This is a genomic window from Pseudobutyrivibrio sp. UC1225 (assembly GCF_900115215.1).
In the GTDB taxonomy this organism is placed as follows: Bacteria; Bacillota; Clostridia; order Lachnospirales; family Lachnospiraceae; genus Pseudobutyrivibrio.
In genome coordinates, this window is record NZ_FOVQ01000002.1 from 1 (window position 1) to 230,686 (window position 230,686).

196 protein-coding genes, 8 tRNA genes and 1 riboswitch (1 of these 205 cut by a window edge) are annotated in these 230,686 nt (G+C 40.0%); of the genes, 173 read left to right on the top strand and 31 right to left on the bottom strand.

The window, feature by feature from the left end; translation table 11 throughout:
- The 3 genes from BMZ41_RS02945 to BMZ41_RS02955 all read left to right on the top strand — a co-directional run.
- The coding region (locus BMZ41_RS02945) for a group II intron maturase-specific domain-containing protein (RefSeq protein ID WP_304442048.1) at positions 1 to 218 on the top strand (218 nt) is incomplete at its 5' end.
- A gap of 224 nt (positions 219 to 442) precedes the next feature.
- On the top strand, positions 443 to 2,035 hold the full coding sequence (locus BMZ41_RS02950; protein WP_090526819.1) for an RsiV family protein: 1,593 nt from the start codon (positions 443 to 445) through the stop codon (positions 2,033 to 2,035).
- Positions 2,036 to 2,150: 115 nt separating this feature from the next.
- Entirely contained in the window at positions 2,151 to 3,128 is a 978-nt protein-coding gene (locus BMZ41_RS02955) for a diaminopimelate dehydrogenase (protein WP_090526821.1), read from the top strand.
- 29 nt (positions 3,129 to 3,157) lie between these two features.
- Here the strand turns inward: BMZ41_RS02955 and nagA are convergent, their stop codons facing one another.
- Together nagA and nagB are read right to left on the bottom strand one after the other, a co-directional pair.
- Entirely contained in the window at positions 3,158 to 4,264 is a 1,107-nt protein-coding gene (gene nagA / locus BMZ41_RS02960; protein ID WP_090526822.1) for an N-acetylglucosamine-6-phosphate deacetylase, read from the bottom strand.
- Complete coding sequence (gene nagB / locus BMZ41_RS02965) at positions 4,261 to 5,025, bottom strand: glucosamine-6-phosphate deaminase (protein ID WP_090526824.1); 765 nt, start codon at positions 5,023 to 5,025, stop codon at positions 4,261 to 4,263. Before nagB ends, nagA begins: the two co-directional genes overlap by 4 nt.
- Before the next feature lie 165 nt (positions 5,026 to 5,190).
- On the opposite strand from nagB, the gene nagE reads away from it, so the two are divergent.
- Positions 5,191 to 6,630 (top strand): N-acetylglucosamine-specific PTS transporter subunit IIBC, encoded by a 1,440-nt coding sequence (gene nagE, locus BMZ41_RS02970; RefSeq protein WP_176754541.1) that lies wholly within the window; start codon positions 5,191 to 5,193, stop codon positions 6,628 to 6,630.
- Positions 6,631 to 6,670: 40 nt separating this feature from the next.
- Here the strand turns inward: nagE and BMZ41_RS02975 are convergent, their stop codons facing one another.
- The 3 genes from BMZ41_RS02975 to pflB all read right to left on the bottom strand — a co-directional run bounded on the left by BMZ41_RS02975 (position 6,671) and on the right by pflB (position 10,470).
- The gene (locus BMZ41_RS02975) at positions 6,671 to 7,126 is read right to left on the bottom strand and encodes a DUF2798 domain-containing protein (RefSeq protein WP_090169739.1); all 456 of its coding nucleotides are present in this window, start codon (positions 7,124 to 7,126) and stop codon (positions 6,671 to 6,673) included.
- A gap of 142 nt (positions 7,127 to 7,268) precedes the next feature.
- The gene (gene pflA, locus BMZ41_RS02980; RefSeq protein ID WP_090526826.1) at positions 7,269 to 8,003 is read right to left on the bottom strand and encodes a pyruvate formate-lyase-activating protein; all 735 of its coding nucleotides are present in this window, start codon (positions 8,001 to 8,003) and stop codon (positions 7,269 to 7,271) included.
- 208 nt (positions 8,004 to 8,211) lie between these two features.
- The gene (gene pflB / locus BMZ41_RS02985; protein WP_090526828.1) at positions 8,212 to 10,470 is read right to left on the bottom strand and encodes a formate C-acetyltransferase; all 2,259 of its coding nucleotides are present in this window, start codon (positions 10,468 to 10,470) and stop codon (positions 8,212 to 8,214) included.
- A 521-nt stretch (positions 10,471 to 10,991) separates the two neighbouring features.
- On the opposite strand from pflB, the gene BMZ41_RS02990 reads away from it, so the two are divergent.
- The 19 genes from BMZ41_RS02990 to BMZ41_RS03080 all read left to right on the top strand — a co-directional run bounded on the left by BMZ41_RS02990 (position 10,992) and on the right by BMZ41_RS03080 (position 32,098).
- Entirely contained in the window at positions 10,992 to 12,842 is a 1,851-nt protein-coding gene (locus tag BMZ41_RS02990) for a GGDEF domain-containing protein (protein ID WP_090526830.1), read from the top strand.
- A gap of 4 nt (positions 12,843 to 12,846) precedes the next feature.
- Entirely contained in the window at positions 12,847 to 13,728 is an 882-nt protein-coding gene (locus BMZ41_RS02995; protein WP_176754542.1) for an exonuclease domain-containing protein, read from the top strand.
- A gap of 124 nt (positions 13,729 to 13,852) precedes the next feature.
- Complete coding sequence (locus tag BMZ41_RS03000; RefSeq protein WP_090526833.1) at positions 13,853 to 14,425, top strand: flavin reductase family protein; 573 nt, start codon at positions 13,853 to 13,855, stop codon at positions 14,423 to 14,425.
- Positions 14,425 to 15,729, top strand: a complete 1,305-nt coding sequence (locus tag BMZ41_RS03005) for a M18 family aminopeptidase (protein WP_090169763.1) — start codon at positions 14,425 to 14,427, stop codon at positions 15,727 to 15,729. Before BMZ41_RS03000 ends, BMZ41_RS03005 begins: the two co-directional genes overlap by 1 nt.
- 62 nt (positions 15,730 to 15,791) lie before the next feature.
- A complete protein-coding gene (hisA, locus tag BMZ41_RS03010) occupies positions 15,792 to 16,580 on the top strand; it encodes a phosphoribosylformimino-5-aminoimidazole carboxamide ribotide isomerase (RefSeq protein ID WP_090526835.1) in 789 nt (262 codons plus the stop codon).
- Positions 16,581 to 16,611: 31 nt separating this feature from the next.
- On the top strand, positions 16,612 to 17,826 hold the full coding sequence (locus tag BMZ41_RS03015) for an LL-diaminopimelate aminotransferase (RefSeq protein WP_090526836.1): 1,215 nt from the start codon (positions 16,612 to 16,614) through the stop codon (positions 17,824 to 17,826).
- A gap of 239 nt (positions 17,827 to 18,065) precedes the next feature.
- Positions 18,066 to 19,220, top strand: a complete 1,155-nt coding sequence (locus BMZ41_RS03020; protein WP_090526838.1) for an acyltransferase family protein — start codon at positions 18,066 to 18,068, stop codon at positions 19,218 to 19,220.
- A gap of 39 nt (positions 19,221 to 19,259) precedes the next feature.
- On the top strand, positions 19,260 to 20,660 hold the full coding sequence (locus BMZ41_RS03025; RefSeq protein ID WP_242942013.1) for a class I adenylate-forming enzyme family protein: 1,401 nt from the start codon (positions 19,260 to 19,262) through the stop codon (positions 20,658 to 20,660).
- A 24-nt stretch (positions 20,661 to 20,684) separates the two neighbouring features.
- Positions 20,685 to 20,921: an acyl carrier protein gene (locus BMZ41_RS03030; RefSeq protein WP_090526842.1), complete on the top strand. Its 237-nt coding sequence runs from the start codon at positions 20,685 to 20,687 to the stop codon at positions 20,919 to 20,921.
- Positions 20,922 to 20,953: 32 nt separating this feature from the next.
- Positions 20,954 to 22,108, top strand: coding sequence for a glycosyltransferase (locus BMZ41_RS03035; protein WP_090526844.1), 1,155 nt, complete (start codon positions 20,954 to 20,956; stop codon positions 22,106 to 22,108).
- Positions 22,101 to 22,943 (top strand): ABC transporter permease, encoded by an 843-nt coding sequence (locus BMZ41_RS03040; protein ID WP_090526846.1) that lies wholly within the window; start codon positions 22,101 to 22,103, stop codon positions 22,941 to 22,943. Before BMZ41_RS03035 ends, BMZ41_RS03040 begins: the two co-directional genes overlap by 8 nt.
- Before the next feature lie 53 nt (positions 22,944 to 22,996).
- Complete coding sequence (locus BMZ41_RS03045) at positions 22,997 to 23,932, top strand: glycosyltransferase family 2 protein (RefSeq protein WP_090526848.1); 936 nt, start codon at positions 22,997 to 22,999, stop codon at positions 23,930 to 23,932.
- Positions 23,913 to 25,148 carry an ABC transporter ATP-binding protein gene (locus tag BMZ41_RS03050; RefSeq protein ID WP_090526850.1) on the top strand — a complete coding sequence of 412 codons (1,236 nt, stop codon included), beginning with the start codon at positions 23,913 to 23,915 and terminating at the stop codon, positions 25,146 to 25,148. Before BMZ41_RS03045 ends, BMZ41_RS03050 begins: the two co-directional genes overlap by 20 nt.
- 108 nt (positions 25,149 to 25,256) lie before the next feature.
- On the top strand, positions 25,257 to 26,258 hold the full coding sequence (locus BMZ41_RS03055) for an acyltransferase family protein (RefSeq protein WP_090526852.1): 1,002 nt from the start codon (positions 25,257 to 25,259) through the stop codon (positions 26,256 to 26,258).
- A gap of 12 nt (positions 26,259 to 26,270) precedes the next feature.
- Positions 26,271 to 27,338 (top strand): GntR family transcriptional regulator, encoded by a 1,068-nt coding sequence (locus BMZ41_RS03060; protein WP_090526854.1) that lies wholly within the window; start codon positions 26,271 to 26,273, stop codon positions 27,336 to 27,338.
- Positions 27,339 to 27,489: 151 nt separating this feature from the next.
- Positions 27,490 to 28,989, top strand: a complete 1,500-nt coding sequence (gene araA / locus BMZ41_RS03065) for an L-arabinose isomerase (protein WP_090169772.1) — start codon at positions 27,490 to 27,492, stop codon at positions 28,987 to 28,989.
- Between the two features lie 132 nt (positions 28,990 to 29,121).
- Complete coding sequence (gene fsa, locus BMZ41_RS03070) at positions 29,122 to 29,778, top strand: fructose-6-phosphate aldolase (RefSeq protein WP_090526857.1); 657 nt, start codon at positions 29,122 to 29,124, stop codon at positions 29,776 to 29,778.
- A gap of 24 nt (positions 29,779 to 29,802) precedes the next feature.
- The gene (locus BMZ41_RS03075) at positions 29,803 to 31,398 is read left to right on the top strand and encodes a xylulokinase (RefSeq protein WP_090526859.1); all 1,596 of its coding nucleotides are present in this window, start codon (positions 29,803 to 29,805) and stop codon (positions 31,396 to 31,398) included.
- Positions 31,399 to 31,402: 4 nt separating this feature from the next.
- Positions 31,403 to 32,098: an L-ribulose-5-phosphate 4-epimerase gene (locus tag BMZ41_RS03080; RefSeq protein WP_090526861.1), complete on the top strand. Its 696-nt coding sequence runs from the start codon at positions 31,403 to 31,405 to the stop codon at positions 32,096 to 32,098.
- Between the two features lie 222 nt (positions 32,099 to 32,320).
- Here BMZ41_RS03080 and BMZ41_RS03085 read toward each other — a convergent pair whose 3' ends face one another.
- Both BMZ41_RS03085 and BMZ41_RS03090 read right to left on the bottom strand, forming a co-directional pair.
- Positions 32,321 to 33,037, bottom strand: a complete 717-nt coding sequence (locus BMZ41_RS03085) for an N-acetylmuramoyl-L-alanine amidase family protein (RefSeq protein ID WP_177184142.1) — start codon at positions 33,035 to 33,037, stop codon at positions 32,321 to 32,323.
- 118 nt (positions 33,038 to 33,155) lie between these two features.
- A complete protein-coding gene (locus BMZ41_RS03090) occupies positions 33,156 to 34,310 on the bottom strand; it encodes a D-alanyl-D-alanine carboxypeptidase family protein (RefSeq protein WP_090526864.1) in 1,155 nt (384 codons plus the stop codon).
- 193 nt (positions 34,311 to 34,503) lie between these two features.
- On the opposite strand from BMZ41_RS03090, the gene BMZ41_RS03095 reads away from it, so the two are divergent.
- The 21 genes from BMZ41_RS03095 to BMZ41_RS03190 all read left to right on the top strand — a co-directional run bounded on the left by BMZ41_RS03095 (position 34,504) and on the right by BMZ41_RS03190 (position 54,644).
- Entirely contained in the window at positions 34,504 to 35,046 is a 543-nt protein-coding gene (locus BMZ41_RS03095; RefSeq protein ID WP_090526866.1) for a glutathione peroxidase, read from the top strand.
- Positions 35,047 to 35,120: 74 nt separating this feature from the next.
- A complete protein-coding gene (locus BMZ41_RS03100) occupies positions 35,121 to 37,229 on the top strand; it encodes an amylo-alpha-1,6-glucosidase (RefSeq protein WP_090169784.1) in 2,109 nt (702 codons plus the stop codon).
- A 93-nt stretch (positions 37,230 to 37,322) separates the two neighbouring features.
- Positions 37,323 to 37,589: a kinase to dihydroxyacetone kinase gene (locus tag BMZ41_RS03105; RefSeq protein WP_072918264.1), complete on the top strand. Its 267-nt coding sequence runs from the start codon at positions 37,323 to 37,325 to the stop codon at positions 37,587 to 37,589.
- Complete coding sequence (locus tag BMZ41_RS03110) at positions 37,589 to 38,884, top strand: amidohydrolase family protein (protein WP_090526867.1); 1,296 nt, start codon at positions 37,589 to 37,591, stop codon at positions 38,882 to 38,884. Before BMZ41_RS03105 ends, BMZ41_RS03110 begins: the two co-directional genes overlap by 1 nt.
- 212 nt (positions 38,885 to 39,096) lie before the next feature.
- Positions 39,097 to 39,783: a F0F1 ATP synthase subunit A gene (locus BMZ41_RS03115; protein ID WP_090169788.1), complete on the top strand. Its 687-nt coding sequence runs from the start codon at positions 39,097 to 39,099 to the stop codon at positions 39,781 to 39,783.
- Positions 39,784 to 39,803: 20 nt separating this feature from the next.
- Positions 39,804 to 40,028, top strand: a complete 225-nt coding sequence (gene atpE, locus BMZ41_RS03120) for an ATP synthase F0 subunit C (RefSeq protein ID WP_090169789.1) — start codon at positions 39,804 to 39,806, stop codon at positions 40,026 to 40,028.
- A 130-nt stretch (positions 40,029 to 40,158) separates the two neighbouring features.
- Positions 40,159 to 40,641, top strand: a complete 483-nt coding sequence (gene atpF / locus BMZ41_RS03125) for a F0F1 ATP synthase subunit B (RefSeq protein ID WP_072918269.1) — start codon at positions 40,159 to 40,161, stop codon at positions 40,639 to 40,641.
- 2 nt (positions 40,642 to 40,643) lie between these two features.
- On the top strand, positions 40,644 to 42,653 hold the full coding sequence (gene atpA / locus BMZ41_RS03130; RefSeq protein WP_242942003.1) for a F0F1 ATP synthase subunit alpha: 2,010 nt from the start codon (positions 40,644 to 40,646) through the stop codon (positions 42,651 to 42,653).
- Between the two features lie 3 nt (positions 42,654 to 42,656).
- Complete coding sequence (atpG, locus tag BMZ41_RS03135; protein ID WP_090526869.1) at positions 42,657 to 43,667, top strand: ATP synthase F1 subunit gamma; 1,011 nt, start codon at positions 42,657 to 42,659, stop codon at positions 43,665 to 43,667.
- A gap of 57 nt (positions 43,668 to 43,724) precedes the next feature.
- Positions 43,725 to 45,122, top strand: a complete 1,398-nt coding sequence (gene atpD, locus BMZ41_RS03140; protein WP_028248520.1) for a F0F1 ATP synthase subunit beta — start codon at positions 43,725 to 43,727, stop codon at positions 45,120 to 45,122.
- Positions 45,123 to 45,125: 3 nt separating this feature from the next.
- Positions 45,126 to 45,551 (top strand): ATP synthase F1 subunit epsilon, encoded by a 426-nt coding sequence (atpC, locus tag BMZ41_RS03145; protein WP_090169793.1) that lies wholly within the window; start codon positions 45,126 to 45,128, stop codon positions 45,549 to 45,551.
- A gap of 82 nt (positions 45,552 to 45,633) precedes the next feature.
- Positions 45,634 to 46,578, top strand: a complete 945-nt coding sequence (locus BMZ41_RS03150) for an alpha/beta fold hydrolase (protein WP_090169796.1) — start codon at positions 45,634 to 45,636, stop codon at positions 46,576 to 46,578.
- 223 nt (positions 46,579 to 46,801) lie between these two features.
- Positions 46,802 to 47,638 carry a DUF6709 family protein gene (locus BMZ41_RS03155; RefSeq protein ID WP_242870696.1) on the top strand — a complete coding sequence of 279 codons (837 nt, stop codon included), beginning with the start codon at positions 46,802 to 46,804 and terminating at the stop codon, positions 47,636 to 47,638.
- A 3-nt stretch (positions 47,639 to 47,641) separates the two neighbouring features.
- Positions 47,642 to 48,385 carry a class I SAM-dependent DNA methyltransferase gene (locus BMZ41_RS03160; RefSeq protein ID WP_090169800.1) on the top strand — a complete coding sequence of 248 codons (744 nt, stop codon included), beginning with the start codon at positions 47,642 to 47,644 and terminating at the stop codon, positions 48,383 to 48,385.
- Positions 48,385 to 49,254, top strand: coding sequence for an Hsp33 family molecular chaperone HslO (gene hslO / locus BMZ41_RS03165; protein WP_090169803.1), 870 nt, complete (start codon positions 48,385 to 48,387; stop codon positions 49,252 to 49,254). The genes BMZ41_RS03160 and hslO overlap by 1 nt, the downstream gene beginning before the upstream one ends.
- A 107-nt stretch (positions 49,255 to 49,361) precedes the next feature.
- Positions 49,362 to 51,077 (top strand): L,D-transpeptidase family protein, encoded by a 1,716-nt coding sequence (locus BMZ41_RS03170; RefSeq protein ID WP_090526871.1) that lies wholly within the window; start codon positions 49,362 to 49,364, stop codon positions 51,075 to 51,077.
- Positions 51,061 to 52,116 (top strand): histidinol-phosphate transaminase, encoded by a 1,056-nt coding sequence (gene hisC / locus BMZ41_RS03175; RefSeq protein ID WP_090527351.1) that lies wholly within the window; start codon positions 51,061 to 51,063, stop codon positions 52,114 to 52,116. Before BMZ41_RS03170 ends, hisC begins: the two co-directional genes overlap by 17 nt.
- A complete protein-coding gene (locus BMZ41_RS03180) occupies positions 52,116 to 52,607 on the top strand; it encodes a COG2426 family protein (RefSeq protein ID WP_330386165.1) in 492 nt (163 codons plus the stop codon). The genes hisC and BMZ41_RS03180 overlap by 1 nt, the downstream gene beginning before the upstream one ends.
- Position 52,608: 1 nt before the next feature.
- Complete coding sequence (locus tag BMZ41_RS15540) at positions 52,609 to 52,785, top strand: hypothetical protein (protein ID WP_159430896.1); 177 nt, start codon at positions 52,609 to 52,611, stop codon at positions 52,783 to 52,785.
- The gene (locus BMZ41_RS03185) at positions 52,773 to 52,964 is read left to right on the top strand and encodes a DUF6472 family protein (protein ID WP_072918289.1); all 192 of its coding nucleotides are present in this window, start codon (positions 52,773 to 52,775) and stop codon (positions 52,962 to 52,964) included. Before BMZ41_RS15540 ends, BMZ41_RS03185 begins: the two co-directional genes overlap by 13 nt.
- Positions 52,965 to 53,009: 45 nt before the next feature.
- Positions 53,010 to 54,644 carry a GH25 family lysozyme gene (locus tag BMZ41_RS03190; protein ID WP_177184143.1) on the top strand — a complete coding sequence of 545 codons (1,635 nt, stop codon included), beginning with the start codon at positions 53,010 to 53,012 and terminating at the stop codon, positions 54,642 to 54,644.
- Between the two features lie 42 nt (positions 54,645 to 54,686).
- On the opposite strand, the gene BMZ41_RS03195 is transcribed toward BMZ41_RS03190, so the two are convergent.
- Positions 54,687 to 55,124, bottom strand: coding sequence for an aspartate carbamoyltransferase regulatory subunit (locus tag BMZ41_RS03195; RefSeq protein ID WP_090169811.1), 438 nt, complete (start codon positions 55,122 to 55,124; stop codon positions 54,687 to 54,689).
- 13 nt (positions 55,125 to 55,137) lie between these two features.
- A complete protein-coding gene (gene pyrB / locus BMZ41_RS03200; protein WP_028248508.1) occupies positions 55,138 to 56,052 on the bottom strand; it encodes an aspartate carbamoyltransferase in 915 nt (304 codons plus the stop codon).
- A gap of 95 nt (positions 56,053 to 56,147) precedes the next feature.
- On the opposite strand from pyrB, the gene priA reads away from it, so the two are divergent.
- From priA to BMZ41_RS03305, 21 genes are all read left to right on the top strand, one after another.
- Positions 56,148 to 58,379 carry a replication restart helicase PriA gene (priA, locus tag BMZ41_RS03205; protein WP_090527354.1) on the top strand — a complete coding sequence of 744 codons (2,232 nt, stop codon included), beginning with the start codon at positions 56,148 to 56,150 and terminating at the stop codon, positions 58,377 to 58,379.
- A 25-nt stretch (positions 58,380 to 58,404) separates the two neighbouring features.
- Complete coding sequence (gene def / locus BMZ41_RS03210) at positions 58,405 to 58,899, top strand: peptide deformylase (protein ID WP_090526875.1); 495 nt, start codon at positions 58,405 to 58,407, stop codon at positions 58,897 to 58,899.
- 3 nt (positions 58,900 to 58,902) lie between these two features.
- Entirely contained in the window at positions 58,903 to 59,838 is a 936-nt protein-coding gene (gene fmt, locus BMZ41_RS03215; RefSeq protein WP_090526877.1) for a methionyl-tRNA formyltransferase, read from the top strand.
- On the top strand, positions 59,825 to 61,096 hold the full coding sequence (gene rsmB, locus BMZ41_RS03220) for a 16S rRNA (cytosine(967)-C(5))-methyltransferase RsmB (RefSeq protein WP_090526880.1): 1,272 nt from the start codon (positions 59,825 to 59,827) through the stop codon (positions 61,094 to 61,096). Before fmt ends, rsmB begins: the two co-directional genes overlap by 14 nt.
- The gene (gene rlmN / locus BMZ41_RS03225; RefSeq protein WP_090169819.1) at positions 61,075 to 62,139 is read left to right on the top strand and encodes a dual-specificity RNA methyltransferase RlmN; all 1,065 of its coding nucleotides are present in this window, start codon (positions 61,075 to 61,077) and stop codon (positions 62,137 to 62,139) included. Before rsmB ends, rlmN begins: the two co-directional genes overlap by 22 nt.
- On the top strand, positions 62,139 to 62,858 hold the full coding sequence (locus tag BMZ41_RS03230; protein WP_090169822.1) for a Stp1/IreP family PP2C-type Ser/Thr phosphatase: 720 nt from the start codon (positions 62,139 to 62,141) through the stop codon (positions 62,856 to 62,858). Before rlmN ends, BMZ41_RS03230 begins: the two co-directional genes overlap by 1 nt.
- Before the next feature lie 22 nt (positions 62,859 to 62,880).
- Positions 62,881 to 64,746: a Stk1 family PASTA domain-containing Ser/Thr kinase gene (gene pknB / locus BMZ41_RS03235; RefSeq protein WP_090169825.1), complete on the top strand. Its 1,866-nt coding sequence runs from the start codon at positions 62,881 to 62,883 to the stop codon at positions 64,744 to 64,746.
- Between the two features lie 3 nt (positions 64,747 to 64,749).
- Positions 64,750 to 65,634, top strand: a complete 885-nt coding sequence (gene rsgA, locus BMZ41_RS03240; protein ID WP_090526882.1) for a ribosome small subunit-dependent GTPase A — start codon at positions 64,750 to 64,752, stop codon at positions 65,632 to 65,634.
- Positions 65,635 to 65,643: 9 nt separating this feature from the next.
- Positions 65,644 to 66,297 carry a ribulose-phosphate 3-epimerase gene (gene rpe, locus BMZ41_RS03245; RefSeq protein WP_090169829.1) on the top strand — a complete coding sequence of 218 codons (654 nt, stop codon included), beginning with the start codon at positions 65,644 to 65,646 and terminating at the stop codon, positions 66,295 to 66,297.
- Positions 66,294 to 66,956 (top strand): thiamine diphosphokinase, encoded by a 663-nt coding sequence (locus BMZ41_RS03250; RefSeq protein ID WP_176754545.1) that lies wholly within the window; start codon positions 66,294 to 66,296, stop codon positions 66,954 to 66,956. The genes rpe and BMZ41_RS03250 overlap by 4 nt, the downstream gene beginning before the upstream one ends.
- A gap of 20 nt (positions 66,957 to 66,976) precedes the next feature.
- Positions 66,977 to 67,708 (top strand): GDSL-type esterase/lipase family protein, encoded by a 732-nt coding sequence (locus BMZ41_RS03255; protein ID WP_090526884.1) that lies wholly within the window; start codon positions 66,977 to 66,979, stop codon positions 67,706 to 67,708.
- Positions 67,709 to 67,809: 101 nt separating this feature from the next.
- Positions 67,810 to 68,028: a cation transporter gene (locus BMZ41_RS03260; RefSeq protein ID WP_090169835.1), complete on the top strand. Its 219-nt coding sequence runs from the start codon at positions 67,810 to 67,812 to the stop codon at positions 68,026 to 68,028.
- 15 nt (positions 68,029 to 68,043) lie between these two features.
- A complete protein-coding gene (locus BMZ41_RS03265) occupies positions 68,044 to 69,909 on the top strand; it encodes a heavy metal translocating P-type ATPase (RefSeq protein ID WP_090526886.1) in 1,866 nt (621 codons plus the stop codon).
- 44 nt (positions 69,910 to 69,953) lie between these two features.
- Positions 69,954 to 70,310: an ArsR/SmtB family transcription factor gene (locus BMZ41_RS03270; RefSeq protein ID WP_028248495.1), complete on the top strand. Its 357-nt coding sequence runs from the start codon at positions 69,954 to 69,956 to the stop codon at positions 70,308 to 70,310.
- A gap of 265 nt (positions 70,311 to 70,575) precedes the next feature.
- Positions 70,576 to 70,650: transfer RNA gene (locus tag BMZ41_RS03275), tRNA-Pro, on the top strand.
- Positions 70,651 to 70,669: 19 nt separating this feature from the next.
- Positions 70,670 to 70,740: transfer RNA gene (locus tag BMZ41_RS03280), tRNA-Gly, on the top strand.
- A 26-nt stretch (positions 70,741 to 70,766) separates the two neighbouring features.
- Positions 70,767 to 70,840: transfer RNA gene (locus tag BMZ41_RS03285), tRNA-Arg, on the top strand.
- 26 nt (positions 70,841 to 70,866) lie between these two features.
- Positions 70,867 to 70,940 (top strand) — tRNA-His (locus BMZ41_RS03290).
- A 27-nt stretch (positions 70,941 to 70,967) separates the two neighbouring features.
- A tRNA-Gln gene (locus BMZ41_RS03295) sits at positions 70,968 to 71,039 on the top strand.
- A 53-nt stretch (positions 71,040 to 71,092) separates the two neighbouring features.
- A tRNA-Lys gene (locus BMZ41_RS03300) sits at positions 71,093 to 71,165 on the top strand.
- 172 nt (positions 71,166 to 71,337) lie between these two features.
- The gene (locus BMZ41_RS03305) at positions 71,338 to 72,201 is read left to right on the top strand and encodes a BRO family protein (RefSeq protein WP_090169841.1); all 864 of its coding nucleotides are present in this window, start codon (positions 71,338 to 71,340) and stop codon (positions 72,199 to 72,201) included.
- Positions 72,202 to 72,313: 112 nt separating this feature from the next.
- On the opposite strand, the gene BMZ41_RS03310 is transcribed toward BMZ41_RS03305, so the two are convergent.
- Complete coding sequence (locus tag BMZ41_RS03310; RefSeq protein ID WP_176754546.1) at positions 72,314 to 73,021, bottom strand: CPBP family intramembrane glutamic endopeptidase; 708 nt, start codon at positions 73,019 to 73,021, stop codon at positions 72,314 to 72,316.
- A gap of 208 nt (positions 73,022 to 73,229) precedes the next feature.
- Here BMZ41_RS03310 and BMZ41_RS03315 point away from each other — a divergent pair, with 208 nt between their 5' ends.
- The 7 genes from BMZ41_RS03315 to BMZ41_RS03345 all read left to right on the top strand — a co-directional run bounded on the left by BMZ41_RS03315 (position 73,230) and on the right by BMZ41_RS03345 (position 80,207).
- The gene (locus BMZ41_RS03315; RefSeq protein WP_090169845.1) at positions 73,230 to 75,896 is read left to right on the top strand and encodes an HD domain-containing protein; all 2,667 of its coding nucleotides are present in this window, start codon (positions 73,230 to 73,232) and stop codon (positions 75,894 to 75,896) included.
- A gap of 515 nt (positions 75,897 to 76,411) precedes the next feature.
- Positions 76,412 to 77,449 carry a virulence RhuM family protein gene (locus BMZ41_RS03320; RefSeq protein WP_090169848.1) on the top strand — a complete coding sequence of 346 codons (1,038 nt, stop codon included), beginning with the start codon at positions 76,412 to 76,414 and terminating at the stop codon, positions 77,447 to 77,449.
- A 12-nt stretch (positions 77,450 to 77,461) separates the two neighbouring features.
- Complete coding sequence (locus tag BMZ41_RS03325; protein WP_090169850.1) at positions 77,462 to 78,094, top strand: GyrI-like domain-containing protein; 633 nt, start codon at positions 77,462 to 77,464, stop codon at positions 78,092 to 78,094.
- Between the two features lie 173 nt (positions 78,095 to 78,267).
- On the top strand, positions 78,268 to 78,450 hold the full coding sequence (locus tag BMZ41_RS16085; RefSeq protein WP_242830186.1) for a DUF3791 domain-containing protein: 183 nt from the start codon (positions 78,268 to 78,270) through the stop codon (positions 78,448 to 78,450).
- Complete coding sequence (locus tag BMZ41_RS03335; RefSeq protein WP_090526888.1) at positions 78,447 to 78,929, top strand: DUF3990 domain-containing protein; 483 nt, start codon at positions 78,447 to 78,449, stop codon at positions 78,927 to 78,929. The genes BMZ41_RS16085 and BMZ41_RS03335 overlap by 4 nt, the downstream gene beginning before the upstream one ends.
- Positions 78,929 to 79,156 carry a hypothetical protein gene (locus tag BMZ41_RS03340; RefSeq protein WP_090171320.1) on the top strand — a complete coding sequence of 76 codons (228 nt, stop codon included), beginning with the start codon at positions 78,929 to 78,931 and terminating at the stop codon, positions 79,154 to 79,156. Before BMZ41_RS03335 ends, BMZ41_RS03340 begins: the two co-directional genes overlap by 1 nt.
- A 175-nt stretch (positions 79,157 to 79,331) precedes the next feature.
- Positions 79,332 to 80,207, top strand: coding sequence for a helix-turn-helix domain-containing protein (locus tag BMZ41_RS03345; protein ID WP_090526889.1), 876 nt, complete (start codon positions 79,332 to 79,334; stop codon positions 80,205 to 80,207).
- A 51-nt stretch (positions 80,208 to 80,258) separates the two neighbouring features.
- Here BMZ41_RS03345 and BMZ41_RS03350 read toward each other — a convergent pair whose 3' ends face one another.
- On the bottom strand, positions 80,259 to 80,969 hold the full coding sequence (locus BMZ41_RS03350; protein ID WP_090526891.1) for a CPBP family intramembrane glutamic endopeptidase: 711 nt from the start codon (positions 80,967 to 80,969) through the stop codon (positions 80,259 to 80,261).
- Between the two features lie 279 nt (positions 80,970 to 81,248).
- On the opposite strand from BMZ41_RS03350, the gene BMZ41_RS03355 reads away from it, so the two are divergent.
- Positions 81,249 to 81,749 carry a shikimate kinase gene (locus BMZ41_RS03355; RefSeq protein ID WP_090526893.1) on the top strand — a complete coding sequence of 167 codons (501 nt, stop codon included), beginning with the start codon at positions 81,249 to 81,251 and terminating at the stop codon, positions 81,747 to 81,749.
- On the opposite strand, the gene BMZ41_RS03360 is transcribed toward BMZ41_RS03355, so the two are convergent.
- Entirely contained in the window at positions 81,746 to 82,450 is a 705-nt protein-coding gene (locus tag BMZ41_RS03360; protein ID WP_242870725.1) for a hypothetical protein, read from the bottom strand. The two genes, BMZ41_RS03355 and BMZ41_RS03360, sit on opposite strands and share 4 nt — an antisense overlap.
- Before the next feature lie 187 nt (positions 82,451 to 82,637).
- On the opposite strand from BMZ41_RS03360, the gene BMZ41_RS03365 reads away from it, so the two are divergent.
- The 4 genes from BMZ41_RS03365 (at position 82,638) to BMZ41_RS03380 (ending at position 86,258) form a co-directional block, all read left to right on the top strand.
- Entirely contained in the window at positions 82,638 to 83,846 is a 1,209-nt protein-coding gene (locus BMZ41_RS03365; RefSeq protein ID WP_090526895.1) for an Ig-like domain-containing protein, read from the top strand.
- 136 nt (positions 83,847 to 83,982) lie between these two features.
- Positions 83,983 to 84,678: a zinc metallopeptidase gene (locus tag BMZ41_RS03370; RefSeq protein WP_090171305.1), complete on the top strand. Its 696-nt coding sequence runs from the start codon at positions 83,983 to 83,985 to the stop codon at positions 84,676 to 84,678.
- On the top strand, positions 84,678 to 85,430 hold the full coding sequence (locus tag BMZ41_RS03375) for a GNAT family N-acetyltransferase (protein WP_090171302.1): 753 nt from the start codon (positions 84,678 to 84,680) through the stop codon (positions 85,428 to 85,430). Before BMZ41_RS03370 ends, BMZ41_RS03375 begins: the two co-directional genes overlap by 1 nt.
- Entirely contained in the window at positions 85,431 to 86,258 is an 828-nt protein-coding gene (locus tag BMZ41_RS03380; RefSeq protein ID WP_090171299.1) for an AraC family transcriptional regulator, read from the top strand.
- A 93-nt stretch (positions 86,259 to 86,351) separates the two neighbouring features.
- Here BMZ41_RS03380 and BMZ41_RS03385 read toward each other — a convergent pair.
- Positions 86,352 to 86,424, bottom strand: a tRNA-Lys gene (locus tag BMZ41_RS03385).
- Positions 86,425 to 86,568: 144 nt separating this feature from the next.
- Positions 86,569 to 86,683, top strand: a riboswitch (FMN riboswitch).
- 122 nt (positions 86,684 to 86,805) lie between these two features.
- Between BMZ41_RS03385 and ribD the strand changes: the two genes are divergently transcribed.
- The 13 genes from ribD (at position 86,806) to BMZ41_RS03450 (ending at position 101,910) form a co-directional block, all read left to right on the top strand.
- Positions 86,806 to 87,894, top strand: a complete 1,089-nt coding sequence (ribD, locus tag BMZ41_RS03390; protein WP_090526897.1) for a bifunctional diaminohydroxyphosphoribosylaminopyrimidine deaminase/5-amino-6-(5-phosphoribosylamino)uracil reductase RibD — start codon at positions 86,806 to 86,808, stop codon at positions 87,892 to 87,894.
- The gene (gene ribE, locus BMZ41_RS03395) at positions 87,894 to 88,526 is read left to right on the top strand and encodes a riboflavin synthase (RefSeq protein ID WP_090171293.1); all 633 of its coding nucleotides are present in this window, start codon (positions 87,894 to 87,896) and stop codon (positions 88,524 to 88,526) included. Before ribD ends, ribE begins: the two co-directional genes overlap by 1 nt.
- Positions 88,487 to 89,692 (top strand): bifunctional 3,4-dihydroxy-2-butanone-4-phosphate synthase/GTP cyclohydrolase II, encoded by a 1,206-nt coding sequence (locus BMZ41_RS03400; RefSeq protein WP_090526899.1) that lies wholly within the window; start codon positions 88,487 to 88,489, stop codon positions 89,690 to 89,692. The genes ribE and BMZ41_RS03400 overlap by 40 nt, the downstream gene beginning before the upstream one ends.
- A 22-nt stretch (positions 89,693 to 89,714) precedes the next feature.
- Positions 89,715 to 90,179 (top strand): 6,7-dimethyl-8-ribityllumazine synthase, encoded by a 465-nt coding sequence (gene ribH, locus BMZ41_RS03405; protein ID WP_090171286.1) that lies wholly within the window; start codon positions 89,715 to 89,717, stop codon positions 90,177 to 90,179.
- 168 nt (positions 90,180 to 90,347) lie between these two features.
- A complete protein-coding gene (locus BMZ41_RS03410) occupies positions 90,348 to 91,832 on the top strand; it encodes an L-fucose/L-arabinose isomerase family protein (RefSeq protein ID WP_090526901.1) in 1,485 nt (494 codons plus the stop codon).
- Between the two features lie 119 nt (positions 91,833 to 91,951).
- Positions 91,952 to 93,409, top strand: coding sequence for a xylulokinase (gene xylB, locus BMZ41_RS03415; RefSeq protein WP_090526903.1), 1,458 nt, complete (start codon positions 91,952 to 91,954; stop codon positions 93,407 to 93,409).
- A 491-nt stretch (positions 93,410 to 93,900) separates the two neighbouring features.
- A complete protein-coding gene (locus BMZ41_RS03420) occupies positions 93,901 to 95,118 on the top strand; it encodes an ROK family transcriptional regulator (protein ID WP_090526905.1) in 1,218 nt (405 codons plus the stop codon).
- Positions 95,119 to 95,156: 38 nt separating this feature from the next.
- The gene (locus BMZ41_RS03425; protein WP_090171271.1) at positions 95,157 to 96,695 is read left to right on the top strand and encodes an ATP-binding cassette domain-containing protein; all 1,539 of its coding nucleotides are present in this window, start codon (positions 95,157 to 95,159) and stop codon (positions 96,693 to 96,695) included.
- A 72-nt stretch (positions 96,696 to 96,767) separates the two neighbouring features.
- A complete protein-coding gene (locus BMZ41_RS03430; protein ID WP_090171268.1) occupies positions 96,768 to 97,994 on the top strand; it encodes a sugar ABC transporter permease in 1,227 nt (408 codons plus the stop codon).
- 93 nt (positions 97,995 to 98,087) lie between these two features.
- The gene (locus BMZ41_RS03435; protein ID WP_090526906.1) at positions 98,088 to 99,230 is read left to right on the top strand and encodes a substrate-binding domain-containing protein; all 1,143 of its coding nucleotides are present in this window, start codon (positions 98,088 to 98,090) and stop codon (positions 99,228 to 99,230) included.
- Between the two features lie 112 nt (positions 99,231 to 99,342).
- Positions 99,343 to 100,143: a Cof-type HAD-IIB family hydrolase gene (locus BMZ41_RS03440; protein WP_090526908.1), complete on the top strand. Its 801-nt coding sequence runs from the start codon at positions 99,343 to 99,345 to the stop codon at positions 100,141 to 100,143.
- A gap of 32 nt (positions 100,144 to 100,175) precedes the next feature.
- A complete protein-coding gene (locus tag BMZ41_RS03445) occupies positions 100,176 to 101,408 on the top strand; it encodes an AGE family epimerase/isomerase (protein WP_090526910.1) in 1,233 nt (410 codons plus the stop codon).
- A gap of 31 nt (positions 101,409 to 101,439) precedes the next feature.
- Positions 101,440 to 101,910: an NUDIX hydrolase gene (locus BMZ41_RS03450; RefSeq protein ID WP_090160881.1), complete on the top strand. Its 471-nt coding sequence runs from the start codon at positions 101,440 to 101,442 to the stop codon at positions 101,908 to 101,910.
- A gap of 80 nt (positions 101,911 to 101,990) precedes the next feature.
- On the opposite strand, the gene BMZ41_RS03455 is transcribed toward BMZ41_RS03450, so the two are convergent.
- Positions 101,991 to 102,062: transfer RNA gene (locus BMZ41_RS03455), tRNA-Glu, on the bottom strand.
- A gap of 286 nt (positions 102,063 to 102,348) precedes the next feature.
- Here BMZ41_RS03455 and BMZ41_RS03460 point away from each other — a divergent pair.
- From BMZ41_RS03460 to pyk, 5 genes are all read left to right on the top strand, one after another.
- A complete protein-coding gene (locus BMZ41_RS03460; protein ID WP_090170918.1) occupies positions 102,349 to 103,488 on the top strand; it encodes a glucose-1-phosphate adenylyltransferase in 1,140 nt (379 codons plus the stop codon).
- Between the two features lie 3 nt (positions 103,489 to 103,491).
- Positions 103,492 to 104,610, top strand: a complete 1,119-nt coding sequence (gene glgD / locus BMZ41_RS03465; protein WP_090170915.1) for a glucose-1-phosphate adenylyltransferase subunit GlgD — start codon at positions 103,492 to 103,494, stop codon at positions 104,608 to 104,610.
- Positions 104,611 to 104,836: 226 nt separating this feature from the next.
- Positions 104,837 to 111,721 carry a family 43 glycosylhydrolase gene (locus tag BMZ41_RS03470; RefSeq protein ID WP_143071316.1) on the top strand — a complete coding sequence of 2,295 codons (6,885 nt, stop codon included), beginning with the start codon at positions 104,837 to 104,839 and terminating at the stop codon, positions 111,719 to 111,721.
- 17 nt (positions 111,722 to 111,738) lie between these two features.
- Complete coding sequence (locus BMZ41_RS03475) at positions 111,739 to 114,432, top strand: LamG-like jellyroll fold domain-containing protein (RefSeq protein ID WP_177184144.1); 2,694 nt, start codon at positions 111,739 to 111,741, stop codon at positions 114,430 to 114,432.
- A gap of 157 nt (positions 114,433 to 114,589) precedes the next feature.
- Positions 114,590 to 116,005 (top strand): pyruvate kinase, encoded by a 1,416-nt coding sequence (pyk, locus tag BMZ41_RS03480; protein WP_090170907.1) that lies wholly within the window; start codon positions 114,590 to 114,592, stop codon positions 116,003 to 116,005.
- A gap of 253 nt (positions 116,006 to 116,258) precedes the next feature.
- On the opposite strand, the gene BMZ41_RS03485 is transcribed toward pyk, so the two are convergent.
- From BMZ41_RS03485 to BMZ41_RS03495, 3 genes are all read right to left on the bottom strand, one after another.
- Entirely contained in the window at positions 116,259 to 117,386 is a 1,128-nt protein-coding gene (locus tag BMZ41_RS03485) for a cellulose binding domain-containing protein (protein ID WP_177184145.1), read from the bottom strand.
- A gap of 208 nt (positions 117,387 to 117,594) precedes the next feature.
- The gene (locus tag BMZ41_RS03490; RefSeq protein WP_090526918.1) at positions 117,595 to 118,968 is read right to left on the bottom strand and encodes a cellulose binding domain-containing protein; all 1,374 of its coding nucleotides are present in this window, start codon (positions 118,966 to 118,968) and stop codon (positions 117,595 to 117,597) included.
- Between the two features lie 285 nt (positions 118,969 to 119,253).
- Positions 119,254 to 121,002 carry a sensor domain-containing diguanylate cyclase gene (locus BMZ41_RS03495; RefSeq protein ID WP_090526920.1) on the bottom strand — a complete coding sequence of 583 codons (1,749 nt, stop codon included), beginning with the start codon at positions 121,000 to 121,002 and terminating at the stop codon, positions 119,254 to 119,256.
- 438 nt (positions 121,003 to 121,440) lie between these two features.
- Between BMZ41_RS03495 and BMZ41_RS03500 the strand changes: the two genes are divergently transcribed.
- Positions 121,441 to 121,722 (top strand): helix-turn-helix domain-containing protein, encoded by a 282-nt coding sequence (locus BMZ41_RS03500; protein WP_090526921.1) that lies wholly within the window; start codon positions 121,441 to 121,443, stop codon positions 121,720 to 121,722.
- Between the two features lie 57 nt (positions 121,723 to 121,779).
- On the opposite strand, the gene BMZ41_RS03505 is transcribed toward BMZ41_RS03500, so the two are convergent.
- Positions 121,780 to 121,983: a helix-turn-helix domain-containing protein gene (locus tag BMZ41_RS03505; RefSeq protein ID WP_090526923.1), complete on the bottom strand. Its 204-nt coding sequence runs from the start codon at positions 121,981 to 121,983 to the stop codon at positions 121,780 to 121,782.
- Between the two features lie 314 nt (positions 121,984 to 122,297).
- Between BMZ41_RS03505 and BMZ41_RS03510 the strand changes: the two genes are divergently transcribed.
- Together BMZ41_RS03510 and BMZ41_RS03515 are read left to right on the top strand one after the other, a co-directional pair.
- Positions 122,298 to 124,160: an Ig-like domain-containing protein gene (locus tag BMZ41_RS03510; protein ID WP_177184146.1), complete on the top strand. Its 1,863-nt coding sequence runs from the start codon at positions 122,298 to 122,300 to the stop codon at positions 124,158 to 124,160.
- 117 nt (positions 124,161 to 124,277) lie between these two features.
- Positions 124,278 to 124,469: a YlcI/YnfO family protein gene (locus BMZ41_RS03515; protein WP_090526926.1), complete on the top strand. Its 192-nt coding sequence runs from the start codon at positions 124,278 to 124,280 to the stop codon at positions 124,467 to 124,469.
- 247 nt (positions 124,470 to 124,716) lie between these two features.
- Here BMZ41_RS03515 and BMZ41_RS03520 read toward each other — a convergent pair whose 3' ends face one another.
- Positions 124,717 to 125,154: a DUF2442 domain-containing protein gene (locus BMZ41_RS03520; protein WP_090526927.1), complete on the bottom strand. Its 438-nt coding sequence runs from the start codon at positions 125,152 to 125,154 to the stop codon at positions 124,717 to 124,719.
- A gap of 14 nt (positions 125,155 to 125,168) precedes the next feature.
- Positions 125,169 to 125,420, bottom strand: a complete 252-nt coding sequence (locus BMZ41_RS03525) for a DUF4160 domain-containing protein (RefSeq protein WP_028248461.1) — start codon at positions 125,418 to 125,420, stop codon at positions 125,169 to 125,171.
- A 224-nt stretch (positions 125,421 to 125,644) separates the two neighbouring features.
- Here BMZ41_RS03525 and BMZ41_RS03530 point away from each other — a divergent pair, with 224 nt between their 5' ends.
- The 5 genes from BMZ41_RS03530 to hisS all read left to right on the top strand — a co-directional run bounded on the left by BMZ41_RS03530 (position 125,645) and on the right by hisS (position 133,078).
- Complete coding sequence (locus tag BMZ41_RS03530; protein WP_090170894.1) at positions 125,645 to 127,285, top strand: ABC-F family ATP-binding cassette domain-containing protein; 1,641 nt, start codon at positions 125,645 to 125,647, stop codon at positions 127,283 to 127,285.
- A gap of 160 nt (positions 127,286 to 127,445) precedes the next feature.
- On the top strand, positions 127,446 to 129,746 hold the full coding sequence (locus tag BMZ41_RS03535; protein WP_090526929.1) for a RelA/SpoT family protein: 2,301 nt from the start codon (positions 127,446 to 127,448) through the stop codon (positions 129,744 to 129,746).
- A gap of 9 nt (positions 129,747 to 129,755) precedes the next feature.
- Positions 129,756 to 130,376: an MBL fold metallo-hydrolase gene (locus BMZ41_RS03540; protein WP_090526931.1), complete on the top strand. Its 621-nt coding sequence runs from the start codon at positions 129,756 to 129,758 to the stop codon at positions 130,374 to 130,376.
- 12 nt (positions 130,377 to 130,388) lie between these two features.
- Positions 130,389 to 131,828: a coproporphyrinogen dehydrogenase HemZ gene (hemZ, locus tag BMZ41_RS03545; protein WP_090526933.1), complete on the top strand. Its 1,440-nt coding sequence runs from the start codon at positions 130,389 to 130,391 to the stop codon at positions 131,826 to 131,828.
- Positions 131,819 to 133,078 (top strand): histidine--tRNA ligase, encoded by a 1,260-nt coding sequence (gene hisS, locus BMZ41_RS03550; protein ID WP_090526935.1) that lies wholly within the window; start codon positions 131,819 to 131,821, stop codon positions 133,076 to 133,078. Before hemZ ends, hisS begins: the two co-directional genes overlap by 10 nt.
- Before the next feature lie 34 nt (positions 133,079 to 133,112).
- Here the strand turns inward: hisS and BMZ41_RS03555 are convergent, their stop codons facing one another.
- Positions 133,113 to 133,637: a flavin reductase gene (locus BMZ41_RS03555; protein WP_090169112.1), complete on the bottom strand. Its 525-nt coding sequence runs from the start codon at positions 133,635 to 133,637 to the stop codon at positions 133,113 to 133,115.
- Positions 133,638 to 133,654: 17 nt separating this feature from the next.
- On the bottom strand, positions 133,655 to 135,580 hold the full coding sequence (locus tag BMZ41_RS03560) for an EAL domain-containing protein (RefSeq protein ID WP_090526937.1): 1,926 nt from the start codon (positions 135,578 to 135,580) through the stop codon (positions 133,655 to 133,657).
- A gap of 190 nt (positions 135,581 to 135,770) precedes the next feature.
- On the opposite strand from BMZ41_RS03560, the gene BMZ41_RS03565 reads away from it, so the two are divergent.
- From BMZ41_RS03565 to BMZ41_RS03605, 9 genes are all read left to right on the top strand, one after another.
- Positions 135,771 to 136,835: a branched-chain amino acid aminotransferase gene (locus tag BMZ41_RS03565; RefSeq protein ID WP_090526939.1), complete on the top strand. Its 1,065-nt coding sequence runs from the start codon at positions 135,771 to 135,773 to the stop codon at positions 136,833 to 136,835.
- A complete protein-coding gene (locus BMZ41_RS03570; RefSeq protein ID WP_090526941.1) occupies positions 136,814 to 139,447 on the top strand; it encodes a bifunctional diguanylate cyclase/phosphodiesterase in 2,634 nt (877 codons plus the stop codon). Before BMZ41_RS03565 ends, BMZ41_RS03570 begins: the two co-directional genes overlap by 22 nt.
- Positions 139,448 to 139,507: 60 nt before the next feature.
- Positions 139,508 to 140,773, top strand: a complete 1,266-nt coding sequence (glyA, locus tag BMZ41_RS03575) for a serine hydroxymethyltransferase (protein ID WP_090526943.1) — start codon at positions 139,508 to 139,510, stop codon at positions 140,771 to 140,773.
- A gap of 166 nt (positions 140,774 to 140,939) precedes the next feature.
- A complete protein-coding gene (locus BMZ41_RS03580) occupies positions 140,940 to 143,261 on the top strand; it encodes a collagen binding domain-containing protein (RefSeq protein WP_090526945.1) in 2,322 nt (773 codons plus the stop codon).
- On the top strand, positions 143,251 to 143,847 hold the full coding sequence (locus BMZ41_RS03585; RefSeq protein ID WP_143071317.1) for a class D sortase: 597 nt from the start codon (positions 143,251 to 143,253) through the stop codon (positions 143,845 to 143,847). Before BMZ41_RS03580 ends, BMZ41_RS03585 begins: the two co-directional genes overlap by 11 nt.
- 252 nt (positions 143,848 to 144,099) lie before the next feature.
- A complete protein-coding gene (gene hypB / locus BMZ41_RS03590; RefSeq protein WP_090169100.1) occupies positions 144,100 to 144,774 on the top strand; it encodes a hydrogenase nickel incorporation protein HypB in 675 nt (224 codons plus the stop codon).
- Positions 144,775 to 144,843: 69 nt separating this feature from the next.
- Positions 144,844 to 147,627, top strand: coding sequence for an FAD-dependent oxidoreductase (locus BMZ41_RS03595; RefSeq protein ID WP_442960244.1), 2,784 nt, complete (start codon positions 144,844 to 144,846; stop codon positions 147,625 to 147,627).
- Positions 147,628 to 147,783: 156 nt separating this feature from the next.
- Positions 147,784 to 148,782, top strand: coding sequence for an alpha/beta hydrolase (locus tag BMZ41_RS03600; protein ID WP_090526949.1), 999 nt, complete (start codon positions 147,784 to 147,786; stop codon positions 148,780 to 148,782).
- Between the two features lie 114 nt (positions 148,783 to 148,896).
- Positions 148,897 to 149,652: a helix-turn-helix domain-containing protein gene (locus tag BMZ41_RS03605; RefSeq protein WP_090169095.1), complete on the top strand. Its 756-nt coding sequence runs from the start codon at positions 148,897 to 148,899 to the stop codon at positions 149,650 to 149,652.
- A gap of 406 nt (positions 149,653 to 150,058) precedes the next feature.
- On the opposite strand, the gene BMZ41_RS03610 is transcribed toward BMZ41_RS03605, so the two are convergent.
- The 5 genes from BMZ41_RS03610 to BMZ41_RS03630 form a co-directional block, all read right to left on the bottom strand.
- Positions 150,059 to 150,661 carry a cytidylate kinase-like family protein gene (locus tag BMZ41_RS03610; RefSeq protein WP_090169094.1) on the bottom strand — a complete coding sequence of 201 codons (603 nt, stop codon included), beginning with the start codon at positions 150,659 to 150,661 and terminating at the stop codon, positions 150,059 to 150,061.
- Between the two features lie 33 nt (positions 150,662 to 150,694).
- Positions 150,695 to 151,351 (bottom strand): arginase family protein, encoded by a 657-nt coding sequence (locus BMZ41_RS03615; protein ID WP_090526951.1) that lies wholly within the window; start codon positions 151,349 to 151,351, stop codon positions 150,695 to 150,697.
- A 3-nt stretch (positions 151,352 to 151,354) separates the two neighbouring features.
- A complete protein-coding gene (locus BMZ41_RS03620; RefSeq protein ID WP_090526953.1) occupies positions 151,355 to 152,863 on the bottom strand; it encodes a TrkH family potassium uptake protein in 1,509 nt (502 codons plus the stop codon).
- A 7-nt stretch (positions 152,864 to 152,870) separates the two neighbouring features.
- Positions 152,871 to 154,259 (bottom strand): Trk system potassium transporter TrkA, encoded by a 1,389-nt coding sequence (gene trkA, locus BMZ41_RS03625; RefSeq protein WP_090169088.1) that lies wholly within the window; start codon positions 154,257 to 154,259, stop codon positions 152,871 to 152,873.
- Positions 154,260 to 154,342: 83 nt separating this feature from the next.
- Positions 154,343 to 154,843: a hypothetical protein gene (locus BMZ41_RS03630; RefSeq protein WP_090169086.1), complete on the bottom strand. Its 501-nt coding sequence runs from the start codon at positions 154,841 to 154,843 to the stop codon at positions 154,343 to 154,345.
- Positions 154,844 to 154,995: 152 nt separating this feature from the next.
- Here BMZ41_RS03630 and guaA point away from each other — a divergent pair, with 152 nt between their 5' ends.
- Positions 154,996 to 156,543, top strand: a complete 1,548-nt coding sequence (gene guaA / locus BMZ41_RS03635) for a glutamine-hydrolyzing GMP synthase (RefSeq protein WP_090526956.1) — start codon at positions 154,996 to 154,998, stop codon at positions 156,541 to 156,543.
- A gap of 86 nt (positions 156,544 to 156,629) precedes the next feature.
- Here the strand turns inward: guaA and BMZ41_RS03640 are convergent, their stop codons facing one another.
- Positions 156,630 to 157,616: a helix-turn-helix domain-containing protein gene (locus tag BMZ41_RS03640; RefSeq protein WP_090526958.1), complete on the bottom strand. Its 987-nt coding sequence runs from the start codon at positions 157,614 to 157,616 to the stop codon at positions 156,630 to 156,632.
- 210 nt (positions 157,617 to 157,826) lie between these two features.
- Here BMZ41_RS03640 and BMZ41_RS03645 point away from each other — a divergent pair, with 210 nt between their 5' ends.
- From BMZ41_RS03645 to BMZ41_RS03705, 14 genes are all read left to right on the top strand, one after another.
- Complete coding sequence (locus BMZ41_RS03645) at positions 157,827 to 158,027, top strand: hypothetical protein (protein ID WP_074716965.1); 201 nt, start codon at positions 157,827 to 157,829, stop codon at positions 158,025 to 158,027.
- 136 nt (positions 158,028 to 158,163) lie between these two features.
- On the top strand, positions 158,164 to 158,895 hold the full coding sequence (locus BMZ41_RS03650; RefSeq protein WP_090526960.1) for a hypothetical protein: 732 nt from the start codon (positions 158,164 to 158,166) through the stop codon (positions 158,893 to 158,895).
- The gene (locus BMZ41_RS03655; protein ID WP_090526962.1) at positions 158,896 to 159,606 is read left to right on the top strand and encodes a DnaA ATPase domain-containing protein; all 711 of its coding nucleotides are present in this window, start codon (positions 158,896 to 158,898) and stop codon (positions 159,604 to 159,606) included.
- Positions 159,606 to 160,712, top strand: a complete 1,107-nt coding sequence (locus tag BMZ41_RS03660) for a site-specific integrase (RefSeq protein ID WP_090526964.1) — start codon at positions 159,606 to 159,608, stop codon at positions 160,710 to 160,712. Before BMZ41_RS03655 ends, BMZ41_RS03660 begins: the two co-directional genes overlap by 1 nt.
- The gene (locus tag BMZ41_RS03665) at positions 160,705 to 161,070 is read left to right on the top strand and encodes a plasmid mobilization protein (RefSeq protein WP_090526966.1); all 366 of its coding nucleotides are present in this window, start codon (positions 160,705 to 160,707) and stop codon (positions 161,068 to 161,070) included. The genes BMZ41_RS03660 and BMZ41_RS03665 overlap by 8 nt, the downstream gene beginning before the upstream one ends.
- A 3-nt stretch (positions 161,071 to 161,073) precedes the next feature.
- Positions 161,074 to 161,367, top strand: a complete 294-nt coding sequence (gene traD, locus BMZ41_RS03670; protein ID WP_090526968.1) for a conjugal transfer protein TraD — start codon at positions 161,074 to 161,076, stop codon at positions 161,365 to 161,367.
- Between the two features lie 303 nt (positions 161,368 to 161,670).
- Positions 161,671 to 163,194 carry a MobQ family relaxase gene (gene mobQ / locus BMZ41_RS03675; RefSeq protein WP_090526970.1) on the top strand — a complete coding sequence of 508 codons (1,524 nt, stop codon included), beginning with the start codon at positions 161,671 to 161,673 and terminating at the stop codon, positions 163,192 to 163,194.
- A complete protein-coding gene (locus BMZ41_RS03680; RefSeq protein WP_143071318.1) occupies positions 163,097 to 164,038 on the top strand; it encodes a DUF6040 family protein in 942 nt (313 codons plus the stop codon). Before mobQ ends, BMZ41_RS03680 begins: the two co-directional genes overlap by 98 nt.
- A 186-nt stretch (positions 164,039 to 164,224) precedes the next feature.
- Positions 164,225 to 164,380 (top strand): hypothetical protein, encoded by a 156-nt coding sequence (locus BMZ41_RS15545; protein ID WP_177184148.1) that lies wholly within the window; start codon positions 164,225 to 164,227, stop codon positions 164,378 to 164,380.
- 304 nt (positions 164,381 to 164,684) lie between these two features.
- Positions 164,685 to 165,044, top strand: coding sequence for a hypothetical protein (locus BMZ41_RS03685; protein ID WP_090526974.1), 360 nt, complete (start codon positions 164,685 to 164,687; stop codon positions 165,042 to 165,044).
- Positions 165,045 to 165,661: 617 nt separating this feature from the next.
- Positions 165,662 to 167,296: a methyl-accepting chemotaxis protein gene (locus BMZ41_RS03690; RefSeq protein WP_090526977.1), complete on the top strand. Its 1,635-nt coding sequence runs from the start codon at positions 165,662 to 165,664 to the stop codon at positions 167,294 to 167,296.
- A 244-nt stretch (positions 167,297 to 167,540) separates the two neighbouring features.
- Entirely contained in the window at positions 167,541 to 169,220 is a 1,680-nt protein-coding gene (locus BMZ41_RS03695) for a hypothetical protein (RefSeq protein ID WP_090526979.1), read from the top strand.
- 78 nt (positions 169,221 to 169,298) lie between these two features.
- Complete coding sequence (locus BMZ41_RS03700; protein ID WP_177184149.1) at positions 169,299 to 170,216, top strand: class B sortase; 918 nt, start codon at positions 169,299 to 169,301, stop codon at positions 170,214 to 170,216.
- A gap of 265 nt (positions 170,217 to 170,481) precedes the next feature.
- Positions 170,482 to 171,030, top strand: coding sequence for a type III toxin-antitoxin system ToxN/AbiQ family toxin (locus tag BMZ41_RS03705; RefSeq protein WP_090526983.1), 549 nt, complete (start codon positions 170,482 to 170,484; stop codon positions 171,028 to 171,030).
- Positions 171,031 to 171,369: 339 nt separating this feature from the next.
- Here the strand turns inward: BMZ41_RS03705 and BMZ41_RS03710 are convergent, their stop codons facing one another.
- Positions 171,370 to 172,020 (bottom strand): helix-turn-helix domain-containing protein, encoded by a 651-nt coding sequence (locus BMZ41_RS03710; RefSeq protein WP_090526985.1) that lies wholly within the window; start codon positions 172,018 to 172,020, stop codon positions 171,370 to 171,372.
- 164 nt (positions 172,021 to 172,184) lie between these two features.
- On the opposite strand from BMZ41_RS03710, the gene BMZ41_RS03715 reads away from it, so the two are divergent.
- The 20 genes from BMZ41_RS03715 to BMZ41_RS03815 all read left to right on the top strand — a co-directional run bounded on the left by BMZ41_RS03715 (position 172,185) and on the right by BMZ41_RS03815 (position 191,490).
- Positions 172,185 to 172,382, top strand: coding sequence for a MarR family transcriptional regulator (locus BMZ41_RS03715; RefSeq protein WP_090008876.1), 198 nt, complete (start codon positions 172,185 to 172,187; stop codon positions 172,380 to 172,382).
- Positions 172,383 to 173,591 carry a site-specific integrase gene (locus BMZ41_RS03720; protein ID WP_090526988.1) on the top strand — a complete coding sequence of 403 codons (1,209 nt, stop codon included), beginning with the start codon at positions 172,383 to 172,385 and terminating at the stop codon, positions 173,589 to 173,591. It begins immediately after the preceding gene.
- Entirely contained in the window at positions 173,503 to 173,973 is a 471-nt protein-coding gene (locus BMZ41_RS15790; protein ID WP_442960243.1) for a plasmid mobilization protein, read from the top strand. The genes BMZ41_RS03720 and BMZ41_RS15790 overlap by 89 nt, the downstream gene beginning before the upstream one ends.
- Entirely contained in the window at positions 173,970 to 175,124 is a 1,155-nt protein-coding gene (locus tag BMZ41_RS03730) for an AAA family ATPase (protein WP_242942005.1), read from the top strand. Before BMZ41_RS15790 ends, BMZ41_RS03730 begins: the two co-directional genes overlap by 4 nt.
- A 109-nt stretch (positions 175,125 to 175,233) precedes the next feature.
- On the top strand, positions 175,234 to 175,476 hold the full coding sequence (locus BMZ41_RS03735) for a complexin-2 (protein WP_090526990.1): 243 nt from the start codon (positions 175,234 to 175,236) through the stop codon (positions 175,474 to 175,476).
- Positions 175,477 to 175,684: 208 nt separating this feature from the next.
- A complete protein-coding gene (locus BMZ41_RS03740; RefSeq protein WP_090526992.1) occupies positions 175,685 to 176,761 on the top strand; it encodes a plasmid recombination protein in 1,077 nt (358 codons plus the stop codon).
- Positions 176,762 to 176,865: 104 nt separating this feature from the next.
- Positions 176,866 to 178,002, top strand: a complete 1,137-nt coding sequence (locus BMZ41_RS03745; RefSeq protein ID WP_090526994.1) for a PDDEXK nuclease domain-containing protein — start codon at positions 176,866 to 176,868, stop codon at positions 178,000 to 178,002.
- Between the two features lie 189 nt (positions 178,003 to 178,191).
- The gene (locus BMZ41_RS03750) at positions 178,192 to 178,824 is read left to right on the top strand and encodes a GyrI-like domain-containing protein (protein ID WP_090526996.1); all 633 of its coding nucleotides are present in this window, start codon (positions 178,192 to 178,194) and stop codon (positions 178,822 to 178,824) included.
- A 27-nt stretch (positions 178,825 to 178,851) separates the two neighbouring features.
- Positions 178,852 to 179,478: an SAP domain-containing protein gene (locus BMZ41_RS03755; protein WP_090526998.1), complete on the top strand. Its 627-nt coding sequence runs from the start codon at positions 178,852 to 178,854 to the stop codon at positions 179,476 to 179,478.
- 512 nt (positions 179,479 to 179,990) lie between these two features.
- On the top strand, positions 179,991 to 180,491 hold the full coding sequence (locus BMZ41_RS03760) for a hypothetical protein (protein WP_090527000.1): 501 nt from the start codon (positions 179,991 to 179,993) through the stop codon (positions 180,489 to 180,491).
- 131 nt (positions 180,492 to 180,622) lie between these two features.
- The gene (locus BMZ41_RS03765) at positions 180,623 to 181,558 is read left to right on the top strand and encodes an Abi family protein (protein ID WP_090527003.1); all 936 of its coding nucleotides are present in this window, start codon (positions 180,623 to 180,625) and stop codon (positions 181,556 to 181,558) included.
- Positions 181,559 to 181,827: 269 nt separating this feature from the next.
- Complete coding sequence (locus BMZ41_RS03770; RefSeq protein WP_090527007.1) at positions 181,828 to 182,310, top strand: GNAT family N-acetyltransferase; 483 nt, start codon at positions 181,828 to 181,830, stop codon at positions 182,308 to 182,310.
- Positions 182,311 to 182,425: 115 nt separating this feature from the next.
- Entirely contained in the window at positions 182,426 to 183,208 is a 783-nt protein-coding gene (locus BMZ41_RS03775; RefSeq protein ID WP_090302700.1) for a class I SAM-dependent methyltransferase, read from the top strand.
- The gene (locus BMZ41_RS03780) at positions 183,196 to 183,669 is read left to right on the top strand and encodes a dihydrofolate reductase (protein WP_090527009.1); all 474 of its coding nucleotides are present in this window, start codon (positions 183,196 to 183,198) and stop codon (positions 183,667 to 183,669) included. Before BMZ41_RS03775 ends, BMZ41_RS03780 begins: the two co-directional genes overlap by 13 nt.
- Positions 183,670 to 183,692: 23 nt before the next feature.
- Positions 183,693 to 184,019, top strand: coding sequence for a MazG nucleotide pyrophosphohydrolase domain-containing protein (locus tag BMZ41_RS03785; protein WP_090527011.1), 327 nt, complete (start codon positions 183,693 to 183,695; stop codon positions 184,017 to 184,019).
- A gap of 433 nt (positions 184,020 to 184,452) precedes the next feature.
- Positions 184,453 to 185,559 (top strand): GNAT family N-acetyltransferase, encoded by a 1,107-nt coding sequence (locus BMZ41_RS15795; RefSeq protein ID WP_242942006.1) that lies wholly within the window; start codon positions 184,453 to 184,455, stop codon positions 185,557 to 185,559.
- Between the two features lie 554 nt (positions 185,560 to 186,113).
- A complete protein-coding gene (locus BMZ41_RS03800) occupies positions 186,114 to 186,911 on the top strand; it encodes a PDDEXK family nuclease (RefSeq protein WP_143071319.1) in 798 nt (265 codons plus the stop codon).
- 91 nt (positions 186,912 to 187,002) lie between these two features.
- Complete coding sequence (locus BMZ41_RS03805; protein WP_090527014.1) at positions 187,003 to 187,485, top strand: GNAT family N-acetyltransferase; 483 nt, start codon at positions 187,003 to 187,005, stop codon at positions 187,483 to 187,485.
- 248 nt (positions 187,486 to 187,733) lie between these two features.
- The gene (locus BMZ41_RS03810; RefSeq protein WP_090527016.1) at positions 187,734 to 190,121 is read left to right on the top strand and encodes a response regulator; all 2,388 of its coding nucleotides are present in this window, start codon (positions 187,734 to 187,736) and stop codon (positions 190,119 to 190,121) included.
- Positions 190,114 to 191,490 (top strand): ABC transporter substrate-binding protein, encoded by a 1,377-nt coding sequence (locus tag BMZ41_RS03815; RefSeq protein ID WP_090169077.1) that lies wholly within the window; start codon positions 190,114 to 190,116, stop codon positions 191,488 to 191,490. The genes BMZ41_RS03810 and BMZ41_RS03815 overlap by 8 nt, the downstream gene beginning before the upstream one ends.
- 6 nt (positions 191,491 to 191,496) lie before the next feature.
- Here the strand turns inward: BMZ41_RS03815 and BMZ41_RS03820 are convergent, their stop codons facing one another.
- Entirely contained in the window at positions 191,497 to 192,078 is a 582-nt protein-coding gene (locus tag BMZ41_RS03820; RefSeq protein WP_090169075.1) for an Hpt domain-containing protein, read from the bottom strand.
- A 123-nt stretch (positions 192,079 to 192,201) separates the two neighbouring features.
- On the opposite strand from BMZ41_RS03820, the gene BMZ41_RS03825 reads away from it, so the two are divergent.
- The 22 genes from BMZ41_RS03825 (at position 192,202) to BMZ41_RS03930 (ending at position 222,416) form a co-directional block, all read left to right on the top strand.
- Positions 192,202 to 193,236 carry an HD domain-containing phosphohydrolase gene (locus BMZ41_RS03825; RefSeq protein WP_090527018.1) on the top strand — a complete coding sequence of 345 codons (1,035 nt, stop codon included), beginning with the start codon at positions 192,202 to 192,204 and terminating at the stop codon, positions 193,234 to 193,236.
- Position 193,237: 1 nt separating this feature from the next.
- On the top strand, positions 193,238 to 194,113 hold the full coding sequence (locus BMZ41_RS03830) for an aldose 1-epimerase family protein (protein ID WP_090527020.1): 876 nt from the start codon (positions 193,238 to 193,240) through the stop codon (positions 194,111 to 194,113).
- 82 nt (positions 194,114 to 194,195) lie between these two features.
- Positions 194,196 to 195,332 carry a GGDEF domain-containing protein gene (locus BMZ41_RS03835; RefSeq protein WP_090527022.1) on the top strand — a complete coding sequence of 379 codons (1,137 nt, stop codon included), beginning with the start codon at positions 194,196 to 194,198 and terminating at the stop codon, positions 195,330 to 195,332.
- Positions 195,333 to 195,424: 92 nt separating this feature from the next.
- Complete coding sequence (locus BMZ41_RS03840) at positions 195,425 to 195,769, top strand: helix-turn-helix domain-containing protein (protein WP_090169068.1); 345 nt, start codon at positions 195,425 to 195,427, stop codon at positions 195,767 to 195,769.
- A 94-nt stretch (positions 195,770 to 195,863) separates the two neighbouring features.
- Entirely contained in the window at positions 195,864 to 196,793 is a 930-nt protein-coding gene (locus BMZ41_RS03845; protein WP_090169066.1) for an alpha/beta hydrolase, read from the top strand.
- 129 nt (positions 196,794 to 196,922) lie between these two features.
- Entirely contained in the window at positions 196,923 to 197,609 is a 687-nt protein-coding gene (locus tag BMZ41_RS03850; protein WP_242942007.1) for a GntR family transcriptional regulator, read from the top strand.
- Positions 197,610 to 197,748: 139 nt separating this feature from the next.
- Positions 197,749 to 198,708: an ABC transporter permease gene (locus tag BMZ41_RS03855; protein WP_090527024.1), complete on the top strand. Its 960-nt coding sequence runs from the start codon at positions 197,749 to 197,751 to the stop codon at positions 198,706 to 198,708.
- A gap of 12 nt (positions 198,709 to 198,720) precedes the next feature.
- The gene (locus tag BMZ41_RS03860; RefSeq protein ID WP_090169063.1) at positions 198,721 to 199,686 is read left to right on the top strand and encodes a carbohydrate ABC transporter permease; all 966 of its coding nucleotides are present in this window, start codon (positions 198,721 to 198,723) and stop codon (positions 199,684 to 199,686) included.
- Positions 199,687 to 199,758: 72 nt separating this feature from the next.
- On the top strand, positions 199,759 to 201,432 hold the full coding sequence (locus BMZ41_RS03865; protein ID WP_090527026.1) for a type 2 periplasmic-binding domain-containing protein: 1,674 nt from the start codon (positions 199,759 to 199,761) through the stop codon (positions 201,430 to 201,432).
- Between the two features lie 112 nt (positions 201,433 to 201,544).
- Positions 201,545 to 202,195: a YesL family protein gene (locus BMZ41_RS03870; RefSeq protein WP_090169059.1), complete on the top strand. Its 651-nt coding sequence runs from the start codon at positions 201,545 to 201,547 to the stop codon at positions 202,193 to 202,195.
- Positions 202,167 to 204,308: a glycoside hydrolase family 3 protein gene (locus tag BMZ41_RS03875; RefSeq protein ID WP_090527028.1), complete on the top strand. Its 2,142-nt coding sequence runs from the start codon at positions 202,167 to 202,169 to the stop codon at positions 204,306 to 204,308. The genes BMZ41_RS03870 and BMZ41_RS03875 overlap by 29 nt, the downstream gene beginning before the upstream one ends.
- 12 nt (positions 204,309 to 204,320) lie before the next feature.
- Positions 204,321 to 206,024 (top strand): SGNH/GDSL hydrolase family protein, encoded by a 1,704-nt coding sequence (locus tag BMZ41_RS03880; RefSeq protein ID WP_242942008.1) that lies wholly within the window; start codon positions 204,321 to 204,323, stop codon positions 206,022 to 206,024.
- 30 nt (positions 206,025 to 206,054) lie between these two features.
- Positions 206,055 to 207,605 (top strand): glycoside hydrolase family 43 protein, encoded by a 1,551-nt coding sequence (locus tag BMZ41_RS03885; RefSeq protein WP_090527030.1) that lies wholly within the window; start codon positions 206,055 to 206,057, stop codon positions 207,603 to 207,605.
- A gap of 80 nt (positions 207,606 to 207,685) precedes the next feature.
- Positions 207,686 to 209,230 carry a sensor histidine kinase gene (locus BMZ41_RS03890; protein ID WP_242870671.1) on the top strand — a complete coding sequence of 515 codons (1,545 nt, stop codon included), beginning with the start codon at positions 207,686 to 207,688 and terminating at the stop codon, positions 209,228 to 209,230.
- Positions 209,231 to 209,232: 2 nt separating this feature from the next.
- Positions 209,233 to 210,813, top strand: a complete 1,581-nt coding sequence (locus BMZ41_RS03895) for a response regulator transcription factor (RefSeq protein ID WP_090169051.1) — start codon at positions 209,233 to 209,235, stop codon at positions 210,811 to 210,813.
- A gap of 143 nt (positions 210,814 to 210,956) precedes the next feature.
- A complete protein-coding gene (locus BMZ41_RS03900; protein WP_090169048.1) occupies positions 210,957 to 212,630 on the top strand; it encodes an extracellular solute-binding protein in 1,674 nt (557 codons plus the stop codon).
- Positions 212,631 to 212,723: 93 nt separating this feature from the next.
- On the top strand, positions 212,724 to 213,641 hold the full coding sequence (locus tag BMZ41_RS03905) for an ABC transporter permease (protein ID WP_090527032.1): 918 nt from the start codon (positions 212,724 to 212,726) through the stop codon (positions 213,639 to 213,641).
- 66 nt (positions 213,642 to 213,707) lie between these two features.
- Positions 213,708 to 214,610: a carbohydrate ABC transporter permease gene (locus BMZ41_RS03910; protein ID WP_090169122.1), complete on the top strand. Its 903-nt coding sequence runs from the start codon at positions 213,708 to 213,710 to the stop codon at positions 214,608 to 214,610.
- Between the two features lie 21 nt (positions 214,611 to 214,631).
- Entirely contained in the window at positions 214,632 to 215,756 is a 1,125-nt protein-coding gene (locus BMZ41_RS03915; protein ID WP_090527034.1) for a family 8 glycosyl hydrolase, read from the top strand.
- 103 nt (positions 215,757 to 215,859) lie between these two features.
- Positions 215,860 to 217,554, top strand: a complete 1,695-nt coding sequence (locus tag BMZ41_RS03920; RefSeq protein ID WP_090527036.1) for a phospho-sugar mutase — start codon at positions 215,860 to 215,862, stop codon at positions 217,552 to 217,554.
- 105 nt (positions 217,555 to 217,659) lie between these two features.
- Positions 217,660 to 220,473 (top strand): glycoside hydrolase family 3 protein, encoded by a 2,814-nt coding sequence (locus tag BMZ41_RS03925; protein ID WP_090527038.1) that lies wholly within the window; start codon positions 217,660 to 217,662, stop codon positions 220,471 to 220,473.
- 176 nt (positions 220,474 to 220,649) lie between these two features.
- Positions 220,650 to 222,416, top strand: a complete 1,767-nt coding sequence (locus BMZ41_RS03930) for a methyl-accepting chemotaxis protein (protein ID WP_090527041.1) — start codon at positions 220,650 to 220,652, stop codon at positions 222,414 to 222,416.
- Between the two features lie 649 nt (positions 222,417 to 223,065).
- On the opposite strand, the gene guaB is transcribed toward BMZ41_RS03930, so the two are convergent.
- Positions 223,066 to 224,523 (bottom strand): IMP dehydrogenase, encoded by a 1,458-nt coding sequence (guaB, locus tag BMZ41_RS03935; RefSeq protein WP_090169038.1) that lies wholly within the window; start codon positions 224,521 to 224,523, stop codon positions 223,066 to 223,068.
- 357 nt (positions 224,524 to 224,880) lie between these two features.
- On the opposite strand from guaB, the gene nifJ reads away from it, so the two are divergent.
- The 4 genes from nifJ to BMZ41_RS03955 form a co-directional block, all read left to right on the top strand.
- Positions 224,881 to 228,414, top strand: coding sequence for a pyruvate:ferredoxin (flavodoxin) oxidoreductase (gene nifJ, locus BMZ41_RS03940; protein WP_090527043.1), 3,534 nt, complete (start codon positions 224,881 to 224,883; stop codon positions 228,412 to 228,414).
- Between the two features lie 131 nt (positions 228,415 to 228,545).
- Positions 228,546 to 228,998, top strand: coding sequence for a transcriptional regulator NrdR (gene nrdR / locus BMZ41_RS03945; RefSeq protein ID WP_090169035.1), 453 nt, complete (start codon positions 228,546 to 228,548; stop codon positions 228,996 to 228,998).
- A 100-nt stretch (positions 228,999 to 229,098) separates the two neighbouring features.
- Positions 229,099 to 229,407: a hypothetical protein gene (locus tag BMZ41_RS03950; RefSeq protein WP_090527045.1), complete on the top strand. Its 309-nt coding sequence runs from the start codon at positions 229,099 to 229,101 to the stop codon at positions 229,405 to 229,407.
- A gap of 242 nt (positions 229,408 to 229,649) precedes the next feature.
- Positions 229,650 to 230,686 carry the beginning of a family 43 glycosylhydrolase gene (locus BMZ41_RS03955; RefSeq protein ID WP_090527047.1) on the top strand. It continues 6,313 nt past the right edge of the window, so 1,037 of the gene's 7,350 nt are visible here — the first part of the coding sequence; it begins with the start codon at positions 229,650 to 229,652; the stop codon falls past the right edge of the window.

Below are 230,686 nucleotides of genomic sequence, written 5' to 3' on the forward strand. Positions count from 1 at the left end.
CTATGCTAAGAGGCTGGATTAATTATTTTGGGAAATTCAATCCATCAGCCATGAAATATACACTTCAATGTATAGAACGTAGGCTAGTAAAATGGGCAATGTGTAAATATAAGAACCTTCGTGGTCATAGAAGACGGGCAGAAAAATGGCTCACGTCTGTAAGAAAACGAGAGCCGAGATTGTTTGCACACTGGAGCAAAATGTATTCGTATTGTTAGATGATAAGAGCCGTATGAAGGGAGACCTTCACGTACGGTTCTGTGAGAAGTTTGAGGTGAAAATCCTCCTACTTACTCGACTGAGAGGTCGGGAGATTAATTAAATCTCCCTCCTACTCGATTATTTTGGTAAACATAGTACAGTATAAAAAATGGATTGTCTATAAATTTAATGCACTCTCCTTCCAAATTGAGTAATATATATATTTGGAAGGAGTTTTTTTATGAAAAGAACGAAATTATTTTTATCATTATTGTGTGTGGCCCTTGTGGCTACAGGATGTAAGGGCTCAGTGGAGAGTCCAGCAGTAGAAGATAATTCTACAAAAGAGGATAGCCAAACTACAGAAGTAGCGACTCAGGAGAATTCTAATTATCGTCCAGAAATATATAGTGGTAAAGAATATATTTTTGAAGAGGCATATGAGGATGGTGTATATTCAGATGCATACGTAACAGGCCACTATGATATGTACAAATTATCACCAGAAACAAGGGAAGCATATCCTGCCCTGAACACAGCTATTGAGGATAGCATGAACGCTCGTAAAAAGAAATATGACGAGACTCACGCTGAATATTTGGATTCCAGCAAACAGCTACGTGAAAGCGGTGAGGTAAGTACCTTCGTTTTAGAGTCAGATCTTTTCCTTAGAAGAGCTGATGAAAAAGTAATAAGCTTTGTGGATCAGGATACTGAGTATGCAGCAGGTGCTCATGGAGCTACCCGATATGAAAGCTATAACTTTGATGTGCAGTCAGGAAAAGAAATCTTACTTGCAGATATTGTGACTGATAAGGAAGCATTTCAAAGTAAGTTAGCCCAGGCTCTCACTGAAAAATATGGTGAGGATACCTTTAATGACTTAGAGGGTAATCTGGCAGATTTAAGTTTAGATAATTACGAGTGGGCCTTTGATTATAATGGAATTACTTTCTATTTAAATGAATTTGCCTCATATTCAGCAGGAGTAATTACTGCTAATTTGCCATACGATAGCTCATTCCTTACACAGGATTTTGCGATTAATTCAAATGAAGGCTATATCTCACAGATTCCACTCTATTATCCTGATACTACTCATATTGATATAGTAGATTCTCTGGATGAGGGTATATCAATTTCACCTAATTACGATCCAAATAATCTGGATTTGTTCTGGATTCAGTCATTGAATATTAGTAAGGATGGACAGACATTCACTACAGATGATTTATATGTATGGGATGTTGAAGCATATATTATTCATATGCCAGATGGCACAGAAAGTCTTATGCTTATGACCACAGGTGATAATGATTATAGTTGTAGCTATGTATATTCATTAGATGGTCAGATTAAGTTATTATCTAATGACAATTTTTCTCATGGTATGGTTTGTGAGGGAGATGATTACGGCCAAATTGTTCCAATTGATCCAGAGAAGGTTGCATTTGTTAGTCGTTTTGATTTACTTGCTACATTTGGTGGAACCAGAAACTATTCTTTTGAGAGCAATGGAACATTTACATCAGTGGATAAGTATTACAAAACAAGCCGTACTCATCAGCAGGATTTAGTATCTAAGACGGAGCTTACTGTCCCAGTTGTAGATGAAGCAGGAGAAGAAACCGGCGAGGAAGTAACACTTCCAGCTGGCACACATTACAGTATTATCCGTACAAATGGAGATGATGAGGTGGACTGCACTATAGAGGATGGCCGCATCATTCGTTTCCATCTAGAGGATTCAAACGGAGAGGGATTTATTGATGATATAGAAATCAATGGTGTAAATGCATACGATTTGTTTGAAATGCTTTGGTATGCAGGATAGAAAAACAGCCTTGTAGCAGAAATGACTGCTATAAGGCTTTTTTAATATGTTCTTTTATTTCTGCTATTAGTTGCTATAATGGGTTATAGCTATAAACAAATCATGGAGGATTAAGATGATTAAAGTTGGAATATTAGGTTACGGAAACCTTGGACGTGGAGTAGAAGCAGCAGTTTCATTAAGCGAAGATATGGAGCTTGTTGCCATTTATACAAGAAGAGACCCAAAGACAGTTACAGTAAAATCAAACGCGCCAGTTAAGAGTACAGATGATTTGGATACAGGAAAAGAGGATATTGATGTTTTAGTTATTTGTGGCGGTAGTGCTACAGACCTTCCAGAGATGACACCAAAGTACGCGAAGCTTTACAATGTAATCGATTCTTTCGATACACACGCAAGAATTCCAGAACATTTTGCAAATGTTGATGCAGCTTCAAAGGAAGCTGGAAAGATTGGACTTATCTCTTGTGGATGGGATCCAGGAATGTTCTCGTTAAATCGCTTATATGCAGCCTCAATTCTTCCAAAGGGACATGCTTATACATTCTGGGGCAAGGGCGTTAGCCAGGGACACTCAGATGCTATCCGTCGCATTGAAGGTGTTGTTGATGCCAGACAGTACACAGTTCCAGTACCAGCTGCGTTAGAGAGAGTTAGAAGCGGAGAAAACCCAGAACTTACTACCAGAGAAAAGCATACGAGAGAGTGCTTCGTAGTTGTTGAAGAGGGCGCTGACAAGGCTCGCATAGAAAAAGAAATCAAGGAAATGCCTAACTATTTCTCAGATTACGATACAACAGTAAACTTTATTTCTGCTGAAGAACTTAAGGAAAACCATAGTGGACTTCCACATGGAGGAAGCGTAATCTACACAGGTGAGACAGGTTTTGATGGCAATAAGCATGTTATCGAGTATCGATTAGATTTGGATTCAAATCCAGAATTTACAGGTGCTACACTTACTGCTTATGCAAGAGCCGTTGTTCGTCTCAATTCTGAAGGTGTTACTGGTGCCAAAACAGTATTTGATATTGCACCAGCATATTTATCACCAATCAGCCCAGAAGAGCTCAGAGCTCATTTCTTATAAATACGAGGGGATAGTAGGTGTAATAGATATTAGACTATCTTCTCAAGCTTAAATTCATCATTTAAAATCAAAACATCAGCTCTGGCACCAGGCTCAAGGCTTCCGATTTCAGGATAAAGACCGATGCTTTTGGCAGGAGTTGATGTGGCAGATTTAATTGCATCATAAACAGGGATTCCAAACTCAATGGCTTTTCTCATGCAATCAAAAAGATTGGTTGCTGAGCCAGCCAGAGTGCCATCTTCGAGGGTGGCATGGAATCCTTTTTTTATTACGTGCTGTTTGCCAAGCTCGTAGTCGCCATCAGGCATTCCGGTGGCTTCCATGGAGTCACTAATAAGAGCTACTCGGTCCGCACCAAAGAGCTTGAAGATAGTGCGTATCATAGTAGGATGGTTGTGAATTCCATCGCAAATCAATTCAACAAAGACATCAGTATTTTCGATAGCAGCACCAAAAACACCAGGTTCCCTGTGGGTGAATTCTGTCATTCCATTACAAAGGTGGGTGACGTGATTTGCACCAGCAGTAAATGCCGAACAAGCCTGCTCATAGGTGGCGGCTGTATGGCCAAGCGAGATGTTTACACTGCCTTTACATTTATTAATAAAATCAATTGCACCGTCCTCTTCAGGAGCAAGAGTGACAAGCTTTATAAGGTTGTCTGAGGCAGCCTGGCATTCATTGAAAAATGAGGCGTCAGGTCTAAAAATATACTTTCCATTTTGAGCAGCCTTTTTCTTTTCAGATATAAAAGGCCCCTCCATATTTATTCCTACTATATTAGCCAACTCAGGGCTTGGTGAAATCTCAGTAGCAGTTTTAAAAATATCTATCAACATATCCTTGGCTAGTGTCATGGATGTAGGGCAGTAGCTGGTAATTCCGCATGACTTTTCATATTTTAAAATCTCACGAATACCCTCAGAGTCTGCATCGCAGAAATCATGGCCCACAGCACCGTGAGAGTGAATATCAACAAGTCCAGGAATAACGTATTTACGATTTGCATCAATTACTTTGCCATCTGAACCAGCTACGTTAATATCGTCAGTAATTCGTCCATCAGCTATAAGCAAATCTTTTATATGAAAGCTCCCATCCGAGCAAAATACATTTCCGTTTTTTATAATCATAGGATATGACCTCCAGAGGTAATCTTGTGTTTCTTCAATATTAAGGCAAGGGCAGCTTCATCTGCAACCACGGTTACATTATTGTGAAGCTGAAGAATAGAACCTGGGCAGGATGGAGTGATAGGACCGTAGAAGGAATCATACATAGCCTGAGACTTGGCCTCTCCAGAGGCAATTAATAGGATACTCTTTGCCTGCATTATATTTTTGATTCCCATCGTATATGCGAATTTTGGGACTTCGTCTATGGAATCAAAAAATCTGGAATTGGCCTGTATCGTATTTTCGGTAAGAGCTACACAGTGAGTACTCTTATCAAAGTTGTTGCCAGGCTCATTAAAACCTATATGACCATTTCCACCAATGCCTAGAAGCTGCAAGTCGATTCCGCCAAGTTGTTGAAGAACAGTGTCATATCTTGCACATTCTATTGCCGCATCAAATTCCAGTCCATTTGGAATATTAATATTCTCAGGAGGTATGTTTACATAGTCAAAGAGATTTGTATGCATATAATAGGCATAGCTTTGAGGATCGTCGGCAGAAAGGCCTTTATATTCATCCAGATTTACACTTCGTATTTCCGAAAAATCCAAATCCCCTTTTTTGTACCAGTCAATAAGCTGCTTATAAGTGCCAATAGGAGATTCGCCTGTTGCAAGACCAATAACTGCGTCAGGCTTCATTATTATTTGTGCTGAAATAATGTTGGCAGCTTTTCGACTAAGTTCATTGTAATCTTTTGCTTTGTAAATACGCATATTTACACCTCCTATATCTTATATTATAGGAGCAAGTTGTGAATAAATCTATCGTAATAAAGTGTATGTCAAAAAATACATATAAATTAAATTGAGAGAATATTCTAATAATAAAGATGAAATGATATAATTGGCATATCATTTAACGAAGGGAGATTGAGTATTATGATGAAGTATTTACAAAAAATTGGTAAATCCTTGATGCTTCCAGTAGCTGTCCTGCCGGCTGCAGGTATTCTTTATGGAATTGGTTACTGGATTGATCCAACGGGCTGGGGCGCAAATAGTGTTATCGCAGCATTCTTAATTAAGGCTGCATCAGCTATTATCGATCAGATTCCTATTCTATTTGCTGTTGGTGTATCTATCGGTATGGCGACAGATCATGATGGAACCAGCGCATTATCAGGTCTTGTTTCCTTCCTGATGATTACCACACTTCTTGGAACAAGCGCTGTTGCTATGTACACAAAGGTTGATCCATCTGAAGTTCCAGCAGCTTTCGGAAAAATCAGTAATGCGTTCATCGGTATTCTTTCAGGTCTTATTGGTTCAACCTGTTACAACCGTTTTAGGAATACCCAGCTGCCGGATTGGCTGGCGTTCTTTAGCGGTAAACGATGTGTTGCTATTGTTACGGCTTTGGCATCTATAGTGGCATCCTTTGTACTTTACTTTGTATGGCCAATTATTTATGGCGCTCTTGTTGCCTTTGGTACATCTATTCTTGGTCTTGGACCAATAGGTGCAGGTATCTATGTAATGCTCAACAGAGCATTACTTCCACTTGGATTACATCATGCTTTAAATGCTGTATTCTGGTTTGATACAGCAAACATCAACGATCTTGGCTTATTCTGGTCAGGTGCTGATGGAGCAGTTAAGGGTGTTACTGGTCAGTATATGACAGGATTCTTCCCTGTAATGATGTTTGGTCTTCCAGCAGGAGCCCTTGCTATGTATCACACAGCAAAGGATTCTAAGAAGAAGGTAGTTTATTCCCTTATGATGGCTGGAGCAATCTCTTCAATCTTCACAGGAATTACAGAGCCAATTGAATTCTCATTCATGTTCATGGCACCTGGTCTCTACCTGGTACATGCAATCTTAGCTGGTATTTCTGCAGCAGTATGTGCAGCTCTTCCATTTAGAGTTGGCTTCAACTTCTCTGCAGGGTTTGTAGATTGGCTTTTGAGCTTCAAGGCTCCTATGGCATTAAATCCATGGCTGTTGTTCCCAATTGGTGCAGCATTTGCAGTTGTTTACTATGTAATATTTAGATTCGTAATTACGAAGTTTGATCTAAAGACACCAGGTCGTGAGGACGATGAAGAAGATGAAGTAAATATTGAAATCGGAGATTCAAATTTTGCAGCAATGGCAGCTACAATCCTTGAGGGATTAGGTGGCAAAGAAAATATCAAAGAACTTGATTATTGCGCTACACGAGTACGTGTTGAAATCGCTGACTACACTCAGGTAGATGAGAAGAAGATTAAGAGTTCAGGTGTACCTGGCATCGTACGACCATCCAAGAATACAGTGCAGGTTGTTGTAGGACCAAAGGTACAGTTTGTATTTGATGAAATTAAAAAATTAATGTAGTTTATAAAAATGAGGATTCGCAAATGCGAATCCTCGTCTTTTATTTATCTCTAAATATAGTTCTAAAAATTAATCTTACAAATGGTCCACAGTAGAAGAGCTGATATAAAAGAGCCATTGGGAAGTTCATTGCCCATGTCTGAATCCATGTTCCAAAAGAGTGTGTATCCTTGAAAAGGAACATAGCGATGAGGCTCATTGTAGGGCACATAATACAGCAGATGCAGATTGAAATAGCATAAGTGATGAAATGTGGATTGTCCTTAGCTGGATCAATAACTGAAAAAGCAAGTCCTTTTGCAATCTTTCCAACGATGAAAAACTCTAATACAAATGCGATAGGCACCATAATTGGAAGTTCTCTAAGAGCCATAACGAAAGTAGCGTTTGTAACACCACCTGTTGCAAGGGCTACATTGTAAACTACCATTCCATAGACCATAACTGTGGCCATAATAATTGTAAATACTACATCCTGAAATTTGTTTTTAGGCATAAAAAATCCTCCTTCTGATAATGAATAACATAATAAAAATGTGTTGTTCGTTATCATCCGGAGGATGTGTCGTTTCCAATAAAACCATTTTGTATTGCTGAGAGATTGTATCACAGAAAATATATTTTTGTAACCCCAAAAATTATTTTGCGCCTAAAATCTCTTTAGCATTTGCAATACGCTCAGCACTTGGAGATTCAATACCGTCTAATCGATAAGGAATTCCAAGCTCCTGATATTTAGGGACACCTAAGGTGTGATATGGAAGTACTTCGACCTTTTCTACAGTCTTCAGAGTATCAATAAACTCTCTGGTGCGACGTAAGTAGTCATCGTTATCGCTACCACCTGGCACAAGCACATGTCTTATCCAGATAGGAATGTTCATCTCTGAAATCTCCTGAGCCATCTGAAGGATGTTGGCATTATCAACACCTGTAAGCTCCTTGTGAGCTACAGGGTCAATATTTTTAATATCTAGTAAAACTGTATCAGTAAGGCTCATAAGCTCCTTCCACTTAGAATAAAAAGGTTCATCATGAGTGAAAGGCTGGCCAGCTGTATCGATACATGTATTGATTCCCTGAGCTTTAGCCTTGCGAAATAAATCAAGCATAAAATCTATCTGGAGAAGAGGCTCGCCACCACTTACAGTAATACCGCCGTCATTCTTCCAATAAGGCTTAAAACGCAAAGCCTTTTTCAATAGCTCATCTGCAGTGAATTCCTGCCCCTGACCCTCAGCCCATGTCTCAGGATTATGACAAAAAGCACATCTCATCCTACATCCATTCAAGAAAATCAGGTATCGTACCCCAGGACCATCCACTGCGCCAAATGATTCCAATTTATTAACGTATCCAATAACGTTGCTCAATTCAGTACCTCCAGTATTTTTAGTACTTGCTACTAAGATATTTAGAAAAAGTAAGCCTTAAGCAATAATATATGTTAGCAACTATAAGACCTTGATGAGCCGTCGTTACTTAGGTGGTGCTTTAGCAGCACCTTATGTAACGTAACGAGCGAATAAGAGCGAAAGCGTGTCTATAGTGCTGACATATATTATGCGAAAGGCGTAGGTTTTAAAGTGCCTCGTGGCAAGTACGAGAGATTACGTCGAGCTGCTGCTCCTTTGTTAAGTCGATGAACTTAACGGCATATCCAGATACACGGATAGTGAAGTTAGCATACTCTGGCTTCTCTGGATGCTCCATAGCATCGATGAGCTTCTCCTTGCCAAATACGTTGACGTTAAGGTGATGTGCACCCTGATCGAAGTAACCGTCAAGTACATTTACAAGGTTGTTTACACGCTCTTCCTCAGTGTGACCAAGGGCACCTGGGTTGATTGTCTGTGTATTAGAAATTCCATCAAGTGCCTCTTCGTATGGAAGCTTAGCAACAGAGTTGAGGGAAGCGATAAGTCCGTTAACCTCAGCACCGTAAGATGGGTTAGCACCTGGTGAAAGTGGCTCGCCAGCTGGACGTCCATCTGGAAGAGCACCTGTAGCCTTACCATAAACTACGTTTGAAGTAATTGTAAGTATTGATGTTGTAGGCTCTGAATCTCTGTATGTATGGATGTGACGAAGCTTGCCCATGAATGTACGAAGAAGCCAGATAGCGATTTCGTCTGCTCTGTCATCATCGTTACCGTAACGTGGGAAATCTCCCTCTATCTCAAAGTCCTTTGTAACGCCGTTCTCATCACGAACAGCCTTAACCTTTGCATACTTGATAGCTGAAAGTGAGTCTACACAGTGTGAGAATCCAGCGATACCTGTAGCAAATGAACGACGTACATGTGTATCGATGAGGGCCATCTGGCAAGCCTCATAGTAGTACTTGTCGTGCATGTAGTGAATCATGTTAAGTGTACCTACATAGAGGTGTGCAAGCCAATCCATCATCTGGTCGAACTTCTGCATAACATCATCATAATCAAGGTACTCTGAAGTGATAGCCTTGTACTCTGGACCTACCTGGTCGCCAGACTTCTCATCAACACCACCGTTGATAGCGTAGAGAAGACACTTAGCAAGGTTTGCACGAGCACCGAAGAACTGAAGCTCCTTACCTGTCTCTGTTGCAGATACGCAGCAGCAGATTGAGTAATCATCGCCCCATGTAACACGCATTACATCATCATTCTCGTACTGGATTGAAGATGTAGTAACAGAAATCTTTGAAGCGTACTTCTTGAAGGACTCAGGAAGACGGCTTGAATACATAACAGTAAGGTTTGGCTCTGGTGAAGGTCCCATGTTTTCAAGTGTGTGAAGGAATCTGTAGCAAGTCTTTGTAACCTGATGACGTCCATCAAGACCGATACCACCAACCTCGAGAGTAGCCCAAACTGGGTCACCTGAGAAGAGCTGGTTGTAAGACTCGATACGAGCAAACTTAACCATACGGCACTTCATTGTGAAGTGGTCGATGATTTCCTGAGCCTCTGACTCAGTGATGATTCCCTTTGCAAGGTCACGTGAGAAGTAGATATCAAGGAAAGTAGAAACACGACCTACTGACATAGCAGCGCCGTTCTGTGTCTTGATTGCTGCAAGGTAACCGAAGTATAACCACTGAACAGCTTCCTTAGCTGTGCCAGCTGGCTTAGAAATATCGATGCCATAAATAGCAGCCATTTCCTTCATGCCCTTAAGAGCATTAATCTGATCTGTGATTTCCTCACGAAGCTGGAAATCGTAACGACGCATACCCTGACGAGCAGTTGCATCGAAATCAGCCTTCTTCTTCTCGATAAGGTAATCAATACCATAAAGAGCAACACGTCTGTAATCGCCTACGATACGACCACGTCCGTATGTATCAGGTAGACCTGTAAGAATTTTATTGTGACGGGCTTTCTTCATCTCTGGTGTGTAGATGTCGAATACCCCCTGATTATGTGTCTTGTGATATTTAGTAAAAATTTCGTGAAGCTTCTCGCTTGGCTCATAACCATACATTCTGCAAGACTGCTCAGCCATAGTGATACCACCAAATGGCATGAAAGCTCTCTTAAGAGGCTTGTCTGTCTGAAGACCAACAATCTGCTCGAGCTCCTTTGTCTCCTCTGAAATGTAACCTGCGCCATGAGAAGTAAGTGAAGATACAATATCTGTATCCATGTCGAGAACGCCACCCTTTGCACGTTCAGCTGCCTGAAGTTCCTGAAGCTTTCCCCAGAGAGTGTTAGTAGCCTCTGTTGGGTCTGCTAAGAAAGATTCATCTCCATCATATGGAGTGTAGTTGTTCTGGATGAAATCACGTACATCAACGTTGTCTTTCCAAACGCGACCTACGAATCCATCCCACTGTGAGAAATCGTGATTTGCCATGATTATTCTTCCTTTCTACTACAAAAACATTAAATGCTTCACGCTAGTTGGGGTTGTGTCTACGCATATCATTGGACAGTTAGATGCGTCTAACACGCTAGCTGAGAAATACTATAACATATGTCTGATAAAAAAATAACAATGTACCTCAATTAATACATTGCAGATATAATTTTTGTTCAATTAACCAAAAATAAAGAAATTTTTTGACCCCAGAGATGGAAACTTATTGATAATTAAGTTACTATTCACAGTAGCTCTACCCATATTCATAATGGAAGTCTTTCAGACTTCTTTCTCAGTGCTAAAGCACTTAACATTATTCATATGGTAGAGCCACTGATTCCAGTTTATAAAATATTAAAAATTATTCTTTACCAAATGAATTTGGACAGAATATATTTTTAATATTTTATAACTGTGAATAGTAACTTTTTTAAAAATAAATAACGAAAAATTCATAAAAATAGAGTACAATAGATGCAGTCGTATGGGGTGAATTTTGTATTGGGAGAAATACTATGATTAACGGCAAGAAATTAGTGGTTCTATGCGCTTATCGTGTCTACGATGCACAGGTATTCAGTTTTATTGCAGAACTCAACAGACTACTTAATGAAAAGGATTGTTGTCTGTTTGTTTATGCATTGAATTCTGAAATAGGAAACAGCGGTGACAATCAGGCAGAGACGGCTGTTTTTGATTTGATTCCTTATGATAAGGCGGATGCTGTTGTCATCATGGATGAAAAGATAAAATGCCGTGAGCTGGTTCAGGACATCCTTGCAAAGGCAGAAATCCATGAGGTTCCATCTGTAGTCATTGATGGACATTATGATGGAGTGTCCTTTGTTAACTATGATTATGAGAAGGGCTTTGAGGCGGTAGTGCGTCATGTTATAGAAGAACATCATGTTACCAGACCTCATTTTATGGCAGGTAAACGCACAAGCGAGTTTTCAAATGCCAGAATAGAAGTCTTTAAAAAGGTAATTGCAGAGAATGGAATTGCCTTTGAGGATAGCATGCTGAGCTATGGTGATTTCTGGTCTATGCCAGCCAGACTCGCTGCGCAGGACATAGTCAGATCTGGAAATCTGCCAGAAGCTGTAATATGTGCCAATGACATTATGGCAATAAATGTCTGCGATGTTTTTCAGGAGGTAGGTCTCAAGATTCCTCAGGACATTATTGTTACTGGCTTTGATGGCATCGAGGAGGCTTTTTGGTCAGTTCCGGGAATCACTACTGCAGCCTGCAACAGCAAGGAACTTGCAGCAGCCATTATGGACGTGGTTCGCCAGCTGTTTGATGGCAAAAGAAATATTGAAAAGTGGATTGAACCATCCTTTATTGCAAACGAATCCTGCGGATGTCCTAGATGCAAGCTGGATTTGTTGTCAGTGGTGGATGGTTTGAACAATAGATTTTATCATCATCAGGATGATATCCATATTATGCAAAATATTGCATCCCGAACAATGGGAGGTCAGTCGATAGAGGAGTGCATTCATTATTTGAAGAATCCTATGACAGCCCACACCTGTTGTGTTATTGAGGAGTCCTGCTTCGATTTGGAAAACAATTTCTTCATGGAAGAAAAAGCCAGTGGAAAGAAATGCGTTTTCTTAGATTCATATTCTGAGGAGGACAGGATTGTGCTTTATAATCCAGAGACAATCATTCCTCATTTAGATGGTATTTTGGAAAAAGGATATCCTTTAGTTTTTAATGCACTTGAATACATGGGAAAATCTCCAGGATTTATTTGCTATACCTATCCTCGATTTGATATTATTGACTACGCGAAAATGCCAGCCATTACCAATAGCATTGGCATGGGAATTGGCGGGTACGTTTCAATGAAATATCAGAGGTATCTCCGCGATAAGATTAGGAGAATGTATCAGAATGATGCCCTTACAGGCCTATATAATAGAATGGCTTTCAAGGGACATTTCGAGGAACTGAAAGAAGATCCAATAAATAATGGTCAGCCACTTACTGTTATCATGGCTGATTTGAATGGACTAAAAAATATCAACGACACCTGTGGTCACAGTGCGGGCGATCATGCTATTGCCACCGTTGCTAAGGCACTTACTGAAGCCTGTCCACCTAGCGCTATCAGCGTTAGATTTGGCGGTGATGAGATGTTTAGTTTCGTTATTGGTGATTGTGATACAGATGAGATTATTTCTGATATAGAAGAGGAATTAAATGATGAAAGCGAGAGGTTGGATTATACAATTTCTGCCAGCCTCGGAATATATGAAACAGTCTTCCATGAAGAAATAGATTTGGAAGAAGTTATTGGCCATGCAGATGAACAGATGTACAGCGCAAAACGCAGGGTCAAAGAAGGGCGGTAATTTAGTGAGCACAAACACAGAAAAACAAACCACAAAGAAAAAGGGGCCAAGTCAGACAGCACCTATGGGCTTCAAGGGAAAGAATCAGGCGTTTCTTGATGCTGAATACTTAAGTGCCAGATTTAAAAAGACCTCGATAGAGGATGTTATCTCTGTGGGAGTGGTCATTACTAATCCAGAGCACGAGGAGTTGGACAGATTTTATTCTACGGTTCAGCTTACAAGAGGTCACAAGCTCCCACCTCTTATTACGGAGCTTACAGGTCTTACAAATGAAGAGCTTGAATTTGCACCTAGCTACGAAGAAGTTATGACAGAGCTTATTAATCTCGTTAAGAAATGGCAGGTTGGTAAGATTTGTGTCTGGGGTGGCGATAAGAATAATTTCCAGAGGGATTTTGAATCTCGTAATCTGGAGAAGCCACTTAAGAGAAGCGTTGCAAAATTCATCAGCACCTTTGAGAATATTCAAAAGGATGTGAGTCTTGATATCACAGGCGGATTGGATGCAAATCTATCTCTGGCAGATATGAAGACCATCTGCGGACTTGGCGGTCACGTAGCACACAACGCCTTGAATGATGCAGAGGATATGCTTGAGTGTATCAGAATTATCGAGAAGGATGAGATGAAATACGATGGTGTTGAGGCTGCTGAATATAAGAGGTTCAGAGGTGAATACGTTAAAAACAGAAGCTTCGATGATCCAGAGGTGGATGAAGATTACATTATTGATTCACCACTTGGATTACAGTTCTTAGAGGAGCTTAAGGGCAGAGGCTTTGCAGATGACCCTAAGACAAAGGCATTCATGGATGACCTTGGTTTCATTCTTGGTAAAGGAAATGTCTATATGGGTACTTTCTCTGAGATGATGAACGAATAAAGATTACGACCGTTTTTCGGTTTAGAGGTTAAAATGTAGAAATCCGCGCCTGCATTTTAACCTCTTTTTTTTACAGGGAAATTAAGGTATATTGGTATAGATTTAGAGCGTTTAGGAGGTGCTTATGGCAAAGCAAAAATGGAAACCTGGAAATATGGTTTACCCACTTCCTGCGGTTATGGTTACCTGCCGTGGAAAAGATGGAAAGGATAATATTTTAACGGTTGCTTGGACAGGTACAGTTTGCACTAATCCACCTATGGCATATATTTCAGTTAGACCTAGCAGACATTCTTATCCAATGATTATGGAGACAGGAGAGTTTGCTATTAATCTCACTACAGAGGAGTTGTCCTTTGCTACAGATTACTGTGGTGTTACTTCTGGAAGAGATGTAGATAAATTTAAAAAGTGCGGTCTTCACAAGGTTGAGGCTGATGAGATAAATGTTCCTCTGATAGAGGAGTCTCCAGTTAACATTGAGTGCAGAGTTCGCGAGGTCCATGAGTATGGCAGTCACACCATGTTCGTTGCTGATGTTCTTTGTGTTCATGCCGACGAAAAATACATGAACGAGACAGGTAAATTTGAACTGGAAAATGCAGGGCTTTTGGCATATAGCCATGGCACTTATTATGGATTGACAAAGCCACAGGGCACCTTTGGATATTCAGTAAAGAAAGAAGGAAAAAAATAATGAATAAGACAGTTAAGGGTTTATTTGATTTTATAGAGAAGAGTCCTTCTCAGTTTCACGTTGTAGATAATCAGCGCAAGGTTTTCTTAGAGGCAGGTTTTGAGGAACTGACAGAGGCCAGCAGCTGGAATTTAAAGCTTGGTGGAAATTATTTCGTTACAAGAAATGGGTCCTCTATTCTTGCTTTCAGAATGCCTAAGAAAGAATACAAGAGCTTCATGATTATGGCATCTCACACTGATTCACCAACCTTTAGAATCAAGGAAATGCCGGAGATGAAGGAAGGCCACTATGTAAAGCTTAACACTGAGCGTTACGGCGGCATGCTTATGGCACCTTGGTTTGACAGACCTCTTTCAATTGCAGGTCGTGCCATTGTCAGAACAAAGACAGGTATTCAGACAAAGCTTGTTAATTTAGACAGAGATTTATGTATGCTTCCATCCCTTGCTATTCACATGAATCGTGAGGCAAATGAGGGATACAAATACAATGCCCAGAAGGATTTACTTCCACTTATTTCCATGGATGAAAAGTTCAACCTTAAGGAGATGGTGGCAGAGTCTCTTGGCGTAAAGGCTGACGATATCGTTGGTTCTGATTTATTCTTATATAACAGAGATGCAGGTCGTGTATGGGGCGCTAAGGATGAGTTCATTTCTATCGGACGTCTCGATGATTTACAGTGCTCATACAGTTCAATGATGGGTATCGTAAATGCGAAGAATAGTGATTCGGCTGTAGAGCTTCACGTTACCTTTGATAACGAGGAAGTAGGAAGTGGTACAAAGCAGGGTGCCGATTCTACCTTCCTTTATGATACATTGGTTCGTATAAACGAAGCGATGAATGGAAATAATTCAAAGCTTCTTGAGACAATTGCAAATTCATTTATGGTATCTGCTGACAACGCACATGCCCTTCATCCAAACTATGCTGAGAAGAGCGATCCTACTAATAAAGTGTACATGAATGAGGGTGTTGTTATTAAGTTCAATGCCAATCAGAAGTACATGACAGATGGATTGGCTTTTGGAATATTTACAGAAATTTGCAAGAAGGCTAAGGTGCCTTTCCAGACCTTTGTTAATCGTTCTGATGTGGCAGGTGGTTCAACACTTGGAAACATCTCAAATGCACACGTGTCTATTAACGGCGTGGATATAGGTTTGGCTCAGCTTGCTATGCATTCTCCATTCGAGACAGCAGGTGTGAAAGATACCGAATATTTATTAAAAATTGCTACCAAATTTTATGAAACTGTCATTGAAAGTACAGCTGTAGACAGTTATACTTTGAAGTGATTTTTACTTTAGCGTGATAAAGAACGCAATAAATTAAATTTCACTGGGAGGATTTTGGGAGTATGGAATTTAGACCATGCATTGATATTCATGATGGTAAGGTCAAGCAGATTGTTGGTTCCACAATTGCGGATTTGTGGAAGGAGAATGGACACCCTGAGGAGAACTTCGTAGCTGATAAAGATGCAGTTTATTATGCTAATCTTTACAAGCGAGATGGACTTAGGGGAGGACACATTATTAATCTCAACAAAAAGGGTACTAAAGAATACGAGACATCAAAGGAAGCGGCACTGAAAGCCCTGAGAGCTTATCCTAATGGATTACAATACGGCGGTGGTGTAGATGATAAAAATGCCTTGGATTTTATTGAGGCAGGAGCCAGCCACGTTATTGTAACATCATTTGTATTTAATGGTGGTCGCGTCGATTATGATGCATTAAAACATCTGTCAAAGAAGGTAGGTCGAGAGCATCTTGTTCTTGATTTATCCTGCACAAGAGTAGACGACAAATTCTACATTGTTACTGATAGATGGCAGAAGAGAACAGACGAAATTATCACTTATAATTTCCTCGATAAACTTGCTTTCTACTGCGATGAATTTTTAGTTCATGCAGCTGATGTGGAGGGCAGGCAAAATGGTATAGACAGAGATTTAGTTGGTTTGTTGTCATCCTATAAAAAGGTGCCAGTTACATATGCTGGAGGTGTTTCTGATTATGGTGACATCGAACTTATCAGCTATCTTTCTGATAACAATATGGATTTCACTGTAGGTTCTGCTTTGGACTTGTTTGGTGGACATCTATCATATGACAGAATAGTTAAGAGAATTGTAAGCCGATAGTTTTTTTGATCGGTCACTTAAGGAGGTAAACATGTTCAAGGTAAACACTAATTTTCAGAAGCTTCCAGGCAGCTATTTATTTTCAACAATTGCAAAAAAGGTAGCGGCATACAGTGAGGCTAATCCAAACGCAGATATCATCAGACTTGGTATTGGTGATGTTACACAGCCAATTGCACCAGCAATGATTAAGGCTCTTCACGATTCAGTTGATGAGATGGGAAGCGCTTCTACTTTTCATGGTTACGCTCCAGATTTAGGATATCCATTCCTTCGTGAGACAATTGCAAAGAATGATTATCAGGCAAGAGGTTGTGATATTTCTGCAGACGAAATCTTCGTTTCAGATGGTGCGAAGTCTGATTCAGCAGATATTCAGGAGCTTTTTGCAGCAGATGTTAAGATTGCAGTTTGTGATCCTGTATATCCAGTATATGTTGATTCAAATGTTATGGCAGGTCGTCTTGGTACTTATGATGAAAAGCTTGGCAAGTGGTCAGATCTTATCTACATGCCTACAACAGCAGAGAACAAATTCGTTCCAGAGTTTCCAAAAGAGACTCCAGATGTAATTTATCTTTGTCTTCCAAACAACCCAACAGGAACAACTCTTACAAAGAGCCAGCTTCAGCTTTGGGTTGATTATGCAAATAAGAACGGAAGCCTTATTATCTTTGATGCAGCTTATGAGGCATACATTTCAGAGGCTGATGTTCCTCACTCAATCTACGAGTGCGCAGGTGCAAAGACATGTGCAATCGAGATTCACTCTTTCTCAAAGAACGCAGGCTTCACAGGCGTTCGTCTTGGCTACACAGTAGTACCTAAGGACCTTGTATTTGACGGTGCTTCACTTAATGCTATGTGGGCTCGTCGCCACGGTACAAAGTTCAACGGTGCTCCTTACATCATTCAGCGTGCTGGTGAGGCTGTTTACTCAGCAGAGGGACAGGCTCAGATTAAAGAGCAGGTTGGCTACTACATGAACAATGCAAAGACAATCTACACAGGTCTTAAGGACGCAGGCTTTGAGGTTTACGGTGGTGTGAACGCACCTTATATCTGGCTCAAGACTCCAGATAACATGACATCTTGGGACTTCTTCGATTACCTTCTTGATAAGGTTCAGATCGTTGGTACACCAGGTGCAGGCTTTGGTCCTTCAGGTGAAGGCTACTTCAGATTGACAGCATTTGGTTCTGCAGAGAATACTGCAAGAGCTATTGAGAGAATTAAGACACTTTAATAATAAGTAAAGATATTTTAAGGCATCCTTTCCAGGGTGCCTTTTTTGTGCAACGCAGAATATATATGTGTCTAATAAATGTTATCAGAATGACAATTTGAATAAAAGAAGGTCGTTTATGTAATAAATTGTGTTGATTATCCCAATTTTGTAGTTTGAGTACACATGATATAATTGCGTATCATTTTTAATAAAATGGTGAAAGAATGCGACAATTTAAGGGTTAGCGAGGCATATTCATGAGTATATATAAAAGTGTGAATCGTCCAATTGCAACGTCAATTGGAATGTTTGATTTGTTAAAGGGAATAGCAATGGTATGGATTGTATTTTGGCATAATATACCTAATTTTTCAGAGTTATATATTACTAAGATTTCCCATTATAGTGATGAGGGAGCATTAGTATATGTACCTTATTTTTATGAAGCATCTATGATTATTAGGTTATGTTTTACAATCTTAGTCCTATTATTAGTTTCACTGATGCCAACATTATTTATATTGTCAGGTTATAGCATCCGAAAGAGAACTATTTCGAAAGGCTGTTCTTCGCAATATAAGGAATTACTGAAGCCGTATTTAATAACAGTATTTGTGACTGTGAGTTTAAATATAATATTCCATTATTGTTTTTTTAGGTATTTACCTGGTGCTGTACAAGAAAGCGTAAAAGTCTTTGGGGGAATGATATTGGGATATTCCCAGAATGTTCAGATAGGCGAATTCACTTTCTTTGCTAATGGACCTATGTGGTTTGTTCTATCTTTGTTTTGGGCATTGGTGATTTTTAATGTTTTATTAAATAAGGTGGATGAAACCAAAATTAAATATTACGCTTTTGGATTATCGATTTTGGGGTGGTTGTTAAGTTATACAGTCTATACACCATTTTGTATATCACAAGGATTAGTTGGTGTTCTGTATGTTTATTTAGGATATTATGTCAGAAAATCAAAGATACTTGCATCAGTGCATAGCAAGGAAACAATTATCAAATATATATTATGGGTAATTATTCCCAATATAATACTCATTTCGCTTGGGCTTATAACAGAAATGGCTGATAATGTATATTCCTTGGGGCCTATTTCTTATATCGAAAGTGGGTTAATGGGAATAGGATTTATTTATGTATACATGCGAATGAACCAGTCGTTTGATGGAAAAGTTTCAAATGCACTGAGATATTTTGGAAGGTATTCGTTGTATTTCTTGATAATTCATACCGTGGAAATGATAGCTATTCCATGGTATGTGATTACAGATAAGTTTACAGGACATCAGCTTATCGGTTGTTTCATTGTCTTTGTTATTCGAATGATTATCATTACGCTTGCTTTGGCTGGAGTAATCAAAATATTAACAGCCTATAGAAAGTTAAAGAGTAGATAGAAAAGAGAGGAAGTTATATAGATGTTGCAATATTTGAAAATGATGGAAAACCATTCAGATGCATTTGTAGCAATGATGTTAGATGGTAAGGATCGGGATAGGTATACATATACAGAGTATCTAAGAGATATGAGAAAATGTGCTTATCAGCTGGAGGAACAGCTTGGAGGTATTGAAGGAAAACATATTTGCCTTTTAGCTAACACAGATTATAGATACATGGTTCTTCTTGGGGCGATTCTTTTTTCTCGTGCAGTTGCTATTCCACTTAATTACAACGAAACTGTTGATAATTTGATGTTTGCCATAAATAAGGCTGATGCTGATGCAATAATTTGTTCAGAATATCCACAGACAGAGTCATTTAAAGATTTGGCTGTGATAAGCGAAGAAAACTTATTTGATAATATTTCAAAATCACTTGATGAAAAAGCTTTGCGTGATTTTACAGATGAGGAAGCACAGCAATTGGCTATGATTATGTTCACTTCAGGGACAACTAGTCTTTCAAAAGGAGTGGCTATATCAGTTCAGAGTTTGTTTGGAAACATAAGAAGAATATTTCCGTTGGTGTTTATAAATGAATCTGAGGATACCTTGAATTCTAAGGCATATACCAATTTTCCCATGTATCACTTAGGTGGTATTTTGGCTTGGCTCAGCTGGACATCCTTAGGTGGTACAATTTGTATGAGTAAGGATCCTAAGCATGTGCTTACAGACCTTTCAAACATAACAATAGATTTTGGAGCTGTGACTCCTGCGATGTTAAAAGTATGGGTTAACTGTATCAAACGTGGTCACAAAAACCGTATTGGAAATGTGAAACATTTACTATCAGGTGGTGCCTTAATAGAGCCTCCTCTTATACAGTTTTTTATAGATAATGACCTTACATTTGGGCAGTTTTATGGAATGACAGAAACATGCAATGCTGTTACTGAAAATTTTGACATGATAAATCATATTGATTCCATCGGAAAAGCTGTAGATGAAACAGAAATTTTCTGTGTGGATGGCGAAATATGTGTTAAATCCTGGAGCAATATGATGGGGTACTATAAAAACCCCGAAGAGACTGCAGAATGTTTAAGAGATGGCATAATTTACACCGGTGATCTGGGTTATATTGACGAAGATGGATATATATATCTTACCGGAAGAAAAAAGAATTTGATTATTCTTTCTGGCGGTGAAAATGTTAGCCCAGAGGAAATTGAAACTAAGGCATATGAAAACCCTTTAATAAAAGAGTGCAAAGTCTTCGAAAAAAAAGACCGAATTGCTATTGAGATATACGCACATAAGGAAGATGAGGAGAGTATCCGAGAATATATAAGTAATCTCAACCAAGTTATGCCTGCATATAAAAAGATTTATTTTGTGGAATTCAGGGATACTGAATTTGATAAAACAGCAAGTGGAAAAATTAAGCGTTAAACATATTATTGGAGAAATTAGAGAATGAGTGAAGTATTGGAAGCTATTAAAGAAATCATAATTGATATAGCAGATATTCCCGAGGATGAAATAACATTAGATAGTGAGATGATAGATGATTTATGTCTCTCATCAATTGAGATAATGACAATTATTGGAGATATTGAAGCGAAATATACTATTAAGTTTTCGTCAGACGATTTATCAAAAATAAAAAGAATTAGAGATCTTATTTCAGCTATTGAAGAAAAGAAGAATTAAGAAGTTTTAGTAAGCATTTAAAGGTAATATCAATGAAAAAGAAAATTCTTATAATGAATGATTTAGCATTCGGTGGTGGTGTTGAAAAGCTCATGTATGATTTGGTATGGGCATGGCACGAAAAGTATGACATTACAGTCATGACCTATAAGTATGATGATACATTCTATGAGCACTATCCAAAGGATGTTAATTATATATCTGAAAGTGTTCCAAAGGAGTACAAATCAAATATTTTTGTTCATATACTTAGTTATATTAATCGTAGGTATTATGAGCTGACTTTCATGGGAAAAATACGAAAAAGTAAATTTGACGTTATGCTTTGCATGAAAGAAGGCGGTACTCTTTACAGTGCGCTTAAATACGATATTCCTCTGAAATATGCATGGAATCACACAGACTATAACAATCATTACTATTCAGAATATATATACGGCAGCAAAGAAAATGAACGCATAGCCATGCAGCAGTTTAAAAATATAGTTTGCGTATCACAGGATATTAAAAAAGGCGTGTGTGATGTTATAGGCGACCCAGGGAATCTTATCGTTAAATATAATCCAATCAATATCGAAAATGTGTTGAAAAAGGCAAAAGAGCCTGTTGTGGATATTGATTCGATGGAATTGCCTAAAGAAAAACAGCCAATCAGATTTGTCAGTGTAGGAAGAATTAATGCCCAAAAAGGCTATACTCTTTTGATTGAAGCCTGCAGAGCTCTTGAAGAAGAGGGCTATAATTTCGAGGTTATCGTAGTAGGTGGAAGAGAGCCATGGGGAGAGGAATATGAGAAGATTCAGGAGACCTTGGGAAGAACAGGAGTTACCAGTTGCAAGTTTATAGGTCCACGTCAGAACCCATATAAATATATTTCTATTGCTGACTGGTTTATTTCGAGTTCACTTTATGAGGGGTATTCTCTTGTGAGTCAGGAGGCAGCAGTTCTTGATGTTCCAATGTTGCTTACAGACTGCTCTGGTGTTAGAGAATTACTTGGAGATAGCGAGTATGGAATAGTTATGCCAATCCATGCCATCGGAATTTATAAATCCATGAAGCGAGTTATGGATGATCCTTCTCTCCATGATTATTACAAAAATAAAATTATGGAAAGAAAGAAAATTATAACTTATCAGGAACGAATTAGTGAAATAGAAAAATTGATTGAGGATAATAATGAGTAAGAATTGGACAACGGTCATTGAACCTAAGGTCCCGCTATTGCGAGTACCTGTTAGAGAAATAATAAAATATAGAGAATTGGTATGGACCTTAGTAAAAAGAAATTATGAGGTGCAGTACAAGCAGACAATACTTGGTCCCATTTGGTTGATATTCAGTCTCATTATTAATTCCGGTATTTTTTCTTTTGTATTTGGTTATGTTGGTAAGTTTTCATCAGATGGAACACCATATTTCCTTTTTTACATGACCGGAAGTGTTATTTGGGATTTCTTTATAAGCTGTTTTGGAAGTAATACGGGAGTGCTGTTGGAAAACAGCTATCTCTTCGGAAAAGTATATTTTCCAAGACTTATTATGCCACTTGCCAATGTACTTTTTAATGTAATCAGAGTTGGTATAAAGTTTTTAGTTACTATGCTTGTGTGGCTGTTCTTCTATTTGAATGGCGATGTGGAAATGATTGGAATTAAGATTTTATTTGTTATTCCAATAGCCTTATTTATGTCGATGATGGGAACTGCATTGGGATTGATAGTCTCATGTGTCACCATTAAATATAGAGATTTTTCACATATGGTGGGATTACTTACAACACTTATGATATATGTGTCTCCTGTAATGTATTCTCCAACTCAGTTGCCAGAGTTTATTCAGGGATTGGTATATTTAAATCCAGTTTCATCCTATGTAGAAGCATTTCGTTTTTGCATGCTTGGAAGTGGAGGCATTCATGTGTTATCACTTATATATAGCACAATTTTTACTTTAATATTAACTATGGTGGCTGTAGTACTATTTAACCAGACAGAAAAAGATTTCATAGATATTATCTAATAATGTATTTAATACTAACCTGATGAGTTAAAGAATTATAGGTGTAAGAGCTGATGGAATATAGTGTAATAATACCGGTTTATAATACAGAAAAATATTTGAAAAAATGTCTTTGTTCTGTTGCACAGCAAAGCTTCAGGGATTATGAAATTATCCTTGTGGATGATGGTAGTACAGATAGTTCTGGTGAAATCTGTGATGTCTTTGCTACAGAATATGAAGGCGTTTGTCAGGTTATTCATAAAGAAAATGGTGGCCTTTCCTCAGCAAGAAATGCTGGATTAGATGTTGCAAAGGGAAAATGGATTGTCTTTGTGGATAGTGATGATTTGATTTCAGATATATTTTTTGAGCAACTCGAGGATGCTAAAAGTGAGTACGATGCTCAAATGTACACCTATAATATTAGAAGAATTGATGTAGACGGGAATATTGGTAGTAAGCTTATTTTCGCAATAGAAAATCACGGAATACGATTTTCTAAAGATACAGATTTAAGTGATTATATTTGCAATGTCGTAAGTAATTACAAAGAAGGCTGGGAAGCCTGTGACAGGATTTATAAAAAAAGCATTATCGATGAATATAATATACGATTCGTAGATAACAAGAAGGTTTTTGCAGAGGATTTGTGCTTTACCTTAGAGTATATGATTCATGTTAGGTCAATATTCAAGCTTTGCGATATGCTTTATTATTACAGAATTACACCAGGCTCACTGATTAATCAGGTGGCGCAGGAGACTATGCTTATAAAGCTCTATACGCTTAGTGAGTATATCTACGAAAAATGTAAATTACACAACGAACCATTGGTAGATGATTATAAGATATTCTTTGAAAATCTTATAAATTACCACATTAAGTATAAGCTTACTAACCTCACTGATAAGGAGTTAAACAAGCAGCTGGATTATTTGAAAAATAGCCAATATGGTAAACAATGGGCTGATATTGAGATTAGAGGAAATGATGTTGACGAACAATGATGTAGTTTTAAAAATTGAAAATGTAGGCAAGGATTATATTTTAGGTACCGTTACTGGAGAAACCTTAAAGGATGCTTTACGTCAAAGACGTCAGGAAAAAAAAGGTGCCAGCGATGATTTACAGGTACATAATAAGATTTTCACTGCCTTAGATGGAGTTTCGCTGGAAATCCATCGTGGTGAATGTGTAGGTATAATCGGTTCAAATGGTGCAGGAAAATCTACACTGTTAAAGCTGATTTCACGTATCACATCACCTACAAGAGGCCGAATCTTTATCGATGGAAAAGTTTCAAGTATGCTTGAGGTTGGTACAGGTTTTCATCCTGAGCTTACTGGAAGAGAAAATATTTATCTTAATGGCTCGATTCTTGGTATGCGTCGACAGGAGATAGATGCTAAGCTCGATTCTATTATAGAGTTTTCGGAGTGTCAGAAATTTATTGATACTCCAGTAAAGAGATATTCATCGGGTATGTATGTAAAACTGGCATTTTCAGTGGCTGCACATCTTGATTCGGATATTATGATAATGGATGAGGTATTAGCTGTTGGTGATATTAAATTCCAACACAAATGCTTAGATAAAATGCGTGAAATTGCCAAGACTGAAGGCAGAACGATTCTGTACGTTAGTCATAATATGGAAACAGTACATAATCTTTGTGACAGATGTATCGTGCTTCAGCATGGAAACCTTGCCTTTGATGGTACTGTAGAAGAAGCTGTTAAGTTATACAACGGAGTTCATGTTAAAACAGAAACTACTTCAGATTACGCAAGATATATGAGACCAGGCTGGTTAACAAGAGACGATTCGCGACTGACATGGGCAGAGTATCCAGATAAAGATAATAACGTATTTACGGATGATAAAATGCGAATAGCATTCAAATACAAAAATATTGAAGATGTTGAAAATGCTGGAATCCGAGTAGAGTTTATGTCGGATACAGATCATCCTTTTGCAACTCAGGTCTTTGAAAATGTAATTAATGGCAAGGCCGGAGATGAGGGTGAATTTGAAGTCACTGTTGATTTATCAAAGATTCAGCCAGGAACATATCAGACATTCTACACTGTATATGTGCTTAATCCTTATGATGATGGTGTTGATTTGGATTGTGTAAGAGGTCTTGATGTGACTATCGAAAGAAAACACATTCCGGGAGAGCTTAAGTGGAGAGCAAATTCCTGGGGAAGCGTAAAGCTATAAAATTTAGAGGTTTGGGCAGCGCCCAGACCTCTTTTTGCTTGAGAGGAGAATAAGCCTTTGATAAGATAAACTTATTAAAGAAAAAATGGATTTATTTAGGAGGAAATAATGCCTAAAACTAATAAGAATAATATGATTTCATTTTGGAGAGTCGTTTTTTCATATCTAATAATTCTCCTTCACTTATTTAATCAATATTTTCATATAACAGGATGGACAATAGGCGTAGAGTTCTTTTTCGTTGTTAGTGGTTGGCTTTTGGCTGCAGATTTGAAGAAAAAAGACAGGACTCCTTATGGATATACCTGGCACAGAATTAAGCGTTTGTATCCGGAGTATTTCCTTTCATTTTTGGTCAGCGGAATTTTCTTTTTGGTATTCAATGGATTTTCTGCAAAGGATAGTCTTTTCTGGTTTGAAACAGTCGGTTTTAGAGAACTATTATTGATTCATTACTGGCCATGGCAGGAAACTCAGATTGCAAATGTAGTCACCTGGTATGTTTCTATACTGGTATTGGCAGGATTACTTTTATACAGTTTGTGCAAACGTTTGCCTGATATTACAAGAGAAATAATTATTCCTTTAGTTATAATCATAGGCCTGACCTTCTCGTATAGAGTTACTGGCAGTCTGGTAACAGATTACTATGGTGACTTCATCTACTCTCAGAAGTTTATGAGAGGTTTTATGGAGATGGGAATAGGAATATTACTGTTTGATTTTAACGAGAAATATTCTGAGTACCTTAAGAATAAGGTGGTACAGTGGATTGGATTTTTGATGCTTTTGTTCACCGCGATTTCCTCATATTTCTATGCGGGTAAAGTGGAGTATTTTCATTTACTGCTCATCTCAATAGGTGTGGCTATTGCCTTCAATACAAAGCTTCCATTTGAGTCGAAGCTATTAGCCTTTTTGGATAAAATATCATATTCAATTTTTTTGAATCATGTTATTTTCAGAGCATATATTATGCCTAAATATTTTGAGTCATTATCCGCTAAAGTTATAGTGATATATATAATTGCGGTCACGGCTTTTTCTATTGTTATGTATTATTTAAGCAGATTGATGATTGTAGGTATTCGTAAGCTTCAAAATGCTTAATTCAGGGGGAATATGGTTTCTACTAAGTATGAGTTTATAGTTAATGACATAAAGAAGCAGATTAATCTGGGGGCTTATTCTGTTAACGAAAAGATTCCATCTGAGAATCAGCTTGCGCAAAAGTATGATGTGACACGTCAGACGGTGAGACATGCTCTATCGGTTCTTATTAGTGAAGGATATCTATATTCAAAACAGGGTAGTGGTACCTTTGTGGCACCTCAATTAAAAAAACGAGGCAACAGTAAAAATATAGCTGTTGTCACAACTTATATGTCCGATTATATTTTCCCCAGGGTCATTCAGGGAATCAATAAAGTTTTGTCAGAAAGTGGTTATAGTATTCTCCTGAAAACCACCAACAATTCCCGTAAGGGTGAAGCCTGGTGTATGGAGGAGCTTCTGTCAAAGAATATCGATGGAATGATTATTGAGCCAAGCCAGAGTGCCATAAGCTGCCAACATCAGGTGCTTTATGAACAGATGGATTCTATGGGAATTCCCTATGTTTTTATACAGGGGTGTTATGAGGCTATGCTGGACAAGCCACACGTTATGCTTGACGATGTGGAAGGCGGCAGGCTCATTACAGAGCATTTGATTAAGCTTGGTCATAAGAATATCGCTGGAATCTTCAAGGCTGATGATATGCAGGGAATATTCCGTCACAAGGGATATGTAAAGGCTCTTACTGAGGCAGGGATTCCTTACAATCCTGATCTGGTGGTTTGGTATCACACGAAGGACAGGACAATGCGCCCGTTTGAGGGAATGCTACATATTCTGGAGAGCGGAATCAGCTGTCATGCTGTGGTTTGCTACAATGATGAGATTGCTGCAGATATTATCAAGGGGATTACTGGTATTGGACGTCAGGTGCCACATGATATTTCAGTTACAGGTTTTGATAATTCATTACTTGCTAAGAGCAGGGGAATTACCACTGTTTCCCATCCTCAGGAGGAAATGGGGAGAAAGGCAGCAGAGACTCTTATTGGACTTATCGAAGGGAATGTTACAAGAAAGGATGCTCATATCCTGCTTACCCCAGAGCTTGTGGAAAGAAAGAGTACATTATAACTTGTATATATAAAAACTAACTTGTACACTATGCTTATAGTCTGTAAATATAAGGATTGTTGATAACGAGGATACAACTTGTGCACGAATGTGTACAAGTTGTATCCTTTTTATTAGCAGGAAAATAGTTTTTTGTATTGGAGGATAATTTATGAAGACACAGCTTAATTACAAGTTCTGGTTCTGTACAGGTTCGCAGGATCTCTACGGTGATGAGTGCTTATCACACGTAGCAGCACACTCAAAGGAAATCGTTGAGTGTCTTAACAAATCAGGAAAGCTTCCATTTGAGGTAGTATGGAAGCCAACAATGATTACAAACGAAGTAATCAGACGTACTTTTAACGAGGCAAACAATGACCCAACATGTGCTGGTGTAATTACATGGATGCACACATTTTCACCAGCAAAGTCATGGATACTTGGACATCAGGAGCTTAGAAAGCCACTTTGCCACTTACACACACAGTACAACCGTGAGATTCCATACGAGACAATGGATATGGATTTCATGAATGAGAATCAGGCAGCTCATGGTGACAGAGAGTATGCTCACATCCTTTCAAGAATGGGCGTTGAGAGAAAGACAATAGTTGGATACTGGCAGGATGCAGAGGTTCAGGAGAAGCTGGCATCTTGGATGCGCACAGCAATCGGTGTTGTAGAATCAAGCCATATCCGTGTTATGAGAATTGCTGACAACATGCGTAACGTTGCAGTTACAGAAGGTGATAAGGTAGAGGCTCAGCTTAAGTTTGGCTGGGAGGTAGATGCTTATCCAGTAAATGAAATCGCAGAGGCAGTTGCTGCAGTTGGTCAGTCAGATGTTAATGCACTTGTAGATGAATATTATGGTAAATACGATATTTGTCTCGAGGGACGTAATCCAGAGGAGTTCAGAAGACATGTAGCAGTTCAGGCTCAGATTGAGCTTGGTTTTGAGAGATTCCTTGAGGAGAAGAACTATCAGGCAATCGTAACTCACTTCGGTGATCTTGGCGCATTACAGCAGCTTCCAGGTCTTGCTATTCAGAGACTTATGGAAAAGGGTTACGGCTTTGGTGCAGAGGGTGACTGGAAGGTTGCAGCCATGGTTCGTCTTATGAAGATAATGACTACAGGCATGAAGGACGCAAAGGGTACTTCAATGCTTGAGGATTACACATACAATCTTGTAAAGGGCAAGGAGGGCATCATTCAGGCTCACATGCTTGAGATTTGCCCAACTATTTCAGACGGCCCAATCCAGATTAAGTGCCAGCCACTTTCAATGGGAAATCGTGAGGATCCAGCACGTCTTGTATTCCAGTCCAAGGAAGGCAAGGGTATTGCTACATCACTTATTGATTTAGGAAATCGCTTCCGTCTCATTATTCAGGATGTTGATTGCAAGAAGGTTGAGAAGCCACTTCCAAAGCTTCCTACAGCTATCAACTTCTGGACGCCACAGCCTGACTTCTATACAGGTACAGAAGCATGGCTTCTTGCAGGTGGTGCACATCACACAGCATTTACATATGATCTTACTGCTGAGCAGATGGGAGACTGGGCTGCTGCTATGGGAATTGAGGCTGTTTACATCGATGCTGACACAAAGATTCGTGACTTTAAGCGCGACCTTGCACTTGGAAGTCTTGTGTATGGAAAGTAAAAATCTTGCCATTAGTTAGTCATTAATTTGATTGTGGAGGTTCTAACGTAGTAATAGAATTACTAGCATAACCACAATTGATTAAAAATATGGCTCAAGTATTTGAGCAGGTAAAAAGAAGGAGAAAAAGAAATGAAGTTATTCGTTGACACTGGAAAAATTGAGGACATTAAGAAGGCAAATGATCTTGGAGTAATCTGTGGAGTTACAACAAACCCATCACTTATCGCTAAAGAGGGTGGACGTGCTCAGGAAGATATCCTTAAGGAAATCGCTTCAATCGTTGATGGTCCTATCTCAGGAGAGGTAAAGGCTACTACAGTTGATGCTGAGGGTATGATTAAGGAAGGTCGTGAGATTGCTGCTATGCATCCAAACATGGTTGTAAAGATTCCTATGACAGCAGAAGGTCTTAAGGCTGTAAAGGTTCTTTCATCTGAGGGCATCAAGACAAATGTTACACTTATCTTCTCAGCAAACCAGGCTATTCTTGCTGCAAATGCTGGAGCTACATACGTATCACCATTCCTTGGAAGACTTGATGACATTAACATGGCAGGTATCGATCTTATCCGTGATATTGCAGAAATCTTCGACATCTATGGATATGAGACAGAGATTATTGCTGCATCAGTTCGTAACCCAATTCACGTTACAGACTGCGCACTTGCAGGTGCTCACATTGCAACAGTACCATACTCTGTAATCGAGACAATGATTAACCATCCATTAACTACAGCTGGTATTGAGAAGTTCCAGAAGGATTATATCGCTGTATTTGGTGAGTAAAATAATATTGGGGGAATTTTACTTATGAATATTAATGAGATTATCGCAGAGGGCAAGAAAACTGCTCTCGGAATCGAATTCGGCTCAACACGTATTAAGGCGGTTTTAGTTGACGAGGAGAATAAGGTTCTTGCTCAGGGAGACCATGAGTGGGAGAATCACCTTGACAACGGTATTTGGACATACCCACTTGAAGAGGTATGGGAAGGTGTTCAGGACTGCTACGCTAAGCTTAAGAAAGATGTTAGTGACAAGTATGACGTTAAGCTTACAAAGCTTGGCGCAATCGGATTTTCCGCTATGATGCATGGTTATCTTGCATTTGATAAAGAGGATAATCTTCTTGTTCCATTTAGAACATGGAGAAATACAATCACAGGTGAGGCTGCGGCTGAGCTTTCTAAGGAGCTCAACTTTAACATGCCTCAGCGCTGGAGTATTTCACACTACTATCAGTGCATCCTTAACAAGGAGCCACATGTACCAAACGTAGCTTACTTCATGACACTTGCTTGCTACGTTCACTATAAGATGACAGGCAGAAAGGTCGCAGGCGTTGGTGAGGCATCAGGTATGTTCCCAATCGACTCTACAACATGCCAGTACGACAAGGCTATGCTTGAGAAGTTCAACAAGCTTGCAGCAGCACATGGTGTTAGCACAAAGGTTGAGGATCTTCTTCCAGAGGTACTTGTAGCAGGTGATGATGCTGGTACTCTTACAGCAGAAGGTGCAAAGCTTCTTGATCCTACAGGAGAGCTTGAGCCAGGATGCCCACTTGCTCCACCAGAAGGTGATGCAGGTACAGGTATGGTTGCTACAAACGCTGTTTCAGTTGGAACAGGTAACGTATCAGCAGGTACATCAGTATTCTCTATGGTAGTTTTGGAGAAGGCTCTTTCAAAGCCATACGAGGAAATCGATATGGTTACAACACCTACAGGTGAGGCTGTTGCAATGGTTCACTGCAACAACTGTACATCAGATCTTAACTCTTGGATTGGTATCTTCAAGGAGTTTGCTGATGCCTTTGGTGTAGATATTTCAATGAATGATATTTACGGTACTCTTTATCGCAAGGCTCTTACAGAGGATGCTAACTGCGGCGGAGTATTATCATACAACTACTTCGGCGGCGAGCCAGTTGTTGGCGTAAACGAAGGTCGTCCAATGGTGGTTCGTCAGCCAGATGCCAAGTTTACACTTGCAAACTTTATGCGTTCAAACCTTTATGGAGCTCTTGGTGTTCTTAAGATTGGTAACGATATTCTCTTAAAGCAGGAGAAGGTTAACATCAAATCTATTACAGGACATGGTGGATTCTTTAAGACAAAGGGTGTTGGACAGTCAGTACTTGCAGCTGCTCTTAATGCACCTATCACTGTAATGGCAACAGCTGGTGAAGGTGGTGCATGGGGTATGGCAGTACTTGCAAATTACTGCATCCGTGATGATAAGTCACAGAACTTCCAGAGCTACCTTGATGAAAAGGTATTCGCAGGACAGGAATCTACTACAATGGAGCCAGATCCAGAGATGGTTAAGGGCTACGATGAGTGGATCGCAGAATACAAGAAGGCGCTTAAGGCAGAGGCAGCAGCTGTAGAGAATTGGAGATAATAATATGTTAGAAGAATTAAAGAAACAGGTTTACGAGGCTAACATGGAGCTTCCGAAGCGCGGCCTTGTTACTTATACCTGGGGAAATGTTTCTGGTATCGACAGAGAGTCTGGAATCTTTGCAATCAAGCCATCAGGCGTTGAGTACGAAGATTTAAAGCCAGAGGATATGGTGCTTGTTAATCTTGATGGTGAGGTTGTTGAAGGAAAGTATCGTCCTAGCTCAGATACAGCTACTCACTGCGAGCTTTATAAGAAGTATGAGAATATCGGTGGCGTTGTTCACACTCATTCTACCTATGCAGTAGCATGGGCTCAGGCTGGCAGAGATATTCCTCTTTACGGTACCACACATGCAGATTATTTCTGTGGAACCATTCCATGTACAAGAAACCTTACAGAAAAGGAAATTAATGAAGCCTATGAAGTTAACACTGGCAAGGTTATTATCGAGACTTTCCAGGAGAGGGGCATCAATCCAAAGTATGTACCAGGTGTTATCTGCAAGAACCACGGCCCATTTACATGGGGGAAGGATGCAGATCAGGCTGTATACAATGCAGTAGTACTTGAGGAGGTTGCCAAGATGGCACTCTTCACAGAGCAGGTAAATTCACGAGTTCAGCCAGCTCCAGATTGCATCCGCGACAAACATTTCAACCGTAAACACGGAGCAAACGCATACTACGGACAAAATTAGTGATAATCTCAGGCTTGAGAGCGTAACTTGATGAATAATTAAGAGAAAGTTCTTATTTTTTACTCAGTTTCTTCACAATTAGAAATAAGTGAAGTTATATAATGGTATCACTAATAATAGATTAAGCCATTCGTTACCGAACGGGGTAGCGGGTGGCTTTTTCGTATGTTGGCAATAAAAAGGAGATGGCTGATAAGCCACCTCCTGTAACTTCATTAAGATTTATTTCTGAGAAAAATAACTATCAATTCCGGCCACGATTCCTTCAGCAACCTTCTGCTGATATTCTTCCTGGGAAAGATTTTCATCGTCCTCAGGATTGTTCATATTGCCAACATTTACAACAGCATTTGGAACGGAGCACCAATTGATTCCCATTAGCTTATCAGATTCTACAACCTGATAGTTCTTGGCACCAGTTTTATCAGCAAGGCTTCCAAGTAACGTATCTGCAAGCAATCTGCTGTTTCTGTAATTAGTAATGCCATAAGGATTATCCTCTGTCTGGCAAATTACTGTAATACCGCTGGTATCGTCCTTAGGTGAGCTGGCATGAATACTGATGTAAAGGTTTGCTTTAAGTGCATTAGCAATCATGGCTCTGTCTGAGTTTGACATATCCACATCATTTGAAGTGCGAGTAAGCTCTACCTTGTAGTTGTCTCCAAGTAGTTCATTAACCTTTAAGGCGATACGAAGATTGATATCATACTCATTGTTTTCGGAAACAGTACCTTTTGCACCAATCATGTCCTCGGAAACACGCTTCCAAGCTCCTGGTCCGATTGATTCTTTTTGGTTATTTTCAATAGCCTGACAACCAGGGTCTATTACGATAACACGCTGTTTCGCATGTACATTAATAGTGGAAAGACTAAATGCGGCAAATAGGAGAATTACCAAAGCTATTGAGTTGAATTTTTTGAGATTTTTAACCATGGAAAACACTCCCTTCATACAAAATTCTGAACCTAAATATATTATCGGCTTTTACTGTGAAAAATGTATGTTATTTTTCCATTAAAAAACATGTTAAACGATTAAGTTTCTAAGGTTTTCATAAATAATAGTTTTGGAAGCCCATATTTATCAATCTGTTAGTTTCGTAGTAGCGCATGGATATTGTATTTCCATCAAACATAGTTCGATTTTTAGCCCCTAATACTACAGAAATAACCGATTTTTCATTCTGCTGTGCCACACATACCAGACATTGACCAGCTCGGTTTGCAGTACCAGTCTTTCCACCAATTACATATGGATTGTAATAGCCGCTGGCAGGATTGATTATTGAATCTGTATTTTCAAGCAATCTTGGTGTAGGACATAGATTAGTGGCTGGCAGTACAGCAGTAGTAACATTAAAGTACTTATTAAATAAAGGATGCTGAATACCATTTGCTGCAATTAAATATAAGCTGTATGCATTGGTGTACATGCTTTTGTCAGGATAACCTGAAGGATTAGTGAAATTTGTATCAACACAGCCTAGCTGAGCTGCCCTTGTATTCATCATAGCCACAAAGTTTGGAACGGAGCCAGCGATTAATTCTGCCAGCACATTACAAGAATGGCAGTCTGAGCTTACCATCATTGCGGTAAGAAGTTGATCTACATTAAATACTTCCCCAGCCTGAATACGTGGAGATACATGGCTTGCATCTCTTGGCATCCCTGCAACGGAAGTAGCTGAGACCATTACAGGCGTATCCAGAGAAATTTGTCCTGCTTCAATAGCTTCTATTGTAAGCAAAGCAGTCATCATCTTTGTGGTGCTGGCTGGCTCTAATCTGTCAGTGGCTCCCTGAGAGTAGAGTGGCTTACCGTTGCTAAGGTTCATGACCAAAGCGGCTTTTGCATCCATGGATGTAAGCTTATAAGCTGTAGTATTAGGCTGCATTGAAAGAGCCTGTTGTGAAATAAAAAAAGGTGAGCCACCTATATCGACACGCCAGTAACCGTTGCTGGTTAATCCTGTTACTAGTACAGGCTTGTTGGCTGTTAATGTAGTTACATATGTTGATGGATCTGCGTCAGCAAATACTTCTGTACCATTACAGGACAAAAGTGTGCCATTTGCCTCTGAAATAGTGTAGGATGCTGCTCTTGCATAAATTGAATTTTCAGGAATGAACCCCATCAAAAGTGTGATAACAAATACTGATAATAGAAGATTTAAGACAATCCTCGCAGAATAAAAAGACTTTCTCATTAATCACCCTCCCCAATGTAAATATACTATAATTATTTTAGCAGAAGTGGATATTAGAGCTCAATCGATAAAAATTCACAAAAAAGATGTTGACAAACAAAATTGAATTGCGTACAATCTAAAACATAAATCGATTGCGCACAATTAAATTCAAAACAAAAATATAATCAAAAGGAAATGGAGGATTATAAAGATGGGATTCTATGATTTATCAGTTGAGCAGACAAATGGCGAGATGCTTTCAATGAAGGAATTTGAGGGCAAGGTTGTTATGGTAGTTAATACAGCTACAGGCTGTGGCTTCACACCTCACTACAAGGATATTGAGCGTATCTATGAGTTGTATCATGAGAAAGGCTTCGAGGTAATAGATGTACCTTGTAACCAGTTTGCAGGACAGACACCTGGAAATGATGAGGAGATTCATGAGTTCTGCCAGCTTAATTACAATACTCAGTTCCCACAGATGAAGAAGGCAGACGTTAATGGCGAGAATGCTAATGAGTTATTCAAGTATCTTAAGTCTCAGAAGGGCTTTGAAGGCTTCGGAAAGGGACCTGCAGCACTTGCTATGGGTGTGATGCTTAAGAAGATTGACAAGGATTATAAGAATAACCCAGAAATCAAGTGGAACTTTACAAAGTTTATCGTTGACCGTCAGGGTAATGTAGTCGCTCGTTTTGAGCCAACAGCTGACATGAAAAAAGTTGAAGAATGTGTCGCTTCTCTTATTTAATATAGGGGTAGTCTTTTTGGGGCAAAATCGTTACAATTAATTCGTTGGGGATTATGACGAAATGGAGAATTGTAATGAGTTTTGAATACGTTTTTGACAAGTTAAATAATTATAAAGCTAATCTGGACAAGGAGTGGCTTTTGACAAATGGCCTTGGTGGCTATGCTGGAAGCACCATTATCGGTGCGCACATGCGTACCCATCAGGGCTATTTGATTGCTAGCCTTCGTCCACCAGTGGATAGATACTTGGTATTTTCTAAGACTAATGAAAGGCTTGTTTGCGGCAGCAGAATCTATGATTTGACTACTGCTCAGCACAAAGGCCCATATACCAGTGAGTTCAACCAGGGAAATATGCATCTGAAGTATTTCAAATATGATGGCACCATCACTTATGTTTATGAGGCAGGCGGCATGCGTCTTACCAAGACTATCTCATTGGTTTACGGTAAGAATCAGTGTGTTATCGCATATACGTTAGAAAACAATGGGCCAGCTGCAGGAGTAGTCATCACTCCACTTATGAATTTTAGAGAGCATGGCCAGCACATGACTGTTGATGATTTACGATGGGAGCTTCCAGAGGAAGTATTCCAGGAGGTTAGGGATGAAGCTAGTGGAAATATTGGCTTCTTCTACAAGCCGGTTGGGCATTCAAACGTGCGTATTTCTCTTATCAGCGCAGGCTGCGAGATGGTTAAGCGTAACAACATCTACGATGAAAATATGGAGCTTCAATTTGAGTTGGATAACGAAGCAGATGGTCTGGATTGTCACCTGAAGCCATACGATTTCGTTATGGAAGTTGAAGAAGGAGGAGTATCAAAATGTTCCTTCGTATGTACTGTAGATGTTCGTGAAAATGTTGGTAAAAAGAAAGGTGCTTTCGAGAAGCTTCCTGCTATAGAAAAGGACACAGCCTTTGTTGAGATAGAGAAAGCTAAAAAGAGAGTTGCCGAATTAATCGAAAAGGCAGAATTCACAGAGGAGGATGAGCTTGCACAGCTTCTTACAGTTGCCGCTGATCAGTTTATTGTGGATAGACGCTCTACAGGTGAAAAGACTATCATGGCAGGCTATCCATGGTTTACAGATTGGGGCCGCGATACTATGATTGCTTTCACAGGTCTTTGTCTTGAAACAGGAAGATTTGACGATGCTAAATCAATTCTCCTTTCTTTTTCAAAGTATATAAAAAATGGCTTGGTTCCAAATATGTTCCCTGATGACGGAAAGGAACCACTTTACAATACAGCAGATGCGTCCCTTTGGTATTTCTATGCAGTATACAATTATCTGAAATACGTAGATACGGATGAAGCATGGAAGTTCGTGGAGACTGAGATATACCCTGGACTTCAGGAAATCATGGGAGCTTATCGAAAGGGAACCTTGTTCTCAATCGGAATGGATGACGATGCTCTTATGCGTGCAGGATCTGGTCTTGATCAGGTTACATGGATGGATGTGCGTATCAATGATGAGGTTGTTACACCACGTCACGGCAAGCCAGTTGAGATTAACGCACTTTGGTATAATGCGCTGATGACCATGGAAGAGATTTCTCGCGGCATTGCAAGGAGAACTCACAACAAGCCAGAAAATTATCTTGCTTACGCAGGCGGCTGCAGTCAGCTTGCTATGTGGGTAAAGGAAGCCTTTAATGAGGAATTCTGGTATGAAGAGGGCGGTTATCTTTATGATGTAGTAAGCGATGATTTCAAGGATGTCAGCCTTCGACCAAATCAGATTTTTGCAGTCAGCCTTCCATTTACAATGCTTGATCCTGAAAAGGAAAAGTCAGTTGTGCGTGTGGTTAAGGACAGACTTTATGTTGGAGTGGGACTTCGTTCACTTGATGTGGATGACCCACAATATGTTGGTATTTATAAGGGGGCACTTGAAAAGCGTGACCATGCATATCATCAGGGAACAGCTTGGGGATTTTTACTTGGTGCATTCATCGAAAGCTACTTAAAGGTTGGTGGCGGAAGCCCTCAGTCTATCGAGGAGGCAAAAGCTTTCTTTGAGCCAGTAGAGCAGCACCTTGTTAAGAACTGCATCGGTTCCATCTGTGAGATTTTTGATGGGGACGAGCCACACTATGGCCGTGGCTGCTATGCCCAGGCATGGTCTGTAGGCGAGGTGCTCAGAGCCTATGCGTTGCTAAAATCTGAATAATTATGGAAATGGTTAGAATTAACTTACTACCTTTTTTATAAAACTTATGGTAAATTATACCTGTTTAAATAATTAATTTTGGAGGACAAAAATATGTTACCAGAGCAGTCAATTGAATTTAGATATGATACACAGCTTCTTATCGAAGGTGAGGACCTTGATGAGGATGCAATCAACGATTATATTACAGAGAACTTCAAGGGGGATTGCCTTCTTGCAGTAGGTGATGAGGAGCTTATTAAGATTCACTATCACACAAACGAGCCATGGAAGGTATTAGAGTATTGCCGTAGCCTTGGCGAGATTTATGATATCGTAGTTGAGGATATGGATAGACAGGCAAGAGGTCTTCAGGGCTAATGAGAGATAATAGCAGTTTTGTACTTAGGGGAGGCATTGCCTTTCCTGAAAGTAAAAAAAGCATAACTACATATTATAGAGGATATATTGTCTGTGTAGATGGCGTTTGCGTGGGTGCGTTCCCTACCTTGCCTGAGGAATACAAAGGCCTTCCACTTTATGATTACGGCGAGAGACTTATCATTCCAGGCATGACAGATCTTCATGTTCATGCGCCTCAGTATACATTTCGTGGAATCGGTATGGATGAAGAGCTTTTAGAGTGGCTTTCTACATACACTTTCCCAGAAGAAGCAAAGTATGCTGATTTGGAGTATGCGCGCCGCGCTTACAAGTATTTTACTGAGGATTTACGCCGTTGCTTCTCTACACGTGCAGTAGTTTTTGGAACACTTCACAACGAAGCTACTCTTGAGCTGATGGATCAGCTTGAGGAGACAGGTCTTATCACATATGTTGGTAAGGTAAACATGGATAGAAACGGTGGAGAGAATCTACAGGAAGAGAGTGCTGAGGCATCACTTCAGGCTACAGTTGAATGGCTTGAAAAGTGCAAGGGCAGATACGTAAATACGAATCCAATTCTTACACCTAGATTTATCCCATCATGCTCTAATGAGCTTATGCAGGGATTGGGAGATATTTCAAGAGAGACCGGACTTCGTATTCAGTCACATCTTTCAGAAAATCTTTCTGAGATAGCATGGGTTAAAGAACTGGTTCCATCAGCAAGCTGTTATGCAAATGCCTACGAGCTTTTTGATACAATGGGTACTCCAGAATGTCCTACAATCATGGCACACTGTGTTCATTCGGATGAAAAGGAAATGGAGATTCTCAAGAAGCATGGAGCTTACATTGCTCACTGTGCAGATTCTAATATGAATCTTACATCAGGTATTGCACCTGTCAGAAAGTTCCTGGATGCAGGTATTAACATTGGTCTTGCTACAGACGTGGCAGCAGGTTCATCTATGAACATGGTAAAGACAATGCTTATTACCCTTCAGGCATCAAAGATGTACTATCGTCTTGTTGATCAGAACGTTAAGCCACTTACTTTTGAAGAGGTATTCTATATTGCAACAGAAGGTGGCGGAAGCTATTTTGGTAAGGTTGGTTCTTTCAAACCAGGCTATGATTTTGACGCAGTGGTTATTGATGACAGTAAGATGTATTCTATGCGAGATATGTCTATTCGTGAGCGCATTGAGAGAATGTGTTATAACGATGCAGACGCAGTTATAAAAGATAAATTTGTTAAAGGACGTAAGGTCTATACAAGAACAGAGTAATGAAAACAGAGCGGTGAAAGCTGCTCTGTTTTTTGTTTGCTTAAATTAAAAAGATAACAGATAAAACACAGTTCTAACAAAAACTTCTTCTATAATCCATTAATGTAGAACTATAGAGTGGTGAGTTATACAATATCCATAATTTGTATCTTATATTTTTGTCTAAAAAGTCTAAAATAGAGGACATATGAATAAGATAAGGAGGTGTTTTCTTGAATTTAGCAGAAGAGCTTATTGAAGAGCTAAATTGTGAAGCCGTTTTTACCCTCCACATAGGCAGCTATGAAATTCCGGTTATGGAGTCAGTAGTAGTTACTTGGATTGTAATGGGCATTCTTATTCCGCTAGCCATATTCTTAACGGCCGGATTAAAGACACAAAACATAAGCAAGAAACAGGCTTTCGCTGAGTTTATCTACGAAAAGCTACACAGCATCGTAGGTGGAATGCTAGGCGAGGAAGCAAAGCAGTACACGGTCTATCTTTCCACAGTCCTTTTATACATTGGTTTATCAAATATAATTGGATTGATTGGATTTAAGTCACCAACTAAGGACTTAAACGTAACATTAGCATTGGCACTTATGAGTATCATTCTTGTTGAAGGTGCAGGTATTTACCAGCACGGGGTTCGAAAGTGGCTCCATAATTTTACAGAGCCGGTTGCCATCGTAACGCCATTCAATATTCTTGATGTATTCACAAGACCATTGTCATTGTGCATGCGACTTTTCGGAAATGTACTTGGTGCATTCGTAATCATGGAATTACTTAAGATTGTATGCCCACCAGTTATTCCAGCAATCTTCAGCGTATATTTTGATTTGTTTGACGGATTGCTTCAGGCATATGTCTTTGTATTCTTAACATCGTTATATATTAAAGAGGCAGTAGAATAAACTTCTAGGAGGAAAAATTTATGAACACAATTATCGCAATTGGAGCAGGTATCGCAGTTGTAACAGGTCTTGGAGCAGGTATCGGTATCGGTATCGCAACAGGTAAGGCTTGCGAAGGTATCGCACGTCAGCCAGAGGCAGAGAGCAAGATTCAGAAGAACCTTATCTTAGGTTGTGCCCTTGCAGAGGCAACAGCTATTTACGGTTTCGTTATCGCACTTATGATTATTGTTATGCTTCAGTAAATGTATCAAGGAGGGGCCCTTTAGGGAAGATTCCTTGATATCCAGAACTGCCCATTGCTGAAAGCAATTATAAATGGCAGTTCTTCCTTGAAAAAATGTAGATAAATAAAAAATTTAAGAGGATATAAAAATGATTAACGTTTCATTTTGGAATATACTCTGGACTGTTGTGAATCTTTTGATTCTTTGTCTTGCTTTCAAGAAATTCTTCTTCAAGCCAATCGACAACATCATCGAGAAGCGTCAGGAAGAAGCTAAGGAAATCTACGACAAAGCAGAAGAGACAAACCGACAGGCAGAAGAGTACGCAAAGCAGTACGAGGATAAGCTTGCTAATGTTGAATCTGAGAAGAAGCAGATTATTCTTGAAGCAAGAAAGAATGCTGATAATCATTATCAGAAGATTATTGCAGAGGCTCAGGAAGATGCAAAGACTATCCAGGAGAATGCTATTGCTGAGGCTACAATCGAGAAGAATAAGATTATTTCTAGCGCAAAGAAAGAAATTGCTGATATGGTTGTAGAAGCTACAGCAAAGGTTATCGGAGGAAGAACAGGGGCTGATATTGACAGCCAGCTGTTTGATGATTTTATTGATAAAGCAGGTGAATAACAGTGACAGATAAGTCTTTTAATTACATTAGTGATTTACATAGTATCAAAAATGCGGGATCTCATCTGCAGAATGCTGCGTCTATCATTGAGATGATACCAGCAATCGGTGAGGAACTCGCGGATCCTACTGTGCCTGACACTAAAAAGCACATGATAGTTGATAAAATCTTTCCACGTGAAATTAGAGATTTTATGAAACTACTTTGTGATAATGGTGATTTTGACTCATTTGGTGAAATCGTTGCAGACTATCAGGCTTTCCTTGAGAATCAGGGCGAGAAGATTGAGTATGCAACACTTAGATATGTTACAGCACCTACAGATGAGCAGCTTTCAGGAATCAGAAAGTTCCTTGCAAAGGAATTTGGCAGTGAGGATATCCTTATTAAGAAGGAGGAAGATCCTTCACTTAAGAGCGGTTTCGTTCTTACAGTTGGCTCAAGAGAGTATGACTGGAGTGAGCAGAGCCGTATAGAGCAGCTTTCTCAGAAAATTAATGAGGCTGTTCAGAAGAGTACAGTAGATGAAAACATCCTTTCAATTTTAAGATCAAGTATCGATGATTTTGAGGTTAAGGATAAGGAAGTCGGAATCGTAAACTGGGTTGGTGACGGTATTGTTAACGTTAATGGTATCGATCACGCATTTTACGGTGAGATTGTTATCTTTGATTGTGGTGTCAAAGGTATGGTTCAGGACATCCGCCGCGATGAAATTGGTATCATCCTTTTTGATCGCGATGTAGATATAAAGGAAGGCTCTAAGGTAGTACGTACTGGCAAGATGGCTGGTATTCCTGTAGGCGAGGGCTTCCTCGGAAGAATCGTAGATGCTCTTGGTACTCCTATCGATGGAAAGGGCGAAATCGACGCAGATGGTTTCAGACCAGTCGAGTGTCCAGCTCCATCTATCGTAGATAGAAAATCAGTTAGCCAGCCAATGGAGACAGGTCTTCTTTCAATTGATTCAATGTTCCCAATCGGCCGTGGTCAGCGTGAGCTTATCATCGGTGATAGACAGACAGGTAAGACATCAATTGCCACAGATACTATTATCAACCAGAAGGGCAAGGATGTTGTCTGCGTTTACGTTGCAATCGGTCAGAAGGCATCTACTATTGCAAAGCTTGTTAACACATTAAAGGAGCATGGTGCTATGGATTACACTATCATCGTTAGTGCCACAGCAGCAGATCCAGCTCCATTACAGTACATCGCACCATATGCAGGTACAGCTCTTGCAGAGTATTTCATGTACTCAGGCAAGGACGTACTTATCGTTTATGATGATTTATCAAAGCACGCAGTTGCATACCGTGCTATTTCGCTTTTGCTTGAGCGTTCTCCAGGACGTGAGGCATATCCAGGTGATGTATTCTACTTACACTCAAGATTATTAGAGCGTTCAGCAAGAATTATTCCTGAAGCAGGTGGCGGTTCTATTACAGCCCTTCCTATTATTGAGACACAGGCAGGCGATTTATCAGCATACATCCCTACCAACGTAATCTCAATCACTGACGGTCAGATTTTCCTTGAGTCACAGCTGTTCAACGCAGGACAGAGACCAGCGGTTAACGTAGGTCTTTCAGTATCCCGTGTAGGTGGTGCAGCTCAGACTAAGGCTATGAAGAAAGCCGCAGGTTCAATTCGTATCGACTTGGCTCAGTATCGTGAGATGGAAGTCTTCACACAGTTCTCATCAGATCTTGATGATGCAACAAAGAGACAGCTTGCTCACGGACGTGCTCTTATGGAGCTTTTAAAGCAGCCACTTAACAGACCTTTCTCAATGGCAGAACAGGTTATTATTCTTGTGGCCGCAAATGCACATATTTTTAGTGATTTAGATGTTATGGCAATTAAGAAGTTCAGATTAGATATGCTTGCTTTCTTCCATGAAGAGCACAGCGATATTATCAATCAGCTTAATTCAACTAAGAATATGACAGATGAGTTAAAGGAAAGTATCATCGAGGCAGCTACTGAGTTTAAAAACAATCAGGAGTAAGCTATGGCAAGTACAAAAGAAATCCAGAATAGAATAAATAGTATTCAGGATACGATGAAGATTACCAATGCCATGTACATGATGTCCTCAATGAAACTTAGAAAGGCAAAGCAGAAGCTTGCCGATACAGAGCCTTTCTTCGATGCAGTTCAGCGAGAGCTTGCAGAGAACCTTGTTCATTTCCCAGATATCAGACATATATATTTTGATAATCGTGTGGAGGATGAGCAGGAGTGTTTAAAACACAGAGGCTTCATTGTTTTCACTGGTGATAAGGGCATGGCTGGTGCTTATAACCATAACGCCATTAAGATGGCCCTTGATCGAATTTCTGATTTGCAAAAGGATGAGTACACATTGTTTGTTGTTGGTGAGGTGGGACGAAATTTCTTCCTTAACGGCGGCTACAATGTGGATGAGAATTTTAGATTTTCTTCAAATAATCCATCCATGCACAGAGCCAGAGTTATCTCAGAGTACATGATTGAAAAGTATAACAATGGCGAGCTGGACAGAATTGATGTTGTCTACACTAAGATGCTTAATTCTGTAACAGAGGAAACCTGTGTAGAACGTCTTCTTCCTCTTAGAACACACAAGTTCATTAAGGAAAAGGCAAAGGAAATCGAGGAGGATATTGAGGGAACAGGTAAGGCTGCTCAGGAAATGAAATCCGGAGTTAAGCACGTTCACTCAATTAACAGTTACGAGTACGAGGCTGTAACAAAGGGTGGCGATAAATGGATGCCATTCTTCCCATCACTTAAAGCTGTTTTGGAACAGCTGGTTCACAATAATTTTACAGGCTTCATTTATGGAGCACTTGTAGAGTGTTCAGCCAGTGAGGAAAACGCCCGTATGATGGCTATGCAGTCAGCTACAGATAATGCAGAGGCAATTCTTCGTGAATTATCTATTGAATACAACAGAGTGCGTCAGGCTGCTATTACCCAGGAAATTACTGAGGTAATCAGTGGTGCTAAGGCACTTAAAAAGAAAAAAGCAAAAAAGTAAAACTTCTTGTTTTTCAAATTTTTTTGTAGGCAGTTCTACATTAGGAAAGGAACAAACATGAAATTAAAAGGAAAAATCGTACAGGTTTCAGGACCTGTCGTAGATGTAGAATTTTCAGGGAATGACCTTCCTGCCATCAGAGATGCCCTTTACGTTATGGTAGGGGACGAAAAGAGAGTAATGGAGGTTTCTCAGCACATCGGTCTTGGTGTTGTAAGATGTATCTTACTTGCGCCATCTGAGGGACTTGCCCGCGATATGGAGGTAGTAGCTACAGGAGAGAGCATTACTGTTCCTGTTGGTGAATGTACTCTTGGTCGATTATTCAATGTTCTTGGTGACACTCTTGATAAGGGTGAAAAGCTTGATAATGAAGAACATTGGAGCATTCACCGTGAGCCACCTACATTCGAGGATCAGAGTCCTGTTGTTGAGATGCTTGAAACAGGTATCAAGGTTATCGATCTTCTTGCTCCTTATGCTAAGGGTGGTAAGGTCGGACTTTTCGGTGGTGCCGGTGTAGGTAAGACCGTTCTTATTCAGGAGCTTATCCACAACATCGCTACAGAGAGTGGTGGTTATTCCATCTTTACAGGTGTCGGAGAGCGTTCCCGTGAAGGTAATGACCTTTGGACAGAAATGGCTGAGTCAGGCGTTCTTGATAAGACAGCCTTAGTCTTTGGTCAGATGAACGAGCCACCAGGAGCACGTATGCGTGTTGCTGAGACAGGACTCACAATGGCAGAGTATTTCCGTGATGTTAAGAATCAGGATGTGCTTTTATTCATTGATAATATTTTCCGTTTCGTACAGGCAGGTTCTGAGGTTTCAGCCCTTCTTGGCCGTATGCCATCAGCTGTAGGTTATCAGCCTACACTTGCAAACGACTTAGGTGAGCTTCAGGAGAGAATCGCTTCTACAAAGAACGGTTCGATCACTTCAGTTCAGGCGGTTTATGTACCAGCCGACGATTTAACTGACCCAGCACCAGCTACTACATTCTCACACTTGGATGCTACAACAGTTCTTTCGCGTAAGATTGTTGAGCAGGGTATTTATCCAGCTGTTGATCCACTTGAGTCAACATCACGTATCCTTGAGCCAGATGTTGTTGGTGAGGAGCACTATGCAGTTGCTCGTGGCGTACAGGAAATTCTTCAGAAGTATAAAGAGCTTCAGGATATCATCGCCATCCTTGGTATGGAAGAGCTTTCAGACGAGGATAAGCTTACAGTATATCGTGCCCGTAAGGTACAGCGTTTCCTTTCACAGCCATTCTCAGTTGCTGAGAACTTCACAGGCGTAAAGGGGCAGTTCGTTACTGTAAAAGAGACAGTTCGTGGATTTAAGGCTATCTTAAATGGTGAGATGGATGAATATCCAGAGGCAGCATTCTTCAATGTAGGTACAATTGAAGATGTTAAGAAGAAGGCAGCAGACCTTGCAAAGGAGTAATCTATGGCATCTTTATTTAATCTTAAAATAATTGCCTGTGATGGAATCTTCTACGACGGCCCATGTGAGATATTAGTATTTCCAGGTTCCGATGGTGAGTATGCTATTCTTAATCATCACGAGGTATTTACCGGTATTGTGGAGATTGGTAACATCCGCTTCACAACAGGTGATGGCGAGAAGAGAAATGCTATTATTTCCGATGGACTTGTTACAGTTGAGCCAGATGGTTCCGTTGTAATAGTTGCATATTCATGTGAGCGTCCAGAGGATATTGATACCTTCCGTGCTCAGGAAGCGCTTGAGCGAGCACAGGAACAGCTTCAGCAGAGACAGAGTCGTATCGACTACCAGATTTCTACAAACAATATGGCTCGTGCTATGGCGCGACTTAAAGGCGCTGGAGCGAAGAATCTATACAAAATATAACGTTGAATATACCTTAAAAATACCTTAAAATGATAACTACTCGGAGTATGGGTAGTTATCATTTTTTTTGGGAGGAAATGGTATGATAAGGCAAGAGGAATATACATTTAATTCAGCCGATGGCCATTCGGTAATTCACTGTAGAAAATGGCTTCCAGAGGGTGAGCCAGTTGCAGTATTGCAGCTTGTCCATGGAATGCTTGAATATATTGAAAGATATGATGAGTTTGCTACATTTCTTGCAGAAAAGGGTTATGTAGTTGTTGGTCATGATCACATCGGTCATGGTCATTCTGTTACTAGTGAAGAAGAGCTTGGCGTTATGACTGGTGTTCATCCATCAGATGATATGGTGGAGGATATTTACACCCACTATTCAATGACAAGAAAAGCTTATCCATCTTTAAAATACTTTATTTTAGGACATTCTATGGGTTCATACATGGTTAGAAAGTTCCTTTCAGTAAAGTCTGCATATATCGAAGCTATGAGTGGCGCCATTATTATGGGTACTGGTCAGGAGTCAGCTGCTACATGTAATGGTGGCTTGGCAGTTATTAAGTTTATTTCTTTATTTAGAGGAAAGAATTATAGAAGTACTTTGGTAAGGGATATGAGTTATAGTGCCCCCTATAAAAAGTATGATTGTTATGGTAAGGATTATGGCAATTCATGGCTTACCAAGAATGTTGAAGAGGTAGAGAGATACTACCACGATAAATATTGTACATTCCTGTTTACAGTTAATGCCTATAAGGGATTGGCTGAGGCAGTTAAATATGTTGCCACTCCTGAGTGTGTTTCAAAGATGCGTTCAAGTATGCCGCTACTTGTGGTTTCAGGCGATTCTGATCCAGTTGGAAATCTTGGCGCAGGCACTACAGCTGCCTTCGAGGCTTTCAAGAAGGGCGGAATTAAGGATGCTACTTTGAAGCTCTATATGGGAGACAGACATGAAATCCTCCATGAGATGGATCGTCAGCAGGTTTTTGAGGACATCTATCACTGGTTGGAGACACATAGATAATTAATTTGGAGTATATATGGATTCACTGGAGCATTTAATTACAAGGTCAATAAAATCATATTACAAAAATAGGCTTTATGCTCCTATCATATTTTTAGTTATACTTCTGGCGTTAGCTGTGATTTTCCCGGTGCGATACATGCTGTTTCCGCGAAATTATTCAGCTGACAGCGTCAGTTTGTATCAACTCTATAACAATAAAGAGACTTATGGCAGATTCAAGATGTCTAATCTTTATTTTACAGGCTACACCAGCAAGTGGCTGGACAGAACCAGAGGATATTATTACTACACCATGCTTGGTCCAGAGTGTGTCATCGTTCTGTTAGATCCAGATACCTGTGAGCAGGGTGCACCTACAATAGAAGAGCTTACAGTTAAGGGCGAGGTTTTATATGAGTCAGAAGCTGCAAGATCCCTTCTTTCGAATTTGGCCAGAGATCTTAACTGGAGCGAGGATGGCATTATGTCCACTGTTTCCAGCTACACTATTTCAGAGCCAGATGCCACTGGATTTGTGTCAGAAGCCTTTGAGTTTTTCTATGTAGTATGCGGATTTTATAGTTTGATATCCATTATTATATATTGTCTTTTTATAGCTTTTCCTGTATTATCTGTTCCTGTCCAAAAGACCAGGGCTTATGGACGTCCAGCGGAGATTCTTGCTGAGGCAGAGGAAGAGCTTGCCACACTTCCACAGTTAGCAACTGAGGATATGTTCATTACTGAGCATTACTTCATTGAGACCAGCAGCTATGGCGTGGCTATTGTTCCTATTGATGCCATCATTTGGATTTATAAGTATTCTACTATGCACAAATTCCTATGGCATCACTTTTCAATCACCTACACTCTTTATATCACAGCGGCTAAGCGTCATTACATCAAGTGCCCTAAGAATATTAAGAGTGATATTGACGGTATCATGGACTACTTGGCAGAGGCTAATCATGATATTTTGGTGGGCTTCTCTGAGGAGAATCGTCTCAAGGTGGAAGAGATTCAGGACGATTTTGAAATTATTAGAAAGATATCAGGCTTTTTATCTAAGAGGGTATAGAAGATGGAAGCTTATACAAGCTTTGCCAGTGTATATGACAGATACATGGATAATGTACCTTACGATACATGGGCGGAAAATATAAAGACATTATTTGAAAAATACAATATGCCAATGGAGATAGTTTGCGACCTTGGCTGTGGCACTGGTCAGATTACCAGAAGGCTCAAGGCAGCAGGCTACGATATGATTGGCATTGATGTTTCCTATGATATGCTTATGGAGGCAATGACAGCTGAGGATTCCGAGGGGATCCTTTATCTATGTCAGGATATGCGCGAGTTCGAGCTGTATGGTACAGTTGGCGCAGTTGTCAGTCTCTGTGACAGTATTAATTATCTTCGTAATTACGAAGAGCTGCTTACAGTATGTAAGCTGGCAAACAATTATCTGGATCCAAAGGGGCTCTTTATTTTCGATGTAAAGACTGAGCATTTTTATCAGCAGCTTGGTAGTAGTACCATAGCTGAGAATCGTGAAGAAGGCAGCTTTATCTGGGAAAATGATTACGACCCTGAGACACGAGATAATGCATATTACCTTACGATTTATGAAGAGAATGAAGAAGGTACCTTCGACAGATATGAGGAGGAGCATCTTCAGCATGCATTTTCCATTGATGAAATCAAAGCAGCCATTAAAGAAAGTGGTTTAGAGCTTTTAGATATTTTAGATGTTGCCACTATGTCTGCACCGGCAGAGGATAGTGACAGGTTGTATTTTATAGCAAGAGAGGTAACAAAATAATGAGTGATTATATAGTTAGAGCAACAGCAGCAAACGATGCCATCCGTGCATTTGCAATTACAAGCAAGGATTTAGTTGAGGAGGCTCGCGAGCGCCACAACACTTCTCCAATAGTTACAGCAGCCCTTGGCCGTATGCTTTCAGCAGGCTCAATGATGGGTGTTATGCTTAAGGGAGAGGATGATTTAGTCACTCTTCAGATTCAGGGTTCTGGTCCAATGAAGGGTATCACAGTAACAGCAAACAGCAAGGGTGAGGTTAAGGGCTTCCCTAATGTTTCTGTTGTAGATTTACCTCCTAAGAACGGAAAGCTTGATGTAGGTGGTGCTATCGATCTTGGTATCATGCGAGTTATCAAGGATATGGGACTCAAGGAGCCATATGTTGGTACAGTAGAGCTTCAGACAGGTGAAATTGCAGAGGATCTTACATATTACTACGCAGTATCAGAGCAGATTCCATCCTCTGTAGGTCTTGGAGTTCTTATGAATAAAGACAATACTGTAAATTGTGCAGGTGGATTTATTATTCAGCTTATGCCTTTCACATCTGAGGAAGTTATTGCAAAGCTTGAGGAAAACCTTCAGACACTTCCATCTGTTACAGATATGCTTTCATCTGGAAAGACACCTGAGCAGATGCTTGAGACAGTTCTTGCAGGTCTTGATATCGATTTCAAGGAGACTTACGAGGTATGCTACAAGTGCGATTGCTCAAGAGACAGAGTTATTAAGAGTCTTGCTTCTCTTGGTAAGGAAGACATGGACGACATCATTGCGGATGGCAAGCCTGTTGAGGTAAGATGCCAGTTCTGTAATGAGGCTTATGAGTTCGCTATCGATGAATTAAAGAGCTTTAGGAAAAATTAATGATATATGTGGTTTTGCAGGACAAACTTTAGTATTTTTTACTTCTGTTTTTCCTGTAAACTAACACACGGAACAAGTATATACTTATTTATAGAGGAATATAGATAATGAGTGGAGTAAAGAGAAAAGTAAAAGCTCAAAAGAAAGCTCATAGATTTTATTTAGATAAGAAAACAATGCTTCGAATAGAAATTATTGCAGGCATTGTTTTATTTGTGTATTTGGCTGGAAGCGTTTTCTTCGAGAATCACTTCTATATTAGAAGCAAGGTTAACGGCGTTGGCGCCTCTTTTAGAACAGCAGAGGGTGCTTACGAAAAGATTCTTTCAAATGCAGATAAATACACTATCACTTTCATAAATGACGAAGGGGATGTTGTGAACGAGGTTAGTGCAGCAGACCTTGGAGTAGACGTTAATTATCAGGTTGAAGAGGTTCAGTATCTTCTGGATCAGCAGACTGGTATGAATTGGATTGGTCGTCTTTTTGTACCAGCAGAAAATTACACAAAAACAGGTAATGCCTACGATGAAGAAAAGGTTAAGAAGGTTGTTTCAAGCCTTGATTTTAGCCATCAGAAATCTACAAAGGAATCAGAAAATGCATACATCAAATTTGATGGTGACAAGTTTGTTATTGTAGATGAGGTTTACGGTGACGTAATCGATGCTGAGGGTGTAGAAGAGGCAATCATCTTCGCAGTAGAGAATCTTCAGACAAAGATTAATCTTTCAGATGGTACCTGCTATCACAAGCCAGCAGTTAAGGCTGAGGATGTTAATATTAATAAAGCCACAGCCCTTCTTAATAAATACATGGATGTTAATATTCACTATGATTTAGGTGAGGGTATCACAGAAGAGATTCCTACAGAGGTTAAGGCTAAGTTCTTCAAATGGGATGAGGACTTTAAGGTTGATTTTGATAGAGAAGCTATCGGTGAGTATGTTAATTCCATGGGCGATAAGTACAACACCTATGGAAAGAAGAAACAGTTCGTTACTACTGAGGGTGAAGAAATCGAAGTACCAGCAGGTTCATTTGGTTGGAGAATAGCCTATGATGGTGAGATTGATGCCATCATCGCTGATATAAAAGCAGGCCAGGATGTCACCAGAGATTTCACATATCTTTATCGTGGAACCAGCCATGGTGAAAAAGATTATGGTAATTCATATGTTGAGGTAAATCTTACAACTCAGCATGTATATGTTTATAAAGAGGGTGTCATGGTACTTGATACCAGTTGTGTATCCGGTAATGTATCAAAGGGACACGGCACCCACACAGGAGTTTATCCTATTGCCTACAAGCAGAAGGATGCTACTCTTAGAGGGGACAATTACGAATCACATGTTAATTTCTGGATGCCATTCAACTTAGGTGAAGGACTTCACGATGCTACTTGGCGTTCGAAGTTCGGTGGCACCATTTATAAGACTAGTGGTAGCCATGGATGTGTAAACCTTCCACTTTCACAGGCAGAGAAGATTTACGATATCGTTGAGGCAGGATGGCCAGTAATCGTATTTTACACAGGTGATACTGAGGAGGAGAACTTCCGTCTTCAGAATCCACAGATTGATGCTATGAATCTTATTGCTGATATCGAGTCAGTTACACTTGAATCAGAAGCAAAGATAGTAGCAGCAAGACAGAAATACGATTCACTTACTGAAGAGCAGAAAGCTCTTGTAACAAATTATCAGGACCTTGTTAACGCAGAGACTGTACTGCAGACATTAAAGGCACAGGCAGCAGAGACAGCAGAAGCAGCACCTACAGAGGGAGAAGTTGTAGATGGAAATGCAGTTATGGAATAACAACGTTAGAAAAGTTACACCTTACACACCAGGCGAACAGCCAAAAGTTAAAAACATCATTAAGCTTAATACAAATGAAAATCCATACCCACCAAGTCCTTTGGTGGGTAAAGCTATATCTGATGTTAGCATGGATTCACTTAGAAAATATCCGGATCCAGCCTGCTCGGTATTGATAAAAGCAATCGCTGATTATCATATGCAAGATGTCTCAAAGGTATTTGTAGGAGTTGGCTCAGACGATGTTCTGGCAATGAGCTTCCTTACATTTTTCAATTCGGACAAGCCAGTTTTATTCCCAGATATCACATATTCCTTCTATGATGTTTGGGCAGATTTATTTAGGATTCCTTATGTTCAGAAGCCACTTGATGATGCATTTAAAATTAAGGCGACCGATTATGAGGAGCAGTGCGGTGGAATAGTTATTCCAAATCCAAACGCACCAACAGGTGTGGCTGAGCCAGTAGAATTTTTTGAAAAGATAGTCGCGGCTCACCCAGAATGTGTAGTTATTATCGATGAGGCATATGTGGACTTTGGTTCAAAATCCTGCATCGATTTAACTGATAAATATGATAATGTGTTAGTAGTTCGCACATTCTCAAAATCAAGAGCTATGGCAGGCAACCGTATTGGTTACGCCATCGGTTCACCAGAATTGATAAAGTATTTGTCTGATTGCAAATTCTCTTTCAATTCCTACACCATGGATACTATCACCCTTGCAGCAGGCGTTGCTTCAATAGAGGATGATGAGTATTTCAAAGAAAAGGTTGATGCTGTTATAGCCACCAGAGAGTGGACCAAAAAGCAGCTTTCAGCAATGGGATTTACCTTCCCAGATTCAATGAGCAATTTTATTTTTGCAAAACATGAATCCGTAAATGCGGTACACATTTTTGAGGAGCTTAAAAAGAAGGGCATCTATGTCCGTCACTTCTCAAAGCCAGAGCGCATTGCAGATTACCTTCGTATCAGTATTGGTACAGAAGAGGAGATGCATACGCTAATAAATTCACTTAAGGAGATCATTTGATGAAGAACTATTTATACGTATTTTTTATTTCGATGGTACCACTTATAGAGCTTAGAGGTGCCATTCCAGCAGCATATTTCATCAAGGCAAATGACCCTACATTTAATTTGCTTACTGCTTACATTATTATTGCAATAGGAAATATGCTTCCAATGCCAATCATTTATTTCTTCGCCCGTAAGGTTCTTGAGTGGGGTAAGGATAAGCCAGTTATCGGTGGTTTCTTTACATTCTGCCTTGAAAAGGGTGAAAAGGGTGGACAGAAGCTTCAGGAAAAAGCAGGTCGTGGTCTTTTTGTAGCCCTTATGCTTTTTGTTGGTATTCCACTTCCAGGAACTGGCGGTTGGACAGGTACACTTGCTGCATCAATACTTGATATGGATTTCAAATCTACAATTCTTGCAGTTGTATGTGGTATTGCATTAGCAGGTTGTATTATCGGATTAGTTTGTGCATTAGGCCTTGGTGCTTACATAGGAGTGGCAGCTTAGTATGGATACAGCAAATATGTTAATAAACGTAGTTGCAATTTTATCAGGTTTATTTCTCTACATTGGTATTACAAATACAAAGTGGGGAAAGGAGCATGAAGGATATCAATATGCTATCATGCTTGGAACAATTCTCTGTGCGGTTTTAATAGGAGGATTTATCAGATGGCTGGTGTAAAAAGTTCTACAGCATGTGAATACTGCAACAACTTCGTCTGGGACGAAGAGGATGAGCAGTATTATTGCGAAATGGACATGGATGAGGACGATTATGTCCGTCTTGTTTCAGGACACTATAAGGAATGTCCATATTTCGTAGATGGGGATGAATATAAAGTTGTTAGACATCAGAACTAGTAAATGTGTTAGAATGAACTTAGTATGATTGAGGAGGGTAAGTTCATGGTTTTAAAACGTTTGGTAAAGGCGTGTGCTGCGCTAATGCTTTCAGCAGCACTTATGGTTTCAGCACCAATTTCAGCTAGTGCTGTTGGTATTCAGGGTATTGATGTATCTAAATATCAGGGAGCAATTAATTGGGCAGCAGTTGCCCAGTCAGGTGTTACTTATACTTTTATTAAGGTTGGTAGCACAAACAGTGGAATAGATCCATATTTTGCAGCGAATGTAAAGGGAGCTCAGGCAGCGGGTATTCGTACAGGTGTATATATTTATTCCTATGCTACATCTGTAGAGGCAGCTATTCAGGAGGCTCAGCTGGTAGTACAGTGGATTGAAGGATACAATATCAATTTCCCAGTAGCCTTCGATATTGAGGACAAGACTCAAAAGGGATTGGATGCTAACACATGTACAGCTATGGCAAATGCATTTGCAAGTGTTATCAATGCAGCTGGTTACACACCAATTCTTTACACATACACAAATTTCTATAAGGCACATTTCACATCTGCACTTGCTTGCGATAAGTGGATTGCACAGTATGCAGACCACAACGATATTGCAGGTTGGGCTATTTGGCAGTACTCTTCAGGCGGAGCAGTACCTGGTGTAAATGGTCGTGTAGATATGAACGTGGCAGTTAAGGATTACACTGCTTTCATTCCACAGGTTGGTTTGCTTGACCTTGGACAGGGCAATGTATTTTTCTTTAATAACTTCCGTAAGCAGTATGGTTGGGTAGACATTGCAGGAGTTAAATATCACACAGATCCTGCTACAGGTATTGTCACCACAGGCTGGTTTGCGGACGAGACTGGTGCATACTACTTCCTTCCAGGAGCAGCTAATGCAGTTACAGGTCTCAACACAATTGACAATGGAATTTATTACTTCAATGAGGCTGCACAGCTTCAGACAGGTTGGATAGAGCTTAGCGGAAACACATTCCTCTTCAATCCAGCTGAAAATGGTAAGCTTTACACAGGATGGTGGAACGATGCCGAAGGTGTTCGTTACTTAGATACTACAGACGGACATATGGTAAAGGGGCTTAATGCCATTGATAAGGATGTTTATTACTTCAATGAGAAGGGCTTCCTTCAGGTTGGCTGGGTTGTAATCGATAAGATTACATACATGTTCAATCCTCTTGATGGTGGTAAGTTATTCAAGGGTTGGTGGAAGGATGCTACTGGCGTTTACTACTTAGATCCTACAGATGCTCACCGTGTATCAGGTCTTACAGCTATCGATGGAGCAGTATATTACTTCAACGAGCAGGGTCAGATGCAGATTGGCGTTATTAAGGTCAACGGAGCAACCTACTTCTTCGGAGCTGACGGTAAGATGCAGACAGGAATGCAGACTATCGGAGATGGAATCTTCTACTTCGGTGAAGACGGAGCGATGGTTACAGGTACCTTCGCTACAAAGGATGGCATCTACTATGCAGGCAAGGATGGCAAGCTTGTATTCAATCAGGTTGTCACACTTGATAAGAAGCCATATCTCTTTGGAGCAGATGGCAAGCTCGTAATCAACCAGCTTGTACAGGTTGGCAACATGTACTATCAGACAGACGAAGCAGGTATCGTAACAGCTCAGGCTCCAGCAACACCAGCACCTGCAAAATAATTAAAAAATTAATGGCTGTGGAGATTTTCCACAGCCATTTTTTTATTTCTTTCCAGTGTATTTCTCTTCGCAGTATTTGCAGCGATATACCTCGTTTTCTTCGTCGGTTAATACGAAGATTTGGTCGAGGCCCTGCTCTACGGTGCTGATGCAACGAGGGTTCTTGCAGGAGATTACGTTCTTGATTTCTTTTGGAAGCGCAAGCTTACGCTTTTCCACGATGGCATCATCCTTGATAATGTTGCAGGTGATGTTGTGGTCGATGAAACCAAGGATATCTAAATCAACGCGCTCGATAGGGCATTCGATTTTGATGATGTCCTTACGACCCATCTTGTTAGATTTGGCATTCATAATCATGGCCACGGTGCAGTCACAACCAAGATTGCCAAGCTGAAGATCATTGTATATTGTCATGGATTCGCCAGCCTTGATGTGGTCAAGTACGAATCCCTGATGAATTCCAGAAATATTAAGCATTTGTATTCCCTCCCTATACTAATTCAAGAAGCGTCAGTATCAGCGCCATTCTGATGAATACACCGTACTTAGCCTGGGTAAAGTACATTGCTCTTGGGTCGTCGTCCACATCAACAGAGATTTCGTTTACTCGTGGAAGTGGATGAAGAACCATCATATCTTTCTTGGCAAGACGCATCTTCTCAGGAGTGAGAATGAAGAAATCCTTCAAGCGAATGTAATCTTCTTCGTTGAAGAAACGCTCACGCTGAACTCTTGTCATGTAGAGGATGTCCAGCTCGCCCATAACATCATCTAAGGAATCGACTTCCTTGTACTCGTATCCATTTTTATCAAGTACATCCTCACGAATATACTCTGGAACACGAAGTTCCTCTGGTGAGATAAGAACAAATTTAATTCCCGGATAACGAACAAGTGCATTGATAAGAGAGTGCACTGTACGGCCGAATTTTAAATCACCACAAAGTCCGATAGTAAGGTCTTTGATTTCGCCACGTAAAGAGCGAATGGTAAATAAATCTGTAAGTGTTTGTGTGGGATGTTGATGACCACCATCACCGGCATTAATAACGGGAATAAGAGATCGCTGAGAAGCGACGAGTGGAGCGCCTTCCTTTGGATGACGCATAGCGCAGATGTCTGCGTAAGAAGAAATAACACGAATAGTATCAGAAACACTTTCGCCTTTTGATGCTGATGAAGAATCAGCTGAAGAAAAACCAAGTACAGAACCACCAAGATTAAGCATGGCAGCTTCAAAAGAAAGTCTTGTACGGGTGCTTGGTTCATAGAAGCATGTAGCTAGCTTTTTGCCGTGGCATTTCTCGCTGTACGAGCTTGGATGAGCTTTAATATCATCTGCCAGGTCCATAAGCTGCTCTAGCTCCTCTCTGGTAAAGTCCAGAGGGCTCATTAGATGACGCATATGTATCCTCCCTGATAATGAATGATTGTTTTCAAATCAATTTATTCTACCATATTGAATTCAAAATAAAACCCTTTTATGCTAAAATATTTTTTATGAAATACGCAGACGTTATTATTGATATCTCTCACGAGAGATTGGATAAAACATTTGAATATATAATTCCAGATGAGTTGGAAGAGCAGGTTACAGAAGGGGTACAGGTAGTTATTCCCTTCGGTCAGGGAAATCGTGCTATCACAGGCTATGTGGTAGATTGCCATGACAAGCCAGGTTTCGATGTCACTAAGCTGAAGCCTATTGCGAGAGTTGTAAAGGACAGTATCGCCATAGAGTCTCAGCTTATTTCTTTGGCTGCCTTTTTAAAACGTAATTACGGCAGCACAATGAATCAGGCGCTTAAGACTGTCATTCCTATTAAGAAAAAAGAGAATGAGAAGATGAAGAAGGAAATCGCTCTTGCAATCTCTTTGGAGCAGGCGAAGATTGAGCTTAATGAACTCATGGCCAAGCCACGTCACGCCCTTGGTAAGGAACGACTCTTAAGAGAGCTTCTGGAAGTAGACACTCTCGACTGGGAGCTTGCCACAAAAAAGCTTCAGGTTCCTACAGCAAACATTCGTGATTTGGAAAAGAAGGGGATTATCCACATAGAATCGGTGAGAACCTTCCGTAATCCACATCTTAATAAAGATGCTAACAGAAAGCAGATTACTCTTAATGAAGAACAGGAAGCTGCGGCAGAGCAGATAAAGGCAGATATTGATACAGGACGCCGCAAGACATATCTTATCCATGGTGTCACAGGCTCAGGTAAAACAGAAGTATACATGGATGTTATGGAGCATGTGATTAACATGGGGCAGCAGGTTATCGTGTTGATTCCTGAAATTGCGCTTACCTATCAGACGGTCATGCGTTTCTACACCCGTTTTGGTGATAAGGTCAGCATTCTGAATAGCCGAATGTCTCCTGGCGAGCGTTTCGATCAGTTTGAACGTGCCAAATCAGGCGAGATTAGTATAATGGTAGGACCACGTTCTGCTTTGTTCACACCTTTTGCAAATCTTGGTCTTATTATCATAGACGAGGAACATGAGCCAAGCTATAAATCAGAAGTCATTCCTAGATATCATGCCAGAGAGACAGCGGTGTATCGCGCAAAGCTTTCGGGGGCTACAGTAATTTTGGGTTCAGCCACACCAAGCCTTGAGGCATATAGCAGAGCCACATCAGGAGAGTATCAGCTAATTACTCTTCACAATAGAGCTATGGGGCAGGATATGGCCAGCTGCGAGATTGTAGATCTTAGAGCAGAGCTGCAGTCTGGTAATCGCTCCATGATTAGCCGCAGGCTGAAGGAGCTCATGGCTGACAGATTAAGCAAAAATCAGCAAATCATGCTGTTTTTAAATAGAAGAGGCCTTATGGGCTTCGTTTCTTGTAGGGCTTGTGGTCATGTGTTAAAATGTCCACATTGCGATGTTGCCCTGCATTTGCACAATGGCGGTATTATGAAGTGCCACTATTGTGGATTTACTACCAAGGCAGAAAAGACTTGTCCTAGCTGCGGCAGTAAATACATCGGCAGTTTCAAGGCTGGTACTCAGCGCTTAGAGGAGATTGTAAAAGAATCCTTCCCACAGGCCAGAGTACTTCGTATGGATGCTGACACCACCTCAGGTAAGAATGGTCATGAGGAGATTTTGGCAGCCTTTGCAGCCCACGAAGCAGATGTGCTTATCGGCACACAGATGATTGTTAAGGGCCATGATTTTGCCAATGTTACATTGGTAGGAATCATCGCAGCAGATATTTCTTTGAATGAGTCTGATTTCCACAGTGGAGAGCGTACCTTCCAGCTACTTACACAGGCGGTAGGACGTGCAGGCCGTGGTGTCGAGCCAGGTATCGCTGTCATTCAGACATATCAGCCAGAGAACTATGCTGTAGTATCATCAGCAAATCAGGATTATGACAGCTTCTATTCACAGGAGATTGCCTACAGAAGACTTCTGTCATATCCACCATGCTCACACATGCTTGGTATTCAGGTGAGCTGCGACAAGCAAAAGGATGCCTATGGTCAGGCTGATGTTCTGGCGGACCTGATTAGACGGACCGACCCTGAAATTGTTATAATGGGTCCAGAGGATGCCTATATCGGAAAGCTCAAGGATGTTTACCGCAGGGTAATATATCTCAGGGCAGATGATTATGACAGGCTTGTCCGAATTAAAGATGCAATCGATAAATTTTTATTGGAGCAAAAGCAATATCGAAATACCAGTACATGGTTCGATTTTGATCCAATCAATACTTTGTAAATGTGTTTTATAGAAAGGAAATAAAATGGCAGTTTTAGACATTAGAGAATATGGTAAGGATGATGTCCTTTTAAAAACATGTAAGCCTGTAAAGGAGCTTACTCCAAAGCTTAAGACATTAATCGAGGATATGTACGACACAATGTATGATGCAGACGGTGTTGGTCTTGCAGCACCTCAGGTAGGCGTACTTCGTCGTATCTGTGTTATCGATATCGGTGAGGGTCCTGTTACTCTCATCAACCCAGTAGTTCTTGAGACATCAGGCGAGCAGACAGGTAACGAGGGTTGCCTTTCGGTTCCAGGAAAGACTGGCGTTGTTACTCGTCCTAATTACGCAAAGGTTAAGGCTCTTAATGAAGATATGGAAGAGTACATTATCGAGGGAGAGGAGCTTATGGCTCGTGCACTTCTTCACGAGATTGATCATCTTGACGGCCACATCTACACAGAAAAGGTAGAGGGCGAGCTTTACGATGTGGAAGATTTAATGGAAGAAATCGAGGATGAAGAGGAGTAATTAATGAAGGTTGTTTTCATGGGTACACCGGATTTTGCGGTGGAGACTTTAAAAGCAATATACGAGGCTGGGCACGAGGTTATTCTTGCTGTGTCTCAGCCGGATAAGCCAAAGGGACGTAGCGGAAAGCTTCAGCCTACTCCTGTTAAGGAGTTTGCTATGGAGCATGATATCCCAGTATATCAGCCAGTGAAAATCAGAGCAGAGGAGTCTGTTGAGGAACTTCGTAAATACGAAGCAGATGTTTTCGTGGTAGCTGCCTTTGGACAGATTTTACCAAAGGTAATTCTTGATATGCCACGTCTCGGTTGTGTAAATGTTCATGGCTCACTTCTTCCAAAATACCGTGGTGCAGCACCTATTCAGTGGGCAGTTATCAACGGTGAAAAGGTATCTGGAAACACTACAATGCTTATGGGGCCAGGACTTGATGATGGAGATATGCTTCTCAAGTCTGAGATAGAATTGGCTGCAGACGAAACAGGCGGAAGCCTTTTTGACAAGCTTGCATTAGATGGTGGTAAGCTTGCAGTAAAGACTATCGAAGCTTTAGACCGTGGAGAAATCACTCCTATTCCTCAGGATGAATCACAGGCTACTCACGTAGGTATGATTTCCAAGGATATGGGAAATATCGACTGGACAAAGACAGCAGTAGAAATCGAGCGTCTTATCCGTGGTCTTAATCCATGGCCATCAGCCTTTACTTTTGTAGATGGAAAGCAGATCAAGCTTTGGAAAGCTACAGTAGTAGAAAAGTCTGGCGAGCCAGGCACTATCATAGATGTAAATAAAAACGGATTTATCGTAGCCTGCGGAGAGGGAGCTCTTGAGATAAACGAGCTTCAGCTTGAAGGTAAGAAGCGTATGGCATCAGGAGATTTCCTTAGAGGCTATAGCTTAGAAGCAGGTAAGAGGTTTGTAAATGGCAGGGATTAATTTAAGAGAAATCGCCATGGAGACTGTCATTGAGATTCTTGAAAATGGTCAGTTCTCTCATATCTATCTAAAGGCAGTTTTAGATAAATATGGGTATCTTGAGAAGAACGAGAGAGCCTTTTTGAATCGTCTTGTTAATGGAACAGTAGAACGTAAGCTTCAGCTGGATTACATTATCGACAGCTTCTCCAAAACAAAAGTAAAAAAGATGAAGCCTCTCATTCGCACCATAATGCGTCTGGGAGTTTATGAGATTTATTACATGGATGCAGTTCCAGATTCTGCTACCTGCAACGAATACGTTAAGCTTGCCAAAAAGCGTGGCTTCGCAGGACTTTCAGGATTTGTTAATGGCGTCCTTAGAAACATCGCCAGAGAGAAATCCCACATGGAGTTCAAGGAATTGTGGATAAAGTACTCTATGCCACAGTGGATTGTTGATAAATGGATTGCAGACTATGGCAAGGAGCAGACAGAAGAAATACTTAAGGGCTTCCTTGAGCCAGAGGAGCTTTGTATCAGAGTTAATCTCAATAAGATTTCCCGTGAGGATTTGGCAGAGCAGCTTAAGGGACAGGGAATCACTGTTCGTATATGCGATACAGTTGAAAGTGCATGCTATATTTCAGATTATGATTCTTTGACAGCAATACCTGAGTTCAACGAAGGACTGTTTTATGTTCAGGATTATTCCTCACAGAGGGTTCCTTACATGGCAGGAGTTGCAGCAGGTCAGCAGGTAATTGATGTTTGTGCTGCGCCTGGAGGAAAGGCACTTCATTGTGGAGAGCTGGTAGCGGATGGTTCAGTCCTAGCCCGAGATCTTACAGATCAGAAGGTGGCATTGATTCAGGAAAACATTAACAGAACTGGAGCTACAAATGTGAAAGCCCAGCAGTGGGATGCCACAGTTTTAGATGAAGATTCAATTCGTAAATACGATACTGTAATTGCGGATTTGCCATGTTCAGGTCTTGGCATTATCAGAAAGAAGCCAGATATTAAATACAATCAGACAGAAGAATCACTATCTGAGCTTACAAAGCTTCAGAGTCAGATTCTTGATACAGTTTGTCAGTATGTGAAGGATGGCGGTACACTTTGCTACAGCACCTGCACAATTAATAAAGATGAAAATGAAAATCAGGTGGAAAACTTCCTGTCATCACATTCGGAATTTACAATCGAAAAGATGACTCAGCTTTTCCCTGACAAAGAACACGATGGATTTTTTATATGTGTAATGAAAAAGAATTAACCGATATTCGGTCACTTAATTTAACAGAGCTTACAGACTATGTAACAACAGAGCTGGGAGAGCCAAAGTTCAGAGCAAAACAGCTTTATGAATGGATGCATCAGCATCTGGCTTTAGACTATGATGAGATGAAAAACATCCCAAAGTCTTTAAAAGAAAAGCTTCAAGCCAACTGCAATTATCATCCTCTTAAGAAGATAGATATGCAGGTTTCCAAAATCGATGGCACTCGTAAGTACTTGTTTGAGCTTTACGATGGCCAGATGGTGGAAAGCGTTTGGATGAGCTACAAGCATGGTAATTCTGTATGCATCAGCTCCCAGGTTGGTTGTAAGATGGGCTGCCGTTTCTGTGCATCTACTCTCGATGGATGGGTTAGAAATCTTACTCCGTCAGAGATGCTTGGACAGATTTATGCTATCCAGAAAGACACTGGAGAGCGTGTATCCAACCTTGTTGTTATGGGTACTGGTGAGCCTATGGACAACTATGACAACATAGTTAAGTTTGTCCGTCTGCTTTCAGATGAGAACGGCCTTAATATTTCACAGAGAAATATTACTGTTAGTACATGCGGTATTGTTCCACGCATCAAGCAGCTGGCAGAGGAGGATTTGACAATCACTCTTGCGATTTCTCTTCATGCGCCAAATCAGCAAAAGAGAGCAGAGCTTATGCCAGTAGCTAATAAATATGAGATTCATGAGCTTATTGATGCCTGTGAATACTATTTCAATAAGACCGGACGCCGTATCACCTTTGAGTATTCATTGGTGGGGGGAGTCAATGACAGAGATGAAGATGCAGCTGAATTAGGACAGCTTATTGGTCATTTAAATTGTCATGTAAATCTTATTCCGGTTAACCCTATTAAGGAGCGTGATTTCGTTAGTCCTTCAATGGACAGAGCTTACGCCTTCCAAAAAAAGATTGAAAAATATGTCAATAATGCTACTATTAGAAGGGAAATGGGTCGCGATATAGACGGGGCCTGTGGACAACTTAGAAAGAGGCATTCAGATGCCTTGAAAGGGAATAATTAATGATAAGTTACAAGATAACTGATGTTGGCATGAAACGAAAAGTCAACCAGGACACCGTTTATGCCAATGACAGTGGAGTTGGCAATTTACCAAATCTTTATATAGTCGCCGACGGTATGGGTGGAGAATTAGCAGGTGATTATGCCTCTGCCAAATGCGTCGAGATTGTCGTAGATGGTGTCACAACTTCCAAAGAGTCAGAGCCTGTAAAAATTCTTGAGCAGGCAATTCAATCAGCAAATCAAATAATATATCACGAGTCCAAAAGTGATTCTTCCAAAGCTGGAATGGGCACTACCCTTGTTCTAGGCACTTTCATTGATGGGCATCTTTATGTTGCCAATGTGGGTGACAGTCGTCTTTATGTTGCTACTGCCACAAAGCTTTTGCAGATCACTAAGGATCATTCTGTGGTTGCAGAGCTTGTTCGTACAGGAGAGCTGGATGAGGATGATGCTCGCACTGATAAGCGTAAGAATATGATTACCAGAGCCATCGGTGCAGAAGAAAAAATCAATCCAGATTATTTCGACGTAATCCTTAAGGGTGGAGAAAAGGTTCTGCTCTGTTCTGATGGTCTTACAAATATGGTTGAGGATAATGAGATATATTCAGTCATAACAAACTCAGATACTCTTGAGGCCAGAGCAAAGGAATTAATCAAACGAGCTAATAGTAATGGTGGTAAGGATAATATTTCGGTTATTGTTATAGAATAGATATCGAGTAGAAGGAGAATACATGATTACACAAGGCGTATTTATAGCAGATAGATATGAAATTATAGATAAGGTTGGTTCAGGCGGAATGTCTGATGTATATCGCGCAAAGGATCACATCCTTGGCCGCGAGGTAGCTATTAAGATTTTAAAGCCAGAGTTTTCCGAGGATGCTACATTTGTTGCAAAGTTTAGAACAGAGGCTCAGTCAGCAGCTGGTCTTGAGCATCCAAATATCGTAAATATATATGATGTAGGTTCAGAGAATGGTTTATACTTCATCGTTATGGAGTATGTTGAAGGTATCACTCTTAAGACTTATATCGAGAAGAAGGGACAGCTTAATTTCAAGGAAGCTATCTCTATCGCTATTCAGGTTGGCCGTGGTATTGAGGCTGCTCATCAGAAGGGTATCATTCACCGTGACATTAAGCCACAGAATATTATCATTTCTACAGAGGGTAAGGTTAAGGTTACAGACTTTGGTATTGCCCGCGCAGCAAGCTCTAACACAATCCATGCAGATGTTATGGGTTCTGTTCACTATTCATCACCTGAGCAGGCTAGAAATGGTTTTGTAGATGGCAAGAGCGATATCTATTCACTTGGTATCGTTATGTATGAGATGGTTACAGGACGTGTACCATTTGATGGAGACAACACTGTAGCTATTGCTATTCAGCATCTTCAGGAGGAGATGGTGGCGCCTAGCGCATATGCACCAGACCTTCCTATTTCACTTGAGAAGATTATCCTTAAGGCTACCATGAAGAAGGCAGACAGACGTTATGCCACTATTTCAGATATGCTTATGGATTTAAAGAAGGCACTTGTTAGTCCTAACGAGGATTTCGTTACTATCGTAGAGTCAGACCTTGGTCAGACACGTGTCATGCACAAGGTTACTCCTGAGCAGGAGGAGAGTCTTACAAAGCGTGCAGCAGAGGCTCTTACCTTTAATGATGATTACGATGACGAGTACTATGATGATGAGTACTACGATGACGAATATTATGATGACGACTACGATGATGAGGAAGAGGAAGATTCAAAGATGGATCGAATCCTTACAATCTCAGGTATCGTTGCAGCAGTAGCTATCGTTGCTATCGTGGTAGCTATTGTAGGAAACGTTGTTGGTCTCTTTAACTTCGGTTCAAAGAAGGTTAAGATGATTAACGTTGTTGGTACTCAGTACGAGGAGGCTCTTCAGCAGCTTGAGGGTATTGGTCTTACAGATAAGAATGTAGTAGTTTCTTATGAGGACAATGGCAGTGATGTAGCCGATGGCATCATCACAGAGCAGTCTGTTCCAGAGGGCAAGGAGTTCTCACTTAGCGATACACTTCGCCTTACAGTTGAGGGTTCTGATGGTTCTTCAGATTCAGGTAAGTCAGATTCAGGTAAGTCAGATTCAAGTAGCTCATCAAGTGAAGGAACAGTTTCAGTTCCAAGCGTTGTTGGAATGACACAGGCAGATGCTACACAGACACTTAGCAACTCTCAGATTATTGTCACAAGCACAACACAGGAATTCTCTGATGAAATTGCCAGTGGTTCTGTTATCAGCCAGTCTATCGAGGCAGGCGAGACAGTAACACCAAATACAAGCATTACTCTTGTAATCAGCAAGGGCAAGGAAGAGGTTACATACAGCTACAGCATTCCAAATCCATATGACGGTGAGTGTACATATGAGATTGCTGAGCTTGGTAAGTCAGGTACAATACCAAAGAATGGTTCTATCAACATCTCAGAGGTAAAGGTTGATACACTTACTGTGACACTTACATACACTCCTTTATATCTTTCAGGTGATGGAACTATGCAGCCAAACCCTAATGCAAAGGAAACATCAACACAGACTGTTAAGGGAACAGCAAACTAATATATGACAGGAAAGATTATTAAAGGTATCGCTGGATTCTACTACGTTCAGGTAGAATCCGGCGTATATGAGTGCAAGGCCAAGGGCGCCTTCAGAAAAGATAAAATAAAGCCTCTTGTAGGGGACGACGTGGAAATCGACGTTATTTCAGAAGAGGAAATGACGGGCAATGTTATCAGCATTCTGCCAAGAAAGTCTGAGCTTATCAGACCTGCCGTGGCGAATGTAGATCAGGCATTGCTCATTTTTGCTACTAAAAGCCCTGAGCCTAATCTCAATCTTTTAGATAGATTTTTATGTATGATGGAGGAGCAGGAGCTTCCTATTATCATATGTTTCAACAAGGACGATTTGGCTGATGAAGGTTTTCAACAGCAGATGCGAGATACCTACGAGCCTGCTGGCTACAAAGTAATCTTTACTTCCGCAAAGGAAGAAGCAGGCATCGATGCCATTAAAGAGATTTTAAAGGGAAAGACTTCCACTGTTGCTGGTCCATCCGGCGTAGGAAAGAGTTCCATTGTAAATATCCTTACCGAAGGTCAGGTTATGGAGACTGGAGAGGTTTCAGAGAAAATCGGAAGAGGCAAGCACACCACAAGACATTCAGAGTTGTTATATCTTGGGGATGATACCTACATTATGGATACCCCAGGATTTTCATCACTGTTTGTACCAAGGGTGGAGCCGGTGGATTTATACACGCTATTCCCTGAGTTTATAGAGCCTGCTGGAAATTGTAGATTTACAGGCTGTGCTCATCACAAGGAGCCTGACTGCGGAGTCAAAGCTGCTGTGGAGACAGGAGAGATTGCAGCCAGCAGATACGAAAACTATCTACAGATTTACTCTGAGATGGTTGAGCAACAAAATAATAAATATCGATAGGAGAAGGCTATGGAAAAATGTCTTGCACCCTCAATTTTATCTGCGGATTTTGGAATACTTAAGGAGCAATTAGAGCTTATTGATGAGGCAGGCGCCCAGTACGTTCATTTTGACGTAATGGACGGTATGTTTGTTCCAAGCATCAGCTTTGGACTTCCTGTTCTTCGCTCTATTCGTAACTATACCGACAGACTTTTTGATGTACATCTTATGATTATGGATCCAGAGCGCTACATTAAGGATTTTGTTGATGCAGGAGCTGATATTATCACAGTTCATGCAGAGGCATGTAAGCATTTGGATGCAACAATAGATTTAATCAAAAAATCAGGAGTGATGGCAGGTGTTGCTATCAATCCAGCCACTCCACTTACAGAGATTATGCATGTTCTTGAAAAGGTGGATATGGTTCTTATCATGACAGTTAACCCAGGCTTTGGTGGACAAAGTCTCATTCCTTATACAATAGATAAGGTAAGAGAACTTTCTGTTATGGCCCGCCAGAGAAAGCTGAAAATTGATATAGAAGTAGATGGTGGTATAAACGATGACACCATCGAGGATGTTTTAGAGGCTGGTGCCAATATTATAGTTGCAGGCTCAGCTGTATTTAACGGTGATGTTAAAGCCAACGCAGAGAGATTATTGGAGAAAATGCAGTGATTGTAGTTATAGTTGCCGGTGGTAGTATTGATGAAAAGTTTACAGGAGGATTCATTGAGGATTTAGATGAGTCCTCCTTATTTTTGATTGCATGTGACAAGGGTTATGAGGCTTGTGAACGCATGGGCTTTAAGCCTGACATTCTGATAGGAGATTTTGATTCTGCATCGTCAGATGTTAGCAGAAGGGCAGAAAAAGCTGGAGTACAGGTGATAACACTTAATCCTGTAAAGGATGACACTGATACTGAGGCAGCCCTGGATTTGGCCATAGAAAGGACTACTGAGGAGGACGAGATTTTCCTTCTTGGAGTTACTGGAACGAGGCTTGATCATGTTCTTGGCAATATCAGTCTTGTTGGAAAGGGCTTGAAAGCAGGCAGAGTGGTTACAATGCTGGATTCCCACAATTCCCTTCAGATGATTCAGCCAGGTGAGACTTATGTGGTTGAAAAGGGTTATGAATTCGGAAAGTACATTTCCGTATTTCCGTATATGGGACCAGTGAAAGGTCTTAATATGACTGGATTTAAATATCCTGTAAAAGATGGAGAAATCCAGGGATTTAGTACCCTCACAGTCAGCAATGAGCTGTTAGAGGATGAGGGCGAAATCAGTATAGAAGAGGGAACTTTGATTGTTATTGAGTCTTTGGATTAAATGACATTGGGTTATATATTATGGACATTAGAAAATTTGTGAGAGGCTTATTTCAAAGAAAGATGGTTGTATTACTAGTTGCGATAGTTTTACTTTTTGTTGTGCTTTTTAATTCAGGTATGTTTGGCGGGAAGGATATCAGAGTTCGTATTACCTGCGCTGGAGACAGCCTTACCTACGGCAGTGGAGTATTGAAATCCAGAGAGATAGACAGTTATCCTTCGCAACTTCAGGTAAAGCTGGGAACTGGTTATTTGGTATCTAATTACGGTCTTAGAAATGCCACAGCAGCATCTACAGGAGATTTGCCTTATGTGGAGTCTGAGCAGTATAAGGAGTCGTTAGATTCAAATCCTGATATTGTTATCCTGATGCTTGGTACAAATGATACTAAAGTTGATAACTGGAATCCATCAGATTACCGTGAAGGATTGTTGAGCATTGTTAAAACATATCAAAATCTTAAATCAAAGCCTGTCGTATACCTTATGAGAAGTCCTTATTGCTTCCCAATAGAAGGTAATGAACATGCGGAATACCAGGTTCAGGAAAACATTGTTAATGGAGAACTGGGTGATATTATTTCCGAAGTGGCAGCAGAGACTGGTGTGACTATGATAGATTTAAAGGCTGTAACAGAGGGAAAGGAATACCTGTATACTGACGGAATTCATTTTACTGCTGAAGGTTATGATTTGATTTCAGATACAGTATATGATGAGATAAAGAAAGAAGTTAAGGAAGAAAAATAAGAAAAATTAATGAACCCCATTGACATATAATGTTGATGGGGTTATATTTATATCAACATATGAACAATCATTCAAATGTTCAAACGAGGAGGAAATATAAGATGAAGAAAACATACAAGATTGAAGTTGATTGCGCTAACTGTGCAAATAAGATGGAGCAGGCTGCTAAGGATACAGCAGGGGTTGCAGACGCATCTGTAAACTTTATGGCACTTAAGATGAGCGTAGAGTTCGAGGAAGGCGCAGATGTAAAGGCAGTTATGGCAGAGGTTCTTAAGAATTGTAAGAAGGTTGAGGACGACTGCGAAATATTTTTATAAGAAGTAGGTGATGGCATGACTAAGAAGCAGAAGAAAGTTTTATATAGAATAATAATTGCAGCAGTTTTGATGGTGGCTCTGTTGCTTCTACCACTTGAGGAAGGAAGCATCATCAGATTTGTGCTGTTTTTGGTTCCATATTTTGTAATAGGTTACGACATATTGCAGAAGGCCTTTAAGGGCATCAGAAATAAGCAGGTCTTTGATGAGAATTTCCTTATGGCAGTAGCTACTGTTGGTGCTATGGCTCTTGGCGAGTACACCGAGGGTGTTGCAGTTATGTTGTTCTATCAGATTGGAGAACTGTTTCAATCATATGCCATTGGAAAGAGCCGAAGAAATATTTCAGCCCTTATGGATATCAGACCTGATTATGCAAATTTAAAGCAGAATGGTGAGCTTGTTCAGGTTGATCCAGATGAAGTTGAAATAGGAAGCGAGATAGTAGTTCAGCCTGGCGAGAAGATACCTATCGATGGCGTTGTAATCGATGGCTCAGCCAGCCTCGACACTGCTGCTCTCACAGGTGAGAGCGTGCCTAGAAGCGCTAAGGTTGGAGATGAGGTAATATCTGGCTGTATTAACATGTCAGGTGTACTTACAATCCGTACTACAAAAGAGTTTGGAGAATCTACAGCTTCTAAGATTTTGGATTTGGTGGAGAATGCTTCATCAAAGAAGTCAAAGCCAGAGAATTTCATTTCAAGATTTGCAAGAGTCTACACGCCAGTTGTTTGTTATTCAGCCTTGGCACTTGCAGTTTTACCACCAGTAATCAGACTTATTATTGGTATGGACCCACTTTGGACACAGTGGATTTACAGAGCACTTACTTTCCTGGTAATAAGCTGTCCATGTGCACTTGTAATTAGTATTCCACTTACCTTCTTTGCGGGAATCGGTGGTGCCAGCCACGCAGGTGTTCTTGTTAAGGGTTCTAATTATCTGGATTTATTATCACGTGCTAAATACGTTGTAATGGATAAGACTGGTACCCTTACAGAAGGAGTATTTCAGGTTACAAAGATTGTGCCATCAGATATTTCTGAAAATGAGCTATTAGAGAAGACAGCTATGGCAGAGGTATTTTCAAATCATCCTATTTCAAAGAGCCTTAAAGAGGCTTATGGCAAGCCAATTGATTCATCTAAGGTTGTAGATGTTCAGGAGGTTGCAGGAGCTGGAATTAAGGCTAATGTGGACGGTGTTGATGTAGCAGCAGGTAATGAAAAGCTTATGACAGCTCTTGGTCTTTCTATTAATAATGTGAAAGAACCTGGTACTGTTATTCATGTTGCTATTGCTGGACAGTATAAGGGATATATTCTTATCTCAGATAAGCTTAAGGCTACTTCTAAGGATGCTATTAAGGCATTAAAGAAAGCAGGCGTGAGAAAGACTGTTATGCTTACAGGAGACAGTAAGCAGGTTGCAGATATTGTTGCAGCAGATTTAGGACTTGATCAGGTGTATTCAGAGCTTCTTCCAGCTGATAAGGTAACAAAGGTGGAAGAGCTGTTAGAATTCAAGCAGCCAAAGGAACAGTTGATTTTCGTTGGAGATGGAATCAATGATGCTCCAGTATTGTCTAGAGCAGATATTGGCGTTGCAATGGGCGCATTAGGCTCAGATGCGGCTATAGAGGCTGCTGATATTGTTCTTATGGATGACGACCCAAAGAAGATTGCAAAGGCTATTGGTATTGCACGTAAGTGTATGAGAATAGTCTATGAGAATATATATTTTGCAATTGGAATCAAGGTAGGCTGTCTTATCCTTGGAGCCTTTGGTATTGCCAACATGTGGTTTGCAATTTTTGCAGATGTTGGAGTTATGGTTATTGCAGTATTGAATGCAATTAGAGCATTAAGAGTGAAGTAAACTGTGTTATAGTATTACTATAATATTTGAAATGGAGTATAGATATGGGAAAACATGTAGAGTGTTGTGAAGAACATTGTGTTCATAAAAATTTAGTAGATAAGGTATTAACAGAACTACCAGATGAGGATGCTCTATATGATTTGGCTGAGCTTTTTAAGGTATTTGGAGATAGCACAAGAGTTAGAATCCTTGTTGCTTTATTCGAGGCAGAGCTTTGCGTATGTGATATATCAGAGAGCCTTGGAATGACTCAGTCTGCAGTGTCACATCAGCTCCAGATTCTTCGCACAAATAAGCTTGTAAAAAGCCGCCGCGAAGGCAAGCAGATATACTACAGCCTTGCTGACGAACACGTGGTAACTATAATCGCGCAGGGTCTATCGCATATACTCGAGTAGACATAACGTTTAATAGGAGATATAGCTAGCAGGTAGCTATCAATCTCTATGTGTTACTTAAGCGATGCATTCTTCTGCAGAGCGTAGTAACATCATAGGATTGATAGCGTAACCTTCGGGCTTATAGAAGTTGTCGGAATTTCAGAAACTTCATGTTAAAATCTAACAATTAAATTTGAAAAAAGTTGTTGACATTAACGCTATTCTCCTATATACTTCTTTTTGTTCGCGAGAGAGATACGCATGAGACGCGGACATCACTTATCGGGGTGTGGCTCAGTTTGGCTAGAGCACCTGGTTTGGGACCAGGGGGTCGCAGGTTCGAATCCTGTCACCCCGACTTAGAAATAAATAATCATGCGGGTGTGGTTCAATGGTAGAACATCAGCCTTCCAAGCTGAATACGTGGGTTCGATTCCCATCACCCGCTCTTTACTTTCTAAGATTTATCAATATGTGTCAGTAGCTCAGCTGGATAGAGCAACGGCCTTCTAAGCCGTGGGTCGGGGGTTCGAATCCCTTCTGGCACATTTATACGGTTTAATTTATCAGTATGGTGGGTGTGGCACAGCTGGTTAGCGCGTCGGATTGTGGTTCCGAAGGTCGAGGGTTCGAACCCCTCTACCCACCCTGTTGCGGTAGCAACTCAATACACGTTGGGCTATCGCCAAGCGGTAAGGCACCAGATTTTGATTCTGGCATTCGCTGGTTCGAATCCAGCTAGCCCAGTTTCGGATCTATGCCTTTTTCTTTTAGGAAATATCCGCTAAACAATTTAATATGGGGTTGTAGCTCAGTTGGTAGAGCACCTGACTTTTAATCAGGTTGTCGGGAGTTCGAGCCTCCTCAGCCTCAGCAAATGAAGCCTTCAGACTTATGTCTGAAGGCTTTTTTCTTGTATGTATCTATAGTAAGATTATATAAAAGTTGTGAAAAAATCATGTGTGGGGACATGTGTGGGATTATATATGGACATACGTCTGAGTTACAATTGAAAAAATAGAAAAAGAGAAAGAGAGAATTTAATATGGCAGATGATAAGCTAGAATTATTCGAAAATCAACCAATTCGAACTGCATGGGTTGAGGCTGAAGAAGAGTGGTATTTTTCTATTGTTGATGTAGTTAAAGTTCTTACAGAACAGCCGGACATTGATGGTGCTAGAAATTATTGGAAAGTATTAAAAAATCGTATTAAGTCAGAGGGGAATGAACTGGTTACAAATTGTAACCAGTTGAAAATGACAGCTCAAGATGGAAAGAAAAGATTAACTGATGTTGCAAATACAGAACAGTTGCTTCGTATTATTCAATCTATTCCATCGAAAAAAGCTGAGCCTTTTAAGATGTGGTTAGCTCAAGTTGGTAGAGAGAGAATAGAGGAGACCATTGACCCAGAGCTTACTATTGATAGAGCTTTAGAGACATATTCTAAGCTGGGATATGATGCGGATTGGATTAATCAAAGATTACAGACTATTAGAGCAAGAAAAGAACTTACAGATCAATGGAAGAGTCATGGAGTAGAACAAGGAAGAGAATTTGCAATTCTTACTGATGAAGTAACAAGAGCTTGGTCAGGTATGAATACAAGGCAGTATAAAAATCTCAAGGGATTAAAGAAAGAGAATCTTAGAGACAACATGAGTACACTAGAACTTGCGTTAAACATGCTTGCAGAGGCAACAACTACAGAACTTACTAAAGTTAATAATCCTCAAGGACTAGAAGAAAATCAGAAAATAGCGAGAAGAGGCGGAGCTGTTGCAGGTAATGCGAGAAAGGAAATAGAAGCAGAAACTGGTAAGCCTATTATTACTAGTAAGAATGCTACTCAGCTTAATGATGTAGTCACTGGTTTTATAAATGGCGTTGTGGATAATGAGGAATAATCCTTATAATCAGTTATTCTAAATATTTGAATAACTGATTTTAGATTATGTCAAAGAATAGGGGGATATAATGGCATTTGACTACAAGAAAGAATTCAAACTCTCAGGATTTTTAATGATTAATTATTCCTAATACATTTGCAGATACGCCAAGGAACCAGTGAAGGAACCAAACACCAAAGATGGTATTTTGTTTTTCGTAAACTACTCCTAAGACTGCTCCAAGAACTGCAGCGCCAACCATGAACCAGAATCCATACATGATGTGAAGAACAGCAAAAATAACAGAAGCGCAGATTATTGAGTAAGCTGCTTTGTGCTTAGTTGCGGCTATGCGCTTTAGATTTGACTGTAAAACACTTCGTGCTATAAATTCCTGAATAAATGCTGTAAAAGCATAAATGATTTGATATGAATCTAATCTGCTTATATCTATAAAACCACTTTCCAACTGGAATAATGTTGGGTTATACAATTGAGCTGCTATTTTGATTGAAATAAGAATTCCTAAAGAAACAGTACATAAGATAAAAGTCTGAATAAATACTTTCTTTGGCTGGTCAGTTAAAAGACCTAAATCTTTAAGGGTAAAACTGGTATGACGTAAAGCTAAAACAAATAGGAAAACTCCGAGGAAATTTACCACCTGCACCATATATGCATTTGGAAATGGTCTTCCGAGATAATCCCAGAGGGCATAGAACATAATCCAGCCACCGACACCAGTCATTAGAATAGCAAGATCTACAGATGCATCATGGAACTTTTCCTCCATCATTCGAGCGTGCTCTGTAGCATGGGTTATTTTATTTTCTTCCAAAATCATTATCCTTTCTAAAACAATCCGGATGATATTCTATCATCTTTATTTGTTTATCGCATTAGAAAAATGCCTTAAGAAATAGATTTCAGCAATACGACATGGATTACTTTTAATGAGGGAATATTTTTTATTGATTCTTACAACTTAAAATGTAAAAATAAATATAATCGAGTATAAAGACTCATTAATAAAACATAGGAGAATAATGATGTTAGCAAGTTTTGGGGATCAGCCTTTAGAGGTGTTTAAGAATAATAAAGTATTCGTTTATTTAAGTGAAAAAAAGAGTCCATATGAGCAGTTTTTAACAGAGTTGTATACTGTCTGCTCTAATAGATTGAACTGGGTTACACAATACTTTCCTAATTATACAATGCATGATATTGGTCATGTGGTTCGAGTGGCGGATTATATGACGGATTTTGTTGAGGATAAAATGGATGAAATATCTGATATTCATTTGGCCATGATTCTGTGCGCAGGTCTGATGCACGATGTGGGAATGATTCCTTTTGGGAATGAAGATAAACAATTCATTTCTGATGCAATGAATAATGAAGGAAAGACTCAGGCCCAGGCGGAGCTTGATTTCCAAAATTATGTAAGAAAAAATCATGCTGCAAGAGTGGAGAAGGTATTTAATGAGCGACCATTTGATACTTTATTCGCAGATTTTAAAGGTAGCAAAGTAGTGGAGGATTTATCCAAGATTTGCAGAAGCCATACTGAAGAAATAGACTGGATGCTTAATAATATTGAGCTGGAGCATTCCTTCAGAAGTGGCAGTTACAATCCTCAGCAGATTGCCCTGCTGCTTAAATTAGGGGATAATTTGGACTTCGATGGCAGACGTGCGCCTGAATACATGGCTAAGACTCTGGAAATTACTGGGTTTAGCAAGAGCGAGTGGGATAAGCATACACCTGTTGTAAATTACGAAAAGGTTATACGTATTGCTAGAGGTGAGTACATTATTAAGTTTGAGGGTAATACCGATGATACCTGCGTTTTTAGAAATACATTAAAGCATATTCGCTGGCTGGAAAAGGAAGCAGAGAGAATTTCAAAAATTTCCAAGAAGTATCAGGATAAATATGCCTTTGAAATTCAAAAGCTTCAAAACGATGTTACTGCAAATGGATATAAGAGTTCTAAACTGGAATTCCAGCTGGATTACAATAAGGTGCTTAACCTGCTTATGGGAGAGCATATTTATAGCAGCAAAAAGGATGGCTTACGAGAATTGTTACAGAATGCCATTGATGCAGTAATGGTCATGAATGAAAAACTTAGTAGTGATCCAATGTCATCTTATAATCCTATGATTATAGTCGAAATGGATCGCGAAAAAGACGAGCTGCGAATTAAGGATAATGGAATTGGTATGACAAAGGATATATTGAAGTCCTACTTCTTTAAAATAGGAGAGTCATACTATTCTTCTGATGACTTCAAATCAAAAAAAGGAAAATATAATCCTATTGGGCATTTCGGTATAGGATTTATGTCCTGCTTTATGTTGTCTGATGTTGTCAAATTGGAGACTAAAGCACCAAAGGGACCTGATTTGGTTTATGAGTTTGATAAAGACTGTGATTTCACAATAGAAAAAACAGATACTAACGATGATACGGGTATTTCAGATCATGGAACCTGGGTCACACTGGAGTACGGAAAGGTATTTCCTGAAGTATTTGCCGATGAAGATGATTTAATCAAATATATTCGTAAATTAGTAATAACGGACAATTTCAATCTTTATGTTAAACCTAGTGATGGCGAATTAACAAAAATTGGCAGACCTGTAAATCTTCATAAAGATCTCCTTGAAATTTCAAATGACAGTTTTGATGTGAAATATTCAATCTCTGGAGAGCCATTATGTATAAGTTCAATCCAAGATTTAAATGATCATAAAGGTTTTACAAATATAATCTTCTGTGACAATGATGAAGAGTTATTTGAGTTTGAGGATGCCAGTTATGCTTTATTATCTGACATAGTGACCGGCGCTATGGAATTTGAGCTTGAATATGAGTCTGATGACCCAAATGTGACTTCTTACGATATCAAGGAGCTTATTAAATATCTGCATAACAATAAGCAGATATTTCTGGCAGATACAATTAAATTATTAAAAACATATTTGAAAGTAAAAAAAATAGAATCTGACGTTTTAGAGGAAGAACTTCTCAAACTTTTATTCGAGAATGATGGCTTTGAGCTTGTTACTTATCCAATCATAGTAGATGCAGGTGCTTTGGATTTTTACCTGAAAGTAAAGGATAGTTTTGCAGGCAAAAAATTCAGGGTAAATGGTACTACAAAAATAGATAATTCATATTTTGATTTTACCTATTTTTCTATTTTAAAGAGAAAAGACTTAGAAATACCAAGAGGCAAATTTTTTGATATGGTAACATATGTAGTCGATAATTCGGAGGTAGAGAATAAGGCTGAATATGATTCGGCAAAAGATTATCCTTTTGAGCCAGTTAACCTTGGAAATGAAGTCTGGCATATCGGCGAGGATGGGTATTGGATCGCCGAAAAAAATGTTGATGTCTTAAGGAGAGTTCCGGCTGTAAGAATATATATGAATGGCATACTGGTAAGAGAAGAAAGACCGATATTCCCATATCTATTACAGGGTACAGAATTTGACTATTTGGAGGTCAACGTAAAGTCCAGAGAATATACTTTAAATGTAGCCCGCTCAAGATTTGATGACGAATCAAGGAAAAAGATTGGAAGCAATGTTATCGCTATGATTTATGATGATTTGCTTGAACAAAAAAATACTGCTAAGGAAAATACTGATTCTCCAATGTCAGATGTAGTGGAAAAATTTAAGGAAAAAATAATCTTATAGAAAACTATCTTAAAAAAGATAATGGAAAATTTCTTGATTTAGATTACAGTTCAATATGTTTTGGTTATATTAGTTCAGATGATATAAAACAATTCAGAAAACAAATTCATTGTTTTAGGCATAGCGCTGAAAATTCAATTGCGGAGAGAAATTCATACTCGGATTTGCAAAAGAAATGTCTTATTGATTATGGATTAACTATTATTAAGGTAATAGATATGCTTGTTAAGTGACATTATAAATATGTAGATATGTGTGGGTTTAACCTGAGGTTTAACTAGAAAGTGCAGAGGCAACAAAGCCCTTTCTTTCAATATTTTTTGAGGCCGAAATCTATTCGAGCCTCCTCAGCCTCAGCAAATGAAAGACCTTGAAGCAATGCTTCAAGGTCTTTTTGTATATTAGTTGGTGACAATTTGTCACCAACTAATAAGTGGAAGACAAAAAAGATCACGTATTGACTATCGAACATATTTTCTATATTATAAGTTTATAATTTTGTAGGAGTAAAGAAAATGGGAAAGAAAAATGTTGTTGCTGTAACATCGTCAGCCGCTGAATATTTAACATATATTGCGTCTACAGGTGATTCGCCAGAGAGTTTTGAAATGAGATACGAGGATGAGAATATCTGGTTAACTCAAAAGATGATGGCTGCACTTTATGATGTTGATGTTAGAACTATAAATGATCATATAGAAAAAATTTATAGCGATGGAGAATTATCAGAGGCGGCAACTATCCGGAAAATCCGGATAGTTCAAAGAGAGGGAAGTAGAGATGTAGCTAGAAATTTATTACATTACAACCTTCAAATGATAATTGCAGTTGGTTTTAAAATCGATAATGACCGTGCGGTTAGGTTCCGTAAATGGGCTGGTCAGATAGTAAAAGATTATACTATCCAAGGCTGGACTATGGATGCAGAGAGACTCAAAAAGGGTCACAAATTTACGGATGAATTCTTTGAGAGACAACTCCAGCAAATTAGAGAGATTAGACTTTCTGAAAGAAAATTTTATCAGAAGGTTACTGATATATATGCAACAGCATTTGATTACGATAAAGATGCTAAGACGACTCAATTATTTTTCAAGACGGTTCAGAATAAAATGCATTATGCAGTTCATAGACATACAGCTGCAGAATTGATTGTTGAAAGAGCTGATGCAAATAAAGAACACATGGGACTTACTACATGGGAAAATGCTCCGGATGGAAAGATACTTAAAGCAGATGTTTCGGTTGCTAAAAATTATCTTTCAACAGAGGAGATGGAATATTTAGAGCGAATCGTATCGTTGTATTTAGATTATGCGGAGCTACAAGCTAAAAGACATATTCCTATGAGTATGGAAGATTGGGCAAAGAGATTGGATGGGTTCCTTGAATTTAATGGTGAAGAACTTCTTACTGGGCCTGGTAAGATTAGTGCAGAAGAGGCAAAACTACACGCAGAAACAGAGTACGAAAAGTATCGTATTATCCAGGATCGATTATTCCAAAGTGATTTTGATAGATTCCTAGAATTAGAAGAATCAATAAAAGAGTAAATGGGGGATATAATGGCGTTTGACTACAAGAAAGAACACAAAGAATTTTACATGCCTAAGAATAAGCCAGCTATAGTAGATATTCCTGTTATGAATTATATAGCTGTTCGTGGGCAGGGGAATCCTAATGAAGAAGGCAGTGAATATAAGAAGTCTATAGAGCTACTATATGGCATTGCATATACCATCAAAATGAGCAAGAAAGGTAGCCACCAAATAGAAGGATATTTTGATTATGTGGTTCCTCCGCTAGAAGGTTTTTGGTGGCAGGAAAATCAAGAAGGTATAGATTATGCTCGTAAGGAAGAGTTTAAGTTTATTTCAGTAATCAGACTTCCGGATTTTGTTACAAAAGAAGATTTTGACTGGGCTATACAGGAAGCTACAGCCAAGAAGAAAATGGATTTCTCTATAGTGGAATTTTTGACATATGAAGAAGGACTTTGTGTTCAGTGTATGCACATCGGTTCATATGACGATGAGCCTACTACAGTTGAGCTGATGCATAAATATATGGAAGAGCAGGGATATATCCTTGATATTACAGATTTGAGACTTCATCATGAGATATATTTGAATGATGCTCGTAAAGTTGCGCCTGAGAAGCTAAAAACTGTAGTAAGACATCCTATAAAGAGGGCATAAAGTATATTAATTGTTTGGTTTAACCAGAGGTTTAACTTGAAAGAGCAGAGGTAACAAAAGCCTTTCTTTCAATATTTTTTGAGGCCGGAATCTGTTATATTATTTATGTAGGAGTTAATTTAACAAAGGAGATTAAATAGATGAATCAAGAATCTTTTTCGTTTGTAATCTACATGATTCATGCTTGTGCTAATAAGTGGGGGAAACTACCATCCGAGGTTTATACTATGCTTAGTAGTGTTGATTGTATAAATAATTATTTAGTTAAGCATTTTGATATAATTCATACTCAAAGCACGTCCTATGTTATTGATGACATTACAGATTATTTAAATGCAAGAGGTGTTAAAATATGATTGTTTACCATGGCGGAATTGATGTAATTAAGAAGCCAGATATTAATCACTCATATAGACCATTAGATTTTGGTAAAGGTTTTTATATTACTACAGTTAAGGAACAGGCTGAAAAATGGGCTAGAAGAAAGGCTGATATCTTTAATAAGGATGTGTCTATAGTTAACTGTTACGAACTGAAAGCTGATTATGATTCCTTTAAGGTAAAAACATTTTCTGATGATTTGATAGAGTGGATAGATTTTGTATGCTCATGTAGAGATGGAAATGAAGAATACAAACAATATGATATCATCATTGGAAAAGTAGCTGATGATAAGGTTTTTAGAGTTGTAGATATGTATCATCAAGGCATCTGGGATAGAGATAGAGCTTTGAAAGAAATCAAGGTATATGAAACTTATGACCAGATAGCTTTTATATCACAAAAAGCTATAGATAATCTTTTGTCTTATAGTTCTTCATATGAGGTTAAATAATGGATGATAAAGTATTAGAACAGGTATACCAGGAAAGCTTGGAAGAGAGATTGATTTCTTATATAGCAAAAGAAAACAATGTTTCTCTAGAGAAAGCAATGGCTATCTATTATGGTAGTAAGCTTTCAAATAAAATAAATCAAGGCAATGAAGGAATGCAGTATCTAGACTACAAGGTACTTGCGGATATATTAAAAGAGACAGAGCCAGAGTTGTTTGAAAAATAGTCTTCATATGAAGGCTTTTTTTGTTATTGTATGTATCTATAGTAAGATTATTTACTGGTGACAAGTTGTCTCCAGTTGGTGTCAAAATGTAACCGACTCAATTTATATTATTCTCGCTAAAATAGATTGCATAAATGTTCTTAATATTGCATCCTTATCTTAGGAGGGAATATCCATGGATAAGGAAAAGACAGGTTTACTTATAAAGAGTGCACGTCTTCAAAAGGGATATACACAAACTGAATTAGGGGATATTTTAGGGGTATCAAATAAAGCAATATCACGTTGGGAAAATGGGGACAGTTTTCCGGATGTAGGGATTCTAGAAGATTTATCTAATTGTCTTGATATCAGTATCGAAAAGCTTGTTAGTGGAGAATCTTCTGAGGATAAAGAAGAAGCACTTTCAGAGTTATTAAGGATAGTCAAAATACAGGCAAGAGATTCGGTCAGAAGAAAAATAGATATAATTTCAAATATAATAATCTTAATTATTATTTTAATACGGTTTTATTTTGCTTTTGTTTCAGGAAAGGGCTACAGTTGGAATTTTAAGTATGATATTGTGTTCCTAGTGATTTGCAATTTGATATTGATTGGAAGTACCACTAGAAAAAGTCTGGTGTGTGAGGATAAAAGAGATAATCAGTATAGAATCATTAGTCTAATTACATTGTTATTATTCGTAGCGAGTGTAGTTATCATGATTGGAGCAATTTATTATTTAGATTTGCTAGCTGTTTATGTTGCACCTGAGAATTATGGACCGCTTCTTTCAAAAATATTGGGCAGTATTACATTAGCTAGTATAGGATTATTTGAATATGAATGGTATAAATTAAAACATATGAAAATAGTAGCTGCTTCGGCAGTCTTTGTAAGCGTAGCTAATGTATTTTTATGTATTTCTTATAGAGAATGGATGGGTTCATTAGTAACTTATGAAGATGCATTGCAATCAATAGGTGTTTTATCTATATCAATATTTATAGTTTTGATAATAACGATGGTTGTTATGAAGTACATACAAAAATATGGTAAATTGAAGTGATAATGTATCGAGAGCAAATGAAGCCTTTAGAATCAACGATTCTGAAGGCTTTTACTGATTAATTATTCCGAACAAAAATGCTGCAACTCCCAGGAACCAGTGAATAAACCAAACGCCAAAAATGGTCTTTTGTTTTTCATAAATGATTCCTAAAATACCGCCAAGGACAGCAGCTCCAATCATGAACCAAAAGCCATATTCAATATGGAAGATTGCGAAAATAATTGATGCATGTATTATTGCATAAATGGTCTTATGCTTTATTGCGCAAACTCTTTTTAAGCCAGTCTGCATGATGCATCTGGCTGTAAATTCCTGTATGAAAGAAGTAATAAGATAGAGAACCTGATATGAATTAAATCTTCGAATATCGAAGAAGCCTCTCTCGGTTTGAAACAAGCTAGGATCATATAGTTGTCCAAATATTTTTATTGCTGCAAGGATTACAAGGGAGAATCCACATATGATTAATGTCTGTAAAAAAGTCTTTTTTGGATTATCTGGTATTAAGCCAAGCTCCTTTATTGAGAAGGTTGATGTGAAATGCCATGCGGTGGCACACATAATCACACCTAGCAAATCAACAGCCTGAACCATATATGAAACAGGAACTGGACGACCCATGTGTTCCCAAAAGGCATATATGATTATCCAAACACCAACACCAGATAAGAGAATTGTTAAAACAATAGAAGCATCACGAAACTTTACTTCCGCTGTTCTGTTATCCTCATAAGAGGAATTACCGCAGTTAATATCCATTTCTTTCCCTTTCAATAAAAACAACAACTCAGCATTCTATCATCTTTTTTTTATATTGGCATCCCAACTATGCACATCCTGTTTATATATCATCGCAATTATTCACATTGTTTTCTTAAGTATGTTTTATAACTCAAACGACTAAATAAACCACCCAATCTCTTAAGGAATAAATTAACAGTTTTGTCAAAAAGTTATGATAGATTTGAAAAACAACTGGCAAAGAAAAAAACACTATGGCATAATACACATTAAAAATATTTATTGAAGAGGTGCCATATGAATAACATTGTTTTAATCGGTATGCCTGGAGTAGGAAAAAGTACATTGGGGGTCGTTCTTGCTAAGGAATTAGGATTCGAGTTCTTGGATGCTGATTTGCTTATTCAGAAGCGCGAAAAACGTCTCTTAAAGGAGATAATTGCTGAAGAAGGTGTAGATGGTTTCCTGAAGATTGAAAACGATGTTAACGCCGGAATACAGACGGATAAGACAGTAATTGCTACCGGTGGTAGTGTAATATATGGCGCTGAAGCCATGGAACACTTAAAAGAGATAGGAACAGTAGTATATCTAAAGCTGGATTTTGAAACTCTTGATAGCAGACTTGGAAGTCTTAAAGGGCGTGGGGTCGTGTTAAAAGATGGTCAAAATCTTAAGTCTTTATATGATGAGCGTGTGCCTCTCTATGAGAAGTACGCAGATGTTATCGTAGATGAACACGGATTGAATTTAGAAGAAACCATAGATGCTGTATTAAAAAAGTTGCAGAACGCTTAGCGCTCTGCAACTTTTTTATATCCGGTCTTAACCAACCATTTCTGGTCTATTATTTTAATCTCATCACCAAATGCAATGTGAAGTCTTACAGATGCAGGCTGCTGTTCTATTTCCTGAACGGTGCCTTCTCCGAACTTTGGATGTGTAACCACATCACCAACTTCATATTTAATCTTTGCATTTTCCATATTTGCATACATCTTCTGTGTGCGATAAGTATCAAGCATCTGTACCTGCTTGTGGTCAACACTAGGACGTTCGAGTACGGAATCGTAGTCAATTTTTTGGATGCTAGCGTCTTCTATATAGTAATCAGCTGGAATAGCACCGATGAGTGAACAGCAATATTTCCATGCACTGCCGTGTACACCTGGCTGCCAATTATACTTTTCTGGAATGCTAATGTGTCTTGTCATGTAGTGAGCATATTCATGTTTGTAAAGATTGACTCTGTCAGCCTTTGTAAGCTGATTGTTCATACAGAAGCCAATAAAGAAAAGCGAGAACTGAAATTGTTCTTCATTATCATAAGATGGTGGCAGATAAGAGCCTAAAGCTTTTTCATCCATTCCGAAGGTTATAGGAACATCTGCACCATGTAAACCCAGCTTGTGATCTAAAACTGAGTAAAGAGCAGTGATTTCTGCACGTAAAACGGGTTCTTCCTTGTGCAATAAATTTAGCATATCTTTTTTAGTCATTTGGTACTCCTTGTTGATTAGAAAAACTTTTTTCAGTATATCAACAGAATAGCTAATTTACAATTACCAATACTGTGAAATAGTTACAAAAAAATAGGAGGGAGGCTAAACTCAAAATAATAATTGTCGATAAATGTTTTGAAGTGTAGACATGAAGGAAAATGTAAATAATTAGCAGGGGTTGAGTATGAAAAAAATCTATTTAAATCTTAAGAATTTAATGGCTTTTGGGATGGCAGTAATTATGCTGGCCTCTTTTATTGCTAATCCAATAACAGCGGAGGCTGCAAAGAAAAAAGGTTCTGGAAATGCAACGTATGCAGTTGGTGATAACATAGCCTTTGGAAATATAGATGGTGGAATAATTAGCTGGACTATATTGACCTATGATGACAAGACAAAGATGGCTTTTGTAACAACACGAAAACCACTTGCTTCAAAATCTGTAACAGCTTATAGAGAAGCAATTGCACAGATGTTCAAGCAAAATGGAACTAAGGCAGGATATGTAAGATGGTCTGAAAATTACTGGAGAGGCTGGTTAAATCAGACTTTTTATAAGCAGTGTTTTAATGATGCTGAACGTGAAATGATTCAGAAGACCACACTTTCTGAGCAGGACGCCAAGAATTCTATAATGAATTATTACCATGATACATCCATGGATGCAGATTATGTTGGCGGTAAGGAAAAGAATGCTTTAAATATGGCAATCTACAATTCCCAGACAACTACAGCAGATTATATTTTCTTCCTTTCCAGTGATGAGTATACAGCTAATAAGGATACAATTAAGAATGAGACATTATATATGTTTCCTCTGAGGACGAACACCTACGATGATCCAACTTATGGCTTGTTTGGAAATGACACAGATAAGCTCATTCACAGAATGTATTATTATGGAGGAGATTCGATTCGCCCAGCTATGTACGTTAAGCTTGGGGAGCCTGAGGAGGAGGCTACAGACAGTAAGTCTTCTGATAGTAAATCCTCAAAATCTAGCAGTACAAAAACTACATCAACTTCAGACAGTAAGACAACATCATCGACTTCCGCATCCACAGCAAAGGCTGAGACTACGGAAGCAAAGAGCACTAGCACAAGAAAGTATGCAAATAACGGTACTAACGAAGGTGACATATCTCTTCCAGAGGATTCAGATCATTCAATGAAGCCAGGAGATGTGGCGCAGGTTGCAATAGATATGGATTACCTTAATAGCACAGACAAGCAGTTCAATTGCACGTATACCACCTCGGATGCTAACGTAGTTACGATAGACTCTAACGGACAGGTTATAGCTGTTAATAAAGGTTCTGCCAATGTAACAGTCCGTATGAGGAAATCCAATGGTAAGATATACACAATGTCATGTAGAATTGATGTAACATAAATAATGAATTATATGGGCTCTCGGCGAAATTGCCGGGAGCCTTTTTATAAATTTTTTATACTTATTTTATTAGTAATCTGAGCTACAAACAATTATACTAAAGAAAGATAAATATTCTTTATTTAGGAGGATGCAGATGTATTACGGATATGGTTATGATTGGACAATTATCTTAGTACTAATTGGAGCTGCAATCAGCGGACTTGCTTCTTTAAATGTTAGGAGAACCTATGCAAAGTACAGCAAGCTCAGAAATTATAGAGGAATCACCTCCAACGAGGTGGCAGAGCACATCTTACATGCAGCAGGTATTTATGATGTAAGAATCGAGAGAATCAGAGGTAATCTTACTGACCATTATTCTCCAAATGAAAAGGTGCTTCGTCTTTCAGATGCAGTTTATGGTCAGACAAGCGTAGCTGCCCTTGGTGTAGCAGCCCATGAGTGTGGACATGCTATTCAGCATCAGGAGGGATATGCACCACTTAAGCTTCGCTCAGCATCAGTGCCACTTGCAAATATTGGTTCATGGATTTCATGGCCAGTTATTCTGATTGGTCTTTTGATTGGTTATACACCACTTGCTCAGCTTGGAATCTTTTTATTCACATTTGTTGTGGCTTTTCAGTTGATAACACTACCTGTAGAGTTTGATGCCAGCGCTCGAGCACTTCGTATTTTAGATCAGGATCATATTTTAGAGGGCGAAGAGCATGCAGGAGCTACAAAGGTATTAAAGGCAGCAGCTCTTACATATGTTGCAGCATTGTTTGCTACAATTCTTCAGTTGCTCAGATTGGTTTACATCGTTAACGGCAGGAGAAGAGATTAGTGACAACTTATCTTAAGAGCACTATCAAAGTTAATAAGCTAGGTGAATTACAGCCTGACTATCCGCAAGGGGTTCTTGTACTCTCGGATAGCCAGGCTGTTCTTGATGAGTGCATTGCCAATGGTATTCCGGTGGCAGGTTATGAGCACGATGATATTACAGGGCTAAAGTGTGAACATCTTTTACTTGAAGTAGATGAGGTTGACGATGAAGTCTTTGAAAATATCTACCGCAGGTGCGCTGGTATTCCCTGGGATATAGGTGAGACCGCCCGTACATACATAAGAGAGTTTTCTATGGAAGATTTGGATGACTTGGTGGCTCTTTACAATAAGCCGGGAATGACTGATTATATGGAACCGCTTTTTGATTATGAGGCAGAGAAGGCATATGAGCAGAATTATATCGACTATATTTATAAGCTATATGGCTTTGGAATGTGGCTGATTTATGATAAAATTACGAATGGACTAATTGGTAGAGCAGGAATCGAGATAAGGGAGACTTGCACAGAAGATGGTCAGGCAGAGTTAGGGTTTTGCATTGCCTCAGACCGTTGGAAGCAGGGGCTAGCCTACGAGGTTTGCTCGAAAATAGTTCAGCTTGCAAGGGAGGAATATGGCATGAAAAGTCTCATAGCCAGATGTGACCCTGAAAACAAAGCAAGCAGAAGGTTATTAGAGAAATTGGGATTCAGCTTCCAGTATTATCAGGAAGATGGAGACTGCAGGTATTTTATGGAGATATGTTAGATGGATTTAAAGGATTATCAGCACGAGGTAGTAGTCACTGATGCGGGGCTTCCTTTCAAGCTTTTTTCATTTGAGGGAGCAAGTGGCAATTATATTCGTGACAAGCATTGGCATCGTTCGATTGAGATTTTCGCAGTATGGGAGGGCAAGCTTGATTTCACACTTCATGACAAGAAATTCCCACTTAGTAACGGTGAATTTGTTATTGTAAACAGCAATGAGGTACACAGTATTTTAGCACCAAACCCTAATAAAACAGTGGTGCTTCAGATACCGCAAGATACTTTTGCGGAATATTTTACAGATGAACAGTTTATTTGGTTCTCTCACGGCGACAGGGAATCTGATCACCGTGTTTTCACCCTTCTTCAGGAGATGTATCTTATTTATACAAATGGAGAAGAGGGCAATAAGCTTCAGGTGCTTAGTTTATACTACGAGCTTTTGTATATCCTTGTTACCAAGTATCGTAAGTTCAATGTTAACGAGGAAATAGTAAAGAGTAATAAACAGTTAAAGAAGCTTTCCAGCATTACAAGATACATGAAGGATCATTATGCAGAGCCTCTTTCACTTGAGTTGATGGCAGATCAGTTTAACTATTCACCATCTTATCTGTCTCGTATGTTCCAGAAGCATGCGGGTATTAATTTCAAGGATTACCTTCTTGGCATCCGTTTGGAGCATGCAGTTCGTGAGCTTGAGGAGACAGGAGGACAGATTGTTGATATCGCCCTTGGTAATGGATTTCCTAATTCAAAGGCATTTTCAAATGCTTTTAGGGAGAAATATGGAGTACTTCCAAGTGAGTACAGAAAGAACAACTAAATAGAGGATCATGACAGAGCAGCTTCATTTTGAGGCTGTTCTTTTTTGATATTTTGGGCACAAAAAAGCACCAAGTAAAACTTGATGCTTGAATGCGCGACCAGGGGTTCGAACCCTGGACACCCTGATTAAGAGTCAGGTGCTCTGCCAGCTGAGCTAGTCGCGCTTATATGTAAAGCTGTTTTTCAACAGCAACGATAATTATTATATAAGGTTTTTAAAATTTTGCAACCCCTAATTTGAAAAAAAATTAAATTTTTTGTGATTCTTGACATCGACCATAAGGTGTCGTAGTATTTACTCAATTGAATAGTATCTTCAGGGCAGGGTGAGATTCCCTACCGGTGGTATAGCCCACGAGCCGCAAGGCATGATTCGGTGTGATTCCGAAGCCGACAGTATAGTCTGGATGAAAGAAGATGGTAGTTTATTTGTGGAACGTATATGCTCTGAGATTATTTTATAGTCTCAGAGCTTTCTTAGTTATAGGGATGAACTATATTGGGCCTTGAAATTTTTTCAAGGCCTTTTTTAATGGAGGAAAAGAATGGAAGACAAAGAATTCATGCAGCGTGCGATTATGCTTGCAAAGCTTGGTGCTGGATTCGTAAATCCGAATCCAATGGTGGGAGCTGTAATCGTCAAGAATGGGAAGATTATTGGTGAAGGCTACCACAGAAAATATGGTGATTTACATGCAGAGCGAAATGCGTTGGGAGATTGTTCTGAGTTTCCTGAGGGAGCCACAATGTATGTCACATTGGAGCCATGTTGTCACTATGGTAAGACGCCTCCTTGCACAGAGGCCATTATTGAAAGTGGTATTACACGAGTAGTTATTGGCACCCTTGATGTTAATCCTGTAGTGGCTGGTAAAGGTGCCAAGATTCTCATGGAATATGGTATCAAAGTGGAAGTGGGATTGCTTGAGAAAGAATGTAAAAAGCTGAATCGTGTGTTCAATAAATACATGGTTTCAAAACGTCCTTACGTAGTTATGAAATATGCGATGACAGCTGATGGAAAGATAGCCACGGTGACAGGAGAATCAAAGTGGATAACTGGCGATGAGGCGAGAGAAAATGTTCACAGGCTCAGGAAGAATCTGTCGGGAATTATGGTGGGAGTTTCTACTGTAATAATGGATGATCCTGGTCTTGATTGCAGGCTTGAGGAACCAGCAAAGAATCCGGTGAGAATTATTTGTGATTCGCATTTACGAACTCCATTAACATCAAAGGTGGTAAAAACCGCAGATGAAATCGAGACGATAATTGCTACATCATCATGTGATAAGAAGAAGGTTGCTGAGTATAAGAAAAATGGTTGTAAGGTAATTAATATTCCTCAGGCAGAAAATGGAATTGATTTAAACATCCTGATGGAAAGACTGGGAGAAATGGGTATAGACAGCGTACTTCTAGAGGGAGGCGGAACGCTGAACTACAGTGCCTTGGAAAGCAAGATTGTAGATGAGATTCATGTCCATATGGCTCCAAAGATTTTCGGAGGAAACAGCAAATCACCTGTGGAAGGACTTGGAATTGAAAATATAAATGATGCCATTCGTCTGAATCCTATCGAGACTGTTTGGGCAGGAGAAGATTTGATCATAGAAAATGAGGTTATTTACTAATGTTTACTGGAATAGTTGAAGAGCTGGGAAAGGTTCAAAGAATCGAAAGAGGCGGGAGGCAGCAGCGAATTACCATAAATTGCAGCAGAATCCTTGAGGATATCCATATGGGAGATAGTATTGCTGTAAATGGGGTGTGCCTGACTGTGGTGGAGTATAGTGCAAACAGTTTTTCCGCTGATGTGATGAATGAGACTTTTTCACGTTCCAGCCTAGGTTCGCTTACTGTTGGAAGCCCAGTAGATTTGGAAAGAGCTATGGCTGCAAATGGACGATTTGGAGGACACATAGTAAGTGGTCATATCGATGGTACGGGCATTATAAAAAATATAAGACAGGATGGCAACGCAGTCTGGTTTGAGATTAAGACGGACGTGAAAATTCTTGATGGAATAGTTGAAAAGGGCTCCATCACTATAGATGGTATCAGCCTGACTGTGGCGGGCGTAAGCCGTGACAGCTTTAAAGTAAGTATCATACCACACACCTTAAAGGAGACAGTTTTAGGTCATAAAAAAATCGGAGACATCGTAAATCTGGAAAATGATGTGGTTGGAAAATACATAAAGAAGTTTTTAGGAAGGGAAGAAAAATGCGAAGAGAGTCGATTGAAAGAGCTATTGATGATTTAAAAAATGGCAAGGTCATCATGGTTATGGATGATGAGGGCCGAGAGAACGAAGGAGATTTTATCTGTGCCGCTGAGTTTGCCACCACGGAAAATGTAAACCTTATGGCATCAGTGGGAAGAGGTCTTATCTGTATGCCAATGAGTGAGGAGCTTGCTTATAAGCTGGCACTTCCACCTATGGTAAGTCACAACACGGATAATCACGAAACCGCATTTACGGTATCCATTGATCATGTAGATACAACCACAGGTATATCTGCAGCAGAACGCGGACTTACAGCAAGAAGCTGTGTGAAGGATGACGTGAGTCCTCTGGAGTTCAGACGACCAGGGCACATGTTTCCTTTGGTGGCCAAAGCAGGTGGCGTGATTGAGCGTCCAGGTCATACGGAAGCTACAGTGGATTTGATGAAGCTGGCAGGCCTGAAGGAGTGTGGTCTTTGCTGTGAGATTATGGCAGAGGATGGCACCATGATGCGTGGCGAGGCGCTGCGCAAACTTGCAGAGGATATGGGGATAACCTTTATTACAATTCCTGAGCTTGTGGAATACCGAAAGGTCTATGACAAGCTGGTGGAGTGTGTTTCTATAGCGAAGATGCCTACACGTTATGGCGAGTTCATGGCACACTGCTATATCAACAAGCTTAATGGTGAGCATCACGTGGCTCTTGTTATGGGAGATATTACAGATGGAAAGGATGTACTTTGTCGTGTTCATTCGGAGTGTCTCACAGGTGATGTGTTTGGTTCTATGAGATGTGACTGTGGTCAGCAGTTTGACGCAGCCATGAAGGCCATAGCAAAAAATGGACGCGGCGTGCTTCTTTATATGAGACAGGAAGGACGTGGCATCGGTCTTGTGAATAAACTAAAGGCCTACAAGCTTCAGGATGAGGGAATGGATACTTTAGATGCAAACATTGCACTAGGGTTCCCTGGAGATTTAAGAGAGTACTACACAGGTGCACAGATTTTACGTGACCTTGGAATTCGCTCGCTGGAACTTCTCACAAACAATCCTGACAAGGTTTACCAGTTATCAGATTATGGTATGGAGATTTCCAAGAGAGTGCCTATTGAAATAGAAGCAAATAAATATGATGTGTTCTATCTGAAGACAAAGAAAGCAAGAATGGGTCATATATTAGAAGTAAAAGATGCATAAATAAAAGAAGGAGATAATGATAATGAAAGTTTACGAAGGAAAATTAGTTTCTGAAGGTGTGAAGGTAGGTATTGTTGTGGCTCGTTTTAATGAGTTCATCACATCAAAATTATTAGGCGGAGCCATCGATGGTCTTAAGCGTGAAAATGTAAAGGAAGAGGACATTGATGTGGCATGGGTACCAGGAGCATTTGAGATTCCACTTATTGCAAAGAAGATGGCAGAGAGTAAAAAATATGACGCTGTAATCTGTCTTGGTGCAGTAATCCGCGGTGCAACCTCTCACTATGATTATGTATGTTCTGAGGTTTCAAAGGGGGTGGCGCAGGTAAGTATGAATGCAGGAATCCCTGTAATGTTTGGAGTTCTTACTACAGATACTATCGAGCAAGCTGTTGAGCGAGCAGGCACAAAAGCTGGTAATAAAGGCTTTGAATGCGCTCAGGGAGCTATCGAAATGGTCAATCTTATCCGTGAAATGAAGTAAATTTTTGACATAATCAACAAAAGAAGGTCAAAAAAATTCCATCACGTAGTAAATTTTTAAAAGTCTCTAAAATTTTTTGTCTGATATTATAATCATACAAAATAAACGTTTTAGAGGCTTTTATTTTTATGTAAAAGGAAGCCGGTAGTATTAAGGAGGGTAATGACAATGAATAACATGCCAAATGTAAAAATTGGTGTAGTAGCAGTTTCCCGTGACTGCTTTCCAGAAAGCTTATCAGTAGACAGAAGAAAGGCACTTATCGCTGCATATACAAAGAAGTACGGCGCAGAGCATATCTATGAGTGTCCAGTATGTATCGTTGAGAGTGAGATCCACATGGTACAGGCTCTTGAGGATATCAAGAAGGCTGGATGTAACGCTCTTTGCGTATACCTTGGAAACTTTGGTCCAGAAATCTCTGAGACACTTCTTGCTAAGCACTTTGACGGACCTAAGATGTTCTGTGCAGCAGCTGAGGAGTCAGGCAACAGCCTTCTCGATGGTAGAGGAGATGCTTACTGCGGTATGCTTAACGCATCTTACAACCTTCAGCTTCGCAATGTAAAGGCTTATATCCCAGAGTATCCAGTAGGAGATGCTGAGGATTGTGCAGATATGATTCACGACTTCGAGCCAATCGCTCGTGCCGTAATCGCACTTTCAGATCTTAAGATTATCAGCTTTGGTCCAAGACCAATGAACTTCCTTGCTTGTAATGCACCAATCAAGCAGCTTTACAACCTTGGTGTTGAAATCGAGGAGAACTCAGAGCTTGATCTTTTCGAAGCCTTCAATAAGCATGCTGGTGATAGCCGTATCCCAGAGGTTGTTGCAGATATGGAGAAGGAGCTTGGCGCTGGTAACAAGAAGCCAGAGGTTCTTGAGAAGCTCGCTCAGTATGAGCTTACACTTAAGGATTGGGTACGTGATCACAAGGGATATCGTAAATACGTAGCAATCGCTGGCAAGTGCTGGCCTGCATTCCAGACACAGTTTGGTTTCGTTCCTTGCTATGTAAACTCACGTCTTACAGGTGAAGGAATCCCTGTTTCATGCGAGGTTGATATCTATGGATGTCTTTCAGAGTTCATCGGAACAGTTGTATCAGAGGATGTTGTAACACTTCTCGATATCAACAACTCAGTACCAAAGGATATGTACAATGAGGAAATCAAGGGTAAGACAGATTACACACTTGAGGATACATTCATGGGATTCCACTGCGGAAATACATGCTCTAGAAAGCTTGCATTCTGCGAGATGAGAAACCAGAAGATTATGGCTCGTGCACTTCCTGTAGAGGTTACAAACGGAACACTTGAAGGTGATATCGCTCCAGGTGAAATCACATTCTACAGACTTCAGTCTACAGCTGACAACAAGCTTCGCGCTTACATTGCACAGGGTGAAGTTCTTGATGTTCGCACAAAGTCATTTGGTTCAATCGGTGTATTCGCAATCCCTGAGATGGGACGCTTCTACCGTCACTGGTTAATCGAGAAGGGATTCCCACATCACGGAGCTGTTGCATTCGGTCACTACGGAAAGTCACTCTTCGAGGTATTCAAGTACATCGGAGTAGATGTTGACGAAATCGGATACAACCAGCCAGCAGGCGTAAGATATCCAACAGAGAACCCTTGGAAATAGCATATAAGAAGGGGCCCAGCTTTGCTGGGAAGATTTCTTATTGCCACAGCGCACCCTCTTTCCCGAAGGGAATCACAATGGGTGCGCTTTCCCGTTTAAAAATATAGGAGAATTATATTATGTATTACATTGGTGTTGATCTTGGTACTTCCGCTGTAAAACTTCTTCTTATGGAAGGTAACGGAAAAATCGAGAAAATCGTATCAAAAGAATATGCCCTCAGCTTCCCACATCCAGGCTGGTCTGAGCAGAAGCCAGAAGATTGGTGGACTCAGGTAGTAGCTGGTATCAAGGAGCTTACTTCAGAGGTAGATAAGACAAAGGTTGCTGGTATTTCATTTGGTGGTCAGATGCATGGTCTTGTAACACTTGATGCAGATGACAATGTAATCCGCCCAGCTATTCTTTGGAATGATGGTCGTACAGGTAAGGAGACAGAATATCTTAATAATGTAATTGGAAAGGATAAGCTCTCTGAGTACACAGCAAATATTGCTTTCGCTGGTTTTACAGCTCCAAAGATTCTTTGGATGCAGGAAAATGAGCCAGATCTTTGGGCAAAGGTTGCAAAGATTATGCTTCCTAAGGATTACATTGCTTACAAGCTTTCTGGAAGCTTCTGTACAGATTATTCAGATGCCAGTGGTATGCTTCTTTTAGATGTTAAGAATCGCTGCTGGAGCAAAGAGATGATGGATATCTGCAAGGTTTCTGAGTCTCAGCTTCCAAAGCTTTATGAGAGCTACGAAGTAGTTGGTACAATCAAGCCAGAAGTAGCTGCAGAGCTTGGTTTTACAAATGATGTTAAGATTATCGCAGGTGCTGGCGACAACGCTGCAGCAGCTGTTGGTACAGGTACAGTTGGAGAGGGCAAATGCAACCTTTCAATTGGTACATCTGGTACAATCTTCATCTCTAGCAAGAACTTTACAGTAGACCCTGCAAACGCACTTCACTCATTTGACCATGCTGATGGTGGGTATCATCTTATGGGATGTATGCTTTCAGCTGCATCTTGCAACAAGTGGTGGATGGATGAAATCCTCAAGACAAAGGATTACCCAGCAGAGCAGGCTGGTATCAAGAAGCTTGGCGAGAACCGTGTATTCTATCTTCCATACCTTATGGGAGAGCGTAGCCCACACAACAACCCAGATGCACGTGCTATGTTCATCGGAATGTCAATGGATACTACACGTGAGGATATGACACAGGCAGTTCTTGAAGGGGTTGCTTTTGGCCTTCGTGATTCACTTGAGGTAGCACGTAGCCAGGGCATTAAGATTGAGCGCTCTAAGATTTGTGGTGGTGGTGCTAAGTCTCCATTATGGCAGCAGATTATCGCTTCAGTTATGAATCTTAAGCTTGATATCCTTGAGAACGAGGAAGGCCCAGGTCTTGGTGGTGCTATCCTTGCAGCAGTTGGATGCGGAGAGTACGCATCAGTTGAAGAGGCTTGCGACAAGCTTGTAAAGGTTAAGACAACAGTTGAGCCTGAACCAGAATTAATTCGTAAATACGAAGAAAGATATCAGGAGTTCAAGAAGCTTTACCCAACAGTAAAGAGCTTATTCTAATTTTAAAAGTGTAAATCAAAATAGAATTCTAGTATAAAAGGTTCTGTGCCTGCAAACAGTCAGACGCAGAATCTTTTTTTTCTAAATAAATTTCATTAAAAATCTTAGCAGAAAAAATCTTACGTACTTGAGCCCTCCAAAAAAAATCTAGTTTTGTGTGGAAAAGTCAATAGCACAATTTTGCTATCGCAATAGCAAAATAATACTAATTGAGCATTTTGTTGATTATCTTTGATTAAAACGCTCAAATAACCATCTGCTAAAACCCTCAAAATCCCCTAAATGATGATTAGGTTGACTGAAAATACTCACATAATGTCGCAAAACATTGAAAATTGTGTGCTTTTTACAAAATATTCAACGGAAAAATCACTAAGATTTACAAAAATCAAATAATTTTAGCAATTATATTGACCAGAGTACACTCATGAATTAATGTATTAACAACGTTAAGTAATTAACTCTTGAAATACAATTTCTGGAGAGAAGGTATGGATAAAATAAAAGAGGTAGCGGGGAACAATACAAACGATTTAGTGGAGATGAATCGTTCAGCTATTGTTAGAATACTCCAGCAGACTGATGGATGCTCGAGGGCAGATATAGCAAAAATGACAGGCCTAACACAAGCATCTGTCACAAAAATAGTTGCAGTTCTAATTGAAATGGGAATTGTTTCCGAGGTGGGCTTTGTCAGGGGAAACGGCAATCGTCGCTCTATCGGACTCAGACTAAATGCCGAAAAGAACTTGGTTGTTGGGGTAAAGTTTTCAAGGCACGTTTTTTCAATCGGGGTTTTTGATATTTGTGGAAAAAATTACACGAAGCAGGAAACAGAATTTGGTTTAGATGAATTTGCAGAAGATGTTTTAGCTGAAATGAAAAAACAAATTCATGAACTGCTTAATAAATACAAAAACATTGTTGCAATTGGAATGGCAGTACCTGGGCCTTATTTAAGAAAAGAAGGTCGAATAGCCATGGTAACAAGGATGCCAAGCTGGCATGATGTAAATTTTATAGATGAGTTCCAAAACGAATTTGATAAGCCATTTTTTATCGAGCAGGATGCTAATGCGGGTGCACTTGCTGAATGGTGGTTTGGAAATCATGGAAGACCATTAAATTCACTTACCTACTTCCTTGTGGGAGAGGGAGTTGGTTCAGGGATAGTTGATCACGACAGATTGCTGCTTGGAAATTTAGGGGTAGCAAGTGAGATAGGACACGTCAGTATAGATGTAAAGGGACCAGCCTGTGAGTGTGGTAACAGAGGCTGTTTGGAGCTGTATTGTTCAGCAACAGCCATGCTGAAGAAAGCCAAAAAGCTTCTTCCTGAAATTTTTCAGGAGGAAATTACAAATAGATGGGAAGCATGCAATAAAGTTTTTATTGCTGCAAAGGAGGGTAATGAAAAAGCTCTCAAATTGGTAGATGAAATAGCTGAGTACATAGGCTATGGATGTGTGACTTTAATTAATTGTTATGATCCAGAAATTATAGTCATTGGTGACAGCATTTCACAAGGGGGAAATCTAATGCTTCCAACAATAAACAGGATTGTGAAGGAGAGGATTTTACCAGAAATTAGCAGTAGGGTGCAGATAAAAATATCAGAGCTTACAATCGACCCTACACTTTACGGTGCAGCTGCGATAGCAACTGACAAAATGCTTAGGAAACCAAGCGAGTATCTAGTTAGAAAATAGAGCTTGTTTTAGGTAATAAAAGGGAGGAAGTATTAACTATGGAACGCAATTCTTATATCCTTCAGATGCAAGGGATTACGAAAGAATTTCCAGGTGTACGAGCGTTGGATGATGTAAATCTCAATGTTCACACAGGTTCCATTCACGCAATATGCGGTGAAAATGGAGCAGGAAAATCCACGCTGATGAAGGTTCTGTCAGGTGTTTACCCATATGGTACCTACGATGGGAAAATCATATATATGGGCCAGGAAATGAAATTCAAAAACATCAAAGAATCCGAGCATGCAGGTATTGCAATTATTCATCAGGAATTGACAATGATTCCTGAGCTTTCAATCACAGAGAATATTTTCATGGGAAATGAAATTACTCATAAGGGATTGATAAATTGGGCAGAGGAGAGAGCAAGAACAAGCGAAATTCTCAAAAAAGTAGGTCTTACAATTAACCCAGATACATTAATTAAACATCTTGGTGTTGGTCAGCAGCAGCTGGTGGAAATTGCAAAGGCCTTATCAAAAAATGTAAAGCTTTTGATTTTGGATGAGCCAACATCAGCATTAAATGAAGCAGATTCAGCAAATCTTTTAGAGCTGATGAAGGGACTTAGAGATAAGGGAATCACCTGTATCATGATTTCCCACAAATTAAACGAAATTGCCGAGGTATCTGATGCGGTAACAGTTATCCGAGATGGACACACAGTGGAAAGCTACGATGTGGAGGCTGGTAAGGTTGATGAGGATCAAATCATTAAATCTATGGTTGGTCGTTCAATCGAAAACAGATATCCAGAGCATGAGCCAAAGATTGGCGATATTATTTTCGAGGTAAAAAACTGGTGCATTGAGGATCCAGAGGTTGCAGGCAGAATGGTTTGCAAGAACTCAAGCTTCAATGTAAGGGCTGGTGAAATCGTAGGATTTGCAGGCCTTATGGGTGCAGGCAGAACAGAGCTGATGCGTTCTATATTTGGTAAAAATTATGGAATCTACAGAGGTGGTTCTATAAAGATAAAGGGCCGTGAGGTGACCCTTAATTCAGTTGAGCAGGCAATCAAAAATGGTATTGCTTACGTTCCAGAGGATAGAAAAAACTTAGGTCTGAATCTGCTTGACTCAATCAGAAAAACAGTGGTTTCAGCTGACCTTGATAAGATAACAAAGGGTGGTCTTTTAAGTCCTGATATGGAGCAGTCAGCTGCCGAGGAATACAGAAAATCACTCAAGATAAAAACATCAAGTATTGATGTTGGAGTTACAACTCTTTCAGGTGGAAATCAGCAAAAGGTAGTCCTTTCAAAATGGATGTTTACCGAGCCTGATATTTTGATTTTGGATGAGCCTACACGAGGAATTGATGTAGGTGCAAAATACGAAATCTACAAGCTGATTCATCAGTTGGCAGATCAGGGAAAGGCAGTAATTCTTGTTTCTTCAGAGCTTCCAGAGCTTCTTGGAATGGCAGATAGAATTTACACAATTTTCGAGGGCACAATCACTGGTGAGATGATGAGCTATGAAGCAAATCAGGAAGGCTTAATGAAGAAGATGACAATCACATCAAACTCTTAAAGCTTAGAATTATAACTCAGAAAAATCGAAAAAGTCATAGATGTTTGGTATTTTGAAAGGAAGGATAAATTTATGAAATATATAAAACAGGTATTGGGCGGAGATCTTCGCCAATACACAATGGTAGTTGCGTTAGGCTTATTGATACTTATTTTTAATGTTATTTCAGATGGAAGAATGCTTACATCATCAAACTTCCAGAATCTTTTATCTGGTAATGCATATGTCCTTGTGCTTGCACTTGGAATGCTTATGGTAATCGTAATTGGTCAAATTGATTTGTCAGTCGGTTCTGTGGCGGGCTTCGCCGGAATGGTAATGGCACTGGTGGCTAAAAACTACAATGTACCTTGGTGGGTAGCGGTTCTTATTGCTCTTGCTATTGGTATTTTAGCTGGTGCTTGGCATGGTTTCTTCCTGTCACAGCTTGGAATACCAGGCTTCATCACAACACTTGGTGGCATGATGATTTTCCGTGGTGGTGTAATTTGGATTTCTCGTTCAATTTCAGTTCCAGCTCCAGAAGAGCTTAAGTGGTTCGGCGCTGGATACTTACCCGAATGGGGTCCTTCATTTACAGGAATGAACAATTCTACACTCGTTCTTGGACTTATTGGAATTGTATGTTTCGCAGTTGGCCAGATTCGTAAATACAATCGCTCAAAGACCTCCCCGGTTGGTGTAACCCCACTTTGGGCTGTAGTAACAAGAATCGCACTTATGACTGTGCTTATCGGATATTTTACATACCTTTTTGGTTCAGGACGAGTTGGAACATCATTCCCAGTACCAGGCCTTATACTTTTACTTTTAACAATCATTTACCACATCATTACACAGCGTACAAAGTTTGGTCGCCACGTATATGCTGTTGGTGGTAACAAGGCGGCAGCAGCTTTATCTGGTGTAAATGTAAAGAGAACTTATTTCCTTACAATGATGAACATGTCATTCCTTGCAGCAGTTGCAGGTATCCTTTTCGTAGGACGTTCAACAGCAGCAGGTCCAGCAGATGGTACTTCATGGGAGATGGATGCTATCGCTTCTGTATTCATCGGTGGTGCAGCAGTATCAGGTGGTGTTGGTACAATCCTTGCTACTATCGTCGGTGGTATGGTAATGGCAGTTCTTAACAATGGACTGATGCTTATGGGTGTTGGTGCTGATAAGACTCAGGTTATCAAGGGCTTTGTACTTCTTGCAGCAGTAGCATTTGATGTTTACAACAAGAAGACAGGCAAGGCATCAATCATTGGAAGATTATTTGGTGGAAATGAAGCTAAGAAAACCACAAAATAAAAGGTTTATAAATGAAGGCATGGCTGTGGAAAACACGGGCCTTAAATATAACAAAGGTGCACAATAGTGCATTAAAGAAGGAGGATGTATTTAATGAAAAAAAGAACACTTTTATCTATGGCAATGGTAGCAACAATGGCACTTGCTACATTCACCGGATGTGGGGGAAGTAGAGAGGGGGCTGCTACAACAGATACAGCTGCCGAGACTACAGAAACAACAGAAACAACTGAGACTACAGCCGAGGAGTCTTTCCCAGGTTTCGAAGATGGAGCAACAATTGGTGTTTCTCTTCCATGGCTTGGAACTCAGAACTGGAAAGAGGCTGAGGAAATGTTTACAGCACAGCTTGAGGAAGCTGGTTATAAGCCAATCGTTCAGGCAGCTGACCAGAAGGTTACTCAGCAGCAACAGCAGATTGAGTCCATGATTGAGAATGGTGCAAAGGTTATCGTTGTAGGTCCTGTTGATGGCTCTCAGCTTGGTTCTGTACTTGAGCAGGCAAAGGAAGCTGGAGTATATGTAATCGGTTATGACCGTCTTCTTGAGAACACATCAGGTGTTGATGGTGTAGTACAGTTTGGTTCTGTAAAGACTGGAGAGCTTCAGGCTCAGGCTCTTTTACAGGGTCTTGAGGAGAAGAAGGGTGAGGCTCCTTACAACATCGAGCTTTTCGGTGGTGGTCCTGCTGATCCTAATGCTCCAAACTTCTTCACAGGTGCTATGTCAGTATTACAGCCAAAGATTGACGATGGAACACTTGTAGTTGTATCTGGTCAGACAGATTTCACACAGTGTGCTACTGTTGATTGGGACAATGCTAAGGCACAGTCAAGAATGGATTCACTTCTTGCAGGTAACTACTCAGACAAGGAAATCGATGGTGTTCTTTCACCTAACGATGGTATCGCTCGTGCAATCATCACATCATGTGAGAATGCTGGTCAGGACATTCCTGTAGTATCAGGTCTTGATGCTGAGAACGAGTCAGTTGAATGGGTATGGTCAGGACGTCAGTACTCTACAGTTGCAAAGCCAACAAACGACCTTGTAGCTAAGACAATCGAAATCATCGATTCTCTTAAGGCTGGCAACGGTATGCCTGCAACAGATGTAGAGGTAGACAATGGTGTTAAGAATGTTCGTATTTACGAATTACCACCAGTAGTTGTAACAAAAGACAACGCAAAGGAAGTATTTGCTAACGACCCTTCAAGATTAGAGCTTTTGAAATAATATTTTTAGGTTATAATTTAGGGGCAGGATTTTTATAGTCCTGCCCCTTTATCTTTTAGGGGCCTATAATTTTCCTGTAGAACTATTTAATTAATAGATAAATGGAGACAGCATGAATTACAAAATAGTATTTAGCGACATCGATGGCACACTGCTTAACAGTGACCATAGGATGTCAGAAAACACCGAAAATGCCATAAAGAATTTGAAGCGTCAGGGCATTCCGTTTGTCATAGTGACAGCCAGAGGACCTTCTGGAGTTTATCCTATTTTTCGAAGATATAATTTTGTAGCTCCTATTATTTGCTACAGTGGTGCATTGATTTTAGGAGAGGATGGAGAAATTATCTTTTCGAAAGGTATCAGCAAGCCTACTGTTTCGAGCCTGATAAAGGCTATTACGGAAGAAGGCTGGGATTGTACATGGAATGTGTATACCATGGACGATTGGATTGTAAATGACAAATCCGATGAGAGAGTCATCAAAGAGGAAAATATCGTTGAGGTTCAGTCCACAAAAGGCACCGTGGATGATATTCCAAATGGTATGGAAATAGGTAAATTCCTTTGTATGTGCAACCCTGATGAGACAGATGAAATTGAAGCGTTTCTCAAGAAAAAATATCCATCCCTTTCTATTGTTAAGTCATCTGATATCCTCCTTGAGGTGATGGAAAAGGGAGTAAACAAGGGAATTGCAGTAGAAATGTTTTGCGAGAAATTAAATATTAATAAAAATGATGCAGTCGCCTTCGGAGACCATTATAATGATATTGAGATGTTAAAAACTGTCGGCACACCATTTTTGATGGAAAATGCTCCAGAGGATATGAAAGCCGATTTTAACATCACTTCGAGCAACGACGAAGAAGGGGTTTTTCAAGCATTAAAAAAGATAGGGTTACTAGATTAATTCAGCATCAGTGGATAAGGGGGATATCTACTATGGGAAAATACCAACTTGATACACCTGAAAACAAAGCCTTTGTCAGAGAGATGAGAAACAGTCTGCTGTCCTTTGGACATCAGTTTCCATCCCCTGGTGGAGGCTCTTATTATTTAGGAGATGATGGCACGCCATGGAAGGATAGACCGCGTGAGACCTGGATTACAAGCAGAATGGCTCATGTGTATTCTCTTGGAGTGATGCTGGGGCATGAAGGCAGCGAGGCATTGGCTGATGCTGCATTGAAAGGTTTGTTTGGCGAGCTTTATGATGAGGACCATGGAGGATGGTATGCTGGTATTACTGCTGATGGCGAGATTCTCCCTAATAAGCAGTGCTATGCACATGCATTTGTTATTCTGGCGGCTACGTCTGCATATCTTGCAAAGCGACCAAAGACAAAGGAATTGCTCAAATCGGCTATTGCAGCTTATGATGCACATTTCTGGGAAGGTGAGCGAGGTCTTTCAGTTGACACCTGGAACACTGAGTTTACAAAGCTTGACGAATACCGTGGTATGAATGCAAACATGCACTCCGTGGAAGCATTTCTTGCAGTGGCAGATGCGCTGGAGGATGAAAACTATCGAATCCGCGCTGGGAGAATTATAAATTTTGTAATCGGATGGGCTCGCGACAATGAGTACAGAATTCCTGAGCATTTTACAAGTGACTGGATACCTGATTTAGAGTGCAATAAGGATAAGCCTGATGATTGCTTCAAACCATATGGTGCTACACCAGGCCATGGCATAGAGTGGGCAAGGCTTATAGTACAGTGGGCTATTTCTACCTATGGAATTAACAATGAAAATGTGTCAGATTATGTAAAGATAGCTGAAAAACTATACAATCGCGCCATAGAAGATGGCTGGAACGTGGACGGCGCACCTGGTATCTGCTACACCACTGGATGGGATGGCAAGCCAATTGTACATGACAGAATGCATTGGACACTTGCTGAGGCAATTAATACTTCTGCAGTTTTGTTCAGAGTGACAGGAAATGAAAAGTATAAGGAAGACTACGCTGCATTTATGGAATATCTAGATAAGTATGTTTTTGACCATGAGACTGGTTCCTGGTTCCATCAGCTGGACCAGAACAACAAACTTCTGGACACAGTGTGGCCGGGCAAATGTGATATTTATCATGCCCTACAAGCTACAATGATTCCATATAATGAGATGGTAGGTGTTTCAATTGCAACAGCTTTAAGCAGGACTAGATAATACTTACTAGAAAAATAAAAGGAGACATAAAATGGATTACATAGGAAAACTTCGTAAATACGTAGGACATGATTTGCTTATAGGAGTAGGCTGTGGTGTCTTAATAGAAAATGATAAGGGACAGGTGCTTCTTCAGAAGAGAAGTGATACTGGAGAATGGTGTGTGCCAGGAGGCGCATTAGATGCATATGAGACTTACGAGCAGGCAGCGAAAAGAGAGCTGTTTGAAGAAGTAGGAATTCATGTGGATAACCTTAGATTATTTGGACTGTATTCTGGAGAAGACAGAGTAATAACATATCCAAATAAGGATGTGGTTTATTCGTTATCTGTTATCTTTATTACTGATACTTATACAGGAACCATTTCTGATGAGGATTCTGAGGTGTTGGAACATCGCTTTTTCAACCGCGAGGATATTCCAGTAGATAATTTATTCACACCTGATGCCAGACCAATTCTTGACTGGAAGAATGGAAAGATGGAAGTGACTGTAGATTAATATAGAAAAGTGAGTGGGCTTCCCTGTTTTGGGAAGTCCATTTTTAGATACAAAAAAGCATCGCTATTGCGATGCTTTAGCAGTTCCTAGCGGAATCGAACCGCTGTTTTCGCCGTGAGAGGGCGACGTCTTAACCGCTTGACCAAGGAACCATATTTGTTTGTCGTTTAGGTGTTTGCCTCAGCGACAAGACATATATTACTATGGTTTTATCCATTCGTCAATAGAAAAATTACTATTTTTTTATATTCAGAATAATTTGAAAAGTATGACAATACTCAGCAATACCACATCATAAAAAGCTAAATCAAATTGCGCTAAATTTATCTGTAAATTTTCACAATAAATATATTATTTTTGTTGCGACTTTTGTGCAAAACTATTAGAATATTAATTAAGAGAATGTAATGTTATTATTTGTCGAGGGAGGAATAATATATGGCTCAGACCAATATGCTAGCTATGATTTTAGCAGGTGGCCGTGGCAGTCGTCTTCACGAACTGACCAGTAAGGTTGCCAAACCTGCAGTTTCTTATGGCGGTAAATACCGCATCATCGATTTTCCACTTAGTAATTGTGCAAATTCAGGAATTGACATTGTTGGAGTTCTTACTCAGTACGAGTCTGTTTTGTTGAACAGCTATGTTGCCGCAGGCGGTAGATGGGGACTTGATACAAAGGACAGTGGCGTATTTGTTTTGACTCCAAGAGAGAGAGCTGATTCAGGACTTGATGTTTACAGAGGAACAGCGGATGCCATTTCTCAGAACATTGATTTTGTAGATGCCTATGACCCAGAGTATATTCTTATTCTTTCAGGTGATCACATTTACAAGATGAATTATGACAAGATGCTTAGATATCATAAGGAGCAGGGAGCGGATGCAACAATTGCAGTTCGCGGTGTTCCAATAAGAGAGGCAAGCCGTTTTGGTATTATGAATACTGATGGCAATGGTCGTATCATCGAGTTCGAGGAAAAGCCAGCGAAGCCAAAGAGTAACCTTGCTTCAATGGGTATCTATATTTTTACATGGAAGACACTTCGTAAGCTTCTTGTAGAAGATATGAAGAATCCAGATTCTGATCATGATTTTGGTAAGGATATTATTCCTATTATGCTGAATGATGGAAAGAAGCTTTGCGCCTATGAGTTCTCGGGCTACTGGAAAGATGTAGGAACTATTGATTCCCTTTGGGAAGCAAATATGGATCTTCTTGATAGCGATAACGAGCTGGATTTGGACGATACTTCATGGAAGATTTATACAGAAGACACGGGAATTACTCCTCAGTACATTGCATCAACAGCCAAGATTGATGGGGCATATATCAATCAGGGTGCAGCAGTAGGTGGAACGGTACAGCGTTCAGTTATATTTACAAACTGTAAGATTGCTCCTGGAGCAAAGGTTATCGATTCTGTTTTGATGCCAGGTGCTATTGTGGAAGAGGGAGCTGTAGTTACAAGAGCTCTTGTTGCAGAGAATGTTCGCATTGGCAAGAATGCAAAGGTAGGAGAAAAGAAGAGTGAAGAAATCCTTCTGGTGGCAAAAAATGTAAAGGGGGAGGATTAAACTATGGCAAATAAAGCATTTGGTGTAATTAATTCGGCACCTAACTATATCAGAGTTGAAGGTCTTCATGATTATCGCCCAATTGGCGCCTTCACATTTATCGGAAGATTTCGTGTAATCGACTTCCCACTTTCCAACATGAGTAACAGTGGCATAAATCGTATACACGTATATTTGAATAGTAGACCTCGTTCACTGGTGGAGCATATTGGTTCAGGTCGTCATTATAATATCAACTCAAAACGAGGTAGTTTGCAGTTGCTTTTTACACAGCAGAATGGAGCAAACTCAATTTACAATACTGACATTACTGCATACATGGAAAACTTGGAGCAGCTTGAGCGTATGCCTCAGGATTATGTAATCGTAGCTCCTAGCTATATGGTATTTAAGCAGGATTTTCAAAAGCTTTTGGATGACCATGTGGAGGCAGGCAATGATATCACACTTTTGTATCACAAGGTTGATCAGGCTAAGGAATACTATAGAGCCTGCAATGTTGTGGAGCTGAATAAGCAAAAGGGTGTTCAGAGTCTCACTAGAAACATGGGCACAGCCAAGGATAAGAATATCAGCATGGACACTTATGTCATGTCCAAGGATTTATTCGTAGCGCTTATCAAGAAGGCTAAGAGAGAATCCAGTGCTTATTCTTTTGCAGATATTATCGCGCTCAGCTGTGACACTCTTGATATCAGAGGTTATCAGCACAAGGGATATTTTGCAGCAATCACCAGTCTTGATGACTTCTATAGGGCAAACATGGAGCTTTTGGATTATGGCACAGCAATGGATTTCTTCAAGCAAGATTGGCCATTCTATACACATACCACAGATGCCTGCCCAACACACTATTATCCAGGTGCTAAGGTAGTAAATTCACTGGTATGTAATGCAGCTACCATTGAAGGAACCGTTGAGAATTCAATTATTGGACGTCATGTTCATATTGGAAAGGGCGCTATTATAAAGAACTCCATCATACTTTCATATTCTGATATCAGTGATGGAACCTATATCGAAAATGCGGTAATTGATAAATGGGTGAAGGTTAAGAACGTGAAGAAGATTGTATCCGAGTCCGTAACGCCGGCGTACATAAAGCGAAATGATGTGCTGTAAAAGGATATAGTTTAAATAAAATAAAAATATTTTAGTTTTATAGGTAGAAAATTTTTAGATACATTATCTAAAATTTTTCTACCTTTTTTAATTCAAGGCTAAATTTTTACGAAAGCTGTGACGAAACTGTGAAAGAAATTCTATTTACCCATTACATTCCTGAGGATATCATGGTACTACAAGGCACTTTAGGAGAGGGTGCTAAAAAAATAATGGGGGAATAAGAATGAAGCATGACAAAAAGTTGAAACGCACAACTGCGCTTTTGCTTGCACTTGCTTTGGCCTGGTCGGGATCAGTTCCTGATGCAGGTCTTTCTTTGGTTCGTGCAACAGAAGCAACTGATGCGGCTGTAGATGATGTGGATTCTACAGAAGAGACTTCTGAGGATGCTACAGTAGATGAAGAATCTGAAACAGATGACGAAGCTACTGAGAATCAGAAGGAACCGACAGATGAGGCGACAGAAGAGAATAATGTTGATGAAGATGTCGACGATGCTGAAGAAGCTGAAGAAGCTGAGGATGAGCTTGATGAAGAACTAGAAGAGGATGAGCTCAAAGAAGAGAAGCTTCTAAAGTCAGAAGAGGAAGAAAAAACAGAGCTTAAGCTTATTGCAGACTTTGATTTTGAAGATCTCGATGAAGGCGAAACAATGACAGGAGCCAGTGCAAAAGCTTCTGGTTCATATGGTATTACAACAAGCTACGATGGCTCACAGGCACTTTCTCTTAACGGCTCAAATCAGTATTTGACAGTAACTACCAAGGATGGGGATTCGCTTCTTGGTGGATACGATTCAGTATCAATTTCTGCAGATGTGCAGTTTTTAAGAACTGACGCAAACTGGTTGTTCTATGCAGCACCAGATTCAAATGCACAGAGCTATCCTTACGAGCATTACATTGGAGCCTTCCTTGAAAAAGGAAGCGATTTCAAAGCAGAGCAGTATCACAATAATGGCTCTAGACCAGGTTGTGCAACTGCATCACTTTCGCTTAACACATGGAATCATTTGGAAGCAGTTTATTCAAAGGATGCCACAATCATTTATGTGGATGGTGAGAAGAAGGCAACCTTCGAATCAGGTTTCGCTCTTGAGGATATACTGAAGGATTCGCCAATAACACTTATTGGTCGCGCAAATTGGGGAAGCGGCGAATATTGTAAGGCATATGTAGATAACTTTAAAATCTACAGCGGAAGCCTTTCAGACAGTGATGTAAAGGATTTATATCAGGCATATCTTGATAGAAAAGTTGGTGAAAAGGCTGAGGTTGATTTTTCACTTAACGCAGGATATGTGACAGAGGATATTAATCTTCCAGATGAGTATGATGGCAAGAAAATTACTTGGGAAACAAGTGATGACAAGGTCATTACAGCAGATGGTAAGGTAACACGTTCTAACAAGAATAAAGAGGTTACACTTACAGCAAATATTGATGGTGATAAAAAAGACTTTAAGGTTGTTGTATTAAAGGAAGGCAAGGATGTTATTACTTATACTAATAGCAATCCTGCAGTTGGCCAGGACGGGGGTATGATGATTGCCGCTGAAAAGGATGGCAAGTTTACAGCACTCCATAAGAATCAGCCAATTCTTTATACAGCACTTGGAAATAAATCTTATTCTAGCCCAGTTATTGTAAGAGAGGCTGATGGAGAAGGCTTCTTTATGGTAGCCACAAGCGGTGGTCAGCTCCTTACATACAAATCAGAAGATTTGATTACATATACAGAGGAAAAGGAATTTGCCTTAGGTAACGTTTCTAATGTTAGAAAAGCAGCAGCTGTATATGATATGACTGATGAAAGATATGAGATTTATCTTGGAACAGATGATGGATTATATCTTGTGACATCAAAGGATATGAAGAAGTTTGATACACCACTTCTTATCAATGATGATGCCTTTGAATTTGAAACTGTTAAAAACTCTCCTAACAATGCAGTTAGTCCATCAGAAATCGGTCTTACAAATGAAGAATATGAAAGAGTTGTAGAGAAATTTACAAACCCTTACAACACCTCTCTTAGCGAGCTTCCAACAGAGGAAATCAAAGTTGATGCTTTGACATCACAGGAAGAGTTCAGAGAGATTCTTGATAAGTACATCAAGAAGAACACAGTAAAGGCTGAGTATTCTGATGGAACAAAGAACACTTACTCACTTAGATTTACAGAAGAGAGTATCGATAATGTTGATTTAGAGCTTCCTGGCACATACACACTTGAAGGTGTGATTGGTGGTTCTGGAAACTTTACAGATGCAGCTGATCCTTTGATTCCAGAGAGAGCAGATCCATATGTAGTTTATAACGAGGATGATGGATACTACTATTTCACAGCTTCTTATCCTATGGATGGCAGCGGTGATAAGGATGGTTACGACAGAATTATCCTTAGACGCGCAAAGACAATCGAAGGTCTTGCTACAGCTGAAGAGGTTAGTGTTTGGGATGAGAACACAAGCAAGAGTCTTGGAAGATTTATCTGGGCACCTGAGATGCACAGAATTGGTGGCAGTTGGTACTTAGTCGCAACAGCAGGTCTCAACACTGGCAGCGGCACAACATTTAACATCCGCCCATTCATGATCAAGTTTGAAGGCAATCCTAAGAAGGAGAGCATGCTTGATGCAGATAAGTGGGGAGAGCCAGAGCTTGTTAAGCCAGTTAGCGGCGACAACATTTTAAATGGCATGTCACTTGATATGACATATTTCGAGGCAGGCGGAGAGCACTATCTTATCTGGGCCGATGAGACAAAGAATTCTCAGAACCCTGATGGATTAAGCTATCTCTTCATCGCCACAATTGACCCAGAGAATCCTACAAAGCTTACAAGCGAAGCAAAGCTTCTTACAAAGCCGGAGTTCAACTGGGAATTAGTAAGATACAAGGTTAACGAGGGACCAGGAGTGTTCCATAAGGATGGTAAGGTTTATATGACCTTCTCAGCATCAGGTACAGGCTCAGAGTACTGCGTAGGTCTTATGTATGCTGATGAGAAGGCAGACCTTACAGATGTAAGCAATTGGACAAAGCTTCCATATCCGATACTTACAAGCTCAGACTTCGACGATGAAGTTTCTGGCCCAGGTCACAATTCATTTACATATGATGAGAATGGAAATCTTGTAATTGTTTATCATGCAAGAGAGTCTAAGAGCCACGCTACACACAGCGGTGACCCACTTTACGATCCATGCAGAAATGCATACGTAAAGACGGTATTATTTGATGAGGATGGACTTCCAATCTTTAATCTCAGCTCTGAGGATTTCATCAAGGGCGGCGATACCTTCAAGGTTAACGTAGTAGTTGAAGGTGAAGAGATTAAGGCAGAGCCAATTCTTGAGTACAACTTCAATGACACTCTTTCAAAGGGTGTTGTTAAGGATGCTTCAGGAAATGGTAATGATGGATATGCCTTCAAGGGCGAGTACGTTTCAGATGATGATTACGGCAAGGTACTTTACCTTAGCGGTGATGATTCAGTAGGAGGAAGCAACTCTTATCTTGAGTTCCCTAAGGGATTCTTTGATAACAGAAACAAGATGACTATTTCCTTCGATGTAAAGGAAGTCACAAGAACAGGAAATTACTTCACATTCACATTTGGTCAGGACAACAGCAAGTACTTATTCTACAAGGCAATGCCTACAGCAGAGAAGCTTGCTATTACCAAAAACGGTGGTGGTGATGAGAAGAAGGTTGAGGCTTCAGCTAAGTATCCAAACACTGCAAGCACATGGATCAACATCACAATCGTAGTTGATGGTTCAAAGATGTCTCTTTACAGAGACGGAAAGCTCATCGGAGTTAACAAGAAGCTTGGTATGAAGGTTTCTGACTTGGGAGAGGATTTACTTGGATATCTTGGTAAGTCATTCTACTCAGCAGATGATTACTTCAGAGGCTACTTCGATAATGTAAAGGTATATAACAGAGCATACAAGAATGAAGATGTTGCAAGACTTTACCTTGCTGGCAAGGTTGCACGTCTTGAGGAAATCGGGGATGTAAACTATGTAGCAAACAACTATGTAATCCCTGATATGAACAAGATTAAGGGTAACATCTCACTTCCATCAGAAGTAAACGGAGTAAGCATCTCATGGGAATCTTCTGATGAGGATGTAATCAGCACAAAGACAGTAAAGAACGCTGGCTATGATGCAACTCCTGCTGGTGTTGTTACACGTCAGGAAAAGGATACAAATGTAACACTTACAGCTACCTTCACAAAGGGTGATGAGAGCGTAACAAAGAAGTTTAATTGCAAAGTAATCAAGGCTCCTAAGGCTGTTGATGAATATGTTGGATACTTATTCGTTCACTTCACAGGCACAGAAGGTGCAGCAAGTGACGAGCAGGTATACTTCTCAGTTTCAAAGGACGGTTTCAACTGGGAAGACCTTAACAACAATAATCCAATCATCACAAGTACAATCGGTGAGAGTGGTCTTCGTGATATGTACATCGCAAGAACACCTGAGGGTGACAAGTTCTACATGATTTCTACTGACCTTAGCATTTATCACAACAAGTCAAATGCATGGCCAGCAGCAGGTAGTAACGGAAGCCACAGCATCGTGGTTTGGGAATCAAGTGATTTGGTTCACTGGTCAAAGCCATGGCTTGCAGAAATTGCTCCAGAGAATGCAGGCTGCACATGGGCACCGGAATTTGTTTACGATGATGTAACAGGCGAGTACGTAGTTTACTGGTCAGCTACAAGACTTGAGGTAGATGAGAACGAGAAGATTACTCAGGATTACGAGAATCACGCAATCTACTATGCAAAGACACGTGACTTCGTTCACTTCACAGAACCTAAGCTTTACCACGAAGGTGGACGCAACAGCGATGGCGTAATCATTAAGGTAATCGATTCTACAATGATTCAGGGCAACGATGGAAAGTACTATCGTTACACAAAGAACGAGTCTAACGGTTCAATCAAGATTGATGTTGCAGACAGAGTTCTTGGCAACTTTAAGGATATTAATTCTAAGTTCCTTGATAAGACATTACCAAATAAGGTTGGTGCAGTAGAGGGACCAATCATCTTCAAGCTCAATGAAAAGAATGAGGATGGTGAGGATCAGTGGTGCTTACTTATCGACAGATTCGCAAGAGGTCAGGGCTACTATCCAGTAGTTACTACAGATTTAGCATCTGGTGACTTTGAGTTTGTTGATGATGACAAGCTTGGTTCTTACAACAAGATTAAGTATCGTCACGGTTATGTAATGCCAATCACAGCTGATGAGTATTCAGCTCTTACAGGTTCTGATTGGAACGACTTTGATGATGAGGCAGAAGAGATAGTTCTTCAGAAGAGCAACTCAGGCAACCCAATGCTTGGATTTGATGAGAACGGTGACATCCTTTACGGTGGAGATCCTTCTATTCTTGTAGATGGTGATACCGTATATGCGTATGTTGGTCACGACACATCAACAAACGAAAGCTACAAGATGCCAGATTGGAGATGCTACTCATCAAAGGATATGAAGAATTGGACTTATGAGGGCGAATTCTTAAATGATGGCAACATCTCATGGGTACAGGATAAGAACAGCGCATGGGCAGGTCAGGTAGTTAAGTATGGCGACAAGTACTACTTCTACTATTGCTCAGAGGCAAAGGGCAGCTACGGCGGTGGCAAGTGCATTGGTGTTGCTGTTTCAGATTCTCCTACAGGTGGATTTGTGGATATCGGAAAGCCACTTGTAAAGAATGTTGATACTTACGATGGAGTTTCAACATGGGAAGATATTGATCCTACTTTCTGGATTGAGAAGGATGAAGATGGCGTGGAGCACCGCATCCTTGGATGGGGTAATGTTCGTTTCTTCAACTGCGAGCTTAACGAGGATATGATTTCTATCGTTGATAAGGATGGAAACGAGGACAAGCTTTCAGTAGAGAAGGCATCTGACAAGAAGAGCGCTGATATCAAGGTAGGTGTAATTAAGGGAATGCCAAGTGGACATCAGTTTACAGAGGCTCCTTACTATTACAAGCACAAGCTTGCAAATGGCAAGGACAGATACTACATGTTCTTCGCTTATGACTGGAGAGAGCAGATGGCTTACGCATATTGTGACAGCTTGGAGGACTTCCTCAATAATGAGTGGACTTTCGGCGATGTTGTAATGGAGCCAAGCGCTACTTCAAATACAAACCACATGGCAGTATTTGATTTCAAGGGTCATACATATTTCGTTTACCACGATGGCAGCCTTCCACACGGAAGCGGCTTCAGAAGAGTTGCGTGCTGTGAGGAGTTCAAGGTAAATGCAGATGGAAGTATTCCATATATTAAGAAGACAGCTGTAGGTCTTACAGGAACAGTCAGCAAGATTTACGATTCTAAGAAGAACACAATCTTCGTTAAGGAATTCGAAAACACTCTTGATGATAGTGATTATCCAATGACAGGCAAGGCTGTTGGCTGCGACTTCGTAAATGACGGTGAGAATGCTGAGTGGGAAATCAACCCAGGTAAGCTTAATAAGAACAATGATGCTTTGGTATCAATCGAGTCAAACTACAAGCCAGGTATGTACCTGACAGTTGGTAAGGCTGATAAGAATGGTAACTACAGTGTTGTTCTTTCGCAGGATGTAAATGGCACAAATGATGAAGCTAAGGCTATGACATTCAGAACTATCAAGGGTTTTGCAGGTGATGGCGTAACCTTTGAAAGTGCTCTTTACCATGGATATTATCTAGCATCAGTTAACGGAAAGTTAATCCTTACAGAGGAGCCAGAGGCTGATGAGGCTACATTCTTTACTGAGAAGGTTGCTGAGGGAACAGTTAAGGCAGCTGAGGTTGTTAAGACTTCAAAGGTTCAAAAGTCAGTTAGAATGTACGTAGTTGGTGAGACAGTCAAGACAGATGATATTAGAATCAGAGCAACTCTTGAAAACGGCAAGAGAGTAACAATAAATGAAGGTCTTAAGGTTACAGTTCCTGAGGATGTAACAGCAGAGACAGGAAAGAAGACCATCACAGTTTCATATGAGTTCTGCGGAACAGAGTACGAGGCAGAGGTTACAATCAATGTTGTTGACAAGGCATACAGAAAGTAGAAGCAAGGAGAATGATGATGAGAAAAAATAAGAAATATTATGGCTTACTTGCCGGCGTCATGGCACTTGCTTTGGCAACACCTTTCGTTGGCTACAATATAGCAAAGGCAGATAAATTATATGATGATGTAGTTGCCTGGTATGATTTTGATGGCGGTGCCCTTAAGAATATTAAGGGCGACAGCCAGGCTGTGGCAATCGTTAAGGGCCTTGGAAATTATGATGGCGAAGTAAAATATGATGCAAACAGGGATGAGTCAAAGGATGGCAGCTCTCTTAAGTTAGATGGCAATTATGGTCTCAAGCTTAATGAGCAGAACCTTGGAGAAAACTTTTCAGTTTCACTTTGGGTAAAGCCTGAGACAAAACTTGTTGAAAACCAGTCAGTATTATTCCTGGGATATCACTCTCCTGAAATGTGGTATGCAGTGTCAGGTGATAGAAACAATTCTCAGATGAAGTTCTGGTATGACTACAAGCCAAACTTTTCATGGGTTACCAAGACATTTGCTACTTATGCTCCAAGTGAGTGGCACCACATTGTAATCACAGGCGATGGAAATATCATTAAGTCATATTACGATGGAGAGAGAATTTCTGAAGGAAATGAAAACTTCGTACCATTTATGGCAGGTGAAGAGCAGGATGTCTACATCGGCGCAAATAATTGGGATGGATGCTTTAACGGTCTCGTAGATGATGTTATGATTTACGACCGCACAATTTCAGATATCGATGTTGAGAGACTATATACTGGTAAGTCTTTGAAGGAAGTAGAAGAGGAAACAGGAGTAGTTGATTATGATAATTACCTGGTTGCTTCTTATAACTTCGAAGATGGTATCGGTGATGCCAAGGCTATCGTTAAAGGCTTAGGTAATTATGATGGTGAGCTTAAATTTGTGAATGGTGCAAATGGAAAGGCAATTGTAACAGATGGATATGGTCTTGATCTTGGAAACAAGGTTCAGGGATTGGATTACACTATTTCCTTCCTTGTAAAGCCATATGCTTCACAGGCTAACAATCAGGTTATGATGCTTATGGGATATCACAGCCCTGAGCACTGGACAGCAATCTCAGGTGATGGCGGTGACCAGTCTTATAAGCTTTGGGGTAGAACGGATGGAGCAGAGACTGTAGGAAATGCAGCAGCTATGAGCTGGACTACCATCGGCAATCCAACTATTACAAACAATGCTTGGTCAATGGTTACTCTTGTTGGTACAGATGGCCAGCTTGATATGTATGTAAATGGTGAGAAGGCAGCCAGCGGTGCATTTAATAACCCACTTTGTGGCACTAATGAATCAATCTTATTCGGTGCTAATTATTGGGACCCTTGCTTCAATGGTGCTTTTGATGAAATCAAGATTTACAACAGAGCATTAGATGAATCGGCTATCAAGGCAGCTGCTGAGGATTTCTTAGATAACAGACTTCAGACAAGTCTTGATTCAGCTTGTGATTTCGAGGCAATCAAGGGACAGAATACTGACAGAGAGCACATCAGATACAACCTTGAGCTTCCAACATCAGTAATCGGCACAGCTGTAACATGGACATCATCTAATCCAGAGGTTATCTCAGAAAAAGGTGTTGTTACTATTACAGATAAGGCTTCTGAGGTTAAGCTTACAGCAGAGGCATCTCTTGAAGGTAAGACAGCAAGAGTTGAGCTTAATCTTGCAGTAGATGCACTTGATAAGTCAGAGCTCAACGCCCTTATTGAAAGAGCTAAGGCATTTGACCTTACATTTATGTCAGCAGAATCTGCAGGGCGTCTAGAGGAAGTTATCGCAGAGGCTGAGGCAGCTGCAACATTTGATGAGATTGATTCAGCTACTGTAAGACTTACAAAGGCTATCGAAACATTAGAGCTTTCAGATGAATACGTAGATCCATTCGATGTAATTCCAGAGGCAGAGGTAACAGTTTCAATCGAGGCTGGAAGCAATAAGGATTTATTTGTTCTTCCAGAATCAATCCTTAATAAAGTTACTGTAGAATACGCTTCAGAGGATGACAGTGTTGCTACATATGTAGATGGAAAGCTTGATGCAAAGAATGCAGGAAAGACTATCGTTACAGCAACAGTAAAGGCTGTTTCAGATGGATTTGAGATGCAGTACGCTACAGCTGTTGATGTTACAGCGAAGACTCCAGCTCCAGCACCAGGTTCTGGTTCAGCACCAGCACCATCACCAAGCTCTGGTTCAGCAGGTTCAGGTTCTCAGGGTGGTTCTACAGGTGGAAGCTCAGCATCATCAGGTGGAAGTTCTTCATCAGGAAGCTCAGCATCATCAGGTGGACAGACTACACCAGCTACAGGTACTGAGACTACCACAACTATCACAGACCCACAGGCTCCTGCAGCAGGACCACAGCAGGGTACAGGTGCTCAGACTAAGCCAGGTCAGACTACAAAGCCTTCTACAGGCGAAGCTACTGAGGCAGAGGGCGAGGCTGAGACAACAATCGAGGATGAGGCTACACCTACAACAGGAGATGTTTCAGAAGAGACAAAGCCAGAGGAAACTGTAGAGCAGCCATCAGAGGAGACAATCGCTGATGAGCAGGTTCCAGAGGCAGGCGACAGCGCAGGACTTAGCGCAGGAGCAGTTGCTGGAATTATTGCAGCAGCAGTTGCAGTGCTTGCTTTACTTGGATTTGTTCTTAGCAAGCTTGGAATTCTTACAATCTTTAAATAAGAACTTTTTGTTAAATCTAGGGGCCGACTGATGTCGGCTCCTTTTTCATGTGCTAAAATAAAATCGGTGGTTTACGTAAAGGTTGATTGGTGTTATTATAGAAAAGATTTCGTTTTTTTTTTAATAACAATTAGTTTATATAGATAGGAGTTATCTAATGAGGAAAACAAAGATTATTTGTACAATTGGTCCAGCAAGTATGAATGAGGAGACTCTCACAGCCATGGCTAAGGCCGGCATGAATGTAGCCAGAATGAACTTTTCACATGGTGATCATGAAGAGCAGGGCATGAAGATGGATTTGGTTAAGAAGGTTCGTAAGAAGCTTAATCTTCCTATCGCTATCCTCCTTGATACAAAGGGTCCAGAGTACCGTATCGGTACTTTTAAAGATGGTTCTGTTACAGTAAACGAAGGTGATGTTTTCACATTCACAACTGACGATGTTGAAGGTGATCAGACAAGAGTATCTGTTAGCCACAAGAACCTTCACAATGATCTTAAGGTTGGAGATACACTTTCAGTATGTAACGGAATTGTATTCTTCGAGGTTACTGAGGTTAAGGGACACGATGTTATCACAAAGTGTACAGCAGGCGGTACTATGAGCAATAAGAAGTCTATGAGCTTCCCTAACAAGGTTATGTCTGGTCCTTACCTTTCAGAGCAGGATAAGAAGGATATTCTTTTCGGTATCGAGAACGATGTTGATTTCGTTGCTGCATCTTTCGTTTCTACAAAGCAGGATATGGTTGAGCTTAGAACATTCCTCGATGAGAACGGTGGTAAGGATATCGTTGTTATCGCTAAGATCGAGAACCAGCCAGGTGTTGACAATGTTGAGGAAATCCTTGAGATTGCTAATGGTATCATGGTTGCTCGTGGTGACCTTGGTGTTGAGATTCCATTCGTTAAGCTTCCAGCAGTTCAGAAGGAGCTTATCGCTAAGGCTCGTGCCCTTGGTAAGAGCGTTGTTACAGCTACAGAGATGCTTGAGTCTATGATTTCTAATCCACGTCCTACACGTGCTGAGATCTCAGACGTTGCTAACGCTGTATATGATGGAACATCAGCTATCATGCTTTCAGGTGAGTCTGCTCAGGGTAAGTTCCCAGTTCAGGCTGTTGCTACAATGGCAGAGATTGCTGAGACTACAGAGAATGACATTAACTACGAAGGACGTTTCCATAAGGAAGATATGTCAGTTATCAACACAGCAGATGCTGTCAGCCACTCTACATGCTCTATGGCTATCGATGTTAACGCTAAGGCAATCGTTGCATGTACAAAGTCTGGTTACACAGCAAAGCGTGTTAGCCGTTTCCGTTGCCCAGTAGATGTTATCGCTATGACAACAGATAAGAAGGTATGGAGAAGACTTGCACTTAGCTGGGGTGTTACACCAGTTCTCGTAGATAAGTACAAGGCTCTTGACGTTATGTTTGCACGTGCCGTAGAACGTACACAGGAGATGTTAGGTCTTGCCAAGGGCGACATGATCGTTCTTACAGGTGGCCCAATCGATGGTTCTGTAGGTAACACAAACACAATCAGAGTTGAGACTATTTCATAAAATAATATGCCAGGGCAGAAATGTTATATGAAGTAACTATTGTCAGAATTTAATTTTTATTCACAGACAATTCACACTTCTTACACGAGTTGAACATAAATTTCAGTTAATATATACTCATCTCGAAAGAGATACAATTTTTTCATAACATTATTCTCCCTTTTGAAAGAGACGCTCCGCTGGCGTCTCTTTTACATTGCATAAAAATATAACACGCGCATACGCGCGTGTTATATTTTTTTATGTAATAAAGTTATTTCATTTCTTCAAGTTCATATCCAATTTCTGTTCCAATTTCTCCAGAACCCTGAATACCAAAGGTTGTTGAGTCATGAGGTCCAACGATTGTATTCCAACCTGCAGGAGTGAGGATATAGTAGTCATCTGTTTCTTCTACATTTACACTCCAGCTAGAGGTGATGTTGATATCACTCTTATTAAGCTTTAATGTCCATCCATTAAGCTGAGTATCAGAATTGTTGGTTAATGTGAAGTTTACATTGTAACCATCGTCCCAACTTTGGATACTGTAATCAAGACCCAGCTTTTCATCCTCTACTGGAACAGGATCTATAAACTCATATTCAGAAGCAACGCCTACATTATCTGAACTAAGAATACCAAATTCTACAGTTCCATTTGCAGGAATTACTGAATTCCAATCTAAAGGAGTAACGATGAAGTAATCACCATCGTCTTTTACATTTACGCACCAGCTGTGATCAAAGCTGTGGCCATTCTTCTTGATTTTTAATGCCCAGCCAACAACATCCTCATCAGAGTTGTTAACTACTTTGAAATCTACCTTATAGCCAGAGCCCCAGCAGTAAACATCGTATTCAAGTGTAAGTTCAGGTGTTGGCTCAGGAACAGGTGGTTTTTCAGCTACCCAGTAATCAACATTTACATAATGCATACCGCCCATATTTGGCAAATATGGAACACCAATGTAGATGGTATGTACTCCTGTTATTGTAGTATTGAGCTTAACGTTATAAACCTCAAGTCCTTCACTAGGAGTTACTTCGATTTTACCTTCAGAGGTATTTTCATCTTTTAGTGAATCTACCATAAACCAAAGTGGTGATAAATCGGCAGCTTGGGCACATACGTTGATAGTATCAGTACCTTCGCCGAAGTCTACATTTTGAAATACAATATAGCCAATGGTGCTAATAACTGCGCCACAAGGACTGCCATCAGCTGAGTTGGCTTTATAAGAATAAGCGAAATAATTAGCATCCTCAGCTTCAACTCTTTCATATGGGTTGATAGTATTGGTGTCTTTATCTCCTTCTGCAGCCAAAGAAGTGATATTCATAGAAAAGAATAAACTAGCTGCTAAACAAACACTTAATAAACCTGTAAGTAGTTTTTTCATAGTACGTCTAAATCCTCCTTTTAGATTAAATGAATTACTTAAACGTTTTCGTTGCTCGAGCATTTTCATTCTAGCAAAGAAGGCATGGACATTTGTGAATAAACTATGGACATCTGTGAAGAAATGATGAATATTTGACACATATAAAAGGCCCTGCCGATATACGGCAAGGCCCTTAGTTTTTTATGTAGGATAAATGAAAACTAGATTATTCAAGTACGTAATCAATTGTTGATCCGATTGCACCTGATCCAACGATACCGAACTGAGCGCTTCCACCATTGTAGATAGTGCTGTTCCATGACATTGGAGTGATTACATAGTAGTTGCCTTCCTCAGCAACATTTACGCACCAGCTGCTGTCAATCTTAACATCTTTCTTGCTAATCTTAACCTTCCATCCGTCAACAGTCTTACCTGTCTTGTTAACAACAGCGAAGTTTACTGTGTAACCTGTTCCCCAGCTGTTAATCTGATACTCGAATGCAAGATCCTTCTTAACTACAGGAGTTGGAGTAGGAGTTACAACAGGTGTAGGAGTTGGTGTAACTACAGGAGTTGGAGTAGGAGTTACAACAGGTGTAGGAGTTGGTGTAACTACAGGAGTTGGTGTAGGTGTAACTACAGGTGTTGGAGTAGGAGTTACAACTGGAGTTGGTGTAGGCTTTGTTGGAGCAGCCTTTGCGATGATAGAATCAACTGTTACGTTTGATCCTGCAAATGTGTTTACTAAGTAAACATCATGAACACCTGAGATATCCTTCTTGATCTGGATTGTCTTAGCACCCTCGTTTGACTTAGAGAACTTAGCGTTTCCGATAGAGTTAGCAGCATCAAGGCCATCTACTCTGATGTCAAGGATAGATAAATCACTTGTTGTCTTACCGTTAACAGTAATAATAGCAGCACCATCAACGAAGTTTACATTCTTGATAAGTGCATAACCATTTTCTCTAATCATAACAGCTGACTTATTAGGAGTAACCATAGCATCCTTAAGTTCAGCAACCTTCTCAACCTCAACAGTCTCATAAGGATTTACCTCGCCTGTAACAACAGGTGTTACTACAGGAGTAGGTGTAGGAGTTACAACAGGTGTAGGTGTAGGTGTAACCTCGCCAGCGCCTGTAGCGTTGAAGTAATCAACGTCAACGTTTCCAAGCTTTCCTACAAAGTAAAGTGTATGCTGACCAGCAACTTCCTTTGATACCTTTACTGAATAAGTCTTGAATGCACCGTTAGTATTGCTAATCTTGAATGAACCAAGTGCTTCACCATCTTCTTTATCAAGTCTGACTTCAACTAAACCAGCGCCAGCTGATCTAAATGAACCTTCAAAACCTGTTAAACCATTTGTAAAATTCAATGGTGTTGTGCTAAATGAATCACCTTTCTCAAGGCTTGAAATAAATACGTTATTATTTTCTGTAGCAACTTCTACGCCATTCTTTGTGATGGCTTTTTCAGCCTCAACCTTTGTGTATGGGCTGATGCTAGGAGCTGCCATGACTGTTGCACTGCTTGATAATAATAATCCAGCAGCTAAGCTTGCGCTTAACAGACCTGCGACTTTTCTCTTCATCTTCAAAAGTCCCCCTTTTCTTTCTAGTAATAATTAATTGATTCAGTTCCTTAAACGTTTTCGTTGCTCGAGCAATTAAATTGTAACAAATATGTAATAATCACATCTGTCAAATTATTGCTCTCCAATTATTAAAAATTGTCGCAAATTCACTATTGACATTTGTTTGAGTAAAAATACACAAACGAGTATTTCACAATTTAGTCACAAATTACTTAAGGATTTACTTAAAAAACTGCATAAAAAGAGCACCCATATATAACGGGTGCTCCTGTTATAAATTGCTTAAATAAATTCACAGCTAACCTGATTTTTGCCTAGCTCCTTTGCTTTATAAAGCAGCTCATCTACACGGTTAATGGTATCAGCTACTTTTTCAGATTCATGATGCTTGGTAACACCAATACTAATGGTAATTTGGGCATGAGAAGCAGACTTCTTTTTTATTTGTGAGCAAATACATTCAGCAAGCTTGTAGGCGTCATCGTCGGATGAATTGGACAACAAAATCATGAATTCTTCGCCACCCCATCTACCAGCCTGTACATTTGGAATAGTGCACACATTTTCAAGTAAATAGCTAGATACAGCCTTCAGTATCATATCACCTTCCGCATGTCCATAGGTATCGTTAACCTGCTTAAAATCGTCTATATCAAACATTAGAAGATACCAGTTTTTGGTATCACAAGTATCGTTGATTTCATAAATATTTCGTTCGATTGCACCACGATTGAGAAGATTAGTCAAAGCGTCGTGAGAGGCTTTATAAAGCATTTCACTGAGCTGTGCATTCTTATCCATAAGCTCTTCAGTAATAGTATTTATAAAGATTGCAAGACGGGCGGTGATAGGCATGTTAGAATCCTGCTCTGTATGTTCTTCTGCAATAACAGCATCGTTTCTGGCGTCACCTTCCCTCATTGCCACTGTTACCACGGAAAGGTTGTTAAGAAGAGTCAGCTTGTTGGAACGCATGATTTCCCCGAGAGCACTAAAGCCCATGGATTTGAGATTTTTAGATATTTCTCCAATCTCAATACCGGCCTTATCCCCCCAAAACAGCTTTCGCCCCATGCAATTAATGATATAAATCATTTGGGGTGAAAACTCTCTAATAGTGAGTCCTGTCTGCTTGGTATGTCGTATGATTCGGCGTGGATCACCATAGGTTAGGTGGATGTAGCTACCCTCTGGAACGTTGGAAGACATAACAATAGACCCGTCTGGATTAACGCTTTTTGCGTGTCGTATATATTTGGTTTCTTTGTCTACCTGCACCTGCATAGGAAATTCTAGCGCATCGTAGAAAAAGTTACGCCCCTTTTCTATATGGAGATAATGCTCATATACGTCATAGGCAGGCTTGCCATCGATTTCATAAACGACATCACCCTCAGAGTGTGTAACCTGTAGAGGATAGCCTATTGGCTTCCAGCCAAACATTCTGTTGGTAAGAATATGCAAATCAGGGCCACCATAGAAGACAATTACAGATCCGGTGGTGCTACAATCGTAATCATTTGCAAATACATAAGCCTGGTGATCCTCATCGCCAACAGCCACTCCGCCAAAAATATTAACATCCTCTGGAAGAGCATCTACGATAGCGCCAGCCTCTTCAAGAGGCTGATAAGTAGAGGCTGTCAGTAGCTCGATTCCTTTAAGATTAGGCAAGCTTTTGGCATAGGCTAAAACGGTGTCAGCATTGTATGTATTGGCTGTATCGTAGGTTGTAATAATATTAACATAGCTAGATGCTTCCTCAAATATCATAGCTGTTATTACAAGCTCATCATCATTTAATTTGCCACCTAGAATATCGCCAGTAGCACTACATCCAACGATAGTTGCCTTTGGGAATTCTTTTCTTATGATTTGGCGTACTTCATCAAGGTCCTTTTTCTTGTCATCAAGATTGTAAGGAACAAAGATATGAAAAAAGGCAACATTATCCCCGTAAAGGATATCTGTTGCCCATTGCTTCATCGTATTATGAAATGTATCGTTGAATGAAGTCTGTCTAAATAACACGGAATAGTCTCCTTGTTAATCAATAATTAAATGTTACGTAGTTCTCTCACGTGTATATATTTATTGTACAAATGTTATTGGTGGATGTCACTAATTTTTTTCATAACATAAGCTTTTAAGATGTCTAAAAAAGTAACGATTCTAGTAACGATTTTGGATCAGTGGGTATATATACGGACACAAAAGTGGATTACAATTATTCACATGAGCGCACATGAGTGGAGATGATTGAAAATTGAACGCATTGATGCTATCATAATTTTAAGAAACGAGGTTCTTTTATGTTTCAAATTGACTTTTATCGCACTGCAAGAGGAGACTGTAATATAGAGGCTTTTTTAGAAGGCCTTGAGAAGAAAGCGAGCACAAACAAGGATGCTAGAATCCAGTATAAACAAGCAATACAATACATACAGTTTCTAGAAAGGGGTAACCATAATGAGCGATTGGAATAAGTACAAGGAAAAAGTTAGAAAAACAAATCCAAAGTTAGGTAGAGATATTGATGAGGCAGAAGAAATATCTGCTATTGTGGGGGCTATGATTCAGCAAAGACATAATCTTCATTTATCGCAAAGAGAGTTAGCTTCTTTGTGCGGAATACCTCATTCTTCTGTGGCAAGAATAGAATCAGGAGTTAGCATACCTAATCTAGCTACTATGTTAAAAATTTTTAAGCAGTTAGAATTGTCATTCACTGTTCAGCCAATGAGAAAATAAATGATTATAGGGAGGGATTTTAACATGTACTATCAGAATTTAACAAAAATAGGGGAGTTAGTGTTCGTCTGTGAGACCACAAAGATAATCTAATGAAACACCATAGAATTCAGCCAATTTGATGGCATAAGAAAGAGGAAGCTCGCGTACACCCTTTTCGTAACGGCGATAGACCTCGCGTTGGCACACTAAAATATCAGCAACATTCTGCTGAGATAAATCGTGGTCAATTCTTAGATCCTCCAACCGCTTTAGGTACATAGTGTCTCCTCTGTTTAGTAATCCTGTTAGAACCTAAAGTTATACAAGCAATCTTAATCATACATAAAAGAATAGTCGCACAATAAACAACATAATTGATATATTGTGTGAAAAGATTGTGAAACTTTTAGTTCTATTGAGACAATGCTACCAAATGGTGATATAGTAGTCCTAAAGATGCTACCAATCGGTAGCAAGTAAATTTTTAGGTGCACAGCTTAGGCTGTGTTAAATTTAACTCTTCCATGCTACCAGATGGTTGCATTCTAAATTGGCGCAATGGGAGAAATATTTATTTAGGAGGAATCAAAAACATGGCTAGAAACAAGACACTAGTAAGATTCATGGCTATCGCGGTTGCAGCCGCAACTGTAGCCTCATCCGTGCCTGCATATGCAGCATTTGATGCTGCATATTATGCACAGCAGAATCCGGATGTAGTAGCTAAGGTTGGCACTTCTCGTAAGGCTCTCGAAAACCATTACAATTTGTTTGGTAAGAAGGAAGGCAGAGCTTCTAGTGCCGCTGATGTTACAAGTTCACCTATCCGTCAGTTATTTGACGCTGCTTTCTATGCAAAGCAGAATCCTGATGTTGTTGCTGTTTTTGGCGACAATGCAGATGCTTTATTTAATCATTTTATGGCTTTCGGTATTAAGGAAGGCAGACAGATTAACCAGTATTTCGATGTAAATGCTTACAAGGCTGCTTATCCTGATCTTGCTGCAGCATTTGGTGATAATATGGAAATGTATTATCAGCACTTTGCTACATTAGGACAGAAAGAGCACAGAACATTAGGTGGCTTCCCATCTGAGAGTATATTACCAGGTAAGACTACAGCTACTAAGGCTGCAGCAGCTTCATCTGGCGGTTCTTCAGGCGGATCTTCAGGTGGAGCTTCTGGTGGTTCTAGCTCATCTTCTAGTACAACACCTAGCCCAGCTCCTGCTTCTACAGCTCCTGCTTTAGAGAATGCTACTATCGCAGTAGGTGAGAATCTTGCATTAGCTGTTAAGAATCTTCCAGATGGCGTTACAGTAGCTAGATGGGCAAGTTCTGATGCAACTATTGTTTCACTTGCGTCTAATGTAGCTACAGGTGAAGCTGTAGGAACAGTCAAGATTACAGCAATACTTGATGATGATGATGAAAAGCCAACAGAACTCACTTGTACAATTACTGTAACAGCAGCGTCAATCAAGTTAGATAAGACAAATCTTGATGTAGCAGTTGGAAAGACTGAGGCTTTATCAGCTACTAGATATCCTACATCTGAAAATATCACATGGATTACAAGCAATCCTTCAGTTGCAACTGTAGTCAATGGCACAGTAACAGGAGTAAAGGCTGGCACAGCAGATATTACAGCAAGAATAACAGTCGGTGGTATCGATTATACTGCTACATGTAAGGTAAATGTAACTTCTCCTTCAATCAAGCTTGATAAATCTTCACTTTCATTAGAAGAAGAGGAAACAGCAGTATTGACAGCTACAGTATTACCTTCAGCTACATCTGTAACATGGACATCAGATAATACTAATGTTGCAACTGTAAGTGGTGGAACAGTAGAAGCTGTAGCTCCTGGTTCAACAATAATTACTGCTTCATTTGGCTTGGATGGAGTAACATATAAAGCAACATGTGCCGTAACGGTTAACAAAATCACACCTGAGATTAAGCTCAATAAGACTACCGCAACAGTCGATGTTGGCAGTACAGTGGTTTTATCATCTACAAGTCTAAAACCAAGTGATGCTGTTATTACATGGTCTACAAGTGATGCTACTATCGCAACAGTAACTAATGGCACAGTAAATGGTGTAAAGGCAGGTACAGCAACAATTACTGCTAAGATTACAGTAGATGGCAAGGATTACACAGCTACATGCACAGTAGAAGTTAAAGCGGTTGCGGTAACACCTTCGATTTCATTGAATGAGAGAGCAGTAACGATTGCAAAAGGCAATAATGCTACATTGACTGCTACAACAGTTCCAGCTGATGCGGTAGTTACATGGGCTTCTGATGCTACAGGAGGTGGTGTGACAGTATCAGGTGGTGTTGTTACTGTTAATTCAGATTCTACAGCAACAACAGCGACAATTACTGCATCAATTACAGTGGATGGAACAACTTATTCAGATGAGTGTGTGGTAACAGTAGGTGAATAACCTTAATGAAAATATATATTTTGTCAACTATCTATAAATAGATTGTGTGCGTTGAGGCTACCTTGAGGGAGCCTCTTCGCACAACATCTATCGAATTTTTAATTGAGGGAGTATATAATGACGTTCAAATTGAAATCAGATAAGAGGGCGTCGGAAAACAAAACAGTGCGATTTCCATTACCTCTTTTGGAAGAAATAGAAGAAGCTATAGAGGGAAAGGATGTTACCTTTTCGGCCTTTGTAATCCAAGCTTGCCAGTATGCGTTAGAAAATCTTGAAGAAAATCAGTATCAGATGTTTGGAAACTGATTCCTTTATGAAATAATTTTATGGGTATAGTTGTTTCGTGTCTTTATAATAGTCACACGAAAGTGATGGCGCAGAATTGAGGGCTTTGGCATAAGCTGAAGATCCCGGTTTTGAAAAATAATGTGAAGGTTTATATAGTATCTCCACATATCTAATATGTTAAAATATCACCTAATCAAGGGCGCTCCGTTCGGGGCGCCCTTGGTTTATTATTATTAAAGTCTTTGAGGACTTCTTTTTAGAACTATTAGCTAGCTTTTGGTTCTCCGTATTCTCTAAGCATAGATTCATATGAAATGACCCATTGCTTACCAAATTTACAGACATCAATTCCAAGCAAGAATCTACCATAGATGATTGCTCGTCTGAGGGTACTTTCATTCAGTCCCCACATTTCGGTAGCATCTCTTAAGGACATAAGCCCATCAAATGGAGAATCTACCTTTTGACCATTCTCCCAAAGTTCATCACATGATAAATCCAGCTCATCATTCCATATTATTCCAAAACCACCTACATCCACTTGCACAGAATTAAACAAATCATCATCGGTTAACAAGTCTTTGAATAGAGGGTGTTCAGAAGATAAAGGGACGATATCATATAATTTTCGCTGACCTTCAGAAAAATAAACATTTAGTTTGTGGTCTGGAAGGGGTTGTACATCTTTTATTTTATGAAACATAACTACCTCCTGTATTATAGTGGTGGAATTTTTATGAAATTTTGAGTTTCCCATATTTGTAGTAATTCATCTCTGTGAAGAGATATCCACTGTAGAACTAATTCCATAGTCTTAGGTGGTAAATATCCATCTAGAATTTCATCAGTCTGAAAATCTATAGCTGCTACATCATCACCATAAATAGCATGAAGATGAGGGGGATTGTGCTCGCTTGAAAGAAAATACATTCTAATCACAATCCCATTAAATCTTGATATAACTGGCATATTATTCTCCTTTAGAAGAATTATATCACGATACCGTGAAGTATTAAAGGGCAAGTTATAGATAGTTATCTTTGTTATAATAGTGTGAAGTCAATGATTTGGCTCTTTATAATATGTACAAATCTGATTTTTTTTGGTAATATAACTCTGTTTGATTATTAGTTGGACTTCATTGGCTTGCCTTGTTTTCCAACTTGTTTTTTTGTATAGAGAAAGGAAGTTAAATGATTCAAGCAAATAATGTCACCCTTCGTTTTGGCAAGAAGGCCCTTTTCGAAGAGGTTAATATCAAATTTACAGAAGGAAACTGCTACGGTATCATCGGTGCCAATGGTGCAGGTAAGTCTACATTCCTTAAGATTTTATCTGGCCAGCTTGAGCCTACCAGCGGCGAAATCACAATGAGCCCTGGAAACCGTCTTTCATTCTTAGAGCAGGATCACTTCAAATACGATGAGTTTACAGCTCTTGATACAGTTATCATGGGTAATCAGCGTCTCTACGATATCATGAAGGAAAAGGACGCTATTTATATGAAGGAAGATTTCTCTGACGAGGATGGTATCCGCGCAGCTGAGCTTGAGACAGAGTTCGCTGAGATGGATGGTTGGAACGCAGAGGCAGATGCAGCTACTCTTCTTAATGGACTTGGTGTTGATACAGAGTTCCACTACACACAGATGGCAGATCTTCCAGGTGCATTAAAGGTCAAGATTCTTCTTGCACGTGCACTTTTCGGTTCACCAGATGTACTTCTTCTCGATGAGCCTACTAACCACCTTGATTTAGATGCTATCGGTTGGCTTGAGGAGTTCCTTATTAACTTTGAGAACACAGTTATCGTTGTTTCCCACGACAGATACTTCCTTAATAAGGTATGTACTCACACAGCAGATATTGATTACGGTAAGATTCAGCTTTACGCTGGTAACTACGACTTCTGGTATCAGTCTTCCCAGCTTATTATCCAGCAGCGTAAGGAAGCTAATAAGAAGAAGGAAGAGCAGATTAAGGAATTACAGGAGTTCATCCAGAGATTCTCTGCTAACGCTTCTAAGTCTAAGCAGGCTACATCACGTAAGCGTGCATTAGAGAAGATTCAGCTTGATGACATCCGTCCATCTAGCCGTAAGTATCCATACATCGATTTCCGCCCAGCTCGTGAAATCGGAAACGAGGTTCTCTCAGTTGAAAACCTTACAAAGACTATTGATGGTGAGCTTATTCTTGATCACCTTTCATTTAACGTAGGTCGTGAGGATAAGATTGCTTTAGTTGGTTCTAACGAAAAGGCTAAGACAGTTCTCTTCCAGATTCTTGCAGGAGAGATGGAGCCAGACGAAGGAAGCTACAAGTGGGGTGTTACTACATCTCAGTCTTACTTCCCTAAGGACAATACAGAAATCTTCTCTACAGACCTTCTTATTGTAGACTGGCTTACACAGTTCTCTGAGATTAAGGATGCTACTTATGTACGTGGTTTCCTTGGTCGTATGCTTTTCGCTGGCGATGACGGCGCAAAGAAGATGAAGGTTTTATCCGGTGGTGAAAAGGTTCGTGTTCTTCTTTCACGTATGATGATTGAGAACTCTAACGTTCTTATGCTCGACGAGCCTACTGACCACTTAGATATGGAAAGTATCACAGCACTTAACACTGGTCTCCAGAAGTTCTCAGGAGTTATCCTTTTCTCTTCTCGTGACCACGAAATTGTGCAGACTACTGCAAACCGTATCATCGAAATCCTTCCAAACGGACAGATGATTGATAAGATGACTACATACGATGAGTACCTTGAGTCTGATGAGATGGCTCGTAAGCGTACAGTACTTGAGCTTTCATCTGATGAGCTTGAGGATGATTAATTAATTAGAAATTGACACATTGCGCGCAGCATTTTGCTGCGCGTTTTTTTTATGTAAAATCCCTATATAAATACTATGTCTTTTTGGTGTAAAACATTGCAATTAGCATAGTTAAATAATATAATATTTAATAAAATTTTTTTAGAGAGGTGGTGATACTATGGCAGAAAATAAGAGCGAAAAAGACAGACTAGTAGATAGTACTGCGTTCGAGAGCCGTGGTGTCATTGCTACAGAAGATTTCGTTGATCCTGACGAGCTCTATAAGGAGCTTATTCAGCGCGTTCGCAAATATCACCCTAATACAGATATTTCCATGATTGAAAAAGGCTACATGATTGCCAGAAATGCCCATGAGGGACAGTGTCGTAAGTCTGGAGAGCCTTATATCATTCATCCTCTTTGTGTTGCCATTATTTTGGCAGACTTGGAGCTTGATAAGGAGACTATTGTGGCAGGTCTTCTCCATGATGTAGTGGAGGACACTATCTGTACTAAGGAAGAGATTGCTCAGGAGTTCTCGGAAGAAGTTGCGGAGCTTGTTGATGGCGTTACAAAATTAGGTCAGTTGAATTACGATGCTGATAAGGTGGAGATTCAGGCAGAGAATCTTCGCAAGATGTTCCTTGCTATGGCAAAGGATATTCGTGTCATCCTTATTAAGCTTGCCGATAGACTTCACAACATGCGTACCTTAAAGTACATGATTCCAGAGAAGCAGAAGGAAAAGGCACGTGAGACTATGGAGATTTATGCTCCATTGGCACAGCGTCTCGGTATCAGCAGGGTTAAGATTGAGCTTGATGATTTATCGCTGAAATATCTGGAGCCAGATGCTTACTATGATTTGGTGGAGAAGATTGCTCTTAGAAAGAGCCAGCGTACAGAATATATTAATTCATTAGTAGATGACGTGCGTAAGCACATTGATGCTGCAGAGATTCAGGCAGAGGTTTATGGTCGTGCTAAGCATTTCTTCAGTATATATAAGAAGATGGTTAATCAGCACAAGACCATCGATCAGATTTATGATTTATTTGCAGTTCGTATAATCGTAGATTCTATCAAGGATTGTTATGCTGCCCTTGGTGTTATCCACGAAATGTATACACCAATTCCAGGTCGTTTCAAGGACTACATTGCTATGCCAAAGCCTAACATGTATCAGTCTTTGCATACTACAGTCATCGGCCCTAATGGTGCACCTTTCGAAATTCAGATTCGTACATACGAAATGCATCGTACCAGTGAATATGGTATCGCAGCTCACTGGAAATATAAGGAAAGTGGAGAAGGCTCCACAGTTGTTGGCGAGGAAGAGAAGCTTTCTTGGCTACGCGAAATCCTTGAGTGGCAGCAGGAAATTTCCGATAATAAGGAGTTTTCATCACTGCTTAAATCAGATTTAAATCTGTTTTCTGATACAGTTTTCTGTTTCACTCCTACAGGAGATGTTAAGAACCTTCCAAATGGCTCTACACCTATCGATTTTGCATACTCTATTCATTCTGCTGTTGGTAACAGAATGATTGGTGCAAAGGTAAACGGAAAGCTTGTACCTATCGACTACGTTATTCAGAATGGCGATCGTATCGAGATTGTCACATCACAGAATACAAACGGACCTAGCCGCGACTGGCTTAATATTGTTAAGTCTTCACAGGCTAAGAATAAAATTAATCAGTGGTTCCGTACCCAGTCTAAGGACGAGAACATCGCAAAGGGTAAGGAATTACTTATCAATTCTGCAAAACAGAAGGGCGTTGATATTGGCTCGATTAATAAGCCTAAATATCAGGAGCTCATTAAGAATAAATACGGCTTCCATAGTTGGGAAGATACTCTGGCTGCAGTAGGTCAGGGAGCTATCAAGGAAGGCGCTGTTATCAATAGAATGTTCACTGCATGGCAGAAGGATCATCCAGTGAAAGTTACTGATGAAGATGTTCTTGCAGAACATTCAGGTTCTAGTGATAAGATTCGTCCAAAGTCAAAGAATGGTATTACGGTTAGCGGTCTTTATGATGTTTCCGTTCGTTTCTCTAAATGCTGTAATCCAGTGCCAGGTGATGAAATCGTAGGCTTCGTTACAAGAGGTCGTGGCGTTTCTATCCACCGTACAGACTGCATCAACATGATTAACCTTCCTGAGTTCGAGAAGGAGCGTCTTATTGAGGCAGAGTGGGCTACAGGTGCAGAGGAAGAAGGAAGAAAAGGCGGCGTTTATCTTACAGAGATTAATATCTACGGAAATAACCGTACTGGCCTTCTCGTGGATATTACCCGTATCTTCACAGAGCGTGAGATTGACATCGATTCCATCCACTCTAAGACCAGCAAGCAGGGCGTAGCTACCATTACCATTAAGTTTGGTACTCAGAGTAAGGAACAGCTTAGAGCCCTTGTTGAGAAGATTAAGCAGGTAGAATCTATCATAGATGTAGAAAGACCTAGAGGATAGTTTTATTTAATGAAAGTTATGCATATTATGTTGCCAGTGTGCGCTATGAACTGCTATCTGGCAATCAATGAAGAGACAAAAGAATCAATTATCATAGATCCAGGTTCAGCTCCAGAACGTATCAAGGCAGGAGTTGAGCAGTCTGGCACTACACCAGTTGCAATTTTACTTACACATGGTCATTTTGATCATGCAGGCGCAGCTGCTGAAATCGCAGCAGCCTATGGCATCAAAGTTTATGCATACGAGAAAGAGCGTGAGACATTAGCAAATCCAGAGATTAATTTATCTGTTATGATGGGCGAAGCTGCTTCATACAAGACAGACATTTTCCTTAAGGATGATGAAGAGGTGGAAATGGCAGGCCTTACATTTAAGTGCCTTGCTACACCAGGTCACACACCAGGTGGTTGCTGCTTCTATTTCGAAAAAGAAGGAATCCTGTTTACAGGAGATACTCTTTTCTGTGGTTCTGTTGGACGCACAGATTTCCCAGGTGGCTCAATGTCACAGCTTGTGAACAGTATCAATACTAAGCTTATGGTGCTTCCAAATGATACAATCTGTTATCCGGGCCACGAAAGCGCTACCACTATCGAGTTCGAGCGTAACAACAATATGTTTTTATAATAGGAATAATTAATGATATACGTACAGTTAAACGAAAATAATTTTGAATATGACATATATTCACTTGTGAAAGCCTTCTATCCAAAGGAAGAGGTCAAGATTTCTACAGAGCCTGTCCCAGAGGATTCAGGGCTTCTTTTTTCGATGCAGGTAAACTATTCGGACGATGTTTTGACATTGGATGGTCGAAAGATAGATATCGATTATTCTAATCGTCCAGATACAAAGAATCGTCTGAAGCTTGCAATCTATGAGAGCTTACATGAGCGTACTGGTAAGGATTTACCTTGGGGGACACTTACAGGTATCCGCCCTACAAAAATTTCACTTGGAATGATAGAAGAGGGCGCCAGTGATTCTGATGTGACTGCATACATGAGACAGACATATCTTACCTCACAGGAAAAAATTGACCTTAGCCTTCAGGTATCTCATAAGGAGCATGAGCTACTTTCAAAGATTGATTATGACAATGGATATTCAGTTTATATTGGTATTCCATTTTGCCCTAGCACATGTCTTTATTGTTCATTCACTTCTTATCCAATAGGACTTTGGACAAAGAAGCTTGATGATTATATCGATGCATTAGAGAAGGAGATGGCTTTTACAGCAGAGTCTTGCAAGGGCAAGAGTCTTACAACTATCTACATCGGTGGTGGCACACCTACCTCTCTTGATGCCGAGCATCTGGAGAGATTGCTCACACTGGTTGATAGATATTTCAACACAGCTGATTTGCTGGAATATACCATCGAAGCAGGCAGACCTGATTCAATCACACTTGAAAAGCTTCAGGTAATGAAGAATCACCCCGTCACACGTATCTCCATCAATCCACAGACCATGAACCAGAAGACACTTGATTTGATTGGACGCTTCCATAAGGTGGAAGATATCCACCGAGTATTTGGCTGGGCACGTGACCTTGGATTTAAGAATATTAATATGGATCTTATCCTTGGACTTCCAGGAGAGACTATCGAGGATGTGGCTTACACATTATCAGAGGTGGAGAAGCTTGCACCTGATAATCTTACAGTCCATTCGCTGGCGTTGAAGCATTCAGCTCGCCTTAATTATGATAAGGAAGCTTACGAGGATTATCTTATTGATAATTCCCAGAAGCATATGGACATCTGCCTTGATGCTGCAAAACGCATGGGCATGGCTCCATACTATTTATATCGCCAGAAAAATATGGCAGCCAATTTAGAGAATATTGGCTATTCTACTCCAGGTAACGAGGGATTATATAATATCTTGATAATGGAGGAGAAACAAACTATAATGGCACTTGGTTGCGGCACGGCCTGCAAGTTCGTTACAGACCATGGCAAGACCGTTACAAGATGCGAAAATGTCAAGGATGTCCAGCTTTACATGGACCGAATTGATGAAATGATAGAAAGAAAACGTGAAAGACTTAGAGAGGATTTGAAATGGCTTTAAACAAGAAACCAGTTAACGGAATGAAGGATATTCTCCCATACGAGATGGAAGTTCGTGATTATGTTACATCTATTATTAAGGATACTTATCGTTCCTTTGGATTTACACCTATTGAGACACCAGCTATGGAGTCTATTGGAAATCTTTCAAATAAGCAGGGTGGAGAGAACGAGAAGCTTATCTTCAAGGTAATGAAGAGAGGTGAAAAGCTCAATATCCCTGAGGCACAGACAGAAGATGATGTTGTGGATTTTGGTATGAGATACGACCTTACAGTTCCACTTTGCCGCTTCTATTCAAATCACGCTAATGAGCTTTCATCACCATTTAAGGCTCTTCAGATTGGGTCTGTATGGAGAGCAGACAGACCACAGCGTGGACGTTACAGACAGTTTACACAGTGTGATATTGATATCCTTGGCGAGCCAAGCAACTTAGCAGAAATCGAGCTTATCCTTGCTACTACAACAACACTTGGCAGAATTGGATTTAAGAACTTCGAGATTCGTATCAATGAGCGTCGTATCTTAAAGGCTATGGCTGCTTATGCAGGATTTGCTGAGGAGGATTACGATTCAATCTTCATCACACTTGATAAGATGGACAAGATTGGACTTGATGGAGTATCAGCAGAGCTTCTTGAGGCTGGATATTCTAAGGAGTCTATTGATAAGTATGTAGAATTATTTGCACTTCTTGAAAATGTTAAGGCCGTTGCTGCAGGCATGGATGTACTTCTTGATAAGCTTGGCGAGTTCCTTGATGCAGAGGTTGCAGATTGGATGCGTGAGATTGCAGCAGCTGTTAATGCTACAAAGGAAGCACAGTTCGAGCTTGTATTTGATCCTACACTTGTACGTGGTATGAGCTACTACACAGGTACAATCTTTGAGATTGCTATCCCTGAGTTCGGTGGAAGCTGCGGTGGTGGCGGACGTTACGACAAGATGATTGGTAACTTCACAGGCCAGAACACACCAGCTTGCGGATTCTCAATCGGATTCGAGCGTATCATCCTTCTTCTTATGGAGCAGGGCTTCAAGGTACCAGGTGCTAGCAAGAAGGTAGCTTACCTTGTAGAGAAGGGATACCCAGCAGAGAAGCTTGCAGAGGTTATGTCTCAGGCTAAGGAAGCTCGTGCAAACGGCCAGACAGTTCTCGTTGTTCGCATGAACAAGAACAAGAAGTTCCAGAAGGAACAGCTCACAAATGATGGATATGAGGAATTTGTAGAGTTCTTCAATAGATAAAAATTATGCCTCCCGAATTTGGGAGGCATAATTTTTATCGGGCTCTAATACTTAGAATCTCTCCAATATACATTGTATGGAAATCATCCAGGTGTCTATCGCTGTATTGTGCATCGAGAATCTTTGGGTCGAGGATTGTGTTCTCGGTCATAGGTACTGCAGCAATCTTGCGACAAAGGATGATGAAGTTTGCATCATCAATATATGGAACATCCATGATTCGCTCAACGTTTACTCGGCAAGCTTTAAGTTTGTCTTCGTTTCTACCACTGAGCTGATCAAGTACCTTCATAAGCTGAATATTGTTTTTTTCTTTCATATCGAAAAAGCAGGCACTAAAGAATTCACTTTCATCCAATAGCTCTTTGGTATATCTAGTATTTCTCAAGAATGCATAAATTACATTCTTTCCCCAAATATGCCCCACACCTCCATTGTGAGAAGAGGTGGCATTAACTTTTCCATTGGCTTCTGCCACAATGGCAACACCTTCTTCTTCAAGTTTTTTGATAGGGTTCCATTCGAGCATATCGATTGGATAAGGTTGAAATGTGTGCATAATAAGTCCTCGCTTTCTTATTGATACATATATTTAAGATTATTATCCTGAATAAATTTCAAAAATTCATGCTCTGGGAGAGGTTTTGAAAAATAGAAGCCTTGAATGAAATCTACTCCCAGTGTCTTCATGGCATCGAACTGATCTTGAGTTTCGATACCTTCTGCCACAATCTTTAGTCCAATAGAATGAGCCATTTCTATAACTGCATTCACTATGGCTATAGCCTTGTCGTTGTCCTTAAAGTATTCATCGGATAGAAGCTTATCCAGTTTAACAATGGATACAGGCATATCAATGATGTAGTTAAGGTTTGAGCTACCTGAACCAAAATCGTCTAATGAGAAGCAGAGACCGTGTTCTTCCAGCTTCTTCATATTTTCATGAAGTCGTTCTTTACTTCGAAGTGAACTTGTTTCAGTGATTTCCAGATTAATCAACTCCGGGTCAATCTGGTAATCTTCCAACATCTGCAAAATCTTTGTAGTAAAGGTTGGGCTTTCGCCCTGTTTTACTGAAAGGTTAAGCTCTATATGCTGAATTCCAATTCGTTCTATATGGTAGGACTTTATAAATGAAAGAGTTCGTCTGTAAATGGCATCAGAAAGTGGAATGATTCTACCAGTTAACTCAGCTACAGGAATGAATTCGTTAGGCTGAAGATAAGATCCATCAATAAGCTTGATACGTACCAGAGCCTCAGCAGAGGAGAACGTGTTCGTAGCTATATTAAAGATAGGCTGGTAATGAACCTCTATCCTGTCATTTTCCATTGCCTCAACAACCAGCTTTTCAACATCCTTCTGCCTACGGACATTTTTCATGGTTTCAGCAGTGACAATTACCTCGTTATTAGACGAGTTGCCTTTGTTGCTAGGAATGTAGTTAGCCAGTAACATCATCAGTTCGTCAGCATTATCGGAAATAGTGCAATCCGGAATGATGGTATAGAAAGGTCTAAGGAGAGTTATGGCATCTCCAACATCTGAGTTATTTTCAACGGCTTGAAAATAGGTGGAAATTTGGTATTTTGTGCTCTCCAAAAAATCAGTATTTTCAAATATTAAAAGGAAATGACCTTCGGCGGTATCAAAAATTTTTGCCGTATCTACTGAGAACAGGAAATCCGAAAGCATTTCTATAGTCTGTCTTAATAGTTTATTTTCATCAGCAGATTCTCCAGTGGTTTGGAAGGAGATTCGCATTGCTGAGAAGTTTTGTTTTGTCTGGTAAAGGTAATCTAAATACTCGTGGATAACAGCCGAGCTGAAATGACCGGTACGTCTTGATAGCGAACTCTGAGGATTTTCAAGCTCGAAATACATTACCAGAACGCCGATACAGGAGGCAAAGCTGACAATAAGAAGCTTTGGATTCAAAAACTGTATAATGGCGGAGATAGACCAGATTGTCATCCATAAACAAAGAGCGTATACCTTCTTTTCCTTCAGATGTTTCCTAAGGGCCATGGCTGCCAGAATAATTGACAGAATATATATAGCAACAAATATGTAAGTAGCTATTGCTGCTGGACCATAGGTATAAAGAGTCTGTCCGTCATAGTAATAGTGCAAAGGCAGATAAACTGTTACAATTACACCGATAATACAGAATACCTGATAACATAATCCCAGGAATTTTTCATGAGCACTACCAAAAAATTCGAATAAATCTGAAACGGAGTAACCTAAAGCACTAAAAGCTACTGTGTGGAGCGAGATTAAATAAAGTTTGCAGATGGCAATTACAATGTATTCCTGATATTTTCTTGAATACACAATAAAATAGCAGGATGCTATATCTAAAATGACGCATGCTAATATAACGAATAGCGTAATTTTGAATTTTCGCTCTGAGCTAAGTCCCATTGTTGGTTGCTTTTTATAAAAAAATAAGAGCAACGCAATAATGACCAACCCACATACTTGTGTGTATATATTCATAATATCGCCCCACTATCTAAACCTATTTGGATTATAGCATTAAAGGGTATTTCTATTTGCAAAGAAACTATGAAAAAAATGTAAAAATAAAGGCATAATTTAGCACACTAAAGTGTTGACGTATCGAAAAAAAAGTACGATAATAAATCTCAAGTTTATTATTGTGAGAAATTGTTATGGAGGCTTAAAAATGGAAATCAGATTTGAAAAACGTGAGAAATTGAAGGATAAGCCAGATTGGAGCAACCTTGGTTTTGGTAAGTACATGACAGATTATATGTTTATCTGTGATTGGGATAGAGAAATTGGTTGGCATGATGCAAGAATCGTCCCAGAGGGACCAATCGAGATGGATCCAGCCTGCATGACTCTTCATTACGCACAGGAGACATTTGAAGGTATGAAGGCATATCGCAGAGAGGATGGAAAGATTCAGCTTTTCAGACCTGAGATGAATGCCAAGAGAATGATTAATTCTAATGAGAGACTTTGTATGCCAGCATTCCCAGTTGAGGACTTCGTTGCAGCTGTAAAGGCACTTGTTAAAACAGAAGAAGCATGGGTACCAAAGGAGAAGGATACATCTCTTTATATTCGCCCATTTATGTTTGCTACAGAGGCAGCACTTGGCGTACACATGGCTAAATCCTACAAGTTTATGATTCTTTGCTGTCCAGTAGGAGCATATTACGCTACAGGTCTTGACCCAGTTAAGATTTTAGTAGAAAATGAACTTGTTCGAGCAGTTGCAGGTGGTACTGGCTTTACAAAATGCGGTGGAAACTATGCAGGTTCTATCGCTGGACAGGTAAAGGCAGAGAAGCTTGGTTATTCTCAGGTACTTTGGCTTGATGGTAACGAGAGAAAGTACGTAGAAGAAGTTGGAACCATGAACATCATGTTCAAGATTGATGGAGAAATCTGGACAGCACCTACAGTTGGTACTGTACTTCCAGGTGTAACCAGAGATTCTATGATTCATCTTCTTAAGGATTGGGGATACAAGGTTAGAGAAGAGCGCCTCGCAATTGATGACCTTATGAAGGCAGGCCATGACGGCAAGCTTGAGGAGGTCTTCGGTACAGGAACAGCAGCAGTCATTTCTCCAGTAGGAGAGCTCCGTTATAATGACGACGTTGTTGTAATAAATGGAGGTAAAACCGGTGAGCTTACACAGAAGCTTTATGATACCTTAACAGGTATTCAGTGGGGTAGATTACCGGATAATTACGGATGGACTCAACTAGTAGATTAATCAATGAATTAGAAGTAAATAATGATGACTTACAGTCTTTACAGGACTCATTCTGTAAAGCCAATGATATGTACATGATATGCATTGGCAGAAAGCATGGTCAGCTTACATCCTTCTCAGGTTCCAAGCCTGAGGAGGATTTTGTTGATGCCAATTTTCCGGATAGTCTTAGGAAAGAGCTGATAGAATCCTTTGTGGATGGTGCACCGGAGAATATCGTTGAGCGCACTGGCACAGAGGATTATTTTTTATACAGAGGAGTTGCCTTCAGAGGTGAGAAGGATGAGGTAGTAGGCAAATGGCTTTGCTTTGCAGTGGATAAGGATAAAGTTCCTGCAGGTCGCGAGCTTCCAACTGCCCTTCGCACAACTACAGTAGCTCAGCTTGACAAGGCTATTGCCCTTCTGGAAACTTTGTCAAAGCACTATGTGGCAGAGATTCTTCGCAATGAGAGGCTTAAGAAAAAGCTTTCCCAGACTCAGAGCGAGGAAAAGGAAGTGGAAAATAAGCTTATTAAGAATGAGCTTATGACAGAGATATTACGCCTCATGGAGTCAGAGGATTCCTTTGCCGACGTGGCAAATGAGATTCTTTCATTCGCAGGGAAATATATAGAGTGTACTAACACTTCACTGGTTCAAATGTCCATGGATGGGCTAACGGCTGATATGATTTTGGAATGGAGCATGGGCGATGAAAAGCTTTCACCTATTTTCCAGGGTGTTCCCGTAAAGGAACTACCATTTATGAATGGAAAGCCTTACACCATCTCAAGTGATGCGTCACTTCCAGAGGCTTTTGAAGAGTTCTTTGGAAAATATGCTATCAGTAGCGCCATTTTCCTGCCTATCAATGTTGATGACCAAGCGGCAATGTATCTGTGCTTCCTTTCTATTAAGCAGGATAGACAGTGGTCTGTTGACGAGATACGTTTCTCTAATGATATAAAAAATATTCTTCATAATATATTGATTAAGAAGATTACTGCCAACTCACTTGCAGGTTCTTATTCAGCCTTGGAGGCTATTTTGCAGAACGCAGGCTATGGTGTAATCGTAGTAGATTCAAACCAGAAGCAGGTGCTTTACAAGAATGATACCTTCGGAGACATGTTCGATAATTCTATCGATTCAGTGGCTGTGGAGGAGTTGATTTTTAACAAGAATTATAATCTTTCAGAGCTTAATGGTTATTCAGCAAATGGTTCTGGAAAATGGTTTGATATTAGTGTTGCAGATATCAGATGGGTGGATTCTAGAGAGGTTAGACTTATTACCTTCTACGATACTACCGATATCCGTAACTATCAGAAAAAGGCTGAAAAACAGGCTCAGACAGATACTCTTACAGGCTTATTTAACAGACAGGCCTGTGAGAAAGATATCGCTATGGAGTATCACATCGCCACAAAGCTTAACAAAGAATTTGCTGTTCTGATGTTTGATATTGACGATTTCACAAACATGAATCAGGGCTTAGGCTATCGCATTGGCGACGACCTTCTTGAATTCATTGCCCACAGCATCGACGAGATTTCTTATATCAAGGGCAAGTGCTATCGTATCGGCGGCGATGAGTTTGCTGTAATCGTAGACCATGACAATATCAAAAACCTTGAGCTTATTATTAAGAGAATCATGAATCTCTTCGATAATCCATGGGTATTAAATGATAAGGAATACAACTGCACAATTAGCATGGGCGGCCTAAAAGCGCCTGCTAATATCTTAGATGCGTCAGCTATTCTCACACGTCTCACAATTGCCCTTCATGGTGCAAAGGAAAAAGGTCACAATAGCTTTGAGTTTTACAATGAAAAGGCTGATGTTATCGTGGCAGAAAAGCAGGAGTTGGAGGATGACCTTAAGCAGGCTGTAAAGCGTGGTTGTAGGGAATTTGTTGTATTCTATCAGCCTATTATGGAGTTTGTTGGAGGAGTTCCAAATTGTTGTGGTGCAGAAGCCTTGGTTCGTTGGGATTCTGCTGAGAGAGGCATGGTAATGCCATCGGGCTTTATCACAGAGGCTGAGGAACAGAATCTTATCGGTGATATCGGTCATTATGTGCTTTTGGAGGCAGCTAAATCTTGTAAGCACTGGAATGATTTTGGTCATCCAGAGTATAAGATTAACGTTAATATTTCTCCAGTTCAGTTGATACAGAAGGATTTTGTGGATAGGCTGGATGCTGTTCTCAAACAGACCGCTATCAACCCTAAGAATCTTACACTTGAGGTTGTTGCTGACTTTGGACCAGGCGCAATGCCAAAGGCTGTTAAGGCTCTTGATGCGGCAAGAGCACTTGGCTGTAGAGTTGCCCTCGATAATTTTGGTGCTTCAAATTCAGCATTAAATGACATTAAGACTTTGCCAATAGATACTATAAAAATTGATAAAAACTACGCACAGAACATGGATGGTGATGTTTTCGCTCAGTCCTTTGTAAAGACAGTATCTGAGCTTGCAAACTCAGTTGACGTTGATGTTTGCGTAGAGGGTGTTGAGGAGGACAAGCAGATTACTATGATTGGTGACTATCCAATTAATCTGGTGCAGGGCTTCTTCTTCGACAAGCCACTTTCTAAGGAAGAATTTGGCAAGAAATACATTTAGGTGAATACCGGTAAGCCGGTTCACATAGAACTATTTTAGAAGTAATAGAAAGGGAAAGTAATGTACACATTAAAGGACATCAAAAACACAGATCCAGAAATCGCAGAGGCAATTGTAAAAGAATTCAATCGCCAGTCAGAGCACATTGAGCTTATTGCTTCAGAAAACTGGGTATCACCAGCTGTAATGTCAGCTATGGGCTCAGTTCTTACCAACAAATACGCTGAAGGCTATCCAGGAAAGCGTTATTATGGCGGCTGCGGCGAAGTAGACGTAGTTGAAGAGCTTGCAAGAGAGCGTGCTAAAGAACTGTTCGGATGTGACTATGTTAACGTTCAGCCACATTCAGGTGCCCAGGCTAACATGGCAGTTCAGTTTGCCGTACTTCAGCCAGGTGATACAGTAATGGGTATGAATCTTGACCACGGCGGACATCTTACTCATGGTTCACCAGCCAATTTCTCAGGCACATATTTCAATATCGTTCCTTACGGAGTAAATGATGAGGGCGTTATCGATTATGATGATGTTGAGAGAATTGCAGTAGAGTGCAAGCCAAAGATGATTATCGCTGGTGCATCAGCATACTGCCGCAAGATTGATTTCAAGCGTTTCAGAGAGATTTGTGATAAGGTTGGCGCTGTCCTTTTCGTAGATATGGCTCATATTGCAGGACTTGTTGCAGCAGGCGTACATGAGAGCCCAATCCCTTATGCAGATATTGTTACTACAACAACTCACAAGACTCTTCGTGGCCCTAGAGGCGGTATGATCATGGCAACAGCAGAGGCTAATGAGAAGTACAACTTCAACAAGGCTGTATTCCCAGGTATTCAGGGTGGTCCACTTATGCACGTACTTGCTGGTAAGGCAGTATGCTTTAAGGAAGCACTTGATCCATCCTTCAAGGAATATGGACAGCAGATTGTAAAGAATGCTCAGGCGCTTTGCAAGGGCTTACAGGATAGAGGTATCAAGATTGTTTCTGGCGGTACAGACAATCACCTTATGCTGGTAGACCTTACTCCATTTGAGCTTACAGGAAAGGTTGTAGAGAAACTTCTTGACGATGCTCACATCACAGCCAACAAAAATACTATTCCAAACGATCCTAAGTCTCCATTCGTAACTTCTGGTATTCGTCTTGGTACTCCTGCAGCTACAACACGTGGTCTTAAGGAGGAGGATTTCGATAAGGTAGCTGAGGCTATCGCCATCGTTATCAAGGAGCAGGAAGCTGGAGTAGAGAAGGCTCGCGCTATTATTAAGGAGCTTACAGACAAGTATCCACTTCCAGGTGAGGCGGAATTTAAAGCTGAATTATAATATTGGATTTAATGCACAATACGTGGCATAATACACAAGTTGTGTAAAAATACACTAAATATACATAAATACATTGATAGTTATTGACAATAATATTAATCTGTACTAACTTTTTATTTAGCGGTTTATACATGCTGGGGAGCATATACAGAAAGGGATTAATATTATGAAAAAAAGTGTATTTAGCCTTTTGTTAGGGGTGATTGTACTTTTTATGACAATCAGCCCTAATTTTATTGCTCAGGCACATGAGCTTGAGAATGAGGCAAAAGAAAATGTTGTTAAAAGTGTTACCTTTTTAGCAAACGGAAATCCAGTATCTGATGGGGATACGGTTTCATTAAATGATGAATTTCAGGTAGAGTACAGGCTTGAATCTCCACTTTACATGAATTATTCAGATGAGGATAAAGAAGAGGGGCATATTTATCTGGCTGAGGGAGATGTTGTTGATCTTCCATCGATAATGAGCACAGCCTTCGATTTATCTAACATAGAAGATTTTGATCTTAATCTTGATGATGGAACAAAATTTGGAACAGTAAGTGTTTCACCATCTGGAGAGGTTAAGCTTACAGTTACTTATTCAGAAAATAAGAATGTAAATGATGTTGTAGTTGGCCTTACCTTAGGCCTAGATTCAAAGGTGGTTAAGGATAAGCAGCAGTATACTTTCCAGATTCCAGGAATTGCCCCAAAGACTATAACAGTAGATATGGATGATGACCCAGCTATTCCAACACCAGATCAGCCTGAGGATAAGCTTACACTTTCCAAGGATGGCGGTGTATTTGGAGAAGATGGAACTGCTAGCTGGCAGATTAATCTTAAAAACAACGGCTCAGAGCTGACAGATGTTGTATTGTACGATTTCTTTACAACAGATAAGACCACTGACCTTGAGCTTGTTACAGACTCTTTAATCGTGAAGGATGAGGCTGGAAATATTCTCAAGGAAGGTGTTGATTATACTCTTTCTTATGAGAAGGGGCGCAATGGCAAATCTAAGGGTGGCCAGAAGTACAGCTGGAAAATAGAATTCGGAAATGTTTCGGGCAATCAGAATTACACTGTAAGCTATGACACCAAGATAAACGCTTACGATAATTTCATCGAAAATAACCACACTATCCCTGTTAATAAGGCATGGGCAGAATACAGCTATCTTGATGGGGAAGAGCCTGTATTTATAAAGGGCATAACAGTTGAAAAAAAGGGTACTGGAAAGAATATTGTAGGCAATTCTGTACTTAATAAATATGCTTTGTCTTCAGACCCTGGTAAGCGTCAAATTTCATGGCAAATAGTTGCAAATAGAAACTTTAGAGAGCTTACCAACGCATCACTGACAGAAAAAATCGGTGAAGGCCAAAGGCTTGTAGAGGTTACATCTGTTAGAGTTAACGACAGTAAATGGAAGGTGTTGGCTAGAAATATTCAGCCTGTAAAGGTTTCTGATAATGAATACAGATTTGATTTCGGTGATTTGCTAAATGGTAATATGGCCGTTATCAATGTGGTTACTGAGATTACCGACGAAGAGGCTCCTGCATGGGAGGCTTCAAATCGTGAAAAGATATATAAGAATTATGCAATTTTGGATTCTGATCAACACAGTGGACTGACCTTTGCTGCAAGTACAAGGTGCAAATGGAACACTAAGATTTTACAGAAGAGTGGAAAAGTAAACGAAGCAAATAACAGCATTGAGTATAAAGTAGTAATTAATGCAGCAGGACAGACTCTTCCTGATAGATTAGAGCTTAAGGATACACTAGGAAAGAGCCTTACATTTGATCAGGATTCAGTGAAGCTTTATTTCGGACAGGTTAATTCTTCCACCAAGGAAGTAGAGCCAGGTGAGCTTATCGCCAGTGGCTACACAAAACAGTTCTCCATCGAAGGGGATAATCAGGTACTTACCTTAATTGCTCCAGAGTTTAAGGAGAACAATTATACTTATGTTCTTACTTACACTGTTACTCCTAAGGAAATTGTTAAAGATGGTGATTACACCAACAGCATTCAGCTTTTAGGTTACGGTGAGGAAGAAATTCAGAGAGTTGAGGAGACTATAGCTTATAAGAATTTTGGCGGAGGCTGGGCTGAGGATCCAAAGAAGCCATCTAAGACAGAACCTACACCAACACCAGTTGTAACACCTACACCAACACCACAGCCATCCTCTAATTCTTCTAATGGAAGTGGAAGTGGTTCATCGTCTTCATCAGGTTCATCCAGCTCGTCATCAGATGATCCAAATAAAGTAGTAGGCTACGGCGAGACTGTTATTTCAATTGGTTCAGATATGGTTCCTGGGGCTGCTATCGGAGGAACTGATACTGATACAATAAATGCTGGTAGTAGCTTGGCTAAAACAGGCGGTTTCATTGGTACAGTTGCAGGTTATCTTGCAGGTATCCTTCTCATTGTAGGTGGATGCATAATTGCTTTTGGCGGAAGAAAAAAAGCAGGTAATGAAAAATAAATCAATTATAAAATTAGTAGTTGGGATTACTCTGATTTCAATAGGGTTTGGGCTTATCCTAAGCTCAGTGCTTGTGAATGTAAAACAGCATATTGAGCAGGATAAGCTTATAGTTGAGTTCAAGGAGGCAATTGAAGCCTCAGAGACTCAGGAAGAAGCCTTTACAGAACCTACGTTGAATAATCCAGCCATCGAAGGAGATGTTCTATATAATTTAAGGATTCCATCAATAGAATCTGAAAATCCGGTCCGCGAGGGAATCAGCAAGGGTGTACTTGCTGATTCTCTCGGACACGAACCGGGGACAGCTTATATTGGTGAAAAGGGCAACTGTGTCATTGCCGGCCACAGAAATTACACCTTCGGAAAGTTTTTCAATCGTCTGGATGAGGTTCAGGTGGGAGACGAGATTTACGTTGATACCAAAACAGGTACACGTAAGTATATTGTTAAAGAAATAAAGGTTGTTGAGCCAGAGGATGTTTCTGTTTTGGAGTCGACTGATGAGGAGCAACTTACTTTATACACATGCACTCCAATTTATGTAGCAACACATCGACTTGTTATCATTGCAGATCCCGTTTGACACTTTCCACAGATTTTTCATACAGTTGTTGTATACTATTCCTATATTGAATAGGTGCATTCCAAAAGATAATACACACCTGTGTATTAATGGCGTTTTGTACTAGAATTTATACGGACTTAAGACACGAAACCTAATTGACATTTTTTTATCAATTAGGTTATATTTATATTCAGAGGAAACTCTAATTAGTCGTTGGAGTTTACTTAAACGAGGTTTATTACACACTCATTTAATTGCGTGGAGGAATAAATGGAAGACTATAAAGTAATAGAAGTAAAGCAGAGCATCTTTGAAGATAACGATGCAGATGCTGAGAAGCTTAGGGGCGAGCTTAAAGCTCAGAAGACATTTTTAGTTAATCTTATGTCTGCTCCAGGCTCAGGAAAGACCACCACTTTATGCCAGACAATCTCACGTCTTAAGGACGAGATGCAAATCGGCGTAATGGAGGCTGATATTGATTCTGATGTGGATGCTGCCACTATTCAAAAAGCTGGCGCTCGCGCAATTCAGATACACACAGGAGGCATGTGCCATTTGGATGCCGATATGACCCGTCAGGGACTTAAGGAGTTTGGCACAGAAGATTTAGATCTTGTCTTTCTGGAAAACGTTGGAAATTTGGTTTGTCCAGCGGAATTCGATACAGGTTCATTGAAGAATGCTATGATTCTCTCAGTTCCAGAGGGAGACGACAAGCCACTTAAGTACCCACTGATGTTTTCAGTATGTGATGTGGTGCTTATCAACAAATGTGACACCCTGCCGGTGTTCACGGAGTTCTCAAAAGAGGCTGTAAAAGAAAGAATTCACAAGTTAAATCCAAATGCAAAAGTCATATTTGTTTCGGCAAAAACTGGCGATGGCTTTGATGAATGGGTTGACTGGTTGAGGGGCCAAGTGAATTCTTTCGTTAATGATTAGTCTTTTTGAGGTTGAGTATAAATAGTTTAGTAAGGTTTTAGTTAAAAGGAGGAAATAAATAATATGGGTATGGGACCAGACCGTTTAGGAGATTTTTATCCAGATTGGGTAAATGAGTTAAAAGATGAGGATCTCCGTCCAGAGATTCTTCAGCTTGGTAAGGTAATCACAGACCGTGCAAAGATTAAGCTTGGTCTTCAGAAGATTACAAAGTACGATCCAGAGTACTGGGCTGTAGCAAACCTTGCACCTACAAAGGAGATCGCTGAGCTTGCACTTCAGATGGGTGGCATCAGAAAGCCTAAGACATTCAAGCAGATGCTTGAAATCACAGGTCTTGATGAGAAGACTCTTGAGGAGAGATTAGAGCAGGCTAGCTACACAGGTCTTTTAGAGTGGAACTATGAGAATGAAGCTCATGAGAAGCAGTGGGTTCTTCCAATGTTTGTTCCAGGTTCTGCTGAGTTCTCTAATATGAACAGAGATGTTCTTAAGGAGCACCCAGAGATGGGACGCTTCTTTGAACGTATGAGCCGTCTTCCACTTGAAGGGCTTACACATATGGTACCACCAGGAGGCGCTGGTGTAGGTATGCATGTTATCCCTGTAGAGGAAGCTATCGGCATGGATCAGGAAGCAATTGGACTCGAGAAGATTTCTTACTGGCTCGATAAGTACGAAGGAAAGTATGCAAAGTCTCCATGTTCATGCCGTCTTTCGAGACAGACATATAATGAAGGTTGTGCAGATGATCCAGAGGGTTGGTGTATCGCCGTTGGTGATATGGCTGACTATGTTGTTGAGACAAACAAGGGTGGCGTTTATATCACTAGAGAAGAGGCTCTTGATATTTTCAAGCAGGCTGAGGAGAACGGTTTTGTTCACCAGATTACTAATATCGATGGCGAGAACAAGATTTTCGCTATCTGTAACTGTAATGTAAATGTATGTTACGCACTTCGTACATCACAGCTTTTCAATACTCCTAACATGTCACGTTCAGCATATGTTGCTCACGTTACAGCCGAGGATTGTGTTGCTTGTGGTAAGTGTGTTGAGAATTGTCCAGCAGGTGCTGTTAAGCTTGGTCAGAAGCTTTGCACAGCTGATGGAAAGCAGGTTGAGTATCCAAAGCACGTTCTTCCAACAGAGAAGAAGTGGTCTACAGACGAGTGGGATGACGATTACAGAGACAACAATAGAATTAACTGCTATGAGACAGGTACAGCTCCATGTAAGACAGCTTGCCCAGCTCATATTGCTATCCAGGGTTACCTTCGTATGGCTGCTCAGGGACGTTACAAGGAAGCTCTTGCTCTTATTAAGCAGGACAATCCACTTCCAGCTATCTGCGGTCGTGTATGTAACAGACGTTGTGAGGCAGCTTGTACAAGAGGTACAGTTGATGAGGCTATCGCAATTGATGAGGTTAAGCGTTTCTTAGCTGAGATGGATCTCAAGGCTGAGACAAGATATATTCCAAAGAAGATTGTTCCTTCACAGAAGGGCGAGTTCAACGAGAAGATTGCTATCATTGGTGCAGGTCCTGCAGGTCTTTCATGTGCTTACTACTTAGCACTTAAGGGCTACAAGCCAACAATCTTCGAGAAGAGCAAGTATCCAGGTGGTATGCTCCGCTATGGTATTCCTTCATTCGTACTTGAGAACAACGTTATCGATGCTGAAATCGAAATCATCAAGGAGCTTGGTGTAGAGATTAAGTGTGGCGTTGAAGTAGGTAAGGATATTTCACTTGCAGAGCTTCGTTCACAGGGCTACAAGGCATTCTATGTAGCTATCGGTTGCCAGGGTGGTAACCTTCCAAACGTTCCTGGTGATAAGGCTATCGGTACAGCTACAGCTGTTGATTTCCTTCACGAATGTTCAGAGAACGAGAAGTACGATATCAAGGGCGACCTTGTTGTTATCGGTGGCGGTAATGTTGCTATCGACGTTGCTCGTTCTGCTAGACGTGTTGGTGATGAGAAGGTTTCTATGTTCTGTCTTGAGAGCAGAGACATCATGCCAGCTTCACCAGAGGAAATCGAAATCGTAGAGTCAGAGGGCGTAGAGCTCAACTGTGGTTGGGGTCCTAAGGAAGTTCTCGTTGACGAGGCAGGCGCTGTAAAGGGTATCGTTCTTAAGAAGTGTACACGTGTTAAGGATGAAACAGGCCGTTTCTCTCCACAGTACGATGAGAATGATACAATGACAGTAGAGTGTAAGCACGTTATCTTCTCAGTAGGACAGCGTAGCGTTTACGGAGATCTCTTCAAGGATTCTAATGTAGTTATCGAGAGAGGCCCTAAGGCTGATGCTCTTACATACCAGACAGATGAGCCAGATATCTTCGTTGGTGGTGATATGTACACTGGCCCAAGATTTGCTATCGATGCTATCGCAGCAGGTCGCGAGGGTGCTATCTCAATCCACAGATTTGTACAGCCTAACAGCTCACTTACAATCGGACGTAACCGTCGTGATTTCATCGAGCTTGATAAGGAAAATCTCATGATTGGTGATTACGATCACAGCCCACGTCAGATTCCAGGTGTTTCTAAGACAACTGTTGATGGTGAGCTTACATTCCGTGATAAGACTGTAGAGCTTACAGAGGAGCAGATTAAGATTGAGACAGCTAGATGTCTCAAGTGCGGTGCTTCTGTTGTTGATGAGAATAAGTGTATCGGTTGTGGTGTTTGCACAACTAAGTGCGAATTCGACGCAATCAAGCTTTACCGCGAGCATCCAGAGTGCTCAAAGATGACTCCTTCAGAGGAGAAGCTTAAGCACATCCTTCCATACGGATTAAAGCAGGCCGTAAAGGTTACTTTCAAGGGTGGACGTAAGTAAAATATAACAAACTACACTTAGGTGTGGTAAAATAAAGCCTATCAAGTAGCTATCAAGCTCTTAGTGTTACTCAAGCGAAGCTTTCTTCAGCTGAGCGGAGTAATATCTAAGGCTTGAGAGCGTAACTTGGTAGGCTTGTTTTATTGGAGGACTAGAATGAATTTTTACTTATTTAATGAAGGCTTCGGCGAAGCAGTGCGCACCATAATATTAGTTTATCTTATTCTCACATTCGTATTTACGGTTTATTCCGTGGCGCGAATGTATTATTTTGAACATATTGCAAATGATGTTAAGGGCGGCAGAGCAAGAGTTAAGGAGCTGTCAGCCAGCGGAAGATATATCCAGATGCCAGTATATTCTATGCAGGATATGGCTGCGGATAAGCATAAAAGAGATGTAAGACTTATGTATTTTCCTGCTGATGAGCCAAGGGATAACAGGTTTGCAATGGTCCTTCCAGGAGGTGGCTATGCTCATGTATGCCTCAAGGAAGAAGGCTATCCAGTGGCAGCTGAGCTTAATAAGATGGGAATCAACGCCTTTGTGCTTGATTACAGAGCAGGTCGTGATTGTGCCCCATTTGCTCCCATGGAAGATTTAGGAGAGGCGCTTCGCCTTATTCAGGATAATCCTGAGAAATTCGATGTGACAATAGAGGATTATGCACTTATAGGTTTTTCTGCTGGAGGAAATCTTGCAGGAATATTTGGAAGTAAAAGTCATGGCTATTTAGATTATGATTTACCAAAGCCAGGAGCACTTATTCTTGGATATCCATGGACATGCGTGAACGACTTCCTGCATCATCCTTATTGGAATATTTGGATTGGATTACTTGGAGTATGGCTTTCAAACAGAGGAAGCTATTATATGTTTGGTCTTAGACATATAAAGAGTGGAAGAGAAAAGCTTGATGTTGGAAGATATATAGAAGAGGATTATCCAAAGACTTTCATGTATTCAGGTAGTTGGGATGTGCTTGTGCCAGCCAGCCGCCATGCAGATGTATTCGATGCTGCATTGACTGAGCATGGTGTAGAACACGAGTATAAGAAGTATTTTGGAATACCACATGGCATCGGACTTGGCAAACGTACCAAGGCGCACGCGTGGCTCGAAGAAGCGGTTTCGTTTTGGGAAGCTGTTATATAGAGATTCTATTTTTCATAGAGTTTGAGTTTTAGGGGATTCTAGTTTACATAGGTACAATTCTTACGTTTTTTCATATAGCATTAAGATGTAACAGATAGAGCGTCAGGAGGTCACATGTTAGATTTACTAAAGACTGGTTCATTTATCTCAGAAATGAGGAAGGACAAGGGGCTAACACAAAAACAGCTTGCTGATTTGGTAGGTGTTAGTGACAAAGCTGTCTCTAGATGGGAGACAGGTAAAGGATTACCAGACACTAGCATAATGCCAGAACTATGTAAGGCTCTTGATATTAATGTAAATGAACTGTTATCCGGTGAGCGCCTGAACGCAGAGGCTTATAGCGGAAAGGCGGAAGAGATTATGGTTGATTTAGTGAAAGATGTTCAGAATAACAATAAAGCTAGAAAACTAGAATTATTAGGTTTGATACTGGGATTGCTGCTCTTGTTAATAGGTTTATTTGGAATAATGATAGTGGGTGGCAGTGAGGTAGTATATTTTATTGATCCACCATCATTTATTATGGTGCTGGCAATCCAGTTAATTATACTTGCAGCCAGTGGCCAGATTGGATGTTTTATCAAGGCATTTAAGTATGTGTTTAGAAAGAAAACTTTGGTTGAGAGTGAGCTTGCTGAAGATGTGGCTAAATGTGAGTATGCTATAAAAATCGCACAAAAATCTGCACTCCTAGGAGGTGCAATTTCTAGCATCATAGGATTTGTTACAGTATTTGCCATTGTATGGCGCAAAGCATATGACGTACTTGGTCCTAACATGGCAGTAGCAGTATTGTCACTTTTCTATGGTGTGTTATTCGCACTACTCCTTATACCAATTCAAGGCAGATTGCATAATATGAAATAAATAGGGAATTATTCGAAGAGACTTAGCTTATGACTGAGTCTCTTTTTGAGACTATGCATCCCAAATGTTAGTGTCAGCACTTTGGGATGCATAATTTTTAATATAATTTTTGTATTATGCATCCTATAAGTATGTTTTATGATTTTGGGATGAATGCTAATACATCCTAAATGTATAGTTCTCCTATTTGGGATGCATTTATAATTAAATAATGCATCCTAAAAGCTAGATATTCAGATTTGGGATGCATTTTTCTGAAATGGAATCAATTTTAATACATCCCCAAAATGATTTTGTCTATCTAGGGATGCATAGTTGATATTTTTGTGCCATACACAATGTAACAAGCTGGATGAAGAAAAAAGACCTTAGCCAATACGACTAAGGTCTTCAACTAAATCCATATTTATTCTGGGAATTTTTCTGCTAATTTACAGATTGTGTCGACGCAAATTTCTTCTCCAAAGGCTCCGCTGTCTAGAATAACATCATATTCTCGGAAATCACCCCAGTTTTTATCTGTATAGTATTTGTAGTAGGTCTTACGTTGTTTATCCTTCTTGGCTAAGCGCTTTTCGATGCTGACATTCTCTATGTTCTCGTAGCGTTCTAATACACGTTTCTTACGATGCTCCATGTCAGCGTGAATCATTACGTTCATGCAACGAATGCCTTCTTTGCGAAGGATATAGTCAGCACAACGACCAACGATTACGCAAGGTCCCTTACTTGCACAATCGAGGATAACCTTTTTCTGTGCGATAAAAATCTCATCCTGTGGGCTCTGGAAATACATTGTCCCAGCAGCTGAAATATCAAACCACATTGCTGTTGAGGAAGTATATTCGCCCTGAGTTTCGATAAGTTCCTTGGCATAGCCGCTTTCTACAGCAACTCGATTTACAATTTCCCCATCATAAAAAGGAATATTTAATTGCTTAGCAACAGCTTCCCCAATGCTATGACCACCGCTGCCGAATTCTCTGGATATAGTAATTACTGGATACATAGTGGTTCCCTCCAATCTATTTTCTTACCCTTATTATATGATATTTTCGGATAAAAAGTCAAAAAGAGTTGTATTTGTCAGATTATTAATTTTTCCACCAGCTGCGGCGTTTTCGCCTGAGTCGCCGCATATATCTACGCCAATTATTTTGTGGTTCATACACAATTCTGAGAGCATTTCTAACATGGTTGAAAGAGTCATATCTCCCTGATCCCAATCTGTGATGGAATCGTCTGTGCGCATAACATCCTTATCTATAGAAATATATATAGGTAAATCCCTTGGAAGCGTATCTATAGGTACTTCTTCACCTACGCCATAGGTGTAGACGCCTTTAAGATGTGGAAGGGTCTCCTGTGCCTCTAAAACCCATCCTCCGCAGGAGGTAATCATACCAAAGCTAGGAGGCTGGTTGTCAGGATGATGATCAAAAAGAACAAGGTTGAAATCCTCCTGAACTTTTGTGAGCCAAAGCAGGCTTAGATAATGATAGTTGCCAGAATCTATAAAATGGATTCCGTCAGCGCCAAAAGGCACAAGCCTATCTATCAGGACTTCCTTGGCAAGGTCGTCCAGATAGCAGCGTGTGCCTTCTATTGATTTGCAATCTAAAATGCAACAATCTTCAATTTTCTCGTAGAATGACTGATAGTCGTAGGCTTCAGTCATCTTCATTAGTACTGTATTCATATATTATTTGAAATCGTCGTTAAGTACCTTTCCGGCATGTTTTAATTCTTTGTGCTTGCGTTTTGTAAATAAGTCCTGCCAGATATTTGGATGGAAGAGCATCAAAATAGGGAAGAGCTCAAGTCGTCCTGCCAGCATATCAAGAATAAGAACAATCTTAGATAAATCTGTGTAGAACGCAAAGTTACGTGTAGGACCTACCATGCTGAGACCAGGTCCTATGTTACTGAGGCAGGCGATTACAGATGTAAATACAGTTGAAAAGTCCAGGTTTTCAAAGGATAAAACAAATACACTTACGAAGAATACTAGCATAAATGTACCAAAGAAAACGTTGTTTGATCGAACTGTATCGTGAGTAACAGGCTTGCCATCCATAAGAGTCTTTCTTACGCTACGTGGATGAATGTAGCTGATAAGCTCTTTGTGTACAGCTTTTCCCATAAGCACGAAACGTGAAACCTTAATACCACCACCTGTGGAACCTGCGCAGGCACCGATAAACATGAGAAGTACTAAAACACAACGGCTTGTCTGTGGCCATAAATCAAAGTCTGCAGTAGAGAAACCTGTTGATGACTGGATTGAGGTAACCTGAAAGGCTGCCTTGGTAAGTGCATCGAAAAGTCCGGCACTACAGCTTATAGTGTTTGCAGTAATGATAGCTATTGAGACACCAGTAAGGAGAGCGTACATTCTAACTTCCTCCATACGGAAGGCATCTCTTGCGTGATGGAACAGTACATAGTAGTAGAAGTTGAAATTTACACCGAATACAAACATGAAAATAGCAACTATCCACTGACAGGCTACATTAAAGCCTCCGATACTGCTTGAGTAAATACCAAAGCCTCCGGTACCGGCTGTTGCGATACCTGTATTGATAGCTTCAAATGGAGTCATTCCTGCTATAAGAAGAAGGATAATCTCCAAAGCACATAATCCTAAATAGATTAAATAAAGCATCTGGGCTGTGTTTTTAAGCTTTGGAACAAGCTTTCCAACTGATGGTCCAGGTGACTCAGCCTTCATAAGGTTGAACTGTGAGCCCTCACCACCGGCAAGAGGAATTATAGTAAGAAGGAATACTAAAACTCCCATACCACCAACAAGGTGAGTGAAGCTTCGCCAGAAGAGTGAAGCGTGTGAAAGCGCTTCAACATTATCTAATATAGAAGCTCCGGTTGTAGTGAAGCCGGAAACAGTCTCGAAAACAGCATCAACAAAATGTGGAATCTCATTTGTAAGCCAAAGTGGAATGGCACCGATGACTGATAAGATAACCCACGAAGCGCCTGTGCAGAAGAAACCTTCCTTCAAATAGAAGGAGACCTCTTTAGGCTTTACTCGACTGTTAAGTATGCCGAGGATAAGACAAGGAACCGCAACTACTGCGTAATCAATCCAAACATCCTCGTGATATATAAGTGCTACGAAAATCGGTAGCATCAAAAATATTCCCATGAATCCCACTACGTAAAGCAGGATAAAACGAATGACGGAATTATTCATGCATTATTTACCTCAATGTATCTAATATAGTTGCAAAGCCAGTGTGTGTGGTAACAACCATGACTGTGTCCCCGACCTCGATAGTATCAGAACCACTTGGAATAATGATTTTACCGTTACGATTGATAAAGGCAATTAAGACATTGTCTTTAAACTGTAAAACTGAGAATGGAACGCCTGTAGCATTTGATTTCTCAGTAATGTTGAACTCGATAGCCTCAACCTTTCTATCAAACATGTGGTAGAGAGTAAGGATATCATTTCCATCTCCAGAAGCGCTCTTGGCACGTACATAGGCGATGATAGATTCAGCTGTGATATGGCGTGGATAAACCACAGAACCAAGGTTAAGCTGAGATAATACATTATCAAAATTAATACGGTTGACTTTTGTTACAACCTTAGCATTGCTAACCTGATTAGCATAAAGTGTAAGAAGAACATTCTCTTCATCGATTCCTGTAAGAGGAACGAAGCTCTCAACATATTCGATGCCTTCTTCGCGAAGTAACGCCTCGTCGCCACCGTCACCATTGATGATAGTAGCCTTTGGAAGTGCTACAGAAAGCTCCTCGCAGCGCTCCTTGTTTCGCTCGATAATACGTACATTAATACGAGCCTGAAGTAGAAGATTTGCAAGGTAGTAAGAAGATTTACCACCACCAACGATAAGGCAGTCTTTAACCTGACGTGTCTTGAAGCCGATTTCATTTAAGAAGGTACGGGCAAAACGACGTGCACCTACGGCACTGACGATATCGTTAGCCTGAAGAGTGAAATCACCAGTTGGAATGATAATTTCGGAACCGCGCTTAACAGCAGTAACCAGCACCTTGCTTGAAATATTAGAACTTAAGTCTTTAACTTTAAGCCCATCAAGAACATTTCCTTCTTCGATTTTAAACTCAACCATTTCAGCCTGACCGTGAGCGAAGGATGAAACCTCAAGAGTAGAAGGAAGAGAGAGAATTGATGAAATCTCCTTTGCAGCCTCCAACTCAGGGTTAATGATCATTACAAGACCAAGCTTTTCCTGAAGGTATGAAATTTCCTTTGAATAGTCTGGGTTTCTAACTCGTGCGATAGAAGCGCAATCACCTACCTGCTTTGCGATTGTACAGCAGAGAAGATTGAGCTCATCTGAGTTAGTAACAGCGATGATAAGATCGGCATCCTTGATACCTGCTTCCAGCTGAGTGCTGTAGCTGGCACCATTTCCCTGAATGCCCATGATATCGTAAAGATTTGTAAGATTATCTATTCGATCTTGTTTCTGGTCGATGACGACGATGTCATGACCTTCCTTGGATAGTCTGTCAACAAGGGTGCGTCCAACTTTACCGCATCCTACAATAATTATTTTCAGTCCTCTTTTTTGAGACGAACTAAACAGCATTTAAAAATTGCCTCCAAAATAATATTAGGAGATTACAAAATCTCCCATATGATAATTTAATCCATATGGGGCAAAAGTTCAAGTTAAATCCTAACGTCTACGCGGCGTGTAATCCTTTGTGCTGCGCTATATAAATCATTAAGGTATTTGGAATCTTTATCAAAAAACTTGGAGAACTTTTCTTTCTTATAAAGCTTTGAGGCTGACTCGTATAAAGAAAGGGTGCCATCTTTTGCCACCGAGATACCAATCTTTTTTAGGTCTGAAGCATATTCTTTATTAAGATTCCTTATCTTTGATACAGCGTTCTTAACTGAAGAACTGTTGCTGGAATATTCAGCCCCTGATTCCAAGGTGCTATTAACAGTATCAGTGAAAGCTTTAAGCTTTTCCTGAATCTCAGCCTCAGTACCATCTTCGAACTTGTAGTCCTGGAGTCTTCTGACAGCATTACGAAGCGCACTTGCATCGGCAAAAGAAAGAGTACCTTTTGTGGCATCCTTTCGGGTCGAGTTTTTTGCAAGTGCTGAATACTGTCCATAATATATTCTTAGTGAAAGAGAATTGGTAAGGCTAATATTCATATGAAACTCCAAAACCTAACATAGTTACATATTTCTATATACGTTATCGGATAATAAAAATAAATTATTAATATTAACTGTTGAAGAAAAAGGTAAAAGCATATATTATATAGGAAATTTAAATATCAATTTTAATTTCAAAGGAGCGACTAATGAACCAGGAAAAAGTCATTGTTATTGACTTTGGCGGTCAGTACAATCAGCTTGTAGCCCGCCGTGTCAGAGAATGTAACGTCTATTGTGAAATCTATTCTTATCGTACCCCGCTTGAACAAATCAAAGAAATGAATCTTAAGGGAATTATCCTTACAGGTGGTCCAAATTCCTGCTATGAGGAAGGTGCCCCTACTTACACTAAGGAGCTTTTCGAATTAGGAATACCTGTGCTTGGCCTTTGCTATGGCGCACAGCTTATGATGCATGTTCTCGGAGGAAAGGTTGAAAAGGCCCCAGTTCGTGAATATGGTAAGACAGAGACATTTATTGATGGAGCAGGCGATACTTTATTCGCAGGCGTTGAAAAATCAACTATTGTTTGGATGAGTCATTTCGATTACATCAGCAAGGTTGCTCCTGGTTTTGAGATAATTGCCCACACAGCAGATTGCCCAGTTGCAGCATCAGCATGTGAGGCAAAGAAGCTTTATGCAATTCAGTTCCACCCAGAGGTGCTTCACACTGTTCAGGGTAAGGACATTTTATTTAATTTCGTTCGCAATATCTGCGGTACAGCAGGTACATGGCGTATGGATTCCTTTGTTGAGCAGACAATCGGTGAAATACGTGAGCGCGTTGGTTCAGGAAAGGTACTTCTTGCACTTTCAGGTGGTGTTGATTCATCTGTACTTGCAGCCCTTCTTGCTAAGGCTATCGGAAAGCAGCTTACATGCGTATTTGTAGACCACGGTCTTCTTCGTAAAAACGAAGGCGATGAGGTTGAGGGCGTATTCGGACCTAAGGGTTCTTTCGATATCAACTTTATTCGCGTAAATGCTGCAGACCGCTACTATGCAAAGCTTGCTGGCGTAGAGGAGCCAGAGCAGAAGCGTAAGATTATCGGTGAGGAATTCATCCGTGTATTTGAGGAAGAAGCTAAGAAGATTGGCACAGTAGATTTCCTTGCACAGGGAACTATTTACCCGGACGTTGTAGAGTCAGGTCTTGGCGGCGAGTCAGTAGTTATCAAGTCTCACCACAATGTAGGTGGTCTTCCTGATTATGTTGACTTCAAAGAAATCATCGAGCCACTTAGAAACCTTTTCAAGGATGAGGTTCGTAAGGTTGGTCTTGAGCTTGGGCTTCCAGAATACCTTGTATTCCGTCAGCCATTCCCAGGCCCAGGCCTTGGTATCCGTATCATCGGAGAGGTTACAGCAGAAAAGGTTCGCATCGTTCAGGATGCTGATTATATTTACAGAACAGAGCTTGCTGAGGCTGGCCTTGAGAAACTTCCAGATCAGTACTTCGCAGCCCTTTCAAACATGCGCTCCGTAGGTGTTATGGGTGACGAGCGTACATATGACTACGCAGTAGTCCTTCGCGCTGTTGAAACAGTAGACTTCATGACGGCCGAGGCTTCTGAGATTCCATTCGAAGTACTTCAGCGTGTTATGAGCCGCATCATCAACGAGGTTAAGGGCGTTAACCGCGTAATGTACGACCTTACTTCTAAGCCACCAGGAACTGTGGAGATGGAATAGCAGAAAAACTACGGGAGCCCGCATAAATAGCGGACTCCCGTTTTTTACGTCTACATTTCGTCTATTAAAATCAGTGTTTTTATTTTTCAATTCTTATTACAACTGATTTTAATCTCTTCTTTCAAATCTAAGTCATACATCTTTAAGTCAGATGATAATGTCTTTTCGAATAAATCAATTTCAAAATCCGGTAATGTTTCTTTTTGAATCTCGTGTTCTTGCATTTTATAAATGGTATTTTTGAATGCAGGAAGAGCAGACCATCTTAATGTGTAGGATATTTTTGTTCCTGATTCATTAGAATACATATCTATGTAGTATGGCATGCCATATTCATTCATTGTCTTGATGTCACAAAGAAATTTAGTAAATGCTTTATGACAAGCCTTATTGTCCTCGTTTAATATCTCTGACACCGTAAAACTTAAAATCAATCCAATATCTCCAACACCATAATATTTTGTATCTGCATTGATACTAATTCCAGATTGTATTAAAGCGCGAATATCAACTAAAAACTCTGAAAGTCTACTAACATTAGGCTCGTTAGCAGCATCATGGACTAGTGGATTGTAGAAATTATCTACAGCAGTTCTTTGTTCATTCCAAAACTCTTTTAAATCTCTTGGAAAGCGAGCCTGCCACTTTTCATATTGGGTGTGTGCACTAAAACTTGCTTCGTTATCCTCATCTGGAAGATTCTTCTTTTGAACGTACCAGGCATATAAATAGCTTAATAAAATCGCATGGCCAGGATTATCATTTTTTAAAATTAGGCTCGTAGTTTCATCATTTCTTTCGATTTCTAATCCTAGTTCATCTTCTAATAAAAAGAATACCTGCATGATATCTTCATAAGATTCAATATTGATATCAGATAGTGCAGAAGGATCTACATCCAGAGCTTCAATAAGCTTCTGACGGATATCATCCTTAGGTGCCATAATATCTTTTTCGTATTTTCGTATTCTTGAATCAGCTGTTGCCGCAGAAAAGCCAGCTTTTAATCCTAGATCCTTTTGGGTCATATCCTGCAATGTACGATATTTTTTGATTTTATCTCCTAGAGTCATAAGTTTCACCTCATAATAAACATAGATTTCTTCCTATATATTAACACGATAGACACAAAAAAGGAAGATATAAAATAATCAATAGACATAAAAATATGACTATTGATATTGACAAGCATATATTCCGGATGTATTATAATTACAACCGACATATATAAATGTCGGTGTAGAAACAAAATAGGCAGAATACAAGGAAAGGAGGAGTGACCTATGGCAGAGGAACGTCAGCCACTATTTGTTGGGGTAGATACCGTGATTTTTGATTTGGGAGTATCCAGAGCTAAAGCATATGACGTGATTAAACAGCTGAATAAGGAATTAAAGAAGGAAAATCCACGTGCAATTGTTGTAGCTGGGAAAGTGAATCGAATCTGGTATGAAGAAGCATGCCTAAAGGCAGGAACACACTAATGAAAGATGATAGAAAAGAAAAAAGCCCCTCTGCAAAGGGGCTGCACATGTCATTGCAAACATGTTATCTCGTAAATTCATATTAGCATGGCAGGTGCTTCTTTTCAAGAAAATTCAGAGAAAGGAGCATATTTTAATGGCGGAACGAAGAATGTTTGCTAAGTCTGTAGTGGAAAGTGCAAGGTTCTTAAAAATGCCAGTATCCTCACAGAATTTGTATTTCCATCTTGGAATGAATGCAGATGATGATGGAATTGTAGAAGGGTATTCGGTAATCAATCTTATAAAAGCCAATGAGGATGATTTAAGAGTGTTATACAGTAAGGGCTTTGTAAGAATTCTAAATGAAGATCTTGTGACTTATATTGCAGATTGGAGAGAACAAAACAGAATTAGACCTGACCGTAAGAAAGACAGTATATATACCAATCTTCTCTTACAAATGGAACCGGAGGTTGAATTGTTAGAACGTAGAGAACGTTCTGATTTAGTAAAGAAATCTGGACCGTCCATGGACGGACATATGTCAGCACAGTGTAGTGTAGTTGAGGTTAGTAAAGGTAAGGATAGTAGAGGAGAGTATAGTGTAGAACCGGCAGACACACACGCAATGAAATACCAGTTAGATAATGAAGTCCTAACTGTTTTTGATTACGAAAAGCTTGTTGGCAAATATGGGAAAAACAATGTTGATGGAGTTATTAGAAGGATATTAGGAAAACCGTATCACGGATGCTTAAATGTTTCAAAGATTTCTGAGTGGTGTAAAGAACAGCAGGGAACAACCACAAATAGATTGAAATTTGAAGCAGTATCAAAGCATTCAGAACAATTATCTAAATTAGCAAAAGAAAGGGTGGGTGATTAGATGGCTGAGAAAATATATGAATGTCACATCTGTAAAGATAGTGGATTTGTAATGAAGGTTATGGAAGATGGCTATGAGTATGCAACTCCATGTAAATGTCGTGAAATCAAAATAGCAAAGGACAGACTGAAACGCAGTGGCCTGGCAAAAGAGTTTACGGATAAGTCCTTTGAAAATTATGTAACCGGAGACAATGCACAGCTTATAGATGCTAAGAAAACGGCAGAAAGATTTGCAAATTCTATTGATGAAGGAAATGTAAATGAATCACATTCACTGCTTCTTTGTGGACAGGTAGGAGCCGGCAAAACGCATCTTGGAACAGCATGTAGTATGTCGCTGATTAATAAAGGAATCGCGGTAATCTATATGGGTTATCGTGAGGAAATGACATCTATTAAATCAAAGATATTAGATGAGGATGCTTATTCCAAAGAGATTAATAAGTTCAAGAATGCTCCGGTGCTATTCATTGATGATTTTCTTAAGGGAAAGATTACGGAGTCAGACGTAAATGTAATTTATGAAATTGTGAATTACAGATATAACAACAAGCTTCCGGTGATTATAAGTACAGAGAAGACATTGGATGAACTTATCAATTTTGACGAGGCGATTGCCAGCAGGCTCATAGAAATGTGTACCGGCTATATTGTTGTTTTTACCGGTAAGGAATTGAATTACAGATTATACAGAGGAGGAGCAGCTTAATGGCAGTTTATAAGGATAAATGGAATGGTTATAACGGTGACACATGGCGTGTCGCCTGCTACTACAAAGATTGGCAAGGAAAACGTGTGAAGCATGAAAAAAGAGGGTTTGCTACCAAGAAAGAGGCACAAGCATATGAACATGAATATCTAGCTAAGAAGACAAAGGATATCAATATGGGTTTTGGGACATTTATTGATATTTATCTATCGGATATGAGACCACAGCTAAAAGAAAGTACTATGGCAAATAAGGAACATATCATAGAGACGCATATCAGAAAATACTTCGAGAATAAGAGCTTATCAGGTATTAGTTCTACAGACATTTTACAATGGCAAAATGAGCTTCTTAGCAAGCGAGATGATAATGGTAAAGGTTACTCGCAGACTTATCTTAGATCTGTAAATAACCAATTAAATGCCATATTTAACCATGCATACAGATACTACGATTTACCAAAGAATCCATGCTTTTCAAATAAGAAGATGGGAAAGTCAAAAACAAAGGAAATGCTTTTCTGGACATTAGACGAGTATACACAATTTTCTGAGGCAATGAAGAAAAAGCCGGTTTCTTACTACGCTTTTCAAATTCTTTATTGGACGGGAATCAGATGTGGTGAACTTCTTGCATTAACAAAAGCAGATTTTGATTTTGAAAGAAAGGTTATGAAGGTAACTAAAAATTATCAAGTAGTTAAAGGACAAGCTCTAATCACAACTCCAAAGACTGAGAAAAGTATTAGACAGATTGATTTACCGGATTTCTTGTGTGAGGAAATGAAGGATTATATTGATTCACTTTATAAGGTCGATGATGATACCAGGCTATTTGAAATAACAAAAAGCTATCTTCATCATGAGATGGATCGTGGTTGCAAAGAAACGGGAGTAAAGAGGATTAGAGTTCATGATTTAAGACATTCAAGTTGTGCACTTCTTATTAATCTTGGCTATTCTCCGGTGCAGATTGCAGAACGCTTAGGACATGAAAGTGTGACAATCACGGAGCGCTATTCACATCTATATCCATCAGTGCAGAGAAATATGGCGGATACCTTAGACAAAGCATTTAAGGCAGAAAGCGAGGAAAACAATGGATAAGATTTATCGAAGAGAAACTCAGCTTGGTGGAACACCTAAAAAGAAGAAAAATGAAAAGAATCGGAAACGAAATGTAATCATGAATTTTAGGGTATCAGCTGCGGAAAAGGAAGCGATAGATGCTCGTATAGCAATGACAGGGCTACCAAAATCAGATTTCTTTATTGAGAGCTGTATGTATCAGAAAATCCTAGTGCATGGCAATATAAGAACATTTACAGAAATAAAAAATAGGATGGAAGAGATTGCGGCAGATATAGATAGAAATCCTAAATTAGAAGATTTGGATGATGAAAAGGCAATGCTCTTAAAAACAATTTTGGAAATTTTAGATAGTAGATTTGGAAAGGAGAAATAGCTTATGGCAACAACAAAATCATATGATGAAAGAATTGCAGACATTCAAAAGCGTCAGGAGCAACTGAAAGTTCAGGAAAAGGCATTAAAGAAAAGACAGTCGGAAGAAATGCGAAAGAAACGCACCAGAAGATTGATTGAGCTTGGTGGAATTGTTGAGTCTGTATTAGGTAGAGAAACAGAGGATGAGGATAAGATGCGATTTCTTAACTTCTTAAAAAAGCAGGAAGCTAATGGAAATTATTTTACAAAGGCGATGAACATAGGCATCACTACGGAAGGTGAAGTGAAGGAGTAACCTATAAGCTTTGGGTATTCCCTTAGGTACTAAGGGCGCACTTATATGTGGGCGTAGCCCACATTACAGCGCGCTCTCCGAGGGGGCTTATGCAGCCGGCACAAAAGGGTTTCACCCTCTTGACGCTGGACCCGTAGTTCATTTACAAAACTGCAAATCATATTGCTGACGTTGTCAGAAATGATTTTTGTTTTGTGCATTCGCTACTATGCTCATAGGGCTTTGCCCTAGCCGCAGGTGGCTACCCACCAACAAGGCGCTGCCTTTTTGGATTATCCGTTAAGCAGAAAGGAAGGTGATGACATGGCAATTTATCATTGCTCCATAAAAATAATAAGTCGAGCAGGTGGTAGATCTGCAGTAGCATCTGCAGCTTACCGCTCCGGCGAAAAACTGTATAACGATGAAACCGGACTTACACACGATTTTACAAGAAAAGGTGGAGTATTTATGAATGAGATTTTATTGCCCCCAAATGCTCCAGAGAGATTTTTGAATCGTGAAGTTTTATGGAATGAAGTACAACAAATTGAGAAACGTTCAGATGCGCAGTTTGCAAGAGAAGTAGAAGTAGCGCTTCCAACTGAGATGTCACGTGAAGAGCAAATAGAGTGTGTGCGTGGGTTTATTATGGAGAACTTTGTATCACAAGGTATGATTGCTGATTGGGCGCTGCATGATAAAAATGATGGGAATCCGCATGCTCATATTATGTTGACGATTCGTGGAATGGATGAAAATGCAAAGTGGATGCAAAAGCAAAAGACAGTTTTTGCCAATGCTTTGGATGAGAAGGGCAGGGCAATTTATAATCCAGACTTACCAAGCTATGATTCTAAAAATCGTGAAGCAACATCTAAGTATAGAATTCCGCAGCTTGATGAAAATGGAAATCAGAAAACAAGAGTACGTGAAGGTAAGGGGACGGAATACCTTTGGTGTAAGATTTCTATACCTGCAAATGACTGGAATGACAGAGCAAATGCAGAAATCTGGAGGGAGTCTTGGGCAAAGCATTGCAATAAATATTTGGATGCAGAGCATCAGATAGATCATCGTAGTTATAAACGTCAGGGAATAGACAAGGAGCCGACAATTCATGAAGGGGTTACAGCTAGATTGATGGAGAAGGATGGAAAGATATCAGATCGTTGTCAGCAGAACCGTGAGATTAAAGCGAGAAATTCTTTGATGGAGCAGATGAAAAATTTGGCATCAGAGTTAACGCAATTATTGTTGGAGAAAGCGAGGGGAATATATGGACGATTTAAAGAATTTACAGGACATTATGGAAATGTTAAAGGCACAGGAAGAAATGATGAACATCTTGGAAAGCCAGCAGTGCGAAATAGGAAAATTGCAAATGGAGAATCGGAGCTTGAAGGAACAACTGGAAGAATCCATGGAGTTAAGCGAGCAGCTGACTTCACAGAATCAGAAATTGCAGAAACAGATAGACAAATTGAAGAACTTACAAAAATAAAAAAAGAAAAGGAGGATGAACGTAATGAGCGACTTAGAAAACTTAAAAGACGAAGAGCTTCTCTTAATGCTGGAGGAGACGATGGACAAGGCAGAACTACTTCAAAATCAGAACTCAGAAGCACAGCAGATGATATTGAATCTTTCATCAGAAGTCTCGATGCTAAAGAAAGAACTTCAGAAGAAAAGCGAGACGATAGTATTTCTAAACGAGAAAATAGAGAAATACTCCGAGAGCGATCTCGTATTGAAGAAGAACGAAGAATTAAAGAGCGAGAACGAGAGCTTGAAGCTGAGCGAGAAAAGAACAAAAGAAAAAGCAGAAGCCGAGGTCAAAGCCGCTAAAGCTAATGCGCAAAAAGCTATAGCAGACGCAGAGACCAGAGCTCAAAAGGCAATTGGAGATTTAGCGGATAGAGAATCAAAAGTCTCTATTCGCGAAGCAAAAATAGAGTGGGAAGTAGGGCAACGTGCTGGAAAAATCGTTCGTGAGTTTGAACAGAAGTTATGGAAGAAGCATGAGGAGAAGCAAAAGCAATTATCTAAGAAGTATGATGCTATGACAATTAAATATAAGAGTGTGATGTATGCTTCGCTTTTGTATGGGATTATTACAACGTTAATAACAGCGATACAGTCTGAAACGATACAAACGGATCTTATAAGAGCAGTTCAAATGCTTGGACAGGGAACGGAGATGCTTGTTACTACGATGTATGAAGCAATTAAAGCGATTGCAGGTATTACAAGTTATATCCCTAATGAATTTTTGTCTATAGTTGTTTACTGGGTAATAATTGTGTTTTTATCTGTGGCTATGCTAGGGATAGTGGGAATAGGTTTATTTATTGTAGGAAGAAAATATTATAGCTTTTTTGTCGAATATCAAAAGGATGAATTGACAGTGTTTGTGTGTTTAATGGATTTGGCACTTATGGTTTTTGCAGATAAGCTAATAAAGACAATTATTCCGGTAAATATAGTAATTATAGGAATCGTAATATTTTGCATTTATTCTGCACTACGTGGTGTCATTGAAATGAAGGATAAGGATGCTCAATATAAGTTAGTATCTGGTGTTATTGTTAGTTTTATTGGAGTTGGAGTAACTGCGCTGTTGATTCACATGATTGGTGGATGGGTAATTCTTGCATTACCGTTTGCAGGTCTGTTTATACTTAAGGGTTAAAGTATTTGACATGAATGATAAAACATAATCGCTGAATTGTGAATATACTCTTATGAAAAAACGTGTATTGTGATACAATTTAATAAATAGACAAAGAGTAAAGGCCTGTGAGAAAAAACTAAAGCTTATTGTAAGAATAGCCGATATATATTTTGTTAAAGTTGGATGAAAGGGGAGTTGACAGCCATGCAAACAATGTTACAATCTTGCAGAGCAGAGCAGAGCAGAGCAGAGCAGAGCAGAGCAGAGCAGAGCAGAGCAGAGCAGAGCAGAGCAGAGCAGAGCAGAGCATGGGCTGATTGCGGCTTTTTTTCGGATGAAATTATATATGATGATGGTTAGCCGTCGAACTTGATGGGCAGATATGCCCTGTTAAGTTCGGCGGTTTTTATGTGTTTTCAAAGGTGATGCAGCGACCATAACAGCTGTAAATGAAAGGCTAATCAAACTTGCTGATGGTCTGACGAGTAGTTTGATGGGCTAACTTGATGGTCTGAGCCAAAAATGGCCCGACTTGTTGATGGGCTGGTTTGATGGTTAGGCAAAAGCGAATAAAGATTGGGCATCCACACTTGTTGAGGGTTTGGCTTGAGGGACAAATGTTTCAATAAAATTAAGACAAGGACAATATGAGGAATACACACTTATGAATAAAAATTATAAAGACCAGATTGTGTCTAAAAACAACGAGGAAAGCAGCAAAATGCTACAGATGCTTTTACTACAGGATCTACACTCCCAAGGAGTAGTCGATGATAAACTGTTTGAAATGGCTTCTGAAAAGATAATGAATATTAAACCACTTAAGCATCCGACAAAAACAGTCGATGGGCCTCCAGAAGAGCCATTTTCATTATGGATTAGGAATAAACAAACTGGAAAGGTATCGTGTAGCGAGTGTGGATATGAGCCACCTGTAAATCAGTGGGGATGTTATATTACAAGCAGTCATTGTCCTGGTTGCGGAATGCACGTAAAAATGTTAAAAGGAATGAACATTATTTAGGGTTTGTGGCAACAACCCTTTCTTTCGTGATGAAGCACTTAAACTAAAATACCTTACTAAATATCTGCCCCTTAATTAAAACCTTCAATCACGACCCTCACGAAGGTAAACCCTCAATAACTTCGATTATCCGATATTAAAAGACTTTGCGATTATACGCAGCACGCGCCCATACAGAGCGCCAAAGACTTCGAAAAGACCACGAAACTTGCAAAGACATGGGGGCAACAGCTTGTACATATAAAATCGGCTGAACACAAAGAAGAGCAGGACTTAAAAAACTTCTTTGAGTATAAGTTTAAGTGGCACGGTGCCAAAAGCCCTAAAGAAGATAAATATATCTTAGGGCAGGCCGCCCAAAAACACGAAGAATTAAAAGAACTGAAAGAGGTATATAATACGGCGCGGCTCCAGGCAACAAAGAATGGCGACCATCTGTATAAAGACCTCATACTAAGGCAGTTTGATGACAAAAACGTTGCAGATGGAACGATATTAAATGAAGTCCACCGCTCTCTTAGCACAAATCAGTATTCAAAAGTTGCATCACATGACATTTCTCATGGCGTTCAACGGTGAAAAATAGAAACCATAACACGAAAGGAAGGTATCTAACAATGAAAATCTCAATCAAACAAAAAATCCTTGCGATAGCGGTAATCCCCTCGCTCCTTATAGGAGCAATACTCCTTATTATGGGCGTTACGTTCATGAAGAGCGGAATGGAAGAAGAAGTCCTTAAAGGTCTTTTATCTTCAGCATATACTTATAGGGATATAGGGTCAAGCGTAACCTACAGACAGGCAGGTGATAACGATATCGAGTCGGCCCTTAAATCAAACACTGGCTATGACTTCACATGGTTTGACAATGACACCAGAAAGAACTCATCCCTTGGGGCATCAGTTATCGGGACGACAGCGGTAGATGCAGTGATCAGGGAAGTTATTGATAACGGTAATACTTATACGTCCACGAATACTCAGGTTGCAGGAAAGCCTTATTTCGTAGCATATGTCCCCGTTGAGACCAATGGCAAGGTAACGGCTATGGCATTTACGGGAGTATCAAGAGAAGCCGTGCAGTCACAGATAAATAAGTCCATCGTGACAATGCTCGTTATAACGCTCCTTCTTATGGCAATAGCGGTCATTGTTGCATACCTTGCCTCGTCAAAGATGTCAAAAGCAGTAAGAGCCCTTAATAACTCGGTTAATCACCTTGCCAATGGTGAATTTAGGAAGACGGATAAGTACACAGATAGGGGCGACGAGATAGGAGAAGCAATCGTAAGCACCAACGCTCTTATCGATACATTATCTGGAATCGTGGAAGGCATAAGGAGCAGCGCAGCATCTGTTGGAAGCTCGTCAACAGAGCTTTCCGACATGGCAGAGCAGATCTCGCAGACCGCAGTTGACGTTGCAAATGCAGTGCAGGAGATAGCATCAGGAGCCACCCAGCAGGCAGATGAGATACAGAGTGCTTCTGAGAACGTCGGGCAGATCGGCGACGCAGTAGGTAATGTACAGAACTCCACTCAGACCCTCGAAGGTCTTGCGGGCAAGATGAAGGAAGGTTCAGAAATTTCATCAAGGTCGCTGTCAGAGCTTCAGAGTTCGTCCTCCGAGATGACAACAAAGATAGATGAGATATCAGACACTATTCAGAGAACACAGGATGCGGTAGATAATATATCGGGCAAAGTGGAAGGCATTACCTCAATCGCCACACAGACAAACCTTCTTTCGCTTAATGCTTCAATCGAAGCTGCAAGAGCAGGCGAAGCAGGAAAGGGCTTTGCAGTTGTTGCAGAGGAGATCGGAAAGCTTGCTGAAGACTCTAAGCATATGGCTGATGATATAAGGCAGGAGATGGAACAGCTCCTTGACGAAGCAAAAGCCGCCGTTGAAGCAGCACATCACGTTAAAGAAGCCAACCTTGAACAGCAGACCAGCCTTGGCGAGACGATCCAGTCTATTGACAACATGATAGATGATATCAACAACACCGTGACAGGCGTAGGGGATATATCAGCAGGAGCAGAGCAGTGCGATACATCTAAGAACGCAGTAGTAGATGTCATGGCAGCTCTAAGTGCTATCTCTGAGGAAAACGCCGCATCAAGCGAAGAAACCGGCGCATCCATGGAAGAACTCTCAGCAACGGTAACAACCCTTGCAGGTTCCGCAAATGACCTTAAACTTATCGCAGAACAGCTCAATAAGGAGATGGAGTTCTTCAAGGACTGATATTACAACATAAAAAAGCAATGCTATTAAGTTAAGCTCTTAACTACACAAAAAACACCCTCTGCTTTGATTCCCAAAATCGAGCAGGGGGTCTTTTTTACTTTTTGTGTTAATTAAACGAAAATGCGATATAAAACGCACTAAATATCTACCCATCAATCACGCCCATCAATTAAAACCATCAAGAAGGTTCCCCATCAACAAGTTTGATTATTCAAATGAAAAACAAAGGAGAGCAAAGCTTATGAAAAATAAGATGAAAAAAGTATTGGGCATTATACTCAGCCTGGTATTGGTGCTGGGATTGATGCCGTGGACAAGTTTAACAGCGTATGCAGTGGATACTGATTTAACGCTGGATGATCTTGTAAGAGCAGTTGGGAATCGTACCGTTTTTCGTACTTCTTCAAGCGGCACTTATATTTCTGTTCTTTCTGGAGTGCTGAGACTTGATTATGCGGATCCAAACAATAATGGACAATATCAAACTTATAATGCCGCAAGTCTTACATACGACTCAAGCGAAGGCAAATATTACGTAGCTTTTAACGGGTGGACTCCTACTTATTATTTAGTATTAGACAATGACAATTATATTACATCTTTTGTGGGAACTGATAGTGAAGGTAATACGATTACGTTTACCGGAAAAAGTACGAATCCTTTTGAGAAAAGTGTAACGAATTACACGGTAACTTATAAGGTGGTAAACGGCACTTGGGATGGCACTTCGACAGCAGACAAGACAGAGACTGTTGCAAGTGGAGGAAAACCTGCAAGAGTACCTACAGGCATGGAGGCAAATTCAGGCTATACAGGAGGTTCATGGGATACTGACCCTTCAACTGCAACAATAAGTGCAGACACAACCTTTACTTATACATTTACAGAACAACAATCTATCTCTCAGACAGTTACCTTTAAGGTTGTAAATGGTTCTTGGGATGATGGAACCACAGCAGACAAGATTGTAACTCTCACTGGAAATGAGGGAGATACACTAAAACTTACTACAGAACAGATTCCGGCTGTAGGAACAAAGCCTAATGATGGTTATAAGGCCGGTAGTTGGGATGTGACTCCGAGTACCGACACAGCAATTTCAAGTAACGTAACCTATACTTATACATATGTGGCAGATTCATCTGGAGGATCATCTGATAGCGGAAATACTAGTGGAGGAACTTCAAGCGGTTCTTCTGATAATACGAATACAAACACGGATACAAGTGCAAAGGTTCCATATGATGATGTTGCTATCAGCACAGGCTCTGTAAACGATATTACAGGTACAGCTGCTGCAACAGCAGAAAGCAATCCTTTCGGAACAAAGATTGAAAATAATAGTAACCTGACCACCCTTTTATCCCTTACAGATGCAGAAGTAGCACAGGGCGTGAATGTGTGGCTTGATATTCAGGATATGAGTGCTTCTGTATCCAAAACGGATAAAAGCTTAATTCAAGATAAATCTGGTGATTATACAGTTGGGCTTTATCTTGATATTAACCTGTTTAAGAAGGTTGGAGGTAACGATGCTACAAAAGTGACCGAGACCAACGGAAAAGTAAAGGCAAGTATCGTTATACCTGAAAGCTTGTGGAAGAGTGGAAGAACCTTTGAAATCATACGTGTACATGATGGTGTGGCTACAGCTATCGCAGGCACTTACGATGAAAATACACATGTATTTACATTTGAAACAGATAAGTTTTCAACATATGCTTTAGCATACAAAGATCCGGCTTCATCAAGTAATAGCGGCACAACTTCAAATAGTAGTTCGTCGAATAGTAGCAATAGCACACAGTCTACTGCACCAAAGACCGGAGATCCAAATGATATCAGAGTATGGTATCTGCTTCTTATAGCTTCTTTTGGCGGACTTGGATTTTTGGGGCTTTCAAAGAAGAAGGAAAACTAATTAATTAAGAAAAAATAAATGGTAATCACTCAAATGGCTGTGCCCCAAAACGGCATGGCCATTTGTTATATAGGCGGCATGAAAAAAGACAGATTGAAATTGTTAAAAAACAATATAAAGCAGATAGGAAAGAAATTTTGGAAGCTGACAGAAGTAATTGCTCTTAATAAAAAGGATGCAGCAATTGCTCTTGTGTGCGTTGTTCTTGTAATAGTGGCTGTAGTCAGTATCGTAAAGATAGTTAATCTTCATAGTGAAGAGATTAAGCAAGAGCAGGAAATACAGGCGTTGCAGGAAGAATATACATCAGGGTCAGCAGATACTGCAAGTATGTCGGATGAATCAGAAATGGTTACAAAGACAGACGGTGATGTGGAGACTGAGCTTGAGGATGACCCTAATGCCTGGTATCATGACATAGATGTGGATTTTGCAGGCTTAAAGGAGCAGAACGAGGACATTGTTGGCTGGATTTATTTTGAGGATGAGGAAAGTATCAGTTATCCGCTTTTGTATTCCGGTGATGATTATTATCTGCGGAGAAATTATCTGAAGGAAGAGGAGACAGCAGGTTCCATTTATATTGACGGAAATAATAGCCCTGATTTATCAGATGCGCACACGCTAATCTACGGTCATAATATGCGAAATCTCTCCATGTTCGGGAAATTGAAATTCTATAAGACAGAAGAGGACTATTTCGAGAATCACAGATATTTCCAGCTGATTACAGAGTCAGGTGCTTATCGCTATGAAATCTTTGCCTATAAGGATGTCGGGACTCTTACCGGTGGAATCTATACCACATGGAATTACGTGGATGATGACTTTAAGGATTTTGTTGAGAATACTATATGCCAAGGAAGCTATGTAGATGCGGATATAGATATTGAAGATGAGACTCATATTGTTACATTGTCTACTTGTTCCTATGATTCAGATGTGCGCTTTACGGTAAGCGCTGTGAGGGTAGATGAGCATATGTGGAGCCCTTGAAAAAACACGAATATCTTGACATTTTAGACGGTCCAGTTTATTATTTAAGTACATCTATAAGATGTGATTGGTTTCCTTGCCAAGCGAAATGGGAACTTTATCAGATGGGAACCCTACCATATAAAATAAATGGGAGCTTTATCAGATGGGAGCCCTACCATATAAAATAAATGGGAACTATAAAAGACGGGAACCCTACCGGCAAAGAAGGAATATTACGGGCTGCATCTTCTGACGCAGCCCGTTGTTATGTTTAAGGATTATTATGAAGAAGCTAGATTTATATTATATTGATTTAAAATACATAAGAGATTTGTCACATACCGATGATAATGTGATGTCTATTTCACCACAGAGAGGAAAGCAAAATCGTCCGTTTGTAGGCGTTGTAGTACTTATGAATGGTCGCAAATATTGTATTCCCATCACATCTCCAAAGGATAAATTTAAGAATAAGAAGAGCCAAGTGGATTTTATCAAAGTATTTGATGAAGAGCGAAGAGATGAAAATGGCCAGTTCAAACTGATTGGCGTTCTTAATATCAACAATATGATTCCAGTCGATGATCGTTATATCAAGAAGGTGAATCTTGCAGTTCTAAGCAATGATAAACCGGATATTGCAGCTAAAAAGCGACTTATGCAAAAGCAGATAAAGTGGTGCAGAAGTCATATTGACACAATTGAGAATCGTGCCAACAAGGTATACGATATGGTTGTGAATCATCCAGACAAAAATCATAATCTTGTAAAGAGAAGTTCCAAGTTTGATAAACTTGAAACACTACTGGACAAACTACTTAAGAAAGATTAAAAGTAGAGAATTTACGTCTATAAAATGTCTACCAAAACTTCAAAAAAGTTGTGGACGACATGGAATAATTAGAAAAGATATACCATATGTGCTGAAAATTAGACTCTATAGACTCAATATATAGTAGTCGGTATAGAGCTTGAATAATACCAGCATTCTTGCAAAGCCAGTATTTACAAGGCTTTGAGAGTTGTATGGAAGTGTAGTGACAATAAAATGACAATACACTTTGAAAATATGGTGTTATTTTAGAGTAAATAGCAAACTATAAATCAGTTCATAAAATGAGCCGTAGTGAATGTATTCAATACATTTGCTACGGCTTTTTTGTATGGTTATTTATTCTGTTGGTTTTTCATCTTCGGGTAGAGGAAGAATAAGATTATTATCTTCATCATATACAGGTGATGGATAGAGTCCCCAACCGCGTCGTGTTTTCTCATTTTCAATTTTATCTTCGAGTGGTAGAGGATAGCCTTTAAAATCAGAAAATGCATTCTTAACGACGCCGTCAGATAGTAACCAGGTGTAATAATCATCTTCGGAATATTCCCCGGATTTGAAAGAGTCCCTTATTTGACACCAACGTAAAAGATTTTGCTTCAGTACATATTTATCAATAGGATTAGCCACATTGGAATCTTCAGATGGTGGTACAAAGACTAGGTGTAAATCACCATCAACCATTTTAGGAACTAAACCGTATAACGATTCGAATCGCTGCAGTATATTGAAGGCTGAACTGCAATTTTCAGGATTCGGAGCATAAAGGTAATCGGATTTTAAAGAAAGTGCCTGAGATATTGATTCTACAGTTTCTTGATCTGGTACTCTGTTTCCTAATTCATAGTTACGAATAGCGGATTCACTTTTATTCGTTTGTTCAGCAAGCTCTTTTTGTGTCCAACCGCGAAGCATTCTATATTTGCGAATGTTTCCGCCTAGAGTGTTTCTCATTCGGCTGCTGTTGAATTCGTCGTGGTATTTCATTTTTCTATGGCTCCCTTCCGTTCGTTTCTGAAATGAGTATATCACTAACCGTTCAGAAATGAAATGTTTTTCTGAGAAAGTATTGACAGTTCAGAAATGAACGGTTAGAATTCAAAATAACAAAACAGTTCAAAAGTGAACGGTGCAGAAAAGGAGGATAAGAAATGGAACAGAAATCATTTATGAGAGCAGCAGAAATCATGGAAGTTTTAGGAGTGTCTGATGGAATGGCTTACAGAATCATCAGAGAACTTAATCGTGAACTGGAAGCCAAAGGATTTCATACAGTTCATGGTAGGGTTAGCCGTAAATACTTTGAAGAAAGCTACTACGGTGTCACTCATGAGAAAGAGGTGGTTTAGTTGTCTGTAAGTAAGAATGAGAAATCAGGGAAGTGGGAGGTAAGGACGTACTATAAAGACTTCACTGGTGTTCGTAAACAAAAGACGAAACGAGGATTTGAGAAGAAGTCGGATGCCATTGCCTGGGAACGTTCATTCCATCTTCAGCAAGATGAAAATCTAGATATGTATTTCAAGGATTTTGTTGAAATATACATCAGGGATAAGAAGCCAAGGGTTAAGTATAATACCTGGCTTACAAAAGAGTACATCATCGAGAATAAGATACTGCCATATTTTGGGAACAAGAAGGTTTCGGAAATAAAGACTTCAGATGTTTTACAGTGGCAGAATGAGATTATGAACCAGCAAACAAAAACAGGCAAGAAGTATTCTAAGACCTACTTAAAGACTATTCATAATCAGCTTAGTGCGATTCTTAATCATGCATGTAATATGTATGGACTAAAGGTGAATATGGCACGAAGAGCTGGCAATATGGGAATTGAAGAACATAAGGAGATGTTGTTTTGGACGCAGGAGGAGTATCAAACATTTATCGAAGCAGTTGCAGATAAGGAAGAGTCATATATAGCGTTTGAGATTTTGTATTGGTGCGGTATTCGCCTGGGGGAGCTTCTGGCATTAACTCCTGCAGATTTTGATTTTGAAAATTGTAAGCTTCGCATTAATAAATCATTTCAAAGGCTTCAGGGGAAGAATGTTATTACGAGCCCCAAAACGCCAAAAAGTAACAGAGTGATTTATATGCCAGAGTTTTTAGCAGAGGAAGTTAAAGACTATCTGACAAGGCTTTACGGCATTGAGGACAATGATAGGATTTTCGAAATATCAAAGAGCTTCCTTCATCATGAAATGGACCGGGGAGTGCGACTCACCGGTGTAAAGAGAATAAGAATTCATGATCTTCGTCATAGTCATGTTAGTTTGCTTATCAATATGGGATATTCGGCGCTGGCTATTGGCGATAGAGTTGGACATGAAGCAATTGCCATCACCTATCGATATGCTCATTTATTTCCATCTATACAAAGTGATATGGCAGTCGACCTTAATAGGGAGCGTGCTTCAATGGTAGGATTCGAGCCTGATGTAAAGCGTGGAAAGGCGGATATTATCGATGTCAGAGAAAAAGAAAGACGAAAAGAACAGATGGCGAAACCGTACAATCGCTTTTCGGTTGTCACCGGAGGAAGAAGCAGAGCTTAATGAAAGGGTTAAGTTGATGGGCTATCAGATAAAGCAAGATTATATTGTTGAAGCTGTTCTTCATAATGAAGTCTATGCTGTGGGAAATCCATTGATGTTACTGCAATTTAGGAGGTCACTTACACATATAGAAAGTGAACTATCCAGGATAAGTGTGGCAAGTGATATGGATGAAGAATTGCTTACCCCGATAAGAACGATTCTTCAGATTATGGAAGCTTTTGAAAAAGGAGTCTCAATAGACCAGAGTAGAATAGTTCAAAGGAAAATCGCACTTGAAGAAAAAATAAGGGAAAACAGAGAGGTTCCAAGGGTATCAGATGCCAGGATAAAAAGGCATATTGATATAGATAATAAAAACGAGAAGGAGGATAAGAATTGAAAAAAGAAACAAAAGAAAAAGCTGCTCTTAACCCAGTTGTTGGCGCAACTGAAGAGCAGCAAATCCAAAAAGAATTCAAGGAAAGTATAACAAATGAAATGGTGGTGGGCAATACAAAGCCACCGGAAATTCTCGGAATAGAGGAGGATTCTAGAACTAGATTGGCAGGCTTAGAGGTAATGTCGATGACAGAGCTTTATGACAGCTCATTTCCACCTAGAGTGCCAATTATTGATGGATTGCTTAATTGTGGAACATACCTTTTTGTTGGGGCACCTAAGGTCGGTAAATCATTCTTTATGGCGCAGCTTGCATTTCATGTGGCTACAGGAACTCCATTGTGGGAATATCCAACAAGACAAGGTTCAGTTCTTTATCTGGCATTAGAGGACGATTATGCAAGGTTACAGCAGAGATTATCAATGATGTTTGGTGATGAGGAAACAGATAAGTTGTTCCTTGCCACTCGTGCAGCAACAATTAAAGAGGGACTTGATAATCAAATAGAAGCATTTGTCAGAGAGTATCCCGATGCAAGGCTAATCATAGTAGACACATTACAAAAGGTGCGTGAAGTAGGTGAGGAAAAATACAGCTACGCTAATGATTATGAGAACATAACAAAGTTTAAAGAGTTTAGTGATAAGAACGGTCTATGTATTCTCATAGTTCATCACACTAGAAAGCTTGAATCCTCAGATAGCTTTGAAATGATTTCAGGTACCAATGGATTATTAGGAGCAGCTGATGGAGCATTCTTCCTATATAAGAAAAAGCGCACTGATAATGAAGCTATATTGGACATTACAGGTCGTGATCAGCAGGACCAGCAGCTCACATTAGAGCGTGATTTAGAGACTTGTATTTGGAAGTTGACAAAAGCTGAAAATGAAATCTTTAAACCCAAGGCAGACCCAGTATTGGAAGCTATTGCAATTTTCTTGAAGAATGAAAAGCACTGGGAAGGGATAGCATCAGAACTTATGGAAGCAGTCCCTATACTTGGAGATTTAATACCAGCTAATGTTCTGACGCGAAGGCTTAATGTGAATAGAACCAATTTATATAAAGAATATGGTGTTTGTTATGAACCTATGCAGCGAACCAGCGATAGAAAGCCATTTTCACTGAAGTTAGTGGAATCAGAATAGTGTTTTCTTGTGACGATTATGACGGTTATGACGGTATTTTCTACACTATAGAATATCGTCATTATCGTCATTACCGTCACTCAATATAGAAAGGAACTGGATAGAAGCAATGGGAAAACAAGTTCAAATCCCTTATGAGCTATTCATGGATTTAGTTTATTTATTCGTTTTGGAGATTCCAGATGAAGATACGCACGAGAAGATTGTTGATGGGTTAAATAAGAAAATCGACAAAATTATCATGCACGAATTATATGAAAAATATAAGACTGCTCCTACAGAAGAAGAGCGTGAAAAAGCACGTCAGGAGTATTTAGATAAGCGTGGAGTATTTGAGAACTTCAGATGGTGATTTCCTTTGATGAGTATGACGGGAGCGTGCACGCTCCGGTGATGAAAAGCAAAAGAAAAAACAAATTGATTCGGCGAGCGTAGCGAGCTTACCTCATAACGTGTCGTTATGAGTAACCCCCTATGGATAATGACACGTTGTATCATTATCCGGGGGCTCTCCGAGGGGTCTGCCGACGGCTTGCTCGCCAAATGAAAGGAGTATTTACATGATATCTTGTTCATGTCATTTGTCGAATCAAAAGCATGCTTTGACCACTACTCATTCTGTTTCCTCTGTTAGTAAGCATAATCTCCGCTTATACAAAGAGCAGCAGGAATACAATGTAGCATTAATCGAAATTGTAGAAGGTAGTGGTACAAGCATCCTTGATGATGTTAAGCGCATTTATAAAGAAGAATTCTCAGAACCACTTAGGGAATACAACGAAGGCAAAAGAGCTGATAGACAAATAAAAGATTATTTAAAGTACGTTTCTGATAACAAGAAATCTGATGTGGCAGCTGAGGTGATTTTACAAATTGGTGATAAGGAGTTTTGGAGCCAGAAAAGTATTGAGCAATGGAAAGAAATGTCGCCTCTTTTAACGGAACAGTTAGAAGCGTTTAAGAAAGCTGTTCCAGAATTTAAGGTTGCATCAGCAGTAATACACTTGGACGAATCATCACCACATATGCAGGTTGTAGGTGTTCCTGTAGCAACTGGGTATAAGCGTGGCATGAGAAAACAAGTGGCTAAGTCAAAAGTGTTTACTAAAGAAAGAATGGTTGATATTCAAGCTATAATGCATGCAGATGCAGAGCGTATAATCAGCAATCATCCAGAAATCTTTGGCGATGAATGCCTAAAGCCGATTGAAAAAGGACGTAATAATGATATGTCCAAAGAGTTTTATATTCGTACCAAACAACAGCAGTATGAGGCTATATCGGAAGATATAAGCAGGCTAGAAGATGAAAAAGATAGTCTAATTAGAGTAAAGAATGAGATTACTGTTGAGACCGAAAAAATAGTCAATGATGCAATAGAGAAGGTGACTGAATCTGAAATGCAGAAAGAATTTTTACATCTTGCTTTAGATGAGAACCCTAAATCAGCAATTGGGAAAATGATTTCAGACGTTTTTAAAATGTTTAAAGACCCGTGGGTTAAATCTCGCGGTGCTAAAGTGTTTGAGAAAACAAGAACAAGTATTATGGACAGTCTTAGGGAAGCAAAAAGAATTGCTGATGAGCACAATGCTCAACGAAGAAGCAAATCAAAGGAACATGGGCAGGAAAGATAAAAACATAGACAAACAAATGTTCTTGTGATAGTATAGCTGTAGAGTCCGTAAAACAAGCTCTGCAGCTTGTTTTTAGCGAAAGATTTATACGTTGGAGGACTGGTATGGATCAGAAATATAGAGATGCGGTACAGCTTATTAAGACGGCAATACTTCAAAGTCAGTATGAAGCTGCGAAATCTGCAAATGAAAAACAGTTAATGCTTTATTTTAGCATTGGAAAATATATATCACTTAATTCAAGAAATGGATTTTGGGGTCAGGGAGCTATTGATACTATTAGTGAACAGTTAACAAGAGAATTACCAGGACTACGAGGATTTTCTTCTCGAAACCTCAGAAATATGCGTGTTTTCTATGAGGAATGGTCAACTCTAGATACATCGAATAACGAAAACTATAATTTGGCAGAAGCTTCTGCCAAAAGTAGTTATGGTTTTGATGTTCAAATTTGGCAGAACCGTCTGCCAAATTTAGAATCATTTTCAGTAGAAGCTTTTTTAGGAATTAGTTTTAGTAATCATTTGCTAATAATTTCAAAAGTAAAAAGTTATGATGAACGAATATTTTATATTAAAAGAAGTGCTAGCGAAAAGTATTCACTTGAACAATTAAAGCGGAGTATAGCAGCTAATGATTTTGAGCATCAAGGAAATTTGTCTAACAATTTTTCAAGTACATTAAGTCCAGCAGTAAAAGCGTTTAAAGCAATTAATACATTTAAAGATGAATATCTACTTGATTACATAAATGTTGAAGAAATTGATATTCGTGATTCAGCTGATATAGACGAAAAAGTTGTAGAAAATGCAATAGTAAATAATGTTAAGAATTTCATTTTAACATTTGGAAGAGACTTTGCATTTATAGGTAACCAGTATCATCTGGATGCGTTTGGAGAAGATCAATATATTGATTTGCTTTTCTTTAACAGGGAATTAAACTGTTTGGTTGCAGTGGAACTCAAGAGAGGCAAGTTTAAATCTTCATATCTAGGGCAACTACAGGGATATTTGAGTGTACTTGATGGATTTGAAAAGAAGCCACATGAGAATCCTGCTATTGGACTGATTTTGTGTAAGGATATGAATAAGTCTTTTGTTGATTACGTAATACAAGATTATTCAAAGCCAATGGGAGTCGCAACATATAAAACATCTAGAGATATGTCAGAGGACCTTAGAAAAGCCCTTCCTGATATAGAAGAATTAAAGAGATTACTTGATACAGAAAATGAATAAGCTTTTTTGATTGTATTTAACGGGAGCGTGTCACGCTTCCGTTATTTCATAGTCAAAGGAGAAGTAATAGAGTGCAAGGTGCTTTATACGCGACAGATATACTGTTTTTGTTGTTTAGACTCATGCTATTTGTTAGAATGTTTCTCAAGTGTAAAGTGAAAGAAACTAGAATAAGTTAGGGGGATAATTATGGCATTTGATTTCAAAAAAGAATATAAAGAGTTTTATATGCCTAAAAATAAACCGGAGATTGTTAATGTGCCTAAGGCAAATTATATAGCGGTTAGAGGTAAAGGAAATCCTAATGAAGAGGATGGCGACTATCAGAAAGCAATCAGTGTATTGTATGCTATCGCATATACGTTAAAAATGAGTTATAAAACTGATTATAAGATTGAGGGTTTCTTTGAATATGTTGTTCCGCCACTAGAAGGTTTTTGGTGGCAGGACGAAGTAGAAGGTGTCGATTATACTGACAAATCAACCTTCAATTGGATATCTGTTATTAGATTACCGGATTTCGTTGCAGAGAAAGACTTTACTTGGGCTGTTGAAACTGCAACGAAAAAGAAGAAGTTAGATTGTTCTGCTGCTGAGTACTTGACAATTGATGAGGGATTGTGTGTTCAGATTATGCATTTAGGTCCATTCGATGATGAGCCAGCAACGGTTGCTCTTATGGATGCATACTTAAATGAAAATGGCTATGTTAATGATTTCACTGATAAAAGACTTCATCATGAAATTTATATGTCGGATGCAAGAAAGGTTGCTCCAGAAAAATGGAAAACTGTTATTAGGCATCCTATAAGAAAAGCATAATATTTATACTTGAAAGGGACGTTAAGAATGAAGAGACCGGAATTTGATGACATTAAAGACTATGCAGAATTTTGTAAATATTATTGGTATAGGGACGAGCTTATTAAAATCTGTAAGGCACATGGATTAAAAGCTACTGGCAGTAAGATAGAACTGAATAAAGTGGTAGAGGCATATTTTTCTGGGGAGAACATTTTACCTGAAAAGAAGAAGCCGATAAAATTACGGAAGCCAACTGTGACTGAACTTACATTAAATACTGGATTGATTGCGTGTGGATTCACTTTTGGAAATAGGTTTAGAGATTTTTTTAAGCAGCAGACAGGAGAAGAGAACTTCAAGTTCAATGTTGATATGGTTCAAACGGCTAAGGTTGTTAAGGAAAGTGGTGATGAAAGCTTTACTCTTGGAGATTTGCTAGATATTTACAATGGTAAGAAGACTTACGCTACCTATGATAAATCCGCTTTACAATGGAACAAGTTTGTTAAAGATTTCTGTGAAGATGAGGAGACAAAGATATTTAGTGAGCGTTTAAAAGCAGCGGCGGCATTGTGGAAAATTGTTAGAGAGTCTGATATGAAAAAGGAGTATTCTCACGATTTGCTAGAAAAATATAGGGATACTATAGTTAGGAATACAAGTGTGATATAGAGAATGGAAAGGCTAGTTTACCATAAAAAGGTAAGTGGGAAACAGATAGCATTTATAGTTATTTCAAATATAGAAGAATGATATTTGAATAGTTGTCGTACTATGATACAATCACATTGTCAACGTGACAATAGAATGACAATAAAAACTTGTGAAAAGGTATTGGATTGATTCAAACCGTTCAGAAGTGAACTGATTTATAATGTTAAATCGCTGTTTTTCAGTTGGTAACAATCTGAAATTTGCGAGATGGAATAATACTAGCATTCTTGCAAAGCTAGTATTTACAAGGCTTTGAGAGGTGTATGGAAGTGTAGTGACAATAAAATGACAATACACTTTGAAAATTTGGTGTTATTTTAGAGTAAATAGCAAACTATAAATCAGTTCATAAAATGAGCCGTAGTGAATGTATTCAATACATTTGCTACGGCTTTTTTGTATGGTTATTTATTCTGTTGGTTTTTCATCTTCGGGTAGAGGAAGAATAAGATTATTATCTTCAAGCTATAATGCATGCAGATGCAGAGCGTATAATCAGCAATCATCCAGAAATCTTTGGCGATGAATGCCTAAAGCCGATTGAAAAAGGACGTAATAATGATATGTTCAAAGAGTTTTATATTCGTACCAAACAACAGCAATATGAGGCAATATCGGAGGATATAGATAGGCTGGAAGAAGAAAAGGACAGCCTAATACAAGTTAAGAATGAGATTTCAGCTGAGACAGAAAAAATAGTTAATGAAGCTGTGGATAAGGTGGCTGAGTCTGAAATGCAGAAAGAGTTCCTGAATCTTGCTTCAGATGATAATCCGAAGTCAGTGATTGGGAAAATGGTTTCAGAAGCCTTTAAAAAGTTTAAAGATTGGTGGGTTAAATCTCGCGGTCCCAAAGTGGTCGATAAAACGAAGACTAGTATTATGGAGAGACTAATGGAAGCTCAAAGGATTGCTGATGAGCAGAACGCTCAGCGTAGGAGAAAGCATAAGGAACACGGGCAGGAAAGATAAAAAATATATTGAAAAATGAACTGAATGCCTGTATATTATAGGTAGTGGATGCGCTGTGGAAACTCGAGATGCCCACAGCCCAGAGAGTTCATGCGTGAGCTCTCTTTTTTTTTGTATCGGAGGAACTTTTTGTGGCTAAAGAGTTTTACACATATCAGCAGCAATTGGATAAACTTGAAAAAGAAAAAGACTTGTTAATCCAAGATAGGGTTTATGCTGAAAACAAATTAAAAGAAATAAGCTATTATTCCTTGATCGGTGGATACAAGCAGCCATTTAAACACTTGCCATCAGGAAAGTATCTTCGTGGGGTTACTTTTGAAGAGATAGTAAATCTGTATTATTTTGATGAAGAAATGAGGTCATTATTCCTTAAATACATTCTTCATGTGGAACGGCAGATTAAATCGTTACTCTCTTATCATTTTTGCGAAAAATACGGCAATAATCAAATCCAGTATTTGAATGCAAATAATTATAACAATACCCCAAATAATACACTTGGTGTTAATAAACTTGTGAACTGTCTGCAGAATGCTATAACTTTACCAAGCAATTATCCATATATTGTTCATCATGTGAAAAACTATGGAAATGTCCCTCTGTGGGTTGCAATGAATGCGATTACATTCGGTAATGTGGCAGCTATGTATCAATATGTTACTACAGATGTAAGAGCAAAGGTAAGTCAGAATTATGAGAAAGTGTCAGAGGCAGAACTGCATCAGTTTATAAGAATAATTGCAAGTTGTCGAAATGTTTGTGCTCATGGTGAGAGATTGTATACGTTCCATTCTAAGCTATCTGGACCAGATACTGATGTCCATAAAAAGATGGGAATAGCTAGGAAAAAGGGGGCGTATGTTAATGGTAAACATGATTTATTTGCTGTTGTTATAGCACTAAAATATTTAATTCCCGATGATGAATTCAAGGAATTTAAAAGAAAGCTTGTAGCATTGATTGATAAGGTCAATAAGGGATGTCCACATCTAACACAAAAAGATTTGTTTAATTATATGGGATTCCCTAGTAATTGGGAAAAGATAACCAGATATAAGAAATAACACTATTTCTAAAAACACCGAATTCGGGGGTTTTAAATTAAATAGCATTATTCGTTGATTATTATAACGGGAGCGTGTCACGCTTCCGTTATTTTATATCAGAGGAAAAAGATGGGTTTAGCTCCTGCTTTATATGCGACAGTATTACAGTTTTTGTTGTTTAGGTATGTGCTATTTGTTAGAATGTTTTTCAGGTGCTTTGCATTTCATAACGTGTTCATAATTTAGCTGGAAACGAAGAATAATTAGGGAAATATTGGGAGGAAGAAATGTTAAGGCTAGAAAAAATAAATGGTAAAAATGTATGGAACATTTTAAAACTATCTGTCAATAATTCACAAAGGGAGTTTGTAGCTAGTAACGAGATAAGTATCATTGAAGCATACACAGCTATTACAGCCAATGGGTATGCTTATCCCTTTGGAATCTATGATGGTGATATTCCGGTAGGATTTTTGATGATTGGATTTGATAAGGATGATTATTGGGAAGATGCACCTGATATTGCCATAGGAAATTACAATTTGTGGCGACTGATGATAGATAAAAAATATCAGCATAAAGGATATGGCAGGCAAGCAGTAAAGCTCGCATTGAATTTCATTAAGACCTATCCATGTGGACCAGCCGAATATTGCTGGCTATCCTATGAACCAGAGAATCAAATCGCAAAAGAGCTGTATGCATCCTATGGATTTGTTGAGACTGGGGATATGGATGGGGAAGAGCTTATAGCAGTTTTAAAAATATAGAGGGAAGAATATTCCGTCAAAGGTTGGCAAAAATAAGGTGCGGTGGATGTTTGGAGAAGTGTGAGAAGAACATGAACCGCTGGTAGAAGGAATAAACCGCAGGAGGAAGGTCGTTTTGAACGAATATAGTCTACAACATAAAAAGGCGTGGGAGTTTGATGCATATGATTTTTGGGTAAGAACCGCCGGGACTCCGGAGGAAAGAGCATCAAAGGATAAAGAAAACCCCAGGAAGATGCTAAAGCAGTATGCGAACTACTTTGATTCTTTTGAAGGCGTCAAGGTAGCTAATATCTGCGGATCCTGCGGCAAGAAAGCAATTCCGCTGGCTCTTTTGGGAGCAGAGGTTACAGTATTTGATATATCCGAAGCCAATAAGAAATATGCCATGGAAACAGCTGAGGCTGCAGGTGTAAACATTGGCTATGAAGTTTGTGATATCATGGAAATCGATATGGACAAGTATGCCGGCTTTTTTGATGTTGTCTTTATGGAGGGTGGAATCCTTCATTATTTCCACGATATAGATGTTTTTATGAATGTTATGAACGGATTGCTTAAACCCGGTGGAAAGATGATCTGCAGTGACTTCCATCCATTTACTAAGATTTCCGATGTACTTGGGCTGCAGCAGCCAACCATGAGTTATTTCTCAACAGATATCTTTGAAGGTGAGATGGCGCACGCAAGATTTTACGATGAGGAGATCCGTAAGCAGATTCCTAAATGCCATTACAGGAAGTACACAATCAGCGAGATTATCAATTCTATCATCGGGAGCGGATTTACTTTGAAGCGTTTTGATGAGCATCCTTCATGGGAGAACGAGAAACTTCCGGGAGAGTTTACTGTAATTGCAAAAAAAGATATGAAAGGCGCAGATAAATGGTTGGCTTAATTGTAGCACGGTCAAGAAATAATGTTATTGGAAAAGACGGCACCATTCCTTGGAAAATAAAGGGTGAGCAGATGCAGTTTAAGGAGCTTACTACAGGTAATGTTGTTGTAATGGGTAGGCGTTCTTATGAAGAGATAGGTGGTCCTCTACCAAATCGAGAGACCCTAGTTGTGTCTAGGACAAAAAAGTTTGATGGCGATAATGTTCTAACAGCAAATTCTGTAAAAGAGGCAATAAAGCTGGCAAAGGGAAAGGATGTTTATATTGCTGGAGGCTGTGGATTGTATAAAGAGGCGATGACTTTTGTTGACGTTATGTATATCACAGAGGTTGATTTGGAAGTTGAAAATGGAGATGTGTTTTTTCCTGAATTTAACGCAGAAGAATTTGAAAAGGAAATTGGTGAAACTCTTGGAGATGCCATCAAATATACTAGAACGATTTATCGAAGAAAGAAATAATAAGGTTTTCTGGAGGGAGATTAATGTCAGATTTTGGAATAAATGAAATGCTTGAGATGCAGAAAGCACTTCAGGAAAAGTACAAAGATAAATGGGAGCATATTTCTCCAGAAGTCGGTAAAAATAAGCTTCTTTGGATGATTGGAGAAGTTGGAGAGGTTATTGATATAGTTAAGAAGCATGGCCCTCAAGCAGCTGATATAGACAATCCTGAGCGTAATCATCTTATTGAAGAGATGGCAGATGTCCTTATGTACTATAATGACGTTCTTCTTTGCTATGGAATAACGGCAGAAGAGCTGAAAGAATCTTATACAACCAAGTTTGAGAAGAATATGAACCGCTGGTGATTATTTATCCAAAATACTGTGGGAAAAATAAGTATGCTATGGTACAATCACATTGTCAGAGTGACAATAGAATGACAATAAAAACTTGTGGAAAGGTATTGGATTGATTCAAACCGTTCAGAAGTGAACTGATTTTTAATGCAAAATCGCCATTTTTCAGTTGGTAGCAATCTGAAATTTGCGAATTAGAATAACCAATAAACTTTATACTGAGAAAAACGTGACAATTATTTAGTTTTGTGGTACAAATAAATAGTCGTGCTATGAATGTATAGTTCGTAGCACGGCTTTTTTAATGAAATAACAAATTGGAGGAAAATGAAATGGTTATGTTTTTAAGATTAAGAAATATCTAACAGCATGAAACTTATTGAATAGTTTCATGCTTCGATCAACTCGAAACTAAAAAACTATTTATATAAGGAGAATCGAAATGATATTTCAGGACAATATAATAAAAGAGTATTTAAGAAACGTTTACTTTATTACAGGTACACCTTGCGGAGGCAAGACAACAGTTTCAAAAGCACTTGGCGAGAAGTTTGGTATTCCAGTTTATGATATTGATGAGCATTTTCCAGTTCATCAGGCTTTATCAGATAAAGAGCATCAGCCAAACATGAATAAAAGATTTGGAAGTGCAGATGAGTTCTTTGGCAGGAAGCCAGAGGAGTACAGGCAGTGGTTACTTGATAACACAAGGGAGCAGTTGGATTTTGTTCTATTGGATCTTATAAGATTATCTCAGAATGGGCCTGTTATTTGTGATTGCCATTTGACACTAGATCAGGCAAAGAAATTAACTGATCCATCAAGGATAGCATTTATGCTTCGAGAGCCTGTTGATATAGTTGATGAGTATTGCAATAGACCAGACCATCAGGGCTTTAAGGAATTTTTAGAAAGTACTACTGATACTGACGCGGCAAAAGCAAACTGTAATGAAACCCTATGTTCTTTGAATGCCAGTCCTTATAATTCCATCAAAAACAGCGATTACTTCTGGCTTGAGCGTGACGAAAACAGAACTGTTGAGGAAACAGCGAATCTTGTTGCTAAGCATTTCGGATGGTGTTTACCTGAGGACTTTGAGATACAAAAGGTTGATAAAGGTACACCGCTGGCAGAAGATTTATTGAAGTTTATTGAGGGATGTTCATGGATTGAAGTAAAGGAGCATATCGCGAACCTTGTGAGAAACTGGGAGTTTTCTGATTGGGAGACAATGTTTGTAGCAAAGGTCAAAGGCAATATAATCGGAATGACCTCTGTCATGAAAGAGGATTATTATCCTTTGCCAGAACTATATCCTTGGGTATCCTGTGTGTTTGTGACAGAAGAATTCCGTGGACACAGAATAAGTGGAAAGCTGATAGATTATGCCAATGAGTATCTGAAGGAGCAGGGATTCACAAGAAGTTATATTCCTACACCTTGGGAAAACGCTGGATTATACGAACACTTTGGATATTCCTTCGTAAAAGAGATTACTAATTACGGTGGCGATGATGATTTCTTGTATTCAAAGGAAATAAAGTAAATATGAATCAATTTGAATAGATATCTTCAGGAGAGCCGAATATTTCGGCTCTCTTTTTTGTTTTGTGGGGATGCAGTCATCATATGACTTGACATTTTATTTCATGCGCGTTATATTACTATCTATCGTTTGAAAAGTGATATAGATTTATCACTATCATGGCAAAGCTTTTCATTTCGCCAATTATTCCAAGATGAACTTTTTAGATTTATTTGAGGATTTTGATGTGTTATGCATCCTGTAAGGGATACGTTGCATTTCGGGATGCATACTAAATTTAGGCCATGCATCCCAAAGAAGACAAAATATGATTCAGGATGCATGACTATCAGATTTGATGCATCCTAAATAGATAAAAAGACTTATGGGATGCATTTTCAATCAGAGTAGCCGGGAATAATGATGAAATTAGGGCGAAAAGCCGTAATTTATGCATCCTAAATAGGAAGAATTGATTGCTGGGATGCATAGTCAAAAAATCAAAATTATTTTATGCATCCCAAATGTGTTAAATAACTATTTGGGATGAGTTATGAATGAAAATGGAGGACGAGTTGAGAAATTATAAGAGTGAATTAGAGGCACAACTAAAAGAGATTGAATCATTGATAACACTTAACAATAAGAATCTAGCTAGATTAAAGAATCTGCCTGAGTTCGGTGTGAAAGCTTCAACAGTACGAGGTTGTCATCAGTATTATTTGATAGATAAGGACACTGGCAAGCGTAAATACGCTGGTAAAGAGAAGCTTAAGCTTGTAAAGAAACTAATCCAAAGAGATTATGCAGTTGCAACAGATAAAAAGTTAGTAGATTTAAGAAATAGACTCGATAGATTTATTTCAAATTATGATATATGTGAAGTTGAAGCTTTGTATGAAAAATTGCCAGATGCTAGAAAGAGTATGGTAATTCCTGTAATAGAACCAGATGATTGTTTTATCAAAAGATGGTATGAAGCACATCCAGGCCAACAGAATACATATCATGAAGATGGAATATATCAAACCAATCGCGGCGATATGGTTAGATCTAAATCCGAAAAGATAATTGCAGATACATTGGAGAAATATAAGATACCATATCAGTATGAACCAATGCTAGAGTTGGGGTACAACACAGTATATCCTGATTTTGTGGCTTTAAATGTTAGAACAAGAAAGACCTTGTATTGGGAGCATTTGGGTATTGTTTCTGACATAGAATATGCAACAAAGAATTTTAAAAAGATACAGAATTACGAGAAGCATGGATACCTTTTAGGCAAAAACTTGATTACTACAATGGAATCAGAGGATATTCCTATTGATGTAAAGCTTGTAGAACGGAAAATAAAGGAATTTTTACTATAGGTCGCCTATGCAACAAACTTAAGATTTAGTATACTAATTCAAAATGCGAACTTAGAAGAATGCCTTGTATTAGATGCGTTTGGAGGGAAAAATGCTAAGACTTGAGAAAATTAACGGAAAAAATGTTTGGGATATATTAAAACTATCAGTAGATGATTCTCAAAAGACTTTTGTAGCAAGTAATGAGATAAGTATCATTGAAGCATACACAGCTATAACAGCGCATGGGTATGCCTATCCATTTGGAATCTATGAGGGGGATACCCCAATAGGATTTTTGATGATTGGATTTGATAAGGATGATTATTGGGAAGATGCACCTGATATTGCCATAGGAAATTACAATTTGTGGCGACTGATGATAGATAAAAAATATCAGCATAAAGGATATGGCAGGCAAGCAGTAAAGCTCGCATTGAATTTCATTAAGACTTGTCCATGTGGACCAGCCGAATATTGTTGGTTATCCTATGAACCAGAGAATCAAATCGCAAAAGAGCTGTATGCATCCTATGGATTTGTTGAGACTGGGGATATGGATGGGGAAGAGCTTATAGCAGTTTTAAAAATATAGAGGGAAGAATATTCCGTCAAAGGTTGGCAAAAATAAGGTGCGGTGGATGTTTGGGGAAGTGTGAGAAGAACATGAACCGCTGGTAGAAACAAAAATTATTATGGTTATGGAGGTATAAGTACTTAAAAACCAAAGGGCTTTAATAACTACACTCCCATCATACTTTTTTAACAATATAAAAATAACTAAATGATAGAATTAATCTGTGTTAGTTTGTATAACGATTTGGAGTTTACAGAGGACGCAGATTGAAGAAACGATATATTTTCATCATTAATATATTGATAGTAGGTTTGATTCTTTTCATTATCCTGAAGTATGCCAACGACAGGGCAGAAGAGTCAAACCGTGCTTCTATTGCGTCTTTTGAGAAAATGACAACCACCACAGAGCAAATCATCGCCAACTATCTGGAGGATGAGCAGCATCTGTGCGACATCTGGTCAAACTATATCAACGGCTCTGCGGAGGCTGGCACTCCTATGACTGTTGAAGAGGCTATTTCCTATATTAGAAAAGCAAAAACATCTCCTGAAATCTCAGGACATCTTATTTATATTGATGACGGGTCAATGGCGGGCATTTCTACCACCGCCAGCTCTACAGACTCGTCTGATTACTCTGTAAAATATTCCCATATTAATATTTTTGATAATCTGGAAATTAGTAATGTGGATGGTGTTGTTAACCTGACCAGGGCATATACAAACCCTTTAAATGGCGTTCAGTCTATCGCATTTTTGAATAATGTGAGGGTTGTGGATGAGGAAACAGGCGACATGCGAGAGGGACTGCTTCTTCGTGTTGTACCTGTAAGCCGTCTTGAGCAGAAGCTTGTTTTCTTGAAGGGTGAATATGAAAAGGTGGAAATATCCCTTATCGACTGGGATGGCGACTACATGATTCACGGTAAATCCCTGAAAAACAGCAACTTTTTTGAATACTTCAAATCTTACAATCCAATGACGACTCAGGAATATAAAAATGTAGTGGATATAATTCGCACCAGCATTGGTTCTATGCATATCCGCAACTCCAAGAATGAGGATAGCGTCATTGCATATAGTCCTTTGACGGGCCTTGATTCCTGGTTTCTTGTAGCTTACATACCTGCGAAAGAGCTGACAGCAAACAGGTCTATTGATTGGATTCTTTTAGGAATTGTATCTTTTGGATTGGTAGTTCTCTTGCACTTTAACCTGGCAATACTCCTTAAATTCAATAGAAAGTTATCGGTGGCTGCGGAGGCTGCAAATCAGGCAAATGAAGCGAAATCCTACTTCCTTTCCACAATGTCCCATGACATCAGAACTCCTATGAATGCCATAATCGGCATGAATGAAATGATTTTAAGAGACAGCAAGGATGAGAAGGTCCTTGGTTACTCAGAAAATATAAGGGCTGCCGGAAATACACTTCTTGGAATCATAAACGATATTCTTGATTTCTCCAAGATTGAAGCTGGCAGGATGGAAATCATAAATGTGGACTATAACATTGCGTCTCTCTTAAATGATCTAGTGAACATGGTTCAGCGAAGGGCAGAGGAAAAAGGACTTACCTTCGAGCTTAATGTGGATAAGGACATCCCAAGGCTTCTTCATGGTGATGAAATCAGAATCAAGCAGGTTATCACAAATATCCTTTCAAATGCCGTGAAATATACAAAAGAGGGAAGCGTTATTTTTTCTGTAGCCAGCAGTAAATGCGAGGATGAGCCAGACCAAATTACTTTGCATATAAGCGTAAAGGACACAGGTATAGGAATTAAGAAAGAAGACCGGGACAAGCTGTTTGCAGCCTTTGAGAGAATCGATGAGAAGAAAAATCGTAACATCGAAGGCACTGGACTTGGAATGGCCATAGCCCAAAGCTTTCTTAACATGATGGGCAGCAGGCTTCAGGTGGAAAGTGAATACGGGACGGGCTCCGAGTTTTCTTTTGACCTAAAGCAGAAAGTAGTGGAATGGGAGCCATTGGGAGAATTCGATTTGGCATACAAACACTTCCTCAGCGAGAGGAAACAGTATCAGGTACAGTTTGTGGCTCCGAAGGCACGAATACTGGTGGTGGATGACAATGAGATTAACCTGAAGGTATTTGTAAATCTCCTTAACGAAACGAAAATACAGATTGATACGGCAGATAGTGGAGATGCCTGTATAGCACTTTTTAAGCGCAATTCCTACGACGTGATTTTCCTGGACCATATGATGCCGGAAAAGGATGGTATCGAAACCATAAAGGAAATGAAGGAGTGTACCTACACACCAAATCAGAAAACTCCAGTTATCTGTCTTACCGCAAATGCCATATCAGGCATGCGTGAAACCTACATAAATGCTGGCTTTGACGACTATCTCACAAAGCCTATTGATACAAACAGACTTGAGAACATGCTTCTCACATATTTGCCAAAGGACCTGATTGGTCAGGCGGATGTGGAAGAAGAAAAGCCACCATCTAATACCGTGCAAAGTATCCTTGTGGTGAGCGAAGATGTGGGATTTTTAAAGCGAATTAAAGAACGGCTGACTGACCGTTATAAAGTGGTGGTAGTTAAATCAGAAGAGCAAGCTTTAGCTTATTTACAGAAGCAGGAGGCTATCGATAGTGAAAGGAGCGAACATGAATAAACACATTAAAACAATTCTTTCGATGACACTTATTACAGCACTGATATTTGGAATGACAGGCTGTGGCCAGACTCAGAATCAAAATCAGGGAGAGACAACAGGCCAGAATGAGAGCCAGGATCAAAATCAAAGCGAAAACCAGAGCGAGGAAGTCACCAAAGAGTTTTCTCCAAAATATCCGTCCGATACAGAGTATAAGCTGTCTGTAGCAGGAACCTACTCTAATTTTGAATCCTTGGAAAGTGCCTTTGAACGATTCTACAGTCATTATCCAGAAGGTGAAATCCAGTATACCTATCTGGATGATTACAGCAACACCATAAGGCAAGCCATTGTAGGTCAGGAGCAGCCGGACATATACGTGGTTCAGCCATGGATGTATGGGGATGAGCGCTATGATTGTTTATTCGATAGCGCAGAGGTTCTCTCTGCATCAGAGCTGGAAATCGACTTGGAGTGCATTCGCACAGACCTCAGATGGGAAATGAATAATGGTGAAATCAAAACACTCCCTATTTTTGCTACATCCTACGGAATGCTTGTAAACACAGATATATTTGAAAAAGAGGGACTTGAGGTACCAAAGACCTTTGATGAGTTGAAGGCAACCTGTGAAAAGCTGAAGGCCGCAGGCTACGAATCACCTGTTATGGGAGCCAATACTTCAACTACACCAGGAATAGGCTATGCCTTTGCTTACCCAATGTTCGCAAAGACTGTAAAGGATGACAGAAGCGTAGAGGATGATTTAAATAATCTTGTACCTTCTGCAGGTGAAACAATGCGAGCTGCCCTTACCAGATTAAATGAGCTTGTGAAGTCGGGTTGTATAGATGTGGATAAATGTACAGCAGAGATTGAAGATGATTATAATGCAGTAATTCTGAGATTTTTTGAGGGTGATGTACCTATGATGCTCTGCTCTGGAGATGTTGTCTCTGGAACAAAAAAGCGTGAGAGCAAATCAGAGGCTTTCGAGGCAAATCCTTTCAAGTATGACTTCTATGTAGCACCTTCTGGTGATGAAGGCGGATATTATATGGATTCCATGTCCCTTTTATTCTGTGTTAATAAGAACGGTGCAAACATTGATATGACTAACGAATTTATCAGATTCCTTACAAGTGAAAAGGAACTGGGATTGATGGCTCAAGAAAAGAGACTGATAACACCTACCAAAGATTACTCGCTGGATGAAGTCTATGCTTCACTTTCTGAATTTCCAGAAGAAAGGACTATCAGTTTTAGAGATACGGAAATCCTAGATACAGCGGTAAAACAGTTTAGGGCAGCAGCCTATGCTGTTGTTAACGGGGAAATGACCGTAGATGAGGCAGTAGCAGCCTACGGAACTATAGAGACAAAATAAATCAGCCTATAGGCTATCAAGTATCTGCTTTGACAGTGATTTTGCCTCATCATAATCAAGATTAGAAACCAGCTTATCTAAATCTTCAAGTTTGCTAGACAGCGCCTCATCGCAATCATAGGTGAAAAGTTGTTTTGTGGCTTCTTCAGCAGCACCAAGGTCAAACTCATCTAAAGCTGAAATAAGCTTTTCTAAAATATTAGAAATGGCAACCCTGTCAAAGTCGGTTTTTTTGCCTGCAACCCTTGAAGCAAATGGCTCAAGATATGGCTTTAAAGCCCTAAAAGATTTTAAAACATCTGGAGTAAGCTTTTCGATTTGCTCCAGATTGTTATCTTTGCCAAGTTTTTCAAGGGTAAAAAATTCCTCTCCAAGCTCCATGGCTCCAATCATGCGACAGGTGGTCTTGAGAGAGTGAACTTGGATGGTGTAATTATGTACATCCTTCCTAGCAAGGTAAGCTTCTACCATGTCACATTTTTCATCCATGAGCTTATAGACATCACCAAGAAGCTCTGTGAAAAGTGCTTCAGAGCCAGAGTTTTTAATAGCTGTTTCTGTTTCAACACCTGGAATATTAATGTTCATTGAAAGGTTCCTCCGTGGGCTGTTTCAATGTCGTGTTCATTTTGAGTATACCACTGTTAAGTTGAAGCATAAACGGTTTTACGATATGATTTATGGATAGGAATTGTTCTTCTGGAGGTGAAAATGATTCCACATATTATAGTTGTTGATGATGACCCTATAATTTTAAAAAACGCATGGAACACCCTCACCCGTGTTGGGCTTAAGGTAGTTGCGCTCAAATCCGGAAAGGCTCTTTTTGAATACATAAAGGATAATCCTGCTCCGGATCTCATCCTGATGGATATAAGTATGCCTGAAATGGATGGATATGAGGCTATCAAACAGCTCAAAAAATGTGAGACTGAGTGGCGAAACACCCCAGTAATCTTTTTGACAGCCAATGAGGATGAGGCTGCTGAGACTAAGGGACTATCTCTTGGCGCTATGGATTTTATCAGAAAGCCATTTGTTGAAAGTGTTCTTGTGCTCAGAGTTATACATGCAGTGGAGCTGGTAAGGCTTCAAAGAGATCTTGAGGGCATGGTGGAGGAGAAGACCAGAGAAAATGAGAACCTCTTCTTGCACGTTGTTGAGAGCCTGGCAGATGCAATTGACGCAAAAGACAACTACACAAATGGACATTCCGGAAGAGTGGCAGATTATTCAAAAGAGATAGCCAACAGATACGGTTATGATGAAAAACATCAGGAGAAAATCTTTATGATGGGACTTCTTCATGATGTTGGAAAGATTGGTGTTCCTGATGAAGTAATAAACAAGCCTGGAATGCTTACAGATGAAGAGTTTGCCAAAATAAAAAAGCATCCGGGTATTGGTGCCAAGATACTTAACAATATAAAAGAAATGCCAGAGCTTGCAGCAGGAGCTAAATGGCACCATGAAAGATATGATGGAAAGGGCTACCCAGAGGGACTTTCTGGAGAGGAAATTCCTGAAGAAGCCAGAATCATAGCAGTGGCAGATGCCTACGATGCCATGACCAGCAACCGAAGTTATAGAGGAGCACTTCCTCAGGAAATAGTCAGGGCTGAGATAGAAAAGGGCAAGGGAAGCCAGTGGGATCCCCAGTTTGCAGACATCATGCTCAAAATGATAGATGATGATATAGATTACATCATGAGGGATAATCCTGGTGATGAAATAGAAAGGACATAAAATGAATTACACAATCGAAAACGACAAAATCAAACTTACAGTCTCTGACCACGGAGCAGAAATCAAGTCACTTATTAGAAAGTCAGATAACACAGAGATTATGTGGCAGGCTGACAGTGCCTTTTGGGGACGTACATCACCAGTGCTTTTTCCACTTGTAGGAAATTATTATGATAAGAAGTCAGTTTATTCTGGAAAGACCTATGAAATGGGACAGCATGGCTTTGCAAGAGATATGGATTTTGAGTTGATAAAAGAATCAACTGACGAGCTGGAATTTCAGTTAAAGGACTCAGAAGCCAGCAAAATCAAGTATCCTTTTGCATTTATACTTACACTTAGCTACAGAATCATAGATTCAACCGTAAAGGTTGGCTGGAAGGTAGAAAACACAAATAAAGAGACAATGTATTTCTCTATCGGTGGTCACCCAGCCTTCAACTGTGACCTTGATACCTACACACTTAGATTTGAGAAAAACGGAAATACGAATTCTAAAATTACTGCAAACATCATCGCAGGAGATGGCAGTGGTTGCCTTGGAACTGAAATAAGTACATTCGCACTTGATAACGGCATCTTAAAAATGTCAGATGAGCTTTTCAGTAGAGATGCTCTTATTATCGAGGACCAGCAGTCGGATGCAGTGACACTTGTAAATCCAGAGGGCAAGGATGTTCTTACAGTAGCCTTCACAGCACCACTTTTTGGCGTATGGTCACCAGTTGGCAAGCATGCTCCATTTGTATGCATTGAGCCATGGTATGGTCGTTGCGACAGAGTAGGCTTTAATCAGAAGCTTGAGGAAAGAGAATACGGAAATACGTTATCAGCTGGAGAGACCTTCTCGGTAAATTACGATATTATCCTTAAATAAGTCACAATTTCATAAAAATATGGTGTTAGAATCAGAGAGAAATAATGGGAAACTAGCAGTACTATAACCATGTGGGGGCAAAATGATTGAAGTACCTGGTTGGGTGATACTAAACTTTTTCACATCGTTTCTTCTGATTCTTCTTTTGATTTTTCAGAACAAAACCTCTAGGTTGCAGAAGGGTAAAAGTTACTCTGCAATTCTTATTTGTACGCTCGTTTTACTATTATCAGAGTCTATTGGTCGTGTCGGTGAGAACAATCCGGATTCACTTTTGATCCTCGCCAGAGTGGGCTATTTCATAATTTTCATATTGGATCCAGTAGATATTTTGTTTGCTGTTAACTATATCGACTGCTGGATGGATAAGGAAAGCAACGAAGCACGAACCAGCTTTAAAACAGCTTTCCAAGCTTTTGCTTTTATTAATATCGTGTTGGTTACAATGTCTTCTGTTTTACAGTTGGGATGGTTTTTCTATTTCAAAGACGGATTATATTTCCGTGGACAGTTTTTCATGATAAGAGCAGTGTTGATAATGGTCTTTATCATATTGCTCTTGGTGTATACCGTTGTATTTAGAAGTGATTTTATGAGTGAATATAAGAATATGATCCTATTCCTTCCTATATTCTCACTTATAGGAGCGCTGTCGCAGGTTTTCTTTTCAAGTATAGATACAACTTACGCAGGTATTTCGCTGGGATGTCTTATTCTGTTTTTCTTCTTCCAAAGTAATGACGTTAACGTTGATTATCTTACAGGTGTTTTGAATCGACGTGGTCTGGATATACGAATGGAAGAGAAAATAAAATCTAGTCAACAGAATAAAAGAAATTTTGCAGCAATCATGATGGACATTGATAATTTCAAGACTATAAATGATACCTTTGGTCATGATGAAGGCGACAGGGCAATAAAATATATGGCAGATATTCTGTTGAATCTTTTTGGAAGAGAATCTACCATAGCAAGATTTGGTGGCGATGAGTTCTGTGTAATCACAGATAATGTCTCACAAGCAGAGCTGGAAGACTTGATACTTCAGGCAAGAGAAAAGCTAGCAAACATCAGGGATAAACGAAAATGGCATCCCGATGTGGATATAAGCTGTGGCTATGAGATATATAGCTATACCAGTGGATTATCGAGAGAAGAATTTACAGATAACATTGATAATCACATGTATGAGCAAAAACAATTGCATCACGGGATGTAAATTAACAGAAAACTTATTGTGAGTATTATTCCAATAGAGTATAATTATCGTATAAACGATAATGAGGTTAATGTGGTGGGGAGGTACCAAGGATGATAATTAGCGAAAGAATTTTCAAGATTATGGAAGAGAAGGGCATGACTCAGCTTGAGTTCTCTGCTGGCACAGGAATCGCCCAAAGTACGATTAGTGATTGGAAAAGAAAGAAGACTAATCCTTCAGCTGAAAAGATAATGGCAATCTGCGACGTTCTTGATGTTTCACCTTTTGAAATCCTGCAGGACACTATTCCTGGAAAGGGTGCCGGAGATGTCGACTTTGTCATCGCCAGCAAGGGTACAGGAGAGTATGAAGTTGTTAAAAAGCTGGAGAAGCTTAACAAGAAGACTAAAGCAGAAGTCGTTGATTATGTTAAGAAGGTAAAGAATAAAAAATAAAATTTAGCGGTATAAAACTAAAATTAATCGGTTTTCAACCTCCCAAGATTCTAGTATAGTATTCTAAGACTACTAGAAATTGGGAGGTTTTATTATGAAAAGCGAAGTAATCAAGCTTATTGAGGGAAGAGAGGACGTTACTCTCACTACTTATATTTTAGATGATTCTCCTGAGATGACTCAGGGAAAGGCAAGACCAGCTGTACTTATTTGTCCAGGTGGCGCATATCTTTGCTGCAGTGATCGTGAAGGTGAGCCTATTGCAATGGCATTCCTTCGTCAGGGCTACAACGCCTTTGTACTTAGATATTCAATTGCATATGATGGCTCAAAGCCTTACTGGGAGACTGATTTTGCGCATCAGGCTATCAACCCTGACAAGCTCCATCCACAGCCAATGCGTGAAATAGGTTTGGCATTTGCATATATCCATGAGCACAGCAAGGACTGGCAGGTGGATGCAAAGCGTATTGCAATCTGCGGATTTTCAGCAGGAGCACACAACTGTGCCATGTATTCTACACACTGGTCAAAGCCTGTAATCACAGATTTCGTTGGAGTTGATAAGGAAGTACTTAGACCAGCAGCCTGCATCTTAGGATACCCACTTACAGATTATATCTATATGTACGAGGCTACAAAGAAGGATGGAGCAGGAGCCTTTGAATTTTTCTCGGTATCCAACCGCCTTATGATGGGTGAGGATTGGGAAGATGAAGCGAAGCTTCTTGATATGAGCCCAGCACGTCTTGTTGATGAGGATGTTCCACCAACCTTTATTTGGTCAACCTCAAAGGATGAGCTTGTTCCAGTTGCTCATTCAACATTGTATGCTACATCTCTTGCAGAAAAGGGCATTCCTTTTGAGATTCATATCTTCCAGGATGGAGGTCACGGAATGGCTCTTTGCGATCAGAGCACTTCTTGTCAGGATGCTTATGATATTCAGACTAATAGAGAGGCAAAGGTTTGGATCGACCTTGCAGCAGCATGGCTTGAAAAGTATTTTGCCATCTATAAATAAAATAAGTGACAATTTAAATGAACTTAAACTAAACAGTTTTAACAAAAAGGATTTGGCTTGTATACAAGTCGAATCCTTTTTGTTAGAATAATAACAAACTTTCATTCTAACCTTACAATGAGGAGAACTATGAAAAAAATTGAGAGGATAAACTCAGAGACTGCAAGGGAATATGCCCTTAGAGCAATTACTGAGAACATAAAGTCTGCTGATCTGGAGCCAGGTCAGGCAATTAGTGAAAATGAAATATCTGCATTCTTAGGTGTTAGTCGCACTCCTGTCAGAGAATCCATCCAAGAACTACATAAGGCAGCTCTTATCGAAATATACCCTCAAAAGGGAAGTTATGTTTCTCTCATTAATTCACAGTATGTGGAGGAGGCTGTATTTCTTCGAAAGGTTTTGGATATAGCTGTTATTGAGGAAGCCTGTGATATGGCTACTGAAGAGGATATTAAGCTCCTTGAGGAAAATGTAGCACTGCAGGAGTTTTATCTTGAAAAGGATAATACAGAAAAAATCTTTGAGCTTGATAATGAATTTCATCGTATGATTTATGTGGCAGCAAAGAAAGAAACCATTCATCATATGAGTCAGATGATTATGATTCATTTTGACAGAGTAAGAACTCTTTCAATGCTTACTGTAAAGGATAAAAAAATCGTGAATGATCATAGAGTGATGCTTGATGCCATCACTACAAAGGACAAGGAGAAGGCTAAAGAAATCGTAGAGAAACATTTGAACAGATATAGGCTGGATCAAGAAGAACTTATAAAGGCCTTTCCGCAATATTTCGAAACAACACAACAATAATTCACAACAATTTTATAAATTAGTGTAAAACAACCAAAATGCATATGCCATTTTGGTTGTTTTTTTAATATAGACTTATCGAAACTAAAACACTAATATACTTGTATACAAGTTATTAAAAAAGAAGTGGAGGATAGAAATGAAAGTTATGACAGCGGGAAACTCAGCAGTAGCAGTGGCTGAGAAAACAAACTGGAAAGCCTATCTAAAGAGATATTGGCAGCTATATGTTTTATTACTTTTGCCAATGCTTTATTTACTGGTTTTCAAGTATGTTCCAATGAAGTACGTATTAATTGCTTTTAAGAAGTACAGTATCGTACAAAAAGTTGGGGAAATGCCTTGGGCAGATAATCACGGATTTCAGTATTTTATTCAGGCTTTTCACAACAGAGATTTCTTAAATGCTTTGAGAAATACAGTTGGATTGAACTTATTAGATTTGGTTATTGGTTTCCCAATTCCAATCATCTTCGCATTAATTCTTAACGAGCTTAATGTTAAGTGGTTTAAGAAGACAGTACAGACAATTGCTTACATGCCACACTTCCTTTCATGGGTTATCATTTACGGTTTGGCAATTCAGCTTTTTGCACCAAGTAATGGTCTCGTAAATATGTTCATTACAAACCTTGGTGGTGAGGCAGTTCCATTCTTGAATGATCCACACAAGTGGGTAGGAACATACATCTTCCTTGGAATTTGGCAGAGCTTTGGTTGGAACTCAATTATATATCTTGCAGCTATTGCAGGAATTTCACCTGAGCTTTACGAAGCAGCCTCAGTTGATGGAGCCGGACGCTTCCGTAAGATGTGGCACATCACACTTCCAGGAATCAAGAGCACTATCGTAGTACTTTTGATTATGGCACTTGGTAACATCTTAGGTTCAGCCTTCGATAGACCGTTCGCTTTACAGAACAACCTGGTTATGCAGAACGCTGAGGTTATTTCGACATTCGTATATAAAAACGGTATTAAGGGACTTCAGTTCTCACTTACAACTGCAGTTGGTTTGTTCCAGTCGGTTGTAGGAGTTATATTCCTACTATTTGCAAACTGGCTTTCACGTAAGCTTGGCGAGCGCGGTATTTGGTAGGAGGTGTGAAGTATGGCAAAAGAATTAGTAATGACAGGAAAAATTAATACAAAAGGCTTTGCACGTTCTAAAAGAAGAGACAAAGATGATGAGACAGAAACAAGCCGTATGGTTAAATCGGACAGCACAAAAGCAGGTGACATTGTATTCATAACAATCTGCGTAATCATCAGTTTGATTTGTATCATCCCTATGATTAACCTTTTAGCTCGTTCGCTTTCAGCATCTGACTTTTTGGTTAGAAGAGAGGTTTACCTTATTCCAAAGGGCCTCAACATATCAGCTTATTCGACAGTACTTGGAGATCCAAAGTACATTAAGTCATTTGTTTGGACCGTAATTTTAACAGTGATTTGTACATTCCTTTCACTGACAATGACAGTACTTTGTGCTTATCCACTTATCTTTAATAAGCTTAAAGGTCGTTCAATTTTTAATATCGTAATTACGATAACAATGTTCTTCAACGCAGGTACAATTCCAAACTACTTACTCATGAAGGAGTTAAACCTTCTTGATAATCCTTTGGTACTTATTGTTCCTGGATGCTTAAGTGTTTACAACATGATTATCATGCGAAGCTTCTTCTATGGAATTCCAGATTCCCTTAGAGAGTCAGCTGAAATCGATGGTGCAAGCTTCTTTAGAATACTTTGGAGCATCTACCTTCCACTTTCAAAGCCAGTTATTGCAACGCTTGCACTATTTTATGCGGTAGGTAGATGGAATGGTTATTCAGATGCTTTGATGTATATGAAGAACAAGGATTTCTATCCTCTTCAGTTATTGCTTTACAACATTTTGAACAACATGAATTCAGTGGAGGTAGCTACACAGGAAGGCTTCTCAACACCTGGTCTTTCTGAATCACTTAAGGCTGCAATCGTTATGTTCTCAACGATTCCAATCCTTTGTATCTACCCATTCTTACAGAAGTATTTCATCCACGGTGTAACACTTGGAGCTGTGAAAGAATAATACAGGAATAAATGGCTGCGGCCGTTAATTCATAAACTAAAATCACTACAAAACATTATTGGGAGGATTACGATGAAAAAAAGAATCGTATCATTAGTGCTTGCATGCACTATGGGTCTTAGCATGGTAGCTTGTGGTTCAAGCAGCTCAGATGCAACAAAAGAGGGCTCTACTTCCATCGAAGAAGGTTCTGAGGTTTCAGAGCTTGTTGATGGAAAATTTGCTGAGACAAAACACATCACAGTTGAGGTTTACGACAGAGGAAACGATGGCGGTACAGACCCAACAGACAACATGTACACAGAGTACATCAAGAAGGGGATGCTTGAGGATCACAACGTTGAGGTTGAGTTCGTAGCAGTTCCACGTTGGACAGAGACAGAAGAAATTAACAACCTTCTTGCTTCAGGCGGAGCTCCAGATATCTGCCTTACATACTCTTATCCAACAATTCAGACATACGCTAACATGGGCGGTGTTACAGACTTAAAGCCACTTATGGATCAATATGGTAGCGAGCTTACAAACCTTCAGGATTGGCTTGGCGACACAAACATCTACTGGGATTTAGATGATGAGAAGGGTACACTTTGGGCAATCGAAGGAAAGCGTGCTAACAACAGACGTATCAATACATTTATCAGAAAAGACTGGTTAGACAAGCTTGGTCTTGAGGAGCCAACAACAAAGGCTGAGTTCTATGATGTAATTTGTGCATTCCGCGACAACGCTAAGGAGCTCCTTGGCAAGGATGCAGATAAGATGGTTCCATTCTCAGTATCATTTGATGTAGGCTGGAGAGCAGCACTTCTTATCGAGTCAGAGATGGATCCAAAGATTACAGATAAGGAATTCTACATCAACGGATTTGATGATAGAAAGCTTACACAGAACGGTACAAAGACTGCTATGAAGACACTTAACAAGTGGTACAACGAAGGTCTTCTTTGGAAGGATTTCGCTCTTTATACAGCAGGTGATTCTACAGAGGATGATATGATGAAGGCTGGTTATGTTGGTGCATTCCAGCACAACTGGGATTATCCTTTCCGTGGCGGTGATGATTCAATCCAGGCTAACCTTAAGAGAATCGTTGGCGATGATGCTAAGTATGTAGCAGTTGATTGCTTCGAGAACTCAGAGGGCAAGCACCTTAAGTATGTTGACTCAACAGCTGGTGATAGAAAGATCTTCTTCCCAACTACAAATGATGAGCCACTTGCATCACTTCTTTACCTTGATTGGATTTCTGCTCCAGAGCACATCAAGTACTTACAGATTGGTGATGAGGGTGTTACACACAACGTTCTTGAGGATGGCGCTATCGAGCTTATCCCAGCTACAGGCGATCCAATCATGAACTCTGGTAACAACATTGACTACACAATTACATGTAATGGTCTCCACCTTGGTGATGAGGACCTCACACTTCTTTCTATGGCACACAGCTATCCAGCATGTGACCCAGAGGATGTACAGAAGGCACTCGACGTTGCAGCTACAGACAACAAGATTGCAAAGAACGTAAAGGTTCCAGAAATCGTAGCTGAGAACGGTATGGGCGAGGCTCTTGGTTCAAAGAGAGATGTTGTTTATGATACAGCTCTTGCAACTAAGGAAGCTGATTTTGATAAGGTTTGGGATGATGCAATCGCTGATTACCTTGCATCAGGCTGCCAGGCTATCATGGATGAGAGAACAGAGAAGTTTGAAGCTAAGTATGGCTCTTCAACATCTGTTGATTAATTAAATAATTAAAACTTTTCCCCACTAACATCTGAACTTTGTCAGTAGATGTTGGTGGGGATTTTTTAATACAATATTATCATCCAAGATAGTACTCGGAGGTAGTAATGTTATGCAAATATTTAGTCCAGACAGCGAAGTAATGGAGTTTCTTAGCAAGGTTACAGATTATATCATTTTAAATCTACTTACACTTCTTTGCTCAATTCCAATTATCACTATAGGTGCAGCTCACACTGCAAAATTTTATACATCTATGAAGATTGTCAGAGGTGAGGAGCCTAGCGTAACAAAAAGCTATTTTAAATCTTTTAAAGAAAACTTTTCTCAGGTTACAGTAGCGTGGCTCATTATCCTTTTGATAGGGCTGATACTTGCCTTTGACTGGTATAATGTGCTCTATGGAAGAGCGGCCAGCATGCCTATTATTTTAAAGGCAGTACTTGGTGTGCTTTCTTTTGTTGTATGGTCAGTTGCATACTGCATGTTTCCTTTTGAAGCAAGATATAAGGTGACCTTAAAGGAGCTTTTTAAGGCATCCATGGTAATGGCGCTTCTTAATTTCCCAAGAATGATTTTGATTTTTATAGTGACATTTTTACCTTACATAATCTGTGCGTGGTACATAGAGTGGGGGCTTGCAATTTGGCTGCTCTGCACCACAGTCACACTTTATTACATAAGTAAGGAATTCAATAAACAGTTAGAAATGCTAAACAAGGAGGAAGAAACAGTTGAATCAGGAAACAATGAAGCGTGCTAAGGAATTAGTATCGCAGATGACAATAGAGGAAAAGTGCTCTCAGATGCTTCATCATGCTGAGGCCATCGACAGACTTGGTATTCCAAAGTACTGCTGGTGGAACGAGGCACTTCACGGAGTGGCAAGAGCAGGAGATGCCACAGTTTTCCCACAGGCAATTGGCCTTGGTGCTACCTTTGATGAGGAGCTTGTTCAGAAGGTGGCAGATGCCACATCTACAGAGGGACGAGCAAAGTTCAATGAGTTTTCAAAGCACGGCGACAGAGATATCTACAAGGGCCTTACTTACTGGGCTCCAAACGTAAATATCTTCCGTGACCCAAGATGGGGACGTGGCCATGAGACCTACGGCGAGGACCCATATCTTACTGGTCAGCTTGGTATGGCTTATGTAAGAGGTCTTCAGGGTGATGATTTGGACAATCCAAAATCAGCAGCCTGCGCTAAGCATTTCGCTGTTCACTCAGGTCCTGAGGCAGACAGACATCACTTCGATGCAAAGGTAAGTGATCAGGATTTATACGATACATATCTTTATGCCTTCAAGCGTCTTGTTAAGGATGCAAAGGTAGAGGCTGTTATGGGCGCTTACAACAGAGTAAATGGTGAGCCAGCCTGCGGTAGCAAGAGATTACTTAAAGATATATTAAGAGGTGATTGGGGCTTCGAAGGTCACGTGGTTTCAGATTGCTGGGCAATCAGAGATTTCCACGAGAATCACAAGGTAACTACCTGTGAAGTGGAATCAGCAGCACTTGCTGTTAATAACGGCTGTGATTTGAACTGCGGTTGTGTATATGAGAAGCTTCTCTACGCTTACAAAGCAAACCTTGTTTCTGAGGAGACAATCACAGAGTCAGTTGAGCGTCTTATTGAGCTTCGCCTTCGTCTTGGAACTCTTCCAGAGAGAGGCAGCAAGTATGATGACATCCCTTATGAAATGGTAGAGTGCAAGGAGCACAAGGAGCTTGCAAATGAGGCTGCTAAGCGTGCTATGGTACTTCTTAAGAATGACGGACTTCTTCCACTTAAGAAGGATGCTATCAAGACAATCGGTGTCATCGGACCAAACTCAAATTCAAGAATTGCACTTGTAGGAAACTATGAGGGTATTTCATCTGAATATATTACTGTACTTGAAGGTATCCAGCGTTACGTTGGAGATGATGTGAGAGTATTCCACTCAGATGGAACTCCACTTTGGAAGGATAGAATGCATGTGCTTTCTGAGGCAAGAGATACCTTTGCTGAGGCGATGGCAGTAGCTGAGCACTCAGATGTTGTAGTACTTGCAATGGGTCTTGATTCTACAATCGAAGGAGAGGAAGGCGATGCTGGAAACGAGTTCGGTAGTGGAGATAAGAAGGGACTTAAGCTTCCAGGCTTGCAGCAGGAGCTTGTTGAGAAGATTACAGCTATCGGAAAGCCTGTAGTACTTCTTGTTTTAGCTGGTTCCGCCATGGATTTAAGCTGGGCTAACGATAACGTAAATGCGATAATCCAGTGCTGGTATCCAGGAGCAAGAGGTGGACGTGCAATCGCAGAGGTTCTCTTTGGAGAGGACAGCCCATCAGGAAAGCTTCCACTTACTTTCTATAAGTCAGATGCTGATTTACCACCATTCGAGGATTACTCAATGGAGGGACGCACCTACAGATATTTCAAGGGCACACCACTTTATCCATTTGGATATGGTCTCAGCTACTCAGATATTCAGTACACTAACGCTGCTATCGATAAGACTGAGGGTGCTATTGGAGAAAAATTTACAGTTAAGGTAACAGTTAAGAATGCAGGGGAATACAAAGCACACGAGACTGTTCAGGTATATGTGAAGGATGTAGAGGCATCTACAAGAGTTGCCAATTGCATGCTTCGTAAGATTGCAAAGGTTGAGCTTCTTCCTGGGGAATCAAAGGAAGTAAGCCTTGAGCTTTCAGCCCGTGATTTTGCACTTATTGATGAAAAGGGCAGATGTGTTGTTGAGCCAGGTGCATTTAAGGTATCTATCGGCGGTCAGCAGCCAGATGCAAGAAGTGCAGAGCTTACAGGAAAGCCTGTAGATGTTTTTGATGTGGTGTTAAAGGGAGAAGTAACTGAAGTAGAGTATTAGGAGGATAATGTAATGGAAATGCAAATTGCAAAGGCACCAACAGACCCAGAAAAGAATCGACCATTTTTTTACATTATAAAGGACAAAGAGCTTTTTACACAGTCTGACGAGGAAGGTAAGGGTGTTTCCTTCCTCTACCAGAGTGATGGACGTCTTATCAGCAGCGCTACCTTCACAGGAAACGTTACTGACGAGCACATTTTAAAGCTTATGGAGACAGTAGACGGCTTCAAGAAGCTTGTTCATTCTGTAGGTGTTTCTGTAGAGATGGAAGATAAGGATAAACAGGCAGAGTTCGTTTTCCAGATGTATGGCAAGAAGGATTTATATGGTGGCGGTGCCAATCTTATTGCTAACGTAAATACGAATTCAAAGGAGGAGAGAATTTACCTTTCTGATATAGACTGGACAGAGGATGATGATGTACCAGGACAGATTCGTGTTCACACAGATGCACCAGAGGAGAAGGCTTTCCTTTCTGTAAGATTCTTCTTAAATGATGGTTTTGAGGCACCACCTCAGCTTGAGGAAAAGCCCGTTGATACAGCTTCACCAGAGTACAGGGAAATGATTGACCGTTCCCTTGTCAACCTTGGAAATACAAAGCGTCTTGTTGATGTTGTAAATAAGGCAAAGGCTGGCGAGGATGTCAACATCTGCTACATCGGTGGTTCTATCACACAGGGTGCAGGTGCTACACCTATCAACACAGAGTGCTATGCATATAAGTCTTTCCTTGGCTTCAAAAAGCTTATGGGTGGAGGAGACAACATTCACTTCGTAAAGGCTGGTGTAGGCGGAACACCTTCAGAGCTTGGTATGATTCGTTTTGACAGAGATGTGCTTCGCGATGGCACAGTTGAGCCAGATTTATTAGTTGTTGAATTTGCAGTAAATGATGAAGGTGACGAGACAAAGGGCAACTGTTTCGAGAGCTTGGTTAGACGTGCTCTTAAGCTTCCAAGCCAGCCTGCAGTAATGCTTATGTTCTCAGTATTCTCAGATGATTACAACCTTCAGGACAGACTTTCTCCTGTAGGTTTCAGATATGATTTGCCAATGGCGAGCGTTAAGGATGCAGTTGTTCCACAGTTCTATGACAGAGACAAGCGAATCCTCACAAAGCATCAGTATTTCTATGATATGTTCCATCCTACAAATCTTGGACATACTATCATGGCAGACTGCCTTATCAACATTATGGAAAAGGCAATCTCAGGCGAGACACCAGATAGCTATGATCCACGCATGGATGAAGCACCAGCAATTGGAAATACATTTGATGACGTTATTCTTGTGGATAAAAAAGACAACACAGGCCTAGTTAGTGTACAACCTGGCGGATTCGTATATACGGATGAAGTCCTTCAGTCAGTGGAGATGGATTTAGATTTAAATCTCACAGGAGAGTTCCCATACAACTGGATGTATGATGGCGCAAATGGCAGTAGCGATCCTTTCGAGATGGATGTAGAGTGCAAGGCTCTTGTAATCGTAATGAAGGATTCAGGAGAGGTTGATGCAGCCACAGCAAAGGTTTATGTAGATGATAAATTCGTACGTGACCTTGATCCATACGTAAACCGTTGGTGCCACTGCAATCCGCTCATCATCATCGACGAAAACGAAACTGCTAAACATCACGTTAAAGTAGTAGTTGACAAAGATGAAGTAAGAAATAAGTTCACTATTTTAGGATTCGGATTAGTAAAGTAAAAATAGACTGTAACAGGCGGGAGGTAAACTATGACTATTGCACACAACCCAATACTTAAAGGCTTTTATCCAGACCCTTCAGCATGCCGCGTAGGGGATGATTACTATATTGTTTGTTCAAGCTTTGTTTATGCACCAGGCGTTCCAATTTTCCACAGCAAGGATTTGGCACACTGGGAGCAGATAGGACATGTCCTAGATAGAGAAAGCCAGCTTCCAGTAAGCGGCGAAATCTCAAGGGGAATCTTTGCTCCTACAATCAGAGAGCACAAGGGTACCTTCTACATGATTACTACAAATGTAAGCCACGGTGGCAACTTTGTAGTAACAGCAAAGGACCCAGCAGGTCCATGGTCTGAGCCATATTATCTTGGCGAGGATGCACCTGGTATCGACCCATCACTTTTCTTTGATGACGATGACAGATGCTATTATGTAGGAACAAGACCAAATCCAGAGGGAGTTCGCTATAACGGCGACTGGGAAATCTGGGTACAGGAATTAGACCTTAACACAATGAAGCTTGTAGGCAAATCAATGGCCATCTGGAAGGGTGCCGTTAAGGATGTAATTTGGCCAGAGGGTCCACACCTTTACAAGAAGGATGGCTATTATTATCTTCTTCACGCAGAAGGCGGTACAGGCCCAGAGCACGCTATTTCAGTAGCTCGTTCAAAGGAATTATTTGCATGGTTTGAGGGCTGCCCAAGAAATCCTATTTTTTCTCATAGAAATTTAGGTAAGGATTATCCTATAATATATGCTGGTCACGGTGATTTAATCGATGATAAAAATGGCAACTGGTACATAGTAATGCTTGCTTCTCGTCCATGCGAAAAGCACTGTAGCATTGGTCGTGAGACCTTCCTTGCAAAGGTTGTTTGGGAAGAGGGATGGCCAGTAATTAATCCAGGTATCGGAAAGCTTGAAGATGATGTGGAGCTTCCTTTCGAGGAGCATCCATTTGCAGCAGAAAATGAGTGGAGTGATGAGCTTCATTTCTGGACAAAGGAATTAGACCAGCGTCTCGTTGGTATCGAAAAGAGAAACGAGGACATATACTCACTTACAGAGCGTCCTGGTTTCCTTCGTCTTTTCACTCGTCCAGAGCGTGCAGAGGAAATGTGCTATCCATCATATTTAGGATTGCGTCAGAAGGATTATTCATTTAAGGTAAATACTGGAGTTGATTTTACTCCTGCAAATGAAAATGAATGTGGTGGTCTGGTGCTTTTCCAGAATCATGCTAATCATCTTACACTTGAGATAGTATTAAAGGGTGGTAAGAAGGTTCTTCAGGTTCGCAAGACTATCAAGGGAGAAGAGACTGTTACAGCATCAGCTGAGGTTAGTGCAGAAGTTGTTACAATCGAGCTTCAGGCTAAGGCTCAGAAGGCAGATGCTTATCTTGTGGAGAATGGTAAGCACACTCTTCTTGAAGCGGGTATCGATTTATTGCCATACACCACAGAAGAAGCAGGCGGATTTGTTGGATGTACAGTGGGAATGTACACTTCTTCAAATGGTAAGCCAAGCGACAACCACTGCGATTTCGCATGGCTTACTTTAGAGAGAAATTAATTTATTGGGTGATGTTAATGACAAAATTTGATTCTTATTTCGGGAGATTTATTTCTAAAACAACTTCAAAGAGAAGACTGATGGCATTCTATATTGTGTTTGTCATCATCCCTATCCTTGCGGTTGATGGTCTTGTTGTTTCAGGAGCATATCGTGCAGAGCTGGCAGCAAGAGAGCATACCATGGAGAATCAGGCTAATGCCATTACCTACACCTTTGAAAATCAAATTGATCAGGCTGCTAAGTTGGGCAATGCTCTTTATAGCAGCCTGTATGTTGATAGATTTTTAAACACAAAGTTTAAAACAAATCTTGAATACTATAATGCATATCACGATTTCTTTGATGACACTCTTCTTAAGCTTGTAGAGGGCCAGTCTGGTCTTAATTTTTGCATTTACATAGATAATGACACAGTGACAAATGGTGCGGAGTTTCAGCGCTTGGATCAAGCTGTTGGAACAGACTGGTATACCTATGTGGAGGAATCAGAATTAAATAAGGGCCTCTATTTTGGCAGGAGAAAAACTGCCGACAGACAGATTCAAAAGACTATCTATTATTTCCAAAAATTAAATTATTATAATAGTGTTTCTCAGAATATATTGCTTGTTATTATAGACTACGGAAAGATTTCCGATAATATTGCCAATCTGAATTTTGAAAATCGTGCTTATGTTTGCGATAGCACAAGAGTAATCTTGTCTAATAGCAAATATAGCAATATAAATAAAGATTATGGTCTGAAACGTGATTTGAAAAACATTGCTTATACACAGGAGTTTCAGAGCTACAATCAGATTCTTACAGTGGATGTTTTAGCGGGAAACGATTCTTTCCTGAAGGCTTTTAAGAGCCGCTGGTATCAGCTCCTTCTTCTGATTATTGTAAATATGGTTTTACCTATTTATGTCAGCAGTATTTTGAATACTGTTTATCAGAATAAGTTGAAGGAACAGGAATCCTTTGTGGCAAGAAAGAATGCAGAGCTTCTTGCTCTTCACAGTCAGATTAATCCGCATTTCCTGTTCAATGCACTTGAAAGTATCCGTATGCATTCCCTTTTGAAACAGGAAACTGAGACGTCAAAAATGGTGGAGCATCTTGCTAAGCTACAGCGTCAGTATACTGAGTGGAATGAGGATAATGTTACCATTGAAAAAGAAATTGAATTCGTAAATGCGTATCTGGAATTACAGAAATATCGCTTCGGTGACAGACTGTCTTTTGACATCGATGTGGAAACTGAGTGCTTGAAATATTTCATTCCAAAGCTTACTATAGTAACGTTCGTAGAAAACGCATGCATCCATGGAATCGAAAGTAAAATCACGCCAGGATGGATATTTGTAAGGATTTCCACCGACGGTGAATTTATGATTTTAGAAATTGAGGATACTGGAAACGGAATGGAAGAAGAGGAAGAAAAAAATCTTCTTCGCAGAATGCGTTTTGCAAATATAGAAATGCTCAAGGAAAAAGGTAGAGTGGGTATAGTTAATGCCTGCCTTAGACTGAAAATGATGTCTGAGGATGAGGCAATCTTTGACCTTGATTCGGAGCCAGGTACAGGTACACTTGTACAGATTATGGTTCCAGTGAAATATCTAAAGGGGTTATTGTAGTAATGTTAGAGGTTTTATTAGTAGATGACGAGCCATTTATTTTACAGGGCTTGCAGCTTTTAGTGGATTGGGAAAAGGAAGGCTATCATATCACCACCGCATCAAATGGTAAGGAGGCATATGATTACGTTTCGAACAATCCAGTTGATCTGATTATTTCAGATATTAAAATGCCAGTTATGACAGGAGTAGAGCTTTTAAAGGCTATCAGAACTGAGCTTGCTAAGGATATTTATTTTGTTATCCTTAGCGGTTATGCAGAATTCAGCTATGCTCAGGAGGCGCTCCGTTTTGACTGCACCGATTATATATTAAAGCCTGTTGAAAGTGATCAGTTACTTTCTATTCTTAGAAAGGTATCTGTTTTAAATCAGGCGAAGACATCCCGTACCAAAGACGGTATAAGAAAAGAGAAGGCATACATGGAACGTACTCTTATGCATCTTCTCAGTGGTAAATATGAAGTTAATGATTTAGAGTACGTATCTCAGAAGACAAATATAGATGAGGAAAAGTGCTATGTGGAGATTCAGCTGGATGAGCAGAATCCTGCAGAAGAATTTTCCGATGATGATAAAAAGGCAATGCTTGCTAAGCTGTATACGGCAGCCTGCGATTATTTGAAAGATGATTCCATATTCTGTATTCGAGATATTTCTGACAGTGAGCAGGTATATGATATAGGCTTTGTTTACAGTGAGAGCATGGCACAGCGCTTGCAGCTTACAGCAAAGGAATATCTTATCAGTTTTCTGGAATATCTGGAGGCAAATACAAATCTTGCCATCACAGTTCTTGTGGGAAAGCCGGTTACAGGTATTAGAAATATTTCAAAGTCCTATGGAACTGCCAACATGCTTCATTCTCTTCAGGGCTTCCGTGAAAAGAAGAATATTTACTTCTACGAGGAAGAGTACAAGGTTGGAGAGACCGGTCTGATTATTTGCAAAAAGCAGCTGGATGCGTTGATAACTGCCATCGAAAGAGGCGAGCATGTGGAAATTCGTAAATGCGTAGAGGATTTCTACGGGGAAATGCAAAAGACAGGTGTGACAGGTTCTACGATGAATCTAAACATCAATTATCTCTTATTCCAGCTTATACATCTTGCCAGTGAGCTGGACAGCGAGGTTAATCAGGAAGAGATTCTGCGTATCATTTCAGAGACCACCTCAGAGGAAGGTATTAGACGTGGTGGAAGAACTCACCTTTGCCGTATGTCTTACGCTTATGGCGAGTATCTTGCTCAGCTTCGTAAAAACGTATCAAGAGGTGTTCTTGGTGATGTGGAAGAGGAGATTAAGAAGAACTACGCTTCAAATCTTACACTGAAGGATTTAAGCGAAAAGTACTATGTTAACTCAGCTTATTTGGGTCAGCTTTTCAGAAAGAAGTACGGTTGCTCCTTTAAGGATTACCTAAATAAAAAGAGAATTGAGGAGGCAGCAAAGCTTCTTCGCAAAACAGATATGAAAATATACGAAGTGGCAGAATCTGTAGGCTATAAGGACGCAGATTACTTTGTAAATAAGTTTATAGAAGCAATGGGTTGCACACCTACAAAATATAAAAAGAACTTTTAGACAACTATAAAAAAGGGGGTAGAAATTTTAAAATTTCTCCCCCTTTTATCTATACTTTATCAGATGTTTTGTTCACAATTCTGACATAGAATAATATCATAGCAAAGGGACAATGGTCCCGGGAAAACATAGGAGGGTTATTTATGAAAAAGAAAATTGTAAGCGCTGTGCTTTGCGCTGCAATGCTCTCAAGCATGTTCGCTGGATGCGGTAAGCAGGCAGCAAGCGGCGGAGCAGTGAACGAGGATGGTATCAAAGAATTTACAGCATTCTTTGCAGTACCTGGTTCGGAAATCAATGATGACAACGAGATCCAGCAGATCATTGCTGAGAAGACTGGTTGCAAAGTAAAGGAAACATGGCTTACAGGTCAGACAGCTGAAGAGGCAATTGGTACTCTTATCGCTGGTGGGGAATATCCTGACTTCGTAGAAGCTGGTAATGGTTCAGTTCAGATGTATGAGGCAGGCGCTCTTGTAGCACTTGATGATTATATTGATAAGTATCCAAACATCAAAGAGTACTTTACAGAGCAGGAATGGGATCAGCTTCGTCAGAGCGACGGACACATCTACTGGATTCCACAGTTCTCTAACATCTACGGTGAAGAGCGTTCTTGTACACACAACGACGAGGCATTTTGGATTCAGGCAAGAGTACTTGAGTGGGCTGGTTATCCAAAGATTGAGACAATGGATGAGTACTTCGATCTTATCGAGGCATACAACGAGGCTAACCCAACAATGGCTGATGGTACTACAGCAAATATCCCTTACACAATTCTTTGCGATGACTGGAGATACTTCTGCTTAGAGAATGCACCAGAGTTCCTTGATGGATATCCAAACGATGGTTCAGTTATCGTTGATCCAGAGAAGCTTCAGATTATCGATTACAATACAACAGATACAGCTGTTAAGTACTTCAAGAAACTTAACGAAGAGTATCACAAGGGTATCGTAGATCCTGAGTCATTTACACAGACATATGATGAGTACATCGCTAAGATTTCTTCTGGTCGTGTACTTGGTATGATTGATCAGTGGTGGGATTTCGCATACACAGGCGAGGATGCAATCAAGTCAGCAGGTCTTGATGAGCAGGGTTGCCAGTACGTTCCACTTCCAATCACAATTGAGAAGGGAATGAAGAACCAGTGGCACAACTCAGGCGGAGTTCTTAACGTAGCTTCAGGTCTTGCTATCACAACATCATGTAAGGATGTTGAGGGCGCACTTCAGTTCGTAAATGATCTTCTTGATCAGGACATCCACGATTTAAGATTCTGGGGTGTTGAAGGAACAGATTACCTCGTAGGTGATGATGGATTATACTACAGAACACCAGAGATGAGAAAGCAGGCTTCTGATACAGCTTACAAGGCTTCTCATACATGTTCTTACTCATACTTCCCACAGTATTCTGGAACAAGCCGTGATGGCAAGAATGCTATGAAGTCTGATGGACAGGAGCAGGAATTCTTCGATGGTCTTTCAGAGCCAATCAAGAAGTGCTTCGAGGCTTATGGTGCTAAGACATATGTAGAGATGCTTGGTACAACAGAGAAGCCAGGTCCATGGTATCCAATGTACACATTCTCTAGCTCAATGACAACTTCTACACCAGGTGGTACAGCTTGGGCAAAGATGGGTGAGATTAAGCACCAGTATCTTCCAAAGGTTGTTATGGCTGACAATTTCGAAGAGGGATGGGCTGAGTACATGAAGGTTTACGAAGAGTGCAAGCCTGAGGACTTCATTTCAGAGATGCAGACAGAGCTCGAGAGAAGAGTTGCAGAGGCTGCTAAGTACGAATAAAAAATAATTAAGGTAAAAAGATAAACCCTTGGCGGGCATTATCGCAATGCCCGCCATCTTTATACCTTTTTATAGTATTTTTGGGAGGTAATTATGACTAAAAAAGCTTTTAACATGGCAGATTTTAAGCGCCAGAGAATTCTTATCATCTGGGCAGCAGCGATCGTTATCTACGGTATAGTATTCCACTATGCACCACTTGTTGGATGGCTTATGGCATTCCAGAATTATAAGCCAGTAACAGGTCTTTTACATTCAGAGTTCGTTGGACTTGCAAAGTTCCAGTATTTATTTTCAGATGTAACATTCCTTAGAGTTATTCGTAACACACTTGCAATGGGCGTTATCAACTTGGCAGTTACATTCTTTATGGCAATTTTATTCGCCATCCTTTTAAATGAAATGGCATTCAAGGGTGGAAAGAAGGTAGTTCAGACAATTTCTTACCTTCCTCACTTCCTTTCATGGATTATCGTTACTGGTATCCTTCATGATGCACTTTCAGGAACAGGTATTATTAACACACTTTTACTTCACTTTGGAGTTATTGATCAGACAATCAACTTCTTTGCACATGAAAAATACTTCTGGCCAATCGTAGCCTTCGCTAATGTTTGGAAGGAGACAGGCTGGAATGCAATTATATATTTAGCAGCAATCACATCAATTGACCCATCACTTTATGAAGCAGCAGCTATTGATGGCGCAGGCAGATGGGCAAAGATTAAGCACGTAACACTTCCAGGTATCAAGCCTACAATCATGATTCTTTTACTTATGAACGTTGGTAACGTACTTAATGCAGGTTTCGAAATTCAGTACTTACTTGGAAATGGTCTTGTACAGAACGTATCACAGACAATTGATATCTATGTATTGAAATGGGGTATCAGCCAGGGTGACTACTCAATCGGTACAGCAGCTGGTATCTTCAAGAGTGTAGTATCAATCATTCTTATTGTATTCTTCAACCATATTGCTAAGAAGCATGGTGAAGAAAGATTATTCTAGGAGGTGGACATCATGGATCAGACATTAGATTTAACAACCACATCTTCTAAGAAGAAGGAGGCAACTATGGAAAAAGCCAGAAGACATAAGAAAATTTCAGGTGCTGATTTAGCATTTAGAATTTGCAATGGCATTTTCATGATTTGTTTTGTAATTATTACACTTTATCCAGTTTTAAATACACTTGCAGTATCTTTAAATGATGGTACTGATGCACTTAGAGGCGGTATTTATCTTATGCCTCGAGTGTTTACTTGGAAAAACTATGAGACAGTATTAGCTAAGGACAACCTTATCACTGGTGCTGTTGTTACTGTAGCGAGAACAATTATTGGAACAGTTCTTGCCCTTGTTACAAATGCAATCCTTGCATTTATCGTTAGCCGTAAGAACTTTATGTTCTCAAAGCAGGTTTCACTGTTTTGGGTTATTACAATGTATGTTAATGGTGGATTGATTCCTACATTCCTCCTTTTTAAATCCCTTGGACTTACAAACAGTTTTGCAGTTTATGTAATACCTGGAATGATCTCCGCCTTTAACATGTTAGTTATCAGAACCTATATGAGGGGTATTCCTGACAGTTTGGAGGAGTCAGCACAGTTGGATGGAGCTGGTTACACAACTATTTTCCTAAAGATTATTTCTCCATTATGTAAGCCAGTTTACGCTACTGTTGCTCTCTTCGTAGCTGTAGGACAGTGGAACTCATGGTTCGATGCAATGCTCTATAACAGAATGGCCTCACAGTACACAACCTTACAGTATGAGTTAATGAAACTCCTTTCTTCAGTATCAAACCAGAGCTCATCTGCTGAGGCCATGAAGAATGCTGGTGAAGGTTCAGTAACTCCTACATCTGTAAGAGCAGCAGCAACAATTATTACAATGCTTCCAATTATTTGTATTTATCCATTCTTACAGAAGTATTTCGTAACTGGACTTACACTTGGTGGCGTAAAGGAATAAGATTTTTTAGACTAGACGATTATGACATACAGAAATTTATTTTTAGAAATAGGTAAAACCCCAGCTGAAATAGAACGCAGGGTAAATGAGACTTTTGAAGAGATATTCTATGGTGTCAACAAGTTTTATGAAACTACAGAAGATGGCACCATGGGATACCTTGTAGATACAGGAAATATTGATACTCGTACTGAAGGTATTTCATACGGTATGATGATGGCTGTTCAGATGGACAAGAAAAAGGAATTTGATCAGCTTTGGAACTGGGCAATGACAAACATGTACCTTGATGAAGGTGAAAACAAAGGTTACTTTGCCTGGTCAGTAGACCCTAGTGGTCGCAAAAATGCTTATGGACCAGCTCCAGATGGTGAGGAGTTCTTTGCAATGGCACTTATCTTTGCAAGTCACCGTTGGGGAGATGGCGAGGGCATCTATAACTATAGTTTAAAAGCTAAAGAGCTTTTAAAAGTGGTTCTTCATCATGAAGAAATGTATGGAGGCCACAATATGTGGAACGAGGATGGTCTTATTAAGTTCGTCCCAGGACTTGAATTTACAGATCCATCTTATCATCTTCCACACTTCTATGATTTATTTGCGGAGAATTGCTTTGACGAAGACAAAGAGCTTTGGAAAAAATGCGCTAAAGCCAGCCGCGAATATCTCAAGAAAGCATGCCATCCAGTAACAGGTCTTTCCCCAGAATATAGTTATTACGATGGCAAACCTTATCCCGACCATGAACATTTCGGTGGAAGACATGACTGGTTCTATAGCGACGCTTATAGAACTATAGCAAATATCGGCCTTGACTATGAATGGGCCGATAAGGACACCGAATTTGGTCAGTGGTGTAAAGCTACTGCCAACAATCTTCAGGCTTTCTTCGCAAACCTCCCAGTCGAAGACCGCAGAGGAATCTATGAGATTGATGGAACTATCTTAGAAGGCAAGGCACTTCATCCAGTAGGCTTGACTGCAACAATCGCTCAGGCGTCACTTGCAGCGGATGGAGAGTATGCTCTCAAGGCTGTAGAAGAGTTTTGGAATACACCTCTTCGTACAGGCGAGAGACGCTACTATGATAATTGCTTATATCTCTTCGCTATGTTGGCGCTTAGCGGAAATTACCGAATTTGGTAATTACTTCTTCTTCATTTCACAGACATAACAAATATTATGTGTTAAAATGCTATTGGGTTTGTTAAAACCTGATAGCATTTTTTAGATTAATGGAGGAATTCGTATGGATTACAATTCAAGATATAATGAGTGGTTGGAGAAGCTTGCAGATTCAGATCCTTTAAAGGCTGAGCTTCAGGCTATCGCTGGCGACGAGAAGGAAAAGGAAGACCGTTTCTATCAGGACCTTTCATTTGGTACAGCAGGACTTCGTGGTAAAGTTGGTGCAGGAACCAACCGCATGAATTTCTTTACAGTTGGCAAGGCTACACAGGGTGTTGCTGATTTTATCGTGTCAAAGGGTAAGGAAGCATGTGAGAAGGGTGTAGTTATCGCTCACGACCCACGTCACTTCTCAAAGGAGTTTTCACAGCTTGCAGCTGGTATTTTTGCAGCTAACGGAATCAAGGTTTATTGTTTCCCTGATCTTCGTCCTACACCAGAGCTTGCCTTTATGATTAGAAGACTTGGAACAGTTTCAGGTATCAACATCACAGCATCACACAATCCAAAGGAATATAACGGATATAAGGCATACTGGGATGACGGCTGCCAGGTTTCATCAGAGATTGCTGATGGCATGACAGAGTGCATCAACGCTGTTGATATGTGGAATGGTATCAAGAAGTCTGACTTTGAGCAGGGCGTTAAGGAAGGTAAGATTATCGTCCTTGGCGAGGAATATGACAGAGAGTACCTTGATAAGATTGAGTCACTTGCAATTCATGAGGGGGATGAGCTTGATCTTACAATTCCACTTGTATATACACCACTTAACGGATGTGGTTCTATCCCATTCCGTCAGATGCTTAATGATAGAGGTTTCTCTAACTGGACAATCGTTCCAGAGCAGGAGAATCCAGACCCAGATTTCAAGACTGTAGGCTATCCAAATCCAGAGGATACAAAGGCCTTCAGATTATCTGAGGAGTATGGTCGCAAGTTTGGTGCAGAGCTTCTTATGGCCACAGACCCAGATGCAGACCGTTTCGCTATTGAAATTCGCGATAGCGAGGGCAACTACGTACCTCTTAATGGTAATCAGACAGGTTACCTTCTTGTAAATTATGTTCTCGAGGGACATAAGGATGCAGGCACACTTCCAGCAAAGGGTGCTATGGTTAAGTCTATCGTTACATCTACCTTATCCACAATCATGGCTAAGGCTTACGGTGTGGAAATGTTTGAAACTCTTACTGGTTTCAAGAACATTTGTGGAAAAATACCTTATCTTCATGATAACGGATATACATATCTCTTCGGTTATGAGGAGTCAGTTGGATATGCTATCTGCGAGGATATCCGCGATAAGGACGGTATCTCTGCAGGTATGATGGTTGCTGAGGCAGCTGCATATTATCGTAAGCAGGGCAAGACTCTTTGGGATGTTCTTCAGGAAATCTACGCTAAGTATGGTTTCTTTGCAGAGGACGAGCCAAACATCATCTTAGAGGGTATTCCAGGAGCTCAGCGTATTCAGCGTATGATGAAGTGGTTCCGTGAGAATATGCCTACTACAGTTGCAGGCGCAAAGGTTGAAAAGGTAATTGATTATATAAATGGATATGAAGATATTCCACCTCAGAATGCTATTCGCTTGTTCTTAGACAATGGTTCATGGTTTGCCATCAGACCATCTGGTACAGAGCCTAAGATTAAGTTCTACTTCTACTCAAACCAGGATTCTCGTGAGAATGCTCTGAAGGTAAATGCAGAGATTAAGGATGAGATTTTCGCTCTGATTAACTCTGTAGAATAATTAGCTAATCATAATAATGATAAAAATGGAGGGTTTTTGATATAAAAGACCCTCTTTTTTATTCTAGAATATCTTCAGCATGGAATATTTTGGAGGTTTATTTTAATGAGTTCAAAGATATTTGATACTGAAAAATTCGCCAAAGTGGCTAGGCGTGCTGTTGCAGAGGGTACAGTCCTTCTGAAGAATGATGGCGTACTTCCACTTAAGGCTGGTTGTAATATAGCACTGTTTGGCCGAAGCCAGTTCAATTACTACAAGAGTGGTACTGGCTCAGGAGGAATGGTTAATACAAAATATGTTATCGGTGTTCGAGAGGCATTAGAGGTTGATGAGCGCTTCAACCTGAACGAAGACTTGAAGGCTACCTATGATGAGTGGATTAAGGATAATCCATTTGATGCAGGTACAGGCTGGGCTTCTGAGCCATGGTTCCAAAAGGAAATGCCAGTTTCAGCAGAACTTGCTGCAAAAGCAGCTCAGGCTTCAGATGTTGCCATTGTCCTTATTGGCCGTACAGCAGGTGAGGATCAGGATAACAGTCTTTCTCAGGGAAGCTACCTTCTTACAGATGACGAACATGAAATGCTTAAGAATGTAACAGCAGCTTTCGAGAAGACTATCGTTCTTTTGAATGTTGGTAACATCATCGATATGAGCTGGATGGAAAGGTACAACCCATCAGCAGTTCTTTATATCTGGCAGGGTGGCCAGGAAGGTGGATATGGTGCTCTTGACGTAATTTCAGGAGATGTTAATCCATCAGGCCGTCTTACTGATACTATTGCTAAGAGTATTGAAGATTATCCTTCTACACCAAACTTTGGTGGCAAAGAGACTAACATCCAGCGTGAAGATATCTACATAGGCTACAGATATTTCGAGACTTTTGCACAGGACAAGGTACTTTATCCATTTGGATATGGATTGTCTTACACTACATTTGATATTCAGGCAGGTACTTGCCTCTATGACGGAGAGAAAGTCAAAATCAAGGCTACAGTTACAAACACAGGTGATTTGGCAGGTCAGCAGGTAGTTCAGGTGTACGTTTCAAAGGATCAGGGAGTCCTTGGCAATCCAGCTATGGAGCTTGTGGACTTTTGTAAGACTAAGGAGCTTGCTCCAGGGGAGACACAGGAGTTCGAGTTCGTAATTACGAACTATCAGCTTTCAAGCTTTGATGATAGTGGCGTTACCAGCCATAAGAATGCATACGTTATGCAGGCAGGTGTCTACGAGTTTTACGTAGGTGAGAATGTCCGTACTAATGTTGAAGCTGGAATTGTTAAGCTTGAGGAGCTCAAGGTAATCGAGCAGCTTTCTGAGGCTATGGCACCAGTGGTTAAATACACAAGAATCAAGCCAGTAAAGCTTGCTGATGGAAGCATCAAGACATTATACGAGGATGTTCCTACAGCAACAGTAGACTCTGAAAAATTCAGAAAAGAAACTCTTCCTACCGAGATGAAGGCTAAGGAAGGAAAGACATTCAAGCTTGTTGATGTATTAGATAAGAAGTGTACCATGAACGATTTTGTGGCACAGCTTTCTGATGAAGACCTTTGCTGCATAGTTCGTGGCGAGGGTATGAGCTCACCTAAGGTTACACCAGGCTGTGGTGGCGCATATGGTGGTGTTACTGACTCACTTTTAGAGAAGGGTATTCCAGTGGCATGCTGTTCAGATGGCCCTTCAGGAATTCGTATGGATTCAGGAAAGAGAGCCTTTGCTATGCCAAACGGTACATGTCTTGCATGTGCATGGAATCTTGAGCTTGTAGAAGAGCTTTATAACTGGGAAGGTCTTGAGCTTAGAAAGAATAAAATCGACTGCTTACTTGGACCAGGTATGAATATTCACAGACATCCTCTTAATGGACGTAACTTCGAATATTTCAGTGAGGACCCATTCGTTACAGGAAAGAACGCAGCTGCCATGCTTAAGGGCATGCACAAATACGGTGTTACCGGTACCATCAAGCACTTCTGCATGAATACACAGGAGACGGGCAGACATACAGTAGAACATGTTGCATCACAGCGCGCTATCCGCGAGATTTACCTTAAGGGTTATGAAATGGCTGTCAGAGAGGCAGGCGCTCACGCTGTCATGACAACTTACGGCTCTGTTAATGGATACTACACATCTTCAAGCTACGATTTGGTTACAAGAATCCTTCGTGAGGAGTGGGGCTTTGATGGAATCGTAATGACAGACTGGTGGGCAAAGGGCGGCAAATCATATAATGGAAATAATTCTGATATGGCAGCTATCGTTCGTGCTCAGAATGATTTATACATGGTTACAAGCAGTGCCGAAGATAATACAAATAAGGATAACACTGCAGAAGCTCTTGCAGATGGCAGCCTTTCAAGAGCTGAGCTTCAGCGTTGTGCAGCTAATATCTGCAAGTGGATTATGGAAAAGCCAGTCATGAATCGCTACCTTGAGAGAGACAATGAACTTGATGTTCAGCTTGCCTCAGAGGTAGATGATGATGAGCTTGATTTCGATAAGATGATTGACCTTAGAATTGATGAAAGCGGTGTGGCTGAAATCAATCCAGAGGAAATCAAAACAGCCAGAAACACCACCAACATGGTTACTGTTTCATTTAAGGAACGAGGCGATTACAAGCTTGTTCTGACAGTGCGTGCTGCACAAGGCCTCAGCGACCTTGCACAGATTCCATTCAGTATCTTCAAGGACAAGGAGCTTGTGAAGATGGTTACCCTCACAGGCGAGGATAAGGAGTGGCAGACAATCGAGGTGCCATTCGTCGGATGTGCCATGACCTTCTTTTTGAAACTTCACTTTGCTCAGGATGGAATGGAAATAAATGATATTCACTTTGAACTTGTTAAGTCAAGAGAAGAGGAGTTCCGTCTTATGTTCGCACGTATGGGCGAAGAGTAACAGGTGTCAATTAAGCTATGTAATATTTATAGTGTTGCAAAATATAATTGCTCACAATATATTCGCAATTTGTTAAAAAATCTCCCACACATTGGGAGATTTTTTTTGCTAAAATCATGCTAGCTTACTTTAGGCATGGGAGAATAAACAAGCTGTTTTTTTAAGGAGTGTTTAGCATGAAAAGTAGCATGAAAGCAAAGATTATGGCCAGCATTGTTCTTCTTGATTTGGTAATGGTGTTTGGTATAGCCTTTATAGGCTTCAATTTCAGGTCAGCTGTTACCACTGCCAACATGATGTCCCAGACATATTTGTTGGTAGAGCGAGACTTTGGTAATGCCAATACTAACTTACAAAATCTGGTTAAGAGAATTTTCATTCTTGAGACCATGAATTATATGTACCAGGACAACTGGACTGATACTGCCACAAGAGACACAATCATCGGTGTAGGCGAAGGAGAATATCAGCTTGTTGCAGAGGCTGTTGCTGATTTGAAGACTCATGTGGATGCTATAAATGACCCTGAGTTTACAGAGCAGTATCAGACAATGAGTAATGCAGCCAATAGCTTTCTTGCTGAATATAAAAAGATGGAAGCAAGCTTTTATGAAGGCAAATTTAGCGATGCTATGACCACTTATTTTGCCGGAGCACATGAATATGTGACAGTGTACGAGGAAAATGTAGGACTCATGCGTGAAAAGCTGGAGCTTCTTGTGCAGGAAAATGAGGAAGCCCTCATAAAATATGAAACAAGAGTACAGCAGTCTATAGTCTTTGGTATTATAATGCAGATTGTTGCCACCACATTTGCTGTAATCATAGTAAGAAGATCAGTCAATCCACTTATAAGCTCAGCTAAGGAGCTTGATAGTATGATTGCTGAAATGAATGCAGGAAATGCAAATCTTGCCCATAGAATCAATAATAAATCAAAGGATGAGGTTGGTGTTCTTGTATCAGGTATCAACAACTTCTTAGAAACCTTAGAGAAGATTATCTTCACTATAAAGGATGAGTCGGGAAATATTTACACTTCTGTTGAAAATACTGTTGGTATAGTAAATGCTTCCAAGGATGATGTAAGTAACGTATCCGCAGTTATGGAAGAGCTTTCAGCCAGCATGGAAACAGCAAACAATACACTCCTTTCACTTAACGATGAAGCAGGTGATGTAAATTCTGCGGTAGGTAATGTATCTAACCAGGTTAATGAGGGAACAAGCCGAGTATCAGAAATCAAAGAGCATGCAACGGTTATTCGTGAGAAGACAGTTAAGATGAAGGCGTCCACAAATGAAATGGTTTCTTCTATTAAAGATACACTTGAGAATTCTATTGCAGAAAGTAAGAATGTTGAACAGATTCAGACCCTTACTGAGGACATCCTTTCAATTGCAGCACAGACAAACCTTCTTGCTCTTAATGCTTCCATCGAGGCAGCCCGTGCAGGTGAAGCTGGTAAGGGCTTCGCAGTAGTTGCTGACGAAATCAGACAGCTTGCTGAACACAGTAAAGAGACAGCTAATTCTATTCAGGAAATCAGTAATCAGGTTATTTCAGCCGTTGAGGCTCTTGCTGATAACTCTAACGAGATGCTTACCTATGTAAGTGAGACAGTACTTGCAGATTACGATGGCTTCGAGGATGTTGCGAAGCAGTACTATCAGGATGCTGAAGATATCAACGCAGTCCTTGATAGCGTAAATGAGAATACTGTAGTGCTTAACTCAACCATCAGTGAGATGACAGAGGAGATTGACCATATCTCTAAGGTTATCAATGACTGTACCCAGGGTGTTAACGAAGCTACAGAAAGCACCTCAGGAATCCTTGAGTCAATCACCACCATCCACGATGACTCCGAGAACAACCGAGACATTTCTCAGCGTCTTCAGGAAGAGGTATCGCGCTTCACAAGCGTTGCGGATGAAGAATAGATTGATAATACTCAAAAGGTCCAGCTGCTATGGCTGGACCTTTTATTTTGTTTCAGCCTGCTCACTACAGTTTATATTGCATTGTCTTATATCAAGAGCAAGCCCTTCGGGGGCTTCGCCCTCTTGACATTGCACCAATTGCAATATAAATGGTAGTCAAGCAGGCTTGAAACTGGGATTGTGGCGGCGCCAAAATGTCTAATTACGGGTATATAGTGAGATATAGTTTTTAAAAGCATCCCATATATCAGTTTCATGATTTTGGGATGCATGAAAAATAAATATTTCAAGAGTAATGCATCCCAATTTACAGTTCCAAATTTTGGGATGCATAAATTAACTATTTTTATAGAAAAAATATCAAAAATTATATTAGTTTAAATGAAAAATGCATCCTGAAGATGTTTATTTGATTTTGGGATGCATTAACTGCTAAAAAAATGCATCCCAGAAATAATTATTTCTATATGGGATGCATGAGTTAGAAAAAGTATGCATCCCATATGGCACTTATAGTCAATCGGGATGCATGAATGTGACTTGTGGCCTTGCCACAGTCCCATTTTCAAGATATGATTTGGCAACAGCAGGTTGAAAATAAAAAAGAGGTCCAGCCAAAAATGGCTGGACCTTTTAATAATTTCTCTTATTATCCTTCTACAGAGTAGTTAGGAGCTTCCTTTGTGATGTGGATGTCATGTGGATGTGACTCCTTAAGTGAAGCAGCGGAAATCTTTACGAACTTGCCGCGCTCCTGAAGCTCTGGGATAGTAGGGCAACCGCAGTAACCCATACCTGAACGGATACCACCGATGAGCTGGAAGATAACGTCTTCAAGGCTTCCCTTGTAAGCAACACGTCCTTCAACGCCCTCTGGAACGAGCTTCTTAGCACCTTCCTGGAAGTAACGGTCCTTAGAACCATTCTCCATAGCTGCAAGAGATCCCATACCACGGTATACCTTATATTTACGACCCTGGAAAAGCTCGAATGAACCAGGAGCTTCGTCGCAACCTGCGAACATTGAACCCATCATACATACTGAACCACCAGCAGCAAGGGCCTTTGTCATATCACCAGAGTACTTGATACCACCATCAGCGATGATTGGAACACCGTATTCCTTAGCAACAGCGTAGCAATCCATGATAGCTGAAATCTGTGGAACACCGATACCTGCAACAACACGTGTTGTACAGATAGAACCAGGTCCGATACCAACCTTAACTGCGTCAGCGCCAGCCTCGATAAGAGCCTTTGTAGCCTCGCCTGTAGCGATGTTACCAGCAACTACCTGAAGGTCTGGATAAGCAGCCTTAACCTTCTTAACAGCCTCAATGATGTTCTTTGAGTGACCGTGAGCTGAATCCATAACGATAACGTCAACCTGAGCATCAACAAGAGCCTGAACACGCTCCATCATGTTTCCTGTAATACCAACACCAGCACCGCAGAGAAGACGCCCCTGGTCATCCTTTGCAGCGTTAGGGTACTTAATCTGCTTTTCAATATCTTTAATTGTAATGAGTCCCTTGAGCTTGAAGTTGTCATCTACAATAGGAAGTTTCTCTTTACGAGACTTGCCAAGGATTTCCTTTGCTTCTTCGAGGGAAATACCTTCCTTTGCTGTAACAAGACCTTCAGAAGTCATTGACTCGCTGATTTTCTTTGTGAAATCTGTTTCGAATTTGAGGTCACGATTAGTGATGATACCGATAAGTGTGCCGTCTTCCTTTGTGATAGGTACACCAGAAATTCTGAACTTGCCCATAAGCTCATTAGCTTCTGCAAGTGTGTTGTCAGGTCCTAAGAAGAATGGGTCAGTAATAACACCGTTCTCAGAACGCTTTACTTTATCAACCTCTTCTGCCTGCTGCTCGATAGACATGTTCTTGTGGATGATACCAATACCACCCTGACGAGCCATAGCGATAGCCATGCGTGACTCTGTAACAGTGTCCATAGCGGCACTCATCATAGGAATATTTAACTTAATTTTCTTTGTAAGATTTGTGTGAAGATCAATAAGATTTGGGGTAACTTCCGAATACTGTGGAACCAGTAAGACGTCGTCGAAAGTAATACCATCACCGATAATCGATGCCATAGGGGGGAACCTCTCTTTCTTTAACTACGAATTAAATTTTTATAGATTATAGGTTACAAAACTGACAGTGTCAATGAGAGATTTTGATTTATTTTGCGTTTTTTTGAAAGCACAATAAACAGTTAATGAAAATAATTGACACATAATTGATAAACCAAAGATATTTAACAATTTTGTACCCCAAAATAAACAGAAAATCGATTTTGTCTTATTGAATAATTTTATCAATAGTTCTATCATATAATCACGACATTATGGGGATGAGCGCCGGTTTGTTTTTGTCAATCATTCGTTGCAGAAATTTAGTTCGTCCCAGTAACTATAAAAATGTCTCTATATAATAAGGAGGATTTAGAAATGCCAAGAGCAAAACAGTCTATGGATGGTAACCAGGCTGCAGCACACGTTGCTTATGCGTTTACAGATGTTGCTGCTATTTACCCTATCACACCATCCAGCCCAATGGCCGATTTCGTTGACCAGTGGTCAGCAGCAGGCCTTGAGAATATTTTTGGAAATCAGGTAAAGGTTGTAGAGATGGAGTCTGAGGCAGGTGCTGCAGGTGCCGTTCACGGTTCACTTGGTGCAGGTGCACTCACAACTACATTCACAGCTTCACAGGGTCTTCTTCTTATGATCCCTAATATGTACAAGATCGCTGCTGAGCAGCTTCCTTGTGTATTCGATGTATCAGCTCGTACAGTTGCTACACAGTCACTTAACATCTTTGGTGATCACTCAGATGTATACGCTTGTCGTCAGACAGGTTTCGCTATGTTATGCGAGACAAATCCACAGGAAGTTATGGATCTTGCTCCAGTAGCTCACCTTGCAGCTATCGAGGGTAAGGTACCTGTACTTAACTTCTTCGATGGTTTCCGTACATCACACGAAATCCAGAAGATCGAGAAGTGGGATTATGCAGATCTTAAAGAGATGGTTAACATGGATGCTATCAACGAGTTCCGTGCTCGTGCACTTAATCCAGAGCATCCTACAATGCGTGGTTCTCATGAGAACGGTGACGTTTTCTTCCAGCACAGAGAAGCATGCAATACATACTATGATAACTTCCCAGCAGTTGTTCAGAAGTACATGGACAAGGTAAATGCTAAGCTTGGTACAGATTATAAGCTTTTCAACTACTATGGTGCTGCTGATGCTGATAGAGTCATCGTTGCTATGGGTTCTATCAACGACGTTGCAGAAGAGGTTATTGATTACCTCAACGCACACGGCGAGAAGGTTGGTGTACTTAAGGTTCGTCTTTACAGACCATGGTCTTCAAAGGCATTCGTTGAGGCACTTCCTAAGACAGTTAAGAAGATCGCTATCCTTGACAGAACAAAGGAGCCAGGTGCTCTTGCAGATCCTCTTTACCTTGATGTTGCTACAACACTTCGTGAAGCAGGTCTTAACGACATCGTTATCTGCGGTGGTAGATACGGTCTTGGTTCTAAGGATACTCCTCCTTCATCAGTATTCGCTGTATACAAGGAGTTAGAGAAGGACGCTCCTAAGAGCCGTTTCACAATCGGTATCGTTGACGATGTTACTAACCTTTCACTTCCAGAGGTTAAGCCAGCTCCTATCACTTCAGCTCCTGGTACAAAGGAGTGCAAGTTCTGGGGTCTTGGTGGTGATGGTACTGTAGGTGCTAACAAGAACTCTACAAAGATCATCGGTGATCACACAGATAAGTTTATCCAGGCATACTTCCAGTATGATTCAAAGAAGACTGGTGGTGTTACTATTTCTCACCTTAGATTTGGTGACAACCCAATCAAGTCTCCATACTATATCAATCAGGCTGACTTTGTTGCTTGCCACAACCCAGCTTACGTTACACAGGGCATGAAGATGGTTCAGGACGTTAAGCCAGGCGGAGTATTCATGATCAACTGCCAGTGGTCAGACGAAGAGCTCGAGCAGAAGCTCAACGCTGAGGCAAAGAAGTACATCGCTGATAACAACATCCAGCTCTACACAATCAATGCTATCGATAAGGCTATCGAGATTGGTATGGGTAAGAGAACAAACACAATCCTTCAGTCAGCATTCTTCAAGCTCGCTGATGTAATGCCTATCGATGAGGCTGTTGATTACATGAAGCAGGCTGCTAAGAAGTCATACGGTAAGAAGGGTGACGATGTTGTAAACATGAACTACAACGCTATCGACGCTGGTGTTGACGCTGTACACAAGGTTAACGTTCCAGATTCATGGAAGAACCCAGCAGCTGATCCTGCTAAGCCAGCACTTGAGGGTCGTCCAGAGGTTGTTAAGATGGTTAAGGATCTCCTTGAGCCTATCTCTAAGATGGATGGAGATTCACTTCCAGTATCTGCATTCTCAGGAAATCCAAACGGACAGTTCGAGCTTGGTGCTGCTGCTTACGAGAAGCGTGGTACAGCTGTAACAGTTCCTACATGGGATCCAGAGAAGTGTATCCAGTGTAACCAGTGTGCATTCGTATGTTCACACGCTACAATCCGTCCTTACATGCTTTCAGAGGATGAGGTTAAGGCAGCTCCAGCAAACATTAAGCTTGCTGATACAAAGCCAAAGGCTTCAGAGTACAAGTACACAATGTCAGTATCTCCACTTGATTGTATGGGATGCGGCGAGTGTACAACAGTTTGTCCAGTTGGTGCTATCACAATGGTTCCACAGGCAGACGAGGCAGACGAGCAGCCAGTATTCAACTACTTAGTTGCTAACGTTGGACGTAAGGAAGCAGCAGGTTCTGACCTTACAGTTAAGGGTTCTCAGTTCAATCAGCCACTCCTTGAGTTCTCAGGATCATGTGCAGGTTGTGCAGAGACTTCATACGCAAGACTTATTACACAGCTCTTCGGTGAGCATATGTATATTTCAAACGCTACAGGATGTTCTTCAATTTGGGGTGGTCCTGCAGCTACATCACCATTCACAGTTAACAAGGATTCTAAGAAGGGTCCAGCATGGTGTAACTCACTCTTCGAGGATAACGCACAGCACGGTTTAGGTATGGAAGTTGGACAGAAGTACCTCCGCGATCGCGCTATCGAGTCTGCTAAGAAGGCAGCTGAGGCTGGTTCTGCAGAGCTTAAGGCTGCATTTGCTAAGTTCGAGGAGACAATGAACTCTACACGTGAGAACAGTGCAGCAACAGACGTACTCGTAGCAGAGCTTACAAAGAACGGTTCTGAGGACGCTAAGGCAGCACTTGCTCTTAAGGATTACCTCGCTAAGAAGTCTGTATGGATCTTCGGTGGTGACGGTTGGGCATACGATATCGGATTCGGCGGTCTTGATCACGTACTTGCTTCTGGTGAGAACGTTAACGTTATGGTATTCGATACAGAGATGTACTCTAACACTGGTGGACAGGCTTCTAAGGCTTCTAACATCGGTGAGGTTTGCCAGTTCGCTGCATCAGGTAAGGAGATGTCTAAGAAGTCTCTTTCTGAGATCGCTATGTCTTACGGTTATGTATATGTAGCTCAGATCGCACTTGGTGCAAATATGGCACAGGCTGTTAAGGTTCTTGCTGAGGCAGAAGCTTACAACGGTCCTTCACTTATCATCGGATACGCTCCATGTGAGCTTCACGGTGTTAAGGGTGGTATGAACCACTGCCAGGATGAGATGAAGAAGGCTGTAGAGGCTGGTTACTGGAACCTCTTCTCATTCAACCCAGACCTTAAGAAGGAAGGAAAGAATCCATTCACTCTTACTTCTAAGGAAGGTGACTACAGCAAGTATCAGGACTTCCTCAAGAACGAGACACGTTATGCTCGTCTTACAAAGGCATTCCCAGAGCGTGCTGATAGACTCTTCGCTCTCAACGAGGAGACAGCTAAGGAGCGTTACGCTCACCTTAAGAAGTTAGTAGATCTTTATTCATAAGATTTAGATAGCTTAAATCAAAGCCCCATGCTTTAAAGCATGGGGCTTTTTCTGTTGCGTTCTTGTGGTCACTTTGCTAAAATATTACTAGATATTGTGGTACGAAAATTTCAATATTTGGAGGAAAAGCAATGAAGTGCCCATTTTGCGGAAGCCAAGACACTAGCGTTATTGATTCGAGACCTGCAGATGACAATACAAGTATTAGACGTCGTCGTTCTTGCCCAGAGTGTGGAAAGAGATTCACTACATATGAAAAGGTAGAGACTATTCCACTTATTGTTATCAAGAAGGATAACAATAGAGAGCCATACGACAGAGCAAAGGTCGAGAAAGGCGTTCTTATTGCATGTAGAAAGCGTCCAGTTTCTGCAACACAGATTTCTAAGGTGGTAGACGAAATCGAGACAGAGATTTTCTCTCTTGAGGAAAAGGAGATTCCTAGTACACGCATCGGTGAAATCGTTATGGAGCATCTTGAGAATGTGGATCCAGTTGCATACGTTAGATTTGCATCGGTATACCGCGAGTTCAAGGATGTTAATACCTTCATGGATGAGTTAAAGCGCGTATTAGATAAATAATGCACCAAGCGGCCCCCTTTGGGGAAGAGTGCAAAAGGGAGTTAAGTATTCATCCTTGCATCCGATATATAGGGTACAAAGATAAATACGGAGATGTTATATGAATATTTCGGGAATTCGCCCATCAGATGGGTTTTATGAAAAGAATATAAATAAGGCTGTATCAGGAATGATTTCTTCAGCTGCTGATAGCAAAGTTGAAGAAGGAATTCAGGTAGCTGGCAATGACAGAGACATAGCTGCTTCTCTTTCAATTAGTGAGGCAGGTAAGGTTGCAGCAAAGAATATCGCTAAGGCAGTCGGCGATATGGAAAAGGATACAGCAATCCATCGTTATCAGTATTTGGTAAAGACCAATACAGAGGTTGCAAAGGCTGATGACAAGGGATTAGAAAACTTCACATTATAATCTGGATTCATCAGACTCAGGCTAAAACAAAAGCCTGAGTCTTTTTTTGCACTTTTTTTAGTCGTTTTTATTAGGGGCAAATGTCAAGTGGGAAAAATTTTTGATATATGTGAAGAAACTGTGAAAGAAATTCTATTTACTTAATCTAGGTTTGACTTTACCATTTTCTATGAGAATAAATAAGGGGATGAGATTTACACCCAACTCATCCCTAAAAAATATGAAGAGAATGGAGGACATGTATGAAAGGGGTTAAGAGCAAAGTTATGTCTGTTGCTCTTTGCTCGGCTATGGCCATTACAACTATTGGTAGTGATATAGGCATGGTTGTAAATGCAGAGGAAACTGTAGCCGAGACTCGTGACGAAACCGATGAATTAGTTGAGGAGAAGGTGGAAGCTGATTCAAAGGTTGAAGATGAAGTAGACGAGACAGAAGTGACGGAAGAGACAGATGTAGTAGAGACAGATGTAGCAGAGGTCGAGGAGACTGAAGAATCTGAAACTGAATCTGAGGAAGTGTCAGATGAAAAAGAGCTGAAGAAGCAGGAAGACTCTGAAGAAGATAAGGATGATGAAATCAAGCTTATTGCATCCTTTGATTTCGACAATGAAGAGTCAGGCTTTGAGGGAGCGGGAGCAAAGGCAGTAAACCACGGTGTAAAGGTGGCAGATACTGAGCTTGTTAAGAATGCAGCATACTTCAATGGGGAGAATGCTTATCTTGAAGTAGAGAAAAGCAATGGCGACAGCCTGTTAACCGGGGAAAATGAAATTACAATTTCTTACCTAAGACAGGCAGATAAAAGTGGAAAAAGTTGGACATTCTTTGCGGCTCCAAATAAAAATAGCCAGGTGTACAGAAGTGAAAAGTATCTTGGAGTCCTTGATGTAGGCAACAATATTACTGTTGAAAGATACAATTCAAATAACAATGATCGCCCAGGTCAGCTTTCTGTAAATGGAATTAAGAAAGAATGGGATCATATTGTTGTGGTTCTTGGAAAGGACTATACAGCAGTATATGAAAACGGAAAACTAAAAGAAGCAAAGCATGATTACAGCTTCGACACAGATATGTCAAAAATGCTGAAGGATAACAGTATACTCCAGATTGGTAAAGCTAATTGGGATGGTGGTGAATACTTCGGCGGTTATATCGATGACTATCGTATTTACGAAGGTGCAATGAATGCCTCAGAGGTTGCTGATTTATTCTCACAGTTTGAGGAGAAGATTGCAGAAAAGCCTGAGGAGCCAGAGGTAGTAGAGGATGAGCT

What these genes read in the sequence shown, in the direction of transcription:
- BMZ41_RS03905 (WP_090527032.1), top strand. Translation starts at nt 212,724, where the DNA reads ATGACTAAAAAAGCTTTTAACATGGCAGATTTTAAGCGCCAGAGAATT.
- BMZ41_RS03370 (WP_090171305.1), top strand. Translation starts at nt 83,983, where the DNA reads ATGTATTACGGATATGGTTATGATTGGACAATTATCTTAGTACTAATT.
- BMZ41_RS03490 (WP_090526918.1), bottom strand. Translation starts at nt 118,968, where the DNA reads ATGAAGAGAAAAGTCGCAGGTCTGTTAAGCGCAAGCTTAGCTGCTGGA.
- BMZ41_RS03475 (WP_177184144.1), top strand. Translation starts at nt 111,739, where the DNA reads ATGAGAAAAAATAAGAAATATTATGGCTTACTTGCCGGCGTCATGGCA.
- BMZ41_RS03230 (WP_090169822.1), top strand. Translation starts at nt 62,139, where the DNA reads ATGATAAGTTACAAGATAACTGATGTTGGCATGAAACGAAAAGTCAAC.
- nrdR (WP_090169035.1), top strand. Translation starts at nt 228,546, where the DNA reads ATGAAGTGCCCATTTTGCGGAAGCCAAGACACTAGCGTTATTGATTCG.
- nifJ (WP_090527043.1), top strand. Translation starts at nt 224,881, where the DNA reads ATGCCAAGAGCAAAACAGTCTATGGATGGTAACCAGGCTGCAGCACAC.
- BMZ41_RS02990 (WP_090526830.1), top strand. Translation starts at nt 10,992, where the DNA reads ATGATTAACGGCAAGAAATTAGTGGTTCTATGCGCTTATCGTGTCTAC.
- BMZ41_RS03825 (WP_090527018.1), top strand. Translation starts at nt 192,202, where the DNA reads ATGATTCCACATATTATAGTTGTTGATGATGACCCTATAATTTTAAAA.
- BMZ41_RS03735 (WP_090526990.1), top strand. Translation starts at nt 175,234, where the DNA reads ATGGGAAAACAAGTTCAAATCCCTTATGAGCTATTCATGGATTTAGTT.
- hslO (WP_090169803.1), top strand. Translation starts at nt 48,385, where the DNA reads ATGAGTGATTATATAGTTAGAGCAACAGCAGCAAACGATGCCATCCGT.
- pyk (WP_090170907.1), top strand. Translation starts at nt 114,590, where the DNA reads ATGAGGAAAACAAAGATTATTTGTACAATTGGTCCAGCAAGTATGAAT.
- BMZ41_RS03760 (WP_090527000.1), top strand. Translation starts at nt 179,991, where the DNA reads ATGCATGCAGATGCAGAGCGTATAATCAGCAATCATCCAGAAATCTTT.
- BMZ41_RS03400 (WP_090526899.1), top strand. Translation starts at nt 88,487, where the DNA reads ATGCGAAGAGAGTCGATTGAAAGAGCTATTGATGATTTAAAAAATGGC.
- BMZ41_RS03880 (WP_242942008.1), top strand. Translation starts at nt 204,321, where the DNA reads ATGGAAATGCAAATTGCAAAGGCACCAACAGACCCAGAAAAGAATCGA.
- atpE (WP_090169789.1), top strand. Translation starts at nt 39,804, where the DNA reads ATGAACACAATTATCGCAATTGGAGCAGGTATCGCAGTTGTAACAGGT.
- BMZ41_RS03335 (WP_090526888.1), top strand. Translation starts at nt 78,447, where the DNA reads ATGATTGTTTACCATGGCGGAATTGATGTAATTAAGAAGCCAGATATT.
- BMZ41_RS03780 (WP_090527009.1), top strand. Translation starts at nt 183,196, where the DNA reads ATGGTTGGCTTAATTGTAGCACGGTCAAGAAATAATGTTATTGGAAAA.
- BMZ41_RS03105 (WP_072918264.1), top strand. Translation starts at nt 37,323, where the DNA reads ATGTTACCAGAGCAGTCAATTGAATTTAGATATGATACACAGCTTCTT.
- hisC (WP_090527351.1), top strand. Translation starts at nt 51,061, where the DNA reads ATGCAGTTATGGAATAACAACGTTAGAAAAGTTACACCTTACACACCA.
- BMZ41_RS03820 (WP_090169075.1), bottom strand. Translation starts at nt 192,078, where the DNA reads ATGAACATTAATATTCCAGGTGTTGAAACAGAAACAGCTATTAAAAAC.
- nagE (WP_176754541.1), top strand. Translation starts at nt 5,191, where the DNA reads ATGATGAAGTATTTACAAAAAATTGGTAAATCCTTGATGCTTCCAGTA.
- BMZ41_RS02975 (WP_090169739.1), bottom strand. Translation starts at nt 7,126, where the DNA reads ATGCCTAAAAACAAATTTCAGGATGTAGTATTTACAATTATTATGGCC.
- BMZ41_RS03580 (WP_090526945.1), top strand. Translation starts at nt 140,940, where the DNA reads ATGAAAAAAAGTGTATTTAGCCTTTTGTTAGGGGTGATTGTACTTTTT.
- BMZ41_RS03445 (WP_090526910.1), top strand. Translation starts at nt 100,176, where the DNA reads ATGGGAAAATACCAACTTGATACACCTGAAAACAAAGCCTTTGTCAGA.
- BMZ41_RS03525 (WP_028248461.1), bottom strand. Translation starts at nt 125,420, where the DNA reads ATGCCAGTTATATCAAGATTTAATGGGATTGTGATTAGAATGTATTTT.
- BMZ41_RS02950 (WP_090526819.1), top strand. Translation starts at nt 443, where the DNA reads ATGAAAAGAACGAAATTATTTTTATCATTATTGTGTGTGGCCCTTGTG.
- BMZ41_RS03185 (WP_072918289.1), top strand. Translation starts at nt 52,773, where the DNA reads ATGGCTGGTGTAAAAAGTTCTACAGCATGTGAATACTGCAACAACTTC.
- BMZ41_RS03915 (WP_090527034.1), top strand. Translation starts at nt 214,632, where the DNA reads ATGACATACAGAAATTTATTTTTAGAAATAGGTAAAACCCCAGCTGAA.
- BMZ41_RS03700 (WP_177184149.1), top strand. Translation starts at nt 169,299, where the DNA reads ATGAAAAAAGACAGATTGAAATTGTTAAAAAACAATATAAAGCAGATA.
- BMZ41_RS03305 (WP_090169841.1), top strand. Translation starts at nt 71,338, where the DNA reads ATGGCAGATGATAAGCTAGAATTATTCGAAAATCAACCAATTCGAACT.
- BMZ41_RS03540 (WP_090526931.1), top strand. Translation starts at nt 129,756, where the DNA reads ATGAAAGTTATGCATATTATGTTGCCAGTGTGCGCTATGAACTGCTAT.
- BMZ41_RS15795 (WP_242942006.1), top strand. Translation starts at nt 184,453, where the DNA reads ATGATATTTCAGGACAATATAATAAAAGAGTATTTAAGAAACGTTTAC.
- BMZ41_RS03355 (WP_090526893.1), top strand. Translation starts at nt 81,249, where the DNA reads ATGAATAACATTGTTTTAATCGGTATGCCTGGAGTAGGAAAAAGTACA.
- mobQ (WP_090526970.1), top strand. Translation starts at nt 161,671, where the DNA reads ATGGCAATTTATCATTGCTCCATAAAAATAATAAGTCGAGCAGGTGGT.
- atpC (WP_090169793.1), top strand. Translation starts at nt 45,126, where the DNA reads ATGGCATCTTTATTTAATCTTAAAATAATTGCCTGTGATGGAATCTTC.
- BMZ41_RS03435 (WP_090526906.1), top strand. Translation starts at nt 98,088, where the DNA reads ATGAAAAAAAGAACACTTTTATCTATGGCAATGGTAGCAACAATGGCA.
- BMZ41_RS03020 (WP_090526838.1), top strand. Translation starts at nt 18,066, where the DNA reads ATGAGTATATATAAAAGTGTGAATCGTCCAATTGCAACGTCAATTGGA.
- BMZ41_RS03740 (WP_090526992.1), top strand. Translation starts at nt 175,685, where the DNA reads ATGATATCTTGTTCATGTCATTTGTCGAATCAAAAGCATGCTTTGACC.
- hisA (WP_090526835.1), top strand. Translation starts at nt 15,792, where the DNA reads ATGGAATTTAGACCATGCATTGATATTCATGATGGTAAGGTCAAGCAG.
- BMZ41_RS03255 (WP_090526884.1), top strand. Translation starts at nt 66,977, where the DNA reads ATGGACATTAGAAAATTTGTGAGAGGCTTATTTCAAAGAAAGATGGTT.
- BMZ41_RS03710 (WP_090526985.1), bottom strand. Translation starts at nt 172,020, where the DNA reads ATGAAATACCACGACGAATTCAACAGCAGCCGAATGAGAAACACTCTA.
- BMZ41_RS03470 (WP_143071316.1), top strand. Translation starts at nt 104,837, where the DNA reads ATGAAGCATGACAAAAAGTTGAAACGCACAACTGCGCTTTTGCTTGCA.
- BMZ41_RS03005 (WP_090169763.1), top strand. Translation starts at nt 14,425, where the DNA reads ATGAATAAGACAGTTAAGGGTTTATTTGATTTTATAGAGAAGAGTCCT.
- BMZ41_RS03595 (WP_442960244.1), top strand. Translation starts at nt 144,844, where the DNA reads ATGGGACCAGACCGTTTAGGAGATTTTTATCCAGATTGGGTAAATGAG.
- BMZ41_RS03270 (WP_028248495.1), top strand. Translation starts at nt 69,954, where the DNA reads ATGGGAAAACATGTAGAGTGTTGTGAAGAACATTGTGTTCATAAAAAT.
- BMZ41_RS03770 (WP_090527007.1), top strand. Translation starts at nt 181,828, where the DNA reads ATGTTAAGGCTAGAAAAAATAAATGGTAAAAATGTATGGAACATTTTA.
- glyA (WP_090526943.1), top strand. Translation starts at nt 139,508, where the DNA reads ATGTACACATTAAAGGACATCAAAAACACAGATCCAGAAATCGCAGAG.
- BMZ41_RS03705 (WP_090526983.1), top strand. Translation starts at nt 170,482, where the DNA reads ATGAAGAAGCTAGATTTATATTATATTGATTTAAAATACATAAGAGAT.
- BMZ41_RS03505 (WP_090526923.1), bottom strand. Translation starts at nt 121,983, where the DNA reads ATGTACCTAAAGCGGTTGGAGGATCTAAGAATTGACCACGATTTATCT.
- BMZ41_RS03745 (WP_090526994.1), top strand. Translation starts at nt 176,866, where the DNA reads ATGGATCAGAAATATAGAGATGCGGTACAGCTTATTAAGACGGCAATA.
- priA (WP_090527354.1), top strand. Translation starts at nt 56,148, where the DNA reads ATGAAATACGCAGACGTTATTATTGATATCTCTCACGAGAGATTGGAT.
- def (WP_090526875.1), top strand. Translation starts at nt 58,405, where the DNA reads ATGGCAGTTTTAGACATTAGAGAATATGGTAAGGATGATGTCCTTTTA.
- BMZ41_RS03075 (WP_090526859.1), top strand. Translation starts at nt 29,803, where the DNA reads ATGAATATTAATGAGATTATCGCAGAGGGCAAGAAAACTGCTCTCGGA.
- BMZ41_RS03055 (WP_090526852.1), top strand. Translation starts at nt 25,257, where the DNA reads ATGCCTAAAACTAATAAGAATAATATGATTTCATTTTGGAGAGTCGTT.
- BMZ41_RS03910 (WP_090169122.1), top strand. Translation starts at nt 213,708, where the DNA reads ATGGAAAAAGCCAGAAGACATAAGAAAATTTCAGGTGCTGATTTAGCA.
- BMZ41_RS03950 (WP_090527045.1), top strand. Translation starts at nt 229,099, where the DNA reads ATGAATATTTCGGGAATTCGCCCATCAGATGGGTTTTATGAAAAGAAT.
- BMZ41_RS03015 (WP_090526836.1), top strand. Translation starts at nt 16,612, where the DNA reads ATGTTCAAGGTAAACACTAATTTTCAGAAGCTTCCAGGCAGCTATTTA.
- guaB (WP_090169038.1), bottom strand. Translation starts at nt 224,523, where the DNA reads ATGGCATCGATTATCGGTGATGGTATTACTTTCGACGACGTCTTACTG.
- BMZ41_RS03450 (WP_090160881.1), top strand. Translation starts at nt 101,440, where the DNA reads ATGGATTACATAGGAAAACTTCGTAAATACGTAGGACATGATTTGCTT.
- BMZ41_RS03035 (WP_090526844.1), top strand. Translation starts at nt 20,954, where the DNA reads ATGAAAAAGAAAATTCTTATAATGAATGATTTAGCATTCGGTGGTGGT.
- BMZ41_RS03920 (WP_090527036.1), top strand. Translation starts at nt 215,860, where the DNA reads ATGGATTACAATTCAAGATATAATGAGTGGTTGGAGAAGCTTGCAGAT.
- BMZ41_RS03030 (WP_090526842.1), top strand. Translation starts at nt 20,685, where the DNA reads ATGAGTGAAGTATTGGAAGCTATTAAAGAAATCATAATTGATATAGCA.
- BMZ41_RS03170 (WP_090526871.1), top strand. Translation starts at nt 49,362, where the DNA reads ATGAGTGGAGTAAAGAGAAAAGTAAAAGCTCAAAAGAAAGCTCATAGA.
- BMZ41_RS03895 (WP_090169051.1), top strand. Translation starts at nt 209,233, where the DNA reads ATGTTAGAGGTTTTATTAGTAGATGACGAGCCATTTATTTTACAGGGC.
- BMZ41_RS03630 (WP_090169086.1), bottom strand. Translation starts at nt 154,843, where the DNA reads ATGAATATTAGCCTTACCAATTCTCTTTCACTAAGAATATATTATGGA.
- BMZ41_RS03515 (WP_090526926.1), top strand. Translation starts at nt 124,278, where the DNA reads ATGACGTTCAAATTGAAATCAGATAAGAGGGCGTCGGAAAACAAAACA.
- BMZ41_RS03750 (WP_090526996.1), top strand. Translation starts at nt 178,192, where the DNA reads ATGGCATTTGATTTCAAAAAAGAATATAAAGAGTTTTATATGCCTAAA.
- BMZ41_RS03040 (WP_090526846.1), top strand. Translation starts at nt 22,101, where the DNA reads ATGAGTAAGAATTGGACAACGGTCATTGAACCTAAGGTCCCGCTATTG.
- atpD (WP_028248520.1), top strand. Translation starts at nt 43,725, where the DNA reads ATGAAATTAAAAGGAAAAATCGTACAGGTTTCAGGACCTGTCGTAGAT.
- BMZ41_RS03930 (WP_090527041.1), top strand. Translation starts at nt 220,650, where the DNA reads ATGAAAAGTAGCATGAAAGCAAAGATTATGGCCAGCATTGTTCTTCTT.
- BMZ41_RS03565 (WP_090526939.1), top strand. Translation starts at nt 135,771, where the DNA reads ATGGAAATCAGATTTGAAAAACGTGAGAAATTGAAGGATAAGCCAGAT.
- BMZ41_RS03665 (WP_090526966.1), top strand. Translation starts at nt 160,705, where the DNA reads ATGGATAAGATTTATCGAAGAGAAACTCAGCTTGGTGGAACACCTAAA.
- BMZ41_RS03860 (WP_090169063.1), top strand. Translation starts at nt 198,721, where the DNA reads ATGGCAAAAGAATTAGTAATGACAGGAAAAATTAATACAAAAGGCTTT.
- BMZ41_RS03260 (WP_090169835.1), top strand. Translation starts at nt 67,810, where the DNA reads ATGAAGAAAACATACAAGATTGAAGTTGATTGCGCTAACTGTGCAAAT.
- BMZ41_RS03900 (WP_090169048.1), top strand. Translation starts at nt 210,957, where the DNA reads ATGAAAAAGAAAATTGTAAGCGCTGTGCTTTGCGCTGCAATGCTCTCA.
- BMZ41_RS03645 (WP_074716965.1), top strand. Translation starts at nt 157,827, where the DNA reads ATGGCAGAGGAACGTCAGCCACTATTTGTTGGGGTAGATACCGTGATT.
- BMZ41_RS03380 (WP_090171299.1), top strand. Translation starts at nt 85,431, where the DNA reads ATGGATTTAAAGGATTATCAGCACGAGGTAGTAGTCACTGATGCGGGG.
- BMZ41_RS03845 (WP_090169066.1), top strand. Translation starts at nt 195,864, where the DNA reads ATGAAAAGCGAAGTAATCAAGCTTATTGAGGGAAGAGAGGACGTTACT.
- BMZ41_RS03870 (WP_090169059.1), top strand. Translation starts at nt 201,545, where the DNA reads ATGCAAATATTTAGTCCAGACAGCGAAGTAATGGAGTTTCTTAGCAAG.
- BMZ41_RS03025 (WP_242942013.1), top strand. Translation starts at nt 19,260, where the DNA reads ATGATGGAAAACCATTCAGATGCATTTGTAGCAATGATGTTAGATGGT.
- BMZ41_RS03265 (WP_090526886.1), top strand. Translation starts at nt 68,044, where the DNA reads ATGACTAAGAAGCAGAAGAAAGTTTTATATAGAATAATAATTGCAGCA.
- BMZ41_RS03610 (WP_090169094.1), bottom strand. Translation starts at nt 150,661, where the DNA reads ATGTATCCAGTAATTACTATATCCAGAGAATTCGGCAGCGGTGGTCAT.
- BMZ41_RS03715 (WP_090008876.1), top strand. Translation starts at nt 172,185, where the DNA reads ATGGAACAGAAATCATTTATGAGAGCAGCAGAAATCATGGAAGTTTTA.
- rsmB (WP_090526880.1), top strand. Translation starts at nt 59,825, where the DNA reads ATGGCAGGGATTAATTTAAGAGAAATCGCCATGGAGACTGTCATTGAG.
- BMZ41_RS03150 (WP_090169796.1), top strand. Translation starts at nt 45,634, where the DNA reads ATGATAAGGCAAGAGGAATATACATTTAATTCAGCCGATGGCCATTCG.
- BMZ41_RS03570 (WP_090526941.1), top strand. Translation starts at nt 136,814, where the DNA reads ATGGACTCAACTAGTAGATTAATCAATGAATTAGAAGTAAATAATGAT.
- BMZ41_RS03430 (WP_090171268.1), top strand. Translation starts at nt 96,768, where the DNA reads ATGAAATATATAAAACAGGTATTGGGCGGAGATCTTCGCCAATACACA.
- BMZ41_RS03440 (WP_090526908.1), top strand. Translation starts at nt 99,343, where the DNA reads ATGAATTACAAAATAGTATTTAGCGACATCGATGGCACACTGCTTAAC.
- BMZ41_RS03535 (WP_090526929.1), top strand. Translation starts at nt 127,446, where the DNA reads ATGGCAGAAAATAAGAGCGAAAAAGACAGACTAGTAGATAGTACTGCG.
- nagA (WP_090526822.1), bottom strand. Translation starts at nt 4,264, where the DNA reads ATGATTATAAAAAACGGAAATGTATTTTGCTCGGATGGGAGCTTTCAT.
- BMZ41_RS03425 (WP_090171271.1), top strand. Translation starts at nt 95,157, where the DNA reads ATGGAACGCAATTCTTATATCCTTCAGATGCAAGGGATTACGAAAGAA.
- BMZ41_RS03655 (WP_090526962.1), top strand. Translation starts at nt 158,896, where the DNA reads ATGGCTGAGAAAATATATGAATGTCACATCTGTAAAGATAGTGGATTT.
- BMZ41_RS03890 (WP_242870671.1), top strand. Translation starts at nt 207,686, where the DNA reads ATGGCATTCTATATTGTGTTTGTCATCATCCCTATCCTTGCGGTTGAT.
- BMZ41_RS03805 (WP_090527014.1), top strand. Translation starts at nt 187,003, where the DNA reads ATGCTAAGACTTGAGAAAATTAACGGAAAAAATGTTTGGGATATATTA.
- BMZ41_RS03190 (WP_177184143.1), top strand. Translation starts at nt 53,010, where the DNA reads ATGGTTTTAAAACGTTTGGTAAAGGCGTGTGCTGCGCTAATGCTTTCA.
- BMZ41_RS03045 (WP_090526848.1), top strand. Translation starts at nt 22,997, where the DNA reads ATGGAATATAGTGTAATAATACCGGTTTATAATACAGAAAAATATTTG.
- hypB (WP_090169100.1), top strand. Translation starts at nt 144,100, where the DNA reads ATGGAAGACTATAAAGTAATAGAAGTAAAGCAGAGCATCTTTGAAGAT.
- BMZ41_RS03365 (WP_090526895.1), top strand. Translation starts at nt 82,638, where the DNA reads ATGAAAAAAATCTATTTAAATCTTAAGAATTTAATGGCTTTTGGGATG.
- BMZ41_RS03885 (WP_090527030.1), top strand. Translation starts at nt 206,055, where the DNA reads ATGACTATTGCACACAACCCAATACTTAAAGGCTTTTATCCAGACCCT.
- BMZ41_RS03345 (WP_090526889.1), top strand. Translation starts at nt 79,332, where the DNA reads ATGGATAAGGAAAAGACAGGTTTACTTATAAAGAGTGCACGTCTTCAA.
- BMZ41_RS03695 (WP_090526979.1), top strand. Translation starts at nt 167,541, where the DNA reads ATGAAAAATAAGATGAAAAAAGTATTGGGCATTATACTCAGCCTGGTA.
- BMZ41_RS03640 (WP_090526958.1), bottom strand. Translation starts at nt 157,616, where the DNA reads ATGACTCTAGGAGATAAAATCAAAAAATATCGTACATTGCAGGATATG.
- BMZ41_RS03485 (WP_177184145.1), bottom strand. Translation starts at nt 117,386, where the DNA reads ATGAAAAAACTACTTACAGGTTTATTAAGTGTTTGTTTAGCAGCTAGT.
- BMZ41_RS03000 (WP_090526833.1), top strand. Translation starts at nt 13,853, where the DNA reads ATGGCAAAGCAAAAATGGAAACCTGGAAATATGGTTTACCCACTTCCT.
- BMZ41_RS02955 (WP_090526821.1), top strand. Translation starts at nt 2,151, where the DNA reads ATGATTAAAGTTGGAATATTAGGTTACGGAAACCTTGGACGTGGAGTA.
- BMZ41_RS03100 (WP_090169784.1), top strand. Translation starts at nt 35,121, where the DNA reads ATGAGTTTTGAATACGTTTTTGACAAGTTAAATAATTATAAAGCTAAT.
- araA (WP_090169772.1), top strand. Translation starts at nt 27,490, where the DNA reads ATGAAGACACAGCTTAATTACAAGTTCTGGTTCTGTACAGGTTCGCAG.
- BMZ41_RS03060 (WP_090526854.1), top strand. Translation starts at nt 26,271, where the DNA reads ATGGTTTCTACTAAGTATGAGTTTATAGTTAATGACATAAAGAAGCAG.
- atpG (WP_090526869.1), top strand. Translation starts at nt 42,657, where the DNA reads ATGGCAAGTACAAAAGAAATCCAGAATAGAATAAATAGTATTCAGGAT.
- hemZ (WP_090526933.1), top strand. Translation starts at nt 130,389, where the DNA reads ATGATATACGTACAGTTAAACGAAAATAATTTTGAATATGACATATAT.
- BMZ41_RS03410 (WP_090526901.1), top strand. Translation starts at nt 90,348, where the DNA reads ATGAATAACATGCCAAATGTAAAAATTGGTGTAGTAGCAGTTTCCCGT.
- BMZ41_RS15540 (WP_159430896.1), top strand. Translation starts at nt 52,609, where the DNA reads ATGGATACAGCAAATATGTTAATAAACGTAGTTGCAATTTTATCAGGT.
- rpe (WP_090169829.1), top strand. Translation starts at nt 65,644, where the DNA reads ATGGAAAAATGTCTTGCACCCTCAATTTTATCTGCGGATTTTGGAATA.
- traD (WP_090526968.1), top strand. Translation starts at nt 161,074, where the DNA reads ATGGCAACAACAAAATCATATGATGAAAGAATTGCAGACATTCAAAAG.
- ribH (WP_090171286.1), top strand. Translation starts at nt 89,715, where the DNA reads ATGAAAGTTTACGAAGGAAAATTAGTTTCTGAAGGTGTGAAGGTAGGT.
- BMZ41_RS03360 (WP_242870725.1), bottom strand. Translation starts at nt 82,450, where the DNA reads ATGACTAAAAAAGATATGCTAAATTTATTGCACAAGGAAGAACCCGTT.
- BMZ41_RS03620 (WP_090526953.1), bottom strand. Translation starts at nt 152,863, where the DNA reads ATGAATAATTCCGTCATTCGTTTTATCCTGCTTTACGTAGTGGGATTC.
- BMZ41_RS03690 (WP_090526977.1), top strand. Translation starts at nt 165,662, where the DNA reads ATGAAAATCTCAATCAAACAAAAAATCCTTGCGATAGCGGTAATCCCC.
- BMZ41_RS16085 (WP_242830186.1), top strand. Translation starts at nt 78,268, where the DNA reads ATGATTCATGCTTGTGCTAATAAGTGGGGGAAACTACCATCCGAGGTT.
- trkA (WP_090169088.1), bottom strand. Translation starts at nt 154,259, where the DNA reads ATGCTGTTTAGTTCGTCTCAAAAAAGAGGACTGAAAATAATTATTGTA.
- ribD (WP_090526897.1), top strand. Translation starts at nt 86,806, where the DNA reads ATGGAAGACAAAGAATTCATGCAGCGTGCGATTATGCTTGCAAAGCTT.
- BMZ41_RS03615 (WP_090526951.1), bottom strand. Translation starts at nt 151,351, where the DNA reads ATGAATACAGTACTAATGAAGATGACTGAAGCCTACGACTATCAGTCA.
- BMZ41_RS03555 (WP_090169112.1), bottom strand. Translation starts at nt 133,637, where the DNA reads ATGCACACATTTCAACCTTATCCAATCGATATGCTCGAATGGAACCCT.
- BMZ41_RS03080 (WP_090526861.1), top strand. Translation starts at nt 31,403, where the DNA reads ATGTTAGAAGAATTAAAGAAACAGGTTTACGAGGCTAACATGGAGCTT.
- guaA (WP_090526956.1), top strand. Translation starts at nt 154,996, where the DNA reads ATGAACCAGGAAAAAGTCATTGTTATTGACTTTGGCGGTCAGTACAAT.
- ribE (WP_090171293.1), top strand. Translation starts at nt 87,894, where the DNA reads ATGTTTACTGGAATAGTTGAAGAGCTGGGAAAGGTTCAAAGAATCGAA.
- BMZ41_RS03530 (WP_090170894.1), top strand. Translation starts at nt 125,645, where the DNA reads ATGATTCAAGCAAATAATGTCACCCTTCGTTTTGGCAAGAAGGCCCTT.
- rlmN (WP_090169819.1), top strand. Translation starts at nt 61,075, where the DNA reads ATGTGTAATGAAAAAGAATTAACCGATATTCGGTCACTTAATTTAACA.
- BMZ41_RS03685 (WP_090526974.1), top strand. Translation starts at nt 164,685, where the DNA reads ATGAATAAAAATTATAAAGACCAGATTGTGTCTAAAAACAACGAGGAA.
- nagB (WP_090526824.1), bottom strand. Translation starts at nt 5,025, where the DNA reads ATGCGTATTTACAAAGCAAAAGATTACAATGAACTTAGTCGAAAAGCT.
- BMZ41_RS03650 (WP_090526960.1), top strand. Translation starts at nt 158,164, where the DNA reads ATGGCGGAACGAAGAATGTTTGCTAAGTCTGTAGTGGAAAGTGCAAGG.
- BMZ41_RS03160 (WP_090169800.1), top strand. Translation starts at nt 47,642, where the DNA reads ATGGAAGCTTATACAAGCTTTGCCAGTGTATATGACAGATACATGGAT.
- BMZ41_RS03340 (WP_090171320.1), top strand. Translation starts at nt 78,929, where the DNA reads ATGGATGATAAAGTATTAGAACAGGTATACCAGGAAAGCTTGGAAGAG.
- BMZ41_RS03085 (WP_177184142.1), bottom strand. Translation starts at nt 33,037, where the DNA reads ATGGTTAAAAATCTCAAAAAATTCAACTCAATAGCTTTGGTAATTCTC.
- BMZ41_RS03840 (WP_090169068.1), top strand. Translation starts at nt 195,425, where the DNA reads ATGATAATTAGCGAAAGAATTTTCAAGATTATGGAAGAGAAGGGCATG.
- BMZ41_RS03865 (WP_090527026.1), top strand. Translation starts at nt 199,759, where the DNA reads ATGAAAAAAAGAATCGTATCATTAGTGCTTGCATGCACTATGGGTCTT.
- pflB (WP_090526828.1), bottom strand. Translation starts at nt 10,470, where the DNA reads ATGGCAAATCACGATTTCTCACAGTGGGATGGATTCGTAGGTCGCGTT.
- xylB (WP_090526903.1), top strand. Translation starts at nt 91,952, where the DNA reads ATGTATTACATTGGTGTTGATCTTGGTACTTCCGCTGTAAAACTTCTT.
- BMZ41_RS03605 (WP_090169095.1), top strand. Translation starts at nt 148,897, where the DNA reads ATGTTAGATTTACTAAAGACTGGTTCATTTATCTCAGAAATGAGGAAG.
- BMZ41_RS03420 (WP_090526905.1), top strand. Translation starts at nt 93,901, where the DNA reads ATGGATAAAATAAAAGAGGTAGCGGGGAACAATACAAACGATTTAGTG.
- BMZ41_RS03180 (WP_330386165.1), top strand. Translation starts at nt 52,116, where the DNA reads ATGAAGAACTATTTATACGTATTTTTTATTTCGATGGTACCACTTATA.
- BMZ41_RS15545 (WP_177184148.1), top strand. Translation starts at nt 164,225, where the DNA reads ATGCAAACAATGTTACAATCTTGCAGAGCAGAGCAGAGCAGAGCAGAG.
- BMZ41_RS03755 (WP_090526998.1), top strand. Translation starts at nt 178,852, where the DNA reads ATGAAGAGACCGGAATTTGATGACATTAAAGACTATGCAGAATTTTGT.
- BMZ41_RS03585 (WP_143071317.1), top strand. Translation starts at nt 143,251, where the DNA reads ATGAAAAATAAATCAATTATAAAATTAGTAGTTGGGATTACTCTGATT.
- BMZ41_RS03925 (WP_090527038.1), top strand. Translation starts at nt 217,660, where the DNA reads ATGAGTTCAAAGATATTTGATACTGAAAAATTCGCCAAAGTGGCTAGG.
- BMZ41_RS03050 (WP_090526850.1), top strand. Translation starts at nt 23,913, where the DNA reads ATGATGTTGACGAACAATGATGTAGTTTTAAAAATTGAAAATGTAGGC.
- pknB (WP_090169825.1), top strand. Translation starts at nt 62,881, where the DNA reads ATGATTACACAAGGCGTATTTATAGCAGATAGATATGAAATTATAGAT.
- BMZ41_RS03830 (WP_090527020.1), top strand. Translation starts at nt 193,238, where the DNA reads ATGAATTACACAATCGAAAACGACAAAATCAAACTTACAGTCTCTGAC.
- BMZ41_RS03155 (WP_242870696.1), top strand. Translation starts at nt 46,802, where the DNA reads ATGTCTAATCTTTATTTTACAGGCTACACCAGCAAGTGGCTGGACAGA.
- BMZ41_RS03855 (WP_090527024.1), top strand. Translation starts at nt 197,749, where the DNA reads ATGAAAGTTATGACAGCGGGAAACTCAGCAGTAGCAGTGGCTGAGAAA.
- BMZ41_RS03510 (WP_177184146.1), top strand. Translation starts at nt 122,298, where the DNA reads ATGGCTAGAAACAAGACACTAGTAAGATTCATGGCTATCGCGGTTGCA.
- BMZ41_RS03320 (WP_090169848.1), top strand. Translation starts at nt 76,412, where the DNA reads ATGGGAAAGAAAAATGTTGTTGCTGTAACATCGTCAGCCGCTGAATAT.
- BMZ41_RS03195 (WP_090169811.1), bottom strand. Translation starts at nt 55,124, where the DNA reads ATGCTTAATATTTCTGGAATTCATCAGGGATTCGTACTTGACCACATC.
- BMZ41_RS03110 (WP_090526867.1), top strand. Translation starts at nt 37,589, where the DNA reads ATGAGAGATAATAGCAGTTTTGTACTTAGGGGAGGCATTGCCTTTCCT.
- BMZ41_RS03520 (WP_090526927.1), bottom strand. Translation starts at nt 125,154, where the DNA reads ATGTTTCATAAAATAAAAGATGTACAACCCCTTCCAGACCACAAACTA.
- BMZ41_RS15790 (WP_442960243.1), top strand. Translation starts at nt 173,503, where the DNA reads ATGTCAGAGAAAAAGAAAGACGAAAAGAACAGATGGCGAAACCGTACA.
- rsgA (WP_090526882.1), top strand. Translation starts at nt 64,750, where the DNA reads ATGACAGGAAAGATTATTAAAGGTATCGCTGGATTCTACTACGTTCAG.
- pyrB (WP_028248508.1), bottom strand. Translation starts at nt 56,052, where the DNA reads ATGCGTCATCTAATGAGCCCTCTGGACTTTACCAGAGAGGAGCTAGAG.
- BMZ41_RS03315 (WP_090169845.1), top strand. Translation starts at nt 73,230, where the DNA reads ATGATGTTAGCAAGTTTTGGGGATCAGCCTTTAGAGGTGTTTAAGAAT.
- glgD (WP_090170915.1), top strand. Translation starts at nt 103,492, where the DNA reads ATGGCAAATAAAGCATTTGGTGTAATTAATTCGGCACCTAACTATATC.
- BMZ41_RS03835 (WP_090527022.1), top strand. Translation starts at nt 194,196, where the DNA reads ATGATTGAAGTACCTGGTTGGGTGATACTAAACTTTTTCACATCGTTT.
- BMZ41_RS03785 (WP_090527011.1), top strand. Translation starts at nt 183,693, where the DNA reads ATGTCAGATTTTGGAATAAATGAAATGCTTGAGATGCAGAAAGCACTT.
- BMZ41_RS03660 (WP_090526964.1), top strand. Translation starts at nt 159,606, where the DNA reads ATGGCAGTTTATAAGGATAAATGGAATGGTTATAACGGTGACACATGG.
- BMZ41_RS03850 (WP_242942007.1), top strand. Translation starts at nt 196,923, where the DNA reads ATGAAAAAAATTGAGAGGATAAACTCAGAGACTGCAAGGGAATATGCC.
- BMZ41_RS03600 (WP_090526949.1), top strand. Translation starts at nt 147,784, where the DNA reads ATGAATTTTTACTTATTTAATGAAGGCTTCGGCGAAGCAGTGCGCACC.
- fmt (WP_090526877.1), top strand. Translation starts at nt 58,903, where the DNA reads ATGAAGGTTGTTTTCATGGGTACACCGGATTTTGCGGTGGAGACTTTA.
- atpF (WP_072918269.1), top strand. Translation starts at nt 40,159, where the DNA reads ATGATTAACGTTTCATTTTGGAATATACTCTGGACTGTTGTGAATCTT.
- fsa (WP_090526857.1), top strand. Translation starts at nt 29,122, where the DNA reads ATGAAGTTATTCGTTGACACTGGAAAAATTGAGGACATTAAGAAGGCA.
- hisS (WP_090526935.1), top strand. Translation starts at nt 131,819, where the DNA reads ATGGCTTTAAACAAGAAACCAGTTAACGGAATGAAGGATATTCTCCCA.
- BMZ41_RS03350 (WP_090526891.1), bottom strand. Translation starts at nt 80,969, where the DNA reads ATGGATATTAACTGCGGTAATTCCTCTTATGAGGATAACAGAACAGCG.
- BMZ41_RS03815 (WP_090169077.1), top strand. Translation starts at nt 190,114, where the DNA reads ATGAATAAACACATTAAAACAATTCTTTCGATGACACTTATTACAGCA.
- BMZ41_RS03560 (WP_090526937.1), bottom strand. Translation starts at nt 135,580, where the DNA reads ATGAATATATACACACAAGTATGTGGGTTGGTCATTATTGCGTTGCTC.
- BMZ41_RS03500 (WP_090526921.1), top strand. Translation starts at nt 121,441, where the DNA reads ATGAGCGATTGGAATAAGTACAAGGAAAAAGTTAGAAAAACAAATCCA.
- BMZ41_RS03325 (WP_090169850.1), top strand. Translation starts at nt 77,462, where the DNA reads ATGGCGTTTGACTACAAGAAAGAACACAAAGAATTTTACATGCCTAAG.
- BMZ41_RS03095 (WP_090526866.1), top strand. Translation starts at nt 34,504, where the DNA reads ATGGGATTCTATGATTTATCAGTTGAGCAGACAAATGGCGAGATGCTT.
- BMZ41_RS03090 (WP_090526864.1), bottom strand. Translation starts at nt 34,310, where the DNA reads ATGAGAAAGTCTTTTTATTCTGCGAGGATTGTCTTAAATCTTCTATTA.
- BMZ41_RS03460 (WP_090170918.1), top strand. Translation starts at nt 102,349, where the DNA reads ATGGCTCAGACCAATATGCTAGCTATGATTTTAGCAGGTGGCCGTGGC.